A 226,730-nucleotide genomic window follows, 5' to 3' on the forward strand; every position below is an offset into this window, starting at 1 on the left:
CACGAAGTCGTACTCGAGCAGCTCCGTGACCGCCGCCAGGCGACGCGCCGCCTCCTTGCGCCCCAGCACGGCCTCGCCCAGCAGGTTGAGGTTGAGGCGCGAACCGTCGGCCCGCAGCTTCTTCACCGCCGGGCCGAGCTTCTTCGGCGTCGTGTCCAGCACAAGGTTACCCACCAGCATGCGGAACACGCGGAAAGCCGCTTCCGTGATGAACGTGGGGGAGGCCGGGGCCAGCACGCCACCCACCTTTGCGGGAAGTGACAGGTAGGCGGGCAGGAAGCTGGCCGGCTTCTTCGCCAGCTTGTTGAGGTTGGCTGCCCGGGTCTTCGGATCCTCGGGGCGGATCACGCCGTCGACGAATTGCACCGTGAAGTCGAGCCCGCCCTCACCCTTGAGGACCTGGGACAGCAACTTGCCCGCGCGATCCTCGGGGAAGGAGGCCGAACGCTTGGCCCAAGTCTTCGCCTGGTCAATAGCTGCGTGTGCCACCTGAGAAAAATCGACGTCATTCTTGACTGTTGCCACTGATTATCTCCATCTTTGCAGTCGTGGGGCCGACGAGGGCCAGGTGCCCTCATTGTAAATCGGCAACGGGATCCTAGCTACCGAAATAGTGGTCATTTTTCGGAATTCTCTTTACATCGAAATTTTTTCGGGTATTGTCACTTTCAATCGCCTGTGTTGCATGGCGCACATGCAACCGGCACACCTACCAGCACAAGGGAGAAATTGATGAGCGATACCGCATGGCAGATCCTCACGATGATCTTGTACTTCCTCCTCATGATCGGTATCGGACTGTGGGCCTACCGCAAGACCTCCGATGTCGACGACTACATGCTCGGCGGACGCCAGCTCAACCCAGCGGTTGCTGCCCTGTCCGCCGGCGCCTCCGACATGTCCGGCTGGCTCCTCATGGGCCTGCCCGGCGCGCTCTACCTGTCCGGAGTTTTCGAATTCTGGATCGCGATTGGCCTGACGGCCGGCGCCTGGCTGAACTGGAAGTTCGTGGCCCCGCGCCTGCGCTCCTACACCGAGGTATCGAACAACTCGATCACCGTCCCGTCCTTCCTTGACTCGCGCCTGCGCGATTCCACGCACAGCCTGCGCATCGTGTCGGGCTTCATCATCCTGTTCTACTTCACGTTCTACGTCTCCTCCGGCATGGTGGCCGGTGGCACTTTCTTCGAGGGCGCGTTCGGCGTGGACTACAAGCTGGGCATGGTTATCATCGCCGCCATCACGGTGTTCTACACGCTGGTGGGCGGCTTCCTAGCGGTGTCCTACACCGACGCCGTCCAGGGCACCATCATGCTCCTCGCCCTCGTGCTGGTCCCCGTGGCCGGCGTCATCTATGTGGGCGGCTTCGACATCGTCCTCGACACCACGCGCTCGATCGACCCGGAACTGCTCAACCCGCTGAAGAACGTGACCGCGATCGGCCTCATCTCGGCCGTCGCCTGGGGTTTGGGATATGTGGGTCAGCCCCACATCATCGTCCGCTTCATGGCGCTGCGTAGCCCGAAGGAGGCCCCCGCGGCCCGCCGCATCGGCATCGGCTGGATGTTGCTCGCCGTGTTCGGCGCGCTCTTCACGGCGCTCGTGGGCGTGGCCATCTTCAAGCACGACGAGTCGCTGCTCGCCAACCCTGAGCAGGTCTTCATCGTGCTCGGCCAGCTCCTCTTCCACCCGATGATCGCCGGCTTCATGCTCGCCGCCATCCTCGCGGCCATCATGTCCACGATCTCCTCCCAGCTGCTGGTCAGCTCCTCCGCCCTCATCGAGGACGTCTACATGACGTTCACCAACCACAAGCTTTCGGCCAAGAAGGGCGTCATGCTCTCCCGCATCGCGGTGGCCGGCATCGCGGTGCTCGCCAGCGGCCTCGCCCTCAACCCGAACGACACGATCCTCAAGCTTGTGGCCTTCGCCTGGGCCGGCTTCGGCGCCTCCTTCGGCCCCACCATCATCCTCAGCCTCTACTGGCGTAAACTCACCGGCTTCGGCGCGCTGGCCGGCATGATCATGGGCGCCGTAACTGTGGCGGTGTGGGGCAACCTCGACGGCGGCCTACTCGACCTGTACGAGATCGTGCCCGGCTTCATCGTCAACCTGGTTGTCACCTACGTCATGTCGTCGCTGACCTACCGTCCGAACACCATCATCGAGAAGGAATTCGACACGGCGGTCCAGCTGTCGAAGGACTGGTCGAACCACGAGGCGCTCGCGGCCGAGGTCCGCCAGACCGTGGCGAACAACCCCGACGGCTACAAGCCGCGCTCGGCCACCCTCGTGGCCGACGACGGCAGCGAGGTCGAACTGCCCAAGTAAGCGCACACGCGCGTTAGCTCAAGGGGTGTGGCCCCGGCGAAACCGCCAGGGCCACACCCCTTTGTCCAAAAGTTTTCAAAAGCGGCGGGGGCGCGCTCGCCCCGCGCCGATCAGTTGTCGTGAAGTGTGTTGAAGTTGAACGCCGAATCCTGGATGCCTTTGATGTCCACCACGAATACCAGGACATCATCACCTTTGATGCCGGCGCGCGCGTTGCCCTGCGGACCGTAGCCCTTGAACGGGGGCACGCAGATGAGCAGACGCGATCCGACCTGCTTGCCCACGATCGCCTCGTCCCAGCCCTCGATCACCATGCCCACGCCGATCGGGAAAACGGCCTCGCCCTCACGGTAATACGAGGAGTCAAAAATCGGGCCGTCCCAGATCTGGCCGTGGTAGTCGACCTCGATCTCGTCACCCGCATGCACGACGCGGCCGGTGCCCTCCTCCAAGACCTTGACGCGCAGGCCCTTCGGCGCCTGCGCGCCCTCGGGGAACGTGAGCTCGGGGATCTGGCCGAACGAGCCCGACACTTCAGGGTAGATGATGTCCATGACAGCCTTTCAACAGTAAACAGAGCCGAGCCCAGTCTACCGTGTCGGTGCCCCGGGCAAGGCCCACAGCCCCTCGTGCCCCGAGCCCCTAGAGCCCGGCCAGCGGCCCGGCGCCCGGCATCGGGCAGGCCATCCCCGTCTTGGCGTGGCAACGGTAGCCGTTCGGCACCTTGATGAGGTATTGCTGGTGGTCTTCCTCGGCGGAGAAGTAGCCCGTGGTATCCGCGGCGTCCACAATCTCCGTCACGATCGGGCTTTGGCCCGCATCACCCAGCACGCGGTCGTAAGCGGCACGCGAGTCGAGGGCGAGGCGCGACTGCTCGGGCGTCGTCGTGAAAATCGCCGAACGATACTGGGTGCCCACGTCGTTACCTTGGGCGTTGAGCGAGGTCGGGTCGTGGCACTCCCAGAACGTCTTGAGAATGAGCGGCAGCGCCTCCGCGCCAGAATAGACCACGCGGACGGTTTCGGTATGCCCGGTGAGCCCGGTGCAGACCTCACCGTACGTGGGGTTGGGCGTGAAGCCGCCCATGAAGCCCACCGATGTGGTGACCACGCCGGGCAGGTCCCACATGATCTCCTCCACGCCCCAGTAGCAGCCGGCGGCGAGGAAGATTTCGAACTGGCCGTGGGCCGCGGGCGCGAGGATATCCGTGCCTAGCTTCAGGTGCCGGGCGGGGTTGACCAGGATCGGCTCGGCCCGCCCGGGCAGCGCGGCCTCGGGCGACACCATCGTGGGGGTGGGGCGGCGAATGAACACTAGTTGGCCTCGATCGACAGGATATCGACAGTGAATTCCTTGCCGTTCGGTGCGATGTAGGAGGTGGAATCGCCCACCTTCAGGCCCATGATCGCCTCGCCCAGCGGCGCGGATTCGGGATAGACGTCCACGTCCACCCAGTCCTGCGCCTGGCGGGCACCGAGCAGGAAGCGCTTCTCCTTGCCGTTGACAGTGGCCGTGATGATGAGGCCCGGGGCGACCACGCCGGTATCCTTCGAGCCCTCGCCCACCTCAGCATGCTCGAGGAGGTAGGTCAGCTCCTGGATGCGGCCCTCCATTTTGGACTGCTCCTCGCGCGCGGCATGGTAGCCGCCGTTCTCGCGCAGGTCGCCCTCCGAGCGGGCCGCCTCGATGCGCTGGGCGATTTCGGCGCGGCCGGTGGTCTTCATTTCCTCCAGCTCAGCGGACAGGCGATCGAACGACTCCTTCGACAGCCACGTGGTCTCAGCCATGAGGTTCCTCCTTATAGTGCGAGCGCTCCTGCGCGCCCCACGGCAACAAAAACATGCCCGCCATTTCGGGCATGTATCTGGCGAGAATAACACCAAGAACGTGCCAGCTTCAAGGGGCCGCGGACGTGTTTCCTCAGGGCGGAGAACCCCGCGCGCGGGCGTGTGAGAAAGTGGTTTGCGCTCGGCCCTGCTCTTGACGTTGCTCTATACTCTGCCGTGGTAACTATTGACGAGGAGGAACTGTGGCAGAACGCAGACTGATGGCAGTCCACGCCCACCCGGACGACGAATCGTCCAAGGGGGCCGGCACGATGGCCAAGTACGCCAAGCATGGCAGGGTCCGCGTCGTCACGTGTACTGGCGGCGAGCGCGGCGACATCCTCAACCCGCGCCTTTTCAACGACGCCGACCTGGCGGCCAACCTCCCGGCCGCGCGTCGCGAGGAGATGGCCCGCGCTGCCGAGGCGCTCGGGATCGAGCACGTGTGGCTGGGCTTCATCGACTCCGGCCTGCCCGAAGGTGATCCGCTCCCGGCCTTGGACCCGGGGTGCTTTGCGATGGCGCCGCTCGACGTCGTCGTTGGCGCGCTCGTCCGGCAGATCCGCGAGTTCAAACCGCAGGTGCTGCTGACCTACAACGAGAACGGCGGCTACCCGCACCCGGACCATATCCGCACGCACGTCGCCTCGATCATGGCGGTTGCCGCCGCCCACGATCCCCAGGCCTACCCTGAGGCAGGCGAGCCGTGGCAGGTGTCGAAGGTGTATTACGACGTCATGTTTAACAGGCCGCGCATCGAGGCCTTCGATTCGGCCCTGCGCGCCGCGGGTCAGGACAGCCCGTTCGAGGGGTGGCTCGCGCGCGACACGGTGGCGATCCAGCCCTCCGCCCGCGTCGACGTGGCCGACTTCTTCCCCCAGCGCGACGCCGCCCTGCTGGCCCACGCCAGCCAGATCGACCCCGACGGCTTCTTCTTCGCGATGCCCCGCGAGCTGGAGGCCAAGATCTGGCCGTGGGAAGAGTACGTGCTGGCGCTCACGACGGTCGGGCACGCGGCCGGCGTCGAGACCGACCTGTTCGAGCGGGTGCCGGGCGTGGAGCTGGTCGAGTAACGGCCCGGCGGAATTTAAGAAAACTGGACGATTCTGGGGCGATCTTCGTATATGAGCGGATGACCCCAAAATCGTCCAGTTTGTTTCAATCGGCGCCCCTACACGAAGAGCGCCAGCCACACGGCCACCGAGTGGCACGTGTAGCCGATCACGGTGCCCGTGTGGAAGAACTCGTGGAAGCCGAACCACTTGGGCCACGGGTTCGGCCAGCGTAGCGCGTACATCACGGCGCCGATCGTGTAGGCCACGCCGCCGGCGATGAGGAGGACCACGATCGCCGCACCGCCCGTGCGCCAGAAGCTGGGCAGGAACCAGATCGCCACCCAGCCGAGGGCCACGTAGAGCGCCACAAGGAACCAGCGCGGAGCGTGCAACTTGAACACGTGGATGAGCGTGCCGACGATCGCTCCGCTCCACACGATCCCGAGCACGAGCGCGGCAGTCTTGGTGGGAAGCAGCACCACGGATAGCGGGGTGTAGGTGCCGGCGATGAGGAGGAAGATGTTGGCGTGATCGATGCGCCGCAGGATGGCGTGGACCTTCTCGCCCCAGTTTCCCAGGTGGTACAGGCCCGAATTGCCGAAGAGGAGGACGGCCGACAGGGCGAAGACCACGCACGCGAGGGTTGCGGCCGTGCCGGAGGCGAAGATGATGAGGAGGATGCCGTTGGCAAGAGCCAGGGGAGCGGTGATGGCGTGAATCCACCCGCGCACCTTCGGCTTGGGCAGGGCCGAATAGTAGGCCTTGCGCTCGGCGCGCGAGGAGGGCGCCTGTTCGACCGGGGGCACCGGAGTGGCGGGCCCGATGTCGCTGCCCGCGGGATTTGCTTGATCGATCATATCTTTACCCTAATCCTCGCACCGGGCGGAACAAAGGGTGAAGGGAATGCAGTGGCAGACCCTCGCGGCGGGAGTGCGGCTAAACTGGGAAATGTATACCGGTGGAAGGAAAGGTTGGCCCATGCGCGTCCCCGATTTTCTTTACTCGCTCTACGAGCGCCGCCTCGCGCGCGAAATCGACCCGGAGCGCCGGCCCTGCCACGTGGGCATCATCCTGGATGGCAACAGGCGCTGGGCCAAGCAGCTGGGCTCGTCGGCGTCGGCGGGGCACCGCAAGGGCGCCGACCACGTGAGCGAGGTGCTGGACTGGTGCGCGGAGGCCGGAATCCAGATCGTCACCCTGTGGATGCTGTCCACCGATAATCTCAAGCGCTCGCCCGACGAGCTCGCCCCGCTCATGGCGATCATCGCCGAGACCGTGGAAACCCTCGGCGGGCGCTGGAAGATCCGCATCATCGGCGACCTGAAGCTGGTGCCCGAGGAGTTTGCTGCCCGCCTGCGCGCCACCGAGGAACGCACCGCGGGCTCGTCGGGGATGACAGTCAACATCGCCGTCGGCTATGGCGGGCGTCACGAGATCACCGACGCCGTGCGCACCTACCTGCGTGAACGTGCCAAGGAAGGCGCCACGCTCGAGCAGGTGGCCGACGAGATCAACATCAGCACCATCACCGAGCACATGTACACCAAGGGCCAGCCAGACCCGGACCTCATTATTCGCACCTCCGGCGAACAGCGCATGAGTGGCTTCATGCTGTGGCAAACCGTCCACACCGAGCTCTACTTCTGCGAGGCCTACTGGCCCGAATTCCGCCGCACAGACCTCCTGCGCGCTCTGCGCGACTATGCCGCCCGCGAGCGGCGCATGGGCAAGTAGCTATAGGAGGTTTGCCACGACGTCGTTGAGCTCGGCCCGCGTAGGCGGGTTGGCCCCCGCACGCGACACCGTGATGCCGGCCGCGCGCGAGGCGTACTCGCCCACGGACTGCAGCATCTGGGAGGAGATCGAGGTCAGACGCGCACGGTCCTCGCCGAGTACGGAGATCCGGGCGAGGGAGTCGATGAGCGCGGCCATCATGGCATCCCCGGCGCCCACCGTGTCCACCACCTCTACCTGCGGGGCCGGGATGTGGACCGAGGTGGTGGGGGTGAAGAAGCGCGAGCCGTTCGGCCCGTCGGTGATCGCCACAAACTTCACCCCACGCTCGAACAGGTGGCTGACGAACGCCGCCGGGTCGACGTCGGGACCATAAAGCATCGCCAGGTCGTCGGTGGAGGCCTTGACGATGTCGATGTAGGGCAGCATCGCCTCCATGTCCGCCACGATCGACGCCGACGAGCCGAGGATCGACAGGCGCACGTTCGGGTCATAGGAGACGGTCGAATACGAGCTCAATAGCTCGATCCAGCGGCGCACCGTGTCCGAGCCCGGGCGCAGGTGGGCGCCGATCGAGCCGATGTGAACGTGGAGCGGCGGGTGAGCGAGCAAGGCGGCGCGCTTTTCGCCGGCCGCCGGCGGGTCCACGTACGCCGAGTGCACGTCAAAGCGGTAGGTGGCATGCCCGTGCTCGTCAAGGGACGCCATCGCGATCGACGTCGCGTCCGTGTCCACCGCCCCCGGCATGAGCGTGACGCCGGCGCTTTCCACGTAGTCGCGGATCGTATCGCCATCAAAATCATCACCAAAACGGGTGAGGAGCGTGACCCGGCGTCCCAGGCGCGCCAGGCCCACGGCCACGTTCATCGGGGAACCGCCCGGGTGGCGCGTGGTCTCAGTCGGGCCGCGCTTGACGACGTCGATGAGGGACTCACCGATCACAAGGCAGCTCATCACTCCTCCTCTTCCGGGACGGAGCTGGCAGGGGAAGAAGCGGCGGCGGTCTGGGCGGCGCGGAGGCGCTCGCGGGCGCCGTCGAGCCACGCCTCGCAACGCCGGGCCAGCGCCTCACCCAGCTCCCACATCGTGAGGGCCTCCTCGAGGGGGATGTTGCCCTGTTCGAGGCGCGTGACGATCTCGACCAGCCGCGAACGGGCATCTTCGTAACTGAGCTCGGCTACCTTCTCATCGAGCTCCTGCGGGCGCGGGGCCTTTGCCATGATCATCCCTTCGTGACGTGGTCGATCGTCATGTCGAGGGTGCCGTCATGGAGCGTTGCGCGAGCCGCGGCACCTACGGCGACGCCGGCCACGCTGCCCACGAGTCCATCCTCGGTTCTAATGACAGCGTAGCCCCTCTTCAGCGTCGACAGTGGGGACAAGGTCCGCAGTCTGCCGAGCTCGGCCTCGAGCGCGGTGACGTGAGAGTCGAGGATCCGGCGGATGTGGACGTGGGACCATTCGCGCAGGTTGGCAAGGTCTTCGGCACGGTTGTCCACCATCGCCTCGGGGTGGGTGAGGGAGGGGCGGGCGCGGAGCGTGGCCAGTTCGCTCAAGGCCAAGTCAAGCAGGTGGTCCACCGCGATCCGGCCCCGGCGGACGGTGGTCGTCAGCCCCTGGCGCTCCTCACCCACATCGGGCACGATATTCTTCGCCGCATCCGTGGGAGTGGAGGCGCGGAAGTCAGCCACGAAGTCGAGCACAGGAGAGTCCGGCTCATGCCCGATTGCGGAGACGATCGGAGTGGTGGCGGAGAAAGCTGCCCGGACCAGCCGCTCGTCGGAAAACGGGAACAGATCCTCCACGGAGCCGCCTCCGCGGGCGAGGACGATGACGTCGACGTCGTCGATCGCGTCCAACTCCTGGAGCGCGGGGATCATCGCATCGACGGCGCCCGCGCCCTGCACTTGCACCTCGCGGATCTCGAAGCGCGCCGCAGCCCAGCGGCGCTGGACGTTCTCGACGACGTCGTGCATCGCCTGCGTGTTACGCCCGCAGATGAGGCCAATCTTGCGCGGAAGGAAGGGCAGGGGCTTCTTCTTCGCCGGGTCGAATAGGCCTTCGGCCGCGAGCTTGACTTTAAGCTGCTCGATGCGGGCCAGGAGGTCGCCGACGCCGACCGTGCGGATCTCGTCCACCTGCAACGACAGGGAACCGTTGCCCGTCCAAAAGTCAGGCTTGGCGGCAATGATGACGCGCGAGCCCTCGCTGATCGTGGGCGGTAAATTGTGCGACCAGATCTTGCACGTGATCGTCATCTTCTCTTCGAGGTCGGCAAGCGTAAAGAACTGGACCCGGGCGTTCGCGCGGCGATTGAGCTGGATGACTTCACCCTCCACCCATAGACGCGACATCTTCGCCACGTACTCACCAATCTTCGCTGACAGCAGGCGCAACGGCCATGGGTGCTCGGGGCTGGTGAGATGGGCCAGCTGGGGCAGGTCGTCCGGGACTTTGATGCTCACGTGAACAGCCTACCGGTTGGGCGAGCGCGATTGCCGGGACTGGGCGCACGGTGAGGGGCGGCGGCCTGGCGGGGGCCGCGCGTCGTGGGGAAAGTGGGCGGCGTCGTCGTGCGCGCGGGCGGGCGGAACGGCGGCAATGCCGATAGGATTGCGGCGTGAATGAGATCAAGGAGCTTCCCGTCACCCTGGCCGGCGCGTCGGCCTTCCCGCAGGACATCCCGTCCGAGCCGAGCCCGGAGGGCAAGCGGATCCTGGTGGCGAGCCCGCGCGGCTATTGCGCCGGCGTGGATCGGGCGGTGGACGCGGTGGAGAAGGCGCTCGAGCTGTACGGGGCGCCGGTGTACGTGCGCAAGGAGATCGTGCACAACAAGTTCGTGGTGGAGACGCTCACGGCGCGCGGCGCGATCTTTGTGGATGAGACCGACGAGGTGCCAGAAGGCGCGCGCGTTGTCTTTTCTGCGCACGGCGTCTCGCCCGAGGTGCACAGGCAGGCCGAGAGCCGCCAGCTGCAGACCATCGACGCCACCTGCCCGCTCGTGACCAAAGTGCACAAGCAGGCTGTCCGTTTTGCCGACGACGACTACGACATCCTCCTCATCGGCCACACCGGGCATGAGGAAGTGGAGGGCACGTACGGCGAGGCGCCCTCCCACATCCAGATCGTCAACGGGATCGAAGACGTGGCGGGGGTGGAGGTGCGCGACCCGGACCGGGTGGCGTGGATCTCGCAGACCACGCTATCGGTGGACGAGACGATGGAGATCGTGCGCGCCCTGCGCGAGCGTTTCCCCAACCTCATCGACCCGCCGAGTGACAACATTTGCTACGCCACGCAGAACCGCCAGGTGGCGGTGAAGAAGATGGCGCCCGAATCTGACGTGGTCATCACCGTGGGCTCGGCGAACTCCTCGAACTCGGTGCGCCTCATGGAGGTGGCGCTCGAGGCCGGGGCCGGCGCTTCTTACCGGGTGGACAAGGCCGACGAGCTCCAGCCCGAGTGGTTCGAGGGCGCGATGACCGTGGGCGTCACCTCGGGTGCGTCCGTGCCGGAGATCCTGGTGCGCGACGTGGTCGAGGCGCTCAAGGCGCGCGGGTACACCGAGGTCATCCCCGTTACCACCGTGCAGGAGGACGTGCAGTTCTCCCTGCCGAAGAACCTGCGCGCCGACCTCAAGGCCGTGGGCGTGGAGCCCGACCGACCGCACCGGGCCCGCAGCGCCGGGGAACGCGGCCGCGTGTCGAACGCGCGGGGGACTGGCAACATCGCCGGCGCCTAGTTCATCTCACGCTCACTCTGGTATCACCCCTCCCTGTGCGACAGCTCGGGGGAGCGGAACTCCACCACCTGAGCGCTCGCATCTCGCACGGGCGGCGGCCCGTCCAGGGCGTGTGGCGCGCTCGGCTGGAGAGAGGACAGCGAGCGCGCCGAGACCAGAAGCCGCGATTCGATGGAACTCACGGCGGCGTTGTAGTGGTTGACCGACTGGCCAATGCTCTTGCCCAGCCGCTCAAGGTGGCTCACCACCACGGAGATACGTTCGACCAACGTGCGCCCGAGTTCCACGATGTCCCGCGCCTCGGCGGATGCCGCCGCCGACGTCCACACCGACGCCACCGTGCGCAGGATCGCCAGCAGTGAGGAGGGCGATGCGAGTACCACGCCCCTGCCCAGGGCGTACTCGAGCAGGGTGGGGTCGGCCTGAGTTGCCTCCGCGAGCAATGCCTCCGAGGGCAGGAACAAGATGGTGACCTGTGGGGACTCCGGGAAGTCACCCGGGTAGTTGCGCTTGATGAGCTCACCAACGTGGGCGCGCAGAGCTTTAGCGTGCTTCTGCAGCAACTCCGCCCGTTCCGGGGCGGCGGCCGGATCGTCGGCCGGGATCTCCATCGCGAGCAGGTAGGAATCCATGGGTGCCTTCGAATCGATGGCCAGGTGCCCATCGCCAGGCAGGTGGATGATCGCGTCCGGCCTGAGCGTGGAGTCCTTGCCCTTCCCGCCCGCGAAGCGCTTGGAGGCAACCTGGATGTCCACGTCCACGTGCTCGAGCATCCCGGCAGCCTCCACGATCCGCCGTAACTGGACCTCGCCCCACTGACCGCGGGCCGTGGTGGAGCGCAACGCCGCGTTGAGGGAGGCCGTGGCCGAGGACAGCTCGGCGCCGATCTGCGCCTCGCGGCGCATGTGCGTAACCATCTCCGAATGCTGGGTGGCCGCCGTCGTCTCCAAGCTACGTACGTGCGCACTCACCCTGTCGAGTTGCTGAGTGATGGGGGAGAGCGCTTGGAGGATATTGGCGTCGTCGCGTGAGCGCTGGATGAGGCCCTCATTCTCCTCCAGGAGCCGCTCTGCGCGGGCGTCGGCCTGCGCCACCCGCGCCCGCAACGCCGCCACTTCTTCGGCGCATTCCGCTGTGGCATTGCCCGCCCGCGCGGATGCCGCCAGCCACCCGAGCGCCGCGCCCAGCGCCGCGGCGAGTGCCACGAATACAACAAATAGAGGTGTCGAGATCATGCCTCCACACTATCGCCGCCCTCCGACAAGTTTTTCTGCCGGGCGTCGTCTTTCTGCCGGGCGTCGTCGCGACGGGAGCTCGTGCCGCGACCGGCCGCCCGTCGTCGTCGGAGAAAGCCTGCCACTTTGGGAAAGAAACGCGCGGCAACTAGACTGGGGCCGTGAGCTTAACAATTGGTATTGCTGGACTGCCCAACGTCGGTAAGTCGACCCTCTTTAACGCCCTGACGCGCGCCAACGTGCTGGCCGCGAACTACCCGTTCGCCACGATTGAGCCGAACGTGGGCGTGGTGCCGCTGCCGGACCCGCGCCTGGAGAAGCTGGCCGAGATCTTCGGCTCGCAGAAGGTCCTGCCGGCTACGGTGTCGTTTGTGGATATCGCGGGGATCGTGCGCGGTGCGTCCGAGGGGGAGGGCCTTGGCAACCAGTTCCTCGCCAACATCCGCGAGGCCGACGCGATCTGCCAGGTCACGCGCGCGTTCGCGGACCCGGACGTCACGCACGTGGACGGCAAGGTGGACCCGAAGTCCGATATCGACACGATCACCACCGAGCTCGTCCTCGCCGACATCCAGACCCTCGAAAAGCAACTCCCGCGCCTACAGAAGGAACTGACCAGCAAGAAAATCGGCCCCGAGCACGTGCAAACCGCCAAGGACGCGCTCGAGATCCTCTACGACGGCAAAACCCTGTCCTCCGCAGGCATCCACCTCGACCAGGACATCCTCAAGTCCTTCCAGCTCATGACCACCAAGCCCTTCATCTACGTCTTCAACACCGACGACGACGGGCTGGCCAACGCCGCTATGCAGGAAGAGCTACGTCAGCTGGTGGCGCCCGCCGAGGCGATCTTCCTCGACGCCAAGTTCGAAGCCGAGCTCATCGAGCTCGAACCGGACGAGGCCCGGGAGTTGCTCGAATCCACCGGCCAGGATGAGTCCGGCCTGGACAAGCTGGCCCGGGTCGGCTTCGACACCCTTGGCCTGCAAACCTACCTCACCGCCGGCCCGAAAGAAGCCCGTGCCTGGACCATCCACAAGGGCTGGACTGCACCGCAGGCCGCCGGCGTCATCCACACCGACTTCGAGCGCGGCTTCATCAAGGCGCAGGTGGTCTCCTACGACGAGCTGGTGGAGTTCGGCTCCATGGCCGAGGCCAGGGCGCATGGGCGCGTGCGCATGGAGGGCAAGGACTACGTGATGGCCGACGGCGACGTCGTGGAGTTTCGTTTCAATGTAACCTGAGGCGCGCTAGTGTTAGCGGCATGACAACACGTGCTGCTATTTACCTCCGTATCTCGCTCGATGCTGCCATGGACGGCCTCGCCATCGACCGGCAGCGCCAGGACTGCGAAGCCCTTGCCGAGCAACGCGGCTGGGACGTCGTGCATACCTACGTCGATCAGTCGATCTCCGCGTCGAAGAAGGACGTGGACCGCCCCGACTACGACGCGATGGTGGCGTCCTTTGAGCGCGGCGAGATCGACGCGATCATTTGCTGGGACCTCGACCGCCTCACACGGCAGCCCTGGCAGCTCGAAGAGTGGATCGACAGGGCAGAGGAGCAGGGGCTGAAACTCGTCACTGCGAACGGTGATGCTGACCTTGCCACCGACGGCGGCAGAATGTACGCGCGCATCAAAGCAGCCGTGGCACGCGGCGAGATCGAGCGAAAGAGCATGCGCCAGTCTCGTGCGCAACAGCAACGCGCCGAGCAGGGCCGCTGGTACTCCGGCGGTGTGCGCCCTATCGGCTACACCTCCACCGGCGAGATCATTCCATCCGAAGCCGCCGCCGTGCTCGGTATGTTCCGCGCTGTCGAGAGGGGCAACTCCATGCGCGACATTGCGCGCGCCTTATCTGGGGTCGATCAACCGGGCTTGCCGGATATCCCGACCACGCCGCGCCATATGTACACCGTGGTCACAGAGCGCAACGCTCGACGCCGCGCTGAAGGCCAGGAAGAAAAGCCGGTTCCCGACGCGCAGCCGTGGGCCTACACGTCGTTGCACTCGATCCTGCGCAACCCCGTGTATGCGGGTTACTCCACTTATAAGAAGGCCAAGCGCAAAGGCGTGAAGAACAAATACCGCCGTGTCACGCATATCGTCCGCGACCCCGATACCGGCGAGCCGGTGAAAGGGCAGTGGGAGCCGATCGTCACACCAGATCTGTGGTGGCGCGTGCAGAACGTGCTCGACGATCCCGACCGGCTGACCAACAAGGAGCGCCGGAACACTCGCCGCCATCTCGGCTCGGGTCTGTATGTCTGCGACGAGTGTGGCAACCCCGTGCGCACACATGCCGACCGCTACCGCTGCGCCGCCTGTGGATTAGTGCGCACACATAGCGTCGATGATTTTGTGCTCGCCGTGATCCGCGCCCGCCTTGGCCGTGACGACCTGGCGGACCTGCTGCCGACTGTGGACGACGACGAGGTCAACGCCATCGACGACGAACTCGCTGAGCTTCGCGCAAAGCTCGCCCGCGTCCAGGCTGACTACGATGAGGAGCTTATCGAGGCCCGTGACCTCAAGCGCGCGCGAAACCGTTATGAGCCGCAGATCGAGAAACTCGAAACGCGCCGTGCCCGTCTTGCTGGCGCATCGGCGCTGCTCGACACAACCGGCTACGCCTCGCCCGTGGATGCCTTCGACAACGCAGAGCTTGCCGTGCAGCGCCGAGTCATCAATACCCTGTGCCAGGTGCGCCTGCGCCGTGGCGTGCGCGGCACCAAGACCTTTAACCCTGAATCGGTGCAGATCGTGTGGAACTAGGTTGCAGTGTGTGACACGTCAACAATCGCGCGCATGCGCTGCGGCGCGCAAAGCTCTTACGAAGGAACGCCACGGGAGCCGGCAGTTCGGGGGAGATCTGCCTTCGTGTATCGGGGGCGACACTGCTCAACCGTGGCGTTCGCAGGAAGTATGACACGGCTCTTGTTACCCCAGAGGTCGTTGGTTCGAATCCAGCCCCCGCTACTAAGATAAGGCCCCTACCAGTGGAAACGCTGGTAGGGGCCTTCTTCATTTTGTGATCGGATCGCCATTTGGTGCACTAGCTGGTGCACTAGGGTCAAAATCCTGCACCAAACGGAACTGCGACGCTCCAACGACGCGGCGCAGGTTTTCGGTGCATTGCTTAGTGATTGCTAGGACGGCAGCAACGAAGGAACGCCACGGGAGTCGGCAGTTCGAGGAAAGCAACTGCGAACTGCTGTGCAAGTCTCACAACCGCGCCAAAGGTAACGCTTAACCAGCGGCGACGCGGGGATCTAACAATGCTGCGTCGCTAGCGCTCGCACCCAGCGAGCGAGCATCAGGCTGCGCTAGCGACGCCGAGCGCACAAAGGCACTGCACTGCGGGGATACGCCTGCGACCGGCAGAGCCGGACTGAATACGGGATTGACCACGTTCACCCCGTATTCGTGCAAAGGAGCACTGCCATGTCCACTCATTCCCACACGCTTGCATCTCACGGCGAGATCCTCGCGAACCTCCCCGGCATCCTCGGCTTCTACCCGAACAACTCGCTGATCCTCGCGTTCTTCGTCGACGACGAGGGCGTCGACACCGTCCGCCTCGGCCCGGTCGCGCGGTTCGATCTGGACGAGGCCGTGGAGAAGCTCACCGAGAGTCGCGAGCGGTTCGCAGCGTGGGTCCACCACCTCGAACTCGACGCTGTTATCGCGTACATGATCAGCGATGACATTGCGCAGCCGGTCTTTGACGAGACGGCCACGTATCTCACTAGTGGGGCAGTGCACCTACCGCCGCTGCTCGGGGTGGTGCAGGTGCCCGAGATCGTCACTGGGGCTGCTTGGTGGTCTGTGTACCAGCATCCGCTCATCGACGAGCCGCGCCACGGCGTTGTCGGCGAGGTCGCCGCATCGGCGGCGCTGCGGCAGATGCTAGAGCACACCGGCGAGCTGCCGGAGCCGAGCAAAGACGACATCGAGGCACGGTTGAACAGCACCGATCACGGCATCGACGCTGCCGAGCACGCCGACATCATCGAAGACGCGCTGGCGTATATCCCGCCCATGTTCTCCGACGTGCTGCAGCGTGAATACGAGCAGGCGGCGGCAGGGATCACCCAGCCGAGCGCTCGCGCTGTTCGGTCTGCGCTGAAATGCTTCACCACGCCGCGCTTGCGGGACACGCTGCTCGCGGCGCTGCTCGATGACCCGCAGGCGGGCCTTGCGTTCATAGAGAAGGTTATGCGCGCTGTCCCGACCAGCTGGCCAGGCATGCGCTCGCAGCTCACCGCCACTGTTGCCGTGCTCGCTCACGCCACAGGCCAGCCGGGGCTAGCTGGCGTGGCTGCGCAGCGAGCCACCGAGATCGGGCCAGACGAGAACTTCCCGTCGCTGGTGGCGAAGCTGACCGATATCGGCCAGGGCGAGCGGATGGTCGAGCTTGTCCGCGAGGGCGCTGAGAAGACCCGCACGATCTTGTTTGCCGAGTAGCACCACACACCCCGTTGTAGCAATGCAACGGGGTTTCTTTTTCTCGCGGGGCCTTGGCTTGCGACGACAGACACCGCAACGAGGCAGGGGAGTGACCTTTAGACAGCAGAGCTGTCTCCAACAGACGGATTGACCATCAATCCGAACAAGGAGGCACGTGATGCGCGACATCACCCACACCGACCTGGAACTGCTCTACCAGCTCGCCGACGGCATCGACGGCGAGGACGCCGATCCGGGTGCAGCACAAGAACTGCGCGACCTAGAGGCGGCAGGCACACCGCTGCCCTGGGCAGTGTTGTAACGACAGCGCAACCGCCCCGCAGCAGCAAAGCAGCTGCTTCAACACCCAAATTGCACGGCAATTCACACCCACTCACGTAAGGAGAACCATCATGTCCAACCCCTTCAACAACGGCACCATCGTCGGCAACGCAGCTCGCGCACCGAAGCTGTTCGAGCACGCAAACGGCGGTGCGACGGTGAAGCTCAGCGTCTATGCGCGCAACACCTTCAAGAACAAGGCCACCGGCAAGGTGGAAAGCGAGATCGTGGAGCTGACCGGCTACGTCCAGGACGCGAAGAACCCCGGCGTGTTCGGCTGCATCGGGTCCGGCGACCGTGTCGCAGTGAGCTACTCGCTGAAGACCGACGTCTACACCGACAAGGACGGTGTGAAGCACTACCCGCTGGTCGCCCGTATCGACACCGTGCAGCTGATCGACTCCAAGAAAGAGTCCGCTGCGCGCGCAGCCCGTCGCGGAGGCGAGGCGGCGAACGCCGCCCTGGCTGGCGCTGACGCCGACAACGACGAAGCACCGTTCTAACAACGACACCCCGCAGGGAAACCTGCGGGGTTATTTTTTTCAACTATTTCACGGTGTTGATCCAGCTCTTTCACGGCCTTACCCAACTGAACAAAACCCAACAGCCCTAGCATCAGCTTGGCGATCGGGGTGGAGTCTTTTGAGTAGGTCTGTCCCTCCTTGAGGAACTTCACCGACACTCCTTTGCTGACTAGCTCGTCAACAATGGCGTACAGATCCGTCAGTGAACGCGCGCACCGATCCATCGACGTGACGACAAGCTGATCTCCTGCACGGACATATCGCATTGCTTCATCAAGTCCAGGGCGCTCACGCGATCCACCACTGGCCTTATCCGTGTAATAGGTGAAGACCTTCTCTGCCTTGAGTTGTTCAATCTGACGATCAAGGTTCTGATCTTTCGAACTCACCCGGGCATAGCCCACCTTTTGTCCTGAGATCGCCCCCAACTGTTCAGTGATCTCCAGAGGCAGTGACGGTTCTGTTCCGTTAGTCTTGGAACTAACCCTAGCGAACAGGAAGTTTTTTCATTCACAAATTGTTCGCTTGGGGTGTACCCCAGGTGCCCCTACCAGCGCCCGCAGTTGAAGGCTTCACCTACCAAATGGTAAAGTTAGCTATATGCGAACCAGTCAGCGCTCCGAGATCCTGGAAGCTGCCCTCCGCGTCATGAACGCAGCGGAGGGTGGCGACATTACCCTTGACGCAGTGGCCCACGAGGCCGGGCTCACCAAACCGGGATTGCTATATCACTTCCGCAACCGCGACGTACTGCTCGCCGCGATCGTCGACCACGCTGCGGCCAACGTCGAGAACGACATGACTGCCACCCTTGGCAAGCCCCTCGAGAACGCCAACGCCACCGAGCGGCTCCTGAGCTACGTTCACGTCGCCGCCCACGGGGCCGCCAAGCGCGCCGAGTTCATCATCTGGGGCCAAGCGACGTACCGGCCCGAACTCACCGAACCGTGGACTACGCGGATGGGCCGCTGGCTCGAACTCCCGGACGATCTCGACGCCGCCACCCGAGCCAGGCTGACCACCGCCCGACTCGCCGCCGACGGACTCTGGGGCGCCCAGGCCACAGGTGTGTCCACCCTCCACGGCGCGGATCTCGAAGCCGTCGTCTCCAGCATTCGCTCCCTGATCGAAGGAACAACCCCATGAAGCAGTGGTTCCTGCTCGCTGGTGCCATCACTACCGAAGTGGCGGCGACGCTGTCTCTCAAGGCGGCGCTCAATCACCCATCCTGGTACATCGTGGTTGCTGCCGGATACATCGGCACTTTCGTCTTCCTCACCTTCTGCCTGCGCGAAGGAATGCAGATCGGCGTCGCCTATGGCATCTGGGGAGCCAGCGGGGTCGTGCTCGCCGCTGTGCTATCCGCCGCGATTTTCGGTGAACCTCTGACTGCTGTGATGGGTCTTGGAATGGTTCTGATCATCAGCGGTGTCCTCACCGTCGAACTCGGCTCCCAGAAAGCTCAGCAAACCGCAGCCCAGGAAGCAGGAGTCAACTCATGAGATGGATCTTCCTCGCAGGCGCCATCTTGTCCGAAGTCGTCGCGACCATGTCGCTACGAGCCTCCGACGGTGGCCGGGTGAAGAAATGGTTCATCGGCGTCATCGCGGGGTATCTCGTGGCGTTCGTCGCCTTAAGTCTCGCCTTGGCCGACGGCATGGCCCTTGGCGTCGCCTACGGCATCTGGGCAGCATCCGGCGTAGCTCTCACCGCGATCCTCGCCCGGGTCATCTTCCACGAACCCCTCACCCGAACCATGGCCCTCGGCATCCTCTTCATCGCCGTCGGAGTTCTCACCGTTGAAATCGGCGCCAACTTGGCGAACTGACGCATTTCCGCAGGTAAACCAGGCAGATTGGTGTGCCCCAGGTGCACCACGAGGCGCACAGACAAAGGCTCCCCAATGAGCGCCTGTGGGCCTAGCGTTGTGGATGTGATCACCTGTGTCGTCCACTACACCATCGACCCCGACCAGATCGCGGCCTTTGAACAGTTCGCCCGCGCTTGGATGCGGCATGTCGACGAACACGGCGGCACCCACCACGGGTACTACCTACCCGCGGAAGGTGTGAGCGACCGTGCGGAATCCCTGTTCAGCTTCCCCAGCCTGGCTGCCTACGAGCAGTACCGCACCTTGTTCGGCACCCACCCGGACTTCATCGCCGCTGACCGGATTCGAGACGAGTCCGGGTGCGTCCTGCGGTACGAGCGCACCTTCATGCGGCCGCTCCTACCCCAGGGACACTGAAAGGGACTCCGGCAGCACGCTCGGCACAACCCACAACGCCGCAGGTCAGCGCGTACAGATGGGTGTACCCCAAAAGCCTCATGTCTCGATTATGCCTCACAAACCCCTACCGAGCACCACCCTGCGACAACTTAGGGCGAGACGCTTTAGTGAGACGGGGAGGAGGCCAATTGCCCCATGAAACGGTCTCACATTCCAGTTCCTGCCGGGTGTCTCATAAAACTTTAGGTTTTCAGGACGCTCCGCGACCGCTAGTGGGCCATATAAGCGAGTCGGGTGTGGTCATCGACAGCGGCATGGACGTGGTCGAACCCGATCGGGTCTTCCGGTCGCGGATCGGTCGTGGACTCGCCAACCGCCGCTGTCGGGGATGCGGCTGAGTTTCTTCACATCGATATGGATGAGCTTGCCTGGCCACCAGCAACGCTCTCGCATGCGTGGTCAAGCGGGCGTTACCGTTGGGCATAGAGGCCTCCGGCAGTGAAGAACTAGACAGCTCCACTAAGCCAGGAGGCCTAACTATTTCACAAGACCGAAAGTGCCACCAACGTCACGGTCGAGTACAACTAGTGGGTGTCACTGTGGCTTTCCGAAGTCCACCACACTGACGTTCCCGTCATTGCGGGGGCGGTACAGAGGGCTCCTGACGGATTGCCCGAAGTCCTCTGCACGAATTGACTTCCGGCCTGATGCCGCTGTACCAACCTGTCCTGATAGGCGGGCGCCTCGTTTGCCAGAAGATGGGGCACGGTTCCCTCTCCCCCTTGCTTTTTGGGAGTCCTCGGCCAGCTACGGGATCGTGCCTGGCCGGTCCTCGGTCGAGTTGTTGTCCGGAGTTGGTGCGCAGCAGTCGGGTTCCCCGCTTTGCCCGGGGCCCTCGCCTGTGGGCGGCGTTCCCTGTCTGATGCGCAGTCTCCTGCGCCGGTTGAGGGCGGCCAATGCCGATGCGAGCACCACGGCTGCGGCGAGGGCTGCGATCAGGGTGCTGTTGTCGCTGATCCAGGCGCTGGCGGCGGCTGACCATACGGCGAGGCTGTTGGCCTGTGCGGTTCCGCCGGTGGCGGCGGGATACCAATACCAGCTGAGGTAGGCGCCGGTTATGGTGAGGATGAAGGCGGCGATGCGGTTGCTGTGCTTGGCCAGGCCGGTGATTCTTCGCCCGAGGGCGGCCCCGGCGATGGACGTGCCTGCCGAAACGAGCACCAGGACAGTGGCCGAGCCTGCGGCGTAGGCGGCGAAGACCGCGAGCAGCCCGGCGTAGCTGGCGACGGCCTGGGCTTGGGCGATCACGGCCAGGAGCACCCCGAGGGTGCAGCCGAGGGATGCTGCGGCGTATCCGACCCCGAAGGCCACCATGCGCCCGGTTTTGTGCCCTGCCCCTGCGGCTTCTTGTGTGCGGGGTTTCGTGGCCCAGGCCGGCAGACGGAGCCGTGGTGTGAGTCCGGTGAGCATGGCCAGGCCCAGCAGGAGAAGGATCACCCCGGTGGCCATTCCCAGCCAGGGCGCTGCGCTGATCAGGGTCCTGGCGCCCGCGCTGACGATCAGCCCGAAGGCTGCCAGGGTCCCGGCGAAGCCGAGGCTGAGCGCGAGCCCGGCCCGGAGCCCGTGGGCCAGACGCAGCGCGAGCGGGCGCGTCCGGGCGTCCCCGATGGTCTGGGCTATCCAGGCGGGCAGGAGGGCGAAACCGCAGGGATTGACCGGGGCAATCATTCCAGCGGCGAAGGCCAGGGCAAGCAGGGCTGTCATTGGGCACCGGCCTTGGTGAGTTCTTCTTGGATCTTTTCCGCAGACGGGTCGGTGGCCCGGAAGGTAACGTCACCCTTCGCGTCGACCACCACCAGGGTGCTCATGGAGGTGACCTTGTACCGGGTGGTCAGTGTGGCCCCGGTGTCGATGACGGCAGGGAGCTCAGGGGCCTTGATGTAATCGCGGAATCCGTTGATGGTCTCCTTCGGTTCTCGGGGGTCCACGTCCACCAGGAGGTAGTCGGCCGAGCTTCCCAGGGCCGTGGAGGCCTTGTTCAGGGAATCGGCCCCTTCCACACACTCACCGCATCCGACAGAGAAGAAGAACAGTGCTGCGGGCTTACCGTCCGGGATGGTCCGGGTAGTGCCGTCAATGTCGGAGACCGTAACAGCAACGGCACCGGCCGCGTCGGGCGACGAACCGCCTGGCGCGGCCGACGGGCCGCTCGGTGAGCTGGCGCAGGCGGTTGTCAGTGCCATGACCGCTGTCAGAAACAGGGCGGAGGCGAGGTGCCTGGGCCGGGGAACGGACAGAGAACGGCGGGATCTCGGGTATGTCATGGTGTCTGGTGGTTCCTTCCAGGAATGGGGATGGGGACTCAGGCGGTGCCGTGGTCGGTGCGGTGGTGCTCGGGGGATGCGGGAGGGCAGCAGTCGTCGGTCCTGTGGCGTTTTCGCTGCCTGGTGACGGCGATGATCCCGGCCAGGAGCACCGTGGCGGCCGCGAGTAACACGAGGGGATTTGAGAAGAATCCGGCGATCGCGCCGAGGGCTCCGGCGGCGATGAGGATGGGTCCTGCGCAGCACAGGATCATGGCCGCTGCTATGCCGATTCCTGCGGCCAGTGTGTGGTATCGCCCGGGGCGACCGGTCTGCCGGACGGGTTGATGGCCGGTGTCTGGCTGTTCTGGGTGCTGGGTCATGTCATGTCCTTTTAAAGCTCAGCAGCAGGAGTCCTGCGCCGCGGGGGCCCGCGTGGCGGCCGCGGCGAGGAGGGCGGCGGCCATGGCGGCACCGGCCCGGTGTGCCGCCTCGATGTCCAGGACTTCGCCGTCGGGATGGGAATCCAACCACGGCTGGGCGTCCTCGCGGGAGGCGAAGTAGTGGACCTGGTTGCAGAACGATGACCGCACCGGCCCCGTGCCCGGGTGGCTGATGATGGACACGACGGCGGTGGCCGGCTGCACGGAGGTCACCGTGCCGTCCGCGCCCGTCATCACCCGGATGAGGGTCCCGCTACCCGGGGAGGTCGACTCAATGGTTGCGGCCTTCCCGATCAGGGCCGGGAAGAAGAGGGTGTCCAGGGCGCACCAGGTGTAGAGCTGTTCCCCGGCCAGGGTGAAGCGATGCGGGGTGGGCCGCATCGTCAGGGCCAGGCCGATGATGCGGCCCTCGTCGTCGTACTCGGTGTCCGGGACGGCGGCCAGTCCCTGCCGGACCGTGTCTTCGCTCCGGCCACTGGCGGTGGCCAGTTCGGCGACCGTGACGGGCTCGCCCTCGGCCAGGAGCCGCAGCAGCGGCACGAACAAGTCCGGGTCTATTCCGGAGCGCGCGGGGGACAACAGATAGGTGAGGGCCTGGTCGGTGGCGGTCATGGCATTCCTTTGCTTCGGTAGTGGGGGCTGCAGCTCAGGCGCAGCAGGAGAGCTTGGAGACGTCGGTGGTGAAGGCCTTGGCGGCGATCCTGATGCCCTCGGCCATCGTCAGGTAGGGGCTCCAGGCGGCGGCGACCTGCGCGGTGGTCATGCCCGCTTCGAGGATGTAGACGCCGGCGGCGGCGATTTCCCCGGCGTCCTTGGCCACCGCGGAGAGGCCCAGGATCCGTCCGGTGTCGCGGTCCGCGACAACCTTGATGAAGCCGCGGGTGTCGCGGTTGACCACGGCTCGCGGCACGTACTCCAGGGGGAGGACCCCGCACTCGCAGCTGATCCCGGCGGCGACAGCTTCCTTTTCCGTCATCCCGACCGCCCCGATGGCGGGACTGGTGAAGGTGACCCGGGGCAGGTGCCGGTAGTCGACCTCGGCCAGGGCATCGGTGAACGCATTGTCCACGGCCAGGGCGCCGTGGGCCGCTGCGACGTAAACGAACTCCCGATGGCCGGTCGCGTCCCCGGCGGCCCAAACCCGCGGGTTGGACGTGGCCAGGCGGGAATCGACCACGATCTCGCCGGATGCGCCGGTCTTCACCCCGACGGCGTCAAGGTCCAGTCCCTCGGTCACTGGGCGGCGGCCCAGTGCCACGAGGATGTGGGAAGCGCGGAACACCTCCTCGTCCCCGGCCACGTTTGCCGTCACCGAGACCCCGTCCGGGCCGGAGGCCACGGAGTCGGCCATGGCCCGCCGGACCACCCGGATCCCCTCGTCGGCGAACACCCCCGCCAACGCCTTGGATGCCTCCGGTTCCTCCTGCGAGGCCAACCGGGAACGGACCAGCATGGTCACCCGGGAGCCCAGCCGGGAGAAAAGCTGTGCCATCTCCAGGGCAACATAGCCTCCGCCCAGGATCAGCATTGATTCGGGCACCTCGTCCAGTTCCATCGCCGTCGTCGAGGTCAGGTACCCGGCCTCGGCCAGTCCGGGAACGGGGGGCACGTAGGGTGCGGAGCCAGTGGCCACGAGGTAGTGCCCGGCCTCGATCGTTCTCACTGCACCATCCGGGGAGATCACCCGGAGCAGCGGTGCGTCCTGGGTTCCGGTGAACGACGCGTCCCCCGAGATCATCGTCCACCCGTAGTCCGCGGCCAGATCGACGTACTTCTCCGTGCGCATGCTTTCAACCAGCGCGGCCTTGCCCTGAATCAGGGCCGGCATGTCCACCGGGCCCGCCGAGGCCGCCACCCCAGGGAAGCGGGCCGAATCCAACGCCACGTGGCGGGCCTCCGCGGCAGCCAGGAGCGCCTTCGACGGGACGCAGCCCGTGTTCACGCATGTCCCGCCCACGGTGCCGCGCTCCACCATCACGACGCGCTTGCCCAGCCCGGTGGCCCGGATCGCGGCCGCAAACGCTCCGCCGCCGGAACCAATAATCGCCAGATCGAACTTTTCGTTTGTCATTCCAGATGTCTCTTCCCTGTGGTTCAAAAGTTCCTATGGAACCATTGTGAACCTTCCAGTACAATGGAAGGTCAAGTGTGGTGGCCATTGGAAGGGGAATCGGCGAACATGAGGATCGGACAGCTTGCGGAAGCAACCGGAACCACGACCAGGACCCTTCGGTTCTACGAGGAGTCGGGGCTGCTCCCTCCGGCCGAGCGATTGGCCTCCGGCTATCGGGACTACGCCCAGGATGCCGTGGGTCGGGTCGGGTTCATCCACCGGGGCCAGGCCGCCGGGCTGACCCTCGCCCAGATCCGCCAGATCCTCGACATCCGCGACGGCGGCCAGGCGCCCTGCGAGCACGTGCGCGACCTGCTTGACGTGCGCCTCGCTGAGATCGAGCAGCAGATCGCGCAGCTCTCCGTGCTGCGCGACACTATCGCGGACCTCAGACAGGACGCCGCACACCCGGACCCTGAAACGTGCAGCACCGATCAAGTGTGTAGGTACTTGTAATCCAATTGGGCACACCTCCTGGACCGCCAAAAGGCTCTCGCAAAAAGATACCGCCAGATCTACAAAATTGAGGAAGAGCTCATCAGCAAAATCGACAAATTGACTGACGTAGTAGTCATCCCTAGCGCGTAAGACCTGCACACTGCTTGTACAAATGATAGTTTCGTGATGACGCTGGGGTGGGTTCCTGCTCCGCAGGCGTCCGAAGGCCCTGGGTCGAGCAATCCCCCCCTGCTCCCCGGGGTCTTCCGCTATCTGAGAACCTTGCTTCACCCGGGTTCTCTCATTCTTCACTGCCCGGGGGCAGGGGAACCGTATATTGCTTACGGTGTGAGACCCCTACAGCTCGGGCCATTCACCCGCCCCTTTAAGGGCGGCGACGTGACGTGCGACCGTGGCCCGCGAGAACCCCGTTTCCGCTGGTGCTGTTGCAAAGTTCGGGCGATAGGAAGATCTGCGTGAAATAATCACAGCCATGGGCATCTTCTCCGGTCGTCATTTCCCCGTGAAATCATCCTGTGGGCGGTCCGGTGGTACTGCCGCTACGGGCTCAGCTACCGCGATCTGGAAGAAATGATGACCGAACGCGGCGTACCGGTCGATCAGAGCACCATCTACCGCTGGGTCCAGAAATATGCTCCTGAGCTGGACAAGCAGACCCGGTGGTACCGACAAGTCCCGGATTGGCAGGCCCGGTCCTGGCGGGTGGACGAGACCTATATCCGGGTCGGGGGAAAGTGGTGCTACCTCTATCGGGCCATCACCGCGGGTGGGCATACCCTGGATTTTTACCTGTCCCCAAAGCGTAATGTCGCCGCAGCGAAGCGTTTCCTGGCCAAGACCCTGAGGTCGAACACGATAACCGGGTTCCCGCGGGTCATCAACACCGACAAGGCACCAGCTCTGGCCAAGGCAATATCCGAGCTGAAGGCGGAGGGAATCTGCCCTCAGACGGTGGAGCACCGGCAGGTGAAATACCTGAACAACGTTATCGAGGGAGATCATGGCCGACTTAAAGGAATCCTGGGGCCGAAGGTAGCGTTCAAAAACCGGACCTCGGCGTACCGGACGTTGAAAGGGATGGAAGCGATGCACTCATTACGGAAAGGCCAGGGCGCGATGTTTGCCTACGAGCAACCGAACCCGGATGCGGTGATCGTCAGCCGGGTGTTCGAGGCTGCCTGAGAACGCCGACCCGCAGCGAGCATCAGAGGATGAAGACTGGGTCGTCACGGCTCTCCGCCTGAAGTTTGCAACAGCACCAAGGCGCCGTTCGGACGTCGTAGGGGAATAGCGGTGGTGCAGCTCTAGGTGCACTGACATTTCACGGTGCATTTCACACGCCGCTTTGTTGCACATCACCCGTGCTGTTTTACAGTGCAGTGCAGCGGTGCTTTTACTGGCGTTTCTGCTGCGCAATTCACTGCACTATGTAGTGGACGCGACATTTCATTAACACGTAGGTTGCACTGTGTATTGGGCACCCATTTCATCGACACGTTTACTGCGCAATCAAATGCCCTGTCACTTTAATGACATGTGAATCGGGCAATAAAGTGGCTCGCCATTCTATTGACACCTTTACTGCGCAACAGAATGACAACGACATTCTGCCGGCCCTTTTGCGGGCGTCTCTTCTGCGCAGCACATGCGCCGCCGTACACACCGACGTACTGCGCACTATCTCCGCCACTTAACAGGCCAATTCACTGCGCAACGTAGTGACACTGGCCCCGCCTAGCCGAGATTTCTTCGCTTTTCGCCGAATCTCAGCGGTTTGCCCGCCGCCGATGACCGACGGACGCCGACGGCACCCTATACGGCCCTCAGAAGGCCGTACAGGGCAGGGGAGAGCGCCCCTACAGCTCCATGCCGCCGTCGTGGTCACGCTGCTGCTGTTGCTGCTGGCGGCGCTTCTCAATGCGCTCACGTGCGCGCTGCTGCGCCCCGTCCTTCTTGCCTGAGGTCTGCGACTCCCTGAACAGCGTGTAACGCTCAAGCAGCTCCGGGCTACGATGCAGTTCTTGCACCAGGAACTTCTTATCCAAGTGCTCCAACTGCTGTCCTGACTTCACCGCTTCTTCGATGATGATGGCGGCTTCGTCTTCGGCATCCGCGTGCGCGTTGCGGCGGATCTGATCAGCCTCATCGTGAGCATCCTTGCGCGTTACTGCAGCGTCGCGTGTGGCCTCGTCGCGGACGCTCGTGGCTTCATCTCGTGCTTTGTTGCGGATCGTCTCGGCGTCGCGCTCAGCCTGCTTATGGGCCTCGTCGGCCTTGCGAGTTATCGACTCCGCTTCGTTGCGGGCCGTGGCTGTAATCGCGCTCGCCTTGGCCCGTGCAGTCTCTTCGGCTCGTTCGAGCAGCTCGTCTGCTTGCGCTTCGGCAAGGCCCATGGTCTGTTCGGCGTCCTGGTCGGCTTTCTCGCGTGATTCACGAAGTACGCGCTCAGCAACAGCGCGGGCCTGTTCTTCGGCGTGCTGCAGCACACTTTGCGCTTTCTCGTTGGCTTCTTGGGCCTGCTTGAGTTCTTTTGCTGCCTGCTCGCGATCACGCTCGATCGCGTCCATGTCGCGCTGCACGGATCGCTTCTTGACTTCCACATCATCCTCGCGCTTGGCGAGATCGCGCTCCCGGTCTTGTTGCTCGGTGTAGCGGTCGAGGTTGAGTGACTCGTCATGACGTTCGGAGACTTCTAGTTCCACCGGATAGCCGAGCGAGTGCATGTGTTCGCGCAGGCCCCGTTGCGCGTCGATGAACTTCTGGTTACCCGAGATCTGCTTGCCCTTCTTCGGGCCGGATGTGTACCGCACTGAGGTGTCAGTGTTGTACGCGATGCCGGGGCGGCAACGGAGCTTGTCGGGATCTTCGGGCTTCGGTGAGAACGTATCCGCCTGGAACTGGATGTGTGGCGTTGATTCGTCAAAGTTCATATCACCGCCAGCGACTGCGTCGATACCGCCGGGGATGAAGTTTTCTGCAAGCCAGCGCATTGACTCTTCGAGGTACTGCTTTGCTTCCTCGTAGTCGCGGGCGACATAGCGCGGACGTTTCACTTCGCGCCCGTCCACCTCACTGGTGTAGTAGTCGGGGATCTCCTTGCACATCGACTTCGGCAGATACACGACGAACAGCGACGTCTTGAAACTGTTCTTCTGCACGCGCACTCCGTCCATCCGAGGCGTCTACGGCCGCCACAGGGCCGTACAGCCGCTGCCACAAAGATGAACCAATCGAGTCGCGGCGCTACACATTTGCATCAACAGCTGCCGCTGGATCTGCTGCAGCGCGGGCGCTGCGAAACACACGTCGCTGGCGGTGTATCTCACATGCGCTGTCGCGCATATGTCCGCCGCGAGCGTGATACGTCTGCACCGATACTGTGCTTGTTGTACGGGCCGATATGGAGTGTGTTACTTCAGGCCCGTGTCTCAACCCCCGCAGCAGCATCAACACCGCCTTGCGGCGGATAGCTCGCTGCGGGATTTTCACCACCCTGCAATAACCGCCTAACGGCGGTGTCACGGTGCAGGGTGTGGCTGTGCGCACCACTTAGACGATGTCGGTCTTGCCGTTCGGTTAGACACCTTGCGCTCGCAAGCTCGCTGCAGGTGTCTCGATGACGCGGGAAGACGCCGCAAGCGGCGTTTCCACCCGTCATCGGCCCTTACTTTAAGACCGACATACAGTGGCTGACGCCACACGTGGTGCGCACAGCGTGGCGACCTGCAGGTTTTGCATAGGCACCATGTGCGCTTCGCGCATCAACGGGCCGTTTCGGGTAAGGGTCGAAGACCACGTAAAGACCCGAAACACGCAGGTCGCAGCCCCCTTCTGTGTCAAAACCCCTATATGTTTGTCGTTATAGGGGTAGAAGGGGGAAAAGGGCATAAGGGGGTGCGACGCCTCCGCTGCGCTCCGGCGCTCGGCATAGCCGAGGCACTGCACCGGGTATTACTGCTCGCTGGCGCTCGCATAACCCGGTGCCCGGCGCTGACGCGCCGCCCCCTACAGCCCCAGACTCAGACCTCGCTCGCTCGGTCTGGCTGGGTCTACCTTTCCCTCCGCTGCGCTCCGGTCAAGGTGCCCAATAGTGCAGCTGGCGCTGCACCTTGTGTGATGACCCATGCTCTGCATCACGACACTGCCGGCAATCCGATATATCCCGTTGATATACATTCGGATATGCCAGCATCGATGTGTCGTGTTTGGGTCATCACGAAACGCTCCATCACGGCAAGCCTGCCGAGATGGATATTGGCGTATCTCACGACGCGGCATTATGCGGCATGCGCCGCATACCATCTGCCGTCGCGGTTGCATCTTCAGCAGCACAGCTGCTGAAATCTGCTCTGTCCACGCTGCTGTCTTTGCTGCACCCACGGCCCCGTCTTCGGCATATTTCAAGTCCACACAAGACTATGCCGGCCAGAACCGCGCATAACAGCAGCGCGACATACCGCCAGCCATGTGGCGGATGATCCAGGCGACGGGGCAGACGTGTATATGCCCCGTCGCCGATACCGGCGCAAGCATCGTGACAGTGTCACGTGTAGCGGTGCCGCAGCCACCCGCACACACGCGAAAACCCCGCCCTTGCGAGCGGGGTGTGTGGCGACATCAAACGTGACGGCTGTACGTCGTCACGCCGCGTGGCCGTACACACATGAGGTGATTGCGTGTACGGCTAAAGGGTTAGTCGGGTACAACTTCTAGATGCCGCTTCGGCTTACTGCCCTCGGTGCTCTCAGGCGTGTCGCCGTCACCGTTCTCAGGTGTATCGCTGTCCCCTTCGGTGCTGGCGGACTTGTCACCGTCCCCTTCGGTGCTGGCGGACTTGTCACCGTCGAGATTCACCTCGAACTCTTCGGCATACTTGCGCAACTGCGCAAGGCGCTCCTTTGTCGCTTTGTGTGCACGGCGCGCCTCGTTCACGGTATCTTTTGCTTGCTGCTCATCGCGCAGCGCTGCTGCGTAATCGTCTCTGAAAGACATGGTTTGTTCTCCTTGGTTGAATGAACTGTTTATTTGGACTCGGGGCACGACGGTGGAGCGCGCGTGTGTAGTAGCACGGCCATCACCCATCAGCCCTCGCACTCAGTTCAAGACCCAGCCTGACTAGCTGAGCTAAGCGGCGGGATCTCGTCGTAGGCGGGTTTGTCCGCATTAGTGCTTCACACCGCCCAGCACCGTGACGAGCTGCTGGCGCTGCTCATCTGTCAGTTGGGGCGCTGCATTCACGACGGCATCGACGAAGCCGTCGAATAGCTGCGGGGCAGGGCGGCGTGCGGCCGCGAGGTAGGCGTCGAGATCGTCTTGGCGAATCCGATAGGCGGTGCCGAAACGGTGGAATGAAAGACGGCCCTCTTTAATAGCTTTTCGCAACGTGGACTCGGAGCCGACGCCGAGATCGGCGAGTTCCTGCAGCGTGTAAGAGCGTGGCGCGACGGCGGTAGTCGTGTCCTTTTCGGACATAGAAAAACGCTCCTGGGCAGATTGATCTGTCCCGGAGCGGGGTGCTTTACCGGCTTGCTATTCAGGCGGCTTGGAGTGCCGTGCTCAACTCGCTAGAACGGTGGTCTGCCGTCCCATCGCTTTACGGGAGCGCTTACTCCCTACCTGACCGCTTTTGTGGTTGGCAATGCCGTTGCCGACCGGTCTATCTCGTCGGAGGAACCGCGCCTATCACGGTCGAGAGGCTGTCTCTTTATGAATTATCCTCGGGGTTATCCCCCGTATGCGGCTGGCTAAACCAAAAACGAATTAAAACGCCACATACGGTCTGGGGGCCATCGTACGGAACTTATGCGTCGCGCACAATAGCCTGCGACCTAATCTTTACGAATCGAACCGAGCACGTTTCTACACGCCACGTGGCACGGCTGGGGTGTTGTGGTGGGGCAGCTGTTGTGTGGCGGCATGGTGACACGCAAGGGGCGCGCCTTTTTGTGACCTGTGACACGTCTATAGTGTGCTCGTTTCGTAGTTTTGACCTCGTTTCGTAATTTGCCGATCAAAATACGAAAAAATTACGAAACGCTCTACCTGCGGTTTCGTAGAACTACGAAAATCGGAAAACCAAATTACGAAACACGCGATAACGCTGTGACCTGCACAGACACGTCACATTTCGGGGATGTTTCGTAATTTTGCGGCATTTCGACCCAAACCTTTTAAGGGAGAGACACAGACACACATCACGGGCACATGTCTACGACATAGACCGTCCTCATTGAGGGCACGCTGCAGGGGTTGTAGCTATGTGACACGGCCGGGATGCTGCGTCACGGTGACACGCAAGGGGCGCGCCTTTTTATGACCTGTGACACGTCTGTAGCGCGCTCGTTTCGTAGTTTTGACCTCGTTTCGTAATTTGCCGATCAAAATACGAAAAAATTACGAAACGCTCTACCTGCGGTTTCGTGATTTCCGCAAACGAAAAGAACAAAACTACGAAACACGCGATAACGCTGTGACCTGCATAGACACGTCACATTTCGGGGATGTTTCGTAATTTTGCGGTATTTCGACCCAAACCTTTTAAGAGAGAGACACAGACACGCATTGCAGGCACATGTCTACGACACAGAGCGTCCTCGTTGAGGGCACGCTGCAGGGGTTGCAGCTATGTGACACGGCCGGGATACTGCCACGCTGCAACACGTCCGTGGCGCGCCGTTGTGTGACACGCAACACAGGTGTTGTGTGTTCGTTTCGTAGTTTTGACCTCGTTTCGTAATTTGCCGATCAAAATACGAAAAAATTACGAAACGCTCTACCTGCGGTTTCGTGATTTCCGCAAACGAAAAGAACAAAACTACGAAACACGCGATAACGCTGTGACCTGCATAGACACGTCACATTTCGGCGGTGTTTCGTAATTTTGCGGTATTTCGACCCAAACCTTTTAAGAGAGAGACACAGACACGCATTGCAGGCACATGTCTACGACACAGAGCGTCATCGTTGAGGGCACGCTGCAGGGGTTGCAGCTATGTGACACGGGACACAATCGCAATCAAGGTGTCTCTTCTTATTTAGATTTTCTTCAAAAAGTGGAAAAATTACGAAACGAAAACCATTTACGCTGCTCAACGTATGTTTTTGTGTTTCGTAGTTTTGTTCTTTTCGTTTACGAGATTACGAAATGACCCGCAAATACCTACCGTGACCTGCGGTGATGTGTTTCGTATTTTCTGCGTAATTTCACGTCGCCCGAAGCAGACACCCTGCCGTGTGCTTGCTGCAGGGCTGCGGCCGTCCCTCCATGTGGAGCGTCAGTGTCGATGCTGTAACTTAAACATACATACATTTGTGGCGCTCTCGTTACGTGTCTGTGCATTGCCGAGCTCTTTACTGTTGTGTGTGGGCGCGCAGCCGTAGTGTCCGTGCCACTCCGAGTAGGGCGCGTCGTACCCCAAACCCATGTTCAATTAAATTCCAATCCAGAGAGGTCTTGCACTGTTGCGGTGCGGTTGTCTTCTTTCTCACCGTATTGGACCCTGCGAAATTAATTGGATACGATAGGCCCATGTTGATTTCAGGTTCCGTTTTCATGCGGCCGCTCACCAGCCGCTAAGGCGGTTTTCTCCCTCCCGCAGGTTAGAAACCGCTCCGGTCCTTTAGCCGGGCGGCCATTTGCCATGCCCGGCTCCGTTTCAACTCCACGGAGCACACCTGATGTCTACATACGGATACGGCCGTCACGAACATGGCCAAAATTTTCTCACAGACCACAAGATCATCAACTCCATCGTCGATCTTGTAAAACAAACCTCCGGCCCCATCATTGAGATCGGGCCAGGAAGCGGTGCCCTCACTCACCCGATATCCCACTTGGGGAGGGCAATAACGGCAGTTGAGGTAGACGCAAAACTAGCTGCCAAACTCACAAAAAAGACCGCCTCGGCGTCGGTCGAAGTGGTCCATGATGATTTCCTCAACTTCCCGTTACCCGCCACTCCCTGCGTCATTGTGGGAAACATTCCCTTTCACCTCACCACTGCCATTCTTCGAAAGTTGTTGCATGCGCCGGCATGGACTGCCGCTGTACTCCTCATGCAGTGGGAAGTCGCTCGCCGCCGGGCCGGGGTAGGTGCAAGCACGATGATGACAGCTCAGTGGTCCCCATGGTTCACGTTTCACCTTGGTTCCCGAGTACCAAGGTCTGCTTTCCGGCCACAGCCAAACGTTGACGGGGGGATCTTAGTGATCCGCCGGGTGGGTGACCCGAAGATCCCGATAGAGCAACGCAAAGCCTTTCAGGCGATGGTGCACACCGTTTTCACCGCCCGGGGACGCGGGATAGGGGAAATTCTCCGAAGGGCAGGGTTGTTTTCATCACGTTCAGAGACACAATCATGGTTGCGCTCGCGAGGAATCGACCCCGCAACCCTACCTCCCAGATTGCACACCAGCGACTGGATCGATCTCTTCCAGGTGACTGGTTCCTCTTCACCGCGCCATCGGCCCATTTCACAATCGGGAAGTAGTCAACGCCCTCCTCAACGGAAAAATCGAGGCCGGCGGCGGTAATCCCCCCACCACCAAAACCGAAATCCACCAGTAGTAGTGAACGACCCATGTTCGTCTACCGTGAGCCGCGTTATGGCAGTGACGTGTTCTCGTCGGGCACAGTCATAGTTCCCGGCGTTGCCAGCGACAGGGTTCTACACCCAGCAGCGGGACCGATCAAAATCACCCGCACGGGGAACGACCCTGCTGGTGGTTTCGATTTTGATGAAAGCGAGGAGACATAGCCCCTCGCCAACTCCCCGTAGCTGGCGAACAGTAGCTCCTGGCGCTGGCGCTCGTTGGTGAGTTTGCGTGCCACATCGAAAGCCTTATCGACTTCCCGGTCCAAGTTGTTGTGGGCCTTGAGCAGAATTGGGTCCATCGATAACGGGTTGTAGTGCTCCGCGAGTGACCGCTGGGGGTGCCGCTCGCGTGCCCGCAGCACCAACTGTCCAGCGTCGATGATTCGCTGCTGCGCCTTCTCATCTAGTTCACACAGAGCTGGTCCGCAGTTGTAGCTCCCGATGTACTCCGAAAAACGGAAAAAATAAATAGTGGGGATACATCAACCTTCCACTTTCCATTCTTCCGGCTCAGAGTATTGAGGGGTCTGGGACCGGGTCCGTAAACCCTTTATGTTTTTCGCGCACAGCGGTTCTTAGCGACGCACCCTATAGGTTTTCCGCAGAACCTATATGTGTTTCTGTGCACCCCCATATGTTGTCTGTTTCTAGCGGTATTTCGTTGTACTTTGCGCATCGAATAGTTATTTATCGACGACACTCCGTGGAGTTCAAGTTCAACGTTTAGGACTCAATCCGGTTTTTCGCCTAGGGCGGCTTCGGGTTTCCGAGGCCGCCTTTTGCGTCCTGCGCTCGCTCAAGGTCTGCATCCGGAACGCGAAGACAGTATCGTTGTGAACCGTTAATAAACTCGTCGATCCCACATAATTACGGATCCAAGACGAGGCTAGCGATGAAATGCCGTTAAGGTGCTCTTTCTCCGGCACCGTGAGTAGGTGATTTTTTCCCCCCATACGTAGTCTGAGAGCCTTTTATTTTTTTGGTAGCTCTGAGCTCAACGGGCGCGGTCGAGGCCCAACGTATACACACGGTGCATCTAATAAGTATCCATTTGTTTGGGATACGTTTGTGCGAATATCCTCATGGAAATATATGGGCGCATTTGAGATGGGACGCAGGCTTACAACCACAACCGTGACGCCGGCGTTGAACTTGGCATTATTCCCCCATTTAAATGAGGTATAGGCGTACCCGATCTCTACGTCTTGTTCGTGAAGCAGGGGGGGACAGAAGACCGACGTGTTCGCCCTGGGTAATGGAGTTGGTAGAAACAAAGGCCAGCTCGGCACGGGTGCCGGAGATGTAGCGGCGCCCTTGATAAACCAGAGAGAAATGTAGTCGAGCTTCTTCGGGTACTTGGAGCTACCGAAAACCACCGGGTAATCCGCCTTCTGCTCTGTGGTCTGCATGCTCGATCCCACATATGGTGGGTTGCCGATCAGGTAGATCTCGTCTTCGCCGTTGTTCGGGCAGGCCTCGTCCCAGTCTAGGCGCGTGGCGTTACCAGCGTGGATCTAACCTGTTTCTTTCAAGGGGATGAGGGGGATGGAGATGCCGAACTGCTTCTTGAACTCGCGGTTCATTTGGAGTATCCCTTGAGAACTTGTTCTCAAAGATCCTATTTTCAACATGCCGGCCTTGCGCAATTAAAGTGGTAGCGCGTATGCTCATACTGGTTATTAGGTTAGGCTAACAAAAGCTGGAGGGCGAATGATGGCGTTTTCGCCTAGCAGTGCATCGGCCGCGCGAATATCGAAGATTTTAGCGATTTTCCTCTTTGTGGGAGTGTTCTTCGCTCTTTCTTCGTCTCTTACGGCGAATGCACAAGAAGAAGAGGATTGGCAGCCGGTAGTAACAAAAATGGAAGAGTACCTGGAGGGTATTCCTGCCGAGTATGCTTCGGGAGATTCTAAGGCAGTTCAACACTCCATCAGAAAAGCTTACTATGATATTTACCAGGTTTCCGGCCTTGAAGATCAAATTCGCCACAGGCTCGGGCGGGATAGGCAAGAAGACTTTGTTGCAGTTTTGCTAAACGTGCGCACGCTTTCCAATGAGGGGGCACCTCAAGACGAGGTCGAACAAGCGGTAAAAACTGCCATTGACCATCTAAATAAAGACGTTGCCGAACTTGCCACCACTAAGACTATTTCAGATCAGTGGACTAGGGTAGCCCAAGCAATCGTGGAAAATATTGACACCTCTGTTAAAGAGTACGGCGCGGGTGATGTGGATAAGGGCTACAAGCACGCTACCGCTGCCTACTTACAACACTATGAAGCCGAGGGGCTAGAGAAGGCAACAATCTCCTACATAGGGCAGGGGCGAGTTTCTGAAGTTGAAAACGGATTCCGAGATCTGCGTCAGGGAATTCGTGGCGGATTGGCACACGATGAAGTTGTCAAGATAGCTGAAAACTTAAAGTCAATGGTGAATGAGGACGCCACTGAGCTGGACAAGCTGGCTGGTTCCAATGAGGGACTTGGGTGGAAGGGATTCTTTGCCTCGTTCCTAATTCTGCTGCGTGAGGGTGCTGAAGCCCTCCTGGTTGTGGCTGCTGTTATTACCTATGCTATGAAGGCAAAGCGTAAGGATCAGGTAGCTGGAATCATAGTCGGCGTGGTCGCAGCCATCGTTTTGTCGGTAATGATCGCTATAGTGCTGGCTCGCCTCACATCAAACGTTTCAGGGTTGGCACAAGAGTTGATCGAGGGCTTTACCGGTATTGCTGCGGTGCTGATGCTCATATACGTTTCCAACTGGATCTTCTCCAAGTCTCATGGGGCCAAATGGAATGAGTACATGCAATCTGTTGCCGGATCTAAGACTCAGTCGGGTGGCGTATTCGGACTAGCCTTGGTTGCGTTCCTGGCGGTGTTGCGTGAGGGCGCGGAAACCATATTGTTCTTCTCTCCTATACTCACCGCGGCGCGTTCCGGTTCGGATTACGCATTCATTTGGCTTGGGGTGGGAGTTGCACTAGTCATTTTGATAATCCTATTCCTACTGGTGTGGGTATTTGGAGTTCGTCTACCAATCAGGAAGTTCTTCCGGTGGACTTCGGTTCTGTTGGGCATGTTGGCAGTTACCATTGCGGGTGGCGCTGCTAAAGAGTTCCAGGATGCAACTTGGCTGCATACAACTGATGTTCCGGGCGTACCGGAAATAGCTGTGCTTGGTCTTTACCCAACGGTTCAGACTTTGGTGGCACAGGCAATTGTGGTTGTAATTCTCATAATTTTGGCTGTTGTGCAATATCGCATCAGCAAAAACACAAAACGGGAGAGCTGTGCTAGCGCAGCAAATAACGAACAAAGATCGGTGAAAGATACAACTTCTGTTTAGTCAGTAACGTTACATCAGTTCTAACATCTCCAATTTTGGCCGGGAAATCCCGAAACACGAAAGGAAAAGTAAATGAAGATCAAGAAAGCAATGGTTGCTCTTGGAGCGGCATTCGCGCTTACCTTGAGTCTTGCTGGTTGCTCGAATGATTCTGGTGACAAGCCCAAGGATGAAAAGGGTACTTCTGTGCAGAATACCGCCGACGAAAAGACGAGCTCTGCTGAAAAAGGGCAGGCAGTAGGAATTAACGAAATTCCGGTTGGCGATTCAGGCCCGCAGACCAGTGGTCCGTTAACTGTTGATTTGGTTTACTTCCAGGCAATCGACATGGAGCAAGGCTCGGTGCTAGTACCGCCGGCTTCCGAATCTGACATGCACTTCGAAGTTGACGTTGCTACCAATGAGAAGGCTGCTGAAATCGGTTATGAAGCCGATCAGTTCATGCCTTACTTGGAGATAAACGTGAAAATTTATGATCAGGCCACGGGTGGCTTGGTCAAGGATTTAGGGACGATGATGCCCATGGTGGCTTCTGACGGCCCGCACTACGGAAATAACATCAAGCTGGAACCGGGCGAGTACCGTGTTGAAGTTGAGATTCCTTCACCTGCTGACAAGTTCATGCTGCACACTGGAAAAGATACCTCCGCTGTTGACGGGCGTTTCTGGACCGAGCCACTGAAGTTCACTTTCGAAAACTGGAAGTGGGACGGCCAGCTGCTTTAAGCTAACCGCGTGTGAGAGCTCGGGGCATTGCCGCCGAGCTCTCACACTTATGTACAGTTTCATGATCGGTTATTTGAACTAAATAATTCAGTAGCTATTTTTAACTTTTTGCAGGGATTTACATGTTGGAATTGTTCATTGTTTCAATTCAAACGGCGCTTCCTTTGTGTCTAGCGGTGAGTATTTTGGTAGCCAGCCGAGCTCATGCACCTATGGAGCGACAAACGGTTGCCAAACTAACTTTTGCTTCAACCGCTATTGGCCTTTTGGGCGCGGGTGTTTTCACATGGTTGCGGTTGAACACCCCGCACGTTGATATTCCTGTTTTTACCGCCTGGGCGGGAATCGCGCTGTTTATTACCATGTTCGCGTTTTTGGTAATGCTTTGGTTGTTTGGCGATAGGGATTTGCATGATATAAACCAGGGAATGCGCCACCGGGGGCTGACCATAACCGCGATATTGGCTATATGTACCTCTGCTCTTTACTATGCGGTTCCATATTTTTATTCCACCGATTCGATTGTGCACACGGGTGGATCAGTTTTTGAAACCGCCTCCCTTTTACGTTTGGCCGGGTTTTCTTTAGGAACAATTTTGGCGGTGGTTGCCTGTTGGGGATATGTCCAATGTGCGAAAAAAGTTCCTTGGTGGGTGCGCACCCTAGTCACTTCGGTAGTTTTCATGGCGATGATACTGCCCCGCATGATTTTGCTGTATCAACAGTTCGCTACGAGGCGGATAGTGCCGTCTTTCCCCGGCCTATTTGACATAGTTTTGTGGATTCAACGCAATGAGGCGATGACTCAGCTGATACTAGTGTTTCTAATTGCTTTCCCTGGTTTTATAGCGCTGTGGACGCAGGTTAAAAAACCTCCACATAATCCTGCAGAGCGCCGTTTACAAAAAGCAGACACCATAAGCCGCCGTCAATTTTTTGGTTTATCTTCGGTCCTTGCAATTGCGTTTGCCTGGTCGTTGACGGATGGAAAGAGACGCTCAGAGTATGTTCCTGAACTAACAGATTTGGAAGCCACGACCTTGGAAGGCGATTTTGTATACGTGGATCGTCTGCTGGTTTCTGATGGTCACCTACATCGTTTTGGGTACAAAACAGGAAACGGAGTGGAAGTTAGATTTTTGGTGGTGCGTAAAAATGAGGTCGCTTTTGGCGTAGGTTTAGATGCCTGTGAAATTTGTGGAGATTCGGGATATTACGAAGATAAGGGAAAAATAATTTGTTCTAAGTGTGACGTGATGATGAACGTGCAAACCATTGGATTCCCCGGCGGTTGCAACCCGATCCCAATCAAATATGAGGTGGAAGATACTCGCTTAAAGTTTTTCGCTGAAGAGTTAGAAAGCCACGAGAAGGTGTTTAGCTGATATGTTTTTCTGGATTATGATAGCCCGCGCATTGCGTAGGCAGGCAGTTAAACGCCTGATGATAGCTGTGACAGTAATGTTGGGTGCTTCCCTTACAACATCGATGCTGGCGGTGATGTTTGATGTTGGAGATAAAGTACAAGAAGAACTCAGCTCTTATGGTTCTAATTTGCAGGTTCTTCCCCAAGGTAGGGCAATGGCCGCGGATTTGTACAATATTGACTCTTCCGAGCAGGGTGGCGGCGCGTTGCGGGAAGATGAATTACCGAATATGAAAACCATATTTTGGACGTACAATATTGAAAACTTCACTCCCTATTTGGAAACAAAGCTTGAAGTAGACGGTAAAGAAGAGCAGGTGTGGGGTACCTGGTTTGATAAAGAACTCGCCATTCCAACCGGAGAAAAGGTTATGACGGGTATGGACGGCATGCGGGAATGGTGGAAATGGGAGGGAACTTGGGGAAAGACGCCTAAAGAGGTAATAGTGGGTTCCCGTATTGCTACAAAGAATGATTGGAAAGTTGACGATACTTTACAAATTCGTGATAAAAACGGTGATGTTGTCGATGTGGTTATTTCCGGAATTTTTACGGGCGGAGATGCAGAAGATTCGCAAATATATGCAGATCTTGATCTGGTTCAACAGCTTACCGGGCGGGATAATGAGGTTGATCGGGTAGAGGTACGCGCAATTACTACGCCGGATAATGATCTGTCTCGTAAAGCTGCTGAAGATCCTACATTGCTCACTTTGGACGAGTGGGAAACATGGTATTGCACGGCCTATGTTTCCTCTATTGCCTATCAGATAGAGGAAGTTATGACCAACGCAGTGGCTAAGCCCGTACGTCAAGTTGCAGATACTGAGGGGGAGATCCTTAATAAAACTGAGCTTATTATGGCTTTTGTTGCCCTATTTGCAGTGATTGGATCGTCTTTAGGGATTGCGAATTTGGTGTTCGCTTCGGTTATGGAGCGTTCACGTGAAATTGGTTTAATGAAGGCTATAGGTGCACGAAACCGAGAAATTATTCGACTCATGTTGGCAGAGGTTCTTATCGTTGGGTTGTTTGGCGGAGTTGTTGGATTTGCTTTAGGTTTCGGATTGGCTCAACTAATCGGACACATTGTTTTTGGATCCGCTATAGCTATGCGGCCAATTGTGGCCCCTCTAATGGCGTTAATTGTGTTTGTAACCGTACTTTTGGGATCTTTGCCTGCCATCCGTTCACTGGTACGTGTGCAGCCGGCCCAAGTGTTGCACGGGAGGTAACCGTGAAGAATAAGCATACTGCGATGTATTTGCGCATGATCTGGAAGGCGTTTTTAAATCGGATTACCCGTGTTTTCATTGCCTCCCTGTCAATAGCGGTGGGGGGTACAACTTTGGCCGCATTGGGTTTGGTGGCCTTCACTGTTCCGGCCCAAATGAGTAAGGAGTTGCGTGCGTTTGGTGCCAATATGGTTATATTGCCTGATTCTTCAGAAAACCTTACGGATGGCACATTGCAGGAAACTGATTCCATAGTTGGCAACAGCGTACTTAAACGCGCCGGATACCAGTATGGAAACCTACTATACAATCAGCAGCCATTGCAGGTAATGGCAACGGATTTGGACGCTGTGCAAGGTGTCCGCCCATATTGGAACTTAGATGGGAAAATGCCTGCTAATGATGATGAATTCTTGGTGGGCGCAGATGTGGCTACGCGTTATCGTTTCTCAATTGGGGATGAGGTTGGTCTGATGCAACCCACGTCTGAAAATGCGGTCTCTAAACAGATGAAGGTTTCTGGAATTATTCACACCGGAGGGCCGGAAGACGAGCAGATAGTAATGAGCACTAAAACACTAAGTGAATTTTTAGGAGATCGTGGTTATGACATCATCGAGTACTCAATAGATGCAGACTCTAAAGTAATTGCGCAATACGCCAAACAAATAAACACTAAAGTAAAAAATGCTGACGCTCAAGTAGTGCGCCGTATTTCAGAGGCGGAAACCGGAATCGCCACTACTTTGCGTACCTTAATTTGGATAGTTTCGGCAATAATATCGCTGCTCACCTTGATAGCGGTTTCCACAACTCTTAATTCGATAATTTCAGAACGCTCCAAGGAAATCGGATTGAAGAAGGCTCTTGGTGCACTGCCTGGTGATGTTATGCGCGAATTCGTAGGAGAATCGCTTATGCTGGGAGTATTCGGGGGGACGTTAGGTGCAGCTACAGGGGTGTGGATCGCAGCGGAAATATCACGCCGTGTGTTTGCCATAAACCTGAATATAAATTGGTGGGTCGTGCCAATAACACTCATATTTTCAATAGTCATAGCGATGCTGGGCTGTTTGATGCCAGCACGCAGAATCACCAAAATAGATCCTTCACAAGTTCTAGGGGGAGAATAATGCCCGCAGATTCTATATATTCAGTACGCTCGGCTAGTCGGCACTACGGCGATCTTGCGGCACTCGACAACGTGAGCTTGGAAATTCCGCGTGGTCAATGGCTTTCCATAGTGGGCCCATCTGGTTCGGGGAAATCGACCCTGATGAATATTTTGGGTTGTTTGGATTCACCCACTTCGGGTGAGGTTCTTTTAGAAGGCGACCGTCTAGATAAAATGGGCGAGGTGGAGCTGGCAGATGTACGCCGTCATAAAATCGGCCTAGTGTTCCAACAGTTCCATCTTGTTAAACACCTAACCGCTGTGGAAAACGTGATGTTGGCGCAGTACTATCATTCGGTTCCTGATGAGCAGGAAGCGCTTGAAGCACTGGAACAGGTGGGGATGAAAGACAGAGCTACGCATCTACCTCATGAACTTTCTGGAGGGGAGCAACAGCGTGTCTGTGTGGCCAGAGCTTTAATAAATCGTCCGGCCGTGATACTCGCTGATGAACCCACCGGAAATTTAGATGAGACTAATGAAAAAATAGTTATAGATTTCTTTCATCGCCTGCATGAAGAGGGAACAACTTTGGTAGTGGTAACGCATGATGCCGAAGTGGCTGCACAAGGGCAGCGGCAAATAATTTTAGAGCACGGGCGAATTGCCCAAGAGGTCACCGATCTGGCCGATTCTCCTATAAAAGAATTACGTTTCGGTGAAACTTATTAACAGGAGCCGAATAATCGCAAAATGCCAAATATTTAAAAGTTAGAAAACTTGGAGGGCCTTATGGGAAGTTCCCGATTGTTAGCTATAGCAGCGATTGTGGGAGTTGCAGTACTTGGCGGGTGCTCGGCCGATGTGCCGGCTGCAAACACTTTGCCAGATGGGGAATATGAAGGAGTTTCACAAAAAGAAGCTGATGGTTCTTACGGCACAGTGAATTTCACAATTAGTGGAGGAAAAGTCACTAAGGCAAACTTTTTAGTAAAGGATGCTGATGGTACGCCCCATGATGAAGATTATGGTTTGGGAACCGATGGCAAAGCACATGATCCGATTTTTTATCAAAGAGCGCAAGACGCGATAAAGCACGAAAAAAGCTATGTGCAAAAGTTCCAGGAGACGTCGGATCAAAATCAGGTTGAGCGCATCGCTGGTGGATCTCTTTCACACAGATTATTCATGCAGGCGGTTGAAGACGCCGTGCTTAACGCTGGCGCCGAAAAGTAAGACTCGGTAATCTGAGTGATCGGGCATGGTTCATATAGCTTTCCCGCTATGGGTACGCTGGTGTGCGCCACTTGGGAACCGGCGGGGAATGTTGAAGAAATTCAGCGTCTTATTCGTCAACGAGTTAGAGAACTAGAAAATAGGCTTAGCATATTTAAGCAAACTTCGCAGGTGGTCGCACTTAGCCGTATTTTAAATGCTGGTTCGGAAGATATTTTGAAAAAATTCAGAAGCTCCCTCTTGCATTCTTCCAACGTTTACAGCCTGGCAGGGAGCGCGGAAGTTGGTTTGGAAAATCATGATGCTGGAGCTGAATTACTTTTCCGATTGGAAGATATATTGCAGGCAAATCGGTTTTCTTCCGATCTGGCACGAGTCATGGAAGCATCCGTAAAATTCGCGAATTTGACTCAAGGCGCATTTTACCCGTTTTTGGGCCGTCAAATGCGTGATTGGAAAAAATTGGTGGCTGAAAGGGCGAATAGAGAATTTGAGCTTAGTGATTCCATAATTGATTTTGGAGGTATCGCCAAGGGGTATGCGGCAGATCAGGTGCGTGATTTGGTAGTTTCTAAGGGAGGGGAAAACGTGGTGGTGTCATTTGGTTCCTCCTCTATTTCGATTGCGGGTGACCCAGTATGCGTTGGCCTGCAAAGCCCTTGGGAGGGATTGGAAGAGTTTGGGCACTTGTTGCTTACTCATCCGGCGCTTTCTGTTAGTGCTGATACAGCTACACGAATAGGTTCGGGTAAGCGCGTTAGCCATGTTTTAGATCCAAGTACTGGAAAGCCGGCATTTACGGACCTTGTTGCCGTTTTAGTTTGTGCGGCTGATGGTATGGAGTGTGAGGCTTGGGCAACCGCTTTCTTAGTGTTGGGTTTGGAAAGAGCTATGGATTTGGATGCGACTCAACAGCACATAGACACGGTTTTTTTCACGGCAGATGGTCGGGTGTTAGCTAGTCCTAATTTGCAGATTACTGCTCATCCGGGAGTGCAGCAGTGGCTGGAAGCACAGCGAGTTAGGACTCAATAAAAAGCTTTTAGTTTCGGGTGTAATGCTGATTTAAAACACTGTTAAATACAGCGGTATTAGATAGGCTGGCATATTCCGAATTTGCACCGCACAAGAAGATTGAAGTCTGAGCTGTCGTCGATCCTGATTCCCTCAACTCCCGCGCTTTGTCGAGCTTGCGAACAATCTGTTCGGGCGCGTGTTTACTGAACTTTTTCACCATTGCTCCATTCTCCCCACCTAGTGGCGGGGCATCAATGGACCACACTCAAGTCACCTGGACCTAAAAACCTAGGACACTCCAGGGTGCGCCAGATTAAAAGCACCCGCAAGCCGATCGTGAAAACCCTTTTGCATAAACTTGGGGTTACCCTGTGTTTGTTGACACTTGAAGTGTCCCAGGTTTTGTTCCGTTTGAGTAGATGGGAAAATCTGGAATATGCCAAGAAAATTTGACCAGGATGCCAAGGACCGCGTGGTCCGTCTCGTGGAAGATCGCATCTTGGCGGAAAATATGTCGATGCAAGCCGCATGCCAGGCAGTAGCCCCAAAGCTGGGGGTTTCATGGCACACGGCTCGCCAATGGACCCAGCAGGCCCGCCGTGCGGGAAACATCCCAGAACCTGTGCCTGAAGACTTGGCCGCCGAAAACGCGAGGCTACGCCGTGAAAATCAAGAGCTACGCGACACTAATGAGCTGTTGAAGGCTGCCTCGGCTTTTTTCGCGTCGGAACTCGACCCGAAACGTCGGAAATGATCCGGTTCATCGATAAATACCGGAATCGTTTCTCTGTCGAGTTCATTTGTAAGACGTTGAAGAATAACCGGGCTGGTGGGTTTATCACCTCGCGTGGTTATCGCCAGTCCAAGGCCCGTGGATTAAGTGCTCGTCGCCTTCGCGATGCTGTGCTGATCGACCGAATTAGAACTGTTCATCGGGATAATTACGGCGTCTACGGCGTGCGGAAAATGTGGCATGCTCTCCGCCGCGACGGAATTGATATCGGGCGTGAACAAACCGCCCGGCTGATGCGCTTGGCCGGTGTTTCTGGCAAAGGCAAAGGCGGATCACCTATCACAACCCGAAAAGCTAACGTGCCTGATCTGCGCCCGGACTTAGTCGAGCGTGAATTCAAAGCTCAGGGCCCGAATAAACTGTGGGTGGCCGACATTACGTATGTGCGCACGAAGAAAGGCTTTGTGTACGCCGCGTTTGTCACCGACGTTTACTCTCGACGGATCGTTGGGTGGGCGTTATCAGATTCCATGCGCACCGAAGCACTGCCGTTGCAAGCTCTTAACCAGGCGATCGTGTGTGCTGAGGAAACAACAGGTCTCATTCACCATTCGGATCACGGATCGCAGTACGTCAGCGTGGTCTACAACGAGCGACTTACCCAACACGGCATTACAGCTTCCACCGGAACTGTCGGTGACTCCTACGACAATGCTCTTGCTGAAAACGTCAACGGATCCTACAAGAACGAGCTGATCCATACCCGCAGGTGGAATGACGTTGTCGAGGTAGAAATCGCGACGTTCGAGTGGGTGTCATGGTGGAACGAGACAAGGCTTCACCAAAGCTTGGGATACCGAACCCCGGTCGAGGTGGAAACCGAATTTTGGAAGCAGAACCCGCCCCAAGCAAAAATAGAAATCAAGGCAAATGCCTAGGAACAAAACCCAGGGCACTTCAACTTGATGAGGCTGGCTTGTCTGGCTGGGAAGGGTGTTGGAAGACTCGTGAGTGAGAAGAAGACGAGGAAGTCGTATACGCCGGAGTTTCGGCGGGATGCGGCCTCGATTGTGATTGATCAACAGACCTCGATTGCGAGCGTTGCTCGTGATCTTGGGGTGGGTGAAGCGTTGCTTGGCCGGTGGGTCAAGCATGAGCGGGAACGACGCCAAGCCGAAGCGGCTGGGGTTCCCACGACGGCTCAGTTACATGCAGAGATTGCCCGGTTGAGGGCTGATAATGCCCGGCTGGCGATGGAAAACGAGTTCCTGGAAAAAGCAAGCGCCTTCTTTGCCGCCAAGCAAGCCCCGCGCAGCGTTTTGAGCTGATGGATGCAAAGAAGGCGACCTATCCCATTGCTTTGATGGCACGCGTGTTAGGGGTGAGCCGTCAGGGCTATTACCAGTGGCGGGCCCGCAGTCAGGCGCGTCGCCAGCGGGTTCTTGCTCGGGCCGAGTTTGACCGTGTGGTGGCGTGCGTGTTTGATGATTATCAGCGCACTCACGGGGCTCCGCGGCTGGTGGCAGCCCTGGCTAAAGTAGGGGTCGTGGCCGATAAGAAAACCATTGCCGCATCGCTGAAAAGGCAGGGTTTGGAAGCGGTCTCGACCCGCTCGTTCTACCGTCCCACCACTACGGGCACGGATGGGTGTGACTATGAGGATCACTGTCAGCGCCAGTGGGATCAGGGCGCGATCGACCTGGTATGGATCACCGATTTCACGTATTTGCGTTGCGGGGAGGGCTGGGTCTACCTGGTAGCGGTACGCGACGCGCATTCTCGGCGGGTGTTGGGGTATGCGATGGGCCAGCAGCAGACCACTGGCCTGTTGATCGAAGCCTTGCAGATGGCGATCGAAACTCGGGGCGGGGCCATGCCCGGCCAGGTCGTATTACATGCTGACCGTGGCACCCAGTTCACCTCCAAGAGGTTGGCTCAACACGCTGACACGGCTGGAATCGTGATGTCGATGGGACGGACCGGAGTGTGTTGGGATAACGCGATGGCTGAATCATTTTGGGCGACGTTGAAAGTCGAGTACTACTACCGCCACACTTTTCGTATCCGTGAAGAGGTCTACGAAGGCGTTGCCACCTGGATCGAGGGATTCTATAACCACAAACGAATCCATTCAGCGATCGGCTACCAAAGCCCGGTCGAATACGAACTCCACGCCGGACTGGACCTCGCGGCGTGAACTACACAACGAAACCGTCAACAACAAGCGGGCAAGCCCAACTTGACGACCAGGCATCCCTAAAATCATCCTACAATACGAGCAGCGTTGGTGAGCAAAGCGCCAGGTAAGTAACCAGCATGGGATTTTAATCCTCAAATGGTTAAGTGGTCTTTACAGTATCGTTGAAGTGCCCTGGGTTTTGTTCCTAGGCATTTGCCTTGATTTCTATTTTTGCTTGGGGCGGGTTCTGCTTCCAAAATTCGGTTTCCACCTCGACCGGGGTTCGGTATCCCAAGCTTTGGTGAAGCCTTGTCTCGTTCCACCATGACACCCACTCGAACGTCGCGATTTCTACCTCGACAACGTCATTCCACCTGCGGGTATGGATCAGCTCGTTCTTGTAGGATCCGTTGACGTTTTCAGCAAGAGCATTGTCGTAGGAGTCACCGACAGTTCCGGTGGAAGCTGTAATGCCGTGTTGGGTAAGTCGCTCGTTGTAGACCACGCTGACGTACTGCGATCCGTGATCCGAATGGTGAATGAGACCTGTTGTTTCCTCAGCACACACGATCGCCTGGTTAAGAGCTTGCAACGGCAGTGCTTCGGTGCGCATGGAATCTGATAACGCCCACCCAACGATCCGTCGAGAGTAAACGTCGGTGACAAACGCGGCGTACACAAAGCCTTTCTTCGTGCGCACATACGTAATGTCGGCCACCCACAGTTTATTCGGGCCCTGAGCTTTGAATTCACGCTCGACTAAGTCCGGGCGCAGATCAGGCACGTTAGCTTTTCGGGTTGTGATAGGTGATCCGCCTTTGCCTTTGCCAGAAACACCGGCCAAGCGCATCAGCCGGGCGGTTTGTTCACGCCCGATATCAATTCCGTCGCGGCGGAGAGCATGCCACATTTTCCGCACGCCGTAGACGCCGTAATTATCCCGATGAACAGTTCTAATTCGGTCGATCAGCACAGCATCGCGAAGGCGACGAGCACTTAATCCACGGGCCTTGGACTGGCGATAACCACGCGAGGTGATAAACCCACCAGCCCGGTTATTCTTCAACGTCTTACAAATGAACTCGACAGAGAAACGATTCCGGTATTTATCGATGAACCGGATCATTTCCGACGTTTCGGGTCGAGTTCCGACGCGAAAAAAGCCGAGGCAGCCTTCAACAGCTCATTAGTGTCGCGTAGCTCTTGATTTTCACGGCGTAGCCTCGCGTTTTCGGCGGCCAAGTCTTCAGGCACAGGTTCTGGGATGTTTCCCGCACGGCGGGCCTGCTGGGTCCATTGGCGAGCCGTGTGCCATGAAACCCCCAGCTTTGGGGCTACTGCCTGGCATGCGGCTTGCATCGACATATTTTCCGCCAAGATGCGATCTTCCACGAGACGGACCACGCGGTCCTTGGCATCCTGGTCAAATTTTCTTGGCATATTCCAGATTTTCCCATCTACTCAAACGGAACAAAACCTGGGACACTTCACGTGTGTGAAGTGAAAAGCGTAGCTTGCTGGGGGCGAGCTGGTGTGTGATGTGTTTATTTGCAGGGGAAAGCTATTTTTATGATCATTTAGATTCGCACCAAACACCGTAAAGACATTGGTAAGGCTTACCTAATAGGTTATTATAGCCTTGGCTCGCGACGGGTGAAGCCTTAGACTCGCACAATGCGTTTCTAATCGACACTGAAGTAGAAGTAAGAGACACATGAAAAACAAATATATCGCTGGAATCCCAGCAGTTCTTTTTGGAACGATGATAGCGATAGCGCCTATGACAATCGCTCAGCCTTGTCCAATTCATGGTGACCATCCGATGATGGCTTGTCACTGGAGCGCTAAAGCCTCGCTCGGTATTGGCGCTATGATAGCCGTACTGGGTCTTATTAACTTCTTAGTAAAGGCTCCAACACGCATTGGCCTAAATATCTCAGTAGCAGCCACTGCGGTATTGGAAATATTAGTGGTTACGTTGCTCATAGGCGTATGTGATATGCCAACCATGCATTGCAGGCAGGTAATGTTGCCAACTCTCGTAATAGTGAGCGTTTTGGCGTTGCTGTGTGCGCTTGTGGCTATATGGTTTGACTGCCGTAGTGAAAAGATCGCGAAATAAAAGTGCGTAAACACTGTAAATAGGCACTCAAGAAGGGTTGTTCCATGGCAGGAAAAAGTTCGTCGGTAGGTGTCGGGCTACGAAAGCTTCCACAGGAAAATCTTAAATATTACTCGGGACGCACGTTAGGTCTTTCAATCACAGTAATTGTTTTAAGTGTTATTTTTTTCTCCGGTACCTTCATGTCATTAGCTCTTAGCCGAGGGTTTTCTGCTATGGAGGAACGCATGGGGGCTGATCTGATTGTGTTTCCAAACGAACACCAGCAGGCAGCCGAAAGCTTTCTACTTGGTAAATCCAAAGAAAAATTTTATTTTAACGATGACTCTATATTGGAAGAGGTACGTAAGGTAGAGGGAGTTAAAGCTGCAACCCCTGAAACCTACTTGACCTCACTTGATGCTGGCTGTTGCGCGGTGGATGTACAGATCATTGGATTCAACCCAAAAACCGACTTTGTAGTGCAACCGTGGATAGCTACTGAGTATGCTGGTGAGCTTAAAGATGACGAAGTTATAGTAGGCGCTGACGTGTTTGCTGACCCAAATGGGCAGGTGCGTCTTTTTAATGAGTTTTGGCATGTTGCTGCTAAGTTAGCGCGCACAGGAACTTCGTATGACACCGTTGTGTTCGTAAATCAAAACACAGTGGAGAAAATGTTTAAATATTCTTCGCAAGTGGAGTATATTCACAACCCTCCAAACGGTAGAGCAATTTCGTCTATCTTGGTAAAAGTTGATCCGAACTATCCGGCAGAAGCCGTAGGGGATGCTTTGGCCAATAAAATGCAACATGTGGGTGTAGTTTCCTCTGCGGGAATGGCATCGCAAGTAAAGGCTAATACAATAACTATAATCGGTTACATTTGGTTGATAGTTGCAATGTTTTGGTTGGTTGGCCTGATAGTTTTGGTAGCAGTTGTGGCCACATCCGTAGGTGAACGTAAAAAAGAATTGGCATCATTACGAATAATGGGAGCGACTCGTAAGAACCTCATGTTTATGCTAGGGAAAGAGTGCTTTTTCATCGGCTTGGGTGGTGGATTGATTGGTGGCGTATTAGGGGAGGTAATAATGTATCCCTTTGCCAATCTTATACGTGCCAAGTTGGAGCTTCCCTATGTTGATATAAGTTTTGCAACAGCGTCTGTAATAGTTGCTTGCTGTGTAATCGGAGCCCTGCTCATTTCTATACTCGCAGCGATAATAGCTGCTGGTAAAACCTTGAAAAATGAGACTTATTTGACTTTGCGTGCGGCGAGGTAAAGGGAGGGGACATGGCGAATTCTGTCGTTGTGCAAGCCAGTGGATTAACCCGCGAGTTTTACCGGCGTGGAAGCTATTTTAACGCTGTGGAAGAGGCAAATTTACAGGTTAGTAGCGGGCAGATGGTAATGATTCAGGGCAGATCCGGCAATGGGAAGAGCACCTTGCTTAATATGCTTGCTGGATTGCTGCAACCAACTAGAGGGCAGGTGCGCATATGCGGCCAGCTTTTAGGTGACTTGGATGATTCTGAGCTTTCGACTTTGCGTGGCAGCAGAATTGGATATGCTACGCAACAGGAAACTCTTATCGCTAGTCTTAACGTTCGTGAAAATATTTTGTTACCGGCGTTGATCGCTAAAGAACGGGGTATAGAAAAACCTTACGACGTCAATGCGCGGGCTGAATCACTAATGAAAGCTTTGCAGATTGAGGGCCTAAGCGAGGTTTACCCGAGGGAACTATCTGGGGGTGAGACGCGCCGTGTAATAATTGCGCGCACATTGATAAACATCCCTGAGGTGGTCTTAGCAGACGAGCCCACGGGAGATCTAGATGAGGAGTCTACCGGATTGGTAATGAATTTGTTGCGATCAGCTACTGATGACGGTGCCGCGGTGATAGTGGTTACACACGATTCGGACACATCTAGCTTTGCCGATCAGATATACACGATAACCAAAGGCGTGCTGAAATAGAATCCAAATCCGACGCGTCTAGTGTTCCCTGAATTGTACTGCACGTATCCGACACTTTCGATTGGAATAATTGCACCTTGCCTTCGGTGTCGGTGAATATAAGTGGAGTTTTGTTTTCGCATCCCTTGATAACTTGGCTTATTACGGCATTTTCATCAGCATCTATATCTAACGTTATTTCGCGTTGAATTTTATTTAGGGTGCTGGCTAGCGTTATAGGGTGCGGATTTCGATAACCTTATTCGCGTGAGTACTGAAGCGCAGGAATGGAATGCACGTTACGCCTCGGAAGGGCGCCTGTGGAGCGGTAAAGTCAACGCTCTCCTACGCAGAGAAATTGAAGACATGAAGCCAGGTACCGTCCTCGATGTTGGGGCGGGCGAGGGGGCAGACGCGATCTGGCTGGCCCAGCAAGGCTGGCAGGTGAGTGCCGTAGACATTTCACAGATTGCTATAGACCGAGCCGAGACTGCGGCTCACAAGGCCTCAGTGAAAGTGCAGTGGATTGTCGCTGACGCTCGCGAAGTTAGTGGGGAATATGACCTAGTGAGCGCATTCTACCCCGTGATTCAGAAGAATTCTGACCTCTTTAGACATCTTTGTTCGCTCGTTAAACCAGGCGGAACGCTCCTGTTCGTCCATCACATGCCTGACCCGGATAAGCCACGCGGACACGGCCCGGACTTTTCGAAGGTGATGAGTGCGCGTGAAGCCCTCGAAAATCTGTCGCCAAAGTGGACGATTGAGAAATATGAAGTCATTGAACGAGGCGCAAACTCAAAGCATCCCTATGACGAGCTGGTGCGTGCCCGAAAACTCGCGTAACCAAGAAAAGCGGCCAGTTGACGGCAGGCACCTGCAATGGTGCAGATCAAGGGGAATCTGGCGGGTTATTATTCGCATTTCGCCGAGCCCTAATCTTGTCCGCCTTCGCCAGAGTCCTATCCTCGCGGTGCGTGCGCAACCGTTCACCAGTCTTTTGTATCTGCTCCACACCTCTCTGGCGGCTTTGGTTGACTGCTTGTACAGAGTCGCCTACAAAACCCGATACAGACTCTTTCCACCCCCGTATTTGAAGTTCGCTTTTTTCTTCAAAGCTGAGATTAACGTGAAGGGCAAAACGCTGAATTGAGTTTTCTGCCCTGTTAGCTGCTTCGATTATCTTTCTAGCTCGTTGGTAATGCGTGGCCCAAACACTGTTCCCCAAGTTCGCAGTGGCACGAATAGAATCGTTCATTCTCAGTAACCGACAGGTTACAGATTCGATTCTTTCCTGACGTGTTCTTTGGATTGAAGCGTGGTAGCCGTCGAAGTGGTCGGGTTCGAATTCTTGTGCGTGTGCGATCTCCAAGACATAAAACCGGTCATGTAGCCAAATACTCCAGCCAAGATTACCGAGCCAGAATGAAAGGTTCTCATCTAGGCTCTGGAAGGATTTGGCTGTTTTCTTCGAGTCACCTTGGCTTGCCGCCAGTTGTTCCACCAAACTCGATATCTGCTCAAGCGCGGTCGTTTCCATGGTGTGGAGGGAGGCGCCTAGGTGACTGATCGTTAACCATTTGGTTGCTGAAACACTGTTATTTGTTCGGTAGTAATCTTCAACTTCTTTGAGAGCATTCGAGATGCCTTCGAGTTCTCCCAAAGATTCCACTTTGCTCTGTCGCAGAAGCGCGTCGAGCTTTGCGTCGATGGTCTCGAGATAATCTTTGATTTCAGCTATCGCTGCCTCGATAGCTGCTTGTGCGATTACGCTAGCTCCCGCAGTCGCGAATGCCGGGGCCAAGGTGCCAGTACTTCGTATCTCAATTTTTCGAAAAAACTGACCCGGGTTTCCGGCAAGATTGAAATCACCGCGCCGAAACGCTCCTCTCACGGGCCCTTTGGTGACGCGTTGCCTCATAAGCTTCGCCGACTCCGGGCTGAGTTTCACGTAGCGGCTTGAGCGCACTTGAAATTCGCTGAATGTGGAGAAAACATTCTGAGCGCGAAATAGGACTTGGGGAGAAACCTTTGAAACGGAAAACCCATCACAGTTATCGAACTCTTCTAAATCCTCATCCTGACTGAAGATAATGAGGCCTTCGCCATCAGAGAGGAATTCGATTTGTGATCCGGAACCCGTCATAGCCAAGACTCTACCGAAATGTGGTCCTTTTAAGAGAGATGTTTAGATCTAGAAATCTAGAACTTGCATTAATGAACACAACCTAGCCAAGGAACAGTAAATGAACATAGTTGTGTTTGGCATACTCCGTCAGCCGGGTTCGTGATGCCACTTCGAGCCAGTTGGTTTAAATTTGAACAGAACCGCATTCGTTTTGAGAGGAATAGGGTTATAGGACAAATTGTGTTGCTGGGGTTAGTGAAGCGTCCTGGGTTTAGTTCCGCTTCTTTTACGGCCCTGTGTTGATGGGCTGGGTGAGATAGTACTCGGTTTCTACTTCTTGTGGGGTGGCGTAGTCCAATGCTTCGTGAAGCCGCTTGGTGTTCCACCAATGCACCCACCGCAAGGTGGCCAGTTCGACTTCTCCGACCGATGTCCACGGGCCTTGGGCATGAATCAGTTCCGCCTTGTAGAGACCATTGACTGTTTCGGCTAGTGCATTGTCATAAGAATCGCCGACTGTTCCCACACTCGGGCGTATTCCTGATTCCGCTAGGGCGGTGGAATACTTCAGCGACACGTACTGGCTGCCCCGATCGCTGTGGTGAATCAGCTGGTTACCATGGATTCGTCCGGCAGTCGTTAATGCATGCTCCAAGGCCTCCATGGGCAGCGCATCGGTGCGCATCGTCGAGCGTGTAGCAACACCAACAATTTTTCGGCTGAAGACATCCACGACAAACGCGGTGTAGGCGAATCCTGACAGGGTACGAACGTATGTAATGTCGGCAACCCACAACCTGCCTGGCGCTTGTGCACGAAAGTTTCGCTGCACTAGGTCCGGGCGATGATCCGGTGTCTTCGGGCTAATCGTTGTCACGGGCGTTCGCCCACGTCTGCGGCCGGAAACACCTGCTAGCTTCATTAATCGGGCGGTCTTGTCGCGGCCGATATGAAAGCCTTCACGGTTCATCGCGTGCCACATTTTGCGGATGCCGTAGACCGAGAAATTCTGCGCATGCACACGCTGTATCTCTGGGATGAGAAGGCTATCGCTTAAGGCCCTTGCGCTGGGAACGCGTGTGGTGGCTTTGCGGTAGCCGCGTGAGGTGATGAATCCACGATCTGCTTGTTTGAGGACTCGGCAGATGGCCTCGACCCCAAACTGATCTTTGTACGCGTCGATGTAGGAGATCATTTGGTCGTGGGTCGGTCGAGTTCCGCTGCGAAAAAAGCCGAAGCAGTCTTAAGAATCCCGTTTGCTCGTTTCAGTTCGCGGTTTTCGCGGCGCAGACGCTTGAGCTCTTCTTCCATTGTTTCGCCACCTGAAGCGTCTGAGTCATCACGTACTGAAGCGCTGTCACGGTACCAAGCCCGCAACGTGTGGTGAGATACTCCAAGGAGCTCGCCGACCTCTGTGTAGGCGCATTGCAGTGAGCAGGACTCCAGGCGGACCATTTCGATGATCTGATGGACCGCCTTTTCCTTGAACTCGACGGAATACTTTCTAGGCATAGTTCAATCCTTCCTTAGCTGAGGTAGGAACTAAACCCAGGACGCTTCAAGATCCCCTCTCTATCAGGTAGAATCTGTTACCGCCTGGCAGATCGCTTCGCAGTGCAATAGCCTGAACAGCTGAAACTCTATCCGCGTGCCACGGTGATCGGACCGCTACTATGAGTGAAACCACCAGTATGAGCGAAAACAGTAAGCGCGAACTGCAAGCCGACTACCTGTTCATGGTGGGCACCCACCATATGTCTTTTGACCGTTTAATCCAGATGGCGGATCGTTTTGCTCGCGAAAATCCGGACGCTTCGGTTCTGGTGCAATATGGAACTTCTCGACCTCCGAAGGAAGCGACCGGGCGCGAGAATCTCAGCCACCAAGAAATGGCTGCCCTCGCCGGGAAACTTAAAGGTGTGGTTTTACCAGGCGGACCTTCCCTAATGATGGAATGGCTACGGCGCGGTTTCCAGCCGGTGATCGTTCCACGCGACCCAGAACTGGGCGAACACATCGACGTTCATCAAATCCGGTTCTCTAACTTCATGCACGATCGCTCCCTAATCGTCCTTGCCAACGATTATGAGCAGGTCAAAGCAGCTCTTACAGATCCTCAACTGGTATCTGCAGCCCAATTAGACAAGATTGACAGTGCCGGTGCAGTTAGAGCCTTCGCAAAACTGGCTTCGTCGCTGCTGGCAGATTAATTTATAGGGGTTAACACGGTGGAGTTCAAATTTAACGTGTAACGCGGAGCGTTAATGACGTTTCGCGTTATTGGGGGGTAGGTTGAAGAGCGCTGTCTCTATCTCCGGTTTTCGTTCGGCCTCGGTTCATTCCGCTACCTCGAGTGCAGAATCTGCAAGCGGTATCGGGCCGTTGAACTATTAGGTTCACCCACAGTTCCCGTGCCTGCACGCATCGAGAAAGACCAGGTGGTGAACTCGAATGACTCGCCTGGTCCAACGTGTGTGCGCTCGGCGCGTGGTTTAACTCTTATAAGACTTGCCGGTCACAGCCTCAGCGTTTCGCTCGTGCAGCCCGCAGGCCGTTCAAGATCACGATGACTTCGGCGACTTCGTGAACCAACACGACGGCGGCCAGGCCCAGCACACCGCTGATCGCCAGTGGCATCAACACGATAATGATAGCCAGAGACAGCACGATGTTTTGGTTGATGATCCTGCTGCCTCGGCGGGCGTGCTGCAGCGCCTGCGGGATCAGCCGGAGGTCGTGGCCAGTGAAGGCGACGTCAGCGGACTCGATCGCGGCGTCAGAGCCGGTTGCTCCCATCGCAATGCCCACCGTTGCGCCCGCCAGTGCCGGCGCGTCGTTGATGCCGTCGCCGATCATCGCCGTCGGCGTCTTGGAGGAGAGTTCGGCTACGATGCTTGCCTTGTCCTCCGGGCGCAGCTCGGCGCGCACGTCGTCGATTCCGGCGATTTCAGCCAGCGCCCGGGCGGTACGAGTGTTGTCGCCGGTGAGCATGCTCACTTCCACATCGTTGGCGCGCAGGGTCTGCACGGCTTCGGGCACCTCGGGCCGCAGCTCGTCGCGGACGCCGATCGCTCCGGCGAGGGTGTCATCGACGGTGACCAGGACGCAGGTCTGGCCTTCGGATTCCATGCGCTCAACGTCTCCCTTCAGTGGCCCGGCGTCGATCCACCGGGGGCTGCCGACCAGCAGGCGTCGGCCTTCGACGGTGCCGCCGATGCCATGTCCGGCTTCCTCGCTGATGTCCAGGGCGGCGGGTGCTTCGGGCTCCGCTGCCGCGATCGCCGCGGCGAGGGGGTGCGTCGATTGCTGCTCAACTGCCGCAGCGAAAGCAAGCACCTGAGCCCGATCGAATCCCTCTGCCGGGACCACTCCGTTAACCTCGGGCTGGTTGCGGGTAAGGGTTCCGGTCTTGTCCACCGCTAGGTGACGGATGCCGCCGAGTCGCTCGAACGCCGCGCCGGACTTGATGACCACGCCGAACTGGCTGGCCGCGCCGATCGCGGCCACGACCGTCAGCGGCACGGAGATTGCCAGCGCGCACGGCGACGCTGCGACCAGGACCACCAGCGCACGGGTGATCCAAGTCTCTGGGTCACCCAGCAGCGAGCCGATCACGCCGACCAGCACCGCCAGGATCATCACCCCGGGCACTAGGGGTTGGGCAATTCGGTCGGCGATCCGGGCGCGGTCACCCTTCTCCGCCTGCGCCTGCTCGACGAGGTCGACGAGTGTGGTCAGCGAGTTGTCCGTTCCAGCTGCGGTCGTCTCTACTTCCAGCACACCGGCGGAGTTGATCGCACCCGCGGGCACCTCGTCGCCGGGTGCAACCTCCTCCGGAATGGATTCTCCGGTGATCGCTGAGGTGTCAAGGCTGGAACGTCCAGACCGAATGATGCCGTCCGTGGCGATCCGCTCTCCGGGGCGCACGAGCATCAGTTCGCCAGCCACGAGGTCCTTCGCTGCGACCTTGACCGACGTGCCGTCGCGCAGCACCGTCGCGGTCTGAGGTACCAACTTCAACAGTGCCCGCAGTCCGCCCTGTGCCCGGTCCATTGCCTTGTCTTCCAGCGCCTCGGCGATCGAGTACAGGAACGCTAGCGCCGCGGCCTCTCCGACGTAACCGAGGATTACCGCGCCGACCGCGCTGATCGTCATCAGCAAACCAATGCCGAGCTTGCGCTTCGTGACAAGGTTTCGGATCGCGCCGGGCGCGAACGTATACGCCCCTAGCAGCAGGCCGACCCAGAACAGTACTGTCGCGGGTGTCTCTATCCCGGACCAGTCCAGCGCCAGGCCTATGCCGAGGGCTACGCCGGAGAAGATCGGCAGTAGCAACTCGGGGTCCTTCCACCATGGCCGATCGAGTTCTTCGATCTCTTTGGCGGGTTCGTGTGCGCATCCACACGCCGAGCTCATGCGTCCGCTCCCTTCTCGCCGCAGCCGGGCACCGAGCATTCAGGGTCGATGCACGGGGCGTTTTCGTCGACAGCCAACGTCGCGTTCACCAGCGCGTTGAGCGCTGCCGCGAGGTGCGGATCGGCGATTTCGTAGCGTGTCTTGCGGCCCTCCGGCTCGGCGACGACGATGCCGCAGTCGCGCAGGCAGGTCAGGTGGTTCGAGACGTTCGAGCGGGTCAGGTCCAGGTCGCGCGAAAGCACGGCCGGGTAGCTCGGGCCGTCGAGTAGTGTCATCAGGATTCTGGAGCGCGTCGGATCCGCCATGGCCCGGCCGAGCCGGTTCATGACGTCGAGGCGTGAAGCAATGGTCAGCATGTGCTTAACAATACATCGTGTGCTGAACTATTCAAAATGCGCTGAACTGACAGTTACGCGAAGGTCCTGCGACCTGCAAGAATTAGTCGATGGGATAGCAGATGACTGATCCTTTGTGGTTCGGCTGCCGCCCAACGCGGGAGCGACGTGGGCGGCGAGGTTCTCGAGAAAGTAACTTTGCAACTACATACCGTGGAGTTTATGTTCACCGTGTAGATCCGCCTGGGGCCGTAGCTCCTGCATATAACGACTGGCGTTATTAACGCGGAGCGTTATGCGCTTGGCTTGTGATCATTTCTTTCGCTGACCGGGATACCGAGGCGCTCTACCTGCGACAGCCGGTAAGGTGGCTCGATTTCCGGTTGAACCGGCAAGCGCTGCAAAAACTGCGCTTACTCGATTCGGTGGTGGATCTCAACGAATTGAAGATTCCGCCCGGAAATCGGCTCGAGGCCCTCAAGGGGGACCGGGCTGGCCAGTTCAGCATAAGAATCAACAATCAGTGGCAAATCTGCTTCGTTTGGACTTTCATGGGTCCGAGTGAACTGGCGATCGTCGATTATCACTAGGAGGGGTGAATGATGGGGAAGAAGATTTCGCCGATCTCGCCCGGTGAAGTCCTCTTGGAAGAGTTCATTGGGCCGATGGGGATCACACAGAACAAGCTAGCCGTGGAGATCGGGGTTCCTCCGCGCCGGATCAACGAGATTGTTCACGGCAAGCGGCGCATTACTGCCGATACGGCCTTGCGCCTGGGACGGTATTTCGGAATGAGTGCACAGTTCTGGATCAATCTGCAGTCGCATTACGATTTGGAGATCGAGATGGATGCGCTCGCGGACGAGTTGGATAAGATCACGCCCATCACCCGCGGGACATAGCGACCATGTCTGTATGGCTGCCGAGGGACTAACGGGAAAGAACTGGAAAGTACTGGAACAATTACTGCAACAAATGTTCCAGTTGGAGGAGTGCAAGCGCGGGGTGAGTCGCCGCCGTCGTCACGAGCTCCTCTAACGTGGTGTGTCAGCCTCGGTTTGGCGGACGGCTCAGGCTTTACTGCTCCTTTGGCATCCAGAAGCTCGTCACGTTTTTCTTCGTCTCAAGCTGGTACTCGATGAACATGCCGCGCAGCTCGTAGTCGAATGGTTCGGCCCAGGGTTGGCGGGCGAACATCTTGCCGAAGTCTATGGCGCGGGCTTTCACCTCGTCTTCGAAGTGGATCATGGTGTGGCGCTCCGGGGCCATGGCCATGTGCTTGGTGGGCGCGGGCAGGCTCGCAGCCCGTCAAACGTCAGGACTCTGAGCCCAAAAAGGGCCAAAATGCGAACGAAAAGCTACAGGGTCCTGATCTTTGTCGGCGCTTCCCGCGCTAGTTCGGGTCTGACGCCGCCAAACCGCCGCCCGTGGAGTGCCAGAAGAGTCGGTTCTAGCAGGGGCCCACCCATGGGGTGTTAACTGGTGACCATGAGTAGTGTTCCTTGGCTCGCCACGCGTGATCAGCCCCTTCCCGAAGACGTCGCCCGGATTCTCGCCACCGTCCCCGAATGGTTCGGGATCGAGGCGGCCAATGCCGAGTACATCGCGGCGGCTCGCTCGAAGGAGACTTGGTCCGTCCGCGACTTAGCGGGGCGGGTCGTGGGCATCACGCTCGTCGATCGTCATTTCCCCCATGTCGCGGAGATCCACCTCATGGTCGTCGATCGGGAGGTGCATGGTACCGGCGTTGGGACGGCGATGCTGGCGGCCATCGAGGCCGACGCGATTGGCTGTGGCGTCCGCCTCCTCGAGGTCAAAACGCTCGGTGCTTCCCACGCCGATGCCGGCTACGCCCGAACGCGCCACTTCTACGAGAAGTTCGGCTTCCTTGCGCTCGAGGAGACGGATCTGTGGGGCGAGGACTCGCCTTGTCTGATCATGGTCAAGCCGCTCTAGGCCACGCCGCGTGGCTTGTTCCGGGTCCCGACCGACAGAACTGGTGAATATACCGGCTACCGATTGCTATAGGTGCTAGGTCGTCTTCAGGTTCACGAGTTGTGACGGGCGTAGCCGGTACCGGGCAGAGATTTCGCCGGCGGCGCGAATTATCGGCGCCAGGCGCGGCGAGCCCTAACCGAACGCCCTTAACTGCGAAGAGCTGTATATGTGCAGATGAGGACCGATCCGACCCGCGACTCACGCCCGCGCGTCCGCGTCGCCGGTCCTGTCGCGACCCCGGCAAGGCGACAATGCCGCCGGCGATCAGCGGCAAGCGAAATCCGGGCGGATGCAACCGTGGGGGCGGGTGTGGTTGTATGAGACCACCCGCCGATGGAGGAAAGATGAAGAAGATTGCACTCGCATGCGCCCTGGTGCTCGGCCTGGCCGCGTGCGGAAACAGCGAGCCGGAGACCGTGGAGACCGAATCGGCGAGCCCGAAGGTGGAGCAGAGCACCGAGGCCACGTCGGAGCCGACCGAGGAGGAAACGGAGACCGAGGAGCCCACGGCGGTCGCCACCCCTGAGGTTGATTCGCAGGGCAATCCGAAGGCCTCGAAGGAGGAGTTCGAGCAGCTGCTGCTCGCGGGCGCGACCGCCGCGCTTGAGGAGCAGGGTGGCGCGGATGACCCCGAGGTGCAGGCGCAGATCGAGGAGTCGGTGCAGTGCGTGGCCGACTACGCGTATGACAAGCTGTCGGCCGATGCTCTCAACGCGATCATCAACGACCCGCAGGCAACCCCGGACGAAGCGGACCTCGAGATCTTGCTCGCAGGTGCGGCCAAGTGCCGGCCGGTCGGCTGAGTTTTCGCCGCCAGCTAATGCGCCTACTGGTACCCACCAGCCACTACGTAGACTCGCCAGACGTGTCTACCTTTGGAGTTCGCCATGAAGTTCCTCGATGATCCTGTCTTGGACGCGATCGCCCACCGCCGCTCTGTGTCGAAGGTTGGGCCGAACACGCCGTCGGACGAGGAGATCGCCACGTTGCTCGCGGCGGTCACGCACGTGGCCGACCACAAGGCGTTGCGCCCGTGGCGGCTCATCCTCCTGCGCGGGGAGGACCGACTGACGCTGGCCCGCGCGCTTGACGCGGCGCAGGGGATCGAGCGCGAGCCGGGCGAGGTCAACCCCAAGCCGTTCCGCGCCGAACTGCTCATCGCGCTGGTGGCCAGCCCGGTCGAGCATGAAAAGGTGCCCACCTGGGAGCAGCACGCCACGGCGGCCGGGGTCGGCCACCTGCTTGAGCTCGCACTGTGGCAGGCAGGCTGGGGTGTCATGTGGCGCACGGGCACGTTCGCGAACGCGCAACAGGTGCGCGAGGCGCACGGTCTGGCCGATAGCGAGCTGCTCATGGGCTGGCTGTACGTGGGCGACATCGATTCCGCGCACCGCCAGCGCCTCGGCGAATCCAACCGCCCGCCCCTCGACCCGATCCGGTTCATCGGGCGCATGCCCCGCGAGGGCCGGTTTACCTCATGATTGAATTCGACTCCGTCACCAAAACCTACGGCGATACCCGAGCGGTGAACGACGTCAGCTTCACCGTTCCCGCCCGCTCGACCACGGTGCTGGTCGGCTCCTCGGGATCGGGCAAGACCACGCTGTTGGGCATGGTCAACCGCATGATCGAGCCCACCGCCGGCCGCATCCTCATCGACGGCGAAGACGTGGCCGGCGTCAATCCCGTCAAGCTTCGCCGCTCGATTGGCTACGTCATGCAGTCCGGCGGCCTGCTCCCGCATCGCACGATCCTTGACAACATATGCGTAGTCCCGCTCTTGAACGGCACGACCAAGGCCGACGCGCGGCGTCGTGGGATGGAGCTCATGGAGATTATGGGCCTGGACGCGAGCCTGGCCCGGCGCTACCCGGCCCAGCTCTCGGGCGGGCAGCGCCAGCGCGTGGGCGTGGCCCGCGCCCTCGCTTCTGACCCGAGCGTCCTCCTCATGGACGAGCCCTTCAGCGCGGTCGACCCGATCGTGCGGCGCGAGCTGCAGGGGGAGGTGCGCCGGTTGCAGCGCGAGCTGGGCAAGACGATCCTGTTCGTCACGCACGATATCGACGAGGCGCTCGCGCTTGCCGACGACGTCGTCATCCTTCACGGCGGCTCCATCGCCCAGCGTGGGGCGCCCGCCGAGCTGCTCACTAACCCCGCATCCGACTTCGTGGCCTCCTTCATCGGCATCACCGACGGCTCGCGGCGGCTGTGTCTCGACGACGACGGGCGGCTGGTCCGCGACGGCACCGGGCGCCTGCTAGGGACCCTGGAATGAGCTGGATTTCGGCCAATCTTTCGTGGATCGGGCACCTGACGCTCGTCCACCTGTGGCTGGCGGTGGCCGCGCTCGCGCTCAGCCTGGTGATTTCGGTGCCGGTGGGCTGGGCGGCGAACCGGTGGCGCCTGGGCCGGGAGGCGATCGTCGCCCTCATCGGCATCCTGTATGCGATCCCGTCCCTGCCCATGTTCATCATCATCCCCGTCATCACGGGCGCGCCGATTCGCTCCTCGCTCACGGTGGTGATCGTGCTCAGCGTGTATGCGGTGGCATTGCTCGTGCGCACGGTGGCGGACGCCTTCGCCGCCGTCCCCGCTGACACGATGCGCGCCTGCACCGCGATGGGCTATTCGACCTGGCAGCGGTTCTGGGCGGTCGAGCTCCCGCTCGCCGGGCCGGTGATCGTGGCAGGGCTGCGCGTCGTTGTCGTGAACACGGTCAGCCTGGTGACGGTGGGCGCGGTGGTGGGCAGCCAGAGTCTGGGCACGCTCTTCACCGACGGTTTCCAGCGCGGGATCATCCCCGAGGTGTTGACGGGCCTGGTGCTGACCGTAGCACTGGCGCTCGCGCTCGACGCGGCGACCGTGCTCGGCGGGCGCGTGATCTTCCCGTGGACCAGGATTCGTGCGAAGGAGGTGGCGCGTGGATCTGCTATTTGATTCGCTGGCCTGGCTCGCTGACCCCGCCTCCTGGGCCGGGCCGTCCGGTATCCTGCACCGCCTCGGCCAGCATGTGGGCCTGGCGGCCGTCGTCGTGCTGATTGCAGCCGCGCTCGCCCTTCCCGCGGGCGTCGCCATTGGGCACACGCGTCGCGGGCAAAACGTCGTGGCCGCGATCGCCGGCTCCGCGCGCGCCATCCCCACCCTCGGCTTGCTCACGTTGCTCGGGCTCATGCTGGGCATCGGGCTGGCCGCGCCCACGATCGTGCTCGTGGTCCTCGCTATCCCGCCGTTGCTCGCTGGCGCGTATTCGGGGGTTGCGAACGTCGACCCGATGACAGTGCGGGCAGCTCACGCGCTCGGTATGTCGGGCTGGCAGGTGGTGCGCGACGTCGAACTTCCGCTCGCCGCACCGATCATCATGGGTGGTGTCCGCTCGGCGATCGTCCAGGTGGTCGCCACCGCCACGCTCGCCGCCTACGTCGCCGACGCCGGCCTCGGCCGCTTCATCTTCTCCGGGCTGGCCACCCGCCGCTACGAGGAGGTGCTGGGCGCCGCGATCGTAGTCATCGTGCTCGCGCTCATCCTCGACCTCGGGGTGGGATTCGCCGTCAAGCGCGCCGAGCGTAGGGTCGGGATCGCCTAGGACCAGGGAGGAATACTGATGTACCATCGCAAGGACGCCGGCCGCGCCGGGAAGGCAGGAAGCCGCGCGTGGGGACGGAGGGGCGCAGGCGTTGTCGCGCTAGCGCTCACCCTCGCCGGGTGTGGGGGAGCCGAGGCACTTGGGGGAGGAGACGGGCCGGGGGACGCGATCGTCATCGGGTCGGCCGACTATTATTCGAACGAGATCATCGCCGAGGTCTACGCCCAGGCGCTCGAAAATGCCGGTTTCACCGTGGCCCGCGAGTTCAAGATCGGGGCGCGGGAGGTGTACCTGGGCGAGGTCGAGAGCGGGAGCATTGACCTGTTCCCCGAGTACTCCGGCCCGTTGCTGCAGTACTGGAACCCCAACAACACGGTGACCGACGCCGAGGGGATCTACGCCGAGCTCACCGAGCGCGTGCCACATGGCCTGCAGATCCTGGACCAGGCTGGCGCCACCGACCAGGATTCCTACGTGGTTTCGCGCACATTTTCCGAGAAGACCGGCATCACCTCGCTCGCCGATCTTGCGAGCTACGATGGGCCGCTCACGGTCGGCTCCAACTCCGAGTTCGAGAACCGGCCCAACGGGCCGAAGGGGCTAAAGAAGCATTACGGGGTCGACGTCGGCTTCACCCCCATAGAAGACAAGGGCGGCCCGCTCACCGTCAAGGCCCTGCTCGACGGGCAGATCGAGCTCGCCAACGTCTTCTCCGCGAGCCCCGCGATCCAGATCAACGACCTCGTGGTACTGAGCGACCCGCAAGGCATGTTCCTCGCCTCGCACGTCGTGCCTCTCGCCTCCACCCGGCTCGACCCCGACGCCGCCCGCGTCATCAACGCCATCCAGGCCCGCCTCACGCCCGAGGCCCTCATCGACATGAATGTCCGCTCCGTGGAAGGCGAAGAGATGGCATCGGTCATCGCACGTGACTGGTTGTCTCAAAACGGTTGGGAATCCACAGATTGATTGCGTCCGATCCGCACCTGAGGTAGAAACGAGGCGCAGGTATCCACGCTAGAACCTGTGAATGGAGTTTGATATGACGCAACAAGACACAGCCTCGCTCGACACGAAGGGCCTCGGGATTGAGGTCGTCGGCATCGAAATTGTGAAGGAATCCGAGCGCACCGCCAAACCGCACAACCTCTTCATGCCGTGGTTCGCCTCCAACGTCTCCGTGTTTGGCATGTCATACGGCGCGTGGATCTTCGACTTCGGGATCTCCTTTTGGCAGGCCACCGCGATCACCACCATTGGAGTCATCCTCTCCTTCATCTTCTGCGGCATCATCGCCATCGGCGGCAAGCGAGGATCCGTGCCCACCATGGTCATGTCCCGCTCCGCCTTCGGGGTGAAGGGCGCGAAGGCCCCCGGCGTCGTGTCATGGCTGACCTCCATCGGCTGGGAGACCATGCTCGCGATCACCGCCGTGCTCGCCACCTCCACCATCTTCACCCGGCTCGGCTGGGCCGAAGAAGGTTCGGTGGGCGTGCGGGTGGGGGCGTCCGTCGTCGTCGCCGTCCTCATTGTGCTTGGCGCCGTGGCCGGATACCACATCATCATGAAGGTCCAGTCCGTGCTCACCTGGCTCACCGGGCTGACCACGATGGTCTACATTTTCCTCGTCATCCCGCACATCGACTTTGGCGCCGTCATGCAGATCCCCAGCGGCTCGCCGGCGCAAATGATCGGCGCGATGACCATGGTCATGACCGGCACCGGGCTGGGCTGGATCAACATTGCCGCTGACTGGTCGCGCTACCAGTCGCGCGACGCCAGCGGCGGCAAGATCATCTTCTGGAACACCTTCGGGGCCTCGCTCGGCCCAGTCGTGCTCATCACCTTCGGTCTGCTCTTCGCCGGGTCCAACCCCGAGGCTGCCGTCAACGTCAGCAACGACCCGATCGGCGCGCTCGCCAGCGTGTTGCCCACCTGGTTCCTCATCCCGTTCCTTATCACCGCGATCCTCACCCTGCTCTCCGGCGCGATCAACGGCATCTACTCCTCCGGCCTGACCCTGCTTACGCTCGGCATCCACATCCCCAGGCCGCTCGCCGCCCTCATCGACGGCGTCATCCTCACCCTCGGCACCGTGTTCGTGGTGTTCTTCTCACCCAACTTCATCGGGCCCTTCCAGTCCTTCCTCATTACCCTGGGCGTGCCGCTCGCCGCTTGGGCCGGCATCATGATGGCCGACATCATCCTGCGCAAGCGTGACTACGATGAAGCTGCCCTCTTCGACCCCGCCGGCCGTTACGGCGCCTACAACTGGGCCTCGCTCGGCCTCATGGTGGTGGCGTGCGTGATCGGCTGGGGGCTCGTGGTCAACGGGTTCGCCGAGGATGCAGCTTGGAACAACTGGCAGGGCTACCTGCTCGGCCTGGTCGGCGGCCGGGATTCGGTGTGGGCGTACGGCAACATCGGCGTGATCGCCTCCCTCCTGCTCGGGTTCTTCGGCTACCTCGGCCTTAGCCGGGGCAAGGTCCGCACCCAAGAGGGGTAAGGCCCGGTTCGGCACATGCGAAAGGGGGCGGCTGCCCGATCGGACAGCCGCCCCCTTGTGCCAGCCGGGATGAGTTCCGGCGTCGACGTCTTAGTTCTGGCGGGCGAGGAGATCGCGGATCTCTTCGAGAAGCACGGCCTCGTCGGTCTTGACCGGGGTCTCCTCGGCCGGTGCCTCGGGTGCCTTCAGCTTGTTGATCGGCACGATGACGAAGAAGTAGATCGCGGCGGCCACGATGAGGAAGTTCACCGTGGCGGTGATGAGGGTGCCGGGGAGGATGGTGGCACCGTTGATTTTGATGGTCCAGATGTGGTCAAAGTTCGGCTTGCCGAAGATCGCGGCGATGAGCGGCATGAGGATCTGCTCGTTGAGAGCGGTGACGATGGCGGAGAAAGCGCCAGCGATGATGACGCCGACTGCGAGGTCGAGCACGTTACCGCGCGAGATGAAATCCTTGAAGCCCTTAAGCATGATGTTCCTTCTAACGTGTGTGAGAAGGGGGCCAGCATATGCAAAGGGTGCACTGCAGGCACCCTTGCTGTCGTGACCATCGTAACTATAACCACCACGGCATTGGAATGTTTTACAGTTCTGTCAGTGAATTCACATGGGAATAATTCCAATAACTGTGGCGGGTCGGTCTGCCGGTGTTGCCGCCGATGCTACGGAGGTCACGCCGTTGCTTCGGGCGGTGAGGCTTCATCCCTCCGCCCCGGTGTTGCCGCCTCCGGATGCCCGGCTTTCGCGCCGGAGCCCGTGCGTTGGCGACGCTTCTGTGACATCGGCGACGGCAAGTTGCTCGGGCGTCTGTCAGAAAGGCGTCGCGGATGAGTGGGCGCCTGCGGGGATGGCGTAACCTAGTCCCATGATTCATCCCATTCACGTTTATGGTTCCCCCGTGCTCCACAAGGCCTCCGAACCGGTCACCGTGTTCGACGACGACCTCGCCCAGCTCGTGGAGGACATGTACGAAACCACCGTCAAGGCCCCGGGGGTGGGGCTCGCTGCCCCGCAGATCGGCCTGGACAAGGCGATGTTCGTGTGGGTCTACGACGAGCACGACGGCCCCGCTCGCGGCGTGGCCATCAATCCCACGCTGCTCATCGAGCCGATCGACACCGTCGAGCCCGACAAGTACGCCGACTCCGAAGGGTGCCTATCCTTCCCCGGCTACTCCTTCCCGATCCGGCGCTCGCCGTACGCGCTCCTTCGGGCGCAGAACGAGAAGGGGGAGTGGTACGAGCTCGAGGCGCGCGGCTGGTTCGCCCGCATCCTCCAGCACGAGTACGACCACCTGCAGGGCCGCATCTACGTAGACCGCCTCCAGGGTAAGCTCGCCAAACGCGTGCAGCAGGTGATGAAGGCGGAGAAGTGGAACGTGCCGGGCGTCGAGTGGATGCCGGGCCCGGGTTCACCCTACGAGCCCGAGGAGTAGTCCCGGACCCGGGCGTTCACGGGACGATTTCGGCCGCTTCTTCACATGTACGAAGATGCGGCCGAAATCGTCCCGCGTAGGGTCGCGGGTGGCGGGTGCCAAGGGCTACCGGCGACCGAAGCCAAGGTCATGTCCGGACCTACGGCCTCCGCCAGCGGCCTAGTTGAGAATCTTGATCTGGTACGGGTAGTGGTAGGACTGGTTGTTCGACGCCGCGATCGTGGCCCGGATGTGGTGCCACAGGGTGAGCAGGAAGCTGGCGATCACGAGGATGACGCCCACGGGCAGGAGCAGGAGCGTGATGATGAGGATCCAGCCGACGATCGACATCACCCACATGCCGAGGTTGAAGTTGAAGGACTGGGCGGCCGCGCGGCGCACGTACGGCCGGTCGCTCTTGAGGAACCAGATGACAATCGGGCCAATGAAGGAGACCCAACCGGCGGAGACCACCCACGCGATGATGGCCGACAGGTGGGCGATCATCGCCCAGGAGCGGTCGGTGGGATCGACCGGGGATTCGGAGTAGTCCGGGTTGGAGTACTGATAGGGCTCGTATTCTGTCATGCCTCCATTCTTCTACATGTGCGGCCGCGCGCATAGTGCCAGGGCCCGCAATATCGCCGCGGGCCAACTTCCCGGTCATGTGCGCGTCACCCTGGTTTAGGCTGGAACCGTGACTTTTTCGTACGATGAACGACGCCGACTCGCCGACCTCCTCATCAAGCAGGGCCCGAACGCCCCCACGCTGTGCGAGGGGTGGACCACCCGCGATTTGGCGGCTCACCTGTGGGTTCGTGAGAACCGCCCGGATGCGGCGGCAGGCATGTTCGTCTCGGCCGCGCAGGGCCACCTGGATGCGGTCACGGCCCAGGTGCTCGCCCGCCCGTATGAGGAGCTGGTGGAGGCGTGGGCGGAGAGCCCGGGCCGGTTCAGCCCTGTGCGTATCGTGGATCGGTGGATGAATCTGGCGGAGCATTTCGTGCATCACGAGGACGTGCGCCGCGGCCAGTGGATGGTGGACGGCACGCTGGTTCCCGCGCGGAAGATGAGTGAGCACGAGCAGGCGACGCTGACGAAGGCGGCGATGATTGCGGGGCGGATGATGCTCCGCGGCGCCTCTCGTCCGGTGCAGCTGCGGATCCCGGGCCGCCTCACGCTTGACGTCCACCCGAGGTCGGCCTCTGGCGGTGTGGTGACCGTGACGGGCGAACCCGGCGAGGTGCTGCTGTGGGTGTACGGGCGCGACGCCGCCCACGTCACCCTTTCCCCGGAGGGCGTGGAGCCGCGCGCGGCCGCGCTGTAGGGCGCACGATCCGGGAGGAGTAAGGGGGATGGCATGAAGAAGTTGATCGTGGCGCTGGTGATTTTCGTGCTCGCCGGCCTGGTCACGGTCGCGATCGGGCGCCACGGTGATTCTTCTCCGACGACGCCGACTGCCACCCCTCCAGCGCCCCAGCCGGTGGCGGTGGCCCAGCCGCTCGAGCGCGTGGTCTTGAATCCCGAGTCGCTGGCCGCGTCGATCGAGGCATCCCAGGCCGGGTTTGCCTCGGCACAGGTGGCGATCGTGACGGCGGAGGACTCATGGGCGGCCGCCTCCTATGCCGCGGCGCTCGGCGTCCCCGCCCTGACGCTTGGCGGCGGTGAGCCCACCGAGCCCGTGCTCGGCGAGCTCGACCGCCTGGGCGTCCAGGTGGTGCTCACGGACGGCGTCGTGGACAGCGCAACGTGGGGCGAGCGCACGCAACTGCCGCTTGGGCCCGGCGCGAAGGCGGCGGCGGACGCGCTCGGCATCCGGCTCACGTACGTGGGCGACCTCACGGGCGGCGAGAGCGTGGAGGAGGCACTCACCACCCTCGGCACCGTCATTTATGACGAGGATCCGGGAGCGGCGTCGGACCTGCCGCTCGACGTCGAGGCGGCCACCCGCGCCCCCGGCTCGGTGGTGCTGACCGACGGGGTGAACCTGGCGGCGGTCGGCACGTCGGTGGCGGCGGGAGGCAAGGCGCTCCTGTCGGAGGGCGACCCGCGCGGGACCGCCAAGACTGTCCAGGCGCTGGGCAAGGCCAAGGGCGTGGTGGCCAGCTTCGCCGCCGCAAACCCGGATCTGGACTGGCAGATCGCAGCCGCCTCGACCGGCACGCAGCTCCCCGGCGGCGGGCAGTTGATCTTCGGCGGCAAGCGCTACGTGGCACTCTACGGCTCCCCGCACACCACCACCCTGGGGGTGCTCGGCGAGCAGAGCGTGGAGGAGACGGTGGCCCGCGCGGAGGAAACCGCGGCACCCTACCGCGCCCTCACCGACGACCAGGTGATCGGCGCGCTCGAAGTCATCGTGACCGTGGCCTCGGACGGCCCGGGCGACGACGGCAACTACTCCAACGAATGGGACCCCGAGGGCTTCAAGCCGCTCATCGAGGCGGCGCAGGTCGCCGGCCAGTACGTGGTGCTCGACTTCCAGCCGGGCCGCGCCGACTTTCTCAGCCAGGTCCAGGCCTACGAGGAGTTACTGACCTACCCGAACGTGGGCGTGGCACTCGACCCGGAGTGGCGCCTTGCGCCCGACGAGCTGCCCCTCACTCGGATCGGGCACGTGGACATGGCCGAGGTCAACGCGGTGGCCACCTACCTGGCGGACTTCGTGCGCGAGAACGCCCTGCCGCAAAAGCTCCTGATCCTGCACCAGTTCCAGGTGCAGATGCTGCGCAATATCGACCAGCTCGACCAGTCCCGCGCCGAGCTGGCCTACCTCATCCACGTGGACGGGCAAGGCGCGCAGGAGGCCAAGGCCGCCACGTGGACAACCCTCCTCGACAACGCACCGAACGTCACCCACTGGGGCTGGAAGAACTTCTACGACGAGGACGCGCCCATGCTCACCCCCGAGCAGACCTACCAGGTCGAGCCGCGGCCAGACTTCGTTTCCTACCAATAACAGCGCGCCCCGTCACAACTCGTGAATGAGAGAGCTGCCAGGTCCCTATGGCAATCGGTAGCCGGTATTTTCACGACTTCTGTCGGGCTGGCGCCGGACAGGTAGCCACACCTGGGCATGCGGCGGGGTCCTACGCCTGCGTAGGGTATGGTGAAGCAGTTTGCCGAACGAAAGGTCACCATGTCCACGCTTTCCCGCACTGCCGACGAAACCGCCGCCTACCTGGCCGAGCAGATGTACCACAAGGCCACAGCCCCGGCGCGGAAGTCGTTCGCGCTCGCGGTCATGGCCGGCTTCCTCATCGGCCTCGGCTTCGTCTTCTACACGACCACCCAGATGGGTGCCGTCCATGCCGAGTGGTACGGGCTGACGAAGCTGGTGGGCGGGGTGTCGTTCTCGGTGGGCCTCATCCTGGTGATCCTCACGGGTGCGGACTTGTTCACCTCCACCACAATGACTCTCATCCCGCTCACCGAGCACCGGATCAGGGCGGGGCAGTGGGCTAAGCACTGGGGGATCGTGTACCTGGGCAACTTCACGGGCGCCCTGGTGCTGGCCGCCCTCATTGTGGCCTCGGGCACCTACATGCAGGGCGAGGGTGCGTGGGGCGCGGTGGCGATGAGTGCCGCAATGGGTAAGCTTTCCCACTCGTGGGGCCAGGCCTTCGTGCTCGGCATCCTGTGCAACATGCTCGTGTGCCTGGCGATCTGGGCCTCGTACACGGGCAAGACCACGGCTGACAAGATCCTGGCCGCCTTCGCTCCGATCACGCTGTTCGTGGCCACGGGTTTCGAGCACTCGGTGGCGAACATGTTCCTCATCCCGATGGCGATCGCCACCAGCCGCATGGTCGGCCCGGAGTTTTGGACGTCAGAAGGGCCGGTGGCGCTCGGCCTGGACCCGAGCGCCACCGGCACCCTCACCGTTCAGTCATTCCTCCTCGATAACCTCATCCCCGTCACGCTCGGTAACATCGTGGGCGGCGGGCTGATGATTGGAATGTTCTTCTGGTGGACGCACGCGAAGGCGGGGGCTACTTCCGCATCGCGTCGATGATGGCATTCAGCGTGGCCGAGGGCCGCATCGCGGCCTCAACCTGCGCCTTGTCCGGGTGGTAGTAGCCCTCGATCCCGGAGTGCTGACCCTGCGAGGCGAGCAGCTCGGCCTCGATTGTCTCCGCGTTTTCGGCCAGCTGGCGGGCGAAGGGCGCGAAGGTGGCGGCGACGTCGTCGTCGGCCTTGGCGAGCTCGTCAGCCCAGTAGATGGCGAGCCAGGCGTGCGAGGAGCGTGTGTCCGGCGTGCCGGTCTTGTACTGCGGCGAGCGGCCCTCATTGAGCAGGGTTTCGGTGGCGCGGTCGAGCGCGTCGGCGAGCACGGCGGCCCGCGGGTTGTTGGCGAAGCGGGAGAGCTGGCGTAGCGACTCGGCCAGGGCCAGGAACTCGCCGAGCGAATCCCAGCGCAGGTGCATCTCGTTGATGAGCTGCTCCACGTGCTTCGGCGCCGAACCGCCCGCGCCTGTCTCGAACAGGCCACCGCCGGCCATGAGCGGCACCACCGACAGCATCTTGGCCGACGTGCCAAGCTCCATGATGGGGAAGAGGTCGGTGAGGTAGTCGCGTAGCACGTTGCCGGTCACCGAAATCGTGTCCTCGCCCTTGCGGATGCGCTCGAGCGTGAAGCGCGTGGCCTCGATGGGCGACAGGACGCGGATGTCGAGCCCGGTGGTGTCCTCCTCGAGCAGGTAGGCATCCACCTTGGCGCGGATCGTGCGGTCGTGGGCGCGCTCCGGGTCGAGCCAGAACACGGCCGGCATCCCAGACAGGCGGGCACGACGCACGGCGAGCGAGACCCAGTCGCGGATCGGAGCGTCCTTCGTCTGGCACGAGCGGTAGATGTCGCCCGCGCCCACCTCAACGCGCAGGAGCACCTCACCATCCTTGCGCACCTCCACGTGGCCCGCCTCGGCGATCTCGAACGTCTTGTCGTGCGAGCCGTACTCCTCGGCCTTCTGCGCCATGAGGCCCACGTTTGGCACGGTGCCCATGGTGGCCGGGTCGAAAGCGCCGTTGGCCTTGCAGTCCTCGATCACAGCCTCGTAGACCCCGGCGTAGCTGGAGTCAGGGATGACGGCCAGGGTGTCGGCCGTGTTGCCATCCTTGTCCCACGCCTTGCCGCCGTTGCGGATCATGGCCGGCATCGAGGCGTCTACGATCACGTCGGAGGGGACGTGGAGGTTGGTAATGCCACGGTCGGAGTTAACCATGGACAGGCCCGGGCCCTCGGCCATCTCGCGTTCGAAGGAGGCGCGGATCTCGGAGCCGTTCTTCAGCGCGTCGAGCCCGGCAAGCACCGAACCGAGGCCGTCGTTCGGCGACAGGCCGGCGTCGGCAAGCGCCTTTCCGTAGGCGGCGAAGGTCTGGGGGAAGAAGGCGGCGACGGCGTGGCCGAAGATGATTGGGTCGGAGACCTTCATCATGGTGGCCTTCATGTGCAAGGAGTACAGCACGCCGGTGTCCTTCGCCTCGGCCACGGTCCCGGCCAAGAACTCCTGGAGCGCCGCGGCGTCCATCTTCGTGGCGTCAAAAACCTCGCCGTCCGTCACGGGCACCTCGCGCAGCACGCGCTCCCCGCCCGCGCCCACGAACACGATCTGCACGGCGCCGTCGCCGGAAATGACCGTGCTGACCTCGTTGGCGCGGAAGTCGCCGGCGTCCATCGTGGCCACCCGCGTGCGGGAGTCGGCTGACCATGGCTTCATCGAGTGCGGGTGGGCCTTGGCGAAGTTCTTCACGGCCTGGGGTGCGCGGCGGTCGGAGTTGCCCTCGCGCAACACGGGGTTGACGGCCGAGCCCTTGACGGCGTCGTAACGGGCGCGGATCTCGCGCTCCTCATCGGTGGCGGGGGGCTCGGGGTAGTCGGGCAGCGCGTAGCCCTCGGCCTGCAGCTCGGCGATCGCGGCCTTGAGCTGGGGGATCGAGGCGGAGATGTTGGGCAGTTTGATGATGTTGGCCTCGGGGGTCTTGGCCAGCTCACCGAGCTCGGCGAGCGCGTCGGACTGGCGCTGGCCCGCGGGCAGGAAGTCGGACAGGGCGGCGATGATGCGGCCGGCCAGGGAGATATCGCGCAGCTCGACGTCGATGCCGGCCTGCGCCGTGAAGCCTTCGATGATGGGCAGCAGGGAGGCGGTGGCGAGCATGGGAGCTTCGTCGGTGTGAGTGTAAATGATCCGTGCCATGAGGTCTCCTTTGCGGGCAAGAATTTCTCTCGATCTCAAGATTATCCGATTTTTGCGCTCCGTGTGAGGCACTACGCAATCTCGTGCCGTCCTCCTGCAACCGAGTGTGATCTTGGGCTAGATGTGCCCTTTTCGCGAGGAAAGCTTTTCGGAATCTACGCCTCGGTTGGTACGGTGAAATCATCAATCAACCGAGGGAGCACGATGATACAAGGGAGCGCAGTCAAGCACTGGGCGATGTCCCACGGCGTCGTGGAATTCCCGTCCGGACGCCGGGTTCGCGGCCGCTCGTGGCGCAAGGCCACCGAGGAGCCGGCTGACCTGTGCGTCATTCTCACCACCGGCGTCGGCTCGCGCTTCGGCCACCCCGGCGTGGTGACGTCGGCAACCGAAACCATTCTCATCGACTGGCCGGACCTCCGCCTGCCGCGCCGCCCCGCCCAGGCGCACGAGGTGCTGCGTGAGGCGTGGGAGCGCGCGGAAAACGAGAAGGTGGAGATCGTGTGCGCTGGAGGTGTGGGCCGCACGGGCACCGCGCTCGCCATCATGGGCGTGCTCGATGGCATGGACCCGCACGCCGCGATCGATTTCGTCAAGACTAACTACGATCCCCACGCGGTGGAGACGCCCGCCCAGCGCGCCTTCGTCAACGACATGGGTGCCGAAAGCAACTAGTCGATGGATGTTCAACCACCCGGGCTCTCCCTCGGGGAAGAGCGGGCCGTGCAATGGCTTCGAACCTTGCCGATCCGACCTGACCGTGTGGAGTCCTACGGGGAGGCGCCGAACCAGGTCATCGAGTGGTATGGCGATCCGGCAGGCCGGCCCGTCTGCCTCGTCCACGGCGCCCTGTTCCACCACGCCCTTGCCGCCACCCGCCCGGCCGCCCGCGCGCTCGCCCGCGCCGGCTACTGTGTGGGCCTGGTCGACTATCGCCGCGTGGACGCCCGCCCCGAACTCGCCGCGGCCGACTACACCACGCTCGGCATGCATCCGGTGCTCGGCCAGGCGATCTGGGTGGGTCACGACGTCGGTGGCACCTTTGCGATGAACGTGGCACTCGCGCCGGAAACGGCCGTGTGCTCCGCCGTCCTCCTCGCCCCGATCCTCGACCTGGCGCGCGATGTGCACGAAGCCGATGACGGCGGCACCACGGCTCGCTGGATCGGCGGACTGCCAGAGGAGGTCCCGGATCGCTACGCCGTCTACGACCCGCTCTTTACCTATTACCAGGTGGGCCCGGCGCGCTTCCGCGCCCGCGAACTCTCGGTGGACATCATTCACGGGGTCGACGACGCGCTGGTGCCGGTGGACCGCTCGCGCGAGTTGCGCGCCGAGCCATTCAACCTGGCCGTGGTGGAGGGAGCCGACCACCTGGACCTCATCCGCCCCGACCGCGACGCCTGGGTCTTCCTCCTCGGCGCGCTCGCCGCCCAGGAGCGCTAGGTAGCCCGCGTTCTTCATTCCGTGGCGGAAAAACTCGGGGCGGTGGCCTGCCACCACGTACAATGGCGGCATGTCTACGTTGATCCAGGATTATGCAGCTTTCATTAGTGCGTCCCCGAGCTCGTTCCACGCCGCGGCTGAGATCGCCCGGCGCCTGGGGGAGGCCGGGTATGCCCGCCAGGATGAACAGGCGGCGTGGGTGGGGGAGCGCAAGGGCTTCCTCGTGCGCGGCGGGGCCGTCATCGCGTGGTGCGTGGGAAAGGTCGGCCCGGATTCGGGCTTCCGGATCGTCGGTTCCCACACCGACTCCCCGAGTTTCAAGGTCAAGCCTGCCCCCTCCAGCCAGGCCCACGGGTTTGGGCAGGTCAACGTGGAGGTCTACGGCGGCGGGCTGCTCAACTCCTGGCTGAATCGGGACCTGGGCCTGGCCGGCGTTGTGACCGAACTGGACGGCACCGTGCACCTGGTGCGCACGCCCGCCATCATGACCATCCCGCAGCTGGCCCCGCACCTGGACCGCTCGGTCAACGATAACCTCAAGCTCTCCCGCCAGGTCGATTACAAGCCAATCTGGGCAATCGGGGAGGCGGAGCTGCTGCCCTACATCTGCGAGCTGGCCGGGGTGGACCCAGAGCGCGCCGCGGCCTTTGACCTCTTCGCCTACGACGTGCAGGAGCCCGCGGTCTACGGCGGGCCGAGCGGGGATGCCTTCTTCTCCGCTGGCCGCCAGGACAACCTTTCCTCGGTCTTCACCTCGCTCTCGGCCTTCCTCGATCCCGGCGTGCAGGCCGCGGTGGCGGAGGGCGAGGACATGGCGATCTTCGTGGCCTTCGACCACGAGGAGGTCGGCTCGTCCACCTACACCGGCGCGGCCGGGCCCTTCCTCGAAAATACGCTCCGCCGCATTGCCGCCAGCCTCGAGCTCGACGCCGTGGGGGACGAGCGTTTTGCCCGGATGATCGCCAACTCCACGTGCATCTCCGCCGACGCCGGCCACTCCATCAGCCCGAACAAGGCGGGCCTGCACGACCCGGACCACCACCCCGTGCTCGGGGGCGGCCCGCTGCTCAAGGTCAACGCCAACCAACGCTACGCAACCGAGGCCGAGGGCACCGCGCTGTGGCTACGCGCGGCCGCCGCCGAAGGGGTGGCCACCCAGCAGTTCGTCTCCAACAACGACGTGCCCTGCGGCTCCACGATCGGCCCGCTCACCGCCACCCGGTTGGGAGTGCTCACGGTGGACGTGGGCGTGCCGCTGCTGTCGATGCATTCGGCGCGCGAGATCTCCTCGCCGGCCGACATCGAGGCCATGACCGCGATTTTGCGAGGATACTTCGCCGGTGCTTAAGAAACCGAACTACAACGCCGCCCACGCCCTCGACCGCGCGGCCCGCGCCCACCCCCAGCGCACCTCCATCGTTTACGGGAGTGCGGAGATAACGGTGGTCGAGGCTGCCGTCCGCACCCGCCAGCTCGCGCAAATGCTCGCCGCCGCCGGTGTCTCCGAGGGTGACCGGGTCATGCTCATCTCCCGCAACTCGCCCTACCACCTGCTCCTGCATGTGGCGTGCGCGCGGCTGGGCGCCATCTTCGTGCCCGTCTCCGCGCGCCTCACCCGCGCCGACCACCAGGCAATCGTGGACTTTTGCGGCCCGCGTGTGGTGGTGCTCGAAGCGGCGCTCGCGGACCTGGGCATCTTCACGTCCACCGGCACGCTGCTCCACCTGGTGGTCGACGATGACGCCGCCTCCGTCTCCACCGCCATCTCCAACGGCTTCATCGGGATCGGCGCGGCGATGGAGGCCCAGAACGGCAAGTTCATCACCACTATCAAGGACGGCTCCACGGCGCTGAACTCCCGCCAGTACCCGGAGGGGCCGGCCGCGATGCTCTTTACCTCGGCCTCGGCGGGCATGCCCAAGGCGGTGGAACTCACCCATGAACAGCTGTGGTGGGCCAGTCGCAACTTCCGCGAGGGCTTCGAGTACTCCAACCTGGACTCGGTGCTGACTGTCGCGCCGATGACCCACATCGGCGGCTTCAATGGCACCACCCTCGATCTGTTCTCGCACGGCGGGAAGGTGGTGCTGGTGCGCGACTTCAACCCCGGCGTCGTGCTCGACCTGCTCGAAGAACACCAGGTGACGATGATGTTCGGCGTGCCGACCATCTACGCCGCCCTCCTCGACCACCCGAGCTTCCCCGTGCGCGACCTCAGCCACTGGCGCCTGCCACTCATCGGCGGGGGCATGGTGCCGCCGGCGTTACTGGCCCGCCTCATGGACGCCGGCCTCAAACCGCTTAACGTGTGGGGGATGACCGAGATGGGAGCGTCCGGCGCGTACCTGCCGGCCGAACACCTGGCCGAACGGCCCGGCTCTATCGGGCGGCCCTTCGCGCACGTGGAGGCCCGCATTGTCGACGCCGACGGCAACGACACGACCGAGGGCGAGCTGGTGGTCCGGGGCCCGAGCGTCGTGAACGGCTACTGGCACGACCCGCTTCAAACCGCGCAGTCCTTCCGGTCCGGCTGGCTCCACACCGGAGACCTGGTGCGCCTCGACGAGGACGGCTTCATGTCGGTGACCGGGCGCCTGCACAACGTCATCAACTCCGGCGGAGTCAACATTCAGGCCGAGGAGATCCAGGCGGTGCTGGCCCAGATGGAGGGCATCTCCGACTGTGCGGTCGTGGGCACGCCGGACGAGAAGTGGGGAGAGACGGTGTCGGCCGCGGTGGTCATGCAGGCCGGGCATGCGGCCCCCACCCTCGAGGACGTCCAGCGCCATGTGGGCTCGCGCCTGGCACGCTTCAAGGTGCCGCGCAAGCTCATCGTGGTGGACGCGCTACCGATCAACGGCAACGGCAAGGCCGACCGCAACGCCCTCGTGGCGATGTTCTGACCCGGCGGTTGCGCGGCCGCGCGGTCAGCCGTGGCGGGCGACGACGGCGGCCGCCTCCTGGCGGGCAAACAGCGGCTTGTCGTCCGCGCCGGCGATCGCGCGCAGGTTCTCGGGGATCTCCCAACCCTTGTGCTTCATCGCCCGCGACCACAACGAGCCCGAACGGTAAGAGGAGCGCACGAGCGGACCGGCCATGATCCCGGCAAAGCCCATCTCGTAGCCGATCTTCGACAGCTCCACGAACTCCGCGGGCTTAACCCAGCGGTCGATCGGGTGGTGCAACTTGGAGGGGCGCAGGTATTGGGTGATGGTGAGGATGTCGCAGCCGGCCTCGCGCAGGTCGGCCATGGTCGCCAGCACCTCGTCGTGGGTCTCGCCCATGCCGAGGATGAGGTTCGACTTCGTGATCAGCTCGTTCTCCGAGGCGAACGTGATCAGGTCGAGCGAGCGCTCGTAGTGGAAAGCCGGGCGGATCTTCTTAAAGATGCGCGGCACGGTCTCCAGGTTGTGGGCTAGCACCTCGGGGCGCGAATCGAAGACCCGCTGGAGGGCCGGGGCGCCGCCGCGCATGTCGTCGATCAGGAGCTCCACGCCCGTGTTCGGGCACAGCTCGTGGATCTTGCGGCACGTCTCCGCGTACAGCCAGGAGGCGCCGTCCTCCAGGTCATCGCGGGTGACGCCCGTGATCGTGGCGTAGTTGAGCTGCATCTCGCGCACGCTCTCCGCCACGCGGCGCGGCTCGTCGACGTCGTACTCGGTGGGCCTGCCCGTCTTAATAAAGCAGAAGTCGCAGCGGCGGGTGCAGATGTCACCGCCGATGAGGAAGGAGGCCTCGCGGTCCTCCCAACACTCGTAGATGTTGGGGCAGTTGGCCTCCTTGCACACCGTGTGTAGGCCGGCGCCGTCCACGCGGTTGCGCATGTCGGTGTATTCCTTGCCCACGGTGGCGGTGGTCTTGATCCACTCCGGTTTCGATTCGATCGGTGTCTCGGCGTTGCGCTCTTCGATGCGCAGCAACTTGCGCCCCTCGGGATTTCGCTGGTCGATGCTGAGGCTCACGTGTTCTCCTTTAAACGTACGTCGTCATTGTAAGCCGGGCCGCCTAGTGGCGGGGATGCCAGGCCGAGCCGGTATCCGCGTGCGGGGTGGGGTGGAAGTCGCCCATCTGGGTGATGATCGCCTCCGTGTCCGCGACCTCCAGCTCCTCCGACGGGCGCAGCGCAAACTGCTGGTAGGCCCGCGCGAGGTGAGGCAAGAGGGTGACTGCGGCGTCGTCGAGCGTGGTGGGATGTCCCAGCTCGGCAAGCGAGGTGACCCCGGCGTCGGCAAGGCCGCAGGGGATGACCCGCGTGAAGTCCTCCAGGTTGGTGGTGACGTTGAGGGCGAGGCCGTGCATCGTGGCGTCGTCAGCGAACTTGATGCCGATCGCGCACACCTTCCGATCGATCGCGCCGGGCGCGCAGATCCACACCCCGGACCGGCCCTCCACCTGGACCGAGTCGATGCCGTACTCGGCAAGCGCCCCCATGATCGCCCGCTCCGTGTTGCGCACGAACGCGACTACGTCCTTCGGCGGGCGGACCTTGACGATGGGGTAGACCACAAGCTGGCCCGGGCCGTGATAGGTGACCGATCCGCCCCGATCCATCCGGATCACCGGCACGGACGTGTCCGGGATGTCCTTGTCCTCCGTGCGCCGGCCGGCCGTGTAGGTGGGCTGGGCCTCCCACACAATAAAGGTATCCGGCATCCGCAAAGCCGCCACCTCGCCGTGAATATAGCGCTGGAGACGGTCAACGGTCATGTAATCGACTGGGCCGCGATGAAGTACGTTGACGATCTGCACGGATTCAGCCTAGTTTGGAAGTGGTCAGTTATCGACTCGAGGTCGGCTTTGCCACTCCGAGGGCATTCCCTAGCGTGATTTTGAACTGAATTTGAGGGGCGGGACACCTCTAAACGTGATTAGATCAATGCTTGGGTATAGACTCCCTGACCATAAGTGAAGAATTGACGCCCATCGTCCAAGCGAGGCGGAGGGCGTCACTTACGAGAAGGCCTCGCATGACTAAGTATCTGATCCGACGGTTGCTGAACTACGTAGTTCTACTGTTCGTAGCCGTCACTATCGCCTACTTCTTGGCGGGCACACAGTTGGATCCGCGCTCGATGCTCATCGAGAACGAACTGACCAAGATGGCCAACAGTTCGTACGCGGAGGTCGTGGCGGCAGTTGACACCCGCCTTAACGCGTGGAACATCAACCCGCTCGAGCCGATCTGGAGCCGCTACGTCGACTGGCTCGGAATGGTCTTCGGGCACTGGGACTGGGGCTTCTCCCCGCTGGGCGAATCGGTCAACGACCAGGTCGCCAACCGCATCCTGCTCTCCTTGCAACTGGTCTTCCTCGGCTTCTTCATTGGCATCGTCGGCGGCGTGGCGATCGGCGCATGGGCGGCCGTGCACCAGTACTCGGTGGGTGACCGCATCGTCACCATCATCGCCATGATCATCATCTCCACCCCCGCCATGGTTATCGCCATCGGCCTGCAGATGAGTGCCGTGTGGTTCAACAACACCTTCGATTCAACCTTCTTCCAATTCCTCGGGCCACAGTCAGCCGTGCCACCCGCGGAATTCTGGCCCAACCTGCAAGATCGCCTCACGCATCTGCTGCTGCCCACGATCGCGATCTCGCTGGGCGGCCTCGCCACTTATTCGCGCTACCAGCGCAACCTCATGCTTGACACCCTCGGTGCCGACTACGTGCGCACCGCCCGCGCCAAGGGCCTGCGCTTCGGCACCGCCGTGCGCCGCCACGCCCTGCGCACCTCCCTCATCCCGATTGCTACCTACTTCGCCTTTGGCATCACCGGCCTCGTGCTGGGCGCCGCCATCACCGAGCAGGTCTTCGGCTGGGAGGGCATGGGCATCTACGGTGTGAAGACCATCCAGGCGCAGGACATCAACGGAACCGCGGCCGTGGTCGCCTTCTCCGGTGTTGCCACACTCACCGGCGCTTTCCTGTCCGACGTCCTGATCGCAGCAGTCGATCCACGAGTGAGGGTGAACTAATGGAGCATCTCGATCACACCACTGAAGTAGTGTTGCCCGAACAGATTTCCCCGATGGCGGATGCCGCACAGCTCGGCGCCGTTCGCACCAAGCTCGCCCAGCAGAATGCCGAGCGCCTGGCTTCCACCAAGCGCTACTCGCGCCGGCAGATCGTCCTGCGCCGCTTCTGGCGTAACAAGACGGCCGTCGTCGGCATCATCGGCCTCGTCATCGTCTTGCTCGTGGCCATCATTGGCCCGCACCTGACGGAGTGGAGCTACCTCGAACGCGACCGCGGGCACTACCTCGAGGGCCCGAGCGCGGAGCACCTCTTCGGTACCGACCGCCGCGGGCGCGACATGTTCGCGATGACGCTCGAGGGCCTGCGCAAGTCGATCATCATCGGCTTCGCCGTGGCGCTCATCCAGACCGGATGGGCGGCCCTCTTCGGATCGGCCGCCGCTTACTTCGGCGGCTGGGTGGACAAGGCCGCCACCTGGTTCATTGACCTCATGCTGGTCATCCCGTCCTTCCTCATGATCGCCATCATCTCCAACCGCTTCGGCGCGGAGAACAAGGGCGTGTTCATCTTCATCCTGTTGCTGGCAGGATTCGGCTGGATGCTGACGGCGCGCGTGGTGCGGTCGCTGACGATGTCGGTGAAGAACCTTGACTACGTCCACGCCGCGAAGTTCATGTCCGTGCCCTCCGGCACGATCATCGTGCGCCACATCCTGCCTAACATCTCCTCGCTACTCATCATCGACTTCACGCTCGGCGTGGCCACCGCAGTGCTGTCCGAGACCTCCCTGTCCTACTTCGGCTTCGGCATCAAGGACCCGCAGGTCTCCCTCGGCTCGCTCATCGGCGCCGGCCAGGCGTCGGCGATCACACACCCGTGGCTGTTCCTGCCGCCGGCCGTGGCGCTCGTCGTGATGCTGGCATCGGTGAACTTCATCGGTGACGGTCTGCGCGACGCGCTCGACCCGTCGTCGAAGTCCGGGGGTGGTAAGGCGTGACATCTACGAAAGAGACCAACGTGAGTGAAACTACCGACGATCGTTCGTTGCCCACCCCCACGCCCGGCGTGCCGGTGGTGGAGGTGTCGGGCCTCAACGTCCGCTTCCCCTCCGAGGATGGCGTGGTGCACGCCGTGCGCGGAGTCAACCTCACCGTGAACTCGGGCGAGGTGCTCGGCATCGTGGGCGAATCTGGATCGGGTAAGTCCGTGACCTCCATGTCGATCATGGGTCTGCTCGATCCGGCGGCGGACGTGGAGGGATCGGTCAAGATCCACGGCACCGAGATCCTGGGCAAGTCCGATTCCTACCTGTCGAAGATCCGCGGCAAGAACATCGCCATGGTCTTCCAGGACCCGCTTTCGGCCCTGACCCCGGTCTACACGATCGGCGATCAGATCATCGAGGCACTCCAGTCGCATGACAAGAAGATCTCGGAGAAGGACGCCCAGGCCCGCGCGGTAGAGCTGCTGAGCATCGTGGGCATCCCGAACCCCGAGATCCGGGTCAAGTCCTTCCCGCATGAGTTCTCCGGCGGAATGCGCCAGCGTGCCATGATCGCCATGGCGATCGCCAACAAACCGGACCTCATCATCGCCGACGAACCGACCACGGCACTCGACGTGACCATCCAGGCCCAGATCCTCGACGTTCTGCGCCGCGCCCAGAAGGAGACGGGCGCCGCGGTCATCATGATCACCCACGACCTGGGCGTGGTAGCCGGCATCGCCGACAAGGTGGCGGTCATGTACGCCGGGCGCATCGTGGAGCGTGGCGCGGTGGACGAGATCTTCTACCACTCCGCCATGCCCTACACGATCGGCCTGCTCGGCTCCCTGCCGCGGCTCGATTCGAAGAAGGACAGCCAGCTCGCCGTCGTCGAAGGCAACCCGCCGTCGATGCTGTACGAACAGACCGGCTGCCCTTTTGCCGCCCGCTGCCCGGTGGCCGTGGAAGCCTGCCTGGACGGGGAACCCACGCTCGAGCCGGTCAAGTCTGACACCCCGGACATCCCGCACGACGTGGCCTGCATCCGCCGCGAGGAGATCCGCGACGAATCGAAGCGCTACTCGGATATTTACCCCAAGCCCGCCCCCGTCATTCCGCCGTTCGATGGAACGCCGCGCAACGAGCGCGAAGAGGTGCTGCGCCTGGAGGACATGAAGAAGCACTTCCCGCTCATGAAGGGCTCGGTGTTCCGCCGGCGCGTGGGCACGGTCCACGCGGTGGACGGCATTTCCCTCGACATCCGTGCGGGGGAGACCCTGGGCCTCGTGGGCGAGTCCGGCTCGGGTAAGACGACCACCCTCATGGAGGTCCTCAACCTGGTCAAGCCGATCGAGGGCAAGATCGTGGTGCTCGGGGAGAACACGGCGGACATGACGCGCGCGGACCGCAAGCGCGTGCGCAATGACCTCCAAGTGGTCTTCCAGGACCCGATGGCCTCCCTTGACCCGCGCATGCCGGTCTTCGACATCATTGCTGAACCGCTGAAGTATGCCGGCTGGAATAAGGCCGACATCGAGCCGCGGGTGAAGGAACTGATGGACATGGTGGGCCTCGAGCCCGCGCACGTCAACCGCTACCCGCGCAACTTCTCCGGCGGCCAGCGCCAGCGCATCGGCATCGCCCGCGCGCTTGCGGTCCAGCCCAAGCTGCTGGTGCTGGATGAGCCCGTCTCGGCACTCGACGTGTCGATCCAGGCCGGCGTCATCAACCTGCTGGACGAACTGCGCGCCAAGCTCAACCTGTCCTACCTGTTCGTGGCTCACGACCTGTCGGTCATCCGCCATATCGCCGACCGCGTGGCCGTCATGTACTTGGGCAAGCTCGTGGAGGTTGGCGATGTCGACGCCGTCTTCGAGGCGCCGCGTCATCCCTACACCCAGGCCCTGCTCTCCGCGATCCCGATTCCGGATCCGGCAAAGGAGCGCAGTCGCCACCGCATCCTGCTCAAGGGCGACCTGCCGTCGCCGGCGAACCCGCCCAAGGGGTGCCGCTTCGTCACCCGTTGTCCAGTCTTTGAGACGCTGATGGAGGGGGAGAAGCAGGTCTGCCAGGGGGCTCACCCCGAGTTCTCCACCATGGGTGCAGATCACGACGTGGCGTGCTACTACCCGCGCCAGCTCAATGTTTTCTAACCGTTCCAGGTAGGGGTGGGCCCGCGATCGTCGATCGCGGGCCCACCCTTTTGACCGGCGGTAATAGACATTTCTTGACCGAAAAGTAGATAACGCTTCGGTAACGGATGGGGAGAGGTTTTCACGATGTCGAGATTATAGACTAATCTGGCTCCATGAACTTTCGCACGTCCGGCGAAAGGCGAGTCCTGAAGGAGGACATTTTATGCGAATGAAGAAGGCAGGCATTGCACTGGTTGCCGCTGGCGCGCTCACGCTGAGCGCCTGCTCGTCTGGTGGTTCGAACGGCGGCTCGGGTGGCGACTCGGGCAAGGGTAGCGACGAGAAGGTGCTGCCGGCGTCGGACTACAACAAGGTTGATCCGGCCGAGCTCGCCGACGGCGGTACGCTCCGCCTCGCGATCTCTGACGCCTACCCGGAGCAGTTCAACCCAAGCCACGTTGACGGCAATACCGTTGACGTCTCCTCCACCATCTCCTCGTTCATCGCCCCGGTGAACTGGATTTTCGACGAGAACGGTGGCTTCGACGTCAACCCGGCCTACCTCGAGTCCTATGACGCGAACCTTAAGGGCGACGGCGAGAACGCCATGGTCATCACCCTGAACCTCAACCCGGATTCCAAGTGGAATGACGGCACGCCCATCACCGCCGCCGACTACGAGGCGCTGTGGAAGGCCTGCTCGGGCCAGGTCGAGGGCATCAGCTGCCCGTCCTCTGATGGCTGGACCCAGATCAAGTCGATCGAGGCTGGCGACTCCCCGCAGCAGGTCATCGCCAAGTACTCGGAGGAGTACCCGGACTGGTCGGCGAACTTCTCCACGGTTCAGCCCGCGGCTGGTATCTCCGATCCGGAGACCTTCAACACTGGCTGGGTTGACCCGGTCGAGGCGAACAAGTTCTTCGCCGGCCCGTTCCGCGTGGCGAACTCGAACGCCGCCCAGAAGGTCCTTACCCTTGAGCGCAACCCTGAGTGGTGGGGCTCGACTCCGAAGCTTGAGACTGTGACCTTCTCCTCGCTGAACCAGCAGGCCACGGCCTCCGGCTTCGCGAACGGTGAGATCGACGCGATCAACTTCATTGTTGACGCCGCCTCCTACGAGACGGCACAGAACCGCCCCGACGCTCAGATCACGATGTCGTCCTCGGTTCAGTGGCGTCACTTCACCTTCAACTCCCGCGCGGGTGCGCTCCAGGACAAGGCGGTTCGCCAGGCGATCCAGCTCGGCATTGACACCAAGGACATTGCCGCTTCCGACCTGTCTGGCCTGCCCTCGCAGGATTACGATCTGAACCTGGGCAACCACTTCTTCATGCCGAACCAGGCTGGCTACCAGGACAACTCGGTCGGCTTCGACCCGGAGGCGGCCACCGCCCTTCTCGAGGACGCCGGTTACACCATGAATGAAACCTCGGGCTACTACGAGAAGGACGGCCAGGAGCTTGGCTTCCGTTACCTGCGCATTCCGGGTAACGCCGCGAATGAGAACGAGGGCGCCATGCTCATGGAGATGATGAAGGACATCGGCATCAAGGTGACCTACCAGGATGTTGAGGGGCAGAACTTCTTCAAGCACGTCATTGGTGGCGAGTACGATGCGACCTCCTTCGCGTGGAACGGCACCCCGTACCCGATGGCGAACGTCGGCCAGATCTACGGCAACCCGTTCGATGATGAGGGCAACCTCGTGAACTCGAACTTCGCCGGCCTCAAGGTTGACAAGGTTGACGAGCTGATCCCGCAGATCGCTGCTGAGACCGACGTCGACAAGCGCCGCGAGCTCACCAACGAAGCCGATAAGGTGATCTGGGACGAAGTCATGGTTCTCCCGCTGTACTACCGCGCGAACATCACGGCAATCCCCTCGAACCTGGCGAACTACGGTTCGACCACGTTCGAGACCCTGCTGACCGAGAACATCGGCTACACCAAGTAATCTCTCGGCTATAGCACACGAACACGGAGGGCCGTCCCGGAAGGGGCGGCCCTCCCGCATATTGTCACGTGAGACTGCGTTTGACACTTGACCGATGACGGTGTGGAATTGCGAAAGCTATGGCAAAACACGTTTCTTCTCAGCGCGCCTCCCGCGCAATTAATCAGCGCCGGTTCGAGGTTGGGCCGCAGCCGAAGCGCTGGCCGGCCTCCTTCGAGATGTCCGCGGTTCCGGAGATGGACCCGGGCCGCCTGCTTCGTTCTACCCTTCGCGCGAACTGGCAGGTGTTGGCGCTTGCCACGCTCCTGTCGATGGCGGCGTACGGCGGCGGGGTGTTCATCTCCTGGGCGCTGGGGCGGGCGTTGGACTCCGGCATCGAGCGCGGCCTGACCACGTCCCTACTCCCAGGGGTCGCCCTCATTTTTGCCGCGATGGCGGTCCGGATGATCGGCGCGGCTGCCGAGCCCGTGCTCATGGTGACAGAGTTGCGCGCGCATGTGGGCTGGTCGTTGAAGATGGTGGAGCGGATCGCGGGCGTGCGCGGAGGAGGGCGCGCAGCGATCCCGTCGGGGGAGATGGTCACGGCCGTCACCACCGACGCCCAGAAGCTTGGCGCTTTTTCCTACATGGTTGCCGACGTGACGGCTGCAATCTTCTCCTTTGTGCTGACCGTCGCCCTCATGCTCCGCATTAGCGTGCCACTAGGGCTTGTGGTGGTGATCGGGGTGCCGGTGGCGATCGGGATCATGCTGGTGTTCATCAACCCGCTCCAGCGCCGCCTTGACGCCCAGCGCGAGGAGAGGGGCAAGCTCACCACCCTGGCCTCGGATGCCGTGGTCGGCCTGCGTGTGCTGCGCGGCGTGGGCGGGGAGGATATTTACATCGGGCGTTACACGCGCCAGTCGGAGAAGGTGCGCGAGACGGGGATTCGTGCCGCCGCCCTGCAGTCCTTCCTCAACGCGTTGTCGGCCGCAGTGCCGTACGGCTTCACCGTCCTCATCGTGGGCGGCGGCCTGTGGGAGGTCTATTCGGGCGCGATGACGCACGGCCAGCTCGTATCCTTCTACGGGTATTCGATGTTCATGGGCGCCCCGATCTGGATGGTGCTCGGCTTCCTGCAAACGTACACCGACGCCCGCGTCTGCGCCGGGCGGGTGGCGAAGGTGATGGCGATTGAGCCCCTCACGTCCGACGACGCCGCCCAGCCGGCCCGCGCCGGCGCAGACTGGTCGCGCGCCCACCTGCGGGACGAGGCGACGGGCGTGGAGATCAAGCCCGGCCTCAACACGGCGCTCGTGTGCTCCGCGCCCGAGGTCTCGGCCGAGCTCCTCGAGCGTCTGGCCCGCACCGACGACGCCGCCCCCGTCACCGCCCGCTGGGAGGGCGAGGATTCCATCCCGCTGACGGCCTTCCCGCTGGCCGAGGTCCGTAGCGCGATCGTGCTCTCGGACGCGATCGCCCAACTCTTTCAGGGCCGGCTGCGCTCGAACCTGGAGGCGAACAACGCTGCCTGGCCGCTCCCACGCGAGGTGGGCCGCCAGATGGCCGACACGGGCGACGGCTCGGGGGTTGCCCACCGCGACCACAAGGACAACCCGGTGGCGATCGGGGTGCGCGAGCTCATGCTCGCCATGATCACCGCCGACGCCGCCGACATCGTTGACAGCCTGGAGGAGGGGCTGGACGGCTACGTGGCCGAGCGCGGCCGCTCGCTCTCGGGAGGCCAACGCCAGCGCGTGGCACTGGCTCGGGCGGTGCTCACTGAGGCGCCCATCCTCCTGCTCGTGGAGCCGACTTCCGCTGTCGACTCCCACACCGAGTCCCGCATCGCCCAGCGCTTGCGCGCCGCGCGGGAGGGCCGCACCACCGCCGTCGTCACCACCTCGCCCATCGTGCTCGGTGAGGCGGACGAGGTCATCTTCCTTGGTGCCGACGGCGCCGAGCTCGCCCGCGGCACGCACGCCGAGCTGCTGGACGATCCGCGCTACTTCGACGTCGTGCACCGGGAGGCCCGATGAAACTACCCATTGCAACAAACCGGACGGTCGGGGCGAAGATGCTCGAACTCTTCGCCGCCTACAAGGACGAATTTCTGCTGGTCATCGCCACGCAGATCGTGGTGGCCGTGGCCGCCGTCATCACTCCATGGATCATCGGGCGCTCCTTCGACGCGCTCGCGGGCGGGGCACAGGCAGCGGTGATCCGCACGTATGTGGTAGCGATCGCGATCTCAATGCTGGCCAACGTGGTCGCCACATGGTTCGCCGACTTCCGTAGCCGCGTGCTGGGGCAGAAGGTGTTCCACGAGTTGCGCGTGCGGCTGGTGGAGGCCGTCATGCACTTGCCGCTGTCCACGGTCGAGGCGGCGGGCACGGGCGACCTGCTGGGGCGCACCACCTCCGACGTCAACCGGGTGGAGTTCATCATTCGCCAAGGGGTATCGCGCATCATGGTGCTGTCCTTCCAGGTGGTCGTCACGGTGGTGGCGGCGTTCCTGGTGGAGTGGCGGGTCGGCTTTGTGGTGCTCCTGAGTTTTGTTCCGATGTACTTCGTGGTACGCAAGTATTTGCGCCGTACGATCGCCGTGTACCTGGCGGCCTCCGCGCTCAACGCCGAGGTCTCGGGTGACATCACGGAAACCGTGGAGCAGTCCGCCACGGTCGATTCGCTGGCGATGAGTGAGGTGCGCATCCGCCGCACCTCCGTGCTCCTGCGCGAGTACTGGGACAACGAGCGCTACTCGGGGCTCATGCGCTCCTACTTGGTCATCTCCTTGCTTGCGGTGCTTTACGCCCCGATGGTCATCTCGATCCTGTGGGGGGCCTGGCTGGTGGGCCTGGGGTATGTGACGGTGGGTGCGGTCATCGCCGTCACACTGTATGCCCAGCAGCTGCGTGTGCCGCTGGATGAGCTCGCCTGGTGGTTCGACGAGCTACAGTTCGCCGCCGTCGCGCTCGCCCGTATCTTCGGCGTGGCCGAGGTTGAGGCGGACAGGGTTGCCGGCGACGCCGTCCCGGCCAGTTCCGCGGTCAGTGTGGAGGGCGTCTCGTTCAGCTATCGCGACGGCCGGCCCGTGTTGCGCGACGTCAGCCTCGAGGTTGCCCCGGGTGAACGGCTGGCGATCGTCGGCCCGTCGGGCGCGGGCAAGTCGACCCTCGGCCGCCTCATCGCCGCGGTCAACCCGCCGGGGTGTGGCTCGATCCGCGTGGGCGGGGTGGAGGTCACGGCGCTGCCCGAGGCGCTCTTGCATCAGACCATCGCGCTCGTCACCCAGGAAAATCACGTGTTCGTGGGTACGATCGCCGACAACCTGCGCTTTGCCAAGGAGGATGCCACCGACGCCGAGCTGCTCGCGGCGCTCGCCACCGTTGACGCCACGTGGGTGGAGCGCTTGGAGAAGGGCCTTCAGACCCGCGTGGGTTCGGGGGAGAAGGAGCTGGCGCCGTCGCAGGCCCAGCAGCTGGCCCTGGCGCGCATTGTGCTACTCGACCCTGACGTGCTCATCCTCGACGAGGCGACCTCGCTGCTCGACCCTACGGTGGCGCGCTCAGCCGAACAGTCGCTGCTGCGCCTGCTCGAGGGCCGCACGGTGATCTCGATCGCCCACCGCCTTTACACGGCCTACGACGCCGACCGCGTGGCTGTCATGATCGACGGCGAGGTAGCCGAGCTCGGCTCGCACGACGAGCTGGTGGCTAGGGGCGGGGAGTACGCCTCACTGTGGGAAGCCTGGCAGCAGGACTAGCGGGTGCCCGCGATTGCCAGACCCGCTCCGGCGAGCGCCACGCCGAGCACGATGACCGGCAGGGGCTGGAACTTCGTCACCGTCTGATCGGGCCAGTATTGCGCGGGCTTGAGGCTGGCGCGTAGCTGGGCGTTGCGGGTGATGTTGCCGTGGCGGACCATGATGAGGTCCGCGGCGAAGCCGGTGGAGACGGTGCGGGAGAGCGTGCCGGAGTCCTCCCACACAATGTCCGGATCCTCGTAGGCCTTCTTGCGGTCGCGCCAGGAGTTGTTGAACAGGCCCACGTTCGAGGGCACGCCCCACACGCTGATCTTGCGGTCAGCCCGGTTGTAGAGGTAGAGGCCCCAGCGGTTTTCGGCGAGCGCCAGGTCGGACCAGGGGATCAGGTGTTCGCGGATAATGTTGACCACGCGCAGGCCGCCGGGCCCCACCTCGAGGCGTGGGTTGTGGAAGACCACCCAGCCGAAGGCGGCGAGGACGGCGGCGATCGGCACGGCCCACAGCAGCTCGGCCACCCCGCCGTGGACCGCCGAGCCCACCAGGGAGATGGCGGCGAGGGCGTAGAGGAGGTAGGCGTAGGTGCGGGTTTTACCGCGCAGGATCACAGTCATGCCGGTATTCTCTCACGCTCCGCTGGGCGCTGCCGGGCGGGCCCGTGTACTTTCGCTCGCATTTGGCCGGCCGCTCTACGCCGGTGCGGCGGGCCGGGTTTAGGATGAGACGTTGGCTTTCTACCTGAAGGATTCCTATGACCCTCACCGTTCGCAACGATCTGCGCAACGTCGCGATCGTGGCCCATGTCGACCACGGCAAGACCACCCTGGTGGACGCCATGCTCTGGCAGGGTGGCGTCTTTGACCCGCATGCCACGGTGGAGTCCACCGGCGAACGCGTGATGGACTCGGGCGACATCGAGCGCGAGAAGGGCATCACGATCCTGGCTAAGAACACGGCCATCTCCTACGTGGGCCCGTCCGCGGCCGAGTTCGGCGCGCCCGAGGGGCTGACCATCAACGTCATCGACACCCCCGGGCACGCGGACTTCTCCGGCGAGGTCGAGCGCGGGCTGTCGATGGTGGACGGCGTGGTGCTCCTCGTCGATTCGTCCGAGGGCCCGCTGCCGCAGACCCGCTTCGTGCTGCGCAAGGCGCTCGAGGCCGGCCTGCCCGTCATCCCGGTCATCAACAAGGTCGACCGCCCCGACGCCCGCATATCCGAGGTGGTCCAGGAAACCCAGGAGCTGCTGCTCAACCTCGCCGCCGACGTCGAAAGTGAGGGCACTGCACTCGACCTCGAGGCGATCCTGGAGATCCCCGTGGTTTACGCCGCCGCGAAGGCCGGCCGCGCGTCGCTGACCCAGCCCGACGACGGCGCCCTGCCGGACTCGCCCAACCTCGAGCCGCTCTTCCGCGCCATTTTGCAGCACGTGCCCGCGCCCACGTATGACCCGGCGGCCCCGCTCGTTGCGCAGGTGACCAACCTGGACGCCTCGCCGTTCCTCGGCCGTTTGGCGCTCGTGCGCGTGTTTTCCGGCGAGCTGAAGAAGGGCGCCTGGGTGGGCTTGGCCGACGGCCCGGATTCGCCGATCGAGCGCGTCCACATCACTGAGCTCCTGCGTACGAAGGGCCTCGAGCGCCAGCCGGCCCCGAGCGCCGGCCCGGGTGACATCGTGGCCATCGCGGGGATTGCCAACATCACGATCGGTGAGACGCTGGTGGACATGGAGGACCCGCGCCCGCGCCCGCCGATCCACATTGATGATCCGGCGATTTCCATGACGATCGGCACGAACACCTCCCCGCTGGCCGGCCGCGTGGCTGGCCACAAGCTGACGGCCCGCCAGATCCGCGACCGGCTCACCCAGGAGCTCGTGGGCAACGTGTCGATCCGCGTGCTGCCCACCGACCGCCCTGACACGTGGGAGGTCCAGGACCGCGGCGAGCTGGCGTTGGCCGTGCTCGTGGAGACGATGCGCCGCGAGGGCTTCGAACTGACCGTGGGCAAGCCGCAGGTGGTGCGCAAGGTGATCGACGGCGTCGTGAACGAGCCGTGGGAGCGCGCGCAGGTGGACGTGCCCGAGGAGTACCTGGCGCGGTCACCCAGCTCATGGCGCTGCGCAAGGGCCACCTGGAGACGATGGCGAACCGCGGCTCGGGGTGGGTGCGCATGGAGTTCATCGTGCCGGCACGCGGGCTTATCGGCTTCCGCACGCAGTTTCTCACGCTCACGCGCGGCACGGGTATCTACACCTCGATCTCGGAGGGCTACAAGCCGTGGGCGGGGGAGATCGTCTCGCGCCAGACCGGCTCGCTCGTGTCGGACCGTCAGGGCCAGGTGACAGCGTTCTCCCTGCAGCGCCTCGAGGACCGCGGCACGTTCTTCGTGGACCCGGGCGACGAGGTCTACGAGGGCCAGGTAGTGGGCGAGAACCCGCGTAACGAGGACATGGATGTGAACGTGGTGCGCGCAAAGGAGATGACGAACATGCGCTCCTCCACCGCCGACGTCTTCGAAACGCTCCAGGCCCGGCGCTACCTCACGCTCGAGGAGGCGATCGAGTTCGCCGCCGACGACGAGTGCATCGAGGTCACGCCCGAGACGGCGCGCATCCGCAAGGTCGAGCTGTCCGCGACGCTGCGCGGGCGGGAGGCCGGGCGGAAGAAGGCTGCGGCGAAGGCGGGCAAGTGAAGAGCGTCGTCGGCGCGGTGGTCGGCTTCGTCACGGGGATGCTGACCGTGGTGGTGTCGGCCGGACCCTTGGATATGCCGTGGGTGGGCGTTGGGCTGGCCGCGGGGATCGTGGCCGCCGGCGCCTGGTTCATGTGGGAGTGGGGCTCGTTTGGGGCCTGGGTGGCCTACGTCACCGGCACATTCGCCGCGACGGGGTGGCTGGTCTACTTCCCGCCCGCCGACGACACGCTTGCCGTGGTTGGCGCCGGCGTTTCGTCCACCTGGGTCCTCGTCGCGGCCGTATCGGCGGTCTTCCCCGTGCCGCTCGTGATCCGTTACGGGGCGCGCCGTGGCCTGGGGGACGAGGGCGCCGACGACGTCGACGACGCCGAGGCGGGCCTGTAGCGGCCGCGCGGGTGACGTTGGCGGCCTTTTCAGCAACACCCGGAGGGGTCTTAGTAAGATCGGTGTGAACAAGGGAGAAAACGTGGCTGATAACCAGGACGACAACCTCGTCGACGCGTGGCGCAGGCGCCTCGGCGATGAGTCCACCGACGAGGCGAACGGCGCCGACTCGGCGGGCGAGCCGGCGGGCGCGACCGCGGCAGAGACCCCGGCCGGTGAGCCGGCGGGCGAGCAGGCGGGCGAGCAGGCGGGCGCCGAGCAGGAGACCCAGGCGATGGAGGCCGCGCAGCGGCCAACCGAGGCGATGGGCGCGGCAGATCCGGCCCAGACTCAGGCGATGGGCGCTACAGAGGCTGGGCAGTTTGCGGCCACTGAGCAGTTTGCGCAGACCGAGCACTTCGCCGGCCCCGCGGGCGCGGAAGAAACCGCTCGCTTTGACACCAACCCGGCTCCGGCCTTCGTGCCGGCGGGTGAACCGGCGAGCGTGCCTGCGGAAAGTGAGGGGGAGGCCGTGAAGAAGAAGCGGCGCAAGTGGCCCTGGGTGGCGGCGGCCGTGGTGTTGCTTGGTGGCGCCTATACGGGCGCGGCCTACGCCTATCAAGACAAGATCCCGTCCAACACGTCGATCTCGGGCGTGCAGGTGGGCGGCATGAATGAGGCCCAGGCACGCGAAACCCTCGCCTCCGGCCTCCAGGACGTTCTCGCCACGCCACGCCAGGTGGGCGTGGCGGGCGATGACAAGTCCGACGCGGTCAATCCCGGCAACATCGCCCTCGAGATCGACTACGACAAGACGTTCCATGGGCTCACCGGCTTCTCGCTCGACCCGCGCCGGCTCTGGGCTCACATCTCCGGCGCCGCGAACGTCGACGCCGTCCTCACGGCCGACCAGGCCTCCCTCGATTCCGAGGTGGCACGCCTGGGCGAGGTATTCAAGCAGGACCCGGCCAACGCCGAGCTGGCGATCGTGGACGCGGCCACCCAGGTGACCGACGCGAAGGAGGGCCGCTCGCTGGACACCAGCGCGGCGGGGGAGACGATCCTGGGCAACTGGCTGGCGGGTGACGCTCCGATCGAGCTGCCCACCACCACGGTGGACCCCGAGGTCTCCACGCAGGACATGCAGGACTTCGCCACCTCCTCGGTGGACCCGTTGCTGAGCGACAAGATTTCGATCACGGTCAAGGATTCGCTGGTCGAACTTCAGCCGGCCCAGACAGCCGACCTGATGAGTGTCACGACGGCGGAGGGTAAGGCGTCGCTCGTCGTCGATAAGGACAAGCTCAACGCCGTGATCCAAGAGGCCGTGGGCGACGTGCTCGGGACGCCGAAGGACGCCACGATCGCGATCATGGATGGCGCGCCGAAGATCACCCCGTCGGAGAGCGGGGAGTCGGTGGATGCGGAGCAGATCGCCACGGCGCTGCTCGCGCTGCCACAGGGAACGGACCGGACGGTCGTCGCCGAGGTCACGGTCCAGGAGCCGAAGTTCACCACCGAGGCGGCTGAGAAGATGGGGATCAAGGAAGTCGTCTCCGAAATCTCCACGCCGCTCACCAACGACTCGGTGCGCACCACCAACCTGGTGGTCGGCACGCGCATGGTCAACAACACGCTCGTCAAGCCCGGCGAGGAGTTCAATCTTGAGGAAGCGCTCGGCCCGATCGACGAGGCCCACGGCTTCGTCTCCTCCGGCGTGGTCTCCAACGGCTTTAACTCCACGGCGCTGGGCGGCGGCCTGTCCCAGCTGTCCACCAACACCTTCAACATCGGCTACCGGGCCGGCATGGTGGACGTGGCCCACAAGCCGCACTCGAAGTACTTCAGCCGCTACCCGATGGGCCTGGAGTCCACCCTGTGGAGCGGGCAGATCGAGATGATCTGGAAGAACAACACCCCCTACGGCGCACTGGTGGAGGCCTGGGTGGCGGACGGCCGGGTCTACACGCGCCTGTGGTCCACCCACTACTGGGACGTGGAGGTGTGGCAGGGCCAGCCGTACAACTACGTTCAGCCTGAGACGAAGACGAACCCGGCCAGGGACTGCGAGGCCTCGCCGGCGGGCGGTCCCGGATTTACGGTGACGGTGGGCCGCGTGGTCAAGCTCAACGGCGAGGTCCACGAGGATTCCCAGTACACGTGGACCTACCAGCCGGTACACGCAGTCAAGTGCGGGTGAGTCCGTCTTTCGTACTAGGATTGAGAGCAGTAAGAGGAAGAGAAAGAGGATAGCGTGACGTACATTATCGCTTTGCCCTGCGTGGACGTGAAGGATCGCGCCTGCGTCGACGAATGCCCTGTGGACTGCATCTACGAGGGCGAGCGCATGCTCTACATTCACCCTGACGAGTGCGTGGATTGTGGCGCCTGCGAGCCGGTGTGCCCGGTGGAGGCCATCTACTATGAGGACGACACCCCGGAGGAGTGGTCCGATTATTACAAGGCGAACGTCGAGTTCTTTGATGATCTCGGCTCGCCGGGCGGCGCCTCGAAGATGGGCCCGATCAAGAAGGACCACCCGCTGATCGCCAACCTGCCGCAGGGCATCAACGATTAGCTGTGGTTTTTTTCGCTGATAGCCTGCCCGATTTCCCGTGGGACACGCTTGTCCCCACGCGGAATCGGGCAGCGCAGTATCCGGGGCCGGTGTGTGACCTGACAATCGGCACCCCGGTGGATGACACGCCTGCGCTGGTACAGGCGGCGCTCGCTGAAGCGAGCAACGCCCACGGCTACCCCACGGTGCTCGGAACCGCCGAGCTGCGGGAGGCGATCGGGACGTGGATGGCCCGGCGTGGCATCACCTCCGACGTGGGGGTCCTGCCCACGATCGGCTCGAAGGAGATGGTGGGCCTGTTGCCCTCCCTCCTGGGCCTGGGGGCGGGCGCGCGCGTGGGCTTCCCGGACGTCGCTTACCCCACCTACGACGTCGGGGCGCGGCTTGCGGGGGCAGCCACCGTTCTCATTGACACCGATGCCGACCCGGCCACGTGGCCGGCCGTGGATCTGCTGTGGCTGAACTCGCCGGGAAATCCCAATGGGCACGTGCTCTCCCGGGAACAGTTGCGGGCGATCGTGGCCTGGGCGCGCGAGCGCGGCGCTATCGTGGCCAGTGACGAGTGCTACGCCGAGCTGTGCTGGGACGTGGCCGAGGCGCCCTCCATACTCGACGACTCCGTGTGCGGCGGCGACCCGCGCGGCCTTCTCATGGTTTACTCCCTGTCGAAGCAGTCGAACATGGCCGGCTACCGCGCCGCCTGGATGGCGGGAGATCCGGCCATCATCGCCCCGATCGTGGAGCTGCGTAAGCACCTGGGCTTCATGATGCCCGCCCCCGTCCAGCATGCGATGGCCGTGGCCCTCGGGGACGGCGAACACGTGAGTGCCCAGCGCGAGGTGTACGGGCGGCGTCGTGAAACGCTGCTCGCGGCGCTCGACGCGGCGGGCCTGGTCAACGACCCGGCGTCGGTGGCGGGACTGTACCTGTGGGCGCGAGCCGAGGGGGCGACGTCGTGGGACATCGTGGACGCCTGCGCCCAGCTGGGGATCGTGGTGGCGCCCGGAACGTTCTACGGCGAGGCCGGGGACGGGTGGGTGCGCATGTCGCTCACCGCCACCGATTTCGCAATTAACGAAGCCGCCAAGCGCTTGGAAAGGATTTCTGACCTGCTGAAACGGTCCTAGTGCATTTATCTTGACTTTAAGGGATCACTTTTTCTCCGCAATCGGGTAGTGTGATGAATGTTAACTGCCCGGCAACGTGGTCGGGAAGGATCGCGAAGGAGACTCGATGTCTAACAATGCGCAATTGACGATCGATGGAACGACTCTTGAACTCGAACGCGTCACCGCCACCGAAGGCAATGACGGCTTTAGGATCGGCCAGATGCTCAGCCAGAGCGGCACCACCACCCTCGACCCAGGATTCACCAACACCGCCTCGTGCGAATCGGAGATCACGTACATTGACGGCGGGCAGGGCATCCTGCGCTACCGCGGCTACCCCATCGAGCAGCTGGCCGAGCGTGCCTCCTTCCTCGAGACTGCCTACCTGCTCATCTATGGCGAGCTGCCGGACGCGGCGTCGCTGGCGGCCTTCACGCGCCGCATCAAGAAGCACACCCTCCTGCACGAGGACTTCCGTAGCTTCTTCACGGCGTTCCCGTCGTCAGGCCACCCGATGTCGATCCTGCAGGCCGGCATTGCGGGCCTGGGCACCTACTATGAGAACACGCTCGATCCGAACGACGCCGAACAGCGCGACCTGGCCTCCATCCTCCTGCTGGCGAAGGTGCCCACGATGATCGCGTTTATCTCCAAGCGTGCCACCGGCCTGCCGCTCATCTACCCGGACGCCTCGAAGTCCTACACGGAGGACTTCCTGCGCATGACCTTCGGGCTGCCCTACCAGACGCACGACGTGGATCCCACGATCGTCAACGCGCTGGACAAACTGTTTATCCTGCACGCGGACCACGAGCAGAACTGCTCGACGTCCACCGTGCGGCTGGTCGGCTCTTCGCGCGCCTCGATCTACGCCTCGGTGGCGGCGGGCGTGGGCGCCCTGTCCGGCCCGCTCCACGGCGGCGCGAACGAAGCGGTGCTGCGCATGCTGGACGACATCCGCGAGGCCGGTATCCCGATCAAGGAATTCGTGCAGCAGGTCAAGGACAAGACGAACGACGTCAAGCTCATGGGTTTTGGCCACCGCGTCTACAAGAGCTACGACCCGCGCGCCAAGATTGTCAAGGGCCTGGCCGACGACATCCTCGGCCGCCTCAAGGGCGACACGGAGCTGTTCGACATGGCGATGGAGCTCGAGCAGGCCGCGCTTGAGGACGACTACTTCGTGGAGCGCAACCTCTACCCGAACGTCGACTTCTACACGGGCCTGCTGTACAAGGCGATGGGCTTCCCCACGAAGATGTTTACCCCGCTGTTCGCCCTCGGCCGCCTGCCCGGCTGGATCGCGCAGTACCGCGAGCTCGTGCTCGACCCGGCCCAGAAGATCGGCCGCCCGCGCCAGGTGTACGTGGGTGAGGCCGAGCGGGATTGGGTGAAGATGTCCGATCGCACCAAGCAGGACCGGGCCTTCGACGAGAACCTGGACTACGTGGTCTAGCTTGCCGGCGGCCGGGCCAGGCCTCCTGCGGGCGGGGCACCGGCCAGCGGCGGTCGCGCCACCTGAGGCGTCCCTGCCGCCAGCCGGCCAGGCCGCCCGCGCAAATGCTGCACTAATCCGCAAGATGCTGCACTAAATAACCGTAAAGTAGTGCAGCATCTTGCGGTTTTGTATAGCACCTGTGGGCGGCGCGCGGGTGCCGGCGGCGGGCGACAGCGGCCGGCGGCTAGGCGGGGATGTGGGCCAGCAGCTCGGGCAGGGCGCGCCGGAAGGGCGGCAGGAGGTCTAGAGCCTCGAGTTCGCTCGCCTTCACCCAACGTAGGTCTGCGGATTCGGGGTTGATAACGACGTCCGCGCCCGGGTCTGCCATCTTGGCCACGAACGTGGTGTAGCTCCAGTCGGGGTGGGCCAGCACGTGGCTGCCGGTGGGCGGCTCGAGCTCGCCGATCCCGGTCTCCTCGAAGAACTCCCGTAGAGCGCCTTCCCATGGGCTTTCACCGACGTCGATCGCGCCGCCCGGTACGCCCCACGTGCCGCCGTGGTGTGACCAGCCCGCGCGCAGCTGCACGAGCACTTCCACCGCGCCGGCATGCTCGCTGGTTTCCGGGTGGGCGCGGGCATCGCGGCGTGGGTCGGGGCGGGCGGGGGTGTCAAGCCGGGCGTCGGCGTCGGGGCATGCCACGGCGTCGTCGGCAAAAACAGCACCGGCAGAAACGGCCCCGGCGGAACCGTTAGCGGAAGCAACGGCATTGGCACTGGGCGTGGGCCGCCACGCCAGGATCCCGGCGGCGCCGAGTAGCCCCCAGTGGCGCTGCCCGCAGCGGCACTCGATGAAGCCGTCCCCGCCGCGGGTCATGGCCAGAAGTCCGTGATCGCGTGCCCCAGCTCGGCGAGCAGTTCGCGCAGGAGCGGCAGGGAGATGCCGACCACCCCGTGGTGGTCGCCCTCGATGCGTTCGATGAAGGGGCCGCCGTAGCCGTCGATGGTGAAGGAACCGGCCACCACGAGCGGCTCGCCGGTGGCGACGTAGGCCTCGATCTCGGCGTCGGTGAGGTGGGCGATGTGGACGGTGGCGGTGGATGTCCCCACGGCTACGCGCCCGGTGGCCACGTCGATGACGCAGTGGCCGGTGTGGAGGTCGCCGGCGTTGCCCCGCATGGCGCGCAGTCGCTGGAGGGCCACCTCGGGCGTGTGCGGCTTGCCCACCACCTGCCCGCCCATCTCGAGCATCGAGTCGCAACCGACGATCACCGTGGGTGGCTCGCCGTCCAGGAAGTCCAGCTCGGCGGCGATCTTCTTCGCCTTGGCCTCGGCCAGCAGCTGGACCTGCTCGGCCGCGCTGATCGGCCCGCGGGCCTTCGCTGTGGTGAGCAGCCCGTCCTCGTCCACGTCCGCCACGGCGATGCGCGGCGGGATGTGGGCGGCGAGCAGTGTGGCCTTGCGGGCGGGGGAAGCGGAGGCGAGGAGGAGGGTCTTCATCATTCCGCCAGGCCGTCGCGCAGGATGTCCAGGCCCACTGAGCCCATGGAGAGCGCCCGCATGTGCCAGTCCTTGACCGAGAAAGCCTCGCCGCGGGCGGCGGCCCGGGCCTCGGCGTCGGCGCGCAGCTGCTTCCAGATGCGGTGGCCCACCTTGTACGACGGCGCCTGTCCGGCCCAGCCCAAGTAGCGGTCGAGCTCGAACGCGAGGAAGGCGCGGTCCATTGCCACGTTGTCCTGGAGGAACTGCCAGGCTACCTCGCGCGTCCAGACAGGCGAGATGTGCCCGTATCCCTTCGGGGAGGGCTTGCCCAGGTGGAAGCCGATGTCGAGCGCCACGCGGGTGGCACGCAGTCGCTCCGAATCGAGCACGCCCATGTAGTCGGCCGGGTCGTCATGGTAGCCGAGCTCCGCCATGAGGCCCTCGGCATACAGCGCCCAGCCCTCGCCGTGCCCGGAGTTCCAGCACAGGTGGCGGCGCCAGTCGTTGAGCGAGTCCTTGACGTAGGTGGCCATGCCAATCTGGAGATGGTGGCCCGGCACGCCCTCGTGGTAGACCGTGGTCTTCTCCTGCCACGTGTGGAACACCTCGGTGCCCGCCGGCACCGACCACCACATGCGCCCGCCGCGCGCGAAGTCGTCCGAGGGGCCGGTGTAGTAGATGGCGCCCGTGCCCGAGGGGGCGATCATGCATTCGAGCTTGCGCAGCGGGTCAGGGATGTCGAAGTGGGTGCCGTGCAGGTCGTCCAGCGCGCGGTCGGAGGTCTCCTGCATCCACGCCTTGAGCGCGGCGGTGCCGTGGACCTGGCGGGCCGGGTCGGCGTTCAGTCGCTCGAGTGCCTCGGGGATCGTGACGCCCTTGCCGTACAGGTCTGCCACGATCGCCTCCTGCTCGGCGACGATGCGGGCCAGCTCCTCAAGGCCCCACTCATAGGTCTCGTCCAGATCCAGGGTGGCGCCGGTCGAGCTGCGCAGGCGCGGGGCGTAGCGCTCGCGGCCGAAGGCCTCGCTGGCCGCTCCGTGGGGCAGGATCTCCTCGCGCAGGAAAGTGGCCAGTTCGCCATACGCGCGGCGCGCCGAGTCGGCGGCGTCTTTCACGACGCCGGCCAGGTCTGGGTGCGCCGCACCGCCGCGGGCCGCGAGCTCCGCCAGCGGGGAGGAAGCGCCGGCCTTGTGCTCTGCCTGGGAGATCGCCAGCTCGATCTGCTTGGCGGCAGTGGGCGGGCCGGACTGGGCGCGGCGCAGCAGGGTCTCCTGCCAGCCACGCAGGGCCGAGGAGGTGTTCGCCAGGCGCTGGGCGATCAGCTCCCAGTCCGCGGCGCTCGCCTGAGGCATGTTGTCGTAGATCTCCTGGACCGACTGCAAGGGGGAAGCGATCACGTTGATGTCGCCCACCTCCCCGCGCTCGAAGAAGTCGATCTCCTGCTCCAGCTCGGCGGTGAGGGCAGCCTTGGTGACGCGGTCGACGGAGCCGGCAGGCTCAAGCGCCGACAGCTGGCGGAGGGTGGCAACGTTGAGCTCGTTGAGGTCGGCCAGGCCCTCGGGGGAGTAGTCGGAAAAGGCGCCGTCGTCGTCGCGCCCAAGGCCGAGCGCGGTGACGAGCTCGGGGGTGCGGTCGAGGACCTCGGAGACGTAGCGGTTGCACAGGATGTCGATATCTGAGGTGGGTCGAGAAGTCATGCCTCTACAGTAGTCGGTTGACGTGAGACAGGGCACGTTAAAGAGGGTACGATTGTGCAGGTTGAGGAAGCTGCCAAAGTTGTTGGCAAAGGAGTCGAAGATTGCTAGGCTGGTTCGTGTGACCCATAACACAGAGTTTGCGGGGTCCTCTGACGAGCATTCAACCACAGTCGAGACGCACGTGCGTCGGCTCCTTGACGGGCCCGCAAAGTATCAGCTGCGCGAGGCGGCGGAATTGGCCAACATGGACACCGATTCTGCACGCCGCTTCTGGCGCGCCATGGGTTTCCCCTACATTCAAGACCCAGAATCGCGGCTGTTTACCGAGTACGACGTCGACGTCATGCGCGCCCACCAGGACATGGTGGACCTCGGCCGCACCGATGAGGACACGCAAAACTCCCTGGTCCGCGCCCAAAGCCACCTGGCCGACCGCCTGGTGCTGTGGCAGTATGAGGCGCTCGTGGAGGAGGCCGAGGCCCGCCACGGGCTCGACGAACTCTCGGCCCGCTACTGGGTGCTCGACCACATAGGCGACTACGAAGAATTCCTCATTTACCAAATGAAGTACGCCTGGCGGCGCCACCTGGCCTCCTTCCTGCGCCGCACCGAGGTGGAGCTGGAAAACTTGCGCGCCGGCAATGACGTGATCTTGCTGCCGCGCGCGCTCGGCTTCGTGGACCTCGTGGCCTTCACCGACCGCTCCGGCCAGCTCTCCCCGCACCAGCTGGTGGACTTCATCCAAACCTTCGAGTTCACCTGCCGCGACGTCATCTCCGGCCTCGGCGCCCGCGTAGTGAAGATGGTGGGAGACGCCGTCCTCTATATTGCGGACGACCTGGCCACCGGCGCCGAGGCGGTGGCCGGCATCCGCGAGGCGCTGCGTGCCACCCCATCGATGCCAGAGGTGCGGGCCTCGCTCGTGTGGGGCCGGGTGGTCTCGCGCTTCGGTGACGTGTTCGGGCCGAGCGTCAACCTCGCCTCGCGGCTGTGCGCGATCGCGCCGGAGGGGTCGATCGTCGTGGACCGGGACACGGCCGAGGCCCTGCGCGCCCTCGACGCCCACAAGTACGTGCTCGAGGAGAACATCGGATCGGAGCTGCGCGGGATCGGATACATCGAATCGGCGCGGCTCACTGTGATGCCTGATGAGGAGTAGAACTTGCATCGTTCCACTTTTGCCTTGGCGATTTCTTTACTAGGCTAAATCCCAACGGCGTTCCTTTCACGATTGGACGGAAAATTGACAAAGATTTTGCTAGTCGAAGATGACGCAGCGATTTCGGCGCCTCTGGTGCGTGCTTTTTCTCGCGAGGGATATGACATCGAGGCGGTAGAGACGGGGCGGGACGCCCTGGAGAAGATGGACGGCCACATTGACTTGGTGGTCCTCGATCTTGGTCTGCCGGACATGGACGGCCTCGATGTGGCGCGCACGGCGCGCGCTCGGTCCAAGACCTTCCCGATTCTTATCCTTACCGCCCGTTCTGAAGAGGTGGACATGGTGGTCGGCCTTGACGCGGGCGCGGACGATTACGTGACGAAGCCCTTCCGCCTGGCCGAACTGCTGGCGCGCGTGCGCGCCCTGCTGCGCCGCTCAGTCACAGGCGAGGAGGGCAGTGATCTGCTCAAGGCCCAGGACGTGTCGATGGACGTGGACGCCCACCGTGCCTACGTCGGCTCGCGCGAACTGCAGCTGACGGGCAAGGAGTTCGAGCTGCTGCGCGTGCTGTTGCGCGACGCGGGCAATGTGGTCGAACGCGACAAGCTCATGCTGGACGTGTGGGGATCGGAGCCGGATTCGTCCACGAAGAAGCTTGACATGCATATCTCGTGGCTGCGCCGCAAGCTGGGCGACGACGTGAACGACACGAAGTACATCAGCACCGTGCGCGGGATGGGTTTCCGTTTCGAGGTCTAGGCGATGCGGCGGCGCGCAATTGCGATGACGACGGCGGCCGTGGCGGTCGCCGTCCTCATCTTGGGCCTGCCGGGGATAATGTTCGCGGTCTCGCTCGTTTGGCAGCAGGTGCACACCGAGCTGTCCGACCGGGCCACTGCCGTGTCCACGGTGGTGGAGCGCGTGGCGGCGGATGACCTGTACATTTCGGAGTCGTTGCTGACCCGGCTCGCCACGAACGGCAACCCCGATAACGCCCACATCGTGGTGAACTACCCCGACGGCACGAGGGTGGAGTCCGATACGAAGGAGCCGCCGTACTCACTCGAGCAGTCGGTGGTCAACGCCGCCGGCGTGCTCGTGACCGTGGAGGTGCCGCGCGCGGACATCCTGCAAAAGATCGGGCTCATGGTGGCCGGCGCGGTCGGGCTCATTTTCGTGGCTTTTGTGGCCGGGGTGACGCTGGCGATGAAGCAGTCGCGCAAGATATCGGCGCCGCTCATCTACCTGGCGGCCGCCGCCGAGCAACTGGGCGCGGGGCGGGTACGCCCGCAGATCCGCCAGTCGGGGATCGAGGAGATCGACCTGATCAGCGACGAGATCGCCCGCAGCGCCGACCGCATGGCTGGCCGCCTCGCCAAGGAACGCCAGTTCGCCGCCGACGCCGCCCACCAGCTTCGCACCCCGCTCGCGGCCCTGTCGATGCGGATCGAGGAGATCGAATTCCTCACGGACGACGAGGAGATCATCGAAGAGGTCCACAAATCCCTCGAGCAGATCGACCGCCTCACCGGCGTGGTCAGCGAGCTCATGGCCACCTCCCAGTCCGAATCGGGCGGCACCACGGAGGCGATCGCGGTCTCGCGCGCGTTCAACCGGATCCGTGACGAGTGGACAAAGCCGTACCAGCGCGAGGGCCGCCAGCTTGTCTTGGACCAGGACTTCGACGGCGCCGTGCTCGCCACCCCCGGCTCGCTGTCCCAAATCCTTGCGACCCTCGTGGAGAACTCCCTCAAGTACGGCGCGGGCACGACGTCGGTCTCCGCGGCTTCTGCCGGAAAGTCGGTGATCTTCAAGGTGCGCGACGAGGGGCCGGGCGTGTCCGCCGAGGACGCCGAGGATGTCTTCGAGAAGGGCTATTCCACCGGCGGATCCACCGGCATCGGCCTGGCCGTGGCCAAAGAGCTCGCCGAGATCGACGGCGGCCGGCTCGAACTGACAAACAAGGCGCATGCCGAGTTCACCCTCACCCTGTCGGCCCTGCCCAAGTCGCTCGACCCGAACAAGGTGCTGCCCCACGGGGCGATTATGACCGTGGGCGCGCGCCGCGGCCGGCGTTAGGCCGCCAGTCGGCGTTAAGCCGGCGTTCGACGTCGTGAACCCGCGTCCCGAGCCCGGCTCGTGCCCGGGCCCGTACCCGAGCGGCCGTTTGCTTTCTCGGCACCAAAAGTGTTCTCGCGTCACTCAAATCCGCGATTTGAGTGTGCAGAAATAATTTTGCGTGACGAGAAACGGGTGGGGCCTGCGTCAGGCCGGCTCAGCGGGACTCGTCGGCCGCGGGGGCCTTGGTGAAGACGAGGTAGCGGTAGCACACGTAGCGGAAGGCCGTACCGAGCACCAGGCCTACCCCGTTGGCGGAGATGTTGTCGGCCAGCTGGGAGTCCAGGCCCAGGATGTAGCGCGAGAAGCCGAGGCACCCGAGCGCGATGAGCAGGCCGCCGATATTGATCGCGAGGAAGAGCACGAACTCCTGGCCCCGGCTCTTGTCGGACTTGTTGCGGAACGTCCACAACCTGTTGACCACCCAGGAGAAGATGATGGAGACGAAGACGGACAGGGTTTTGGCTACCATGGGCGCGTCGCCGGGCAGGTGGACTACGCCGGAGTAGGCCAGGAAGTTGAATAGGCCGACGTCCACGACATACGATCCCAAGCCCACCGTGCAGAACTGGATAAACTCTACCAACCACCGCTTGAACGATTGCCCGCGCAGCAACTTGGTGGCGAGGTCGTGCATTTAGAAGCTCGCGAACGAATCGGGGGTGAGGGCGCCGTCGCGCAGGTCGGCCCAGAATTGCTCGGCCTCGTCGGCCAGCAACACGGTGGAGGATCCGCCCGGGCCGGGGTAGTTGAGCGAGGCGATCGGCGGGGCGCCCCTGAGGCCGTCGGGGCCGATCGTGTCGCGCAAGGCCAGGCCGGCGTAGGCGACGTCCATGAGAGAGGAATCGTCGTTGACCGTGAGCGTCTCGGCGACGGAGCCAACCAGGTGCCGCTGGCTCAGCGGGTTGAACAGGGTGGCAGGCGAGGTGGCCTTGTCGATAATCTTGGCCACCACCTGGCGCTGACGTTCGGTGCGGCCGATGTCGCCCAGCGGGTCGGAGTAGCGCATGCGGGAGAAGGCAAGGGCGGTGGTGCCGTCGGTTTCGTGGCAGCCCGCAGTCCACTCGAGGCCGGAGAACTCGTCGGAGACGTCGTAGTCGAGGCAGAGTTCCACGCCGCCAACCGCGTCGGTCAGGTCCTTGACGCCGTCCATGCCGATCTGGATGTAGTGGTCGATCGTCAGGCCGGTCAGCTCCTCCACGGTCTGCACCAGGTATTCGGCCCCGCCGTAGGAGAAGGCGCCGTTGAGCTTGCCGTAGGCGTCGGAGTCAGGGAAGTGAATATAGGTGTCGCGCGGGATGGACACGAGCGCCGCCGGGCCCGATTCGGGCTTGTGCAGCAGCATGATCGTATCCGCGCGGTGGCCTTCCGTGGGGTCGTTGACCGCCTCGCCGCGCTCGTCGGAGCCGACGATGAGGTACGTGGTGCCCGGCGTGTCCGGCGCGCCGGAGAGCGCGGCCGTGTGGGCGAGCTTGTCGTTGCCATAGGAGTACAGGTAATAGACCCAGGCAAACACCGCGATGATGAGGATGAGCACGATCGCCAGGATGCGCTTGCCCCACGAACGCTCCTTGCGCGGACGGGCGGGCCGCTCGGCAGGACCGGCGGCGTCCGGGCGCGTGTCGGGTCGCCCGGCGCCCGGACGGGGGTCGACGACGCGCGAGCGCTCGGCCCGCGCTCGCTGCTGGCCCTGGGGCGGGAACGCCGGGGGTGGAGCCTGATCGGACGCCGAGTCGGACGCGCCGGAAACGGGCGCGAACGAGGCCGGGCGGGCGTCGTCGGCAAACGCGGAACGACGCACGGGCCGCCGGGGTGCACCCGCAGCGCGACTGGGGCTACTGGAGGGCCTGTCACCACGCGGCTGGCCCTGGCGCCCCCGGCTTTCGCGACCCTGGCCCTCGAGACCTTGGCCGACCGGGCGGGCACCCTCAACGGAGGGGCGCTGACGGCGATTGCGGGGTTCGAACGACGGTGGCTGGCTCATCAGTCCTCCAAGCGCAGGCCCCCGCCGATGGCCTGCTGGAACGCGTTGATCTCGTCCTCGGTGCCTTTGAGGATCGGGCTATCCGTGTTGGCGTCGTTGGTCACTTCGGGCAGCGGCTGGTCGTTGCGGAGGGCCTCCCACACGGCGGCGGCGGCGGCGGCCGGGCGCACGCGGTTGCCCTCCGGGTAGAACGGCATCGTCACGAAGTTGACGTTGTCGAGTGAGAGCCCGCGCAGGGAGTAGGCGAGCCCGCCCAGGTAGGTGATGGAACCGAGGCTGGGGGAGACGTCGATGTTTTCGGTGACGTCACTCAGCACACCGTAGAGCGTGGGCAGGTCGGAGACGATGTTGAGAGATAGGGCCTTGGAGATGATCGCCTCGACCATCTGCTGCTGGCGGCCGATGCGGCTGATGTCGGAGCCGTCGCCCAACGACTTACGGGCGCGGGCCAGGGCGAGCGCCTGCTCGCCGTCGAGCACCTGGCACCCGGCCTCGAGGTGCAGGCCCGCCGCCTGGTCCTCCGCGGGCTCGGACAAGCAGACGTTCACGCCGCCCAGAGTGTTGACGATGTCCTGGAAGGAAGCGAAGTCGATGACCACGAAGCCGTCGATGTATACGTCCGACATTTCCTCGAGCGTGCGGATCGTGCAGGCCGCGGCGCCTGCCACGTCGCCCGACTGCCCGCCGATCGAAAACGCCGAATTGAACATCGCATCGTACTGCTCGTAGCTGCGTGAGCCGTCCTTGAGGATGCAGGAGGGGATGGTGACCAGGGTGTCGCGCGGGATGGAGACCACGTCCACCCGCTGGCGGTCCGCCGAAATGTGCATGAGCATCGCCGTGTCCGAACGCATACCGGTGATGTAGCCGGCGGCGCCCGCCCCGTCCACGTCGCTAGCACCCTCGCGCACATCCGAACCCAGGATGAGAATGTTGAGCGGCCGGCCTGCCGATTCGTCCGCGGGCTCCTGGGGGGTGGGGCGCTCGTTCGGTTCGAAGTAGTGGCCGACCTCCTGGACCTTCAGGTTGCCCTGGAGGTTCTGGTAAAGAAAAGCGGCCGCCGAGCCCACGGTGAGCAGGAAGGCGAGGAGGACGACGAGCACCCAGCGGAGTACGGGGACATCGCTCCCGGCCAGGGAGCGATGTGACGGGCCGCGCTTAGCGGGTGCAGATATCATGTGTCGATCATAGCGGCCGGCGCGCGAGGTATTCATCAGCCCGGGGAATGTGCGTCGTGTTTAACGCCCGCGCGCGCGTTGGCTAAGGTGGGGGTATGGCAGGTAACGAGCACGATTCGGTCCTCATCCGCGTGGTGAGTGTGGCGTTCAACCCCGGCGATGAGCTGACCCAACTGCTCGACTCGCTCCCTGCCGCCGTGGGGGATACGGCCTTCGAGGCCGTCGTGGTGAATAACGGCTCGGCCACCCCCGCGCTCGACGCCGCCCGCTCGCGTGCCACCGTGATCGACGCGCCCGCAAACCTCGGCTATGGCAAGGCCAACAACCTGGGCGCTCGCGGGTTTACCGGGCCTTGGCTCCTTATCGTCAATCCTGACGTCCGGCTCGAGCCCGGGAGCGTTGCACGCATGATCGGCGCGGCGGCGAACTACCCGCGCGGCGGTGCGTTCGCTCCCAAGATCATGACGCCCGAGGGCGAGGTCTATCCCTCGGTGCGGCAGTTCCCCCGGCTGGTTGCCGGCACCGGGCATGCGCTCTTCGGGCGAGTGTGGCCGGGCAACCCGTGGACCGCGCGCTACCACGCGAACGGTGCCACCGGCTCCACTCACCCCGTGGACTGGCTCTCTGGCGCCTGTCTGCTCATCCGCCGCGAGGCCTTCGAGGATGTGGGCGGGTTCGACGTGGACTTCTTCATGTTTTTCGAGGACACGATGCTGGGGGAGGACCTTGCGCGCGCCGGCTGGCAGCGGGTTTTCGTTCACGACGCCATGGCCGTCCACGACCAGGGCAAATCCTGGCGGGAGCGGCCTGAACCCATGATGCGCGAACATCACCGGTCGGCCTACCGGTACCTGGCGAAGGTATACGACAGGCCGTGGCAGGCACCCCTGCGCGCCGCGATCAAGGCGGGGCTGAAGGTGCGGCTGGCGCGGGAGTTGCGGGCGCAGCGGCAGACCTCGGCGCATGTGTCACACTAATTACGTATGTGCAACGGCAAAAAGCGGTTTATTGGTGTTGCATATTGCGGATTAACGTTGCATCCGTGAGAGGCTGGCGGCTGGTTGCCACGGAGGTCCGGCAACGAGCCGGCTAGCGGGGGCCGCCCCGGCCAAGGAGCCCGTCGCGCAGGCCGGCGGCCAACTGGGTGATGCGTTCAGCCCGGCGGTCGGCGACTAGGGAGTGGAAGGCGGCGAACTTCGCCAGCCACACCACGTAGCCTGTCCGCCAGTGCCAGGGCAGGAGCCCTGAGCGCAGCAGGAAGATCGTGTTGCGAGCCAGGTAGTAGCAGCGGATGGGACCGTGGACGTGCACGGGCTGGGTGCGCCCGGGCAGCTGGACGGTTGCGTCCCCCAGCGAGTGTTCGAGCTTGGCGCCCGTGTCCACCACCATCCGGTAGCCGCGCTTGCGAGCGCGCAGGCACCACTCGAGGTCGACGTGGTCGATGAAGTAGGCCTCGTTCATCGGGCCCACCTCCTCCAGAACCCGCATGGGAATGAGGCACCCGGAGGCCAGGAGAAAGGCGGCCTCCACGGCGGGCTGGGCCAGCTCCTCGGCGCTCGCGCGCCGCGGCCCCCAGCGCCGGTCCACGTAGACCAGCTCGTCCCCTCCGGGCTTGTTCTCCGCGATGTATGGGCCCACCGCCCCGATCGGCGCGCCCGTGCCGCCCGTTGCCTCAGCCCCCGTCCCGCGCTCCAGGCGGTCGACGAGCGTGGCGACCATTCGTGCGTCGGGAAGGGAATCCTGGTCGGAGAGCAGCACGTAGTCGACGCCGAGCTTGCGGGCCCGCAGGATCCCGACGTTTTGGGCGTGGGCGATGCCGGTGTTGGTGCCCAGCTCGATGAGCTGCGCCCCCGCGCGTCGTACAGCGTCGGCGATCTCGGCGAGGGCCGCGGGCGCCGAGCCGTTGTCCACCACGACCACCGCGCACTGCCGCGCCAACGCCTCAATGAGGGCGGCAGTGCGCGCATCCGGGCCGTACGTGACGACGACGGCCGCGGCGGACCCCACTACTGGCCGGCCTTGCGGTACTTGGCTTCGACCTCGGCCTTCTGGTGGCGCCACCAGTCCTCGTGGTTCTTGTACCAGGAGATGGTGTCGCGCAGGCCGTCGCGGAAGTCGGTGAAGGTGGGCTGCCAGCCGAGCTCGGACACCAGCTGGGTGTTGTCGATGGCGTAGCGCTGGTCGTGGCCGGGGCGGTCGGCCACGTGGTCGAAGTCGTCTCGGTCGTAGCCGAACTCCTCGAGGATGAGCTGGGTGACCTCCAGGTTCGTCTTCTCCCCATTCGCGCCGATTAGGTACGTCTCCCCGATGCGGCCCTTGTTGATGATGTCCCACACGGCGGTGTTGTGGTCGTGGACGTGGATCCAGTCGCGGATCTGCTCGCCCGTGCCGTACACGCGGGGCTTGACCCCGTCGATCAGGTTGGTGATCGTGCGGGGGATGAACTTCTCGATGTGTTGGTAGGGCCCGTAGTTGTTCGAGCAGTTCGACAGGGTGGCCTCGATGCCGAAAGAGCGCACCCAGGCGCGCACCAGGTGGTCCGAGGATGCCTTGGAGGCGGAGTAGGGGGAGGAGGGCACGTACGGGTCGCCCGCCTTGAACTTGCGGTCCTCGCCGATCTCCAGGTCGCCGTAGACCTCGTCGGTGGAAATGTGGTGAAGGCGCCCACCGTGGCGGCGTAGCGCCTCGAGGATCTGGTAGGTGCCGATGATGTTGGACTGGATGAAGGGCCACGGGTCGCGTAGCGAGTTGTCGTTGTGTGATTCGGCGGCGAAGTGCACGACGACGTCGGCCTCGGCCACGAGCGGGTCGATGACGTCGGGGTCGGAGATGTCGCCCTTAACCAGCTTCACGCCTGCCCCGAGCATCTCAATTGAGTCCTTATTTCCCGCGTAGGTGAGCTTGTCGATGACCGTGACGTCGGCGTTGCGAAGCTCGGATGCGGTGTAGTTGACGAAGTTGGCGCCGATGAAGCCTGCGCCGCCGGTGACCAGTACCTTCATTTTTCTTCCTCCTCCTCGAGGGTTTCGCCGTGGAGGATGGCCTCCGCGGGATCGGTGGCGGGCGTGAATTCGCCAGCCCGGGTGATCGTTTCAGGGTGTGTGCGGGCCACCGCCAACTCGCGGGCCAGGTCTACCAGTCGGTTTTCCAGGATGACCATGCGCCGGTAGGAGACCACGGAGTAGGACAGGAAGGCGATGATCGTCAGGTACAGCAGCAGGTCCACCCCGCGCCCGACGCCCACGAAGTGCGCCACTTTCGTGGTGATCTGCGGGAAAACAATGGTGGCGACGGCGAGGGCGACGAAAACGAGCAGGAGCAGGCGGCGCAGTGCCACGTTCTTCGTGTCCTGCGTGCCGCGCACGAGGTACACGGCCGCCACGAGGACAACCGCGAGGAGGATGAGCTTGATCAGCATGTTTATCGGCTCTCTGTCGGTGCGAAGATCATGTCGGTCAGGATGTTGACGCCGTTGAGCAGGCTCTGACCCTTAGAACGAGAATAGTCGGTGTAGTCGATTGTCACGGGCTCTTCAGCCCACGGCAAGCCCATGGAGGCGAGCTGGTTGATGATCTGGGAGGCGTGGGCCATGCGGTGCATGGTGAGGTCGAGCCGGGTGGCGGCGTCGCGGCGCAGTACTCGTAGGCCGTTGTGGGAGTCAGTGAGGTTCATGCCGGTGCGCGCCCGCGTGACCTTCGCGGCGGTTGAAAGCACGGCCTTCTTCAGCCACCCGGCCTGGTGTTCGCCGGTCAAGAAGCGAGAGCCGAGCACGAAGGCAAGGTCCTCGCGTTCGGCGCGCTCGATCATGCGAGCGGCGTCGGACGTGCGGTGCTGCCCGTCGGCGTCGAAGGTGACGATGTATTTGGCGTCGGTGTAGGTGAGCACCCACGTGATCCCGGTTTGGAGGGCGGCGCCTTGCCCGAGGTTGATGGGGTGGTCGACGACGACCGCGCCCGCGGCGCGCGCCAGCCGTGCCGAGTCGTCTTTCGAACCGTCGTTGACGCAGACGATGTTGGAGAAGGTCTGGCGTGCTTGGCGAACGACGTCGTAGATGACGGTCGCCTCGTTATACAGGGGGACCACGAGCCAACTCACCCGTGCTAAGTCCCGAAAGCCGGCGTCTTGCATGGGATATATTATTGCATAAGGTTCTACGAACCGATTTTTGTGCCTGCCAATACAAGGAGAAATGGATGGCAAAAGCGCGGATCGTTGATTCGGCTGACGTGTCGGATGAGGCGAAGATTGGCGATGGATCCAGTGTCTGGCATCTTGCTCAGGTTCGTGAGCACGCTGTCATTGGCGAAAACTGTGTGATTGGCCGCGGGGCCTACATCGGCGAGGGCGTCGAGATGGGCAACAACTGCAAGGTGCAGAACTACGCGCTCGTCTACGAGCCGGCCAAGCTGGCCGACGGCGTGTTCATTGGCCCGGCCGTGGTGCTCACCAACGATCACTACCCGCGTGCGGTGAACCCCGATGGCTCGTTGAAGTCTGCCTCCGACTGGGAGCAGGTGGGTGTGACGTTGGAGACCGGCGCGTCGGTGGGCGCCCGGTCCGTGTGCGTGGCTCCCGTGACGATCGGGGCGTGGTCGCTGGTGGCGGCTGGCTCGGTGGTCACTCGCGATGTGCCCCCGCACGCCATCGTGGCGGGTGTGCCGGCCAAGCAGATCGGCTGGGTCGGGCATGCCGGCGTCAAGCTGGAGGATGACGGGAACGGGATGTGGACGTGCCCCGCCACCGGAGATACTTACCAAGAATGTGACAACACAATCCGAAAGGTTGCTAAGTAAAAATGGAACGACAGATGATCCCGGCCGCCAAGCCGATCGTGGGCGAAGAGGAGCGCGCCGCGGTTGATGCGGTTCTCGCGTCCGGCATGCTGGCACAGGGCGCGGAGGTTGCCTCCTTCGAGCAGGAGTTTTCCGAGCAGCTCACCCCGGGCGCTGAGGTTGTGGCGGTCAATTCCGGCACCTCGGCCCTTCACATTGGCCTGCTGGCCTCAGGCATCGGCGAGGGCGACGAGGTCATCGTCCCGTCCTTCACTTTCGCGGCAACCGGCAACTCGGTGGCGTTGACCGGCGCGAGCCCCGTGTTCGCCGACATCGAGCCGGACTACTTCTGCCTCGATCCCGATTCGATCCGCGCCTCCATCACCGAGCGCACCAAGGGCATCATGCCCGTCCACCTGTACGGCCACCCGGCGAACATGGTGGAGATCCGCAAGATTGCCGAGGAGTTTGGCCTGCAGATCTTCGAGGACGCCGCCCAGGCTCACGGCGCGTCGCTGAACGGGGAGATGGTGGGCACCTTCGGTTCCTTCGCCGGCTTCTCGCTCTACCCCACGAAGAACATGACCTCCGGTGAGGGTGGCATGATCTCCACCAAGGATCCACAGATCGCCCGCCGCGCTCGCCTGCTGCGCAACCAGGGCATGGAGGTGCAGTACCAGAACGAGCTGGTGGGCCTCAACAACCGCATGACGAACATTCACGCCGCCATTGGCCGCGTGCAGCTGCGCAAACTTGAGGGCTGGACGAAGATCCGCCAGGAGAACGCCGCGTTCCTGAACGCTAACCTGGAGGGCGTCGTCGTGCCGCCGGTGGCCGAGGGGGCCGTGCACGTCTACCACCAGTACACCATTCGCGTGGCAGACGATCGCGATGGCTTCGCGAACGCCCTGCGCGAGGAGTACAAGGTGGGCTGCGGCGTGTACTACCCGATTCCGAACCACCGCCTGCCTTCGCTGGCGCACTTCGCACCGGGCCTGGAGCTGCCGAACACGGAGGCGGCCGCCAAGGAGGTCATCTCCCTGCCGGTGCACCCGTCGCTCAGCCAGGAGGACCTTGACCGGATCGTCGAGGCCGTCAACGCCGTGGCGAAGGCTGGTGCCTAATGACTTTGCGTTACGGACTGATCGGCCTGGGCTCGATGGGTCGCCACCACGCGCGCAACATTCGCGCGCTGGAGGGCGCCGAGCTGGTGGCCGTTGCTGACCCGTATGGGGACAAGTTTGGCGTGGCGGGGGACCTGGAGGTCCTTCCCGACGTCGACGCGCTGATTGACGCCGGCATCGACGCCGCCATGGTGGCCGTGCCCACCGGGCAGCACGCCGAGGTGGCCCTCAAGCTGGCGGAGGCCGGCGTTCACACGATGGTGGAAAAGCCGCTGGGCTCCACGATCGAGGAGGGCAAGGCGATGGTGCAGGCCTTTGAGTCCAAGGGGCTCGTGGGCGCGGTGGGCTACGTGGAACGCTGCAACCCGGCGCTGCTCGAGATGCGCCGCCGGATCGCCGAGGGCCAGCTGGGCAAGGTCTACCAGATCACCACCCGCCGCCAGTCGCCGTTCCCGGCGCGCATCGCGGACGTGGGCGTGGTCAAGGACCTGGCTACCCACGACGTCGACCTCACGGCGTGGGTTGCCGGCTCAAAGTACGCTTCCATCTCGGCTCAGACGGCGCACCGCGCCGAGCGCGAGTACGAGGATCTGGTGACGGCGTCCGGCAAGCTGGAGAACGGCGTGCTGGTTAACCACCTGGTCAACTGGCTCACCCCGTACAAGGAGCGCCAGACCGTGGTGCTGGGCGAGCACGGCGCGCTCGTGGCCGATACCACGATGGGCGACCTGACGTTCTACGAGAACGGCTCGCTGCCGCTCGGCTGGGATCAGATCTCCGCCTTCCGCGGCGTTTCCGAGGGCCAGGTGATCCGCTACGCGTTCGAAAAGCGCGAACCGCTGGCAGTGGAGCACGAGCATTTCCGGGACGCGATTCTGGGCAAGGGGTCGGAGCACGTGACGATGAAGGAGGCGCTGACCACCATGGAAGTGGTGCAGGCGATCCTGGATTCGGCCGCGGCGGACGGGGAGGTCCGGAACTTCTAGGCCACGAAGCAGATAGCTAGGAAGCAAAGGTGGGCGGGAGCTGGAGCTCCCGCCCACGCGTGTTTGCGGCCTCCCCGGGCGCTTTGCGGCTACGGCTCGAGGAGGCGGGCGAGGGTCGCGGCGAAGTGGCTGTAGTTCTCGTCGGCGCGAGCCATGGACTCCCATGTGGCTCGCGCGCCGGAGCTCAGCCTGTCGTATTCTGCGGGTTCCATGTCGATCAGCGAGGACAGGGCGTCGGCCAGGTCGCCGACCGCGGCGTCGCCGGGGATGAGGCGGCCGTTGTTGGCGTGGCGCACGAGCTCGCCGGTTCCTCCCACGTTCGTGGCAATGGCCGGGATGGCGAAGGAGAAGGCCTCCATGATCGAGACGGGCACGCCCTCGGTGGTGGAGTAGTTGACGAAGAAGTCCACGGGCTGGGTGGCGTAGTGCTCGAACAGGTCTGGGTTCGAGATCTGCCCGATGAGGGTGGTGATGTCCGCGATGCCGAGTTCGTTCACGAGCGCGGCGAGTTCGCGGGCGGACGCCTCGCCGGAATCGCCGATGTGGGTCCATCGGAACTCCCCTGGCCGCCTGCGGTGAAGCTCGGCCATGGCGCGCGCGATATCGGGCACGCGCTTGAGCGACGCCAGCGAGGAGCAGGAGAGGAAGCGGACGGGGGCGCCCTTCGCCCGTGTGACCTCGGCGCCCGGTGCGCGGGTCCCGAGGCGCTCGATGGAGAGCTTGTCCGCGGCGAAGGGGGTGTTCGCAAGGATCGAATCGTAGGCGGAGCGCGAGATGGGGTAGACGGCGTCGACGTGCGTGGACAGGTACGGGCGGGCGGGCAGATATCCGAGGATCCCGCGGGAGGGGTAGGCGTCGTAGCTGTGTGCGCGGGAGACGGCGCGGATCTGCCCGGTGAAGTAGTGCTCCTTGAGCAGGCTCGCCACGGCCGCCTGCTTGAAGAGCCAGTAGCCGTAGGTGACCGTGGGGGCCGCAGGGTCGACGCCGGCGTCGTGCAACGCCGCGGCCGTGCGCTCGTAGAAGCCGAGCGCGGTGACGGCGAAGCGGAGGTCGAGCGCCAGGTGCTGCGGCAGGCCGAACCGCGCGATCCTCTCGGTCAAGGAGCGGATCGCGCGCCGGGCGGCGCCCGACACGCGGGGGTCGCCCGGGCGTGCCATGTCGACCAGCGTGGCGTTGGCGGGCAGGGCGCGGGTGGTGCCGTCGCTGTGGCTGAGGTCGATCGGCACCACGTAGATCCTGTCGAACGATCGGGCGAGGTGCTCGATCTCGGATTCGAGGAACTGCTCGCCCGGGTTGTACGGAAAGTGGCTGGTGATCAGTACGAGCTGGCTCATGACCTGTCCTCGATTGCGGCGTCGTAGGCGTGGCGGAGGGTGCGCACAAAGGCGTCCATCGATACGCGCGATCGGGCGATTTCCCGGATGTGCGCGCGGTCGTAGCGGGAGGTGGAGTGGACCATGTCGGCCATCGCGGCGACAAGCGCCGGCTCGTCGTCGATGGGGATCACGACGCCGGTGCCCGGCACTGTCTGGAACAATCCGCCAGGTGTTGCCGAGGCGATCGACGGTAAGCCGGTGGCCTGTGCCTCGGAAAACACGGTCCCCCCACTTTCCGTGGCAGATACCAGCACATGGCAGTCGGAGGCGGCCATGAGCGCGGGGACGTCGGCGCGCGCGACTGGCCCGAGGAGGTCCACGCGATCGGAAACGCGCAGGCTCGCGGCGAGGTTCGCGTGTGCCGCGATGAGGTCTGGGCTTCCGCCCGCGATGCGGAGGCGGACGTGCGGCTCCTGCCCGCAGACTTTGGCGAAGGCCCGGATCGTCAGGGCCGTGCGCTTGTTGTCGTCAAGGGACGAAACGTGGACAAAGGTGAACTCGCCGCGCGGTGATTGCGGGATGGCGATGTCAAAGAAAGCCTGATGTGCCGGCGGCGCAACAGAGCTGAATGGCGCGCCGTAAAAGGCGGTGAACTCCTGCGCCATCCCGTTCGACACCGTCCAGCGTGAATGCGCGCGCTGAACGGCGGCGTCGATCGCGCGAAAACGGGCCGTTCCCTTCCGGCGCGTCAGGGAGGAGGGGCGGTGCTCGGTGAGCACGTAGGGGACGTCCCAGATCTTTGCGAGCTCGCGGGCGAGGAGCGCGCCCGGGAAGACCGAGTGGGCGTGGAGAACCTGGGGCTTGCCCCACGTCTGCTCGTACGCCGCGGCGAGGCGCCGCGCGAGAAGGGAGAGCCGTAGCGGCTCCCCGGGGAGGCGCTCGTGGATATTCGTGGGCCAGGCGGTGGCCACGATCCCGGATTGATCGATCGTCAGCGGCGAGGACCGAAGCGCCTTCCAGCTTCGTGGCTCGGCCACGATCACGCCGACTCTGAGGCCGGACGAGCGCAGGCCCGCAACCTGCTCGGCGAAGAAGCTGCCGGTGTGGGGGGACTCGGGCGTCGGATACCATGACGGCACCCAGAGGGCGTGGGACAGGGTCATGGCTCAACACTATCGCGAGTGGCGAGTTTGACATAGCGGGAGGCGGCCAAGGGCAGAGCCACTCGATAGGATAACGCTTATGTGCGCGCATGTTGAGATAGCTGACCCCGGCCAATGGGAGACCGTCGAGGCCGGCAACGGTACGCTACTGTGGCGGACGGCGGTCGGCGGTCAGCGCCCGCAGGGCCTCCCGGCACCGGACCGGATCCTCGACTGGATCCGCGCGCAGCGCGGGAACTGGGCGGCCATCTATATGACGGACGATGCCGCCTACCTCATGACCGATCAGGCGCGCTCGTTCCCGATCCATGTGGCCATGGGCTCGCCGTCCGTGGTGTCGTCCTCCATCGAAGCCCTGCGCGCCCGCGTTTCCTTCGTGCGCAACGACGACGCCGCGCGGGAGTTCCTCCACAGCGGTTACGTGCTCGGCGCCGACACGCTGATCGAGGGCGTCACGTCGCTACCCACGAGCACCGTGGCCGTGTTGCGCGGCTCTTCCATGACCCAGCATCAATACGTCAACTTTTACAGTGAGCATTCGACCGATTCGACCTCCTTCTGGGCGGCCGTGAAGGACGAGCTCCGCGCGGCCTACGCCGATCTGATCGAGCGCGCGGGCGGGCGCCAGCTCCTCATCCCGCTCTCGGGAGGGATCGATTCACGCCTCCAGCTCGCGGTGCTGCGGGAGCTGAAGGCCCCCAACGTTCTGACCTTCACCTACGGCCGGAAAGGGTCAGCCGAGGCGGGCATCTCGCAGCGCTCGGCCGACGTGGCGGGTTTTCCGTGGGTCTTCATCGAGCAGGACGGCCCGCGGGTCAAGCAGGCGTGGAACGACGGCGCCAACGTCGCCTTCCTCCGCGCCGCGTGGGAAGGCAACGCCCTCCCGCACATCCAGGACTGGTACGCGCTCGGCAGGCTGAAGGAACACCCGGACGTGGAGGGCGGAGCCATCGTGCTGCCGGGCCACACCGTGGTCGGAAACCAGCATCACGCCCACCTGCTCGATCCCAACTCCGAGGCGACGAAGGCCGATGTCGCGCGGGCCCTGGCCGAGAACCACCTGGCGTTGCAACGCCGTCCCGGCAGCGCTCTCTCCACCCCCTACACCAGGACCAAGGTGAAGGCCTTCCTCGACCAGTGGTGGGGTGGCGGCGACCCGCAGCGGCGCGCGGACATCATGCACCACTTCAATGTGGACAATCGCCAGGCCAAGTACATCTCCAACTCGGTGCGCGCCTACGAATACTTCGGGTTCGACTGGGCGTTGCCGATGTACGAGCGGACCTTCCACGAGCTGTGGCTGAGCGGGCCGTCGTCGATTTACCATCCGGATCGGGCGGAGTACCGGACGTTCACGGATCGGTGGTTTGCGGACGTGACGGGCGAGACCTTCGGCTATTTCCGCATGGCTCCGGCGCCGCGCATTTCGCGGGGCAGGCAGCAGTTGCTGGCGATCGCGAAGGCGATGCGGGTGGTCGACACGGTCAACTTCCTCAACTCGGTCAAGACTCAGCTCCATCATCCGATGGGCTTCGAGGGCTTCGCGTATGGCCTGTCCGAGCGGGCGCTCGCCGTCAGGCTCCTGCGCGGCCAGACCCTCTTTGGCCTATTCGCCGAACTCTTCCTCGCGAACGCGTGGGTGCCCGGCCAGGATGTCGTCCCGCCGGCGCAGGGGGCCAAGTAGCATGTCGCGTGCGTGGGCATGGGCGTCGAGCGAGCTGTCGCGCCGTCCCGTCATGAAGAACATCCTGGTTCTCCTCACGGGATCGACCCTCGCCCAGATCGTCGCGATGGTCATCTCGATCTTCACCGCGCGCATCTTCACCCCGGAGGACTTCGGGGCGTTCGGCATCTACGGCTCGATCACGGGCGTGCTGGTGACGGTCGCGTCGTTGCGCTACGACATGACGATCGTGTTGCCGGATTCCGACGACGAGGCGCGGGTGATCGGCAAGCTCGCCACCCGGATCAACCTGGCGATATCCATATCCGCGGCGGTTCTCGCCTTCCTCCTGCGCGACGTCGTCTACGACGTGTGGGGAAACGAGATCGTGGCCACCTGGTTGCCCCTTGGCGGCCTCACCGTTTTCCTCCTGGCCCAGGTCAACATCCTGTCCTACTGGCACAACCGCAAGCGCAACTACAACGTCATCTCCATGAACAGGGTGGAACAGACCATCGGCTCGGCCGGCGGCCAGCTCGCCTTTGGCCTGGGCGGCATGGCGTCGATGGCGGGTCTGCTTCTGGGCACCCTCCTTGGCCAGGTCTGGGCCTTCTTCCGGCTCGGCATCAGCGCCCGCGACTTCCGATCCCCGGTGGGCCCGGACGCGCCGTCGATGCGCGCGGTCGCGACGACGTACAAGAAGATGCCACTGCTAAACCTTCCGAACGCACTCATCGATTCGGTGAGGGTCAATGGCATCCAGATGCTGGTCGGCCTGGTCGCGGTGGGCAGCCTCGGCCAGCTGAACCTGGCGTGGCGGACCTTGCAGGTGCCGATCTCGTTGATCAACGGCGCCGTGTCGCAGGTCTTTTACCGGGAGCTTGCGGAGGTCAAGCCCGGAAACATGGTGAGGCTGGTCCGCAAGACTGCCGTGAGGTCGTTCCTCTTCGGCATGCCCCCGTTCATCCTCCTCTACCTCATCTCTCCGTGGCTGTTTACGTTCGTCTTCGGCGCCCAGTGGGACCAGGCGGGCGACTTCGCGCGGGCGCTGACCCCGTGGCTGGCGATGCAGCTCATCACCTCGCCGATCTCCACCGTCTTCGTGGTCACGTCCAAGCAGCACTGGATGCTCATCTTCTCGATAGTATTTTGCGTAGCGCCGCTCACCGTGCTCGCGCTCAATCCTTTCGGCCTGATTGGAACGATCACCGCGATGAGTTGGATCATGGCCGTGCTCTTGGCCTTCATGATCCTCATGGCTGTGTGGGCCTCCCGCGCCTATGACCGCACTGTCATCGAACACGAAGGAGACGAGTGATGAAAGAACTCATCGTGTACCACGCCCCCTACCCGATGGACTGGAACGCGACCACGGCCTCGCGTATCCGGCCCGCACGCATGCTGGAGGCGTTCCGCGAGCGCTACGAGGTCCACGAGATCATCGGCTACCCGGCGGATCGTCGTCGTGCCTTCGCGGAGCTGAAGAAGCGGGTCAAGGCGGGGGACAAGGTAGCCTTCGCCTACTCCGAATCGTCCACGCAGCCCAATCTCCTGGCGACCTCGGTCAAGAAGGGCGTGGACCCGCTCCTTGAGCAACGAATCTTTACCTACCTCAAACGCCACGGCATCCCGCTGGGCCAGTTCTACCGCGACGTGTATTGGATGTTCCCCGACCAGCTCACCACCGTGCCGCCGATCCGCAAGGCGATCATGCGCTGGCTGTACAGGTATGACCTGCGCGTTCTCGACCGAGCCGGGGCTCACCTCTTCGTGCCGAGCGACAAGATGGGCGAGATGCTTCCGGCCTTCGCGGGCCGTTTCAGCGCCCTGCCGTCCGCCACGACCCCGGTGGATTCCTCCTACCCCGCGAACCTGTCGCTGTTCTACGTGGGCGGCATCGGCCCGCACTACCAGATGCATGAGCTGTTCAAGGCGGTCGCGTGCGTGCCGGAGGTGCGCCTGACGGCGTGCTTCCCGGTGGCCGGGTGGGACTCGGTCAAGGACGACTACGAGCAGTACATGGGCGGCAACATCCGGGTAATTCACGCGAGCAACAAGGAACTGCCCCCGTACTACGCCGATTCCTCCGCCGCGCTCCTCTTCGTTCAGCCGAGCGAGTACCGCGATTTCGCGGCTCCGATGAAGTTCTATGAGGCCCTTTCGTTCGGCAAGCCGATCATCACCACCCGCGGCACGCACGCGGGGCGGGAGAGCGAGCGCCTGGGCGTGGGCGTGGCGATCGACTACGACGCCGACGCGCTGACGGCGCTCCTGCACTCCTGGCTCGACAACCCCCAGCTGCTTGAAGACCTGCAGGCTCGCGCCCGCGAGGTGCGCCTAAGCGAACGGTGGTCCGACCGCGTCTCGCAGGTCGCGGCGCAACTGCGCAGGGCGTAGGGGGCTCAGCGACCTACTTCGCCGAGCTCAGTACCTCGACCACACGGTCGGCCGCGTGCCCGTCGCCGTACGGCGTGGCATCCGTGTCGGCAGGCCGAGGGCGTGAGGCCGCCTCAATGAGCGCGTCGCCCGGCTCTACCAGAGTGTTCCAGCCGAGCTGAACCGTCTCCACCCATTCGGTCTCGGTACGAACCGTGGTGCAGGGGGTGCGCAGGAGGAAGGCTTCCTTCTGGAGACCGCCCGAATCGGTGATGACGCCGCGGGCGTGGCGCACCGTGGCGAGCAGCTGGCTGTAAGGCACCGGCGGGTGGGTGACCAGATTGCCCCCGCCCAGGGTGAGGCCGTGCTCCGCGCACTTGGCCACCAGGCGCGGGTGAGCCAGGATCACCACGGTGTGGTCAACCTGTTCGAGCGAGGACAGGACGGCGGCGAGGCGCTCGCGGTCGTCCGTGTTTTCCGCGCGGTGGATGGTGGCGATGGAGAACGTTCCGTTCTCCAGACCTAACTCGGCGGCGATCGGCGAGTAGTCCTCATCGAGCTGGGCCACCTCGGTGAGGAGGACGTCGGTCATGACGTCGCCCACCACCACGGTGCGCTCGGCGAGCCCCTCGTGTGCCAGGTGCTCGGCGGCCACCTGGGTGGGAGCAAGCAGGATGTCAGCGGCGTGGTCGGTGAGCACACGGTTATGTTCCTCGGGCATGAGCCTGTTAAAGGAGCGCAGGCCGGCCTCGAGGTGGGCGATGGGGAAGTGGAGCTTGACGGCGGAGACGGCGGCGGCGAGCGTGGAATTCGTATCCCCGTAGACGAGCACCCAGTCGGGCTTATACTCCATGAGCACGCCGTCAAGCTTTTCTAGCATCCTGCCGGTCTGCTGGCCATGGGTGCCCGAGCCGACGCCGAGGTGGACTTCGGGGGCCGGGATGCCGAGCTCCTCGAAGAACACGTCCGAGAGCATCGGGTCGTAGTGTTGGCCGGTGTGGACGATGATGTGCTCGACTCCAGCGCGCTCACAGGCATGGGCGATGGGGGCAAGCTTCACGAATTGGGGTCGTGCGCCTACGACGCTTAAGATCTTCATGTTCACATGATAGGCCATCGGCAGGAGGTACGTTGTTTCTAAGTGCGTGGGTGCACGCCATTCCAGCGTTTAGCCTCCTATTGTTGGTCCTGGTCATCCCGGGATTTGTCAACCTCCTCTTCCTTCGGATATCCCCGCGATGGTCGCTTCTGCTCAGCCCCGCCTGGTCGCTGGCCATCTATGGCGTGAGCGGCGTGATCTTCGGCGCGCTCGAGCTGCCGTGGAACCTATGGAGCGTCATCGCCTTCACGGTGGGCACCTGGGTCTTCTCCGCCCTCCTGGGCGCCGTCGTCGTCGGCAAGGGTACGACAGATCCTCGACACCCGGATCCGTGGTCGCGATCGTCCTACCTGCTGCTCGCCACCGGTGCGCTCATCGCGTTCCTCGCGCTCGTGCTCCCCGTGCTGGCGCAGGTCGCACCGGACACGCTCAACCCAAACTCGGACCCCATGTACCACTACAACGGTGCTCGCGCGGTCGAGATGAACGAGAACGCCTCGATGCTCGGCGGGATGGCGGGTCTGTACGGGATCCTGGTCAAGTCGATCACCTACCCGCCGGCATGGGCCGCTGTGGTCGCCCTCGCCTCAACGGGCTCCGGGGTGGTGGTGGCGAGCCACACGTTGGCCTACGTACTCGTTCCCCTGCTGTGGGTGATCGGCCTTGCCGCACTGGGCCGCGTGCTGTTCGAGCGTCGCCCCGCCGTTGCCGCACTGGTGGCACCCGCGTCTCTCCTCTTCCCCGTCTTTCCAGGCTATCTGACGATCTCCACCGGCTTTTGGCCGAACTCCCTCGCCCTGTCGATCCTCCCGACAGTCATGGCTTTCGGTGTCGTCGCCATGAGAAAGGTGAGGCTCAGTGATCACAGGAGCCGCGTGGGCCTGAGGCTCGCCCTCATCCTGCTCACCGCTATCGCAGGTGCCTCGTTTGCGCACCCCAGTGTCCTGTTCACCCTGCTGTGGATCGGGGTCCCGTCCGCCTTCGTGTGGGTGGTGGGCGTGCTGGTCCGCAGAATCCGCCACAACGCGGACCACAAGGTCACGGCCCTCATTTCCGCGGGCCTCATCCTTTCCGCTCTGGTCGCCCTCCTCTTCTTCCTGCATCCGCGCGTGCAGCAGTACATGTCGCGCCCGTTCACTCGCGAGTTCACCGACGTCCCGCGCCGCCTCATCACATCGATCATCCTCAGTTCTTCGGGCACAAACCTGGTGCTTAACCTCGGACTCGCCGCGCTCATCTTGATTGCACTCGCGTGGGGCGCCTCACGAGCCGTACGCGCCGGCCAGGGGTGGATACTGGCCGCGTGGGTGGCACAGTGGCTGGCCATCCTCGGGGCGCTGCTCCCGATCGGCTTCTTCACCCGGGTTGCGGGGATCTGGTACCACGACACGTACCGGCTCCTTGCGGTCCAGACCATCTTCGCCTCGCTCCTCATCGCGCTGGCGATGCACCACCTCTTCGAGCTGCTCGGCAACCGCTTCGCGCCGCTCCGGAAGCCGTGCGCGTGGGGCGCCTACATCGGGGGAGCCGCCGTGGTGATCTTCGCCGGATCGTTGGTCTTGCGCGTGCCCTCGATCTACAGCGAACTCAAGGCGCCCGTCGGCGAGGATCGCCTGATTCAGAGCCAGGAGGAGCTCGACTTCATCGAGTCCCTGGACGATTACGTGCCCGAGGGCGCGGTGATTGTGGGCGACCCGACCACGGGACTCGTCTACGCGCCTGCCTTCGGCGACGTCGCCTCCGTCTGGAGCCAGATTAACATTCGAGACCTTGACATCGACGGCAACTACCTCGCCCGTTCCTTTAACCAGATACACACCTCGAAGCGCGTGTGCGAGGTCTTGAATTACTACGGCATCCGCTATTTCTACGAGGACGCACCGATCACCTTCAAGGGCGTGGACCGCAGGGAGGTCATGCCCGGGTTCTACGACGTCGACACGAGCGGCTTCACGCTTCTCGCCCAGGCTGGCGATGCCAAGCTGTGGGAAATTGACGCGTGCCAGTACGAGGTTCCCTCCCTCCAGCGCTGGAACCTCGTTACCCGAACCCGGTCGTATCTGGAGACTCTCACGGGTAATATCCCAGATAATCTCCCGCTTCAGTTGCGCAATGGTATCCACTTTGTGGGGCCGGACATCTACTAGGAATGGAGGCACGAATGAAGTGCGTCATCGTTTCCCGTATCTACGTGCCCGAGCCGGCCGCTGCGAGCTTCCGCCTGCGCGCCCTCGCCCGGGCGATAGCCGAGGACGGCGGTAAGACGCTGGTTATCACCAGCGACATCCCCAACGCTCTGACCGAGACGGGCAACGAGCCGGGGATCCGGGTCAGCCGGCGCCGCGTGCTCCGTGACTCGGAGGGGTATGTGCGCGGCTACCTGCCCTACATGAGCTTTGACCTGCCGGCCTTCGTGCGCCTGCTCGCCGTGCCGCGCCCCGACGTCGTGATCTGCGAGCCGCCGCCCACCACCGGTTTCTTCACGCGGATCGCCTGCACGATCCGTCGCATCCCCTATGTCTACTACGTGCCGGACATCTGGGCGGACGCGGCACAGACCTCCGCGCCCGCGCCGGTGGTCAAGGTGTTGCGCTGGGTGGAGAACTGGGCTATCGGGGGAGCGGCGCATGTCGTCACCGTCTCCGACGCGGTGGCCGCCCGCCTCGGCGAGCTCGGCCACACGCACGTGACTGTGGCCACCAACGGGATTGACACCGACGTGTTCACGATGGAAGGCCCCACGCCTGCCGACGCCGAGGGGCCGTACTTCGTGTACGCGGGGACGGCCTCTGAGTGGCAGGGGGCGGAAATCTTCGCCCAGGCCATGCGCAAGGTTCACGCCCAGCGCCCGGATGCGAAGCTCGTGTACCTCGGCCAAGGCAGTTCGGCCGAGGCGATCGACGCGATCGCGCGCGAGCTACCCACGGGTGTCATCACCCAGCTGGGCCGGGTGGATGCGCAGGAGGCGGCCGCCTGGCAGCGCGGTGCGGTCAGCGCGCTGGTGTCGATCAAGCCGGGACTCGGCTACGACTTCGCAATGCCGACCAAGGTCTACTCGGCCCTGGCGGTGGGCACCCCCGTTGTCTACTGTGGCCCTGGCCCGTTGCGCGAGCCGATCGTCAGCGAGCGCCTGGGGGCGGTGGTTGCCTACGACGTCGATGAGGTCGCCTCGGCCATGCTGGCCGCGCTTGAGAAGCCTCGGGGCGATGAGGATCGCCGGCGCCGAAGGGCGTGGGTGGTCGAGTCCCACTCGCTGCGGCAGACGGGCCGCACGGCCCTGGAGGGCGTCAAGCGGGCTCTGAGCCCCCGAGCAACTCGCCAATAATCGAGTCGATCGTACGCGACTCGTTCTCGAAGGAGAGCTCGCGCGCGCAGGCTGTCGAGGCCCGCTTCCACTGCTCCACCTGCTCTCGCGTCAGGCTCTGGATGGCATTCACGATCGTGTCGTGCTCGAAGTCCTCGGTCACCAGGCCGAGCCCGTAGCGCTTCACGAGCCGCGCCATCTCCACGGTGGGTCCGACGGCCACGGCGAGCCGAGCCTGGATGAAGTCGAAGATCTTGTTGGGCAACGTCAGGCGGGCGTTTGTGTTGAACGGTGGGATCCAGAAGATGCCCACGTCGTAGGCGTTGAGCGTGGCGGGCAGCTCGTCCGGCTTGACCGGGCCGTGGAAGGTGATGCGCGGGTTATCGCCGGCGATCTCCTTAAGCTTGCGCAGGTAGGCGCCGCCGTCGTTCGCCGGGATGAGGTAGAGATCAAGCGTGACCTTATCGCCCGCGTCCACGGCCCCGGCGATCATCGCCTCGATGTTGCGCCCGAACACGGCGCCGCCGGAGTGGACCAGCCGGATGACCCCGTCCTCGCGCATGGGGCTGGGCTCGAGGTCAGCGAACGGTGCCATGTTGCGCACGAGCCTGGGAGTAACCCCGTAGCGCTCGCGGTAGAGCGAGGCGATCTCCTCACCCACCGTGGACTGGGCGGCGGTCTGCGGAAGATATGTCTTGCAAGCGTAGTCCATGAACGGCGCCACGAGCAGGCGCCAGGAGGTGACGTGCGTACGCTCCTCGGGCGCCCACTCGTGCAGGTCGGCCCATACGGGTGCCTGCCCGCGCACGGCGAACGCGAGCGGCAGGGCCCGGGCGTCGTTGGCGATCACCAGGTCAAAGGTGCGATCCCCGATGAGCGCGAGGGCCGCACGGGTGCCGGGTGCATCCAACTCCACGGACTTGTGCATGCGCAGTGCGAGCTTGAGCACGCCGAGCGGGGTCTGCGGCAGAGAGACGGCCTTGTCCGGCAGCTGAAGATGCTCATCCGAACCCGCGGGCTTGGGGCCGTAACCCACAGTGGTCACGTGGCCGTGCTTAGCCACCACAGAAATTTCCCGGAGCACGCGTGCGTCCGAGGCGATCTTGGAAAAAGAGATGACGAGGATCCGTGGAGTCATGGGTTAAGCATAGCGCGGGGCTCCGCTAGTCTTGACCCGAAGGAGGAACCGCGTGGGCATGATCATCGACTATCTGGGCCTGATGGCGTACGCCGCCGGCATCGCCGCCGCCTGCTATCTTCCCGGCTTCGTTACCGCACGCGCCGGGGGCGCCTCGCGCGCCGTCGCGCTCGTCCTTGCCCCCGCGCTCAGCTTCGCTGCCGTGGGGCTCGGAGGAATCGCGGCGCATGCTGCCGGCATCCGCTGGGGGTGGCCCGTCTTCCTGGGCGCCGCCGCGTTCCTCGCCGGTGTCTGCGCGCTCGGCCGGCGCGGCATGGCGCCCGTCAACGCCGCGTGGGAGTCCCTGAGGGACCGGGCCGTGGATCGCCCGCGCCGCCTGGCCCTCGTCCTCGCTGCCCTTTTCCTCATCGCCCCCATCCTGGCGCTCATCGACCCGAACGTCCCCAGCTCACAGGCCGACCCCATGTTCCACTACAACGGGGTGAACGCGATCGTCCACACGGGCGACGCCTCCGCCCTGTCCGCGATGGGCTGGAACTACGGCGTGAGTGCCGCGCCCGCCACCTACCCCGTGGTCTGGCACGCGCTCCTCGCCCTCTTCGGCAACTCCCACATCCTGCTTGCCTCGCATGCCTTCGCCTACGTCGTGATTCCGATCGTCTGGCTTGTGGGCATGGATGCCTTCGTGCGCGCCGCACTCCCCGGCCGCCCGCGCGCTGGGGTGGCCGCACCGATCGTCGGGGCGATCCTGCCCTACTTCCCGAACTTCATGACAGTCGCGCGCGGCTTTTGGCCCAACGCCATCGCCGTGGCCGTCATCCCCGCCATCTACGCCGTGGGGATCCTTGCCGTGCGTTCCCTGCCGATGCGGGCCCGCGACGCCGTTGCCCCGGTCACGCTGATTGTCGTTGCCGGCGTCGGGATGGGGCTCGCCCACCCGGGCGCCGTGTTCGCCGCCCTGTGGCCGCTCGTCCCCATCGCGGGCGCGCTCATCGTGGTGGGTACAGTACGCGGGATGCGGGAGCGCTCGCGGATCTGGGCGGTGCTCGCGGTGCTCAGCGCCGCCGTTCTCCTGGTGGGCGGACTGCTCAGCCTCCACCCGCGCGTGCAACTCTTCCTCGCCCGCCCGCACCCGCGCTCCTGGAACACAGCCGAACGCCTTAATACCTTGCGTGAGCAGCTCGCGGACGTGCCCGTGGCGCTGGTCGTGGCCGGCGTGATCGGCGTCGTTATTGCGGTAGCGGCCGTGGTGTTCGTGGCGCGATCGGCGTGGCGGGTGAGCGAGGGGCGCTGGCTCTTGGTGGCGTGGCTGGCGCAGTGGCTCATCGTGTTCGGCGCCTACGTGGACGGTAATGTGTTCTCGGACATCGCCGGCATCTGGTACCACGACCCGAAGCGGGCCATGGCCATCCAGACGATCTTCACGGCCCCGCTCATTGCCCTCGCACTCGAGCAGTGGGTGCGAGGCTGGAGGTTTGGCGTCGTCGTGCTCGCCTCCTTCCTGATTGGTGGCGGTCTGAGGGCTAGCCTCTATGCCGATGCCCGTCCGCCGATCGGTCACGATAAGATCATCGACTCGCGCGCCGAGATCGAGCTACTGTCCTCGCTCGACAAGCTCGTGCCCCCGGACTCGGTCATCCTGGGCGACCCAACTACCGGCATCGGTTACGGACCGGCGTACTCGCGGATCGGCGTCGTCTTCCCGCAGGTCAACTACCGCGCGAAAGATCCCGACGCCGACTACCTGCGCCAGAACTTTGCCAGCCTCGACCCGAAGGTGTGCGAGATCCTGCACACCTACGGAATCGGGTACTACTACTCCGATGCCCCGCTCCTCTTCCAGAAGAAGGACCGGGCGCAGACCTGGCCAGGACTCTACGGCGCCACAAACGGACTGGAAGAAATCGCCAGCACAGGCGGGGGAACCCTGTGGAAGATTACCGGGTGTGGACCGATCCAGCCCACGAACTGGTGGGCGAATCCTCATCGCCTGGCGGCTGCGCATCCGGCGACCACCGATTAGCGCCGAATCCCCCGGAAGGCGACGGCTTTAATGCTAGTGTTGATCGGGCAATGTGGCGGCACATGCCCGCGGAAATGACGTGAGGAATCGTGTGATGAAAGAACTGATGGTCTACCACGCTCCCTACCCGATGGACTGGAACGCCTCAAGCGCTTCGCGCGTCCGGCCCGCCCGCATGCTTCAGGCGTTCCGCGAGAACTACGACGTCCATGAGATTGTCGGCAACCCCAACGAGCGCCGGCGCGCTTTTTCCGAGCTGAAGAAACGGGTGAGGGCGGGCCAGAAGGTGGCCTTCGCATACTCCGAGTCCTCCACGTCCCCCAACTGCCTGGCCACGTCGGTCAAGAAGGGAGTCGATCCCCTGATCGAGCCGCGCATCTTCGCCTACTTCAAGCGCCACGGTATCCCCTTCGGCCAGTTCTACCGTGACGTGTACTGGATGTTCCCCGACCAGCTCACCACGGTGGCGCCGCTACGAAAGTTCATCATGCGGATCCTGTACCGTTTCGACCTGGCGCTCATGGACAAGACGGGCGCCCACCTGTTTGTCCCGACCGCGAAGATGGGGACGCTGTTGCCTGCGTTTTCCGGGCGGTGTACGCCGCTTCCCCCCGGGACGACGCCGGTCGACTCCGCCTATCCCGACCAGCTGTCTCTGTTCTACGTGGGGGGAATCGGCCCGCATTACCGGATGGAGGAGCTGTTCAAGGCGGTCAAACGGGTGCCCGAGGTGCGGCTGACGGCGTGCTTCCCGAAGGCCGGATGGGACTCGGTCAAGGCAGACTACTGGCAATACATGGGCGACAACATCCGGATCGTTCATGCCTCCAACAAAGAGATGCCAGCCTTCTACGATGAGACCTCGGCGGCGCTACTGTTCGTTGAGCCGAGCGAATACCGGGAGTTCGCTGCGCCGATGAAGTTCTATGAGGCGCTGTCCTTCGGCAAGCCCGTTATCACCACGAAGCACACGCACGCGGGCCGCGAGTGCGAACGTCTGGGTGTGGGCGTGGCTCTTGACTACGACGCCGATGCGCTAGAGGCGCTGCTACGCTCCTGGCTCGCCCACCCCGACCAGCTTGCCGCTCTGCAGGCCCGCGCCCGCGAGGTGCGCAATACCGAGCGGTGGCTGGATCGCACGTCCGAGGTCGCCAGGGTCCTGCGCTGAGCGCCGGCGTTCGCGCTGGCCAATTAGCGCATCTCACTTGCCAGCGATGCGCAGATAGCGGCGCCACCTGGCCAGGTGCAGTAGTCTTATATCAGCCAAATAAGGAGTGAATTATGCGTATTGCTGTTATCGCGATGGGCAAGATCGGCCTGCCGCTCGCCGTCCAGTTCGCCGACATGGGCCACGAGGTCATTGGTGTGGACGTGAACGAGGAGACCGTGCGCCTCATCAACGAGGCCACCGAGCCGTTCCCGGGCGAGGCCCACCTGCAGGAGAAGCTCTCCGAGCTGGTTCCGGCCGGCAAGCTCCGCGCAACCACCAACTACGCCGAGGCGATCCCGGATGCTGAGGCAATCGTGCTTGTGGTGCCACTCTTCGTCAACGATGCCACGTGGGAGCCGGACTTCGGCTGGATGGACGCGGCCACGAAGTCCCTGGCTGAGCACCTCACCCCGAACACCCTTATTTCGTACGAGACCACCCTGCCGGTCGGTACCACGCGTGGCCGCTGGAAGCCCATGATCGAAGAGATCTCGGGCCTGACCGAGGGCAAGGATTTCCACCTCGTCTTCTCCCCGGAGCGCGTGCTCACCGGCCGCGTGTTCGAAGACCTGCGCCGCTACCCGAAGCTGGTGGGTGGCCTGAGCGAGGCCGGCACCAAGGCGGCGATCGAGTTCTACGAGTCCGTGCTCACCTTCGACGACCGCCCGGACCTGCCGCGCGAGAACGGCGTGTGGGACATGGGCTCGGCCGAGGCCGCCGAGATGGCCAAGCTGGCCGAGACCACCTACCGCGACGTCAACATCGGCCTGGCTAACCAGTTCGCCGTCTACGCCGACTCGGTGGGCATCGACGTCCAGCGGGTGATCGACGCCTGTAACTCCCAGCCCTACTCTCACATCCACCGCCCGGGCATCGCGGTGGGCGGGCACTGCATCCCGGTCTACCCGCGCCTGTACCTGTCCACGGACCCGGACGCGTCGATCGTGCGCACGGCTCGCCAGTACAACGCTGGCATGCCCGAATACGTGGTGGGCCGAGTCGAGTCCCTGCTCGGCGACCTCAAGGGCCAGAAGGTGGCCGTACTCGGCGCCTCCTACCGAGGTGGCGTGAAGGAGACGGCGTTCTCCGGCATCTTCGCCACCGTCGACGCGCTGCGCGAGCGCGGCGCCGAGGTCACGGTCCACGACCCGATGTTCACCGACGAGGAGCTTGCCACGTTCGGCTGGGACGCCTACCACCTGGGCGAGGAGGTGGCCGCCGTCGTCGTGCAGGCCGACCACGCCCAGTACAAGAGCGTGACTCCTGCCGACTTCCCGGGCATCAAGGTGCTCTTCGATGGCCGCCGCGTGACCGACCCGGCCCTGTGGGTGGGAACCCCGCGCCTGGTGATCGGCGACGCGAACTAGACCGCATAAGCCCGAGGGGCGCCACGCGCGCCCCTCGGGCTTCCCTAAAGAGATCCAAGGAACATAACCACGTGACGATTCTTGAGGAAGTGCGAAGCTCAAAGGAGCTGCTTCGCAATCTCACGCTGCGCGAGATCAAGGGCAAGTACAAGCGCACGGCCCTGGGGCAACTGTGGTCGCTCGCCAACCCGATCGCCCTGATGATCGTCTACAGCTTCGTCTTCGCAATCGTCATCCGAGTCAACGTGCCGCCAGGGTCGCCCTCGGGGCTGGACCTGTTCGTCATCTGGCTCCTGTGCGGGCTGCTTCCCTGGACGTTCTTCTCCAACGTGGTTAACGGCGCGATGGACGCCGTGACGGGGAACGAAAACCTCATCAAGAAGGTCTACTTCCCCCGCTGGGTGCTGGTGGTGTCCAACACCTCCGCGGCCCTCTACCAGCATGCCCTCGAGCTGGCGATCCTGGCGATCGCGATCCTCATCCTCGGCTCGAACATCCTCATCTACATCCCGATCGTGGCAGTGACCACGCTCATGTTGGCTTTCTTCGCCACCGGCCTTGGCTTCTTCGCGGCGATAGCGAACGTGTACTTCCGCGACGTGCAACACTTCATGGGGATCCTCTTCCAGCTCGGCTTCTACGCCAGCCCGATCGTCTACCCGGTCACGTACGTGCGCGACGTTTCGGATTCGGTGGGCCCGATCATCGGCCCGATCTCGATCATCGATATCTACAACCTTAACCCGTTCGTGCACTTCGCTGCGATCTTCCGCAACCTGCTCTACGACGGGCGCTGGCCCGACTGGCCGGTGTTCGGCATCATGGCGCTGGCCAGCGCGGTGGTGTTCGTCTGGGGTTGGCACGCGTTTACCAAGCGCCAGGATTACCTTGCGGAGGTGCTGTGAACGCTGTCGAGGTCCGGGACGTCACGAAGTCCTTCAAGATTTACTCCGAGCGCAACAACACGCTCAAGTCCGCCATCATGCGCGGGCGTCGCTCCGTCCACCAGGACTTCCAGGCACTCAAGGGTGTCTCGCTTGACGTGCCGCAGGGTTCCACGTTCGCGCTGGTGGGCGACAACGGTTCGGGCAAGTCCACCTTGCTCAAGTGCATCGCGAAGATCCTCGTGCCCAACTCGGGCACCATCACCCGCAACGGCAAGATCGCGGCCATGCTCGAGGTCGGTTCCGGCTTCCACCCCGAGCTGTCGGGCCGCGACAACATCTACCTCAACGGCTCTATCCTGGGCATGTCCCGCGCCGACATCGACGCCCGCCTGGATGAGATCATCGCCTTCTCCGGCGTGGAGGCCTTCATTGACCAGCCGGTCAAAAACTACTCCTCTGGTATGTACGTGCGCCTGGGCTTCTCCGTGGCAATCCACACCGAGCCGGACATCCTGCTAGTGGACGAGATCCTCGCCGTCGGGGATGCGGCCTTCCAGGAGAAGTGCACCAAGAAGTTCGTGGACTTGAAGAATGAGGGCCGCACGGTCGTCGTCGTCTCCCACTCCGTTCCGCAGCTGAAGCAAATGGCGGATCACGCCGCGTGGCTCAAGGAGGGCGTGCTGCAAAAGGTGGGCCCGGCCGAGGACGTGCTGGACGACTACGCCGACTCCACCCGCTTCTTCACCGGCATTGACGATGCGGGGCGCGTGCGCTGGGGAAGCGGCGAGGCGCGCGTGGACCAGGTGGAGGTGCTGCGCGGGGACGGCAGCCCGGTGATGGGTTCGGTGCGCACGGGCGAAGAGCTCATCTTCCGCCTGCACTACACCGCCCACGAGCGCATCGAGCGGCCCGTCTTCGGCTTTTCCCTGTCCTCCAACGACGGCACCTACCTGTGGGGCAACAACACCCGCGACCAGCACTTTGACATCGACTTCATCGAGGGTCCGGGCACGATCGACCTGCGAGTGCCGAACCTGGTGCTCCAGCCGGGCCTGTACACGATCGACGGTTCGGTGGTGAACACGACTACCGAGCATGTCTACGACTACGTACGCGAGGCGAACGGGATCGCGGTGCGCAACGGCGTGCCCTTCGAGTCGGGTGGGTATGTGATTTTGGATGGGCGCTGGTCGATGCCCGGCCGCGACGAGCAGGACCACTGGGGACGCCCCGGCAAGCCACACTTGGAGGCATGATGCGGATCGCGATCGTCACCCTTGACACCTTCGGCCAGAAGATGGCCGGCCCCGCCATCCGCGTGTGGGAAATGGCGGGTTTGCTGAGCTCCGAGCATGAGGTGGAGGTCTTCACCTTCGGTGCGGTCGAGCGCGAGGGGGAGGGCTTTCGGCTGCGCCGCACGCGCGTGGAGGACTTCCGCGGTGAGCTTGGGCAACCGGACGTGGTCATCATCCAGGGATACCTGGTGCGCACCTTCCCGTGGCTGGCTACCTCCGCCTTCAAGCTGGTGGTGGACCTGTACGATCCGTTCCACATCGAGTCCCTTCAGGTGGAGCGCTTCCACCCGATGGATGAGCGCCAGCGCGCCATCGACCACGCGCTCGGCGAGCTGAACGCACAGGTGCGCGGCGGGGACTTCTTCCTGTGCGCCTCGAACAAGCAACGCGACTTGTGGCTGGGCCACCTCGCCGCGCTGGGCCGCATCAACCCCCTTACCTACGATGATGATCCGCAGCTGCGCCACCTCATCGACGTCGTTTCCTTCGGAATCTCCTCCACACCGCCGGTGCGGACACGGGCGGCGGTACGCGGGGTGATCGACGGGATCGGCGCGGATGACCGGGTGATCGTGTGGGGCGGCGGGGTCTACAACTGGTTCGACCCGCTAACCGTGATCCGCGCGGTGGACGCCGTGCGCGCCGACGTGCCGAACGTCCGCCTGTTGTTCATGGGCGCCAAGCATCCCAACCCCGATGTGCCCGAGATGCAAATGCTGCGCAACGCCCGCGAGCTCGCCGACCGGTTGGGCCTGACCGACACTCACGTCTTCTTCAACGAGGAGTGGGTGGAGTACGCCGACCGGCACAACTACCTTCTCGACGCCGACCTGGCCGTCTCCGCCCACCTTCCGGGCCTGGAAACCGACTTCTCCTTCCGCACTCGCATGCTCGACTACCTGTGGGCCGGGCTGCCGATCGTGACCAGCGAGGGCGACTTCTTCGCCGAGCTCGTGGCCGAGCGCGGGCTCGGGCGCGCGGTGCCCACGCAGGACGCGGACGCGATGGCCCGGGCCTTCCGGGAGTTCCTCACCGACGACGCCGAACGCGCGGCCTGCGCCCGAAACGTCGCGGAGGTGGCGGCGGACTTCACATGGGAGAGGACCCTGGCGGCACTCGCGGCCTACTGCCGCGACCCGTGGGAGGCTGCCGACCGGCCGCTCGGCCGGCGCGGGCAGGGGGAGCAGGGCCCGGGCCCTGGGCGCGGGTACCGGGTGTTGGCGCGCAAGGCGGTGCGCTCGGTGCGCGAGCGCGGCCTGCGTGCCACGGCCGCGCAGGTGCGGCGATACCTCACGCGCAACTAAGTATGCGGTCCAGCGCGGTTAGCCCCAGACGTTGACGTAGGGGTCCTGCCCGATCCACGGCTCCCACTGGGCCATCCAGCCAGCCTCCTTGTCTGTCAGCACGTGCGTGCGCGTGGTGGATTCGCGGTGGATGAGCGAGACCGCGTTGTCCTGGAGGTTGGTCAGGCCGCAGGCGTGGAGCTTGAGGCAGAAGTCGACGTCGTTGTAGTTGAGCGGCAGCTCCTCGGTAAGCCCTCCCACGGCGTGAAAATTCTCCCGCGAGACGAGCAGGCAGGCGCCCGTGACGGCGAGGAAGTGGGCGAGGCCGCTGGCCACGGGGTCGGCGATGTCTTCCGGGCGCAGGCCCATATAGAGGTGGTTGGGCTCGAGGTTGCGCGGGCTGACCACGATCCCGGCGTGCTGGATTGTACCGCCCGGGAACATGAGGCGGGCGCCCACGGCCCCCACATCGCCAAGGGTGGCCAGGCCGAGCAGGGAGTCGAGCCAGCCGGGGGAGGTCGCCTCCACGTCGTCGTTGAGGAGCAGGAGGTGGGTGCCGCTCGCAGCGGCGGCGCCGGCGTTGATGGAAGCGGAGAAGTTGAACTGGCCCGCCACGCGTACCACCTGCACACCGAAGTCGGCGGCCTGATCGAGCACCGTCTCGGGCATGCGCGGGCCGGCCACCACGATGATCTCTTTGACCTCAGTTGTCTCGCTTAGCGAACGCAGGCAGCGCAGGAGCGCGGGCTCGATTCCCTCGGGCGTGGTGATCGGGGTGCCGATCGAGGGGATGATGACCGAGACGGAAGCCTGGTCGGTGGGCCCACCCAGGGCGAGGCGGGCGCCGGCGGGGGTGGCACGCTCGGAGGCGCGCACGTAGGCCAGGGCCTCGAGCACGGCGGCGCGGGCGGCCCAGCTGAAAGGCGCGGGCCCCACGCCGGGAGCAAAGACGGCGTCGGTGGCGCTGGTGGCGGGGGCGTCCCAGGAGTCGAGGAAGACGGGGATGTGCTCCAGACCGTCGTCGATGGCGGCGAGTCGCAGCTGGTACCACCACTCGGCGGGATCCACCAGGGCGGCGAGCGTGGCGCGAAGGAGGCCGGCGCGGACCACGATCGAGTCGCCAGCGGAGGCCGCCGCCCACAGCGCGTACCTCTCGGCGCGCGGGCGGGTGAGCGGGTGACCGGCGGCTAGAGTGTCGCCGTAGAACGCGCTCGCCGGGCGCCCGGGCGAGCGAGCCAGCCACACGCTGAGCGCCTCGATGGCGCCCGTTGCGGGGGAGACGCCGGCGGGCAGGAGCCAGACCAGCTCATCCTCGGGGAAGGTCACGTCCTTGGGGCGCGGGGCGCCGTGCTCGCCCGCCTCCGCGCGCACCAGCTCCCACCCGGCCGGCAGCGAGGCAGCCCAGGCGGGGATATCGGTGCTGGCTGGCCCGGCGTGGAGCGCGAGCACCTTCATCGGCGCGCCAGCTTCTTCAGGCCGTGGTAGGCGGCGTAGGGTACTTTCGCCATCGGCTCGGGTAGCTTATCCACGATCGGCTTGACCACCTCGACCGCGGACTTCGGGATGTGCAGCTTCTTCATCTCCAGCTCGGCCACGCGCTGCGTGAGGGCCGCGATCGTGGCGTCGCGCTCGCGGATGTCGGCGTAGGCGCGGGCGAGCTTGGCCTCAAGCTCGGCGTCGATGAGCGCGGAGCTGGCCGCGCGCACCTCGTCTGCCTCCTCGGCCAGGGCCTGGCGCAGCAGGGAATCGTTGTCATCACTCATGGGCACCATCCTACGGTCCGCGCGGGCTGTTAGCATCGGAGCATGAAGATCCTACAGGTCACCGCCCACTACCCGCCCGACTTCGTCTCGGGCGGCGCTCTTGTCCCGCATCGCTTCGCCACTGAGCTGACGAGGCGCGGGCATGAGCTGAGCGTCTTCGCTGGGCGCCTGGGAGCCGAGCCAGGCGAGGTGATCGACGAACGGCAGGGCGAGGTGGCCGTGCGGTGGGTGGGTAACTCCAACGCGCTGGCCTGGTTCGACGCGAAGAACGTGGACAACCGGGCGATGTACGCTCCCTTCGAGGAGTTCCTCGAGCGCCAGCGCCCGGACGTGGTCCACTTCCACTCGATCCAAACGATCGGTGCGGGCGCGCTGAAGATCGCCCACGATCACGGGTGCGCCGTGGTGGTGACCATGCACGATTTTTGGTGGACGTGCGCGCGGCAGTTCCTCGTGGACCGTTCGGGGGAGCCGTGTATCCCGGTGGTGTCGGCGGGGGATTGCCAGTGCGCGGCTGGCCGCACGCACCTAGAGGAGCGTAACGCCTGGCTCGCCCAGCAGCTACGCTTCGCCGACCTCGTCCTCTTCCCCTCGCGCTCGGCGCGCGACCTCATGATAGCCAACGGAGTGCCGATCGAACGTACGGGCGTCAACGAGAACGGGGTGGAAGCCGTCGCGGGAGAGGCCCGGGAGCCGTTCGCGCGGCCCGTGCGGTTCATGTACACCGGCGGGGACGCCGCCATGAAGGGGTACGAGGTGTTGAGGGAGGCCTGCGCGGGGGCCCGCGTGCCGGAGGGCACCGTGCTCGACCTCTACAACACGCCCGCCGACGGCTTCCCTGAGTGGGCGACCAGCCGGCCCGCCTACGGGCGCGAGGACCTGCCGCGTGTCTTCGCCGAACACGACGTGCTCATCCTGCCCTCGGTCATGCGCGAGTCGCACTCGATCGTCACGCGCGAGGCGCTGAAGGCCGGCATGGCCGTGATCGCCACCGACTCCTTCGGCCCCGAGGAGGCGATCGCGGACGAGGAGAACGGCCGCCTGGTCGCCTCCGGATCGGCTGCCGACCTGCGCGCCGCGCTCGAGGAGCTGGCCGACCCGGCTGTGGCCAGCGCGCTCGCGGGCCGCGGTTCGGCATCCCCGATCCGCACGGTTGACGAGCAGATCGACGAGGTGGAGGGCTACTACGCCCGCCTCCTCGCCCGCCCCACGCCCGATCTCCTGGCCGAGCCGGACGATGCCATCCTGCGCGCCGGCGTGGCGGCCGCAATCCGTGACGTGGTATTCGTGATCGGTATCCAGGGCGCGATGGCCCGCTACCGGGCCCACCTACCCGCCGAGGCCCTCGCCCTACGTGGCATCCGCGCCCGGGTGATGCACTACCGCGACCCGGCGCTCGAAGCGGGCGCGCTTGCCGCCGACGCGGTGGTCCTCTACCGGGTGCCCGCCACCTCGCAGATCCTCGAGCTGATCGAGCACATTCGAGCCGCAGAGCGGCCGATCCCCATCCTGGGAGATGTGGACGACCTCATCTTCGATCCCGGCATCGTGGCCGGCCTCGACAACCTTGCCAGCCTGGATGACGCGGAGCGCGAACTGTGGATCCGCGGCATCCACCGTTACCGCACCACGCTCGACCACTGCGACTACTTCGTCGGCTCCACCCACACCGTCTCGGCCGAGGGGGAGCGCCTGCTCAGCGTGCCCGCCCATCGATTCTCCAACGGCATCGGCCACCTGCTCGGCGTCGTCTCGGAAGAAGCATGCCGTCGCGAGCGCACCCCCGGCCGCCTGCGCATCGGCTTCTTCTCCGGCACGAAGACTCACGACGCCGACTGGGCCTCCGTCGAGGGGGCCGTGGCGCGCGTGCTGGGCGCGCATGATGTGGAGCTGTGGCTCGGCGGGCTGGTCGAGCCAAGCGCGGCGCTCGAGCCGTACGCGGACCGGATCGTGCGTCTGCCGTTCGTTCCCTGGTACGAGCTGCCGGGCTACCTGCGCGACGTCGACATCAACCTCGCCCCGCTCACCGCCGGCTCGATCTTCAACGAGGCCAAGTCCGCCATCAAGTGGCTGGAGGCCGCGCTCGTAGAGACCCCTACGGTCGCCTCGCCCTCCCAGCCCTTCCGGGAGGCGATCGACGACGGCGCCACCGGGCTCCTCGCGTCTGGCGAGGACGAGTGGGTTGCCGCGATCGAGGCCCTACTGGACGAGACCGCGCGGCGGCGGATGGGTCGCAAGGCCAAGCGGGCGGCGTTGCTCAGCCTCTCGCCGGACCTGCAGGGCCGAGCCTACGAGGCGATCCTCGTTGACGCCTGGCGCCACGTGGTCCGCCGCGGCCACAAGGCCGCCTTCCTCTTCCCGCCCGTCTACGACGACGAGCCGCCCGCGGCCGCCGCGGCCGTACTCGAGCGCTACGAGCTTCCAAAAGTCCGTCACCAGCTCATCGACACCGTGCGGATGACCGGGCTCAAGACCGTCCACTCCCTGCGGGTGAACGGGGTGGTCGGCACGGCGGCGAAGGCTGCGAACGTGATGCGGGGGCGACGATGATTGACCACCTGATGGGAGCGGGAATCTTCGCCCTCTTCGTCTTTCTCTTTTATGGCTTCGGCTCTGCCTTGCGTAAGGACGCCTCGACCTTCGCCGAAAACCTTGTGGTCGGATACATCGCGCACAGCTTCCTCATCGCGTTCGCGGTGATCCCCATCCAGATCCTCGAGCTGTCCTTCACCCCGGCGCTCGTGGCGGTGTCGGCGGTAGGTGTGGCGACGGCGTCGTACACGGCGGTGGCGTGGGTGCGCCACGGGCTGGTGGCCACGGCGCTGCCGCTAAGGCGGTGGCTGGCCGAGAACTACTTCCTGTTCGTGCTGGCGGCGGCGCTGTTCGCGATCTACCTGCTGCAGACCGACCTCATCCTCAATAACAACAACACCGACGACGGTTACTACCTGCTTAAAGTTGCGGGGATCGCGCAGGCCGAGGACCCGTTCAACATGATCTACGGGACGGGCTTCGTCAACCTCGCCCCGGGATTCAACCCCTACCACCTGTCCTCGGTGCAGACCGAGATGGGCGTGTACGCCTACCTCACCGGCATCGACCCGGTGGTTTTCATGCGCGCCACGCTCAATACGTTCCACTACCTGTTGGCCGCGGCCTCGATCGCGTGGTTCGCCCGTGAGCTCGGCCGCTCGCTCGGAAAGCCGCCGCGCGAGGGCCTCTACCAGTACGCCGCCTCGATCCTTCTCCTCTTTGCCTTTGAATACCGCACGATCGAGGACTGGCACATCCTCGCCGCTCAGGACCTGTGGCAGTTCAACTCGGCCATGTGGTTCGGCGGGTCGATCGTGCGGGTGATGGGCATCCTGTGGATCATCACGCCGTTCCTATCCGCGCGCCGGATCGGCTGGAGGCAGATCGCACAGGTGGCGGTCATTTGCGTGGCGCTCGTCAGTAAGGCGGCCGCTGCACTGCCCGTCATCCTCGTGGCGGGCGTGGGATACCTCGTGGCATACGCCTTCACTAGCACCCGCCGTGCGGCCTTCGGCGGGGTGGTGCTCATCGGCTTTTTCGCGGGCGCGGGCGTGACCCTGGCCGGGGCGCCTGCGACCAACGGCTACGTCAGTGAGGTTTTCATCGCGAACCTCACGAATCCGCTCGTGTGGCTGGCCGCGGCGGCGGTGATCGCCGGCGTAGTGCTTTTCCGTACCCGGGAGTGGTTGCGCGTCGGGATCGTTCTGGTCGTCGTGTTCGTGATGATGGCGGTGCCCGAGGTCAACGACGTGTTCGAGGTCGTGGCGATGAGCGACTTCGTGGCGCTGCGCGCCCAGACCACGGCCTACTACACGCTCCTTATCGCCGGCTTTGTGGCTCTCGTTTTGGCGCTCGCGCGCGTGCGTCGGCAGGCCGTCCTTCAACTGGGGGTCGCAGCGGTGCTCGGGCTTGGTGCCGTGGCCTCCACTGTTCCCGTGTATGGCAATCCGATCGGGACCTACCGCTTTATGGCCGCCAACCCGCACCTCATCCCCAAAGAGACGGCCCAGCTTTCCGAGCGCCTAGAGGACATGGCGGCCGGTGAGCCGCTCGACGTCCTTGCGCCCGAATGGGTGGAGCTCAAGCATCGGCGCCACTATGTGGCCTCGATCCTTCGCGTCTACGCCCCGCATGTCCACTCGCTCTCGGTACTCACCCGCTTCGGTACCACGTGGCACTCGGACTACTACCACTGGGACCTTGTTGATCAAAGCGCCTATGACTACTTCATCAGCTCTCCGGGCGACGAGGCCTACGCCAACCTCCAAGCCGTGCTCGACACCTACCCGGTGCAGGTGATCGTCATCCCGGGCGACTCGTTCGAACCCTATGCCGAAAACGCCGGCTTCGAGCTTGTGGACCAGGTGGGGGAGTACCTCATCTACCGACGCTAGCGGGGATTACTCTCGTAGCCGTAGGTGTAGAGCAACCCACCCTTCGTGATCGCGTAGAAGCGGTGCAGGTTGCCTTCGGAGTAGCCGAGCTCGAGCTGGGCCATCGCGTTCCACCGGCTACCTATGCGGGCGCGCTTGCCGTAGCCGCCCTCGGTGATGTCAGCGTAGTAGTAGAGGTTGTTGTCCGCGCCGATGGCGATCGCGTCCGAGTAGCCCGAGCCGCTCCAGTCGCCCACGAACGTGGCGCCCTTGAGGTGAGCGTAGTTGCCCGCCGGGTGGGAGGTCTTGGTGAACGAGCCCGCGCCGTTTGTGGCGTAAATGTAAAGGTCGCCACCCACCTTAAGCCCCACCAGCGCCGGCTTGCCACCCGGGCCCTGCGCGACCCCGAACACGTGGGTGAAGGCCCAGCCGTGGCCGATCTGGCGGCCGGGGTTGACGCCGCCCGTGCCGTTGCCGGGGTAGAAGTACAGCCTCTTGTCGGCGTGGATGCCGAGGATGTCGTTGATCCCATCCCCGTCGAAGTCGATGCCGGTCACCAGGCTCGCCATGTTCTGCCAGCCGTGCCCAATCTGGTGGCCGGGCATGAACTGGTCCTCGCCGCGCCCGGCGTAGAAAAGGAGCCGACCGTCGGCCGTGCGCAAGAGGAGATCGGCCAGAGCGTCGTCGTTGGCGTCTCCCAGCCCCCACACGTCAGTGGCGGGCCAGCCGTGCCCAGACTGGGCAGAGTAGCTGTATGCCGCCGTCGCCGGCACGTCCACGTAGCTCGGAGTATTCGGAGTGCCTGGGGCGGCCTGCTTGTCGGAGATGAGCTTGGCAACCGCGGCGCGGATCTGGCCGAGCTTGGGATAAATGCGGGCTGGGCAGGCGGTGGCAGCGACATCAAGGTGACCGCTGATCGCGTTGATGGAGCGCTTGACGCCCGAGTGGTCGGTGTAGATGAAGGTGCCGAACGGGTCTAAACCGGCGCGGCCGAACTGCCAGGCGAGCACGGTGGCCACCGAATCGAGGGAGACCTGCGTGGGGTCAATCGAGGTGTAGTTGCCCATGACCGAGATGCCCACCGAGCCTGTGTTGGCGGGCGCGGCATGGGCGCCGATCACCATCTGGCCCGCGGCCGAGGCGAGCGAGCCCGTGCGGCCCTCGTAAATGTTGCCGTACTTGTCAATGAGGAAGTTGTAGCCGATGTCGCCCCACTCGCGGCCGAATGCGTGGTAGTTCCAAATCGCCTTGACGATCGCGGGCCCCTGGGCCTCGGTGTACACGTTATTTCCGGCCGTGTGGTGGATGATCGCGCCGCTCAGCTTAACCGTCTCCGGCGGCCACGACGTCTTCTTCGCACCCCACTCCTCACGCGATATCACCTTCGGCGCGGCGATGTCCACCTTCTGCGGCGCCCGCGCCGGGTTGCCGAACGCGGTGGCGGCGGCATTGGTGAACGTGGAGTCCGTGCGCAGGAGCGCCGGCATGAACGCGGCCCCGGTATGGGAGTCGACGTTCGTGGCCGGCTCGAGGTCCGTCTCGGGCTCGGGGGTGACCTCCGGCTCGCTGACGTCGGCCGGCTCCTCCGTGCCGCCCGTGCCCTCGCCGGTATTGAGCGAAAGGCTGAGCGACGTGGTCCGGTTCGCCCCCGCCACACGCACCTGGATACCGCTCGAGCCGGCCGCCATGTAAGGTTCGGTGCTCGGCGTTCCCTCGCCCTCATCCTCGATGTCGAGCGCGTACCACTCGCCCCACTCGCCGTTGGTCAGGGTCCGGATCTCCACCGCCTCGGGTGACGCGCCCTCCCACGTCACACCGGCCACGAGGAAGTCGTTCGTCTCCATCGGCTCCGTCACCAGGTCAAATTCGAGCTCGCCGGGGGCCAGGGCAGCTGGCGCCGCCGTCGCGTCGTCCTGCTCGGGCGCGTCGAGCTCGGGTGCGTCCGTCTTCGGGGCCTCGGCCGGCTTCCCGACGGCGTCCTCGCCCGCCCCGTCATCAGGCGCGGCCTCCTCGCTGGTCGCGGGAGCCGTGGTCTCATCCGTAAGGTCCGGGGCCGAGTCCGGCTCCGGCGTCGTGGGCTCCTCGAGCGCCGGGGCGGCAAGGAGGTCGACGACGTAGGCGGACGGCTCCCCATCCGCGGGGGCCGCGGGAAGCGTGGCCGCGAGAGGGGCAACGAGGAGAGCGCTGAGGGCGAGCGAGAGCGTGGTTTTCATGAGAATCCTTCTGTGCTTGAAAGTCACACGAGTCACAATCTAAACAATATTCACACCCGTCGCAAGGATAAGACGCCCGCGTCACAGGCCGCGATAGACTGGGTGAAAAACCAAGGAGAACTATGCACTGGACAGTCATTGGCGCCGCCGGCATGCTCGGCACCGACCTCACCGAAATCCTCCGCGATCGCGGCTACGAGGTCACAGCCCTCGACCAGCCACAGATCGACATCACCGACCCGGCCTCGGTGGCCGAACTCGGCGCCACCGACGTGATCGTCAACTGCGCCGCCTTCACCGCCGTGGACCCGGCCGAAGAGCACGAGGCCCAGGCCTTCGCCGTCAACGCGGTCGGCCCCCAGCTGCTCGCCCGGCGCGCTCGTGAACTCGGCGCCCGCATCATCCAGATCTCCACCGACTACGTCTTTGCCGGCGACGCCGAGGCCCCCTACGGCGAGTACGCCCCGATCGCACCCAAGTCCGCCTACGGGCGCACCAAGGCCGCCGGCGAATGGGCCGTCCGCGCCGAAACCGGCGACTACCTCCTCGTCCGCACCGCCTGGCTCTACGGTGCCCACGGCGCCTGCTTCCCCAAGACCATGGCGCGCCTGTCCGACACCCACCCGCAGCTGTCCGTGGTCACCGATGAGATCGGCCAACCCACCTGGACCCGCGATCTCGCCGACCTCCTCGTCCGCCTCGTCCAAGCCGGCGCGCCCTCCGGCATCTACCACGGCACCTCCTCTGGCCAGACCAACTGGCACGGCTTCACCAAGGAAATCGTGGCCGCCTACGGCAAGGACCCGGCGATCGTGGGGGAAACCACCGCCGCGGCCTTCAACCGGCCCGCGCCTCGGCCGTCGTATTCCGTACTCGCCCACGACTCACTCGGCGCCATCGGCGTGGCCCCCATCGGGGATTGGAAGGAGCGCTGGGCGCTCGCGGCGCCGGCCGTGCTCGCCGACATCGACTAAGCCCGACGCCGCCCGGCCCCTCCCGGTGCTCCTCGGGGTCCTGGCCCAGTACGTCATCATGCCGCTCATCGCGCTCGCGCTCGTCAAGATCCTCAACCTGCCCGAGGCGGTGGCCGTGGGCATCATCCTCGTGGGCTCGGCGCCGGGTGGCACGTCGTCGAACGTCATCTCCTACCTGGCCAAGGCCGACGTCGCCCTGTCCGTCACCATGACGGCCGTCTCCACGCTACTGGCCCCCATCATGACCCCGTTGCTCGTGCAGTGGATGGCAGGCACGATCATGGACATCGACGGCGGGGCGATGGCGATCTCCATCGTCAAGACCGTGGTGGTTCCCGTGCTCGGCGGCCTGCTCCTGCGCCTCATCCTCCCGCGCGTGATCGACAAGATCCTGCCCGTGCTGCCCTGGGTCTCCACCTTCGGCATCTGCGCCGTGGTGATCGGCGTGGTGCCCGGCTCGTCGCAGGCCTTCGCCACGGCAGGAGCGGTCATCTTCGCCGCCGTCATCTTCTCGGTGTGGCACAACCTCTCCGGCGCGTTCCTGTCCATGTTCTACCGCCGCACGGCAGAGCACACGGCTACCGAACCGGCGGGCGAGCCTGCAGGTGCCTAGCCCGCCCACAGTGGCTTAGCCCGCCCCCCAAATGCTGCACTACTTCGCAAGATGCGGCACAAAATAACGGTAATTTAGTGCCGCATCTTGCCGGTTAGTGTCGCGTTTGCCAGGCGCGACCTCACGAGGCTCCTAGCGCTGCTCGATGAGGTCCAGCAGGTATTGCCCGTAGCCCGACTTCACGAGGGGCTCGGCGCGGCGGCGCAGACCGTCGTCGTCGATGAAACCCATCCGCCAGGCGACCTCCTCCGGTGAACCCACCTTGAGCCCCTGGCGGGCCTCGACGGTGCGGACGTAGGCGGTGGCGTCGGCGAGCGAGTCGAACGTGCCGGTGTCCAGCCAGGCCGTGCCGCGCGGCAACACCTCCACCGAGAGCTTGCCTGCCTCGAGGTAGACCTTGTTGATGTCCGTGATCTCGTACTCCCCGCGTGCTGAGGGCTGCAGGTTTTTGGCGATCTCCACCACGTCATTGTCGTAGAAGTACAGGCCCGGCACGGCGTAGTTTGACTTCGGCTTGGCCGGCTTCTCCTCAATCGACAGGGCTCGGAAGTCCTCATCGAACTCGACCACGCCGTAGCGCTCCGGATCCGTCACGTGATAGGCGAACACGGCCCCGCCGTCGGGATCCACATTGCGGCGCAGGCGCGTGCCCATGCCCGGGCCGTAGAAAATGTTGTCGCCGAGGATGAGGCTGGCCGCCTCGTTCCCGATGAAGTCCGCGCCCAGCACGAACGCCTGGGCCAGCCCGTTGGGCACCTCCTGCACGGTGAAGGACAGGTTGACGCCGAACTGCGATCCGTCCCCGAGCAGGCGATGGAATTGGGAGGCGTCCTCGGGGGTGGTGATGATGAGGATGTCCGAAATGCCGGCCAACATGAGGGTGCTCATGGGATAGTAGATCATCGGCTTGTCGTACACGGGCACGAGCTGCTTGGACGTGCCCAGGGTGATCGGATGAAGACGAGTGCCGGATCCGCCGGCCAAGATGATTCCACGCATGGGTCTATTGTGGCCTACATTGGATGTCTAATGGGTGATAATTGCCGGTAAATGGAAAGAGAACACATGTCGAAGCGCTCTGAGGATCGTTCCGCACTCATCGCGGTCAGCGTTTTCCCGGCCATCATCGTGGCGGGGGCAGTGTGGGCCTACCTTTTCCCGGCCACCGCCTCCCACCTCACGCCCTACATCTCGCCCGGTCTGGGCTTCATCATGTTCACCATGGGCCTCACCCTCACGCTCGCCGACTTCAAGCGCGTGGCCGAGCGCCCCCTTGCCGTGCTCATCGGGGTGGCGGCCCAGTACGTCATCATGCCGCTCGTGGCGATCGCGTTGGTGAAAATCCTCGGCCTGCCGCAGGGCCTGGCGATCGGTTTCATCCTGCTCGGATGTGCGCCGGGCGGCACGGCGTCGAACGTGGTGGCCTACCTGGCCAAGGCCGATGTGGCGCTGTCGGTCACGCTCACCACCGTCTCCACGCTGCTCGCCCCAATCTTTACCCCGCTGCTCGTGCAGTGGCTGGCGGGCACGTTCACTGACATCGACGGCGGTGCCATGGCGCTCTCCATCCTCAAGACCGTGGTGATCCCGGTGGTGGGCGGCGTGGTACTACGCCTGCTTATCCCGAAGGCCGTGGACCGCGTGCTGCCCGTGCTGCCGTGGATCTCCACGCTCGGCATCTCGGCCGTGGTCGCCGCTCTCATCCCCGGCTCTGCCGACGCCATCGCGAGCGCCGCGGGCGTGGTGCTCGTGGCCGTCATCTTGCACAACCTGGCCGGCCTGCTCATAGGCTACTGGGCCGCTCGCGCCACCGGGTGCAGCCCTCGCGTGGCACGCACGGTCTGCATCGAGGTGGGGATGCAAAACTCCGGCCTCGCCGCCACCCTGGGTAAGACCCATTTCGCCGCCACCCCCGAATCCGCCCTGCCCGGCGTCATCTTCTCCGTGTGGCACAACGTTTCTGGTTCGCTGCTCTCGCTCTATTTCCGCCGCCGCGCCCAGTCCGGGGCCGTAGCTAAGTAACGGGTTAGGGAAGGATCTGCGCGCGCTCTGCCGCCACGATCCTTGCGGGGTCGCCTTCGCCAACGACGACGATCGCCGCACCTCCCGCACTCGCCGCCAGGAGCGCCCGGGTCGCCTCGGCGACGGTGGGCTTCACGAGCACGCTGGCGCGCTCGATCACCTTGCCCCCGCGCGCCCGCTCGGCGTTGTCGGTTTCTTCGGCGAGCACGAGGGCATCGGGTTGGCCCATGACGTCGGCCAAACCGTCCGCCACACCGGCGGGCAGATCGCCATTCCAGGCGAAGGCGAAGGAGTCGAGGTTGAGGGCCACCACTTCGGCGGCGCTCTCTGCCCAGCGCTCGGGGTGGTTCGTTACCACCAGGTCGCTGGCCAGGTCGCTAGCCGGACCTGCCGGGCCGGCCTCTCCAGCCGCGCCGGCATGATTGCCAGTCGCGCCTGCGGCCGGAACCTGCGCCACGGCGTCGTGAACCTCCAACCCGGCCACGAGCGCGCCGAGTGCCCAGGCGAGGGTCTTCCAGTGCAGGGGCAGGTCAAGGGCTACGTGCTCGCCGGGTTCGAGGCCGAACTCGTCGCGCAGGTAGTTGGCGATTTTGGCCACGTGGTTGGCGAGCACCTTGCCGGAGAGTTCGAGGCGGCCGTCGGAGTCGTACCAGGTCAGCGCGGGGGAGGTGCCGCGGGTGGCGAGGGAGGCGTACAGGCTCACGCGTCACCTCCGAAGTAGTGGGTTTGCAGGTCTTGGGGCGCCACGCAGCCGATGGCGTCGAGGCAGAGCTGGAGGGAGTCAGGGTGGCCGGCCGCGGCGTAGGTGGGGCTGTCGTAGACGGAGGTGTTCGTGGAGCGGTCGTCACGCACGCCGAGGATCTGCCCGCCGGCGGCCTTGACCAGGGCGATGCCCGCGCCGATGTCCCACGGCTGGGTGCCCATTCCCAGACACGCCCCGAGCGTGCCCTCGGCTACGCCGGCCAGGTGCAGGGCGGTCGAACCCAGGCGCCGCATCGACTTCGACCCCTCGAGCAGGAGCCGGTAGCCACGCGCCGCGCTGTCCTGATCCTCGATGCGCTCGGAGGGGAAATCCGCGGCGAACAGGCTGCGGTGCGGGGGCTGGTCGCTCACGCGCATCGGCTCGCCGTTGCGGTAGGCGCCCGTGTCGTCGGCCAGGTAGAGCACGTCGAGGCTGGGCTGGTAGATGACGCCCGCCACCACCTCCCCGCCCACCACGGCCGCGATCGAGACGCACCAAAACAGCAGGCCAGAGGTGAAGTTCGACGTGCCGTCGATGGGGTCGACCAGCCACACGACGTCGTTCGGCCCAGGAACCGTGCGCGAGCCGGAGGAGTCGATGACGTGGCCCTCCTCCTCGCCAAGCAGCAGCGAGGACGGCAGGGCCTCGAAGAGGATCGCGCGGATGGCGGCCTCGGCACGGCGGTCGTGAACCGTGACGGGGTCGTGGAAATTGCGCTTGTACTCGACTGGGCCGGGGTTCTTGAAGGCCTCGAGGAGGTCCGGTGCCACGGCGCGTGCGGAGCGTTCGGCAAGCAGGGCAAGCTCAGAAGGGCGAGGTGTCATGCCACCATCGTCGCACGAAAGTGGGGGCGCGTGCTCGCCCGCTCGCACAGGAAAACCGCAATATCTCACACTAAGGGGCCCAAAACGCGGACAACACGCCGATGGGCGTCTCGAAGTGTGTAAAGCGTCTTGACTTTAGGTGGTTACACCGATGTAATTTAACCACAGAGATTTTGAACGGAGGACCACATGAGGCAGTCGAAAGCGACGCCGCTCCACACCGCCCATGTCGCGGAGGATCCTCAACTGGCTCAACGGCTGATGCAGGGAATTTTTGACCTCGGCTACGGCTTTGCCCAGGACGCGGACCTGTCATGGATGGAAGAGGCGCTGTGTGCGCAGACCGATCCTGACATTTTTTACCCCGAAAAGGGCGGATCTACCGCGCCGGCCACGTCCATTTGCAAGAACTGCTCCGTGCGGGCCGAGTGCCTCGAATACGCCGTGACGAACGACATCCGCCACGGCATCTGGGGCGGCACTTCGGACAATGACCGCAAGCGTATGGCTCGCGAGCGTAAGGCAGCGCGCGGAGCTCGCTAGTGGAGAGCGTTACTCGTGAGAAAGTCACGGCGATCGTGGTGTGCCACCGCCGTGACCTTTCTTTTTTGGCCGACACGCTGGCAGGGCTGAGGGAGCAGATCCACGGCCCTGACCACATCGTGGTGGCCGTGCCCAGCCTCGATTCCCCGTTCGTCCAGCCGGTTCACGCCCAGCTCGATCCCGACGGCGAGCACATCCAGCTCGTCCACGGCGCCGGCAAGAACCTCGGCCAGGTGATCGCGGGCCTCGAGCTTCCCGAGTCGGACTGGCTGTGGATCCTACACGCCGACTCCCGCCCCGAACCAGCGGCCCTCGACACCCTGTTGCGTACCGGCGAGGGATCGAACCGCATCGGTGTGGTCGGCCCCAAGCAGATCGCGTGGGAGGATGCGGACTCACCGGTGCTGCTGGAGGTGGGCATCCGCGCCACCCGCAGCGCGCGGCGCGTGCCCGAGGTAGAGGCGGGGGAGCGCGACCAGGGTCAGTACGATTCGCGCATCGATGTGCTCGCGGTGGGGACGGCCGGGGCTTTAGTGCGTCGCTCCATGTGGGACGAGCTCGGCGGGCTTGACCCGTTCCTTGGGCCCTTTGGCGAGGGGCTCGAATTCTCCCGCCGCGCCCGCCGTGCCGGCTACCGCGTGGTGGTCGACCCGGCCGCCGTGGTCCGCCACGCCCGCGCCGGCCTGGGCGAGAACCCCGACCGTAGCTACGCCCAGCGCCGCTCGGCCCAGATCTACAACTCGTTACTCGCCGCGCCCGGCGCCCTCGTGCCGCTCTACGTGCTCGGCTATCTGCTGCTCGCACTGCCGCGATCCCTGGCCCGGCTCGTCACGAAGGACACGGCCCTTGCCTGGGCCGAGCTGGGAGCCGGGGCGCGCGTGCTGACCATGCTCGACGACGTCGTGCGCGGGCGCCGCCGGATCGCAAAGGTCGCGTCCGTGGGGGCCGACGCCCTGACCGCGCTCGAGGCCCGGCCGGCCGACATCCGATCGGCGCGCCGCGAATCGAAGAGGTCGGCCAAGGAGGCCAAGATCCTGGCCGAGCAGCCCGACCCGCTCACCATCAAGGCCCGCGCAGACCTCGCCCGCCACTCCCGCAGGGGTGGGCTCGTGTCGGTGGCGATCGCCGCGCTGGTCGCGGTCGTGTTCTTCCTGCCCGTGTTCTCCGCGGGCGTGCTTTCGGGCGGCGGGCTCGCGGCCGACACCACGGGCGCGCCGGACCTGGCCCGCCTCATTTGGTCAGGTTGGCTCGACTCGGGATCCGGCCACGCCTATGCGGTGGATCCCCTGTGGGTGGCGATGTTGCCCTTCCTTGTCCTTGGTCACCCGTTCGGGCTGACACTCGGCGCGCTCGCCACCGGCATGCTGTACCTGGCGATCCCGGCCGCCGCGTTCTTCGCTTACCTTGCTGCCGGGCGGATGTCCGCCTCCTGGGTGGTGCGGACCGTCGCAGCGCTTGCCTGGGTGGTGGCGCCCCCGTTCATGGCGGCGCTGGCCGATGGGCAGATCGGGGCCGTCGTCGTGCACGTGACCCTGCCCGTGGCACTGTTCGCGATCGCCGGGGCCTGGCGTGGCTCGGCGCGTAGCCTGGGGTTACTTGCGCTGGCGTTCGGCGTGCTGGCGGCGGCCACGCCCCTGTTTGCTGCCGTAGCGATCGTGGTCGCTGTGATCGGCGTGGCGGGCAGGCCCGGGCAGCGCAAGCGCTGGCTGTGGGTGCCCGTGCCGGCCCTGCTCCTGCTTGCGCCCTCGCTCGGCGCGTTTTCCCCCGGCTTGCTGTTTGCCCAGCCGGGCGTACCGACGGGCGCCACCCCGGCCCTCGTCATGGTGGACCAGGTGCGCACCGACCCCGTCCTCCTCGTGGCGGTCGCGTCCGTGTTCGGCGCCGCCGCGCTCGCGTTGTTGCGCCTGCACCGGCGTTGGTGGATCCGCCTCGGCTGGCTGATTCTCGCCGCCGGCCTCGGTGTCGCCGCGCTCGCCCCCACGTTCACGGTGGGATACCGGCTGGTGACCGGCGGGTATGAGTCCGTGGAGGGCTCGCCGATAGTGGGCTATTCGTTGGCGTGGTTGGGCGCGTGGATCGCGATCATCTGTGGTTCGCACGGGCTTCGCACCGCCATGCGCCGCCGCAGTTTTGGGGCCACCCAGATCGTGGGCGGGCTCGTCATGCTCGCCCTGCCGCTCGCCGTTGTGGCCGCGGGTGGGCGCGGCCTGCAGACCGTGTGGGAAGAGGAGCCCGTGCTCGGCGCGAACGCTCCTGCCCTCCCCGCGCTCGGCGTGGAGGCCGAGGCCCGCCACGAGCGCGTCCTCGCCCTTACCCCCACCTCCGAGGGCGTCAGCGCCGAACTCTGGCGCGGCCAGGGCATCGAGCTCCACGAATACACCATGGCGCGCGGGCAGGCGATGGATCCCGACTCCGCCGACTCCGCCCTCGCCGACGCCGTGGCCGGGCTCACCCGCGGCTCCGGGGACGGCGCCGAGCTGGCCGACCACGCCATCGCGATCGTGCTCGTCCCACCGGCGGGGGAGGGCGAATCGCCGGAGTTCCGCAGCCAGCTAGTCGGCCGCCTCCACACCATCCCCGGCCTCCAGTACGTCACCACGGGCGAGGCCGGGACCTTCTGGCGCGTCACCGAGCCGGCAGACCGCGCGCGGGCGGACGCTGGCCTCGCCTCGGGCGTCGTGAACGCGGAAGGGGAAGTAACGGGACCCGGCACGCTCTCGCTTGCCGAGCGGGCCGACGCGCGGTGGGTGGCCACGCTCGACGGCCAGAGGCTCGAGACGATCGAGGACAGCTGGGCGCAGGCCTGGCAGCTGCCGGACGCCGGGGACGTGCATATCGACTACGTAGACCGGGTGCACCGTGTCACAGTTGTGGCGCAGTTCGTGGCGCTCCTGGCCAGCCTGGTCACCGCGCTGCCGCTGCGCCGGCGGGTGGGAGGCATCGAATGAAGAAAGAACTTGCGGCGCTCGTGAGCGGGGTGGGCGTGTTGGCGCTCGCCGCCGGCGCGGGCCTGGCCACCGCGATGCCGGCCGCGCAGCCCGCCGCGCCCACCACCGTGGCCGCGCCGCAGGGCCAGGCCGGACCAAGCCAGGCCAGCCTCGTATGCTACGCCCACGCCCAAGACGCCAACACCGGCGGCATCAACGTGTCCGAAGTCGTCGAGGGCAAGAGCTCTTGGGCCGGCGTCTTCTCCGACGGGGCCGCCACCTTCGACAGCACGCCCTTCACCGGCGTTCTCACACAGATCGCGGGCGGGCAGGCCGTGGGGGTGGTACGCGGCAAGGGCGTGATGGCCGGCGCCTCCATCCAGACCGCCCAAGCCGGCGACTCACGCGGTCTCATCGCCGCCCCGTGCGAGTGGCCGGCGAACACCGTGTGGCTGGTCGGCGGGTCGAGCGAGGTGGGCACGTGGTTGTCGCTCATGGTCCGCAACGCCTCGGCCACCGCCACCACGATCGACATCGCGGTCTACTCCTCGGCCGGCCAGCTCGACATCCAGGGCCTGTCCACCCTGTCGCTCGAGGCCGGCGGCGAAGCCACGCGCGACCTCACCGGCCTCATCCCGCCCGACTCCCGCATCGCCATCCGGCTCTCCTCCGACACGGGCGCCTTCGTGGCCGCCATGCAGGTCCTCCAGCTCGACGGCGTCACCCCCGCCGGCATCGACATGCTCACCGATTCCGCCGCGGGCACGGACGTGGTCATCCCGGGCGTCGTCGTCGACGCCGACACCACCGCCGCCCTGCGCATCGTCAACCCCCACGACGAGCCGACCACCGTCAACGTTGCCACGCTCGGGGAGGAGGAGCGCCCGCTCGACGGCGCGCAGGGCGTGGAGGTGGCGCCCCAGTCCGTGCTCGACCTCTCCCTCGCCGGCCTCGCACCCGGCTCCTACGGTGTGCGGGTCAGCGCCAGGACCGACGTCGCGGTGGGGGTTTCGCTTACTCGTTCCGGCGACGACGGCGTGGACGTCGCCTGGCTCGCCGGCCGCGAACCCGTGACAGCCGGGGGCATCGCCGCCGGCCCCCACGCGGGCACGCTAGTGCTGAACGGCAGCGGGCAGGCACGCTGGACGAGTTATGACGTCGACGGCGCGCAACTCGATAGCCAAGTGCTGAACGTTGACGAGATCGCGAGCGTGGAGATTCCGGCCGAGGCCCACTACGTCACGCTCGAGGCCGACCAGCCAATGTACGGCGCCGCGCTCCTACACACGGACACGGGGATCGCCTGGCTGGCACTCACCCAGGACTCCACCACCAGCCAGGCCGTGCGGCTCACCATCGCCAACTAGGCGCGGCCGGCGCTAGCGGGCGTCGTCGCTGGGGCGGTCGGCGTCGGTGGCGCGGTCGTCGTTATCCCCGCCGTCGATCAGCGTGAGGCGCGGGCGCGGGTGGGGCCGAGTGGAGACGTCGGCGGCGGGCCGGCGGATCTCACGCTGGGCCGGCTTGGGCGGCGGCACGTCGCGGCGAGAGGCCTCGCGGATGGCGTCAGCGAGGGCGAGCAGGTCGTCAGTGGAGGGCGGCGCCTCCTCAAACTCCGTCTGGAGGCGAACCATCTGCCAGCCCACTGGCGCGGTCACGTGATTGGCATGATCCTTGCACAGGTCAAAAGCGCCCTGCAACGGCACCGGCGACAGCGGGCCGATCACGGCCGTGGCCTCGCGATAGCCGTACGTCATGGTGGCAACTGCCGGCTGCTGGCAACCAACGCGGGAACACTTTCGAAGACTCACGGCTCCTACCTTAGTCGCATCCCCGTGCCCCGCGGCAGAGGCGTTAGGGTAGGTTCATGGTCTTCCCCGCATCCGCCCGACGCCGCGACCGCCACGGCCGCGGCCCCCGCTGCCCCATCCTTCCCGCCTCCATCCCCGCCTGGCGTACCCGCGCCGACGAATTCGACGATCTCCTCGCCTGGGAACTCGGCTCCTACCGCCGCACACTCGGGGCTAAAATGGACCGCTTCGACTTCGCGGTCATGGACGTGCCCGGCCAGGACCCGGCTCCCTGGGAAGACGGCGTGCCGCTCGCACGCTTCCTGCCCTTCGAGCGGCCCGCGAAGATCCACGGGCGCCTCATCTTCTATCGGATGCCGATCCTCGAGCAAATGCGCCGCGAGCCCGATCCGCGGCTCTTCATCCACGACGTTGTCACCAGCCAGCTCGCCAGCGCCCTCGACTGCTACCCGGAGGACATCGACTACTACTACGGCTAGGCTGATTCGCCCAGGCCGTAAGGGATTTCCGCCACGCGGGTGCCCAACCGTTGGCGGCGCTCGGTGACCTCGGTGTAGCGGCGGCGTTCAACGTCATAACGGATGACAGTGACGGCCTCAATGAAGGCCTCGGCCGGCGTGCCCCACGGGGGCGGGGGAGAGACGTACTTCTCGCACGCGGCCGCCAGCGCACGCGCCTGGGCTTGGCGGGCCTGCGGGGTGAGGCGCTCGCGGCCCTTGAGGAAATCGGCGATATTGAGGGACAGGCCCGTGGGCAGCGCGCGCGTTTGGGCGACCCCGGCCCAGGCGGCCAGGCCCTGCGGCATGGAGACCTTCGGCTCCCAGTCGCTGCGCGACGGCCAGCGCACCACGTACGTGCCTGCCAGCATGTCGCCCAGCCGTTGGCTGTTCTTCGTGATAAAACTGGTGATCGTGGCGATCGCGCCGAACGCGACGAACACTTCGAGGATCCCGGCCGTGGCCCGAATGAAGGCCTGGTTGGCGGTGATCGTGCCACCGTCGAGCCGTACCACGCGCGTGCGGGTGACGAGCTTGCCGAGCGAGCGCCCGTTGGAGGTAGTCGTGACAAGCGCGGGCAGAAGCCAGAACAAGACGGCGGTCACGGACACCACGATCGTGGCCACCTGCGCCCCGTTGAAAGTGGGGAATGTGTTGGCCAGGCTGAAGATGAGGACGACGTAGGCGATGACAATGAGGCCGTAGTCGATGAGCCCGCTGACGATGCGCGAAAGCACGGTCGCGGCGGGGAGCTCGAGCTCGACTCCCTCGCCCGTGATGATGCTGTGTTCTGCCACGCCTCCAAGCCTACCTGCAACCCGCGCCCCATTTGTGGCACCCTTGGAGTGTGGAGAGTCTAGCTTTTGCCAAAGCGCACCAGGCCCAGTGGGAGCGCCTCGACGAACTGACGGCCCGGCCGCGTCTGACCGGCCCGGAAGCCGACGAGTTCGTGCGCCTCTACCAGGCCTCCGCCGCCCACCTGGCCACCATCCGCACGCAGGCCCCCGACGCCGACCTCATTCTCACGCTCTCTGCCACCGTTGGCGCCGCCCGGGCCCGCCTGACCGAGATCCGGGGCGCAAACCTGCGCTCGCTCGGTCACGCCCTGACCTCCACCCTCCCGCACGCCTTCTACCGGATCCGCTGGTGGGCACACGCCGTGACGATCGCGGCAGTGGCGATCGCCGCGATCGTCATCGTCTATTTCCGTATGTACCCCAACGAGATCTTCCAGCTCGGACCCTACGAGCTGTTGCGCTCGTACGCTGACGAGTCCTTCGCCGCCTACTACCGCGAGTATTCCGGCACTCAGTTCGGGGCGATGGTGTGGACTAACAATGCGTGGATTGCGCTGCAGGCCGTGGGCGGGGGCATCACGGGCGTTTTCCCTGTTTACGTGCTCGCCACCAACGCCGTGTCAGTGGGGCAGGCGGGCGCGATCCTCGACTACTTCGGGCTCCTGCCGATCTTCTTCCAGCTCATCTTGCCCCACGGTCTGCTCGAGCTGACTGCGATCTTCGTGGCCGGTGGCGCCGGGCTCAAGCTCTTCTGGACGATGCTGGTGCCAGGCGGCCGGCCCCGCTTGCAGGCGCTTGCCGTCGAGGGTAAACAGGCCATGTTCGTCGGCTTCGGGCTGGTGGGCGTGCTCTTCATCTCGGCCCTGCTAGAAGGCTTCGTGACCCCGTCCTACCTGCATTGGGGTGTGAAGGTCGCGATCGGCGCGGGCGTGCTCGCGGCCTTCTGGATCTGGGTCTACGTCTTCGGTCGCGGCGAACCTAAGGAGAAGGACCTGGTCCGCTACGCTGCCTAGCCGAGGGTGGCCTGAGGCCCGGCCGGTGGTGAGAAGAAGTTGTCGACTGGAACAGACCGGACTAGAGCAGACCCCGGGCCTTGAGGCTCATGTAGGTATCCACCACCGCCACGGGCAGGCCCTCCGCGTCCGAGCGCACCACCTTCGCACCCGCGCGCTCGAGGGACCGGGCCAGGTTGTTCTCCTCGATCTGGGAGCGCTCGTGAGCCGCGAGCTCGTAGATGGCACCCACCTCCTCTTCCCGCTCCGGATCGCCCGTGTGAACCGAGGCGACGAGCACGGTGTGGGTGCGCTTGAGGGTGGGCAGGACGTCGACCAGCCCGGAGGAGAGCGTGCCACCGCCGATCGTGGTGGCGATGACCACGAACGCGGGCCGCTTCGAGATCTGCGAAATGTAGGCCGGCAGCGAGGCCCAGTCGGTGGCGTGCAAGCTCGGCTCGATGTCGGCCAGGGTCTGGGCCACCTTGTGCGTGATCGTCTTCGTGTGCTCTAAGGCCAGCCGCGCCCTCAGCTGATCGTCCATGGCGATGACCGACACACGGTCGCCCGCTCGCTGCGCGATCGCCGACTGCAAGAGCGCCGCCTCGATGAACGTGTCGAAGGCAGGACCTTCCGCCACGCGCAGGGCGCCGCCACGGCCGGCGTCGAGAACAATGACCACGTGCCTGTCACGTTCGGGGCGCCATGTGCGCACCACGGTCTCACCGAGGCGGGCCGTGGAGCGCCAGTCGATGGCTCGGACGTCGTCGCCGGCCACGTATTCGCGCAGGGAGTCAAACTCGGTGCCCTCGCCGCGAGTGAGGAGGAGGGAGCGCCCATCGAGTTCGCGCAACTGCCGCACCCGCGAGGGGATGTTGCGCCGCGAGACGAACGGCGGTAGCACGTGGATTTGCCAGGACGTGGGGGCGGACTTCTGCCGACCGGCCAGGCCCAGCGGGCCGAACGTGCGCACCGTGACCGTGGAGGAGTGGATCGTGCCGCGCCGTTCGGGGCGCAGCGAGGAATCGAAGATAGCCTCGCTGCGCGGCCTCAGACGGAAACCGTGGCGCGAGGGGGAAACGTTCGCCGACGGCGGCCACGCATCCCGGAACATGCCCGAGATCTTGCGCCCGGACGGGTTCGTGAGGGTGAGCGTGGCGGCCGCCTCGTCGCCCACACGCACCGAATCATCCCCGTTCCGGTCGGCCACGAGGACCGACGGGTTGGGCGCGAGCGCGGCGTCGAGCAACACGAGGAACACCAACACGATGGTGATCAGCACCGCGATGCCGGCGTCGCGGGTCGCCACCCCGAACACGATGCCGAGCACGGAGCAGACCACGGCGGGAAGGCGAATGAACATCAGCGCGGCACCGGCACCGAAGCGAGGATCGACTCAATAACCGAGCGCGGGCTGACCCCGTCAAGCTCGGCCTCAGCGTGAAGCTGGATGCGATGGGTGAGGGCGGGAACGGCGAGGGCCTTGACGTCGTCGGGTGTCACGTAGCTCCGCCCGGATAGCCACGCCCACGCGCGCGAGCCATGCAGGAGCGCGGTGGCGCCACGTGGGGAGACACCAAGCGAGACCGCCGGCGACACGCGGGTAGCCCGCACCAGGTCCACGATGTAATCCAGCACCCGGGTGCCGACCTCCACGCTTGCCACTTCCTCGCGCGCCCGGCGCACGTCGTCAGCGCCGGCCACCGCCTCAATCTTGGCGGTGCTGAGGTCCGTGGGATCGAAGTCGCCCGCGTGGCGGCGCAGAATCTCCACTTCCACCTCGCGCGGGGGCAACGGCAGGATGGTTTTGAGCATGAAGCGGTCCAGCTGGGCCTCCGGCAGCGGGTACGTGCCCTCGTACTCCACCGGGTTCTGGGTGGCGACCACCATGAACGGATCGTCGAGCTCGCGCGGCTGGCCGTCCACCGACACCTGGTGCTCAGCCATCGCCTCGAGCAGGGCCGCCTGGGTCTTGGGCGGGGTGCGGTTGATCTCGTCCGCAATGAGTAGGTTGGTGAAAACCGGTCCGGGGCGGAACGAGAATTCGCCTGTGGATGCGCTGTAAATGAGCGAGCCCGTGAGATCACCCGGCATCAGGTCCGGGGTGAACTGCACGCGCTTCGCGTCCAGTTCGAGTGCCGCGGCCAGCGAGCGGACCAGCAGGGTCTTCGCGGTGCCCGGCACACCCTCAAGGAGGACGTGCCCGTCGCACAACAAGCCGATGAGCACCGAAGTGACGGCGTGATCCTGGCCCACGATCGCCTTGGCGATCTCGGCGCGGATGCGGCGGAACTTCTCCGCCGTGGCCGACTGGGCCGGCTCCTCCTGCGCCGGCTGAGTCACCTCCGGACGGAAGCCCTGCGCGCGCGGCGCTCCCTGGGGCGCCCCCTGCGGGGTGGACTGAGAGACAGCCGGAGACTGCGGCTGGTAGCCGCCTGGCTGTGGGTCGCCTTGCGCGTGCGCAGTGACCGGGGGCTGGTAGATGCCCTGGGCCGGATCTTGGCCCTGGCGCCCGGATGGCTGGTTGGAATCAGCGGTCATTGATTTCCCTTTCGAATTCATCGAGCTGGTCAGCCAGCCTCGACAGGTCGGTGTCGGACGTGATGGGGAGAGAGTAGAACAGGGCGTCAATCGCGGACGGATCGCGTCCGCTGACCCGGGCGAGCACGTCCACGACCACCTCGCGCGGCGAGGTCGGACTCAGGCGCCCGCGCGCCACGCGCGAGATCGTTCCGGCGCGCAGGGCACGGGCTGCGTGCTCGGTGGCCCGCCCGCGGTGGTAGAGCTGGCCGCGGCCGGCGTCGGCCTCGGAGGCAGGCACGACGACGGGCATGGGCTCAGCTACGAGCTTTCCGAAGCGGCGCCCGCGGTAGAAGGCCCACCACAGGGCCGTGAGTACCAGGCCAACGAGGAGGGGGTAGAACCAGGTGGGCAGGCCCGCCCACTGCGGCGTGGTCCGCATCTCGGATTCCCAGTAATCGCCACTCACCCACAAGACCTTCGGCTGGGTGCCGAGCTTGCGCATGGCGAAGGCGGCGTTGCCGTGGTCGGCCAGGTATTCGTTCGTGAGGAAGGTCGGATCGAGAATTAGGGAGATCTTCGGGTTGGAGGTGAGCTGCACCCAGCCGTAACCGCCGAGCTGGGGGAAGCAACCCGTCACGTCCCTCTCCCGGTCTGGTCTGAAAGCGAGGGAGAGGGGGCTGATCCCGCGCGCCTCCTGCGCATCCGGGTCTTGACACTTCGCGGCCACCGGGATCGGCGGGAAACTCTCCGTGTAACCCTCGAAGCCGAAATCGTACATGCTGGAGGAGTCCCCGAGGACCACGATGGTGGCCCGGGAATTCACCAGGTCCTCGGTCACCTCGGTGGGGGCGTAGAAACTGGGGTCGATCACCAGCGTGGTGTCGGTGTCCGCTGAGTCCATCGCCTCTAGCGGGCTCACCTCGGACACGTCCACCCCATGATTCTTGAGGATCTGGGCCAGGGCGCGCGTGCCCGTGGAGGCAGTGGACGTGGGGGAGTAGGGCTCGCCCTGCTGCGGGATGTCGACCAAGGCTATGACCGCGAGCGCGAGCACCGCGATGAGCGACAGAAGGATACCCGTGCGAGATCGCTTTGGTGCCGACACGCTCATACGACCACCTCGCGCGCGGCTACGCGGTGCAGGCGGTGGACCGACTCCACGTCCGCCGCCGTAGCCTGGTGGTGCCAGTAGTAGACGTCATTGAAAAGCTGGGCGCCCGCCGAGAACTCATCGATGTGCCCGAGCTTGCGTGAGCCGGCCTCAGCCGCCTCCTGGGCAGTCATTCCCGGCACCACGTGGATGAGCTCGCGCTCGTCAAGCAGACGCATGATTGCGCGGAAACGTTCGACGACGGCGAGGTTGAGATCCCCCGCCTGCTCGGCCCGGTCGGCCGCCTTGAACAATTCGGCAGACGTGCGGTCATCATCAAAGAGCTGCTCGCGCTCGCGAGAAGCCGGTGCGCTACTGGCCCGCGAGCGGCGGTAAGCAAAGACGATGACAGCCACCACGAACAGGGCCAGTCCGATGATGACCACGAGGTTCCCCGCCCCGCCCTCACCCGGGTTGAGCTCGTTCACCACGATGTTGAGCCGCTCAAACAACCATTGCAAGAAGCGCGAGAGGAGGCTGGGCGAGTGGTCATACATCGCCTTCGACAGCTCGGCCTCCGCTAGCTGCTGAGCGGTGTCCGCATCCGGGGTGAAGGGAACGAAGGTCACTTCTCAAAATCTCCATACCAGCTCGGGCGCTCGCCGGGGGTGTCCTTGCCGGACTCGGTATCCTGTCCCTGCTGACCGTACTGGCTCTGCTGACCGTATTGACCCGGCTGGCCGTACTGACCCGCCTGGCCATAGCCGTAAGTCTGGCCATTGTAGCCGTAAGACTGGCCGTACTGCGTGCCGTCACCCTGACCGTAGCTCTGGCCGTTGTGGCCGTAAGACTGGCCGTAACCCTGGCCACTCTGGCCGTCACCGGCCTGACCGGAGTCGTTACCGTACACGGGCGGGGTGTATCCAGCCTGAGGCCCGTACTGGTCGTATCGGTTGTGCTGGCTGTACTGGTTCGGCTGGCTGAAGGCGCCGGGGCCGGCTGCCTGACCGGCGCCGTACAAGAACTCCTGATGGAAGTTCTCCCGCTTCATCCGCATGTTGACGTAAATGAGGTTGATCAGTGCCATGGAGATCGGCACCAGCAGGGCTGAGATGAGGAGCGTGAAGAGGATGCTCACCGCGCTGCCGGCCGTGGCGGCCACGATATCTCCGGAGTTGCTGAAAACACCGCCGACGACCAGGCCGAAAACGATGCCGAGCACCCCGGAAAGGACCGACATAATGATGCTGAGGGTGATGTACAGGCCAGCGAAGTAGCCAAGCGAGCCCTGGGTGAGACGCCAGGAGCGCCCGATTGCCTCGGCCGGCCCGATGTCCTCAGCAACCAAGGCGGGAACCGCCACCGAGAAGCGGTAGACCAGCAGGAAGACCGCGACGACGTAGACGAGGAATGACAGGATCATGAACGTGATCGTTGTGCCCGACGAGTCCGCGAAGCTGAACGCGCTGAGGGCGAGCGCGCTGATGGCCGCGGCAAAGATGAGGACTACCACGACGCCGGCCGCGATGGCGAAAAGCGCCAGGACGATCATGCGCAGAGCGATCTTGCCCAGGCCGGCTCGTGCGAGGGCCAAGGTTTCGGACAGCGACAGTTTTTGGCCGCGCACCGACGCCAAGGTGACCCGCGTGCCCGCGACCAGCACGAGCATGTTGGCGAAGAAGTAGATGATTGCGACGGTCAGGGCATAGAGCGTCAGGTTGGTGGCCCCCACCACCTCACGTGAGACCAACTGACCGAAGGCCAGCGAGAGCAGCACCTCGAGCGCGGCGACCACGAGGTTGACCACGATCGGGAATACGATGAAGGGCACGGGGTTGAAGCGCAGGAGGCGCATGGTGGCATCGAGCGTTTCGCCCACTCCCAGCGGGTGCATCGGGATGACCGTGCGCCACGGTTCGACGCGCTGGTGGATCTGCGGCTGGTCAGCGCCGTACTGCCCGTACCGGGGACCCTGGGAATCGAATGCGGACATCGGATAACCTTTCGTGTCGATACGTGAACCAATTTACCCGATCCCTCCGACAGTTTTTAAGGGGCCCACAATACCGGGAGTTGTCGGAGGCAACTGATATCATGTCGTCAAAAGCGCCAACAGAGGGTAGAGGCTATGGCAACGCGCATTCTAGTGGTTGATGACGATCCCGCGATCTCGGAGATGGTGGCAATTCTGCTGGAAACCGAGGGCTATGTCGTCTCCGCGTGCGCCCACGGCGATTCGGTCCTGCCCCTTTTCCGCGCGGAGCATCCGGACCTCATTCTTCTGGACGTCATGTTGCCGGGAATGGATGGCGTGTCGGTGGCCCGCGCGCTGCGTGATGAGTCGGACGTGCCGATCATCATGATGAGCGCGAAGACGGACTCGGTGGACGTCATCGCGGGCCTGGAGGCCGGCGCGGATGACTATGTGACCAAGCCCTTCGAAAACTCCGTGCTGCTTGCCCGCGTCAAGGCCTGCCTGCGCCGCCAGGAGCCCGAAACCGAGACCCTGAAGATCGCCGATCTGGCAATTGACCTCAAGGCTCACGAGGTCCGCCGCGACGGCAAGCCGCTCCACCTCACGCCCCTGGAGTTCGACCTGCTGTCGGTGCTGGCCCGCAAGCCATTCCAGGTCTTCACCCGCGAAGAGCTGCTTGAACAGGTGTGGGGCTACCGCCATCCCTCCGATACGCGCCTGGTCAACGTCCATATCCAGCGCCTGCGCTCGAAGGTCGAAAAGGACCCGGAAAACCCTGAGGTTGTGCTCACCGTTCGTGGCGTGGGCTACCGCGCCGGGAACGCGAGCCGGTGAGCGCGCTAGCTCGCGAGCGCATTTCCGCCACCGTTCGGCGCCTCGATTCCATCCGCGAGCGCTGGTATTCCTCGCTCAGTTTGCGTGTGGTGGCGCTCATCGTGCTGGCCGGAATCGCCGGCATCGTCATCATGGGCCTGGCGATTTCCAGCCAGGTGCGCTCCTCTGTTTTTGATAATGCGGTCACGACGAACGTGGAGCAGTTTTCCACCGACGTGCAGTTGGCCCAGGATCGCTTTACGGCGTCGGCACCGACTGCGGGCCGTTCGCAGGAGGTGGCGAACCAGCTGGTGTCGTCGATGTATGACCCGTCCCGGGGCCTGCTGGGGGCGGTGCTCATCCGCACGCCGGATCAGGAGCCGTTACCCACTCAGATTTTTGAGCCGGCCACGGCCTCGGCCACGCAGGTGCGCTCGCTCGTGTCGGCGGACCTGCGCCAGCTCGTCACGGAGGGCGGACAGATCGGCTGGCAGTCGGTGAGCCTGCAGTCGGATGGTGAGACGATCCCGGGCATCGTGGTGGGGACGACGCTCGACATCCGCGGCTCGGGTAGCTACGAACTGTATGCCGCCTATTCGCTGGGCAACCAGCAGTCGTTGATTAGCACCACGATCCGGGTGATGTGGCTGTCGATCGCGATCCTGCTCGCGATCCTCGGCGTGGTGAGCTGGGCGGTGACGCGCTGGGTGCTGACCCCGGTGCGGGCGGCGTCGCGCGGGGCACAGCTGTTGGCCGACGGCGAGTTCGACACGCGGATGGAGGTGCGCGGCTCGGACGAGATCGCGCAGCTGGCCGAGTCCTTTAACCAGATGGCTGAGTCGCTCGAGACCCAGTTCACCCAGATGGAGCGCATCTCCAAGGTGCAAACGGAGTTCGTCTCGGCTGTCTCCCACGAACTGCGATCACCGGTGACTACCGTGCGCATGGCGGGCCAGCTCATCTACGACCACCGCGAGGACCTGCCGGCCGGCCTCAAGCGCGCGGCCGAGCTGCAGTACAACCAGCTACTCAACCTCGACGCCACGCTCGCCGACCTTCTGGAGATCTCCCGGTACGACGCCGGCGGCATGACCCTCGCCACCGAGCCGGCCGACGTCGGCTCCCTCGTGGCCGACGAGATTGAGGCGGCCGACCCGCTCGCCGTATCGAACGGGGTCACGGTCACGTACGAGGCCATGGGCGACACGATAGCCGAGATCGAACCCAGGCGCGTGCGGCGTGTGGCCCGCAACCTGTTGGTCAACGCGCTCGAGCATGCGGAGGGCAACCCTGTCGACGTCGTCGTCGCAGCGAACGACACGGCGGTGGCGGTGCGCGTGCAGGACCACGGGGTGGGGGTGTCGCCGGAGCAGATCAGCCACGTCTTTGACCGGTTTTGGCGGGCGGATTCCTCGCGCGTGCGCAAGTCGGGTGGCACGGGCCTGGGGCTGACAATCGCGCGCGAGGACGCGCAGATCCACGGCGGTACGATCGAGGTGGCCGGCGAATTGGGCGTGGGCTCCACCTTCCTCTTTACTTTGCCCAAGGTACCCCACCAGGACTTCGTGCCGCCGCTCCCGCTCGAGGTGCCTGAGCCCCTGCCCGCCGAAGCCCCGGAGGTAGCCGAGCCGACGGCGAGTGGCCCGTTCAACGTCGTCGTCGAAGAGGACCCGGACGCGGCGGTCGAACTGCGCCTGGATGTGAAGAGTCAGGAGGAATCGTGAAGAAGCTGCTCATTCTCCTCGTGACCCTCGTCCTCGCCGGATGTGCCAGCCTGCCCACCTCGGGCGCCCCGCAGGAGGTGGAGCGTCCGGCGAACACCGGTGGCGGCGTGGTCCTCGATCCGCAGGGCCCCACCCCGGGTTCCACACCGGAGGCCCTGGTGACGGACTTCCTTCGCGCGTCGGCGGCGGGACTGTCCGGCGATTTCACGGTGGCCCGCCAGTTCCTCACGCCCGAGGCCTCCGCCCGCTGGGACCCGACTACCGAAGTGCGGGTCTACCAAGACGCCCAGAACCCCTCGATTTCCTCCACCCGTACGGGCGCGATCCGGGTGAGTGCGGCGGCGTCGGCAACCCTGGACGAGGCCGGGCGCTACACCGTGGCCACGCCGGACGCGATCCTCAATTCCGAGTTTTCCCTCACCCGGGATGCGAACGGCGAGTGGCGCATAGCCGTGCTCGACCAGGGCATGGTGGTGCCCAGCTCGATTTTCACCTCGCTCTACAGCGAGACCACCATTTACTTCCTCAACTCCGACCGCAGCTCGCTCGTGCCGGAGGTGCGCTGGTATTTGACGACGTCGCAGGCCACGAGCGCGGTCCAGGCGGTGTTGGCCGGGCCGTCGTCGTGGCTGTCGCCCGCCGCGCACTCGGCCATCCCGTCCGAGGCACGCCTGACGCAAAGGGGCGTGCGCGTGACCGACGGCGTGGCGCAGGTGGACCTCAGCTCCGAGGTGGCCTCGATGACGGCGTCTGACATGATGGCGATGGAAGCCCAAATCTCCAAGACGTTGCTCAACCTGCCTGGCATCCAGGAGGTCAAGCTCAGTTCCGAGGGTGCCGAACTCGAGTTCCCCTCGAAGATCGACCTCAGCGCCTATCAGTACGCGAGCTACACGCTCGCCGCCCTCGCGGATGGGGCGCCGGCCACCATCAGCGGTGGTGAGGTCAGCGTGCTTGGCGACGGCGGGGGACTGGGCCTGACCCACCTCGCCACGTCCTACACCGAACCTGTCAGCAGGGGAGCCGCCCTCGGCAACGACGGCACGGGTCTATACGAAGTCCGCTTCGACGGCAGTGCGCCCACCCTGCTTGCGCGCGGCACGAAGCTGGTGGCCCCCTCGATCGATGCGCGCGGCTGGGTGTGGTCGGCCGAGGCGGCCTCGAACGGGGAGCTGATCGCGGTCAACCTCGCCTCGGGCGAGACGAAGCGGCTCCCGCTTCCCTACCTGCAGGGGTTGAACGTGCGTAGCCTCGCGGTTTCGCGCGAAGGATCGCGGATGGCGATCGTCACCGACCAAAAGGGCGAGGTCCAGATGAACGCCGTGTCGATCCTGCGTGATTCGGGTGGTGCGCCCACGGAGATCGGCGCGCCGCTGCGCTTCGGGCAGTCGCTCGCGGACGTCACAGACGTGGCCTGGGTGAGTGACGTGCGGCTCGCGGTGGTGGGCCGGCAGTCGACGTCGTCCACCAGCTCGATCCATGTGGTTGGCATCGGCACGCCGACGACGTCGCTTGCGGCGGTCGACGGGGTTGTGGACCTTACAGCCGGGCGCGGCCTCGACACGATCATTATCCAGGACAATTCCAACCGGCTTTTCTCCTACGACGGTGCGGGCTGGCGCCTCATCGCCGACGGCGTGACCGCGCCGGCGTTGCCGGGCTGACGCGCGAGGCTTTCCACAGGTAGGTTCGCGGGGCGGCTGTCCACATTTGCTCGTTATCGGCCTTTGCGGGCGGGGGCGCTGAGACACCATGAGGGCATGTGGATGAACGACCAATGGAACGCCCTCCTCGACCTGCTCTACCCGCGCTGGTGCGCCGGGTGCGGGGCATGGGACGAAGACCTGTGCGCGAGCTGCCGTGTGGAGTTTTCCGGGTGGGAGGACGTGAGCGAGCACCTGCCCTACGTCGGCGTGGCGGGCGAGGAGCGCGCCGAGTTTCCGGTGTTCGCGCTCGCGAGCTACACGGGCCCGGCGGCAAGCGCCGTGGTGGCCTGGAAGAACATGGCTGACCGCCGGATGGACCGCGCCTTCGCCGAGGTCATCGGCGCCCACCCGCCTCCCGAGCTCGCGGCCACGCTCGTGGTGCCCGCGCCCTCCGCGCCGAAGCGCGCCCGGCAGGGCCGGTTCGTGGCCGGTGTGATCGCGCAGGCGGTGGCTGAGATGTACGGTGCCGAGGTGGGCATCGTGCTGCGGCGCCAGCGGGCGGGAGGGCTTCCCGGTGGGCTGGGCCGGGCCGGCAGCCGGCTGGAGCGGCTCGGCGGTACGGTGGCGGACGCCGTCGGGCGAATGGGCAGGCAACGCGCCAACCTGCAGGCACGCGGAAAGAAGGCCCGGGGAATCACGGCCCTGCCGGTGGGCCTGGAGGGCGCGGACGTGATCGTGGTGGACGACGTCGTGACAACCGGGGCGACCCTGGCGGGGGCTTCGCGCGCGGTGAAATCGCGCGGAGGCACGGTACGTGGCGCTTTCGTGCTCGCGGCGGCGAAAGATCCCCGGGAGTTTCGTGTAAGAGGTCACACTGAGCCCTTCCGGGCCGTATAATAACAACATCCAAAATCTTTACGTGAACAGGCGAAATACCACGGAAGGAGGCGAGGCAGTCGCTTGCAGAGGCAGGCATAGTTTTTGGGTCATTCCCACTTTCGAAAACGGCCAAGGAGGTCATCATGGAAATCGTCGTCACCGGTAGGAACACCGAGGTTCAGGGTAGGTTCCGGTCGCACGTGGAGGACAAGCTCGCCAAGATCGAGCAGTACGCTCCGTATGCGCAGCGCGTTGAAGTGGAAGTCACGCACGAATCGAATCCGTCCCAGGTGGAGACATCCGAGCGGATTGAAATCACCGTTCGGGATAAGGGACCGGTGGTCCGCGCGGAAGCCTCAGCATCCGACCGTTTCGGAGCACTTGACTTGGCCGCGCAGAAGCTCTTCGAGCGCCTGCGCCGCCGCCACGAAAAGAAGAAGAACCGCCGCAAGGGCGAGCGTCGGGACGAAGTGGTCCAGGATCTGCCGGTCGATGAGCTACTGGCCAAGCCCGCGCCGGATGAGGCGGCAGAGCCCACGCTCCCCAGCTCGGTGGGCGAAGCGGTGGAGAGCCAGCTTGGCGATTCGCCGGCGATCGTGCGCCAGAAGCTGTACGAGGCCAAGCCGATGTCGGTGGAGCAGGCCATCGATGAGATGGAGCTGGTGGGCCACCCCTTCTACCTCTTCATTGACGAAGAGACGAAGCAGCCCTGCGCGGCCTACCGCCGCCGCGGGTGGACGTACGGCGTGATCAGGCTGAACGCCACCACGGGCGAGTACGGCCCGGCAGCCGACGAGTAAGGCGGGCCTGGCGCCCAGGAAACCCGGGGCGGGTGACGATTACGTCACCCGCCCCTTTCTTAATCTAGGAAGTTGCGCGGGCGAACAATTAGGATGGAGGGCGTTTAGGCCGGGATGCCCGGCGCCAGAGTCGATAAAGGGGAAAGTGTGGCCGATCGTCCACTTCACGTAGCAGTCATTGGGGCCGGCCCGGCCGGAATTTACGCCTCGGACATCCTGTCCAAGTCTGGCGTGGAGGTCAAGATCGACCTGTATGAGAAGCTCCCGGCGCCGTACGGGCTGGTGCGCTACGGAGTGGCCCCCGATCACCCGCGCATCAAGGCGATCATCAACGCCCTGTACAACGTGCTCCAGCGTGGCGACATTCGCCTGGTGGGCAACGTAGAGATCGGCCGGGATATCACGTTCCACGAGCTGCACGAGCACTATGACGCGGTCATCATCGCCACGGGTGCTGACCAGGATCGCCCGTTCAACATCCCCGGCTCGAACCTGCCGGAGGTCTACGGCGCGGCGAACTTCGTCTACTGGTACGACGGTCACCCAGACTACCCGCGCACGTGGCCGCTCGAGGCCAAGGAGATCGCCGTGCTGGGCGTAGGTAACGTGGCGCTCGACGTGGCCCGCATCCTCGCCAAGCACCCCGACGACCTCATGGTCACTGAAATCCCCGGCAACGTGGAAGAAGGCCTGCGCCGCTCGCCCGTCACGGACGTCCACATCTTCGGCCGCCGCGGCCCCGCCCAGGTGAAGTTTACCCCGATGGAGCTGCGCGAGCTGGGCCAGGTTCCCGACGTCGACATCATCGTCTACCCTGAGGACTTCGACTACGACGCCGGCTCGGAGAAGGCGATGGAAGAGTCGAAGATGACCCGCCAGGTGGTCGAGCAGCTCACCGAGTGGGTCTTCCAGGAGCCGGAGGACCTGACGGCGTCGCGTCGCATCCACATTCATATGCTCCAGCAGCCGGCCGAGATCCTTGGCGACGAGCACGTGGAGGGCATCCGCATGGAGCGCACCGCCCTCCAGGGCGACGGCTCGGTTAAGGGTACCGGCGAATTCATCGACTACCCCGTCCAGGCCGTCTACCGCGCGGTGGGTTACTTCTCTTCCGAGATCCCGGGGGCGCCCTACGACGCCGGCCGGGGGATTGTCCCCAACGTCCAGGGCCGCGTCATCACTACCGACGGCGAGGTAGTCCCCGGCATGTACGCCACCGGCTGGATCAAGCGCGGGCCCGTCGGCCTCATCGGCTCCACCAAGTCGGACGCCCAGGAGACCATCGGGCACCTCGTGGAGGACTACGAGGCCGGCAAGCTTCACGCCACCACCGATGCGCTCGGCTGGGAGGAAACCAGCAAGGTGCTCGACGAGCGGGGCGTTCGCTACACCACGTGGCGCGGCTGGGAGCTGCTCAACGAGTACGAGATGGCGCTCGGCGCGGAGCGGGGGCGTGCGCGGCTGAAGGTGGTCGAGCGCGAGACCATGACCGCCGTCTCCCGCGGCGAGGAGCACGACGGCAAGCTGTACTAGCCCTGTTAGACGACCCTGAGCCGCTGCCCGCGCCTAGCGGAAGTTGACGAACTGGAGGGCGACGTCGAACGAGGCTCCCTTGAGCAGAGCGATCGTGGCCTGCAGGTCGTCGCGCGACTTGGAGGTGCAGCGCACCTCGTCACCCTGAATCTGGGCCTTGACGGACTTGGGGCCCTCGTCGCGGATCAGCTTCGTGATCTTCTTCGCGTTCTCCTGGCTGATGCCCTCCTTGAGCGAGCCCGACAGGTGGAAGAGCTTGCCGGAAAGCCGGGGCTCGCCGTCGCCGAAGTCCACTTGCTTGAGCGACAGTCCGCGGCGGATGAGCTTGGTCTGGAGCACGTCGAGGATGGCGAGTACGCGCTCGGCGGTGTTGGCGGTCAGGGTAATGGTCTCGCCCTTGAGCGTGATGTCGGCGTCGACGTTGCGAAAATCGTAACGCTGGCTGATCTCCTTGGCGGTCTGGTTGACGGCGTTGTCGACCTCCTGGGTGTCGTAGCGGCTGACGACGTCGAACGAAGAGTTGGCCACGGTTCCTCCTGAACTTGAACGGTGTGAACTACCCACTCACTCTAGCTTAGGCAAGTGTGACCATGACGGCAGTCCGCGCGGGGGTTCTGGTTTGACAGTACGCGGGGGAGAACTGCTAATGTCTTTGCCGTGCACTTCTTCGGGAGTACGCGACGGCGGGTTGACCGAGCGGCCAATGGTATCTGACTGTAAATCAGACGCGAAAGCTACGGGGGTTCGAATCCCTCACCCGCCACAGTTCGAAAGAACAGCGGTTATGGCAAGCGCCACGTCCGCGAAGTTGGAATGCATTCCATTCGATTGGTAGGCTTTCCAAGGTTGCCCCGATAGCTCAGTCGGCAGAGCGTCTCCATGGTAAGGAGAAGGTCAAGGGTTCGATTCCCTTTCGGGGCTCCATTCATTCCCGTTCGCGGGGATGGACGAGGCGAGGTAGCTCAGTTGGTCAGAGCGCACGACTCATAATCGTGAGGTCGCGGGTTCAAACCCCGCCCTCGCTACGACCGGTATGGCGACCGCCGTATCGTAGAACGACGAAGCACCCGCTTCACAAGCCGAACGTGAGGAAAAATAGTGGCTAGTAAGTCTGCAGACGTTCGCCCCAAGATCACCCTCGCATGCGAGGTTTGCAAGGAGCGTAACTACATTACGAAGAAGAACCGTCGTAACACGCCGGATCGCCTGGAGATGAAGAAGTACTGCCCCAGGTGCAATGCGTCGACCACACACCGCGAAACCCGCTAGGGTAGTCATCTTCTACGGCCTCCGCCTCAAGCGGGGGTCTTTTTTTGCCCGTCCGGCCGGTGATCGCCGCGATGGTTAAAGAGAACTGGACGATTTCGCGGCGATCTTCTTATATGAGGAGATCGGCCCAGAAACGTCCAAGTTATTTCAATCCGGGCGTAACGTGGACCGTATTGGGCGGAGCGCACCGAGAGCCCGGGGTAGGATGGAAGCTGAACGAGGAGGACACGTGCAATTCATCGAGGTTCCGCGCGAGGAATACGACGCCTTTGTGGCGAGCCACCCGCTGTGTAACGTGCTGCAGTCCTCGGCATGGGCTGAGGTGAAGGGCTGGGGCCATTCGCTGACGGGCTTGCGCGACGATACGGGTACCCTGGTTGCGGCGGGCCTGGTACTCAAGCGCCACCTTCCGTTGGGGATGAGCTTTTGGTACATGCCGCACGGCCCGATCCTCGACTTCGAGGGCCCCTACCTGGAGGTCTACCTGCGCGAGCTGCGCGCGTTCGCGAAGAAGAACCGGGCGGTGGCCGTGCGGATCGACCCGTTCGTGCCCGTCCGCAAGGCCCCGCTGGCCGAGCTACCCGAGCACTACGACCCGCGCGCCCGCCACATCGGCCGCCGCATCGAGTCCGCCGGCTTCAAGCATCTCGGCTTTGTCATGAGCCTGCACGAGTCGCTGCAGCCGCGCTTTATGCCGGTCACGTTCCGCCCGGCTGAGCTCGCCGACGCCGTCCCCGCGCCTGCAGGCGCCGCTCCTGCCGCCCAGCCCGGCATTCCCGCCGACGCCGTCGCCGCCTACCAGGCCACCTTGCCGAAGAAGTCGCGCACGCTGGCCAACAACGCGCGTAACCGATTCGTGGAGGTCACCTCGGGCGGGGCCGACGTGCTGAATGAGTTCCTCTCCGTCATTGAGCAGACCGAGGAGGAGAAGGGGATCCGCCTGCGCTCGCGGGAGTATTACGAGAAGATCCTTGCCGCCTACGGGGATGATGCCAAGATTTATCTGGCCACCCTCGACGTCGACTCCGCGATCGCCACCTACACCGCTCGCCGCGACGCCGATTCCGCCGAGCTTGCCGCTACCCCGGCCAGCGCGAAGAAGAAGCGCAACCGCCTGCAGGATTCGATCGCCTCGGCTGCCAAGAACATCGCGGAGCTCGAGGAGTCGGGCCAGCGCGGCCGCGTGACCCTGGCCGGCGTTCTCATGGTCCGCTTCGGCACTTCGGCGGAGATGCTGTACGCGGGAACGAACCGCCACTTCGGTAATATCCCGGCCCAGCACCTCATGTGGGTGGTGGCGCTCGGCGAGGGCTTCGCCTCTGGGCTGGAGTCCGTCTCGCTCGGCGGCGTGGACGGCTCGCTTACCGATTCCCTCATGCAATTCAAGTCCCGTTTCAACCCCGAAATCGTGGAGAAGATCGGGGAGTTCCAGGCGAACATCAGCCCGCTTGGCCGCCTGGTCAGCTACTACCTTTCGCGCCGATAGGAGATCCCATGTCGTGCCAGATCCCAGAACCGTCTGAGCCCACCACCACGATCCCGCCGGTGGCCACCACCCGCTATCGCGGCAACACGCTGGCGGAGATGACCACGATCGGCGTGGGTGGGCGGGTCGCGGAGGTCGTCAACGCGCACGCGGAGGCCGAGATCGTCGACGCCGTCTCCACGGCCGACGCCGAGGGCCGGCCTGTGCTTGTGGTCGGCGGGGGATCGAACATCCTCGCGTCCGATCAGCCGTTTGACGGCGTGGTCGTCCACGACACCCGCTCCCAGATTGAGACCCTCATGGAGGACGGTTGCGGGGGTGCGGAGATGCGCGTCACCGCGGGCACGCCGTGGGACGAGGCCGTGGTCTACGCGATCGAGCACGGCTGGATGGGCCTCGAGGCGCTGTCGGGCATCCCGGGTTCGGTGGGCGCCGCGCCCGTGCAGAACATCGGCGCCTACGGCCAGGAGGTGGCCGAAACCCTTGCCCAGGTGCGCACGTGGGACCGCCAGACTGGCGAGTTCAAGACCCTGTTCCTCTCAGACATGAAGTTCGGCTACCGCGATTCGATCCTCAAGCGCTCGATTTGCGGTGGCAGCCCGCGCTGGGTGGTGCTGTCGGTGACGTTCCACATGCGCCGCGCCACGCTGTCCCGCCCGGTCGGTTACGGCCAGCTCGCGCGCACGCTCGGGGTGGAGATCGGGGAGCGGGCGCCGTCGTCGGACGTGCGGGCCGCCGTGCTCGAGCTGCGCGCCTCAAAGGGTATGGTCCTCGACGACGCCGACCGCGACACGTACTCCCTCGGCTCCTTCTTCACCAACCCGGTCCTCAGTGAGGAGCAGTCCGCCCTGCTGCCGCCCGAGGCGCCGCGCTTTGGGGTGGCGCGTCACGACGCCGTCAACCAGATTGGCGCCGCCGCTCCGGTAATCGAGGGGCAGGTCAAGACGTCGGCCGCGTGGCTTATCGACCACGCGGGCTTTACGCCTGGCTATGGCATGCCCGGGCCGGCGGCCCTGTCCACCAAGCACTGCCTGGCGCTCAGCAACCGTGGCGGGGCGAGCGGGGAGGACATCGCGGCGCTGGCGTGCGAAATCCGTGACGGGGTTGCCGAGAAGTTCGGCGTCACCCTCGTGCCCGAACCGGTGCTGGTTGGCCTGGAAATCTAGCCGGTCAGGAGATCTAGTCGGCGGGGCCGAGACGGCCCGGCCTAACCAGCCGGGTCAGGATCGGGCGCGGTCAGCCACTCCTCGACTTCGGCCAGCCACTTTTGCTTGGAGTCGATGCGGGCCATGGAGGCGGTGATGGAGTCGCGGGCGAAGCGGGCGAGGTCGGCGTCGGAAAAGCCCTGGTCGCGGGCGATCTGGTACTGGTCGGTCAGGCGGGAGAGGAAGAGTAGCGGGTCGTCGGCGGAGAGGGCGATCTGCGCGCCGGAGTTGTACAGCACGCGCAGGGGCACGTTTTCGGGGTCGGAGTACACGCCGAGCGAGATGTTGGACGCCGGGCAGACCTCGAGCGCGATGCCGGCCCCCACGATCCGGGCTAGCAGGTCGGTGTCTTCGGCCGTGCGCACGCCGTGCCCGAGGCGGGTGGGGCGCAGGTAGTCGAGCACCTGGCGGATGTGGTCCGGGCCGAGTAGCTCGCCGGCGTGCGGCACGCTGGCCAGCCCCGCGTTGCGGGCGATGTTGAAGGCCGTGGCCCACTGGGAGGTGTCCCCGCGCCGCTCGTCGTTGGATAGGCCGAAGCCGATCACCTGGCCCGGCCCGTCGCCGGCGTGCTTGGCGGCCAGGCGCGCGAGCGTGCGGGCGTCGAGCGGGTGCTTGATTCGCGAAGCAGCCACGATGATCGCCACCTCCACGCCCGTCTCGCGCGAGACCACCTGCGCCTCGTCGAGCACGATCTCCAGCGCGGGCGTGATGCCCCCAACGAAGGGCGCATACGAGGTGGGGTCGATCTGAAGTTCCAGGCGGCGCGATCCCTCGGCGGCGTCGTCGGCGGCGGCCTCCCGCACGATCCGGCGCATCGCGCCCTCCGAGCGCACGACCTTGCGAGCGGCGTCGTAGGCACGCTGGAAACGGAACCAGCCGCGCTCGTTCGCGGGCACCTGCATGGCCTGGGTGTCGGTGAGGTTGGCGGGCAGGCGCACGCCCTGCTCACGGGCGAGATCGATCAGCGTGGAGACCCTCATGGAGCCGGTGAAATGCAGATGAAGGTGTGCTTTGGGCAAAGTCTTCAGATCTCGCATGCGCCCATCCTAGTCGGTGCGGCATCCCAATACACGCCGCGCATTTGAGACCTTCCCCAATCACTCCTATAAATGAACCATGACCACCCACACCGAGCGCCGCGCTGTCGCGCTCCTCACCGGCCCGTCCGCGGGGGAGATGCTCTCCCTGGCGCTCGGCGAAGGGATCCTGCGCTCGTGGCGGCTGCGCGCGGTCAACCACAGGCCAGGCGCCGGGATCTCGGTGGGCTACTCGGTCACATGGGACGAGGTGCGCCACAAGTCGAGCGCGCGAGAGGTGCGCGAACGCCAGGACGGCTACGTCGTCGCCTCCACCGCCCGCATCCCCCAAAGTAGGCTCGACGCCGCCGGCGCCGTCACGCTCTACGCCGGCGACCTCCCCGTCCACCTGTGGGAGTTCCCCGGCGACCCGGAACTGCCCGCGCTCGCGGACGCCTGCAACCCGGAGGCCATGGCCGGCCTGGTGGGAGAGTGCGATGTCGAACTGCTCGGCTACCGGCCCACTCGCCGGGCCGTGCTACGCGTGCAGACGCACGCCGGCCTCAGCTACGCGAAGGTGGTGCGCCCCGACGCGCTCGACGCACTCATCGCCCGCCACCGCGTCGTCGCCGACGCCGAGCTGCCCACTCCGCGCGTCGTGGTCTGCCGGCCCGACGGGCTGGTGGTGACCTCGGCGGTGGAGGGCGAGTCGCTCGCGCTCAGCTTCCAAAGCGGGCGCGACCTGCCCTCGATCTTTCGGTCGCTCACGCGCACGCTCAACGCCCTGCCTGCCTCCGCGCTCGACCTGAAATACCGGCCGGCGTGGGCCGAGAGGTGCGAGCACTACGCGCGGGCCGCCGGCGCCGCGAGCCCCGAGCTCACCGGCCGGGTCTTAGACCTTGCGGCGGGGATCATGGCCGTGCGGCGCAGCGCGGACTACGGGCCGCTCGTGCCCACCCACGGCGATTTCTACGAGACCAACCTGCTGGTCAGCGGCGGGCGGCTCAGCGGCCTGCTCGACCTCGACTCCCTCGGCCCCGGCTACCGCGCCGACGACTGGGGCTGCCTGCTCGGCCACCTCTCCGTGCTCCCCGGGTTGAGCGACAAGTACGCCGGCGCGCGCCAGATCCAGGAGGACTGGTATAGGCGCGCTTCCCACGACGCCGACCCCGCGGCCATCGCCGCCTCCGCCGCTGGCGTGGTGCTCTCGCTCGTGGCCTCGGCTCGCCAGCGCGGGCGCGCCGACTGGAAGGACCAGGCCCACTCTCGTCTTGTGGTGGCAGAAGAATGGCTCGCCCGGGCAAACCGCCCGGGCGAGCCAGCCAGATAGGGGCTTATGCGAACAGGCGCTGAATGCGCTCCACACCCTCCACCAGGTCCTCATCGCCCAGCGCGTAGCCGAGGCGGATGTAGCCCGGCGCGCCGAAGGCCTCGCCCGGCACGACAGCCACCTGGGCCTCCTCGAGAATGATCTCGGCCAGCTCGGAGGTGGTGGTGGCCACCCGGCCGTTGATCTCCTTGCCGAGCACGGCCTGGACGTTGGGGAACACATAGAAGGCGCCGGTGGGCTCCGGTACCTCAAAGCCCTCGATCTCCCGCAGCATCGTCACGAGGGTCTTCCGGCGGCGGTCGAAGGCCTCCTTCATCTCCTCCACCACGCCCTGGTCGCCAGTGAGGGCCGCGATCGCGGCGCGCTGGGCCACGTTGTTGACGTTGGAGGTGATGTGGGACTGGAAGTTCGCCACCTTCTTCATCACGTCAGCCGGGCCGTGCATCCAGCCCACGCGCCAGCCCGTCATCGCGTACGTCTTGGCCACGCCGTTGACGATGATCGTTTGGTTCTGCAGCTGCGGCACCTCGCGCAGGATGTAGGCCATCTCGCCCGCGTAGATGAGGTGCTCGTAGATCTCATCTGAGATCACCCAGATGCCGTTGTCCAGCGCCCACTCGCCGATCGCGCGTAGCTCATCGGGGGTGTAGACCGAGCCGGTGGGGTTGGACGGGGAGCACAGCAGGAGTACCTTGGTGCGGTCCGTGCGCGCGGCCTCCAGCTGATCCACCGTCACCTTGTAGTCCTGGTCCGAGCCGGCGAAGACCTCCACGGGCACGCCGCCACACAGGGTGATCGCCTCGGGGTAGGTGGTCCAGTACGGGGCGGGAAGGATGACCTCGTCGCCGTCGTCGAGCAGCGAGACGAACGCCTGGAAGACGGCCTGTTTGCCGCCGTTGGTCACGATGATGTTGTCCGGATCGACGACGACGCCCGAGTCGGCCTTCGTCTTCTCCGCAATCGCCGCGCGTAGCTCGGGCAGACCCTTGGCGATCGTGTACTTGTGGTTCTTCGGATCGGAGGCTGCATCAATCGCGGCGGCGACGATGTGGGCCGGGGTGGGGAAGTTCGGTTCGCCGGCGCCGAAGCCGATGACAGGCTGGCCGGCGGCCTTGAGGGCCTTAGCCTTCGCGTCAACGGCCAGGGTGGCCGAGGGCTGGAGCGCCGCGAGGCGCTGGGAGACTCTATTGCGTGGTTCTGTTGCCATGGTCACTATGGTCGCACGAAGTGCGCCGATCAGGAAGAATCATTCCGAAAAGCGGGCCAAGTGGTCCAAATTACAGCAGGGTAACCCCCAGCCGCCTAGACCTGCGGCGCGTTTGTCACTAGACTGTTGCGAGTTGCTCATTGGCAACACCACAGCGACATCAGGCATAATAGTTCTGACGTCTTTAGGGTAGTGGCGCAATTGGTAGCGCACCGGTCTCCAAAACCGGCGGTTGTGGGTTCGAGTCCCTCCTGCCCTGCAATGAAGGCGGCCCTAGATTAGGGTCGTTTTCCACATTACCGAGAGGACACCCTAGTGAGCCAAGCAGCATCTCGACGCGAGTCCGAGTCCAAGGGCCTGTGGCAGCGCATTATTACCTTCTTCAAGGAGGTTGTCGCCGAGCTCAAGAAGGTCCAGCGCCCCACCCGCAAGGAGCTGTGGCAGCTCTTCCTCACAGTCGTGTTCTTCGTGGCCGTGGTCATGGTGTTCGTGGGCGTGATTGACGTGGTCTTCAACCAGGCCATGTTCTGGATCTTTGGCTAGGAATAGGGAATCAATGTCTCAATCGAACGACGATATTTTCTCCGACAAGCCCGAGCAGGCACTGCCGGTCGACGCCGAAGCTACGGCTGGCGTCGAGGATCTCGAGGAGCTTTCCGTGGACGACGCCGCGGCGCCGGTTGCCGCCGTGTCGGAGGTGGAAGCTGAGCTGGACGCTCCCGAGTCCGAGGCCGCGCCTGAGGACGACGGCGTCGTGACGGAGGAGACCGTGCGGGCGCGCCTGCGCGGGCTGCCGGGCGAATGGTACGTGCTACACACGTACGCCGGCTATGAAAAGCGCGTCAAGCAGGACATCGAATCGCGTGCTCACACCATGAACATGGAAGATTACATCTTCGAAGTTCAGGTGCCGATGGAAGAGGTGTTCGAGGTCAAGAAGGGCCAGCGTAAGCTGGTGACGCGCGTGCGCATGCCAGGATATGCCCTCATCCGGATGGAGATGACGGACGATTCGTGGCGGACCGTTCAGGACACGAACGGTGTGACCGGCTTCGTGGGCAACGGCCGTGATCCGGTGGCGCTCACGCAATCCGAGGTCGTGCAAATGCTCACCCCCGTGGTCGAGCAGGAGGCCGCCGAGGCGGCCAAGGCCGCTGGAAAGCCCGTTACCTCGGGCGCCCCGGCCATCGTTGCCGACTACGAGGTTGGCGAGACCGTGACACTTACCACGGAGCCGTGGGTCGGAATGCCCGCTACAATTTCTCAGGTTGACGCGGCGAACCAGAGGCTCACCGTGCTCATGACTCTTGTCGGCCAGGAAACCCCGGTCGACCTGTCCTTCGGCCAAGTGGAGAAGATGGACTAACCCGGTTTCTCCGAACCGGGCGTGGAAACACACCGCTTCTTTGCCGCCGTTGGGCGCCCGCCATCGTTGCCATGATGGCGGTTTGTAGATAAACAAGAAGGATCAAATATGCCACCCAAGAAGAAGGTTGCAGGTCTGATTAAGCTCCAGATCGAAGCTGGAGCCGCTACCCCTGCACCGCCGATTGGCCCCGCGCTGGGTCAGCATGGCGTGAACATCATGGACTTCGTCAAGGCCTACAACGCCGCGACCGAGTCCCAGCGTGGAAACGTCATCCCGGTCGAGATCACCGTCTACGAAGATCGCTCGTTCGACTTCGTGACCAAGACCCCGCCGGCTGCTGAGCTCATTAAGAAGGCAGCGGGAATCGCGAAGGGTTCCGGTGTCCCGCACACCAACAAGGTCGGCCACCTCACCGCAGATCAGCTGCGCGAGATCGCCAAGACCAAGGAGCCGGACCTGAACGCTAACGACATCGACAACGCCGCTCGCATCATCGCTGGCACCGCGCGTTCGATGGGCGTCACCACCGACGAGATTTAATTAGCGATCATCGATCGCCGTGGTAGAGCCCGGAGCGGGTTCGTTTCCCACGACTGCCAACTAGGAGAAATGCAGACATGGCAAAGCGCTCTAAGAATTACCGCAAGGCCGCTGAACTGATTCAGCCGGGTGAGCTTTACACCCCGCTGGAGGCGATGGACCTTGCCAAGAAGACCTCCGTGACCAAGTTCGACTCCACTGTCGAAGTGATGTTCCGCCTGGGCGTTGATCCGCGCAAGGCTGACCAGCTGGTTCGCGGAACGGCTATCCTTCCGCACGGCACGGGCAAGACTGCCCGCGTCATCGTCTTCGCCCAGGGCCCGAACGCCCAGGCCGCGATCGACGCCGGTGCGGACGAGGTCGGCGACGACGAGCTGATCGAGAAGGTCGCCGGCGGCTGGACCGACTTCGACGCCGCCGTGGCCACCCCGGACATGATGGGCAAGGTCGGCCGCCTGGGCCGCGTGCTCGGCCCCCGCGGCCTCATGCCGAACCCCAAGACCGGCACCGTGACCATGGACGTGGCCAAGGCTGTCTCGGACATCAAGGGCGGCCGCATCGAGTTCCGCGTGGACAAGCACGGCAACCTCGCCTTCATCGTGGGCAACACCTCGTTCACCACCGAGCAGCTCTACCAGAACTACGTGGCTGTTCGCGAAGAGGTCCTGCGCCTCAAGCCGTCCTCGGCTAAGGGCCGCTACGTGAAGAAGGCAACCGTGTCGACCACGATGGGCCCGGGCATCCGCCTGGACGTGTCGAAGCTGGCCGACAACGACGCCTAAGTGTTATCGGCAAAGGCCCGCACCGACGTGCGGGCCTTTGCCCTATATTCACCACGTCAGACTTGAGTGGGAGCGGGAAGAGGAGCGCGTATGGCTAAGCCGATGGTGATCGGGATCGCGGGCGGTACCGGTAGTGGGAAGACCACCTTGACCCGGGCGATCGAGGCGAAGTTCGCTCCGCGCACCGCGGTCGTTTTCCACGACAACTACTACCGCCCTCACGACGACCTGCGGCTCGAGGAACGCGCCAAGCTCAACTACGATCACCCGGACGCCTTCGACAACGACCTGATGATCGACCAGCTCCACCAACTCATCGGCGGCCAGGCGATCGACTGCCCCACGTACGACTACGCCCAGCACACGCGGGCGAAGGAGACGATCCGGATCGAGCCGGCGCCCGTCATCCTCGTGGAGGGGATCGTGATCTTCGTCGAGGAGCGCCTGTGCGACATGTTCGACGTCAAGCTGTTCGTGGAGACCGACGCCGACGTGCGGATCCTGCGCCGCGTCAAGCGCGACGTGATCGAGCGCGGGCGTACGATCGAATCGGTGGAGCAGCAATATCTGACCACCGTCAAGCCGATGCACGAACTGTACGTGGCGCCCTCCAAGCGCCGGGCCGACATCATTATTCCCGAGGGCGGGCGCAACCTCGTGGCCCTCGACATGCTCGTCCATCGCATCTCCCACGAGCTACGCGAACACGGGCAGTGAGGGTGCGAGGCGAGCAACGGCGTCGTGAAGTGACGCACGTTCGCCCGCGCGGCCTTGCCCGGCTGGGGCGAAGGCGTTAGTCTGATTCATGCCCAAGACCGCAGGTCTCTTCGGAGTTAATTTCATTCAATGAAAACCCGCGTAGGTATGACAAGAGAATTATTCTTCGTGAATCTCCTCGTGCCTGCGTGCGCGAGGTTTTTTATTGCGTGAAAACTGTGGCAAACCATCGGAAGGAGGTCCCATGAAGCGGACCGAAAAGTCTGCAGAGATCGCGCAGCTGACGGAAGAATTCCGTAACTCTGACGCCGTTCTTCTGACGGAGTACCGCGGACTGACCGTGGAGCAGATGAAGACTCTGCGCCGCGCGCTCGGCTCTGATGTGCGTTACCACGTCGCTAAGAACACGCTCGTGCGCATCGCTGCGAAGGACGCTGGTGTTGAGGGTCTGGATGCAGACCTGACCGGCCCCACCGCCCTCGCTTTCGTCACCGGTGACATCGCTTCCGCAGCCAAGGCACTGAAGAACTTCGCGAAGGACAACGACAAGCTCGTGCTCAAGTCCGGCGTGATGGAAGGCCAGATCCTCGACGTCGACGGCGTCAAGGCCCTTGCTGATCTTGAGTCGCGTGAGGTTCTCCTCGCGAAGGCCGCCGGAGCCCTCAAGGCTTCGATGGTCAAGGCTGCATTCGTCTTCAAGGCATCCGCCACGAAGACGGTCCGTACCGTTGACGCCCTGCGTGCGAAGCAGGAAGCCGCTGCCTAGCAGCACCCACCAATTGTTAAATCCTCACCTGAGGGAACTGCCTCGCAAGTAGGCAAAGGAAGGAAGGTCTACCATGGCCAAGCTCACTGTTGACGAGCTCATCGATGCTTTCAAGGAGCTCACCCTGATCGAGCTCTCCGACTTCGTGAAGAAGTTCGAGGAGGAGTTCGACGTCGAGGCCGCCGCTCCGGTCGCCGTCGCCGCTGCTGCCGCCCCGGCTGCTGGCGAAGCCGCCGCTGCTGAGGAGGAGAAGTCGGAGTTCGACGTCATCCTCGCTGATGCCGGCGCCACCAAGATCGCGGTCATCAAGGAGGTCCGCGCTCTGACCTCGCTCGGCCTGAAGGAGGCCAAGGACCTCGTTGACGGCGCTCCGAAGCCCGTCCTCGAGGGCGTTGCCAAGGAGGCCGCTGAGGAGGCCAAGGCTAAGCTCGAGGCCGCCGGCGCCAAGGTGGAGCTCAAGTAATTTTTGCGGCCTAGCCGCATGGGCCCCCGCGCTTGATCCTTCCGGATCAGCGCGGGGGCTTTTCCACACGCCGGGCCGGTACTTGCATTGGCGGGCGTGGCGTGCGATAGTCTTGGGAGCCGGCATTGCCGGAATCACATGGCCCTGTGCATCGAGGAACCCTCTTCTGCAGCGACCGCAGCGAGGTGATTCGAGGATCGCGGGTGCTACATAGGTGTCGTGACCCCTTCCACAGGGCGGGGGATAGACTTCCCTACGCCAAAGCGGTAAATTTGAAACTTGCGCGGACTTTCATTTGCCATGCCCAGGTTAGCTAGGAGCTCTCGCAAGGATGCATCCCTAGCTCGAGGTTTGTGCTGGTGACGGCCTCGCGCACGGCCTAACCGACATAGAGGGAAGGATCACCCTTTGGCTGCTTCGCGCACCTTTAATACCACCTTTGTTGACGGCAAGCTCGCCTCGGATCGCGTGTCTTTCGCTAAGCTCCACGAGCCGCTGCCGGTCCCGGACCTTCTCGGACTTCAGACCTCCTCCTACGGGTGGCTGATCGGCTCGGAGGAGTGGCGCAAGAACGCTGCCCCGGATGAGAAGTCTGGTCTTGAGGAGATCTTTGATGAGGTCTCCCCGATCCAGAACACCGCTGAGACCATGGGTCTGGTGCTGTCCAACCCGCACCTCGAAGGCGAGAAGGCGTCGATCGCCGAGTGCAAGGAGAAGGACCTGACCTACTCCGCCGCGCTCTACGTGACGGCCGAGTTCCAGAACTATGAGACGGGCGAGATCAAGTCTCAGACCACCTTCATTGGTGACTTCCCGCTCATGACCCCGCAGGGTACGTTCATCATCAACGGCACCGAGCGCGTGGTCGTGTCCCAGATGGTGCGTTCCCCGGGCGTGTACTTCGAGCGCAGCGCGGACAAAACCTCGGACAAGCTGATCTACAACACGAAGATCATCCCCTCGCGCGGTGCGTGGCTGGAGTTCGAGATCGACAAGCGCGATTCTGTGGGCGTTCGCGTGGACCGCAAGCGTAAGCAGTCGGTGACCGTGTTCCTCAAGGCTCTTGGCATGACCGAGGCGGAGATCCGCGAGGAGTTCGCGCAGTACCCGATCCTTATTGACACCCTGGAGAAGGACACGGTTCACACCCAGGAGGAGGCCCTCCAGGATCTGTACCGTAAGCTTCGCCCGGGCGAGCCGCCCACGGCCGAGGCCGGCCGCACGCTGCTCAACAACTTCTATCTCAACCCCAAGCGCTATGACCTGGCGAACGTGGGCCGCTACAAGCTCAACAAGAAGCTGGGCCTTGACCCGGAGGGCAAGGACCGTCAGCTCCAGTTGTCGGACATCACCGCCACCCTGCGCTACCTCCTCGCGCTGCACGCGGGGGAGAAGACCACCGTGACCGTCGACGCCGGCCGTGAGGTCGTGGTGGAGGACGACGACATCGACCACTTTGGCAACCGCCGCATCCGCGCCGTTGGTGAACTGATCCAAAACCAGGTGCGCACCGGTCTGGCCCGCCTCGACCGCATGGTCCGCGAGCGTATGACCACCCAGGATGCTGAGGCGATCACGCCGTCGTCGCTCATTAACATCCGTCCGATCGTTGCCGCGATTAAGGAGTTCTTCGGAACCTCCCAGCTGTCGCAGTTCATGGACCAGAACAACCCGCTGGCGGGCCTGACCCACAAGCGCCGCCTGTCGGCTCTCGGCCCGGGCGGCCTGTCGCGTGACCGCGCGTCGATGGAAGTGCGAGACGTCCACCCGTCCCACTACGGGCGCATGTGTCCGATTGAGACCCCGGAAGGTCCGAACATTGGCCTGATCGGCTCGCTGGCCACCTACGGCCGTGTCAACGCGTTCGGCTTCATTGAGACCCCGTATCGCAAGGTCGAAAACGGGGTTGTCACCAACCAGATCGACTACCTCGATGCTGCGGATGAGGACCGCTACACTGTCGCTCAGGCCGCCGCGCCGATGGATGAGAACGGGAAGTTCCTCGAGGCGGAAGTCCTCGTTCGCCTCCCCGGCGGTGAGCCGGCGCTGATCCCAGCCGACGAGGTCGACTACATGGACGTCTCGGCGCGTCAGATGGTGTCGGTGGGTACCGCCGCCATCCCGTTCCTCGAGCACGACGACGCGAATCGAGCCCTCATGGGTGCGAACATGCAGCGTCAGGCCGTGCCGCTCATCAAGCCGGTCGCCCCGCTCGTGGGCACGGGCATTGAGATGCGCGCAGCGGTCGATGCGGGAGATGTTCTCGTGGCCCGCGCGGGCGGCGTCGTGACCGAGGTCTCGGCCGACCACGTGACCGTGGAAGAGGACGAGGGCACGTATTTCACGTACCGACTGACGAAGTTCGAGCGCTCCAACCCGGGCAACTGCACCAACATGAAGGTCGTGGTGAGCGAGGGCGATCGCCTGGAGAAGGGCTCGCTCATCGCGGACGGCCCGGCCACCGAGGGCGGCGAGCTCGCGCTCGGCCAGAACCTGCTCGTGGCCTTCATGGCGTGGAACGGTTACAACTACGAGGACGCGATCATCGTCTCTCAGCGTTGCCAGTCAGAGGACCTTCTGACCTCAATCCACATCGAGGAGCACGAGGTCGACGCGCGTGACACGAAGCTGGGCCCGGAGGAGATCACCCGGGACATCCCGAACGTGTCGGAGGAGATGCTCTCCCACCTCGACGAGCGCGGTATCATCCGCGTGGGCGCCGAGGTCGTGGCCGGCGACATCCTGGTTGGCAAGATCACCCCGAAGGGCGAGACCGAGCTGACGTCGGAGGAGCGCCTGCTGCGCGCGATCTTCGGCGAGAAGGCGAAGGAAGTGCGCGACACCTCGCTGCGCGTCCCGCACGGCCAGTCCGGTATCGTCATCGGCGTCAAGGAGTTCTCAGCCGAGAACCACGACGAGCTGCCCTCGGACATCCGTCAGTCAGTCCGCGTGCACATCGCTCAGCGCCGCAAGATCTCGATTGGCGACAAGATGGCCGGCCGCCACGGTAACAAGGGCGTCATCTCGCGAATCCTGCCGGTGGAGGACATGCCGTTCATGGAGGACGGCACCCCGGTCGACATCGTGCTCAACCCGCTGGGCGTGCCCTCGCGTATGAACCTGGGCCAGGTCTTCGAGCTCCACCTCGGGTGGGTGGCGAAGCAGGGCTGGGACGCCACCGCGGCGCGCGAAGCCGGCGAAGAGTGGGCCGTGCGTCTGCCCGAGCGGGCCGTCAAGGCCGGCCCGGATCGTACCGTGGCCACCCCGGTGTTCGACGGCGTCCTGTCCGACGAGCTCAACGGCCTGCTCGCGAACACGAACCCGAACCGAGACGGCGATCGTATGGTTGACGCCGCGGGCAAGGCTCGCTTGTTCGACGGCCGCACCGGCGAGCCGTTCCCGGATCCGGTGTCGGTGGGCTACATGTACATGCTCAAGCTTCACCACCTGGTGGACGACAAGATCCACGCCCGTTCCACGGGCCCGTACTCGATGGTCACCCAGCAGCCGCTGGGCGGTAAGGCCCAGTTCGGCGGCCAGCGCTTCGGTGAGATGGAGGTGTGGGCGCTGGAGGCTTACGGCGCCGCGCACACCCTGCAGGAGATGCTGACCATCAAGTCGGACGACACGGTTGGCCGTGTGAAGGTCTACGAGGCGATCGTGAAGGGCGACAACGTCCCCGAGCCGGGCCTGCCCGAATCGTTCAAGGTCCTCGTTCAGGAAATGCGTTCGCTGTGCCTGAACGTGGAGGCCCTCGACGCGGGCGGAAACGCGATCTCGCTGCAGGATGCGGACGAGGACGCCTTCCGTTCGCCGCAGTCAGCAGGTATCACCACCGGCCTCGAGGGGCTCGAGTCCGGCTCTGACTTCTGACTCTTGTGGGTGGGGCGGCGAACGCCCGCCGCTCCACCTGCCAATGGCCACAATTGAGGCGTGAAGAACTGAGGATGTAGGAATCTTGCTCGACGTCAATCTTTTCGATCAACTCTCGATCTCCCTTGCCACGTCGGAGGATGTGCGCAAGTGGTCGCACGGCACCGTCACTAAGCCGGAAACCATTAACTACCGTACGCTCAAGCCGGAAAAGGACGGTCTTTTCGGCGAGCAGATCTTCGGCCCCACCCGCGACTGGGAGTGCGCGTGCGGCAAGTACAAGCGCCCCCGGTACAAGGGGATCGTGTGCGAGCGCTGTGGCGTTGAGGTCACGCGTTCGAAGGTGCGCCGTGAGCGCATGGGCCACATTGAGCTGGCCGCGCCGGTCACCCACATTTGGTACTTCAAGGGCGTGCCCTCGCGCCTGGGCTACCTGCTGGACATCGCGCCGAAGGACCTGGAGAAGGTCATCTACTTCGCGGCCTACATGGTCACCGATGTGGACGAGCAGCGCCGTCACGATGACATGCCCTCGCTCACGGCCGAGTACGAGCTCGAGCGGGAGAACCTGCTCAAGGAGCGCGACGCCGCCGTCGAGCAGGCGCTGAAGGCCGAGGAGCAGACCCTGGCCGAGGCGGAGGCTGCCGGTGAGGACGCCGCGTCGCGCGGCAAGATCAAGCGCTCCACGCAGGCCGACACGCGCCGCGTGCGTGCCCGCTACGAGGCCGAGATCGCCAACCTCGAGGAAATTTGGGACAAGTTCACCAAGCTCAAGGTGGGCGACCTGGAGGGCGACGAGGTCGCCTACCGCGAGATGGAGACCCGCTGGGGCGACTACTTCCAGGCTTCGCGCGGCGCGGAGGCCATTCAGCGTCGCCTCAAGAGCTTCGACCTGGAGGCCGAGCACGAGTTGCTCGTGGACCAAATCGAGAACGGCACCGCCCAGCGCAAGACCCGCGCGCTCAAGCGCATCAAGGTGGTCAACGCCTTCCTGCACTCGAACACCCCGCCGGAGGCGATGGTGCTCGACGCGATCCCGGTGATCCCGCCGGATCTTCGCCCGATGGTGCAGCTCGACGGCGGCCGCTTCGCCACGTCCGACCTCAACGATCTCTACCGCCGCGTCATCAACCGCAACAACCGCCTGCAGCGCATGCTGGAGCTGAAGGCACCGGAGATCATGGTCAACAATGAGAAGCGCATGCTTCAGGAGGCCGTGGACGCCCTGTTCGACAACGGCCGCCGTGGCCGCCCGGTCCAGGGCGCGGGCAACCGTCCGCTCAAGTCGATCTCCGACATGCTCAAGGGCAAGCAGGGCCGCTTCCGTCAGAACCTGCTGGGTAAGCGCGTGGACTACTCGGGCCGTTCGGTTATCGTGGTTGGCCCCACCCTCAAGCTTCACCAGTGTGGTCTGCCGAAGACCATGGCGCTCGAGCTGTTCAAGCCGTTCGTGCAGAAGCGCCTGGTGGACCTGGAGCTGGCCAAGAACATCAAGGCCGCCAAGCGACTCATCGAGCGTCAGCGTGACGAGGTCTTCGACGTGCTCGAAGAGGTTATCCAGGAGCACCCGGTGTTGCTCAACCGCGCACCTACCCTCCACCGCCTGGGTATCCAGGCCTTCGAGCCGCAGCTGATCGAGGGTAAGGCGATCCGCCTGCACCCGCTCGTGTGTTCCGCCTTCAACGCGGACTTCGACGGCGACCAGATGGCTGTTCACCTTCCGCTGTCGGTGGAGGCGCAGGCCGAGGCCCGCGTACTCATGCTGTCGGCCAACAATATCCTCAAGCCGTCCGACGGGCGCCCGGTCACCGTGCCGGCGCAGGACATGATTATCGGCCTGTACCACCTCACCACCGTGCGTGAGAACGAGGTGGGCGCCGGGCGCTACTTCACGTCTGTTGCGGAGGCGGAGATGGCCCACGACCTGGGCGAGCTCCACCTTAACGCCCCGGTTCACATCCGCTGGAAGGCTGACGAGATCATCCCGCCGCGCGATTGGGCTGCGCCCGAGGGGTACGAGGAGGGCGACGACGTCATCCTCACCACCACGCTCGGCACCGCCCTGTTCAACGACGCCCTTCCCACCACGTTCCCGTTCGTCAACGAGCCCGTGGGCAAGAAGGTGCTGGGCGGCATCGTCAACGAGCTTGCCGAGCGTTACCCGAAGGTCGACGCGGCGGCGTCGTTGGACGCGCTGAAGGAGACGGGCTTCTACTGGGGTGGCCGCTCCGGCGTGACCATCGCGGTGTCTGACGTGATCGCGCCTGCGAACAAGACGAAGATCCTGGAGGAGGCCGAGGAGCGCGCTGCGAAGATCGAGCAGGACTTCCAGGAAGGCAACATCCGCGACGAGGACCGCCGCCGTGACCTGGTGGCCCTGTGGACTGAGGTGACCGACATGGTTGCCGACGAGATGCGCAAGAACTTCGACGACCTGAACAACATCAACCAGATGGTTCAGTCCGGGGCGCGAGGCAACTGGATGCAGATTCGTCAGGTTGCCGGTATGCGTGGCCTCGTGGCCGACCCGAAGGGCGAGATCATTCCGCGTCCGATCAAGTCGAACTACCGCGAGGGCCTGTCGGCGCTCGAGTACTTCACCGCAACGCACGGTGCGCGTAAGGGTCTGGCCGATACCGCTCTGCGTACGGCTGACTCGGGCTACCTGACCCGTCGTCTGGTGGACGTGGCGCAGGACGTCATCGTTCGCGAGGCCGACTGCGGCACCAGCCGCGGCCTGCCCAAGCCGATCGTGGCACTCGATTCCGACGGCAACGAGCTGCGCCTGGCCACGGTGGACGGCGTTCCGACCGAGGTCACCGAGAAGGAGGTCTCGGCCGCCGAGTGGGCATCCGCCGAGCTCATCCGTTCCGAAGACATCGACACGTCGGTCTACGCACGCACGCTCGCCAAGGATGCGCTGGACGCCGACGGGAATGTCGTCGTCGCGGCCGGCACCGACATCGGCGACGTCGCACTCGAGAACCTGCTCGCCGCGGGGATCAAGCAGATCCACGTGCGCTCGGTCCTCACCTGTGACTCGCGCGTGGGCACGTGCACCAAGTGCTACGGCCGATCGCTCGCCACCGGCAAGCTGGTGGACATCGGCGAGGCCGTGGGCATCGTGGCCGCCCAGTCGATTGGCGAGCCCGGCACCCAGCTGACGATGCGTACCTTCCACACGGGTGGTGCGGCGTCGGCCGAGGACATCACCCAGGGTCTGCCGCGTGTCCAGGAGCTCTTCGAGGCGCGCACCCCGAAGGGTGAGGCCCCGATCGCTGAGGCCGCCGGCCGCCTTGAGATCGAGGACCTTGAGCGTTCCCGCCGCCTCATCATCAAGCGCGACGACGGCGACGAGGACCTCACCTACCTGGTGGCCAAGCGCGCCAAGCTCCTCGTGCCCGAGGGCGCTCACGTGCCGGTGGGCCAGCAGCTGGTTGAGGGTTCGGTTGACCCGAAGAAGGTGCTGCGTATCTCCGGCCGCCGCGTGGCCCAGCTCCACCTCGTGTCCGAGGTGCAGAACGTGTACCGCTCGCAGGGCGTGGAGATCCACGACAAGCACATCGAGGTCATCGTGCGCCAGATGTTGCGCCGCGTCACCGTTCTCGAGGCCGGCACCACCACGTTGCTCCCGGGTGAGCTGGTGGACGTGGCCCAGTTCGAGCAGGCCAACCGCGCCGCGATGGCGGAAGGCGGGAAGCCGGCGTCGGGCCGTCCGGAGCTGATGGGTATCACGAAGGCGTCGCTGGCCACCGACTCGTGGCTGTCCGCGGCGTCCTTCCAGGAGACCACGAAGGTGTTGACGGAGGCGGCGCTCAACGCGAAGTCCGATCCGCTTGATGGTCTGAAGGAGAACGTCATCCTCGGTAAGCTCATCCCGGCCGGTACCGGCCTGGAGCAGCTGCGCCACGTCAAGGTGGAGCCGACGTCGGAGGCTCGTTCGGAGTACGAGCAGCTCAACACGTTCGGCGGCCTGGATTCGTTCGACGACATCTACGGTTACAGCTCGCTTGACGACTACGACACGTCGATGGGCTACGGATACGGTCTGAACTTCTAGGGCTGCGAAGAATGTGAGGCTGGGCCGGATTCTTTCCGGCCCAGCCTCGTTTTGTGCGGACCTGCGCTGGCGCGGGGCGTGACGTGCGCGACTTGGTGCTTTCACGGCGGCGCTTTCCATCCGCCTTGCCTTTCCCGTTGCTCTCGCCTATGGGGAGACCACTCATTTAACGACCGTTTCTACTGCGGCTGTCGATACCCAGCCCGGACCGAGCCTCGCCTTGGCCGAGGGTAACCCGGCGGAGGAGATCGCGCAGGTCCAGCAGTCCTCCCAGCTGTCGCACTTCCCGTGGGAGCGTCATCTTCACGGTGGTCGCCGTCGTGGCCGTGTACCTGTGGCGTAGCGGCTACGCCCGACACAAGTCGTGAATCTGGGGCCAACCAGGCTCCTATAGGATTCGGCAGCCGACATATTCACGAGCTTTGCGCACCACGCGCTGAACTGGGAAGAGCCGCTAATCCAGGTCGACGAGGTTGACACCGGGGAAGATGACGTGTTCTGCCTGCGGGTAGAGCTTGCCACCGCATTCGAATCCATCTGGGATCTCATGCGTGACGCTGGTCTCGAAAGACTCGCCGACCTTGATGGTGACGTCTCCGACCGTGATCGACTTGGCGTCGCTCGCAGATACCGGCTCGGAAAAGACGATGAGCGTATCGTCCCCGACAATGGGGCAGGCGTACCCCTCCGCAACGTCGATGCGGGTGAGAGTGTTCAGTTTAGCGGCTAGGGGGCCTTCCGTCTCGCGCGGGAGGGTGGGCACAGTAAGCGCCTCGGAATTCGTGCATGCGGCGAGGGCTGCCAGATACAGCGCCGCGGTTATCAAAACCTTGTGCTTCATCATGGTCCTTCCTTACTAGAGCATCAGCCGCGCGGCATATGTGGCGGCGATCTTGCGCCAATCCACTACGTATGTAGTCGACTTTCCGATGAGCGGGTTCTTGATTCCAGAGACGATTCCGGTGACCTTCACGCTGGATCCGAAGTCTGCATATGCCATTCCGCCGGAATCCCGCGTTGCGAGTGACATCGAGGTCTCGATGAACACTTGAACCCTGGGTGATTCGGGCGCGCGGCTTGCCGTTGTCGAGGAATCGAGCAGGTAGTCCGCGGGAAGAGCCAGGACTTGCTGGTCTCTTTAGGGCTATAGAAGTAGTAGCGGCTCAAATACGGATCTATGTCCGTGATGCTATCGAACGTGGTCAATGGCGTGAGGGCTCAGGAAGCCCGCAGGGGCGCGCAGTTAGTCGGCGTCCGAACGCCGGGTCAGATCCGCCTCCAGCGGCTTGACCGCCGGCGCGCGCGTGATGAGCTTGTGCCCAGCCCACAGCGCCAGGAACAGCGGCAGGCCGATGTAGCTGGACAGTAGCGACATGAACTCCGTGTCGCCCAGGAGTGCCTCGGTGTTCTGGCCGACGATCACCACCAGCGTCATCGCGAGCGCCAGGAGCGGTCCGAGGGGGAAGAACGACGCGCGGAAAGGCAGCTCGGCGGGGTCGTGGCCCTGAGCCACGTACGCCTTGCGGAACTTGTAGTGGCTCCACGCGATGCCCACCCAGGTGATGAACCCGGCCAGCCCGGAGGCGTTGACGAGCCAGGTGTAGGCTTCGCCGTCGCCGATGAGGGAGGTGAGGAAGGAGGCCGCGCCCACCGCCGTGGTGGCGAGCAGGGCGGCCATGGGGATGCCGCGCCGGGTCGTCGTCGCGAAAATCGCGGGAGCCTGGCCGGACTTGGCAAGGCCGTAAAGCATGCGGGTGGAGGCGTACAGCCCCGAGGTGCCGGCCGACAGCACCGAGGTGAGGATGACTGCGTTCATGATCGCGGCCGCCGCGGCGATGCCGGCACGCTCGAAGACGAGGGTGAAGGGGGACAGAGCGATGTCGCCGCCAGGGTTGAGGAGCGCGGGGTCGGTGTAGGGCAGGAGGAAGCCGATGACGGCGATGGCGCCGATGTAGAAGATGAGGATGCGCCAGAAGACGGCATGGATGGCGCGGGGGATGGTGCGGTCGGGGTCCTGGGCCTCGCCGGCCGCGATGCCGACCATCTCGGTGCCCTGGAAGGAGAAGCCGGCGATCATGAACACGGACAGGATGCCGAGCCCGCCGCCCACGAACGGGGCGTCGCCCGTGGTCCAGTTCGCTGTGCCGGGGGAGGTGCCGCCCATGATGCCCGCGATCATGAGCACGCCGAGGCCGAGGAAGACGAGGACCGTGACCACCTTGATTGCGGCGAACCAGAATTCGCCCTCGCCAAACGTGCGCGCGGAGATCGCATTAATAAGGAAAAGGATGACGAGGAAGAGTGCCGACCACACGATCGACGGCGTATCCGGGAACCAGTAGGCCATGACGAGCGCGGCGGCCACGAGCTCGGCGGCCACGGTGATCGCCCAGTTGAACCAGTAATTCCACCCCATCGCGAACCCGAACGATGGGCTGACGTAGCGCGTGCCGTACTCGCCGAAGGAACCGGCAACGGGGGAGTAGGTGGCCATCTCACCCAGCGACTGCATGAGGAAGAAGACCATGATGCCGATCAGCGCGTAGGCGAGCAGGGCGCCGCCGGGGCCGGCCTGGGAGATTGTGGCGCCGGAAGCGACGAACAGCCCCGTGCCGATCGCGCCGCCGATGGCGATCATGTTGAGGTGGCGGGCGCGAAGGCCGCGGTGAAGGCGGCCGGCGGAGGCGGGCGCGCTATGTTGGGTGGGGTCGGTGGTCATGGCAGGCTCCATCATGGGCGAACGTCAATCGTTGTGCATCCTACACCCGGCCGCAGGCAGACCTTCGGAGGCGTCTACGACTCGGGCGTGCCGGCGTGGTGAGTTCCCTCATGTTCGCCCCTGCCGGACGGCCCTGGGAACGACGCCGTGTGGGTAGCGCCACGCACGCGTTTCGGTCACAATCTTTGACCGGATTGGCGCGCTAACGCTATTCTGGAACGCGGTGCCCGTCCCACGGGGTGGCGTTGCGGCGCCGGATTGGTGATAGTTGCTCATGCCGCCGGCGATAAAGACAGCCCGTGGGCGCGTGGAAGGTACGGTGTCCTTTCACCCGCACGTTCGACCGAGCAGGCGGGCAGTTCGACGATCTGAACTCATATACAGGAGAAGTAGTGCCTACTATTCAGCAGCTGGTCCGCAAGGGCCGCTCCAGCAAGGCGTCCAGCTCCGCGACCCCGGGCCTGAAGAGGAGCCCGCAGCGTCGCGGCGTTTGCACGCGTGTGTACACCACCACCCCGAAGAAGCCGAACTCGGCTCTTCGTAAGGTTGCTCGTGTTCGCCTTTCCTCCGGCGTTGAGGTCACGGCTTACATCCCCGGCGAGGGTCACAACCTCCAGGAGCACTCGATCGTGCTCGTCCGCGGTGGCCGTGTGAAGGACCTCCCCGGCGTTCGCTACCACATCGTCCGTGGCGCGCTTGACACGCAGGGCGTGAAGAGCCGCGGCCAGGGCCGCTCCAAGTACGGTGCGAAGAAGGAGAAGAAGTAATGCCTCGTAAGGGTCCCATCCGCAAGCGCCCGCTCGTTAACGATCCGGTCCACGGCTCGCCCGTGGTCACCCAGGTGATCAACCGCGTGCTTCGTGACGGCAAGAAGTCCACCGCCGAGCGCATTGTTTACGGCGCGCTGGCCGGCGTCGCCGAGAAGACCGGCCAGGAGCCGCTTGAGGTGCTCAAGCGCGCCCTGGACAACATCCGCCCGCAGCTCGAGGTCCGCTCCCGCCGCGTCGGCGGTGCCACCTACCAGGTGCCCACCGAGGTCAAGCCGAACCGCGCGAACGCCCTCGCGATCCGCTGGCTTGTGGACTACTCGCGCGACCGCCGCGAGAACACGATGCTCGAGCGCCTCCAGAACGAGATCATGGACGCCTCCAACGGCCTCGGTGCCGCCGTCAAGCGCCGCGAGGATGTCCACCGTATGGCTGAGGCCAACCGCGCCTTCGCTCACTACCGCTGGTAAAAACGGCCGCCCGGCCTGAATTTTAGGAGAGCCAAAACGTGGCACATACACCACAGAAGGATCTGAACAAGGTCCGCAACATCGGCATTATGGCGCACATCGACGCTGGTAAGACCACCACGACCGAGCGCATTCTGTTCTACACCGGCCTGAACTACAAGATGGGCGAGACGCACGACGGTGCGTCCACCACCGACTGGATGGAGCAGGAGAAGGAGCGCGGCATCACGATTACGTCGGCTGCCGTCACCACCTTCTGGCACAACAACCAGATCAACATCATCGACACCCCCGGCCACGTGGACTTCACGGTTGAGGTGGAGCGCTCGCTGCGCGTCCTCGACGGCGCCGTTGCGGTGTTCGACGGCAAGGAAGGCGTGGAGCCGCAGTCTGAGACCGTGTGGCGTCAGGCTGACAAGTACAACGTCCCGCGCATCTGCTTCATCAACAAGATGGACAAGATGGGCGCCGACTTCGATCACGCCGTGCAGACCATCCGCGATCGCCTCAAGGCGACCCCGCTGGTCATGGCCTTCCCGATCGGTGCTGAGTCAGACCTGTCCGGTGTCGTTGACGTCCTGAACAAGAAGGCGCTGCGCTTCCCGGCCAAGGACGACAAGGGCAACGACACGATGGGCTCCATCGTTGTCGAAGAGGAAATCCCAGCCGAGCTCGCGGACAAGGCGGAGGAACTCTACAACGAGCTGGTTGAGACCGTGGCCGAGACCGACGAGGCCCTTCTGGAGAAGTACCTCGGCGGCGAGGAGATCACGGTTGACGAGCTCAAGGCCGGCATCCGTAAGCTCACGATCGCTGGCGAGCTCTACCCGATCTTCGCCGGTTCGGCCTACAAGAACATTGGCGTGCAGCCGGTGCTCGACGCCGTCGTTGACTTCCTGCCCTCGCCGCTCGACATCGGCCTCATCAAGGGCATGGATGTCAAGGACGAGGAGGTTGTGATCGAGCGCAAGCCCGCGACGTCCGAGCCGTTCGCGGCTCTGGCGTTCAAGATCGCCGCGCACCCGTTCTTCGGCCGTCTGACCTACGTCCGCGTCTACGCGGGCAAGATCGAGCCGGGCGACCAGATCCTCAACGCCTCCAAGGGCAAGAAGGAGCGCGTGTCGAAGATCTTCCAGATGCACTCCAACAAGGAGCAGCCGGTGGATTCGGCGTCGGCAGGTAACATCTACGCCGTCATCGGCCTGAAGGACACGACGACGGGCGACTCCCTTTCCGCGATCGACGCCCCGATGCTGCTCGAGTCGATGACCTTCCCGGACCCGGTGATCCACGTGGCCGTTGAGCCCAAGTCGAAGGCCGACCAGGAGAAGCTCGGCATCGCTATCCAGAAGCTCGCCGAAGAAGATCCGACCTTCACCGTCCGCCTGGACGAGGAGTCCGGCCAGACCGTCATCGGCGGCATGGGCGAGCTCCACCTTGACGTGCTCGTGGACCGCATGAAGCGCGAATTCAAGGTCGAGGCGAACGTCGGTGCGCCGATGGTTGCTTACCGCGAGACCATTCGCGGCAAGGCCGAGCACATCGAGTACACCCACAAGAAGCAGACGGGTGGTTCCGGCCAGTTCGCGAAGGTCATCGTCACCTTCGAGCCGCTGGAGGAGAACGAAGAGGGCGTCACCTACGAGTTCGTGGACGAGGTCACGGGTGGCCGCGTCCCGCGCGAGTACATCCCGTCGGTCGACCAGGGTATCCAGGCGGCCATGGAGAACGGTGTGCTTGCCGGCTTCCCGATGGTGAACGTGAAGGCCACGCTTGAGGACGGCGCCTACCACGACGTCGACTCCTCGGAGATGGCGTTCAAGATCGCCGGCCAGATGGTGTTCCGCGAGGGCATCAAGCGAGCCAAGCCGATCATTCTCGAGCCGATCATGGATGTCGAAGTCCGTACCCCGGAGGAGTACATGGGTGACGTCATCGGTGATCTCAACTCCCGTCGTGGCCAGATCGCCTCGATGGAGGATGCCACTGGCGTCAAGATCGTCCGCGCCCTGGTTCCGCTTTCCGAAATGTTCGGTTACGTCGGCGACCTGCGTTCCAAGACGCAGGGCCGCGCCGTGTACACCATGCAGTTCGCGAAGTATCAGGAAGTTCCGAAGAACGTTTCGGACGAGATCATCCAGAAGGCTCACGGCGAGTAAGCCGCTGGAATTTACAAGTAAGTAGCAGAAAAGTAAGATTCATTTAGCGGTGCGCGCCCAGGCGTGCGATCAAGCTAAAGAGTCAATCTAGTCCCAGGAGGGCGCAAGTGGCCAAGGCCAAGTACGACAAGTCCAAGCCGCACATGAACGTCGGCACCATCGGTCACGTCGATCACGGTAAGACGACGACGACCGCCGCTATCACCAAGGTGCTGGCGGACAAGTACCCGGAACTGAACGAGTTCACCCCGTTCGACAAGGTCGACAACGCTCCGGAAGAGCGTCAGCGTGGTATTACCATCAACGTCTCCCACGTTGAGTACCAGACGCCGAAGCGTCACTACGCGCACGTTGACGCCCCGGGCCACGCCGACTACATCAAGAACATGATTACCGGTGCTGCTCAGATGGACGGCGCCATCCTCGTTGTGGCCGCAACCGACGGCCCGATGGCGCAGACCCGCGAGCACGTCCTGCTCGCCCGCCAGGTTGGCGTGCCGGACATCATCGTTGCGCTGAACAAGTGCGACATGGTTGACGATCCGGAGCTCATCGAGCTCGTCGAGATGGAGGTCCGTGACCTCCTGTCCTCGCAGGATTACGACGGCGACAACGCCCCCGTGGTCCAGATCTCCTCTCTGAAGGCTCTTGAGGGCGAGGAGAAGTGGGTTAACTCTGTCCTCGAGCTCATGGACGCCGTGGATTCCTACTTCCCGGATCCGGTCCGCGACCTCGACAAGCCGTTCCTCATGCCGATTGAGGACGTCTTCACCATCACCGGCCGTGGCACCGTGGTGACCGGCCGTGTCGAGCGTGGTCTGCTCAACATCAACGAGGAAGTCGAGATCCTCGGCATCCGCGCCCCGCAGAAGACCACCGTCACCGGTATCGAGATGTTCCACAAGCAGATGGATCACGCCGACGCCGGCGAGAACTGTGGTCTGCTCCTGCGCGGCACCCGCCGTGAGGACGTGGAGCGTGGCCAGGTTGTTGCCAAGCCGGGTACCATTACCCCGCACACCAATTTCGAGGCTCAGGTCTACATCCTGAAGAAGGAGGAGGGCGGCCGTCACAACCCGTTCTTCACCAACTACCGTCCGCAGTTCTACTTCCGTACCACGGACGTCACCGGCGTCATCACGCTGCCCGAGGGCACCGAGATGGTCATGCCTGGCGACAACACCGAGATGACGGTCGAACTCATCCAGCCGATCGCCATGGAGGAGGGCCTCGGCTTCGCTATCCGTGAGGGTGGCCGCACCGTTGGCTCAGGTCGAGTCACCAAGATCATCAAGTAATCTTCTGATTGCTTGAGTGGGCCCCAGCTTCGGCTGGGGCCCACTGCTATTCCCGCGGGTGTCGGCCGGGATGTTGGCCCGGCGTGTTGGCCCGGTGTATTCCACGCGGGGGCCAGCACGTTGCCGGCCCGTGTGCGGCCGACCCGCACATGAGCGGTCCGCACGTGAGTGGCTGCCGGGCCCGGATCGCTCCTGTCGGCGGGCCACGATAGGATGGCGGCATGAATCTGGACTTCCTTGGAAAGCTGCCCGCCGCCGTCTTGTGGGACATGGACGGCACGATTGTTGACACGGAGTGGGCGTGGGGTGAGCTGTCCGAGGACGTGGTGAAGGCAGCCGGCGGGGTGTGGGGGAGTGAGGACACCGAGTTCATCCTCGGCGCCTCCACCTTGGATCACGCGAACCGGCTTGCCGACGCCGTCGAGCGTGGCGGTAAGCCGCGGCCAGAGCCGATGGAGATTTTCGGCGAGCTCACTGAGCTTATGGCCGAGCGGGCCTACCCGTTCGTGGAGTTGTTGCCGGGAGTGCGTGAGCTGCTCGTTGCCTTCCGCGAGGCGGGGATTGCCCAAGCGCTAGTGACGGCCACGCCGAAGGATCTGGTGGACATCGCACTTGAGAGCTTGGGGGAGACGTACTTCAATACCGTCGTGACGGGTAGTGACGACGTGCCCGGCAAACCCGATCCGGGGCCCTACCTCCTGGGAGCCAGGAGACTCGGGGTCGAGGCGGCCGACTGCCTTGTCTTCGAAGACTCCCGGGCGGGCCTGGCGGCGGCGCGGGCGAGCGGGGCCGACGTTGTCGATGTCAATGACACCCCACCGGCAGAGTTCGCGCGGCGGGCCGGGCTGCTTTAGGGTCGGGCAACTCTAGAGCCAGGCAGTTCTAGCCCCGACCCTGTCAGCCGCTTCACAGGGGGCTACCCTAGTCGGGGTCGGCGTGCGGTGTTAAGATAGATCCCCGGACAGAACTCCACACCGCGCCCCGCGCGTGTGATTGGCCACCATCGCCGGCTGAAGTTGGCGAAGGCCGGGGAAGATACGTCATACTAGTAAAGTTGCTCGGGACGACCGGGCGAGTGAACTTGGCCGAAGGCAGAAAGCATTCGGTACATAAAATGGGTTCGCAAAACCACATAGGGCTTCGTTTGTTACCTCCATCAGGTGCGACACGCCCGACTGCGGGGGACGTGAACACCGAAGGTAGAGAGAGGGAGACGACGCCATGGCGGGACAGAAGATCCGCATCCGTCTGAAGTCATATGACCACGAGGTCATCGACAACGCAGCGAAAAAGCTCGTCGACGAAGTTACCCGTACTGGAGCGTCGGTTGTGGGACCGGTGCCGCTGCCCACGAAGCGCAGCGTTTTTACCGTGATTCGTTCGCCCCACAAGTACAAGGACAGTCGCGAACAGTTCGAAATGCGTACGCATAAGCGACTGATCGATATTGTCGATCCGACCCTGAAGACAATTGACACCCTGCGTCGCCTGGATCTCCCGGCAGATGTCAGCGTCGAGATCAAGCTCTGAGGTAACGCATCATGACAAAGAACAAGACCGCCGCAGCGCCCGTGAAGGCGCTCCTCGGCGTTAAGCTAGGAATGACCCAGGTGTGGGACGAGAACGCTAATCTCGTTCCGGTTACCGTGGTCAAGGTTGGCAAGAACGTTGTCACCCAGATTCGCACCATGGACACCGACGGCTACGAGGCCCTGCAGATCGCCTCGGGCGAGCTGAAGAACAAGAACGTCACCAAGCCGCTCGCGGGCCACTTCGAGAAGGCCGGCGTCGAGCCTCGCCGTTTCGTTGCTGAGATCCGCACCTCCGACGCCGGCGAGTACACGCTCGGCCAGGAGCTCGGCGTGGAGCTGTTCGAGGCCGGCCAGAGCGTCGACGTCGTCGGCAAGTCGAAGGGCAAGGGATTCGCTGGCACGATGAAGCGTCACGGCTTCGCCGGCGTCTCCGCCTCGCACGGTGCGCACCGCAACCACCGCAAGCCCGGTTCGATCGGCGCTTCGGCAACCCCCGGTCGCGTCTTCCGCGGCCAGAAGATGTCTGGACGCATGGGCAACGCCCGCGTCACCGTCCAGAACCTGACCATTCACGCCGTTGACACCGAGAACGATCTTCTCCTTGTCTCGGGCGCTATCCCCGGCAACAAGGGTGGCGTCGTCGTGATCCGTACTGCCGCGAAGGGAGCCTAACGATGGCGGACCTCAAGGTTGACGTTATTGATCTGACCGGCAAGAAGGCCGGCAACGTGGAACTCGACTCGGCCGTCTTCGGTCTCGAGCCGAACATTCCGCTGCTTCACCAGGTGGTTAACGCCCAGCTCGCCGCTCGTCGCGCGGGTACCGCGAAGACCAAGACCCGCGGTGAGGTTTCCGGCGGCGGCATCAAGCCGTGGCGCCAGAAGGGCACCGGCCGCGCCCGCCAGGGCTCGATCCGTGCGCCGCACTGGACCGGCGGCGGCGTCGTTCACGGCCCTGTCCCGCGCGACTACTCGCAGCGCACCCCCAAGAAGATGATCGCTGCCGCTCTGCGTCAGTCGCTCTCGGATCGTGCCAAGCATGACCGCGTGCACATCGTCAAGGGCTTCGTGGAGGGCGACAAGCCGTCCACCAAGGTCGCACTCAAGTTCCTGCTCGAGGTGACCGAGGGTCGCAAGGCGCTGGTCGTCGTCGATCGCACGGACGAGCTGACGATCCTGTCGCTGCGTAACGCCCAGGAAGCACACTTGCTCTACTTTGACCAGCTCAACGCGTACGACGTCCTCGTCGCCGACGACGTCGTGTTCACCGAAGCTGCTTACGAGGCATGGACGAACAAGGAGGAGACGAAGTGACTCACGCTGCGTTCCAGAACAAGGATCCTCGCGACGTCATCATCGAGCCGGTAGCCTCCGAAAAGGCCGCCCGCCTCGAGGACGAGGGCAAGTACACGTTCATCGTTGACCCGCGCGCCAACAAGACCGAGATCAAGATCGCGATCGAGAAGATCTTCGGTGTCAAGGTTGCTTCGGTTAACACCCAGAACCGTCAGGGCAAGGCCCGCCGCACTCGCGATGGCATTGGCCGCCGCAAGGCCACCAAGCGCGCCATCGTCACCCTGCGCGAGGGCACCATCGACATCTACGGCGATATCGTCGGCTAAGCCGACGGGAAGTATTGAGGAACACTCATGGGAATTCGCAAGTACAAGCCGACGACCCCGGGTCGTCGCGGTTCGAGCGTTGCCGACTTCGTCGAGATCACCCGATCTACGCCGGAGAAGTCGCTGCTGCGCCCGCTGCCGAAGACCGGTGGTCGTAACAACCACGGTCGTATCACCACGCGTCACATCGGTGGTGGCCACAAGCGCCAGTACCGCGTGATCGATTTCCGTCGTCACGACAAGGACGGCGTGCCCGCCAAGGTCGCTCACATCGAGTACGATCCGAACCGCACCGCGCGCATCGCGCTGCTGCACTACGTCGACGGCGAGAAGCGCTACATCCTCGCCCCCGAAGGCGTCAAGCAGGGCACGATGGTGGAGAACGGTCCGAACGCGGACATCAAGCCCGGCAACAACCTCCCGATCCGTAACATCCCGATCGGTACGATTATCCACGCCGTGGAGCTCCGCCCGGGTGGCGGCGCCAAGATCGCCCGCTCGGCCGGCTCGTCCGTCCAGCTGGTCGCGAAGGAAGGTAAGTACGCCCACCTGCGCCTGCCGTCGGGCGAAATCCGCCTGGTCGACACCCGCTGCCGCGCCACCGTTGGTGAGGTCGGCAACGCCGAGCAGTCGAACATCAACTGGGGCAAGGCTGGCCGCATGCGCTGGAAGGGCGTCCGCCCGACCGTCCGCGGTGTCGTCATGAACCCGTTCGACCACCCGCACGGTGGTGGCGAGGGCAAGACGTCCGGTGGACGTCACCCGGTCTCCCCGTGGGGCCAGAAGGAATCTCGCACCCGTCATCCGAACAAGCCCAGCGACAAGCTCATCGTGCGCCGTCGCAAGACCGGCAAGAAGTCTCGATAGGAGTAGTCAGCTATGCCGCGTAGTTTGAAGAAGGGCCCCTTCGTCGACGATCACCTTCAGAAGAAGGTTGATGAGCAGAACGAGAAGGGCACCCACAACGTCATCAAGACCTGGTCGCGCCGTTCGGTCATCACCCCGGACTTCCTTGGTCACACGTTCGCAGTCCACGACGGCCGCAAGCATGTGCCGGTGTTCATCACCGAGTCCATGGTCGGCCACAAGCTCGGCGAATTCGCTCCGACTCGCACCTTCAAGGGTCACGAGAAGGACGATCGCAAGGGCCGTCGCCGATAAGGCAGGAGAGGCAGAATAATGGAAGCAAAGGCACAGGCGCGCTACGTCCGCGTCACGCCGCAGAAGGCTCGCCGAGTGATCAACGAGATCCGCGGTTTGAATGCAACCAACGCCTTGGACGTGCTCGAGTTTGCACCCCAGGCTGTTGCCCGCGACGTTCGCAAGATCGTCCAGTCGGCAATCGCCAACGCCCGTTACGCAGCCGGCCAGGCCGGCGAGCGCTTCGATGAGTCCGCTCTCGAGATCCTCGAGACCTACGTGGATGAGGGCCCGACCATGAAGCGCATCCAGCCGCGCGCCCAGGGGCGTGCGAATCGGATCATGAAGCGTACGAGTCACATCACCGTCATCGTCGGAACCAAGGAGGCCTAAGAATGGGACAGAAAGTTAATCCGGTAGGTTTCCGTCTTGGTATCACCACGGACCACCGCTCGAAGTGGTTCACGGACTCCAACGAGGCCGGCAAGACCTACGCCGACTTCCTCGGTGAGGACATCAAGATCCGCAAGATGATCGAGAAGAACCTCGAGCGCGCGGGCGTGTCCCGCGTCAACATCGAGCGTCGCAACGAGCGCGTGGTCATCGACATCCACACCGCTCGCCCCGGCATCGTCATCGGCCGCCGTGGCGCCGAGGCTGACCGCCTCCGCCAGGACCTGGAGAAGCTGACCGGCAAGTCCGTCCAGCTCAATATCCTCGAGGTTAAGAACCCGGAAGCCGACGCCCAGCTCGTGGCTCAGGGCATCGCCGAGCAGCTCGCATCCCGCGTCTCCTTCCGGCGCGCCATGCGCAAGGGCATCCAGTCCGCGCAGCGCGCCGGTGCCAAGGGCATCCGCGTGCAGTGCTCCGGCCGTCTCGGCGGCGCCGAGATGTCCCGCTCGGAGTTCTACCGTGAGGGCCGTGTGCCGCTGCACACCCTGCGCGCCAACATCGACTACGGCTTCTACGAGGCCCGCACCACCTTCGGCCGCATCGGCGTGAAGGTGTGGATCTACCGCGGTGACGTCACCGACGTCGAGTACTACCGCTCCCTGACCGAGGCCCCGCGTGGTCGCGGCGGCCGTGGCCGTGGCGAGCGCCGTGGTGAGCGTCGTGGCGGTAACCGTGGTCGTCAGAACCAGGCCGAGCAGGCCACCACCGAGGCGCCCGCCGCTCCGGCAGCTGAGGCGCCCGCTACCCAGGAAACGGAGGCCTGAGTTACATGCTCATTCCCCGCCGAACCAAGCATCGCAAGCAGCACCGCCCGAACCGTCATGGCATGGCCAAGGGTGGCACCACCCTGGCTTTCGGTGAGTACGGCATCCAGGCTCTCGAGCCGGCCTACGTGACCAACCGCCAGATCGAGGCTGCCCGTATCGCGATGACCCGTCACGTCAAGCGAGGCGGCAAGGTCTGGATCAACATCTTCCCGGATCGCCCGCTTACGAAGAAGCCGGCCGAAACCCGTATGGGTTCTGGTAAGGGCTCAGTCGAATGGTGGGTTGCCAACGTCAAGCCCGGCCGCGTTCTGTTCGAGCTGGCCGGTGTTGACGAGCAGCTGGCTCGTGAGGCCATGTCCCGCGCCCAGCACAAGCTCCCCATGAAGACTCGTTTTATTACCCGTGAGGATGGTGAATAATGGCTAAGGGCATTACCACTGAAGAGCTCGATCAGCTCACCGATGTTGAGCTCGCCGAGCGCCTCCAGGAGGCGAAGGCTGAACTGTTCAACCTTCGTTTCTCGGCCGTGACCCATCGCCTGGAAGACTCCGGCCGTCTGAAGGAGGTGCGTCGCTCCATTGCGCGCATCTACACGGTCGCCCGCGAGCGCGAGCTCGGAATCCGCACCGCCCCGACGGCTAAGAAGAAGTAGAGGAAGCGCGATGAGCGAGCAGGAAAAGAACGTACAGACGCAGCGCAACTACCGCAAGGTTCGTACCGGCTACGTCGTGTCCGACAAGATGGACAAGACCGTCGTGGTCGAGGTCGAAGATCGCCGCAAGCACGCGCTTTACGGCAAGGTTATGACCCGGTCCAAGCGCATTAAGGCTCATGATGAGACGAACGAGGTTCGCGAGGGCGATCTCGTGCGCATCATGGAGACCCGACCGCTGTCCGCGACCAAGCACTTCCGTGTGGTCGAGGTCATCGAGAAGGCCAAGTAATCTCAGGTATCTTTACCTGAGAAAACATCCGTTCGGCAAGGCTCAATATTGAGAACCGGCACGACGACAGGAGATAAGTAAATGATCCAGCAGGAGACGCGACTGAAGATCGCTGATAACACGGGTGCGAAGGAAATTCTTTGCATGCGTGTGCTCGGCGGTTCTGGTCGGCGCTACGCCGGAATTGGCGACGTGATCGTCGCCGCTGTCAAGGATGCAATCCCTGGCGGCAATGTCAAGAAGGGCGACGTGGTCAAGGCCGTCGTCGTCCGCACGAAGAAGCACACGCGCCGTGCAGACGGCTCGTACATTAAGTTCGATGAGAACGCTGCTGTCATTTTGAAGAATGACACCGAGCCGCGCGGCACCCGTATCTTCGGCCCCGTCGCACGCGAGCTTCGCGACAAGCAGTTCATGCGCATCGTTTCGCTCGCGCCGGAGGTGATCTAACATGGCGAAGATCAAGAAGGGTGACCTCGTCCAGGTCATCGCAGGCCGTGACAAGGGCATGCAGGGCCGAGTCCTGCAGGTCCGTGACGATCGCGTCGTGGTTGAGGGCGTCCAGCGCGTCAAGAAGCACACCCGGGTTGGCCGTACCGACCGTGGTGGCACGACCGGTGGCATTGAGACCGTCGAGGCGCCGATTCACATCTCGAACGTGATGCTTGTTGGCCCGGACAAGAAGCCTATCCGCGTGGGATTCCGCGAGGTTGAGGTGGAGCGTAACGGCCGCAAGAAGATCATGCGCGAGCGCATCGGCCGCCGTGGCGGAGAGGAGATCGAGCTGTGACCCCTCGTCTGAAGACCAAGTACCGCGAGGAGATCCTCCCGGCGCTGCAGAAGGAGTTCAACCACACCAACGTGAACAACGTGGGTGGTCTGGACAAGATCGTCGTCAACATGGGCGTGGGCGAAGCCGCTCGCGATTCCAAGATCCTCGACGGCGCGATTGCGGACATCACCGCGATCACCGGCCAGAAGCCCCAGGTGACGAAGGCCCGCAAGTCCATCGCGCAGTTCAAGCTGCGTGAGGGTCAGGCCATCGGTTGCCACGTCACCCTCCGCGGTGACCGCATGTGGGAGTTCCTGGACCGTCTTCTGTCCACCGCGCTGCCGCGCATCCGCGACTTCCGCGGCCTGTCGCCCAAGCAGTTCGACGGCAACGGGAACTACACGTTCGGCCTGACCGAGCAGACCGTGTTCCACGAGATCGACATGGACAAGATTGATCGCGTCCGCGGCATGGATATCACCTTTGTCACCACCGCGACGACCGACGACGAGGGCCGCGCGCTCCTGCGCCACCTCGGCTTCCCGTTCAAGGAGGACTAATGGCAAAGACTGCTCTCAAGCAAAAGGCGGCCCGGAAGCCGAAGTACGCTGTTCGCGCCTACACGCGCTGTCAGCGTTGCGGTCGTCCGCACTCCGTCTACCGTAAGTTCGGCCTGTGCCGAGTCTGTGTTCGTGAGATGGCCCTCGCGGGCGAGCTCCCGGGCGTAAAGAAGGCAAGCTGGTAAGAAACTACGTCGCAGGTCCGGTAAGGAAACCACGACGAGGAAGGGCTGTGGCCCGATGTCTATGACAGACCCCATTGCAGATATGCTCACGCGTCTGCGCAACGCCAACTCGGCGTTCCACGAGTCGGTTGAAATGCCGTACTCGAAGATGAAGGCGTCGATCGCCGACATCCTCAAGCGTGAGGGTTACATTGACGGTTTCACCGTCGAAGACGCCAAGGTGGGCAAGACGCTCACCCTGACCCTGAAGTACGGCCCGAACCGCGAGCGCTCGCTCGCCGGCCTGCGCCGCATTTCGAAGCCGGGACTTCGCGTGTACGCCAAGTCGACCAATCTCCCTCAGGTCCTGGGCGGCCTGGGCGTGGCAATCTTGTCCACGTCCTCCGGCCTCCTCACCGACCGCGAGGCCAAGGACAAGGGCGTAGGTGGGGAAGTCCTCGCCTACATCTGGTAGAAGGAAGGGCTGCAATGTCACGTATTGGTAAGCTCCCAATTTCTATCCCGTCCGGCGTCGACGTCGCCATTGATGGCAACAACGTCAAGGTCAAGGGACCGAAGGGCGAGCTTGAGCTCACCGTCGCGTCCCCGATCGAGGTCAAGGTGGAGGACGGCCAGATCGTCGTCACCCGTCCGAATGACGAGCGCGAGTCGCGTTCGCTTCACGGCCTGACCCGTACCCTCGTGGCTAATAACATCATTGGCGTGACCGAGGGTTACAAGAAGGACCTTGAGATTCACGGTACCGGTTACCGCGTGCTGGCTAAGGGCTCGGACCTCGAGTTCTCCCTCGGCTACTCGCACACGATCCTGGTCAAGGCCACCGAGGGCATCTCCTTCGTGGTTGAAGGGCCGACCAAGTTCTCGGTCGTCGGTATCGACAAGCAGAAGGTTGGCGAGATGGCCGCCTCTATTCGCAAGCTGCGCAAGCCCGAACCATACAAGGGCAAGGGTATTCGTTACGCTGGCGAGCAGGTGCGTCGCAAGGCTGGAAAGGCTGGTAAGTAATGTCTAGTCACAAGTTTGCTGCGCGTAAGCGCCGCCACCAGCGCCTTCGCAAGCGCGTCGTTGGAACCGCTGAGCGTCCCCGTCTGGCCGTCTCCCGTTCGAACCGTCACATGATCGCCCAGGTCATCGACGATTCGGAGGGCAAGACCCTGGCCTACGCCTCCACGCTCGAGGCCGACTTCCCGTCGGACACCGAGGGCAAGGTGGGCGCCGCCCGCATCGTGGGTGAGCGCATTGGTAAGCGCGCGATCGAGGCCGGCGTTTCCGCCGTCGTTCTCGACCGCGGTGGAAACAAGTATCACGGTCGCGTGGCCGCGGTTGCCGATGGCGCCCGCGAAGCCGGCCTGAACCTGTGATCTGAAACGAGAGGATATAGACATGGCTGCAGAGCAGCGTGGACGCCGCTCCGAGGGTGACCGCGAGGAGCGCGGCAACCGCGAGCGTCGCAACGAGCGTCGTACCGATCGTCGCGCAGATGACAGGAATGCCTACATCGAGCGCGTCGTGACCATTAACCGTGTTGCCAAGACCGTCAAGGGCGGCCGTCGCATGGCCTTCACCGCGCTCGTCGTGGTGGGCGATGGCAACGGCACCGTTGGCGTCGGCTACGGCAAGGCCAAGGAAGTGCCGGCCGCTATTGCGAAGGGCACCGAGAAGGCGAAGAAGAACTTCTTCAAGGTTCCGCGCATCGGCACCACCATCCCGCACCTGGTGCAGGGCGAGGACGCCGCCGGCGTCGTCCTCCTGCGTCCGGCGTCCGCCGGTACCGGCGTTATCGCGGGTGGCCCGGTTCGCGCCGTCATGGAGGCCGCTGGCATCCATGACATCCTGTCGAAGTCGCTTGGCTCGTCCAACGCGATCAACATCGTGCACGCCACCGTCGCGGCGCTCAAGCAGCTTGAGCAGCCCGAGGCGGTTGCGGCTCGCCGTGGCCTGCCTGTTGACCAGGTTGCCCCGGCTGCGATGCTCCGGGTCCGTGCCGAGCACGAGGCCAAGGAGCGCGAGGACGCCGAGCTCGAAGCTAAGCGCGAAGAGAACGAGGCTGCCGCCGCGGGAGTTGGTGCATGATGCTGAAGATTACGCAGAAGAAGGGCCTCGTTGGGGCCACGCAGTCCCAGAAGGCGACCATCGCCTCCCTTGGCCTGCACAAGATTCACCAGAGCGTGACCCACCAGGACAACGCCGCGATCCGCGGCCAGATCCGTAAGGTGACACACCTGGTCGATGTGGAGGAGGTCGAGTAATGACTGATTCGACGACCAAGTCGGAGCCGCTGAAGATTCACGACCTGCGTCCGGCCCCGGGCTCGAACAAAGCCAAGATCCGCGCTGGTCGCGGTGAGGGCGGCAAGCGCGGTAAGACCGCGGGCCGTGGCACCAAGGGTACGCACGCCCGCAACACGGTTCGTCCGGGCTTTGAGGGTGGCCAGATGCCGCTCCACATGCGTTTGCCGAAGCTGCGCGGCTTCAAGAACCCGGCCAAGGTCTACTACCAGGTTGTCAACCTTGACGCCCTGAACGAGTTGTTCCCCGAGGGTGGCGACGTCACCGTCGAGCAGCTCGTGGCCAAGGGCGCGGTTCGCAAGAACCGCCCGGTCAAGATTCTTGGCACCGGTGAGATCACGGTCAAGATCAACGCCGTGGTCGACGCCTGGTCGGCGTCGGCCCAGGCCAAGATCGAGGCCGCTGGCGGAACGCTGGCGAAGCGAGATGCCTAACACTTAGTCAATTGGCCCCCACAACCTGTGGGGGCCAATTGCGTTTCACCGCGATTTGTCGCACATCCGCCCATTTTGGTTATTTGTATCAGGGTGGGAGTAGGTATAGTGAAACGGTGTCTGCCTAGACACCGGCAAGATCTGCATGCGCAGATCTCACGAGCTCGATTGATCGGGCACCACGCGACGGCCCACGGGCTGGCATTTGGAGGATTGTTTTGTTCAAAGCACTGGTATCGGCATTCCGTACACCGGATCTGAGGCGCAAGCTTCTTTTTACGATGTTTATCATGGCGATCTATCGCCTCGGTACCTACATGCCTGCACCGTTTGTGTCGTACGCCAACGTCAAGCAGTGTCTGGACGAGCAGGGTAGCGCTGATCTGTTGACGATGTTGAATATGTTCTCGGGCGGTGGCTTCCTGCAGCTGTCGATCTTCGCCCTGGGCATCATGCCCTACATTACGGCGTCGATTATCGTCCAGCTCATGCGAGTGGTCATCCCGCGCTTCGAGGAGCTACACAAGGAAGGGCAGACCGGTCAGGCGAAGCTGACCGAGTACACCCGTTACCTCACGATCTTTTTGGCTGTCCTCCAGGCCTCGGTGATCGTGTCGGTGGCTAATTCTTCGATCTTCCAGCTGTGCACGGTTGACCCGATCCCGAACGCGAACCCGGGCAAATACCTGCTGACCATCCTCGCGGTGACCGCCGGTACGGGCCTCATCATGTGGCTGGGCGAGCTGATCACCGAGCGCGGAGTTGGCAACGGCATGTCGCTGCTCATCTTCACGGGTATCGCGGCGTCGTTCCCCACGATGCTCACGAACGTCTACCGTTCCGACGGCGGCGTCTCCCGCCTCCTCATCGTGCTCGCGATGTTCCTGGCGATCACGCTCGTGGTCGTGTTCGTGGAGCAGTCCCAGCGTCGCATCCCGGTCCAGTACGCCAAGCGCGTGGTCGGTCGTCGTACTTACGGCGGCACCTCCACCTACATTCCGCTGAAGATCAACATGGCGAACGTGATCCCCGTTATCTTCGCGTCCTCCATCCTTGGCCTGCCGCAAATGATCGCCCAGTTCGGTGATCAGAACTCCGGCTGGACACGCTGGGTGGCGGAGAACTTCTCGCACGGCTCGGGCTGGTACCTGGTCATGTATGCGCTCCTCATCATCTTCTTCGCGTTCTTCTACACCTCCATCACGTTTAACCCGGAGGAGATCGCGGACAACATGAAGCGTTACGGCGGCTTCGTGCCGGGCATACGCGCCGGGCAGCCGACCGCCGACTACCTGCGCTACGTCATTAACCGCATCAACTGGGTGGGTGCGATGTACCTCGCGATTATCGCGCTCATTCCGCAGATCGTCTTCAACTCCATGGGTATTAATTCCCTATCCTTCGGTGGAACGTCGATTATTATTCTCGTGGGCGTCGGCCTCCAGACCGTGAAGGACATCGACGCTCAGCTCCAACAGCGTCACTATGAAGGATTCCTCCGATGAATTACCGTCTCGTCATTGTTGGCCCTCCCGGGGCTGGCAAGGGCACGCAGGCAGCCGGCGTCTCTGAACGCCTGGGCATTCCGTGGCTTTCTACCGGCCAGGCGTTTCGCGACGTCATTACGTCCGGTTCCGAGCTCGGCGATCTGATCGCCTCCTACATCAATGAGGGCAACCTCGTGCCTGACGAGCTGACGGATCGCCTTGTGGCCTCTCGCCTGGATGAAACGGGCGCGGAGAATGGCTTCCTCCTTGATGGGTATCCGCGAACGCTCGCGCAGGTCGAGGCGTTGGACAAGATGCTCGAGGAGCGGGATGCTCCGCTCGACGCCGTGATTGAGCTCGACTTCCCGGAGGAGGCGATCGTGGATCGTCTTCTCAAGCGAGCCGAGGTTGAGGGGCGCGAGGATGACACGGAAGAGGTCATCCGCCACCGTATTGAGGTCTACCACGAGAAGACCCAGCCGCTTTTGGACGTCTACCGCAAGCGCGGGATCCTCGTGCCGATCGACGGCCGCGGCACGATCGAAGAAGTGCGCGACCGCCTGATTGCCGGCTGCCGGGCTTTCCTGGGCTCAAAGTGATCGAGTACAAGTCTGACGCCCAGATCGTCGCCATGCGCAAGGCTGGCCTTGTGGTGGCGGCGATTCACACGGCGTTGCGCGATCAGATTCGTGCGGGCATGACCACGGCGGACCTCGACGCGATTGCCCTCGACGTCCTGCAAGCCCACGGCGCGGTCTCCAATTTTTACGGGTACTACGACTACCCGGGCCAGATTTGCACGTCGGTCAACGACGTCGTCGTCCACGGTATCCCCGGCCCGCTCGAGTTGCAGCCGGGGGACCTGGTGTCGATGGACTGCGGCGCCGTCGTCGATGGGTGGCACGGGGATGCCGCGATTTCGGTGGTCCTGCCCGGGGGAGACCCGCAGGTGCGGGAGGCGCGCGAGCGGCTGAATGACATCACACGTGAATCGATGTGGGTAGGGATTGCGGCGATGGCCACCGGGAAGCGTGTGGCGGACATCGGCAACGCGATCGACGACTACGTCACCGGCCTCGACGACGCCGACCAGCCCGACATCCTGCTCGACTACGTCGGCCACGGGATTGGCACGTCGATGCATCAGGACCCGGAGGTCCTCAATTATCGCACGTCGGGGCGTAGCCCGAAGCTCAAGCGCGGAATGGTGCTGTGCATCGAGCCGATGCTGGCGGCGGGCAACCAGGCCACGAGCGTCGACGACGACGAGTGGACGGTGCGCACGAAGGACGGCTCGGACGCCTGCCACTGGGAGCACATGGTGGCCAAGCACAAGGGTGGCATCTGGGTGCTGACCGCGCCGGACGGGGGAGTCGAAGGGCTCGCGCCGTACGGCATTGTTCCCGTCCCGCTCGAGGCGTGACGAGATACACCGCGAACGCCCTTTCGAACGGTTGGGCCGATCCCGTAGTATTGAACGTTGGTGCCACGTCGGTACCCGTCGGATCCGTCCGGCGATAGCAATTTCAGTTAAGCGGGGAACATGGCGAAAAAAGAAGGCGTCATCGAGGTAGAGGGCACGGTCACTGAGGCCTTGCCTAACGCGATGTTTCGTGTCGAGTTGGAAAACGGGCATATGGTGCTCGCACACATCTCTGGCAAGATGCGTCAGCACTACATCAGGATCCTTCCGGAAGACCGGGTGGTTGTAGAGCTCACGCCCTACGATCTCAGCCGCGGCCGGATCGTTTATCGCTACAAGTAAACCGCACTCTACCGCCACTTTGGCAACAGGAAGCACCCGAATGAAGGTCAAGCCTAGTGTTAAGAAGATCTGCGACAACTGCAAGGTGATTCGTCGCCACGGTCGCGTCATGGTTATCTGCGATAACCCGCGCCACAAGCAGCGCCAAGGCTAAGTCACAGATCGCGGGGTAACCCGCAGCAATTGCATTACTAGTGCGAAAGCACAACCCTCAGTCCGAAGGCTGAGGCCCGATCAGGGACAGTAATGCTCCACACCTTCGGAAGAAGACAATAGGGAGCCACAACATGGCACGTCTTTCCGGCGTTGATCTCCCGCGCGAAAAGCGCGTCGAGATTGCGCTTACGTACATTTTCGGCATCGGCCGGACCCGTTCTCAGGAGACCCTCGCGGCCACCGGTGTGAATCCGGACATCCGCGTGAAGGATCTGACCGAGGAGGATCTGGTTAAACTCAAGAACCACATCGACGAGCACTACAAGGTCGAGGGCGATCTTCGCCGCGAGATCCAGGCCGACATTCGCCGCAAGGTCGAGATTGGTTGCTACCAGGGTATCCGCCACCGTCGTGGCCTGCCCGTGCACGGTCAGCGTACGAAGACGAACGCGCGTACCCGCAAGGGTCCGAAGCGGACTGTCGCAGGCAAGAAGAAGTAGGGTAGAGGAGTTTAAACATGCCACCTAAGACTCAGCGCCGCCCGCGTAAGGCTGCGCGTAAGAACGTCCTCAACGGACAGGCGCACATCAAGTCCACCTTCAATAACACGATCGTCTCGATCACCGATGCCAAAGGCGAGGTCCTCGCTACGGCGTCGGCGGGCATGGTCGGCTTCAAGGGTTCGCGTAAGTCCACGCCGTACGCCGCTCAGCTCGCCGCTGAGAATGCCGCGCGTCGTGCGATGGACATGGGCCTGAAGAAGGTCGACGTCTTCGTCAAGGGCCCGGGCTCCGGCCGCGAGACCGCGATTCGTTCGCTGACCGCGTCCGGCCTGGAGGTCACCTCGATTTCCGACGTGACCCCGCAGGCGCATAACGGCTGTCGCCCGCCCAAGCGCCGTCGTGTGTGATCGCAGGCCCTTTGGGGCCTCAAGCCGCAGGGCCACGCCCTGCAGGGGATGAACCCACATCAGAGAATCAGGGTGTCATATAGCGGGCACCCGTTGAAAGGACATCACCAGTGATCATTGAACAGCGACCCACGCTGATGGAAGAGAAGCTTTCCGATACACGTTCGCGTTTCACGCTCGACCCGCTCGAGCCCGGCTTCGGCTACACGCTGGGTAACTCCCTGCGTCGTACGCTGCTGTCCTCGATCCCCGGCGCAGCCATCACCTCGGTTCACATCGACGGCGTCCTGCACGAGTTCTCGACTGTTCCCGGCTGCAAGGAAGATGTCGCCGAGATCATCTTGAACCTCAAGGAGCTCGTTGTGACCTCCGAGCACGATGAGCCGGTTCTCATGTACCTGCGCAAGCAGGGCCCGGGTCAGGTCCTGGCTTCGGACATCACGCCCCCGTCGGGCGTGGAGATCCACAACCCGGACCTCGTGATCGCCACCCTCAATGAGAAGGGCAAGATCGAGGTTGACCTGACTGTCGAGCGCGGCCGCGGTTACGTGTCCGCTGCGCAGAACAACTCGCCGGATTACGAGATCGGTCGTATTCCGATCGATTCGATCTACTCGCCGGTGGTGAAGGTTTCCTACAAGGTCGAGGCCACGCGTGTGGGCCAGCGTACCGACTTCGACAAGCTCATTGTCGACGTGGAGACCAAGCCGTCCACCCAGCCGCGTGACGCGTTCGCGTCCGCCGGCAAGACCCTCGTCGAGCTCTTTACGCTGTGTACGGAGCTCAATGAAGAGGTGGAGGGCCTGGAGCTCAAGGAAGCCCCTGTTGTCGAGCAGCAGTCCTCGGATCTGCAGCGCCCGATCACGATCCTGAACCTGCCCGCCCGCTCGCAGAATTGCCTGCAGCGCGAGGGCATACACACGATCGGTGAGCTCGTCATGCGCTCGGAGGCTGACCTCCTCGATATCCGTAACTTCGGCGCCAAGTCGATTGAGGATGTCAAGGATGAGCTGGCCAAGCTCGATCTTCGTCTGAAGGATTCGCCCACGGGCTTCATGTCCGGTTTCGGTGACGACTACGGCATGCAGTTCAGCGACGACGCGTAATTTAGGAATTACCTTCGCCTGGGACTAGGACGCCGCAGGCGAAGGCGCGGAAGAGCTCGCAGAGCTTGCCCGCACAGTTATTGAGGAGTAAATATGCCCAAGCCCGCAAAGGGTCCGCGCCTCGGGGGCAGCCCGTCCCACGAGCGCAAGATTATTGCCAACCTGTGCAAGTCGCTCATCATGAATGAGCAGGTTGTGACCACGGAGGCCCGTGCCAAGCGCGTGCGTCCGCACATCGAGAAGCTCATCACGAAGGCGAAGAAGGGCGACACCTACAACCGTCGCCTCGCCCTCAAGGTCCTCGGCGACCGCGAGGTTGCCTACGTCCTGTTCGAGGAGCTCGCCCCGAAGTTCGCCGAGCGCAACGGTGGCTACACCCGTACCACCAAGCTGCCGAACCGCAAGGGTGACAACGCTCCGATGGCCCTGATCGAGCTCGTTCTCGAGCCGGTCTCGCCCAAGCAGGCCGTTGTCAAGGAGGCCGAGAAGGCTGCCCAGAAGGCCGCTGAGGCTGAGGAGGCCGAGGTTGAGGAGGCCGCAGTCGAGGCCGAGGAGGCCCCGGCTGAGGCTGAGGACGCTCCGGCGGAGGACACCGAGTAAGAAGCTCGCATGAACGATGCCCGGCATAAGCCGGGCATCGTTGTATCACGGGTGCGGTTCGGACCGATTTAAATGTACTGGACGATTCCGGGGTGATCTCCTCATATACGAAGATCTCCTCGGAATCGTCCAAAAGTTTTTAGTGGGTCGAGCCTGACGTCGCTTGAATTCAGACCCACTCGACCCGCTCGAGGTCGACACCGTGGGCTGCCGCGTTGGCGTCGATCACCTGGTGGAGCCAGTGGGTGAGCCCGGGGGCGACGTCGTCGTAGTGGGCGCGGAAGCGCCGGTCAGCGACATAGCCACGCCCAAGGATGACGTGTTTGGCGTGTGTGACGGGGAAGAAGCCCTCGGATAGAAGTGCCCGATGCTCCTCGGCAAGGGCGTTTGCCTCCTCAGAGCCGGGGACGACGCCGGCCTGCATGGCCTGGGCGAGCCGGGTTTCGACGTCGTGCTGGCACCTGGCCACCCTCTCCCAGTCGGCCTTGGTCATGCGGGCTTGGCGCTTGGCTGAGATCTCCCAGTCAGATGTTTCGCCGTAGGCCTCCTCGGCTTCGGCCTGGTAGGCGGGGAAGTTGGCCTCGCCCAGGATTGCGGCGACCTCGTCGACGCTAAGTTCGTGATTGTTCATGGCATCCTCCAGAAGGTAGTCGAGGGCGTCGATCATGCGTGTCAGTTCGCCCTGTTTTTCCATGAGAAGCTGGCGCTGGCGGCGTAGGTGGTCGACGCCGGTACCCGGCCCGGCGAGCAGATCTCGGATCGCGTCAAGGCTCATGCCAGTGGTTCGGTAGGCCATGACCTGCTGGAGACGGGCGATGTCGGTGTCGGAGTAGAGGCGGTAGTCGGACCAGGTGCGCTCGGGAACCACGAGCCCGCGCTCCTCCCAATAGTGGAGCGTTCGTACCGAGATTCCCAGGAGCTGGGCTACGTCACCAACTGTTCTCATATCTCGATCATGGTTCCTGACGCGGCGTGAGGGTCAAGGGAGACTTAGAGTGTGATGAACAGGAACAGTCCGAATGCGCCGGTCATCCCGATGAGTACCCACTTGAACTTGACCAGGATCGCCACGTACTCGCGTAGGAAGGCGGGGCGGCACAGTGCGCGCTAGAGCACCTTCGCCAGGAATTCCTTGGTGCGAGGGTGGGAGGGGTGGTCGAAGACGTCGGCGGGGGTGCCGGATTCGACGATCTGGCCCTCGTCCATAAGGATCACCTGGTCGGAGACTTCGCGGGCGAAGCCGATCTCGTGGGTGACCACCACCATGGTCATGCCCTGGGCGGCGAGGTTTTTCATGACGGCGAGCACCTCGCCCACAAGCTCGGGGTCGAGCGCGGAGGTGGGCTCGTCGAAGAGCATGAGCTCCGGTTGCATGGCGAGCGCCCGGGCGATGGCGACGCGCTGCTGCTGGCCGCCGGAGAGCTCGGCGGGGTAGTGGCTGGCGCGGTCGGCGAGCCCGACCTGGGCGAGCAGCTCCTCGGCGCGCTTCTTCGCGGCCGCTTTCTCCACGCCTTTGACCTGGATCGGGGCCTCCATGACGTTCTCGAGCGCGGTCATGTGCGGGAAGAGGTTGAAGCGCTGGAAGACCATCCCAATTTGCGTGCGCTGGACGGCCACCTGCTTTTCGGTGAGCTCGTGGAGTTTGCCGTCCACCTTCCGGTAGCCCATGAGCTGCCCGTCGACGATGATCGACCCGGCCTGAATCGTCTCCAGTACGTTGATGCACCGCAAGATGGTGGACTTGCCGGAGCCGGAGGGGCCGAGGATGGTGGTGACCGACCCACGCGGCACGTCGAAGCTGACCCCGCGCAGGACGTGGAGGTTGTCGAAGAACTTGTGGACGTCGTGGACCTCAACCATGTTCATAGCGTTCTCTTTTCCCAAAGTCTCAGTTAGCAGGGCGGCGCGCCTTAGGGTGTGTATTCGATCATCGGGTTGTCAACCGTGGTGCCGGCGGCGTTGATCGCGGCCTGGCGCGAGCGGCGTTGCTTGGCCTTTGCGCGCCGGGAGAGCCGGTCGACGTCGCCGTCCTTGACCCCGCGCCCGTAGTAGGCCTCGATGTAGTGCTGGCCGACCATGAGGATAGAGGTGATGGCGAGATACCAGATGACGGCGATGAGCAGCCACGGGATTTGGCGCAGGGAGGCGAAGCCGAGGGCGTTGGTGACGTAGGTAAGGTCGAGGGTGAAGGGGACGGCGGAGACGAGCGAGGTGGTCTTGAGCATGGAGATCGTCTCGTTGCCGGTGGGCGGGATGATGACGCGCATGGCCTGCGGGAACACGATCCGGCGCAGCACCTGGCCGCGCGACATGCCGAGCGCTTTGGCGGCCTCCTCCTGGCCGGCGTCGACAGAGTTGAGGCCGGAGCGGACGATCTCGGACAGGTAGGCGCCCTCGTTGAGGCCGAGCCCGAGCACGGCGTAAATGAACATCGTGCGCTGGAGGTCGCCGGGGACTAGCCGGTTGGGGTTGAGGGTGAAGAAGTTGATGTCCGTCCATGGGATGCCCACGGTAATCGTGGTGAACAGGGTGCCGATGAGACCCCAGAAGATGAGCTGGGTGTAGATCGGGGTGCCGCGGAAGAACCAGATGTAGGCCATCGCCACCCAGCGCAGCACGGGGTTTTGGGAGCGGCGCATGACGGCCATGGTGACGGCAAGGATGATGCCAAGCACCATGGCCCCCACGGTGAGTGCGAGGGTCCAGCCCACCGCCCTGATGACTTCGGGGCGGAAGAGGTTGGCCCACACCACGTCCCAGTGCCAGTTGGGGTTGGTGATGAGCACGTTGATGATCATGAGGGCGAAGATGCCCACGACGACGGCGGAGACGATGCGCCCCCAGTGCCGGACGGGGACGGCGTCGATGATTTCGATGTTGTCGTGCATGGTGTGCTTTCTGAGGACCACGGGAGGGGTGGCAAAGGCCCCGGACGGCAACCAAGCCGCCGACCCGGGGTTGCGCGATTAGGAGGCGGGGTTGAGCACGGCCTGGTCGGCTACGCCCTCGGAGATGCCCCAGGTGTCGAAGATGGCCTTGAGCTGGCCGTCGTCCATGAGCTTTTGGAGTGCGGCCTGGATGGCGGCGGTGAGCTCGGCGCTGTCCTTGGGGGTGACGATGCCGTACGAGGCGGAGTCCTCGACCTCGCCGATGCGCTCGATCTTGCCCTCGTTGAGGGAAATGGCGTAGTCGGCCACGGGGGAGTCGGTGTACATGGCGTCCACCTGGCCCGAGGCCACGCGCAGGGTGACGGCGGACTGTTCGGACAAGGACTGGATCTGGATCGGGTCGTCCTTGCACTGGCCCTCGTTCATGTCGGCGAGGACTTCTTCCTGGTAGGTGCCGGTCTGGACGCCCACCACTTTGCCGCACGGCTGGGTCTGGTCAAAGCCGTTGGGGTTGCCGGCGGGCACGGCCCAGGACGAGCCGGCCTGGAGGTATTTGATCATGTCGACCACGTCTTGGCGGTCGGCGTTGATGGTGAAGTTCGCGATGCCGATCTCGTAGCGGGTGCCGATGCCGGGGATGATCGCGGCGAATTCGGCTTGCTGGAATTCGACGTCGAGTCCAAAGACCTTGCCGATCGCGTTGCCCATGTCGATGTCGTAGCCGAGCGGGGTGACGCCGTCGGGGGCGTAGAACTCGGCGGGGGCAAAGAAGATGTTGGTGCCGACCACCAGCTTGCCGTCGGCGGCGATCGCCTCGGGGACCATGGCGGCGATCTTGTCGTCCTTGGTGATGCCGGACAGGTCGGCGGCGAGCATACCCTCGCTCGTGGCGTCGCTTGCGTTGACGTCGTCGTTGGAGCAGGCCGCGAGCGTGAGTGCAAGGGTGGCGGCTGCGATGGCCGAGATCGTGCGCTTCATGATTCCTCCGTAGAACGTGGGTGCGCCTGCGTGGCGCACTCACAAGTATATGCGTTGGAGCGAATAAGTATGCAACTGTTCCATGGTGTGGTCGCCCACAGTACTTGCGCTTCGGAGGGTTCACGACGCCGTCGCGCGGCTTTCGCGGGTACGCGGTCTCGCGATGGCGCCTGGCTACCTGCCGACCATCGACCAGGCGCGCACGCCCCCGGCCATCCCGGCCATGTTGGGCACCCAGTTCGCCTGCGGCATGCGGGCGCGCACGGAGTCGGTCACGCGCGCGGCGTTGCCCCCGCCGATATACAACGAGTCCCAGCGGAAGACGGGCCACAGGGTCTCCACGGCCTTGGCCACGCGGCGCGACCAGGCCGAATCGCCGAGGCGGACGCGCTCGTGTTCGCCGAGGATGTCGTCGAAGGTGAGTCCCCAGCGCACGGTGGCGTGTGAGATTTCGAGATGGGGTGCGAGGCGGCCGTTGTCGAGGAAGGCCGAGCCGAGACCGGTGCCGAGGGTCAGCACGAGTTCGAGCCCCTTGCCGGACACGATCCCCGCGGCGGCAACCTCGGCGTCATTGAGTACGAGCGCGGGCACGCCGAAGCGCGCCTCGAGCGCGGTTTGCATGTCCTGCCCGTTCCAGGCGTGCTCGAGGTTGGGCAGGATGCGCGTGTGGGGGCCGGCGCGGCGGATGTAGTGCGGGGTGTAGGCCACCACGCCGTGGCGGATCATGCCGGGCATGCCAAGCGTCATGCGGTCGATGTGCGGCGCGCCGAGCTCGGAAAGCTGGGCCTCGATGACCTGAAGCAGGTCCTCGGGGGAGAAGGGGTAGGGGACCGGGGTGCGCACCACGTCGCTGCGCTGGAACCCGCCCGCGTCCAGGACGCAGGACTTGATGCCGCCACCGCCGCAGTCGACGGCGAGCGTGTAAATCTGGGATGCGTCCATGCTTAGACGGTAGCGCAAAAGTCTAGACATTCGATAGTTTCTACAGGCCCGCCCGGCCCCGTAGTCTGGGGGCATGAGGATTCGCATCGATCTGTCCTACGACGGCACCGGCTTCCACGGCTGGGCCGCCCAGCCCGGCCTGCGCACGGTCCAGGGCGAACTCGAGTCGGCGCTCGCGATGATCCTGCGCCAGGATGTGGCGCTCACGGTGGCGGGCCGCACCGACGCCGGGGTCCACGCCGCCGGACAATGCGCGCACCTCGACGTCGCCCCCGCGGCCTGGGAGGCACTGCCCGGGCGCTCCAGTCGCACCCCGGGCGAGGCGCTGGTGGCGAAGGTCAACGCGATCACGGCGCGCGGGGCGGGCGGGGCGCCGGGCTACACGGATGTCATCGTGGGCGACGCCCGGGCGGTCCCGCAGGACTTCGACGCTCGTTTTTCCGCGCTGTGGCGGCGATACTCCTACCGGATCGCCGACGGGGTGGGCGCCTGGGATCCGCGCCGGCGCGACGTGCTCTGGCTCGACTATCCGCTCGACGTCGACGCGATGAACCGGGCGGCGCAGGGCCTGCTCGGTGAGCACGACTTCCTGTCCTTCTGCAAGCCGCGCGAGGGGGCGTCGACCGTGCGCACGCTGCTCGAGCTCGGCTTCGAGCGCACGGGCGGGATGGTCGTGGGGTATGCCAAGGCTGACGCGTTTTGCCACTCGCAGGTGCGCACGCTCATGGGAACCCTCATCGAGGTCGGCCGTGGGGCCCGCGACGAGGGCTGGCCGGCCGCGCGCCTGAAGGAGGCGGTGCGTAACGGGGAGGTGGTAGTCGCCGCTCCTCATCCCCTCACGCTCGAGGAAATCGGCTACCCCGCACCCGAGCTCTACGGGCAGCAGGCCACCCTCACGCGGCGCTACCGAGGATAGCGCCCCGCGCGAGGGAGGGGCGGTAGTGGGTGGCTAGTCCTGCCGGCCGGCGGCTATGGGTGTGCGACGCGCTGGCGGTGATGATGATCGTGGCGGGCAACCGGTTGCCCGACCACTCGATGAAGTTGAGGAAGCGGTCGATCGGGCCCGTCTTGGGTGTGGGTGGAGGTTAGCTTCACAGTTTTCCAGCTTCACCTAGGCTGGTGGTCCTGCTAGCGTGGAAGGTGCAAGGAAGCCCCTTGGTCGAATGGCCAAGGGGCTTTGTCCTGCCCGGGGTATCCCTGGTGGGAAAGCGCGGCAACGTGCCGCATGAGTGGCATCCTAGGAGGTGTCAGATGAGAATTGCACTGGTCGCACATGACCGCAAGAAGCAGGAGCTCCTCGAGTGGGCTCAGTACAACTTCCCCGTGCTGAAGGAGCACATCCTGTGTGGTACGGGAACCACCGCGACTCTGATTCGCAACGAAACCGGCCTCGACGTCGAAATCCTCAAGTCGGGCCCCAAGGGTGGCGACGCCCAGATCGGCGCCCGCATTGTCGAAGATCGTCTGGACGCGATGTTCTTCTTCTGGGACCCGGAGGCTGCCCAGCCTCACGATCCGGACGTCAAGGCGCTCCTGCGCCTGGCCACCCAGTACAACATCCCGGTGGCGATGAACCGCGCGACTGCGGACATCATCATCGGCAGCCCCCTGTTCTACAACGAGGGCTACGAGCGCGCCATGTACGATCCGGCGCTGCGTGATCCCTACGAGGTGCTCGATATCGTCGAGGCCTAAGGGAAAGCGAACAAACAAAAGCGGCGAGTGTTCCTCGCCGCTTTTTCGTTGCGATCGTCCGTATCGCACACTTGATCCCTATTTGCCCAGGGCGTGGGCGGTCACCACCTCGTCAATGTAGGAGAAGGTGATGTGGGCGTCGTCGGAGGGCAGCTCGTAGAGGGGCTCGCGGCGCGGGCGGCGGGCCTTGGTGGCGATGAGCTGGCGCAGGTAGGCGCGCTTGACGGTGAGCACCACGTAAAAGCCGATGAGAACGAACATGGCGTTGGAAAACACCGAGGGCCAGGCGCCGGTGGCGGAGGCGAGGATGACCATGAATAGCCCCGAGCTGATGCACATGAGCTGGTAGCGCAGTGAATCGGCCGCGAGCTTGCCGGTGGAGACGAGGTAGTACCCGCCGAGGTAGAGCGCGGCGCCGATCCATCCAAGACACTGTGCGATGGTCTGCATTGTTTCGTTCACAGCTCTATAGTGACGGCCCAGAAGGTTAATGACAATTGAAATTAGCTGGAGTTGGGGTTAAGTTTTACTTCATGGCTATTTCGGTGCAACGTCTTGACGTTCTCTTGGCCGTCTCGAGGGAAGGTGGCATCCAAGCGGCGGCCGACGCCCTGCGTGTCTCGCCCTCGGCGGTAAGCCAGCAAATCCGCAAGCTGGAGCGGGAATGCGGGGTCGAGCTGCTCGTGCGCACGCACTCCGGCGCGGTGCTGACGGAGGCGGGCAAGATCGTCGTCGCGGGTGCCGAACGCATCGAAAGTGAACTCGATCGCACTGTGCGCGAGCTGCTCGAAGCCGAGGGGGTGCCCACCGGAATCGTCCGCCTCGCCTCCTTCCAGACCGTCATCCGTGGTCTCGTCCTGCCCAACCTGGACCTCTTCGCCGAGATGGCCCCCGGCATCGACCTCCATCTGCGCGAATCCACCACCGACGCCGCGCTGGCCGCCGTGCGTCGTGGGCGGGCCGACATCGCCGTGCTCGAATATGACTCGGAGATCCCGCGTGGCCCCCGTGGGGTCAACGTGCTACCGCTCCTGCAAGAGCCGTGGTACATGGTCTACCCCTCCTCCTATGCTGAGCCGGCTGATCCGCGCGAGTTCGCCAGCGAGACTTGGCTCGGAGTCGACCCGGACACAGCCGCCGGGATCGCCACCACGCGCCTGGCCCACCAGTGGGGGTTCACGCCGTCGGGGAAGTATGTGTATGAGGACTACGACGTCGCCCTCCACATGGTCGCCGCGGGCCTCGGCATCGCCGTGCTCCCCAAACTCGGGCTGGGGGTGCTCCCGGGTGGGGTCCAGGTGCGGATGCTCACTGGGCTCGGCACCCGCCGGCTCGTCTTGTGTGTGTCCGCAGCCCTGTCACGCCAATCCGATACCATTGACCACACGTGCAAGGTCCTGCGGCAGATCGCACTCACGGCCTCCGAGCAGGGCAACATGCACACCCCGCCGGCGGGCGGTGCGTAGGTGGTGGAACTGGCCACACCGCCCGCGGCACCTTTGACGCCGCTAAGCCGCGCTGATTAAAATAAAAAACCGTTGTGCCCTGATGCTTTTCCCACTCGTCTTGGCACGGCGGCGAATCCGACCATTTGGCACATAGCGGCAAAGCCATCCGCTAGCCAAACATGAATAGAAAAGGCTACGCAAGTGCGCACTTTTACACCGAAGCCCGGTGACATCGAGAAGAAGTGGTACGTCATTGACGCCACCGATGTTGTCCTTGGCCGACTGGCAGCCCAGGTTGCCCCCCTGCTCCGTGGGAAGCATAAGCCGACCTTTGCTCCGCACGTTGACACGGGTGACTTCGTCATTGTTATCAATGCTGACAAGGTCGCTCTGACCGGTATGAAGCATACGCAGAAGATGGCCTACCGCCACTCCGGTTTCCCGGGCGGGCTGAAGGCTACCTCGTACGCAGAGCTTCTAGAGGAGAATCCCGAGCGCGCCGTCTACAAGGCTGTCGCCGGCATGCTCCCCAAGGGCACCCTCGGACGTCAGCAGCTGAGCAAGCTCAAGATCTACCGTGGCGCTGAGCACCCGCATTCCGCTCAGAAGCCCGAGGTCTACGAGCTCAAGGCTGCCAAGTAACCACTTTACTTAAGGAGAACCGTGGCACAGACCACCGAAACTGAAGAGCTCGAGGAGCTGAGCTCGTACACTACCGAGACCGCCGAGGAGCAGACCGGCCAGGGTACCTCCCTGACCGCCCCGGGCGCTGGTCTCGGCCGCCGCAAGGAAGCAGTTGCTCGCGTCCGCCTCGTTCCTGGCACCGGCCAGTGGACCATCAACGGTCGCTCGCTGGAGGACTACTTCCCGAACAAGCTGCACCAGCAGCTCGTCAATGATCCGTTCACCCTGCTTGACCTCAAGGGTCGCTTCGACGTGGTCGCCCGCATCCGTGGCGGCGGCACGTCCGGCCAGGCTGGCGCGCTCCGCCTTGGCATCTCGCGCGCGCTGAACGAGATCGACCGTGAGGCGAACCGCCCGGCCCTGAAGAAGGCTGGCTTCCTCACCCGCGACGCCCGCGCTGTCGAGCGCAAGAAGGCCGGCCTCAAGAAGGCGCGCAAGGCCTCGCAGTTCTCGAAGCGTTAATCGCACCTTTTTCATTGGCCCCGCCCATGCCGCATGCCGGCCCGGGCGGGGCCTTTGCATTCGTCGGACAAGAAGGCTATCTCACGAAAGTGGGCCGCCGGGTTCTCCGGCCCGGGCGGGCCGCGTGCGATAATTGGTGGGACATACGTGTTTGGTAAAGGAGTAAACGTGGCTCGTTTGTTTGGTACCGACGGTGTGCGTGGCCTCGCGAATCGCGAAATCACGCCCGAATTTGCGCTCCAGCTTGGGCAGGCCGCCGCGCGCGTGCTGGCCGAGGAAGCCGAGGGCCGCCCCAAGGCGATCGTCGGGCGCGACACGCGCCAGTCCTCCGCGATGCTCTCGCATGCGGTGGGCGCGGGCCTGGCGTCGGCGGGCGTGGACGTGGAGCACGTGCGTGAGATCCCCACCCCGGGCATCGCCTACCTCACGTCGGCGCGCGGCTACGACCTGGGCGTCATGATTTCCGCCTCGCACAACGCGATGCCGGACAACGGGATAAAGTTCATCAACGCGAACGGCTTTAAGCTGGACGACGCGATCGAGGACCGCATTGAGGCCACCATGTCCTCCGACTGGGAGCGCCCGGTGGGCGCCGACGTGGGCATGATCGACGAGTCCGCCGCCGTCTCCGACCGGGTCTACATGGACCACCTCGTGTCCGTGGGCGCGGACCTCACGGGCCTGTCCATCGTGCTCGATTGCGCGAACGGTGCGGCCTCCCGCGTGGCGCCGAAGGTGTTCCAGGAGCTGGGCGCGGACGTCGTCGTCATCAACGCCAGCCCCGACGGGCGTAACATCAACCGTAATGCCGGCTCGACCCACCCCTACCGTCTCCAGCAGATGGTCAAGGCCGCCGACGCCGACATGGGATTCGCGTTCGACGGCGACGCCGACCGTTGCATGGCCGTGGACACGAACGGCAAGCTGGTCAACGGGGATGAGATCATGGGCCTGCTGGCGCAGTCGATGAAGGATAAGGGCGAGCTGGCGGGCAACACGCTGGTCATCACGGTCATGTCGAACCTGGGCCTGCGCCTGGCGCTCGATGAGAAGGGGATCGACTACGCGATCACGGGCGTGGGCGACCGCTACGTGCTGGAGAACATGCTGGCCAACGGCTACGTGCTGGGCGGCGAGCAGTCCGGGCACGTCATCAACCTCAACCATGCCACCACGGGCGATGGCACGCTGACTGCGATCCTCGTGGCCTCGGAGGTGGCCCGCTGCAAGGAGGCGCTACACCGCGCCGTGGAGTGGGTGCACGAGCTGCCCCAGCGCCTCATCAACGTGCCGAACGTGGACAAGAACCGCACCGACGAAATCGCTGCCGAGGTGGCGGCCGCGGAGGCCGAGCTGGGCGAGACCGGCCGTGTGCTGCTGCGTGCGTCGGGCACGGAGCCGCTGGTGCGCGTCATGGTCGAGGCCCAGACCCAGGAGCAGACTGACCGGGTGGCCGAGAATCTCGCGGCCGTCGTCGCTGAGCGTCTCGCACTCTAAAGCGCGAGTATTGACACGGGCGCCCCGGAGGGATCCGGGGCGCTGTCGTATGCTTGCCGCCGCCCGGCGTCGCTAGATCTTGCGCAGCTGGATCTGCTCGATGCGGTGGTCGGGGCCCTTGGTGAGGGTCACCGTGGCGCGCGAGCGCGTGGGGGCGATGTTCTCGCGCAGGTTGGGCAGGTTGATTGAGGCCCAGATCTGGCGAGCCGTGGCGGTGGCCTCCTCGTCGGTGAGGTTGGCGTACGAGCGGAAGTAGGAGTCCTTGTGAGAGAACGCTGTGGTGCGCAGGGAGCGGAAGCGGGAGATGTACCACTCTTCGAGGTCAGCTTCGGCGGCGTCGATGTAGATGGAGAAGTCGAAGTAGTCGGAGACGGCGAGCTGCTGGGCCGCGTCGGTACGCGCGGGCTGGAGGACGTTGAGGCCTTCGACGATGAGGATGTCGGGTCTGCTGACTACGATCGTTTCGCCGGGGACGATGTCGTAGGTGATGTGATCGTAGACCGGCACCTCGATGTGGGGCTCGCCGGATTTGACCTGCTGGAGGAAGTCGAGGAGTGCCCGGCGGTCGTAGGATTCGGGGAAACCCTTGCGGCCCATGATCCCGCGCTCGGTGAGCACCGCGTTGGGGTAGAGGAAGCCGTCGGTGGGCACGAGCTCGACGTTGGGCGTGTAGGGCCAGCGCGAGAGCAGTTCGCGCAGGAGACGCGCGGCGGTGGATTTTCCGACAGCGACCGAGCCGGCGATCCCCACGATCCAGGGCGTTCGTTCGGTTTTGCGCTCGAAGAAGGCGCTGGTGTCTTTGCGCAGGTTGGAGGTGCACGTGGCGTAGGTCTGCATGAGGGCGGATAGTGGCCGGTAGATCGCGTCGGCCTCGGTGAGGTCGATGGGGTCGCCGAGGGAGGAGATGCGGTCGAGGTCGTGCTGGGTGAGGGGCAGTGGCGCCTTGTCCGCGAGCTCCGCCCACTCGTCGTGGGTGAAGGAGACGTATGGGGAGTGCAGATCGGTCATTCCTTAAGTGTGCCAAGGTGTGCTGGTTTTCGCACGCCGCGGGGCTGGAGTGGACGCGCAGGCGTAGAGTAGGGGAGACAAGGGGGAATGATGGACCAAGCGTTTGCCGCGGATGTGGTGCGGCGTGCCGAGGAGCCGCTGCTTGCCTCGGGCGTGCCCCTCATGGATCGCGCCTCCTACGCGCTGGCCACAAAGGTGGCTACGTTGCGGCTGCCCGGTGAGCGGGCGCTGGCGCTCGTGGGCCGGGGCAACAACGGCGGGGACGCGCTCTTTGCTGCCGCCTACCTCACCCGGCGCGGGGTGTCGGTGAGCGCCGCTATTGCGGGTGACGTCCACGCGGAGGGCCTAGCTGCCGCCAGGCGTGCCGGGGTGCAGATCTGTGAGATCGATGGCGTGGCGGCCCTGCGCGAGATCGCGCGCGGTGCGGGCATCTGGATCGACGGCCTGCTCGGGATCGGCGCCTGCGGTCCTATCCGCGAGCCGTATGCCTCCTGGATTCGGGTGCTGAACGAGGAGCGGGCCGGGCGAATCGTCGTTGCGGTGGACGTGCCCTCCGGCGTTGCCGCTGACGACGCCGATCTACACGGTCCCGTCCTTTGCGCCGACCTCACGCTGGCCATGGGATGCCTCAAGCCCGCCCACCTCCTGCCGCCCGCGCGGTATGCGTGCGGGGCCGTGGAGGTAGTGGAGCTCGGGCTCGGGCCGCACCTGGGCGAGCCGGCGGCGCGGCAGCTGACGGACGCGGACGTGGCCGGCTTGTGGCGCGTGCCGGGGCGGGAGGATCACAAGTACACGCGCGGCGTGGTCGGGCTGCTCACCGGCTCGCGCGACTACCCGGGAGCCGGCGTGCTGAGCGCGGCCGGGGCGCTAGGCGGCGGGCCCGGCATGGTGCGCTACCTCGGGAGCAGTCCGGACGTCATGGCAGCCCACCCGGAGGTGGTGCCCGGCGAGGGCCGCGTGCAGGCGTGGGTGATCGGGTCGGGGCTGACCGACCTCGAGGGCGCCGGCGAGGTTTTCGAGCAGGCGCTGGCCGAGGGCCTGCCCGTGGTGCTGGACGCCGGGGCGATCGCCCTGGCCTACGATCGGGAGCTTCCCACCCGCGTGGTGCTCACCCCGCACGCCGGCGAGCTGGCCGAGCTCATGTCCGCAATCTCCGGCGAGGAGTGGGATCGCACGCGCGTGGAGTCCGCCCCGGTGCGGGCGGCGCGTGAGGCCGCCGCCCGCACCAGGGCCACGGTAGTTGCCAAATTCGCCACCACGATCATCGCCGGCCCCGGTGCGCTCTATGCGCAGAGCGGCGCGCCGGGTTGGGCCGGCACGGCGGGCTCGGGCGACGTGCTCGCCGGGCTCACCGGCACCATCCTCGCCGCTCACGCCGATGCCCTCGCCCGCGACCCCGGCCTGACGACGCTGTATGCGGCCGCCGCCGTCCACGTCCACGCCCGAGCAGCCGCACGCGCCGCGGGCACGACGGGCGGCCAGGTTGGCCACCCCATCACCGCCACGGACATTGCCCGCAAGCTCGCCTCCACGATCGGATCGATGAATGACTAGCTTCCCTTCTCGCGCCCTCATCTCCCGCAGCGCCTTCGCCCACAACGTCGCACGCGTGCGGGCCGCAACTGACGCCGAAGTCATGGCGATCGTCAAGGCCAACGCCTACGGCCACGGCCTGGAGCGCGTGGCGCGTTGGGCCTGGGAGGAGGGCGTGCGCTGGTTCGGCGTAGCACAGCTCGCCGAGGCCCTCGAGCTGCGCGGCTACCTCCCGGACGCCCGAATCCTCACGTGGATCTACAGCCCGTCTGACGATCTGGCCGAGGCGCTCGCGGCCGGACTCGACCTCTCGGTCGGGTCGCAGTGGGCACTAGAGAAGCTAGCGGGGGCCGATCGAGCCCGCGTCCACATCAAAGTCGACACCGGCATGGCCCGCGGCGGGCTCACCATGGCGGAACTCGAAAGTTGCGCCGAGCGCATTGCGAGCCTCGAGCGCGAAGGCCGGATCGACGTCGTCGGGCTGTGGTCGCACCTGGCGCGCGCCGACGAACCGGACAGCGAGGAGACCGCCCGGCAGATCGAGCGCTTCGAGCGGGCCCGGCAGGTGCTCGCCGACGCCGGCGTGGTCCCGCAGCGCCTGCACCTGGCGGCTTCCGCCGGCACGCTGTGGCACCCTGCCGCGCACTACGACATGGTCCGCCCCGGCATCGCGCTCTACGGGCTCAGCCCCAACCCGGAGGTCGCCACCGCTGCCGAACTCGGGCTGCGGGCCGTCATGCAGCTTGAGGCCGACGTCATGACCGTGCGCGACGTGCCGGCCGGCACCGGCGTGTCCTATGGTCACACGTACGTCACGGGCGGGGACGCTCACCTCGGCGTCGTGCCCCTCGGGTATGCGGACGGAATCCCGCGGATGGCCTCCAACACGGCCGCCGTCACCGTGGCCGGCCAAACCTGTCCGATCCGCGGCAAGGTGTGCATGGACCAGTTCGTCGTGGAGGGGGAGCTGGCCCCGGGCGACGTGGCCGTCCTGTTCGGCGACGCCGCCACCGCCGCCACCGCCGACGACTGGGCGGAGGCGACCTCCACCATCGGCTATGAGATCGTCACCCGTATCGGATCCCACGTTCCCCGCGTGGACGCCCCCTAGGAGGGGCCGCGTAGAATGTGGGGAGGAAAGGATGGCTGATGAAGCTTCTCGTACCCACTGTTGATGACATCCACCGCGTAGGGCGCGCCCTC

Annotated in this window: 222 protein-coding genes, 4 tRNA genes and 3 pseudogenes (2 of these 229 running past the window's edge); 157 read left to right on the forward strand and 72 right to left on the reverse strand. The window is 64.1% G+C overall.

Translation table 11 applies throughout. The annotated features are described in order from the left end of the window. A protein-coding gene (locus QPC17_RS01040; protein ID WP_285347376.1) for a proline dehydrogenase family protein crosses the window boundary here: on the reverse strand, nt 1-525 show its start. 2,952 nt of this gene lie to the left of the window's left edge; the window shows 525 of its 3,477 coding nt (coding positions 1-525); it begins with the start codon at nt 523-525; the stop codon falls past the left edge of the window. A gap of 207 nt (nt 526-732) precedes the next feature. Between QPC17_RS01040 and putP the strand changes: the two genes are divergently transcribed. Then, nucleotides 733-2,331: a sodium/proline symporter PutP gene (gene putP, locus QPC17_RS01045; protein WP_285347377.1), complete on the forward strand. Its 1,599-nt coding sequence runs from the start codon at nt 733-735 to the stop codon at nt 2,329-2,331. A gap of 110 nt (nt 2,332-2,441) precedes the next feature. On the opposite strand, the gene QPC17_RS01050 is transcribed toward putP, so the two are convergent. The 3 genes from QPC17_RS01050 to greA form a co-directional block, all read right to left on the reverse strand. After that, complete coding sequence (locus QPC17_RS01050; protein ID WP_068538766.1) at nt 2,442-2,885, reverse strand: FKBP-type peptidyl-prolyl cis-trans isomerase; 444 nt, start codon at nt 2,883-2,885, stop codon at nt 2,442-2,444. An 88-nt stretch (nt 2,886-2,973) separates the two neighbouring features. Next, the gene (msrA, locus tag QPC17_RS01055) at nt 2,974-3,618 is read right to left on the reverse strand and encodes a peptide-methionine (S)-S-oxide reductase MsrA (protein WP_068538848.1); all 645 of its coding nucleotides are present in this window, start codon (nt 3,616-3,618) and stop codon (nt 2,974-2,976) included. 26 nt (nt 3,619-3,644) lie between these two features. Next, on the reverse strand, nt 3,645-4,118 hold the full coding sequence (gene greA, locus QPC17_RS01060; RefSeq protein WP_062614016.1) for a transcription elongation factor GreA: 474 nt from the start codon (nt 4,116-4,118) through the stop codon (nt 3,645-3,647). 242 nt (nt 4,119-4,360) lie between these two features. On the opposite strand from greA, the gene mca reads away from it, so the two are divergent. Next, nucleotides 4,361-5,230 carry a mycothiol conjugate amidase Mca gene (gene mca / locus QPC17_RS01065; RefSeq protein ID WP_068538767.1) on the forward strand — a complete coding sequence of 290 codons (870 nt, stop codon included), beginning with the start codon at nt 4,361-4,363 and terminating at the stop codon, nt 5,228-5,230. 98 nt (nt 5,231-5,328) lie between these two features. Here the strand turns inward: mca and trhA are convergent, their stop codons facing one another. Beyond that, nucleotides 5,329-6,069 carry a PAQR family membrane homeostasis protein TrhA gene (gene trhA, locus QPC17_RS01070; protein WP_082661219.1) on the reverse strand — a complete coding sequence of 247 codons (741 nt, stop codon included), beginning with the start codon at nt 6,067-6,069 and terminating at the stop codon, nt 5,329-5,331. A 121-nt stretch (nt 6,070-6,190) separates the two neighbouring features. On the opposite strand from trhA, the gene QPC17_RS01075 reads away from it, so the two are divergent. Then, nucleotides 6,191-6,946 (forward strand): isoprenyl transferase, encoded by a 756-nt coding sequence (locus tag QPC17_RS01075; protein ID WP_070445664.1) that lies wholly within the window; start codon nt 6,191-6,193, stop codon nt 6,944-6,946. On the opposite strand, the gene QPC17_RS01080 is transcribed toward QPC17_RS01075, so the two are convergent. The 3 genes from QPC17_RS01080 to xseA are packed head-to-tail and all read right to left on the reverse strand — an operon-like array spanning nt 6,947 to nt 9,410. Further along, on the reverse strand, nt 6,947-7,900 hold the full coding sequence (locus QPC17_RS01080) for a carbohydrate kinase family protein (RefSeq protein ID WP_068538768.1): 954 nt from the start codon (nt 7,898-7,900) through the stop codon (nt 6,947-6,949). Continuing rightward, nucleotides 7,900-8,166 carry an exodeoxyribonuclease VII small subunit gene (locus tag QPC17_RS01085; RefSeq protein ID WP_062614034.1) on the reverse strand — a complete coding sequence of 89 codons (267 nt, stop codon included), beginning with the start codon at nt 8,164-8,166 and terminating at the stop codon, nt 7,900-7,902. The genes QPC17_RS01080 and QPC17_RS01085 overlap by 1 nt, the downstream gene beginning before the upstream one ends. 2 nt (nt 8,167-8,168) lie before the next feature. After that, complete coding sequence (gene xseA, locus QPC17_RS01090; protein ID WP_062614020.1) at nt 8,169-9,410, reverse strand: exodeoxyribonuclease VII large subunit; 1,242 nt, start codon at nt 9,408-9,410, stop codon at nt 8,169-8,171. 215 nt (nt 9,411-9,625) lie between these two features. Here xseA and QPC17_RS01095 point away from each other — a divergent pair, with 215 nt between their 5' ends. After that, a complete protein-coding gene (locus tag QPC17_RS01095; protein ID WP_236698692.1) occupies nt 9,626-10,687 on the forward strand; it encodes a 4-hydroxy-3-methylbut-2-enyl diphosphate reductase in 1,062 nt (353 codons plus the stop codon). 23 nt (nt 10,688-10,710) lie between these two features. Here QPC17_RS01095 and QPC17_RS01100 read toward each other — a convergent pair whose 3' ends face one another. After that, the gene (locus QPC17_RS01100; protein ID WP_070808061.1) at nt 10,711-11,922 is read right to left on the reverse strand and encodes a DNA recombination protein RmuC; all 1,212 of its coding nucleotides are present in this window, start codon (nt 11,920-11,922) and stop codon (nt 10,711-10,713) included. Nucleotides 11,923-12,083: 161 nt separating this feature from the next. Here QPC17_RS01100 and ychF point away from each other — a divergent pair, with 161 nt between their 5' ends. The 5 genes from ychF to QPC17_RS01125 all read left to right on the forward strand — a co-directional run bounded on the left by ychF (nt 12,084) and on the right by QPC17_RS01125 (nt 17,217). Next, nucleotides 12,084-13,166 carry a redox-regulated ATPase YchF gene (gene ychF / locus QPC17_RS01105; protein WP_285347378.1) on the forward strand — a complete coding sequence of 361 codons (1,083 nt, stop codon included), beginning with the start codon at nt 12,084-12,086 and terminating at the stop codon, nt 13,164-13,166. Between the two features lie 20 nt (nt 13,167-13,186). Then, nucleotides 13,187-14,698, forward strand: coding sequence for a recombinase family protein (locus QPC17_RS01110; protein ID WP_070421670.1), 1,512 nt, complete (start codon nt 13,187-13,189; stop codon nt 14,696-14,698). Nucleotides 14,699-15,367: 669 nt separating this feature from the next. Next, a complete protein-coding gene (locus QPC17_RS01115; protein ID WP_285347379.1) occupies nt 15,368-16,390 on the forward strand; it encodes a DUF4192 domain-containing protein in 1,023 nt (340 codons plus the stop codon). Between the two features lie 157 nt (nt 16,391-16,547). Beyond that, complete coding sequence (locus tag QPC17_RS01120; protein WP_158293362.1) at nt 16,548-16,694, forward strand: hypothetical protein; 147 nt, start codon at nt 16,548-16,550, stop codon at nt 16,692-16,694. A 91-nt stretch (nt 16,695-16,785) separates the two neighbouring features. Next, complete coding sequence (locus QPC17_RS01125) at nt 16,786-17,217, forward strand: single-stranded DNA-binding protein (protein WP_034997554.1); 432 nt, start codon at nt 16,786-16,788, stop codon at nt 17,215-17,217. On the opposite strand, the gene QPC17_RS01130 is transcribed toward QPC17_RS01125, so the two are convergent. Then, nucleotides 17,214-17,627, reverse strand: a complete 414-nt coding sequence (locus tag QPC17_RS01130) for a recombinase family protein (RefSeq protein ID WP_239218485.1) — start codon at nt 17,625-17,627, stop codon at nt 17,214-17,216. The genes QPC17_RS01125 and QPC17_RS01130 overlap by 4 nt on opposite strands. A 211-nt stretch (nt 17,628-17,838) precedes the next feature. Here QPC17_RS01130 and QPC17_RS01135 point away from each other — a divergent pair, with 211 nt between their 5' ends. The 4 genes from QPC17_RS01135 (at nt 17,839) to QPC17_RS01150 (ending at nt 19,486) form a co-directional block, all read left to right on the forward strand. Further along, entirely contained in the window at nt 17,839-18,384 is a 546-nt protein-coding gene (locus tag QPC17_RS01135) for a TetR/AcrR family transcriptional regulator (protein ID WP_034666346.1), read from the forward strand. After that, on the forward strand, nt 18,381-18,740 hold the full coding sequence (locus tag QPC17_RS01140) for a DMT family transporter (protein ID WP_034666344.1): 360 nt from the start codon (nt 18,381-18,383) through the stop codon (nt 18,738-18,740). Before QPC17_RS01135 ends, QPC17_RS01140 begins: the two co-directional genes overlap by 4 nt. After that, a complete protein-coding gene (locus QPC17_RS01145; protein ID WP_034666342.1) occupies nt 18,737-19,066 on the forward strand; it encodes a DMT family transporter in 330 nt (109 codons plus the stop codon). The genes QPC17_RS01140 and QPC17_RS01145 overlap by 4 nt, the downstream gene beginning before the upstream one ends. A 105-nt stretch (nt 19,067-19,171) precedes the next feature. Beyond that, nucleotides 19,172-19,486 (forward strand): NIPSNAP family protein, encoded by a 315-nt coding sequence (locus QPC17_RS01150; protein ID WP_230208643.1) that lies wholly within the window; start codon nt 19,172-19,174, stop codon nt 19,484-19,486. 263 nt (nt 19,487-19,749) lie between these two features. On the opposite strand, the pseudogene QPC17_RS01155 reads toward QPC17_RS01150, so the two are convergent. The 6 genes and pseudogenes from QPC17_RS01155 to merA all read right to left on the reverse strand — a co-directional run. Further along, a pseudogene (locus tag QPC17_RS01155) lies at nt 19,750-19,900 on the reverse strand (IS481 family transposase); the annotation flags it as partial. A 375-nt stretch (nt 19,901-20,275) separates the two neighbouring features. Beyond that, nucleotides 20,276-21,232 (reverse strand): cytochrome c biogenesis CcdA family protein, encoded by a 957-nt coding sequence (locus QPC17_RS01160; RefSeq protein WP_034666335.1) that lies wholly within the window; start codon nt 21,230-21,232, stop codon nt 20,276-20,278. Next, nucleotides 21,229-21,711, reverse strand: coding sequence for a TlpA family protein disulfide reductase (locus tag QPC17_RS01165; RefSeq protein WP_141745922.1), 483 nt, complete (start codon nt 21,709-21,711; stop codon nt 21,229-21,231). Before QPC17_RS01165 ends, QPC17_RS01160 begins: the two co-directional genes overlap by 4 nt. Nucleotides 21,712-21,830: 119 nt before the next feature. Then, nucleotides 21,831-22,046 (reverse strand): hypothetical protein, encoded by a 216-nt coding sequence (locus QPC17_RS01170; RefSeq protein ID WP_038613943.1) that lies wholly within the window; start codon nt 22,044-22,046, stop codon nt 21,831-21,833. Nucleotides 22,047-22,172: 126 nt separating this feature from the next. Then, complete coding sequence (gene merB, locus QPC17_RS01175) at nt 22,173-22,826, reverse strand: organomercurial lyase MerB (RefSeq protein WP_101733959.1); 654 nt, start codon at nt 22,824-22,826, stop codon at nt 22,173-22,175. Nucleotides 22,827-22,860: 34 nt separating this feature from the next. Continuing rightward, a complete protein-coding gene (merA, locus tag QPC17_RS01180; protein WP_284806782.1) occupies nt 22,861-24,285 on the reverse strand; it encodes a mercury(II) reductase in 1,425 nt (474 codons plus the stop codon). Between the two features lie 108 nt (nt 24,286-24,393). Here merA and QPC17_RS01185 point away from each other — a divergent pair, with 108 nt between their 5' ends. Both QPC17_RS01185 and QPC17_RS01190 read left to right on the forward strand, forming a co-directional pair. Continuing rightward, complete coding sequence (locus QPC17_RS01185) at nt 24,394-24,783, forward strand: heavy metal-responsive transcriptional regulator (protein WP_284793671.1); 390 nt, start codon at nt 24,394-24,396, stop codon at nt 24,781-24,783. Between the two features lie 475 nt (nt 24,784-25,258). Beyond that, nucleotides 25,259-25,968, forward strand: a pseudogene (locus tag QPC17_RS01190) (IS6 family transposase). A gap of 674 nt (nt 25,969-26,642) precedes the next feature. Here the strand turns inward: QPC17_RS01190 and QPC17_RS01195 are convergent. The 3 genes from QPC17_RS01195 to QPC17_RS01205 all read right to left on the reverse strand — a co-directional run bounded on the left by QPC17_RS01195 (nt 26,643) and on the right by QPC17_RS01205 (nt 30,258). Beyond that, nucleotides 26,643-27,959, reverse strand: a complete 1,317-nt coding sequence (locus tag QPC17_RS01195) for a hypothetical protein (RefSeq protein WP_285347380.1) — start codon at nt 27,957-27,959, stop codon at nt 26,643-26,645. 1,519 nt (nt 27,960-29,478) lie between these two features. Next, nucleotides 29,479-29,778 (reverse strand): hypothetical protein, encoded by a 300-nt coding sequence (locus tag QPC17_RS01200; RefSeq protein ID WP_024058949.1) that lies wholly within the window; start codon nt 29,776-29,778, stop codon nt 29,479-29,481. A gap of 171 nt (nt 29,779-29,949) precedes the next feature. Further along, on the reverse strand, nt 29,950-30,258 hold the full coding sequence (locus QPC17_RS01205; protein WP_285347381.1) for a helix-turn-helix domain-containing protein: 309 nt from the start codon (nt 30,256-30,258) through the stop codon (nt 29,950-29,952). Nucleotides 30,259-32,463: 2,205 nt separating this feature from the next. On the opposite strand from QPC17_RS01205, the gene erm reads away from it, so the two are divergent. Beyond that, entirely contained in the window at nt 32,464-33,318 is an 855-nt protein-coding gene (erm, locus tag QPC17_RS01210; RefSeq protein WP_016456425.1) for a 23S ribosomal RNA methyltransferase Erm, read from the forward strand. Nucleotides 33,319-33,388: 70 nt separating this feature from the next. On the opposite strand, the gene QPC17_RS01215 is transcribed toward erm, so the two are convergent. Both QPC17_RS01215 and QPC17_RS09595 read right to left on the reverse strand, forming a co-directional pair. Next, complete coding sequence (locus QPC17_RS01215) at nt 33,389-33,742, reverse strand: type IIL restriction-modification enzyme MmeI (protein ID WP_016423158.1); 354 nt, start codon at nt 33,740-33,742, stop codon at nt 33,389-33,391. A gap of 609 nt (nt 33,743-34,351) precedes the next feature. Beyond that, a complete protein-coding gene (locus tag QPC17_RS09595; protein ID WP_425319275.1) occupies nt 34,352-34,894 on the reverse strand; it encodes a DNA methyltransferase in 543 nt (180 codons plus the stop codon). Between the two features lie 196 nt (nt 34,895-35,090). Between QPC17_RS09595 and QPC17_RS01220 the strand changes: the two genes are divergently transcribed. The 11 genes from QPC17_RS01220 to QPC17_RS01270 all read left to right on the forward strand — a co-directional run bounded on the left by QPC17_RS01220 (nt 35,091) and on the right by QPC17_RS01270 (nt 46,409). Then, nucleotides 35,091-36,725: an FTR1 family iron permease gene (locus QPC17_RS01220; RefSeq protein WP_285347382.1), complete on the forward strand. Its 1,635-nt coding sequence runs from the start codon at nt 35,091-35,093 to the stop codon at nt 36,723-36,725. 72 nt (nt 36,726-36,797) lie between these two features. Then, nucleotides 36,798-37,451 (forward strand): iron transporter, encoded by a 654-nt coding sequence (locus QPC17_RS01225; RefSeq protein WP_180947739.1) that lies wholly within the window; start codon nt 36,798-36,800, stop codon nt 37,449-37,451. Between the two features lie 122 nt (nt 37,452-37,573). Beyond that, nucleotides 37,574-38,836, forward strand: coding sequence for a DUF2318 domain-containing protein (locus QPC17_RS01230; RefSeq protein WP_062614284.1), 1,263 nt, complete (start codon nt 37,574-37,576; stop codon nt 38,834-38,836). 1 nt (nt 38,837) lies between these two features. Continuing rightward, nucleotides 38,838-40,112: an ABC transporter permease gene (locus QPC17_RS01235; RefSeq protein WP_285347383.1), complete on the forward strand. Its 1,275-nt coding sequence runs from the start codon at nt 38,838-38,840 to the stop codon at nt 40,110-40,112. Between the two features lie 2 nt (nt 40,113-40,114). Further along, nucleotides 40,115-41,245 carry an ABC transporter permease gene (locus QPC17_RS01240; protein ID WP_016444851.1) on the forward strand — a complete coding sequence of 377 codons (1,131 nt, stop codon included), beginning with the start codon at nt 40,115-40,117 and terminating at the stop codon, nt 41,243-41,245. After that, the gene (locus QPC17_RS01245; RefSeq protein ID WP_016444852.1) at nt 41,245-41,958 is read left to right on the forward strand and encodes an ABC transporter ATP-binding protein; all 714 of its coding nucleotides are present in this window, start codon (nt 41,245-41,247) and stop codon (nt 41,956-41,958) included. Before QPC17_RS01240 ends, QPC17_RS01245 begins: the two co-directional genes overlap by 1 nt. A gap of 60 nt (nt 41,959-42,018) precedes the next feature. After that, on the forward strand, nt 42,019-42,462 hold the full coding sequence (locus tag QPC17_RS01250; protein WP_062614285.1) for an FMN-binding protein: 444 nt from the start codon (nt 42,019-42,021) through the stop codon (nt 42,460-42,462). A 48-nt stretch (nt 42,463-42,510) separates the two neighbouring features. Then, the gene (locus QPC17_RS01255) at nt 42,511-43,497 is read left to right on the forward strand and encodes an FAD:protein FMN transferase (RefSeq protein ID WP_083297722.1); all 987 of its coding nucleotides are present in this window, start codon (nt 42,511-42,513) and stop codon (nt 43,495-43,497) included. A gap of 418 nt (nt 43,498-43,915) precedes the next feature. Next, nucleotides 43,916-45,150 (forward strand): IS3 family transposase gene (locus tag QPC17_RS01260; protein WP_210382983.1). Its coding sequence is split into 2 segments (ribosomal slippage): nt 43,916-44,204 and nt 44,204-45,150, totalling 1,236 coding nucleotides; the frame shifts between segments, so codons are not numbered across the junction. A gap of 69 nt (nt 45,151-45,219) precedes the next feature. Continuing rightward, the gene (locus QPC17_RS01265) at nt 45,220-45,540 is read left to right on the forward strand and encodes a transposase (protein ID WP_070448185.1); all 321 of its coding nucleotides are present in this window, start codon (nt 45,220-45,222) and stop codon (nt 45,538-45,540) included. After that, a complete protein-coding gene (locus tag QPC17_RS01270) occupies nt 45,540-46,409 on the forward strand; it encodes an IS3 family transposase (RefSeq protein WP_101923945.1) in 870 nt (289 codons plus the stop codon). The genes QPC17_RS01265 and QPC17_RS01270 overlap by 1 nt, the downstream gene beginning before the upstream one ends. Before the next feature lie 187 nt (nt 46,410-46,596). On the opposite strand, the gene QPC17_RS01275 is transcribed toward QPC17_RS01270, so the two are convergent. Further along, nucleotides 46,597-47,831, reverse strand: a protein-coding gene (locus QPC17_RS01275; RefSeq protein ID WP_210382983.1) for an IS3 family transposase whose coding sequence is annotated in 2 segments (ribosomal slippage) — nt 46,597-47,543 and nt 47,543-47,831 — 1,236 coding nt in all. Because the reading frame shifts where the segments join, the coding sequence is not laid out codon by codon here. Nucleotides 47,832-48,105: 274 nt separating this feature from the next. Between QPC17_RS01275 and QPC17_RS01280 the strand changes: the two genes are divergently transcribed. From QPC17_RS01280 to QPC17_RS01295, 4 genes are all read left to right on the forward strand, one after another. Next, entirely contained in the window at nt 48,106-48,513 is a 408-nt protein-coding gene (locus QPC17_RS01280) for a DUF4418 family protein (protein WP_034509278.1), read from the forward strand. A gap of 44 nt (nt 48,514-48,557) precedes the next feature. Then, a complete protein-coding gene (locus QPC17_RS01285) occupies nt 48,558-49,778 on the forward strand; it encodes an ABC transporter permease (RefSeq protein ID WP_082661185.1) in 1,221 nt (406 codons plus the stop codon). Nucleotides 49,779-49,789: 11 nt separating this feature from the next. Then, nucleotides 49,790-50,476 carry an ABC transporter ATP-binding protein gene (locus QPC17_RS01290; RefSeq protein WP_062613696.1) on the forward strand — a complete coding sequence of 229 codons (687 nt, stop codon included), beginning with the start codon at nt 49,790-49,792 and terminating at the stop codon, nt 50,474-50,476. Between the two features lie 246 nt (nt 50,477-50,722). Further along, entirely contained in the window at nt 50,723-51,301 is a 579-nt protein-coding gene (locus QPC17_RS01295; RefSeq protein ID WP_160326874.1) for a class I SAM-dependent methyltransferase, read from the forward strand. A gap of 46 nt (nt 51,302-51,347) precedes the next feature. Here the strand turns inward: QPC17_RS01295 and QPC17_RS01300 are convergent, their stop codons facing one another. Then, nucleotides 51,348-52,601, reverse strand: coding sequence for a hypothetical protein (locus QPC17_RS01300; protein ID WP_148132164.1), 1,254 nt, complete (start codon nt 52,599-52,601; stop codon nt 51,348-51,350). 268 nt (nt 52,602-52,869) lie between these two features. Further along, nucleotides 52,870-54,095, reverse strand: a protein-coding gene (locus QPC17_RS01305) for an IS3 family transposase (protein ID WP_101923944.1) whose coding sequence is annotated in 2 segments (ribosomal slippage) — nt 52,870-53,816 and nt 53,816-54,095 — 1,227 coding nt in all. Because the reading frame shifts where the segments join, the coding sequence is not laid out codon by codon here. Between the two features lie 161 nt (nt 54,096-54,256). On the opposite strand from QPC17_RS01305, the gene QPC17_RS01310 reads away from it, so the two are divergent. Next, nucleotides 54,257-54,793: a hypothetical protein gene (locus QPC17_RS01310; protein ID WP_148132171.1), complete on the forward strand. Its 537-nt coding sequence runs from the start codon at nt 54,257-54,259 to the stop codon at nt 54,791-54,793. 313 nt (nt 54,794-55,106) lie between these two features. Here QPC17_RS01310 and QPC17_RS01315 read toward each other — a convergent pair whose 3' ends face one another. Together QPC17_RS01315 and cmtR are read right to left on the reverse strand one after the other, a co-directional pair. Next, nucleotides 55,107-56,999, reverse strand: a complete 1,893-nt coding sequence (locus tag QPC17_RS01315; RefSeq protein ID WP_285347384.1) for a heavy metal translocating P-type ATPase — start codon at nt 56,997-56,999, stop codon at nt 55,107-55,109. Then, nucleotides 56,996-57,355: a Cd(II)/Pb(II)-sensing metalloregulatory transcriptional regulator CmtR gene (gene cmtR / locus QPC17_RS01320; protein WP_034662574.1), complete on the reverse strand. Its 360-nt coding sequence runs from the start codon at nt 57,353-57,355 to the stop codon at nt 56,996-56,998. Before cmtR ends, QPC17_RS01315 begins: the two co-directional genes overlap by 4 nt. Before the next feature lie 287 nt (nt 57,356-57,642). Here cmtR and QPC17_RS01325 point away from each other — a divergent pair, with 287 nt between their 5' ends. Next, nucleotides 57,643-57,924: a type II toxin-antitoxin system RelE/ParE family toxin gene (locus QPC17_RS01325; RefSeq protein ID WP_285347385.1), complete on the forward strand. Its 282-nt coding sequence runs from the start codon at nt 57,643-57,645 to the stop codon at nt 57,922-57,924. A 12-nt stretch (nt 57,925-57,936) separates the two neighbouring features. Further along, a complete protein-coding gene (locus tag QPC17_RS01330; RefSeq protein WP_101923791.1) occupies nt 57,937-58,236 on the forward strand; it encodes a HigA family addiction module antitoxin in 300 nt (99 codons plus the stop codon). A 175-nt stretch (nt 58,237-58,411) separates the two neighbouring features. Here the strand turns inward: QPC17_RS01330 and QPC17_RS01335 are convergent, their stop codons facing one another. Then, nucleotides 58,412-58,609 (reverse strand): hypothetical protein, encoded by a 198-nt coding sequence (locus QPC17_RS01335; protein ID WP_285347386.1) that lies wholly within the window; start codon nt 58,607-58,609, stop codon nt 58,412-58,414. Nucleotides 58,610-58,822: 213 nt separating this feature from the next. Between QPC17_RS01335 and QPC17_RS01340 the strand changes: the two genes are divergently transcribed. From QPC17_RS01340 to QPC17_RS01375, 8 genes are all read left to right on the forward strand, one after another. Beyond that, on the forward strand, nt 58,823-59,290 hold the full coding sequence (locus QPC17_RS01340; protein ID WP_062613708.1) for a GNAT family N-acetyltransferase: 468 nt from the start codon (nt 58,823-58,825) through the stop codon (nt 59,288-59,290). A 386-nt stretch (nt 59,291-59,676) separates the two neighbouring features. Further along, nucleotides 59,677-60,135, forward strand: coding sequence for a putative periplasmic lipoprotein (locus QPC17_RS01345; RefSeq protein WP_285347387.1), 459 nt, complete (start codon nt 59,677-59,679; stop codon nt 60,133-60,135). 84 nt (nt 60,136-60,219) lie between these two features. Beyond that, nucleotides 60,220-60,813, forward strand: coding sequence for a nitroreductase family protein (locus tag QPC17_RS01350; protein WP_070445877.1), 594 nt, complete (start codon nt 60,220-60,222; stop codon nt 60,811-60,813). Further along, nucleotides 60,810-61,607: an ABC transporter ATP-binding protein gene (locus QPC17_RS01355; protein ID WP_062613686.1), complete on the forward strand. Its 798-nt coding sequence runs from the start codon at nt 60,810-60,812 to the stop codon at nt 61,605-61,607. Before QPC17_RS01350 ends, QPC17_RS01355 begins: the two co-directional genes overlap by 4 nt. Further along, the gene (locus tag QPC17_RS01360) at nt 61,604-62,269 is read left to right on the forward strand and encodes an ABC transporter permease (protein ID WP_062613685.1); all 666 of its coding nucleotides are present in this window, start codon (nt 61,604-61,606) and stop codon (nt 62,267-62,269) included. Before QPC17_RS01355 ends, QPC17_RS01360 begins: the two co-directional genes overlap by 4 nt. Next, nucleotides 62,253-62,915: an ABC transporter permease gene (locus tag QPC17_RS01365; RefSeq protein WP_068538785.1), complete on the forward strand. Its 663-nt coding sequence runs from the start codon at nt 62,253-62,255 to the stop codon at nt 62,913-62,915. The genes QPC17_RS01360 and QPC17_RS01365 overlap by 17 nt, the downstream gene beginning before the upstream one ends. Before the next feature lie 18 nt (nt 62,916-62,933). Further along, on the forward strand, nt 62,934-63,884 hold the full coding sequence (locus QPC17_RS01370; RefSeq protein ID WP_062613683.1) for an ABC transporter substrate-binding protein: 951 nt from the start codon (nt 62,934-62,936) through the stop codon (nt 63,882-63,884). Nucleotides 63,885-63,957: 73 nt separating this feature from the next. Beyond that, entirely contained in the window at nt 63,958-65,421 is a 1,464-nt protein-coding gene (locus tag QPC17_RS01375) for a purine-cytosine permease family protein (protein WP_062613707.1), read from the forward strand. A 90-nt stretch (nt 65,422-65,511) separates the two neighbouring features. On the opposite strand, the gene mscL is transcribed toward QPC17_RS01375, so the two are convergent. Next, a complete protein-coding gene (mscL, locus tag QPC17_RS01380; protein ID WP_062613682.1) occupies nt 65,512-65,892 on the reverse strand; it encodes a large conductance mechanosensitive channel protein MscL in 381 nt (126 codons plus the stop codon). A 394-nt stretch (nt 65,893-66,286) separates the two neighbouring features. On the opposite strand from mscL, the gene def reads away from it, so the two are divergent. Further along, the gene (gene def, locus QPC17_RS01385) at nt 66,287-66,856 is read left to right on the forward strand and encodes a peptide deformylase (protein ID WP_068538787.1); all 570 of its coding nucleotides are present in this window, start codon (nt 66,287-66,289) and stop codon (nt 66,854-66,856) included. A 159-nt stretch (nt 66,857-67,015) separates the two neighbouring features. Here the strand turns inward: def and QPC17_RS01390 are convergent, their stop codons facing one another. After that, nucleotides 67,016-67,423 carry a DUF4870 domain-containing protein gene (locus tag QPC17_RS01390; RefSeq protein ID WP_062613680.1) on the reverse strand — a complete coding sequence of 136 codons (408 nt, stop codon included), beginning with the start codon at nt 67,421-67,423 and terminating at the stop codon, nt 67,016-67,018. Between the two features lie 109 nt (nt 67,424-67,532). Between QPC17_RS01390 and QPC17_RS01395 the strand changes: the two genes are divergently transcribed. From QPC17_RS01395 to focA, 3 genes are all read left to right on the forward strand, one after another. Further along, on the forward strand, nt 67,533-68,162 hold the full coding sequence (locus tag QPC17_RS01395; RefSeq protein ID WP_062613679.1) for a TIGR03085 family metal-binding protein: 630 nt from the start codon (nt 67,533-67,535) through the stop codon (nt 68,160-68,162). 33 nt (nt 68,163-68,195) lie between these two features. Then, nucleotides 68,196-69,791, forward strand: coding sequence for a hypothetical protein (locus QPC17_RS01400; RefSeq protein WP_285347388.1), 1,596 nt, complete (start codon nt 68,196-68,198; stop codon nt 69,789-69,791). Between the two features lie 147 nt (nt 69,792-69,938). Continuing rightward, on the forward strand, nt 69,939-70,847 hold the full coding sequence (gene focA / locus QPC17_RS01405; RefSeq protein ID WP_210382968.1) for a formate transporter FocA: 909 nt from the start codon (nt 69,939-69,941) through the stop codon (nt 70,845-70,847). Here focA and QPC17_RS01410 read toward each other — a convergent pair. Next, complete coding sequence (locus QPC17_RS01410) at nt 70,825-73,026, reverse strand: NADP-dependent isocitrate dehydrogenase (RefSeq protein ID WP_068538789.1); 2,202 nt, start codon at nt 73,024-73,026, stop codon at nt 70,825-70,827. The genes focA and QPC17_RS01410 overlap by 23 nt on opposite strands. Before the next feature lie 204 nt (nt 73,027-73,230). Between QPC17_RS01410 and QPC17_RS01415 the strand changes: the two genes are divergently transcribed. From QPC17_RS01415 to QPC17_RS01430, 4 genes are all read left to right on the forward strand, one after another. Continuing rightward, complete coding sequence (locus tag QPC17_RS01415; protein WP_210382925.1) at nt 73,231-73,701, forward strand: protein-tyrosine phosphatase family protein; 471 nt, start codon at nt 73,231-73,233, stop codon at nt 73,699-73,701. A 3-nt stretch (nt 73,702-73,704) separates the two neighbouring features. Continuing rightward, on the forward strand, nt 73,705-74,472 hold the full coding sequence (locus tag QPC17_RS01420; RefSeq protein WP_285347389.1) for an alpha/beta hydrolase family protein: 768 nt from the start codon (nt 73,705-73,707) through the stop codon (nt 74,470-74,472). A gap of 70 nt (nt 74,473-74,542) precedes the next feature. Further along, entirely contained in the window at nt 74,543-75,820 is a 1,278-nt protein-coding gene (locus QPC17_RS01425; protein ID WP_285347390.1) for a M18 family aminopeptidase, read from the forward strand. Beyond that, on the forward strand, nt 75,813-77,375 hold the full coding sequence (locus QPC17_RS01430; RefSeq protein ID WP_062613673.1) for a class I adenylate-forming enzyme family protein: 1,563 nt from the start codon (nt 75,813-75,815) through the stop codon (nt 77,373-77,375). The genes QPC17_RS01425 and QPC17_RS01430 overlap by 8 nt, the downstream gene beginning before the upstream one ends. Nucleotides 77,376-77,399: 24 nt before the next feature. Here the strand turns inward: QPC17_RS01430 and lipA are convergent, their stop codons facing one another. Together lipA and lipB are read right to left on the reverse strand one after the other, a co-directional pair. Further along, nucleotides 77,400-78,434 carry a lipoyl synthase gene (gene lipA, locus QPC17_RS01435; RefSeq protein ID WP_068538793.1) on the reverse strand — a complete coding sequence of 345 codons (1,035 nt, stop codon included), beginning with the start codon at nt 78,432-78,434 and terminating at the stop codon, nt 77,400-77,402. Nucleotides 78,435-78,477: 43 nt separating this feature from the next. After that, the gene (gene lipB / locus QPC17_RS01440; protein ID WP_062613671.1) at nt 78,478-79,221 is read right to left on the reverse strand and encodes a lipoyl(octanoyl) transferase LipB; all 744 of its coding nucleotides are present in this window, start codon (nt 79,219-79,221) and stop codon (nt 78,478-78,480) included. 218 nt (nt 79,222-79,439) lie between these two features. Here lipB and QPC17_RS01445 point away from each other — a divergent pair, with 218 nt between their 5' ends. The 6 genes from QPC17_RS01445 (at nt 79,440) to QPC17_RS01470 (ending at nt 89,270) form a co-directional block, all read left to right on the forward strand. Continuing rightward, nucleotides 79,440-80,450, forward strand: a complete 1,011-nt coding sequence (locus tag QPC17_RS01445; RefSeq protein ID WP_062613670.1) for an ABC transporter permease — start codon at nt 79,440-79,442, stop codon at nt 80,448-80,450. Continuing rightward, nucleotides 80,450-81,448, forward strand: a complete 999-nt coding sequence (locus QPC17_RS01450) for an ABC transporter permease (protein ID WP_082661181.1) — start codon at nt 80,450-80,452, stop codon at nt 81,446-81,448. Before QPC17_RS01445 ends, QPC17_RS01450 begins: the two co-directional genes overlap by 1 nt. Before the next feature lie 20 nt (nt 81,449-81,468). After that, complete coding sequence (locus QPC17_RS01455) at nt 81,469-83,589, forward strand: dipeptide ABC transporter ATP-binding protein (protein WP_101923747.1); 2,121 nt, start codon at nt 81,469-81,471, stop codon at nt 83,587-83,589. Between the two features lie 205 nt (nt 83,590-83,794). Next, nucleotides 83,795-85,525, forward strand: a complete 1,731-nt coding sequence (locus QPC17_RS01460; protein WP_285347391.1) for an ABC transporter family substrate-binding protein — start codon at nt 83,795-83,797, stop codon at nt 85,523-85,525. Nucleotides 85,526-85,644: 119 nt separating this feature from the next. Next, nucleotides 85,645-87,543, forward strand: coding sequence for an ABC transporter transmembrane domain-containing protein (locus QPC17_RS01465; RefSeq protein ID WP_285347392.1), 1,899 nt, complete (start codon nt 85,645-85,647; stop codon nt 87,541-87,543). After that, entirely contained in the window at nt 87,540-89,270 is a 1,731-nt protein-coding gene (locus QPC17_RS01470) for an ABC transporter ATP-binding protein (protein WP_285347393.1), read from the forward strand. The genes QPC17_RS01465 and QPC17_RS01470 overlap by 4 nt, the downstream gene beginning before the upstream one ends. On the opposite strand, the gene QPC17_RS01475 is transcribed toward QPC17_RS01470, so the two are convergent. Next, nucleotides 89,267-89,881: a PH domain-containing protein gene (locus QPC17_RS01475; RefSeq protein WP_062613665.1), complete on the reverse strand. Its 615-nt coding sequence runs from the start codon at nt 89,879-89,881 to the stop codon at nt 89,267-89,269. The genes QPC17_RS01470 and QPC17_RS01475 overlap by 4 nt on opposite strands. 137 nt (nt 89,882-90,018) lie before the next feature. Between QPC17_RS01475 and typA the strand changes: the two are divergent. From typA to QPC17_RS01505, 6 genes and pseudogenes are all read left to right on the forward strand, one after another. Further along, nucleotides 90,019-91,958 (forward strand): annotated as a pseudogene (typA, locus tag QPC17_RS01480) (translational GTPase TypA). Then, nucleotides 91,955-92,344 carry a hypothetical protein gene (locus tag QPC17_RS01485; RefSeq protein ID WP_285347394.1) on the forward strand — a complete coding sequence of 130 codons (390 nt, stop codon included), beginning with the start codon at nt 91,955-91,957 and terminating at the stop codon, nt 92,342-92,344. The pseudogene typA and the gene QPC17_RS01485 overlap by 4 nt, the downstream one beginning before the upstream one ends. An 82-nt stretch (nt 92,345-92,426) precedes the next feature. Beyond that, nucleotides 92,427-94,523 (forward strand): VanW family protein, encoded by a 2,097-nt coding sequence (locus QPC17_RS01490; protein ID WP_285347395.1) that lies wholly within the window; start codon nt 92,427-92,429, stop codon nt 94,521-94,523. A 54-nt stretch (nt 94,524-94,577) separates the two neighbouring features. Continuing rightward, the gene (gene fdxA, locus QPC17_RS01495) at nt 94,578-94,901 is read left to right on the forward strand and encodes a ferredoxin (protein ID WP_062613661.1); all 324 of its coding nucleotides are present in this window, start codon (nt 94,578-94,580) and stop codon (nt 94,899-94,901) included. A 2-nt stretch (nt 94,902-94,903) separates the two neighbouring features. Next, nucleotides 94,904-96,028 (forward strand): succinyldiaminopimelate transaminase, encoded by a 1,125-nt coding sequence (gene dapC, locus QPC17_RS01500; RefSeq protein ID WP_070448106.1) that lies wholly within the window; start codon nt 94,904-94,906, stop codon nt 96,026-96,028. 106 nt (nt 96,029-96,134) lie between these two features. Beyond that, nucleotides 96,135-97,466, forward strand: a complete 1,332-nt coding sequence (locus QPC17_RS01505; RefSeq protein ID WP_062613659.1) for a citrate synthase — start codon at nt 96,135-96,137, stop codon at nt 97,464-97,466. Between the two features lie 226 nt (nt 97,467-97,692). Here the strand turns inward: QPC17_RS01505 and QPC17_RS01510 are convergent, their stop codons facing one another. Genes QPC17_RS01510 through QPC17_RS01520 form a run of 3 tightly spaced genes read right to left on the reverse strand, consistent with a single transcriptional unit; the run spans nt 97,693 to nt 100,624 of the window. Next, a complete protein-coding gene (locus QPC17_RS01510) occupies nt 97,693-98,322 on the reverse strand; it encodes an NUDIX domain-containing protein (RefSeq protein WP_062613658.1) in 630 nt (209 codons plus the stop codon). After that, complete coding sequence (locus QPC17_RS01515) at nt 98,319-98,948, reverse strand: Maf family protein (RefSeq protein ID WP_201783157.1); 630 nt, start codon at nt 98,946-98,948, stop codon at nt 98,319-98,321. The genes QPC17_RS01510 and QPC17_RS01515 overlap by 4 nt, the downstream gene beginning before the upstream one ends. Then, nucleotides 98,945-100,624, reverse strand: coding sequence for a DUF885 domain-containing protein (locus QPC17_RS01520; RefSeq protein ID WP_285347396.1), 1,680 nt, complete (start codon nt 100,622-100,624; stop codon nt 98,945-98,947). Before QPC17_RS01520 ends, QPC17_RS01515 begins: the two co-directional genes overlap by 4 nt. A gap of 118 nt (nt 100,625-100,742) precedes the next feature. Between QPC17_RS01520 and QPC17_RS01525 the strand changes: the two genes are divergently transcribed. The 3 genes from QPC17_RS01525 (at nt 100,743) to QPC17_RS01535 (ending at nt 103,865) form a co-directional block, all read left to right on the forward strand. Further along, entirely contained in the window at nt 100,743-101,783 is a 1,041-nt protein-coding gene (locus tag QPC17_RS01525) for an adenylate/guanylate cyclase domain-containing protein (RefSeq protein ID WP_285347397.1), read from the forward strand. An 84-nt stretch (nt 101,784-101,867) separates the two neighbouring features. Continuing rightward, the gene (locus QPC17_RS01530; RefSeq protein ID WP_062613654.1) at nt 101,868-102,545 is read left to right on the forward strand and encodes a response regulator transcription factor; all 678 of its coding nucleotides are present in this window, start codon (nt 101,868-101,870) and stop codon (nt 102,543-102,545) included. A gap of 3 nt (nt 102,546-102,548) precedes the next feature. Beyond that, complete coding sequence (locus tag QPC17_RS01535; protein WP_068538799.1) at nt 102,549-103,865, forward strand: sensor histidine kinase; 1,317 nt, start codon at nt 102,549-102,551, stop codon at nt 103,863-103,865. A 196-nt stretch (nt 103,866-104,061) separates the two neighbouring features. Here QPC17_RS01535 and QPC17_RS01540 read toward each other — a convergent pair whose 3' ends face one another. The 3 genes from QPC17_RS01540 to QPC17_RS01550 all read right to left on the reverse strand — a co-directional run bounded on the left by QPC17_RS01540 (nt 104,062) and on the right by QPC17_RS01550 (nt 107,066). Beyond that, nucleotides 104,062-104,541: a GtrA family protein gene (locus QPC17_RS01540; RefSeq protein WP_062613652.1), complete on the reverse strand. Its 480-nt coding sequence runs from the start codon at nt 104,539-104,541 to the stop codon at nt 104,062-104,064. Next, nucleotides 104,542-105,705: an LCP family protein gene (locus tag QPC17_RS01545; RefSeq protein ID WP_246783063.1), complete on the reverse strand. Its 1,164-nt coding sequence runs from the start codon at nt 105,703-105,705 to the stop codon at nt 104,542-104,544. Nucleotides 105,706-105,887: 182 nt separating this feature from the next. Continuing rightward, a complete protein-coding gene (locus tag QPC17_RS01550; RefSeq protein ID WP_068538801.1) occupies nt 105,888-107,066 on the reverse strand; it encodes an LCP family protein in 1,179 nt (392 codons plus the stop codon). A 95-nt stretch (nt 107,067-107,161) separates the two neighbouring features. Between QPC17_RS01550 and QPC17_RS01555 the strand changes: the two genes are divergently transcribed. Beyond that, nucleotides 107,162-108,043 (forward strand): glycosyltransferase family 2 protein, encoded by an 882-nt coding sequence (locus tag QPC17_RS01555; RefSeq protein ID WP_070446321.1) that lies wholly within the window; start codon nt 107,162-107,164, stop codon nt 108,041-108,043. A 112-nt stretch (nt 108,044-108,155) separates the two neighbouring features. On the opposite strand, the gene QPC17_RS01560 is transcribed toward QPC17_RS01555, so the two are convergent. From QPC17_RS01560 to QPC17_RS01575, 4 genes are read right to left on the reverse strand one after another with little or no spacing between them, the layout of a single operon-like run. Next, on the reverse strand, nt 108,156-109,073 hold the full coding sequence (locus QPC17_RS01560) for a glycosyltransferase family 2 protein (RefSeq protein WP_062613649.1): 918 nt from the start codon (nt 109,071-109,073) through the stop codon (nt 108,156-108,158). Beyond that, a complete protein-coding gene (gene rfbB, locus QPC17_RS01565) occupies nt 109,073-110,068 on the reverse strand; it encodes a dTDP-glucose 4,6-dehydratase (protein ID WP_062613648.1) in 996 nt (331 codons plus the stop codon). The genes QPC17_RS01560 and rfbB overlap by 1 nt, the downstream gene beginning before the upstream one ends. After that, a complete protein-coding gene (locus tag QPC17_RS01570; RefSeq protein ID WP_062613647.1) occupies nt 110,065-110,484 on the reverse strand; it encodes a DUF2304 domain-containing protein in 420 nt (139 codons plus the stop codon). Before QPC17_RS01570 ends, rfbB begins: the two co-directional genes overlap by 4 nt. Nucleotides 110,485-110,486: 2 nt before the next feature. Next, nucleotides 110,487-111,194 carry a glycosyltransferase family 2 protein gene (locus tag QPC17_RS01575; protein WP_276786847.1) on the reverse strand — a complete coding sequence of 236 codons (708 nt, stop codon included), beginning with the start codon at nt 111,192-111,194 and terminating at the stop codon, nt 110,487-110,489. Between the two features lie 65 nt (nt 111,195-111,259). On the opposite strand from QPC17_RS01575, the gene QPC17_RS01580 reads away from it, so the two are divergent. From QPC17_RS01580 to QPC17_RS01590, 3 genes are read left to right on the forward strand one after another with little or no spacing between them, the layout of a single operon-like run. Further along, nucleotides 111,260-111,859: an acyltransferase gene (locus QPC17_RS01580; RefSeq protein WP_062613645.1), complete on the forward strand. Its 600-nt coding sequence runs from the start codon at nt 111,260-111,262 to the stop codon at nt 111,857-111,859. 2 nt (nt 111,860-111,861) lie between these two features. Beyond that, nucleotides 111,862-112,962, forward strand: coding sequence for a DegT/DnrJ/EryC1/StrS family aminotransferase (locus QPC17_RS01585; RefSeq protein WP_062613644.1), 1,101 nt, complete (start codon nt 111,862-111,864; stop codon nt 112,960-112,962). Further along, a complete protein-coding gene (locus tag QPC17_RS01590; RefSeq protein ID WP_285347398.1) occupies nt 112,962-113,948 on the forward strand; it encodes a Gfo/Idh/MocA family protein in 987 nt (328 codons plus the stop codon). The genes QPC17_RS01585 and QPC17_RS01590 overlap by 1 nt, the downstream gene beginning before the upstream one ends. Nucleotides 113,949-114,037: 89 nt before the next feature. Here QPC17_RS01590 and QPC17_RS01595 read toward each other — a convergent pair whose 3' ends face one another. Further along, nucleotides 114,038-115,282, reverse strand: a complete 1,245-nt coding sequence (locus tag QPC17_RS01595) for a glycosyltransferase (protein WP_070448098.1) — start codon at nt 115,280-115,282, stop codon at nt 114,038-114,040. Next, the gene (locus tag QPC17_RS01600) at nt 115,279-116,427 is read right to left on the reverse strand and encodes a glycosyltransferase (RefSeq protein WP_070448096.1); all 1,149 of its coding nucleotides are present in this window, start codon (nt 116,425-116,427) and stop codon (nt 115,279-115,281) included. Before QPC17_RS01600 ends, QPC17_RS01595 begins: the two co-directional genes overlap by 4 nt. 79 nt (nt 116,428-116,506) lie before the next feature. Between QPC17_RS01600 and QPC17_RS01605 the strand changes: the two genes are divergently transcribed. Genes QPC17_RS01605 through QPC17_RS01615 form a run of 3 tightly spaced genes read left to right on the forward strand, consistent with a single transcriptional unit; the run spans nt 116,507 to nt 120,487 of the window. Further along, nucleotides 116,507-118,111, forward strand: coding sequence for an asparagine synthetase B family protein (locus QPC17_RS01605; RefSeq protein ID WP_070448095.1), 1,605 nt, complete (start codon nt 116,507-116,509; stop codon nt 118,109-118,111). 1 nt (nt 118,112) lies between these two features. Continuing rightward, entirely contained in the window at nt 118,113-119,408 is a 1,296-nt protein-coding gene (locus QPC17_RS01610; RefSeq protein ID WP_285321292.1) for a lipopolysaccharide biosynthesis protein, read from the forward strand. Then, nucleotides 119,408-120,487 (forward strand): glycosyltransferase, encoded by a 1,080-nt coding sequence (locus tag QPC17_RS01615; protein WP_285347399.1) that lies wholly within the window; start codon nt 119,408-119,410, stop codon nt 120,485-120,487. Before QPC17_RS01610 ends, QPC17_RS01615 begins: the two co-directional genes overlap by 1 nt. A gap of 13 nt (nt 120,488-120,500) precedes the next feature. Here the strand turns inward: QPC17_RS01615 and wecB are convergent, their stop codons facing one another. Next, entirely contained in the window at nt 120,501-121,565 is a 1,065-nt protein-coding gene (gene wecB / locus QPC17_RS01620) for a non-hydrolyzing UDP-N-acetylglucosamine 2-epimerase (RefSeq protein WP_070448129.1), read from the reverse strand. An 83-nt stretch (nt 121,566-121,648) separates the two neighbouring features. On the opposite strand from wecB, the gene QPC17_RS01625 reads away from it, so the two are divergent. Both QPC17_RS01625 and QPC17_RS01630 read left to right on the forward strand, forming a co-directional pair. Beyond that, nucleotides 121,649-123,712 (forward strand): DUF6541 family protein, encoded by a 2,064-nt coding sequence (locus QPC17_RS01625; protein ID WP_285347400.1) that lies wholly within the window; start codon nt 121,649-121,651, stop codon nt 123,710-123,712. Nucleotides 123,713-123,726: 14 nt separating this feature from the next. Then, nucleotides 123,727-124,890 (forward strand): glycosyltransferase family 4 protein, encoded by a 1,164-nt coding sequence (locus QPC17_RS01630; RefSeq protein WP_285347401.1) that lies wholly within the window; start codon nt 123,727-123,729, stop codon nt 124,888-124,890. Here QPC17_RS01630 and QPC17_RS01635 read toward each other — a convergent pair. Continuing rightward, entirely contained in the window at nt 124,853-126,007 is a 1,155-nt protein-coding gene (locus QPC17_RS01635) for a glycosyltransferase (RefSeq protein ID WP_285347402.1), read from the reverse strand. The two genes, QPC17_RS01630 and QPC17_RS01635, sit on opposite strands and share 38 nt — an antisense overlap. Before the next feature lie 58 nt (nt 126,008-126,065). Here QPC17_RS01635 and QPC17_RS01640 point away from each other — a divergent pair, with 58 nt between their 5' ends. The 6 genes from QPC17_RS01640 (at nt 126,066) to QPC17_RS01665 (ending at nt 134,093) form a co-directional block, all read left to right on the forward strand. Beyond that, nucleotides 126,066-128,030, forward strand: a complete 1,965-nt coding sequence (locus QPC17_RS01640) for a DUF6541 family protein (RefSeq protein ID WP_148132427.1) — start codon at nt 126,066-126,068, stop codon at nt 128,028-128,030. Between the two features lie 94 nt (nt 128,031-128,124). Further along, entirely contained in the window at nt 128,125-129,198 is a 1,074-nt protein-coding gene (locus QPC17_RS01645; RefSeq protein ID WP_082661177.1) for a glycosyltransferase, read from the forward strand. 113 nt (nt 129,199-129,311) lie between these two features. Beyond that, nucleotides 129,312-130,607 (forward strand): nucleotide sugar dehydrogenase, encoded by a 1,296-nt coding sequence (locus QPC17_RS01650; RefSeq protein ID WP_062613634.1) that lies wholly within the window; start codon nt 129,312-129,314, stop codon nt 130,605-130,607. Between the two features lie 71 nt (nt 130,608-130,678). After that, entirely contained in the window at nt 130,679-131,512 is an 834-nt protein-coding gene (locus QPC17_RS01655) for an ABC transporter permease (protein ID WP_068538812.1), read from the forward strand. After that, complete coding sequence (locus tag QPC17_RS01660) at nt 131,509-132,750, forward strand: ABC transporter ATP-binding protein (protein ID WP_244899246.1); 1,242 nt, start codon at nt 131,509-131,511, stop codon at nt 132,748-132,750. The genes QPC17_RS01655 and QPC17_RS01660 overlap by 4 nt, the downstream gene beginning before the upstream one ends. Next, entirely contained in the window at nt 132,747-134,093 is a 1,347-nt protein-coding gene (locus QPC17_RS01665) for a glycosyltransferase family 4 protein (RefSeq protein ID WP_062613632.1), read from the forward strand. The genes QPC17_RS01660 and QPC17_RS01665 overlap by 4 nt, the downstream gene beginning before the upstream one ends. Nucleotides 134,094-134,111: 18 nt before the next feature. Here QPC17_RS01665 and QPC17_RS01670 read toward each other — a convergent pair whose 3' ends face one another. Further along, complete coding sequence (locus QPC17_RS01670) at nt 134,112-135,527, reverse strand: glycosyltransferase family 2 protein (protein ID WP_068538814.1); 1,416 nt, start codon at nt 135,525-135,527, stop codon at nt 134,112-134,114. Continuing rightward, nucleotides 135,524-135,835: a hypothetical protein gene (locus tag QPC17_RS01675; RefSeq protein ID WP_062613630.1), complete on the reverse strand. Its 312-nt coding sequence runs from the start codon at nt 135,833-135,835 to the stop codon at nt 135,524-135,526. The genes QPC17_RS01670 and QPC17_RS01675 overlap by 4 nt, the downstream gene beginning before the upstream one ends. 42 nt (nt 135,836-135,877) lie before the next feature. Here QPC17_RS01675 and QPC17_RS01680 point away from each other — a divergent pair, with 42 nt between their 5' ends. Then, entirely contained in the window at nt 135,878-138,385 is a 2,508-nt protein-coding gene (locus QPC17_RS01680; RefSeq protein ID WP_276787152.1) for a glycosyltransferase, read from the forward strand. Next, nucleotides 138,382-140,262 carry a hypothetical protein gene (locus tag QPC17_RS01685; protein WP_070446335.1) on the forward strand — a complete coding sequence of 627 codons (1,881 nt, stop codon included), beginning with the start codon at nt 138,382-138,384 and terminating at the stop codon, nt 140,260-140,262. Before QPC17_RS01680 ends, QPC17_RS01685 begins: the two co-directional genes overlap by 4 nt. Here the strand turns inward: QPC17_RS01685 and QPC17_RS01690 are convergent. After that, nucleotides 140,259-142,454: an N-acetylmuramoyl-L-alanine amidase gene (locus tag QPC17_RS01690; protein WP_070448075.1), complete on the reverse strand. Its 2,196-nt coding sequence runs from the start codon at nt 142,452-142,454 to the stop codon at nt 140,259-140,261. The two genes, QPC17_RS01685 and QPC17_RS01690, sit on opposite strands and share 4 nt — an antisense overlap. Before the next feature lie 122 nt (nt 142,455-142,576). On the opposite strand from QPC17_RS01690, the gene rfbD reads away from it, so the two are divergent. After that, the gene (gene rfbD / locus QPC17_RS01695) at nt 142,577-143,428 is read left to right on the forward strand and encodes a dTDP-4-dehydrorhamnose reductase (protein WP_062613626.1); all 852 of its coding nucleotides are present in this window, start codon (nt 142,577-142,579) and stop codon (nt 143,426-143,428) included. Between the two features lie 25 nt (nt 143,429-143,453). Beyond that, nucleotides 143,454-144,041, forward strand: coding sequence for a bile acid:sodium symporter family protein (locus QPC17_RS01700; protein ID WP_062613625.1), 588 nt, complete (start codon nt 143,454-143,456; stop codon nt 144,039-144,041). Between the two features lie 132 nt (nt 144,042-144,173). Here QPC17_RS01700 and rfbA read toward each other — a convergent pair whose 3' ends face one another. Further along, nucleotides 144,174-145,040: a glucose-1-phosphate thymidylyltransferase RfbA gene (gene rfbA / locus QPC17_RS01705; RefSeq protein WP_285347403.1), complete on the reverse strand. Its 867-nt coding sequence runs from the start codon at nt 145,038-145,040 to the stop codon at nt 144,174-144,176. A gap of 66 nt (nt 145,041-145,106) precedes the next feature. Between rfbA and QPC17_RS01710 the strand changes: the two genes are divergently transcribed. Beyond that, the gene (locus QPC17_RS01710; RefSeq protein WP_285347404.1) at nt 145,107-146,063 is read left to right on the forward strand and encodes a bile acid:sodium symporter family protein; all 957 of its coding nucleotides are present in this window, start codon (nt 145,107-145,109) and stop codon (nt 146,061-146,063) included. 4 nt (nt 146,064-146,067) lie between these two features. Here QPC17_RS01710 and QPC17_RS01715 read toward each other — a convergent pair whose 3' ends face one another. Both QPC17_RS01715 and QPC17_RS01720 read right to left on the reverse strand, forming a co-directional pair. Beyond that, nucleotides 146,068-146,766, reverse strand: coding sequence for a TIGR03089 family protein (locus tag QPC17_RS01715; RefSeq protein ID WP_062613622.1), 699 nt, complete (start codon nt 146,764-146,766; stop codon nt 146,068-146,070). Continuing rightward, nucleotides 146,763-147,629, reverse strand: coding sequence for an inositol monophosphatase family protein (locus tag QPC17_RS01720; RefSeq protein ID WP_062613621.1), 867 nt, complete (start codon nt 147,627-147,629; stop codon nt 146,763-146,765). Before QPC17_RS01720 ends, QPC17_RS01715 begins: the two co-directional genes overlap by 4 nt. A 261-nt stretch (nt 147,630-147,890) precedes the next feature. On the opposite strand from QPC17_RS01720, the gene QPC17_RS01725 reads away from it, so the two are divergent. The 3 genes from QPC17_RS01725 to QPC17_RS01735 are packed head-to-tail and all read left to right on the forward strand — an operon-like array spanning nt 147,891 to nt 152,466. Continuing rightward, the gene (locus QPC17_RS01725; protein ID WP_062613620.1) at nt 147,891-148,172 is read left to right on the forward strand and encodes a WhiB family transcriptional regulator; all 282 of its coding nucleotides are present in this window, start codon (nt 147,891-147,893) and stop codon (nt 148,170-148,172) included. Further along, entirely contained in the window at nt 148,172-151,120 is a 2,949-nt protein-coding gene (locus tag QPC17_RS01730) for a glycosyltransferase family 2 protein (RefSeq protein WP_062613619.1), read from the forward strand. The genes QPC17_RS01725 and QPC17_RS01730 overlap by 1 nt, the downstream gene beginning before the upstream one ends. Beyond that, nucleotides 151,117-152,466 (forward strand): DUF5719 family protein, encoded by a 1,350-nt coding sequence (locus tag QPC17_RS01735; RefSeq protein WP_276787173.1) that lies wholly within the window; start codon nt 151,117-151,119, stop codon nt 152,464-152,466. Before QPC17_RS01730 ends, QPC17_RS01735 begins: the two co-directional genes overlap by 4 nt. A gap of 12 nt (nt 152,467-152,478) precedes the next feature. Here QPC17_RS01735 and QPC17_RS01740 read toward each other — a convergent pair whose 3' ends face one another. Further along, the gene (locus QPC17_RS01740; protein WP_236698673.1) at nt 152,479-152,907 is read right to left on the reverse strand and encodes a DUF3499 domain-containing protein; all 429 of its coding nucleotides are present in this window, start codon (nt 152,905-152,907) and stop codon (nt 152,479-152,481) included. 56 nt (nt 152,908-152,963) lie between these two features. Between QPC17_RS01740 and QPC17_RS01745 the strand changes: the two genes are divergently transcribed. Beyond that, on the forward strand, nt 152,964-153,386 hold the full coding sequence (locus QPC17_RS01745) for a metallopeptidase family protein (protein WP_062613616.1): 423 nt from the start codon (nt 152,964-152,966) through the stop codon (nt 153,384-153,386). Here the strand turns inward: QPC17_RS01745 and QPC17_RS01750 are convergent. After that, entirely contained in the window at nt 153,383-154,201 is an 819-nt protein-coding gene (locus QPC17_RS01750; RefSeq protein ID WP_062613615.1) for an RDD family protein, read from the reverse strand. The genes QPC17_RS01745 and QPC17_RS01750 overlap by 4 nt on opposite strands. A 50-nt stretch (nt 154,202-154,251) precedes the next feature. Between QPC17_RS01750 and QPC17_RS01755 the strand changes: the two genes are divergently transcribed. Further along, nucleotides 154,252-155,214, forward strand: coding sequence for a stage II sporulation protein M (locus QPC17_RS01755; RefSeq protein WP_068538821.1), 963 nt, complete (start codon nt 154,252-154,254; stop codon nt 155,212-155,214). A gap of 61 nt (nt 155,215-155,275) precedes the next feature. Here QPC17_RS01755 and QPC17_RS01760 read toward each other — a convergent pair whose 3' ends face one another. The 5 genes from QPC17_RS01760 to QPC17_RS01780 are packed head-to-tail and all read right to left on the reverse strand — an operon-like array spanning nt 155,276 to nt 160,799. Next, the gene (locus QPC17_RS01760; RefSeq protein ID WP_068538822.1) at nt 155,276-156,556 is read right to left on the reverse strand and encodes a DUF58 domain-containing protein; all 1,281 of its coding nucleotides are present in this window, start codon (nt 156,554-156,556) and stop codon (nt 155,276-155,278) included. Further along, the gene (locus tag QPC17_RS01765) at nt 156,556-157,734 is read right to left on the reverse strand and encodes an AAA family ATPase (protein ID WP_083200575.1); all 1,179 of its coding nucleotides are present in this window, start codon (nt 157,732-157,734) and stop codon (nt 156,556-156,558) included. Before QPC17_RS01765 ends, QPC17_RS01760 begins: the two co-directional genes overlap by 1 nt. Then, the gene (locus QPC17_RS01770; protein WP_083281131.1) at nt 157,724-158,827 is read right to left on the reverse strand and encodes a DUF4350 domain-containing protein; all 1,104 of its coding nucleotides are present in this window, start codon (nt 158,825-158,827) and stop codon (nt 157,724-157,726) included. The genes QPC17_RS01765 and QPC17_RS01770 overlap by 11 nt, the downstream gene beginning before the upstream one ends. Then, entirely contained in the window at nt 158,824-159,435 is a 612-nt protein-coding gene (locus tag QPC17_RS01775) for a DUF4129 domain-containing protein (protein ID WP_062613611.1), read from the reverse strand. The genes QPC17_RS01770 and QPC17_RS01775 overlap by 4 nt, the downstream gene beginning before the upstream one ends. Further along, entirely contained in the window at nt 159,432-160,799 is a 1,368-nt protein-coding gene (locus tag QPC17_RS01780; RefSeq protein ID WP_285347405.1) for a hypothetical protein, read from the reverse strand. Before QPC17_RS01780 ends, QPC17_RS01775 begins: the two co-directional genes overlap by 4 nt. 135 nt (nt 160,800-160,934) lie before the next feature. Here QPC17_RS01780 and mtrA point away from each other — a divergent pair, with 135 nt between their 5' ends. The 6 genes from mtrA (at nt 160,935) to QPC17_RS01810 (ending at nt 168,176) form a co-directional block, all read left to right on the forward strand. Further along, a complete protein-coding gene (mtrA, locus tag QPC17_RS01785) occupies nt 160,935-161,615 on the forward strand; it encodes an MtrAB system response regulator MtrA (RefSeq protein ID WP_062613609.1) in 681 nt (226 codons plus the stop codon). After that, entirely contained in the window at nt 161,612-163,318 is a 1,707-nt protein-coding gene (gene mtrB, locus QPC17_RS01790) for an MtrAB system histidine kinase MtrB (protein WP_285347406.1), read from the forward strand. The genes mtrA and mtrB overlap by 4 nt, the downstream gene beginning before the upstream one ends. Then, the gene (locus QPC17_RS01795; RefSeq protein ID WP_062613608.1) at nt 163,315-164,982 is read left to right on the forward strand and encodes an LpqB family beta-propeller domain-containing protein; all 1,668 of its coding nucleotides are present in this window, start codon (nt 163,315-163,317) and stop codon (nt 164,980-164,982) included. The genes mtrB and QPC17_RS01795 overlap by 4 nt, the downstream gene beginning before the upstream one ends. Nucleotides 164,983-165,078: 96 nt before the next feature. After that, a complete protein-coding gene (locus QPC17_RS01800; protein ID WP_070446351.1) occupies nt 165,079-165,861 on the forward strand; it encodes a ComF family protein in 783 nt (260 codons plus the stop codon). Between the two features lie 125 nt (nt 165,862-165,986). After that, nucleotides 165,987-166,643 carry a ribosome hibernation-promoting factor, HPF/YfiA family gene (hpf, locus tag QPC17_RS01805; RefSeq protein ID WP_062613606.1) on the forward strand — a complete coding sequence of 219 codons (657 nt, stop codon included), beginning with the start codon at nt 165,987-165,989 and terminating at the stop codon, nt 166,641-166,643. A gap of 114 nt (nt 166,644-166,757) precedes the next feature. Further along, nucleotides 166,758-168,176 (forward strand): FAD-dependent oxidoreductase, encoded by a 1,419-nt coding sequence (locus QPC17_RS01810; RefSeq protein WP_068538827.1) that lies wholly within the window; start codon nt 166,758-166,760, stop codon nt 168,174-168,176. A gap of 33 nt (nt 168,177-168,209) precedes the next feature. Here the strand turns inward: QPC17_RS01810 and QPC17_RS01815 are convergent, their stop codons facing one another. Next, complete coding sequence (locus tag QPC17_RS01815) at nt 168,210-168,704, reverse strand: YajQ family cyclic di-GMP-binding protein (RefSeq protein WP_068538828.1); 495 nt, start codon at nt 168,702-168,704, stop codon at nt 168,210-168,212. 154 nt (nt 168,705-168,858) lie between these two features. Between QPC17_RS01815 and QPC17_RS01820 the strand changes: the two genes are divergently transcribed. The 6 genes from QPC17_RS01820 to QPC17_RS01845 all read left to right on the forward strand — a co-directional run bounded on the left by QPC17_RS01820 (nt 168,859) and on the right by QPC17_RS01845 (nt 172,097). Continuing rightward, a tRNA-Tyr gene (locus tag QPC17_RS01820) sits at nt 168,859-168,939 on the forward strand. An 85-nt stretch (nt 168,940-169,024) separates the two neighbouring features. Beyond that, nucleotides 169,025-169,100: transfer RNA gene (locus QPC17_RS01825), tRNA-Thr, on the forward strand. 27 nt (nt 169,101-169,127) lie between these two features. Continuing rightward, nucleotides 169,128-169,201 (forward strand) — tRNA-Met (locus tag QPC17_RS01830). A 73-nt stretch (nt 169,202-169,274) separates the two neighbouring features. Beyond that, nucleotides 169,275-169,445: a 50S ribosomal protein L33 gene (gene rpmG / locus QPC17_RS01835; protein ID WP_082661174.1), complete on the forward strand. Its 171-nt coding sequence runs from the start codon at nt 169,275-169,277 to the stop codon at nt 169,443-169,445. A gap of 229 nt (nt 169,446-169,674) precedes the next feature. Continuing rightward, the gene (locus tag QPC17_RS01840; RefSeq protein WP_070446353.1) at nt 169,675-170,931 is read left to right on the forward strand and encodes a peptidoglycan bridge formation glycyltransferase FemA/FemB family protein; all 1,257 of its coding nucleotides are present in this window, start codon (nt 169,675-169,677) and stop codon (nt 170,929-170,931) included. An 8-nt stretch (nt 170,932-170,939) separates the two neighbouring features. Next, the gene (locus QPC17_RS01845) at nt 170,940-172,097 is read left to right on the forward strand and encodes a UDP-N-acetylmuramate dehydrogenase (protein WP_101923776.1); all 1,158 of its coding nucleotides are present in this window, start codon (nt 170,940-170,942) and stop codon (nt 172,095-172,097) included. 41 nt (nt 172,098-172,138) lie between these two features. Here QPC17_RS01845 and QPC17_RS01850 read toward each other — a convergent pair whose 3' ends face one another. Continuing rightward, entirely contained in the window at nt 172,139-173,173 is a 1,035-nt protein-coding gene (locus QPC17_RS01850; RefSeq protein ID WP_285347407.1) for an adenosine deaminase, read from the reverse strand. Nucleotides 173,174-173,252: 79 nt separating this feature from the next. Between QPC17_RS01850 and QPC17_RS01855 the strand changes: the two genes are divergently transcribed. Then, entirely contained in the window at nt 173,253-174,482 is a 1,230-nt protein-coding gene (locus tag QPC17_RS01855; protein ID WP_285347408.1) for a phosphotransferase, read from the forward strand. Between the two features lie 4 nt (nt 174,483-174,486). Here QPC17_RS01855 and QPC17_RS01860 read toward each other — a convergent pair whose 3' ends face one another. Then, nucleotides 174,487-175,689: a pyridoxal phosphate-dependent aminotransferase gene (locus QPC17_RS01860; protein WP_062613699.1), complete on the reverse strand. Its 1,203-nt coding sequence runs from the start codon at nt 175,687-175,689 to the stop codon at nt 174,487-174,489. Between the two features lie 186 nt (nt 175,690-175,875). On the opposite strand from QPC17_RS01860, the gene QPC17_RS01865 reads away from it, so the two are divergent. The 10 genes from QPC17_RS01865 to rpoC all read left to right on the forward strand — a co-directional run bounded on the left by QPC17_RS01865 (nt 175,876) and on the right by rpoC (nt 188,259). Continuing rightward, nucleotides 175,876-175,948, forward strand: a tRNA-Trp gene (locus QPC17_RS01865). Between the two features lie 56 nt (nt 175,949-176,004). Continuing rightward, a complete protein-coding gene (gene secE / locus QPC17_RS01870; RefSeq protein ID WP_062613599.1) occupies nt 176,005-176,232 on the forward strand; it encodes a preprotein translocase subunit SecE in 228 nt (75 codons plus the stop codon). A 13-nt stretch (nt 176,233-176,245) separates the two neighbouring features. Beyond that, complete coding sequence (gene nusG / locus QPC17_RS01875) at nt 176,246-177,055, forward strand: transcription termination/antitermination protein NusG (protein WP_068538831.1); 810 nt, start codon at nt 176,246-176,248, stop codon at nt 177,053-177,055. Nucleotides 177,056-177,163: 108 nt separating this feature from the next. Beyond that, entirely contained in the window at nt 177,164-177,598 is a 435-nt protein-coding gene (gene rplK / locus QPC17_RS01880; protein ID WP_062613597.1) for a 50S ribosomal protein L11, read from the forward strand. Between the two features lie 77 nt (nt 177,599-177,675). Continuing rightward, nucleotides 177,676-178,380 (forward strand): 50S ribosomal protein L1, encoded by a 705-nt coding sequence (gene rplA / locus QPC17_RS01885; RefSeq protein WP_062613596.1) that lies wholly within the window; start codon nt 177,676-177,678, stop codon nt 178,378-178,380. A gap of 90 nt (nt 178,381-178,470) precedes the next feature. After that, a complete protein-coding gene (udk, locus tag QPC17_RS01890; RefSeq protein ID WP_285347409.1) occupies nt 178,471-179,097 on the forward strand; it encodes a uridine kinase in 627 nt (208 codons plus the stop codon). Nucleotides 179,098-179,341: 244 nt separating this feature from the next. Next, entirely contained in the window at nt 179,342-179,863 is a 522-nt protein-coding gene (rplJ, locus tag QPC17_RS01895; RefSeq protein WP_068538832.1) for a 50S ribosomal protein L10, read from the forward strand. Between the two features lie 73 nt (nt 179,864-179,936). Next, a complete protein-coding gene (gene rplL, locus QPC17_RS01900; protein WP_062613593.1) occupies nt 179,937-180,326 on the forward strand; it encodes a 50S ribosomal protein L7/L12 in 390 nt (129 codons plus the stop codon). Between the two features lie 408 nt (nt 180,327-180,734). Beyond that, nucleotides 180,735-184,199: a DNA-directed RNA polymerase subunit beta gene (gene rpoB, locus QPC17_RS01905; protein WP_062613592.1), complete on the forward strand. Its 3,465-nt coding sequence runs from the start codon at nt 180,735-180,737 to the stop codon at nt 184,197-184,199. Nucleotides 184,200-184,284: 85 nt separating this feature from the next. Further along, entirely contained in the window at nt 184,285-188,259 is a 3,975-nt protein-coding gene (gene rpoC, locus QPC17_RS01910) for a DNA-directed RNA polymerase subunit beta' (protein WP_285347410.1), read from the forward strand. Between the two features lie 454 nt (nt 188,260-188,713). Here the strand turns inward: rpoC and QPC17_RS01915 are convergent, their stop codons facing one another. Continuing rightward, on the reverse strand, nt 188,714-189,103 hold the full coding sequence (locus QPC17_RS01915; protein ID WP_068538834.1) for a hypothetical protein: 390 nt from the start codon (nt 189,101-189,103) through the stop codon (nt 188,714-188,716). A 399-nt stretch (nt 189,104-189,502) separates the two neighbouring features. Continuing rightward, nucleotides 189,503-190,978, reverse strand: coding sequence for an amino acid permease (locus QPC17_RS01920; protein ID WP_101923780.1), 1,476 nt, complete (start codon nt 190,976-190,978; stop codon nt 189,503-189,505). 392 nt (nt 190,979-191,370) lie between these two features. Here QPC17_RS01920 and rpsL point away from each other — a divergent pair, with 392 nt between their 5' ends. The 35 genes from rpsL (at nt 191,371) to rplQ (ending at nt 212,392) form a co-directional block, all read left to right on the forward strand. After that, nucleotides 191,371-191,745, forward strand: coding sequence for a 30S ribosomal protein S12 (rpsL, locus tag QPC17_RS01925; protein ID WP_062613587.1), 375 nt, complete (start codon nt 191,371-191,373; stop codon nt 191,743-191,745). Further along, complete coding sequence (gene rpsG, locus QPC17_RS01930; RefSeq protein WP_062613586.1) at nt 191,745-192,215, forward strand: 30S ribosomal protein S7; 471 nt, start codon at nt 191,745-191,747, stop codon at nt 192,213-192,215. Before rpsL ends, rpsG begins: the two co-directional genes overlap by 1 nt. A gap of 89 nt (nt 192,216-192,304) precedes the next feature. After that, a complete protein-coding gene (fusA, locus tag QPC17_RS01935) occupies nt 192,305-194,374 on the forward strand; it encodes an elongation factor G (protein ID WP_062613585.1) in 2,070 nt (689 codons plus the stop codon). Nucleotides 194,375-194,481: 107 nt separating this feature from the next. Next, a complete protein-coding gene (tuf, locus tag QPC17_RS01940; protein WP_068538836.1) occupies nt 194,482-195,672 on the forward strand; it encodes an elongation factor Tu in 1,191 nt (396 codons plus the stop codon). Between the two features lie 221 nt (nt 195,673-195,893). Beyond that, nucleotides 195,894-196,526, forward strand: coding sequence for an HAD family hydrolase (locus QPC17_RS01945; RefSeq protein WP_062613583.1), 633 nt, complete (start codon nt 195,894-195,896; stop codon nt 196,524-196,526). A 367-nt stretch (nt 196,527-196,893) separates the two neighbouring features. Next, nucleotides 196,894-197,202 carry a 30S ribosomal protein S10 gene (gene rpsJ / locus QPC17_RS01950; protein WP_024963332.1) on the forward strand — a complete coding sequence of 103 codons (309 nt, stop codon included), beginning with the start codon at nt 196,894-196,896 and terminating at the stop codon, nt 197,200-197,202. Between the two features lie 11 nt (nt 197,203-197,213). Beyond that, entirely contained in the window at nt 197,214-197,876 is a 663-nt protein-coding gene (gene rplC, locus QPC17_RS01955; protein ID WP_062613582.1) for a 50S ribosomal protein L3, read from the forward strand. Nucleotides 197,877-197,878: 2 nt separating this feature from the next. Further along, nucleotides 197,879-198,517: a 50S ribosomal protein L4 gene (gene rplD, locus QPC17_RS01960; protein WP_062613581.1), complete on the forward strand. Its 639-nt coding sequence runs from the start codon at nt 197,879-197,881 to the stop codon at nt 198,515-198,517. Further along, entirely contained in the window at nt 198,490-198,825 is a 336-nt protein-coding gene (rplW, locus tag QPC17_RS01965; protein WP_062613580.1) for a 50S ribosomal protein L23, read from the forward strand. Before rplD ends, rplW begins: the two co-directional genes overlap by 28 nt. Nucleotides 198,826-198,852: 27 nt before the next feature. Next, nucleotides 198,853-199,692 carry a 50S ribosomal protein L2 gene (rplB, locus tag QPC17_RS01970; protein ID WP_062613579.1) on the forward strand — a complete coding sequence of 280 codons (840 nt, stop codon included), beginning with the start codon at nt 198,853-198,855 and terminating at the stop codon, nt 199,690-199,692. 12 nt (nt 199,693-199,704) lie between these two features. Further along, on the forward strand, nt 199,705-199,986 hold the full coding sequence (gene rpsS / locus QPC17_RS01975; RefSeq protein ID WP_024963327.1) for a 30S ribosomal protein S19: 282 nt from the start codon (nt 199,705-199,707) through the stop codon (nt 199,984-199,986). A gap of 18 nt (nt 199,987-200,004) precedes the next feature. Next, nucleotides 200,005-200,358: a 50S ribosomal protein L22 gene (gene rplV / locus QPC17_RS01980; protein WP_062613578.1), complete on the forward strand. Its 354-nt coding sequence runs from the start codon at nt 200,005-200,007 to the stop codon at nt 200,356-200,358. 2 nt (nt 200,359-200,360) lie between these two features. Next, a complete protein-coding gene (gene rpsC, locus QPC17_RS01985; RefSeq protein WP_062613577.1) occupies nt 200,361-201,182 on the forward strand; it encodes a 30S ribosomal protein S3 in 822 nt (273 codons plus the stop codon). A gap of 5 nt (nt 201,183-201,187) precedes the next feature. After that, nucleotides 201,188-201,604, forward strand: a complete 417-nt coding sequence (gene rplP / locus QPC17_RS01990) for a 50S ribosomal protein L16 (RefSeq protein ID WP_062613576.1) — start codon at nt 201,188-201,190, stop codon at nt 201,602-201,604. After that, nucleotides 201,604-201,837, forward strand: a complete 234-nt coding sequence (gene rpmC, locus QPC17_RS01995) for a 50S ribosomal protein L29 (RefSeq protein ID WP_062613575.1) — start codon at nt 201,604-201,606, stop codon at nt 201,835-201,837. The genes rplP and rpmC overlap by 1 nt, the downstream gene beginning before the upstream one ends. Before the next feature lie 10 nt (nt 201,838-201,847). Continuing rightward, a complete protein-coding gene (gene rpsQ / locus QPC17_RS02000; RefSeq protein ID WP_062613574.1) occupies nt 201,848-202,129 on the forward strand; it encodes a 30S ribosomal protein S17 in 282 nt (93 codons plus the stop codon). A gap of 81 nt (nt 202,130-202,210) precedes the next feature. Then, on the forward strand, nt 202,211-202,579 hold the full coding sequence (rplN, locus tag QPC17_RS02005) for a 50S ribosomal protein L14 (RefSeq protein WP_062613573.1): 369 nt from the start codon (nt 202,211-202,213) through the stop codon (nt 202,577-202,579). Nucleotide 202,580: 1 nt separating this feature from the next. After that, nucleotides 202,581-202,919: a 50S ribosomal protein L24 gene (gene rplX / locus QPC17_RS02010; protein WP_062613572.1), complete on the forward strand. Its 339-nt coding sequence runs from the start codon at nt 202,581-202,583 to the stop codon at nt 202,917-202,919. Further along, nucleotides 202,916-203,461 (forward strand): 50S ribosomal protein L5, encoded by a 546-nt coding sequence (rplE, locus tag QPC17_RS02015; RefSeq protein WP_062613571.1) that lies wholly within the window; start codon nt 202,916-202,918, stop codon nt 203,459-203,461. Before rplX ends, rplE begins: the two co-directional genes overlap by 4 nt. Next, nucleotides 203,461-203,646, forward strand: coding sequence for a type Z 30S ribosomal protein S14 (locus tag QPC17_RS02020; protein WP_024963318.1), 186 nt, complete (start codon nt 203,461-203,463; stop codon nt 203,644-203,646). The genes rplE and QPC17_RS02020 overlap by 1 nt, the downstream gene beginning before the upstream one ends. A gap of 55 nt (nt 203,647-203,701) precedes the next feature. Beyond that, nucleotides 203,702-204,100 (forward strand): 30S ribosomal protein S8, encoded by a 399-nt coding sequence (rpsH, locus tag QPC17_RS02025; RefSeq protein ID WP_062613570.1) that lies wholly within the window; start codon nt 203,702-203,704, stop codon nt 204,098-204,100. A 14-nt stretch (nt 204,101-204,114) separates the two neighbouring features. Then, nucleotides 204,115-204,651, forward strand: a complete 537-nt coding sequence (gene rplF / locus QPC17_RS02030; protein ID WP_062613569.1) for a 50S ribosomal protein L6 — start codon at nt 204,115-204,117, stop codon at nt 204,649-204,651. After that, complete coding sequence (gene rplR / locus QPC17_RS02035; protein WP_062613568.1) at nt 204,651-205,007, forward strand: 50S ribosomal protein L18; 357 nt, start codon at nt 204,651-204,653, stop codon at nt 205,005-205,007. The genes rplF and rplR overlap by 1 nt, the downstream gene beginning before the upstream one ends. Before the next feature lie 22 nt (nt 205,008-205,029). Continuing rightward, on the forward strand, nt 205,030-205,719 hold the full coding sequence (gene rpsE, locus QPC17_RS02040) for a 30S ribosomal protein S5 (protein WP_062613567.1): 690 nt from the start codon (nt 205,030-205,032) through the stop codon (nt 205,717-205,719). Then, a complete protein-coding gene (gene rpmD / locus QPC17_RS02045; protein WP_068538838.1) occupies nt 205,716-205,895 on the forward strand; it encodes a 50S ribosomal protein L30 in 180 nt (59 codons plus the stop codon). The genes rpsE and rpmD overlap by 4 nt, the downstream gene beginning before the upstream one ends. After that, on the forward strand, nt 205,895-206,368 hold the full coding sequence (gene rplO / locus QPC17_RS02050; RefSeq protein WP_062613565.1) for a 50S ribosomal protein L15: 474 nt from the start codon (nt 205,895-205,897) through the stop codon (nt 206,366-206,368). The genes rpmD and rplO overlap by 1 nt, the downstream gene beginning before the upstream one ends. 218 nt (nt 206,369-206,586) lie before the next feature. After that, entirely contained in the window at nt 206,587-207,873 is a 1,287-nt protein-coding gene (gene secY / locus QPC17_RS02055) for a preprotein translocase subunit SecY (protein ID WP_062613564.1), read from the forward strand. Beyond that, on the forward strand, nt 207,870-208,454 hold the full coding sequence (locus QPC17_RS02060) for an adenylate kinase (RefSeq protein WP_062613563.1): 585 nt from the start codon (nt 207,870-207,872) through the stop codon (nt 208,452-208,454). The genes secY and QPC17_RS02060 overlap by 4 nt, the downstream gene beginning before the upstream one ends. Beyond that, entirely contained in the window at nt 208,451-209,278 is an 828-nt protein-coding gene (map, locus tag QPC17_RS02065) for a type I methionyl aminopeptidase (RefSeq protein ID WP_432049309.1), read from the forward strand. The genes QPC17_RS02060 and map overlap by 4 nt, the downstream gene beginning before the upstream one ends. A gap of 120 nt (nt 209,279-209,398) precedes the next feature. Continuing rightward, nucleotides 209,399-209,620, forward strand: a complete 222-nt coding sequence (gene infA / locus QPC17_RS02070; RefSeq protein WP_062613562.1) for a translation initiation factor IF-1 — start codon at nt 209,399-209,401, stop codon at nt 209,618-209,620. 40 nt (nt 209,621-209,660) lie between these two features. Beyond that, the gene (gene rpmJ, locus QPC17_RS02075; RefSeq protein WP_009748913.1) at nt 209,661-209,774 is read left to right on the forward strand and encodes a 50S ribosomal protein L36; all 114 of its coding nucleotides are present in this window, start codon (nt 209,661-209,663) and stop codon (nt 209,772-209,774) included. Between the two features lie 133 nt (nt 209,775-209,907). After that, complete coding sequence (gene rpsM, locus QPC17_RS02080; RefSeq protein WP_062613561.1) at nt 209,908-210,276, forward strand: 30S ribosomal protein S13; 369 nt, start codon at nt 209,908-209,910, stop codon at nt 210,274-210,276. 17 nt (nt 210,277-210,293) lie between these two features. Next, a complete protein-coding gene (gene rpsK / locus QPC17_RS02085) occupies nt 210,294-210,686 on the forward strand; it encodes a 30S ribosomal protein S11 (RefSeq protein WP_062613560.1) in 393 nt (130 codons plus the stop codon). Between the two features lie 110 nt (nt 210,687-210,796). After that, nucleotides 210,797-211,792 (forward strand): DNA-directed RNA polymerase subunit alpha, encoded by a 996-nt coding sequence (locus QPC17_RS02090; protein WP_285347411.1) that lies wholly within the window; start codon nt 210,797-210,799, stop codon nt 211,790-211,792. 93 nt (nt 211,793-211,885) lie between these two features. Next, the gene (gene rplQ / locus QPC17_RS02095; RefSeq protein WP_062613558.1) at nt 211,886-212,392 is read left to right on the forward strand and encodes a 50S ribosomal protein L17; all 507 of its coding nucleotides are present in this window, start codon (nt 211,886-211,888) and stop codon (nt 212,390-212,392) included. Between the two features lie 169 nt (nt 212,393-212,561). On the opposite strand, the gene QPC17_RS02100 is transcribed toward rplQ, so the two are convergent. The 5 genes from QPC17_RS02100 to QPC17_RS02120 all read right to left on the reverse strand — a co-directional run bounded on the left by QPC17_RS02100 (nt 212,562) and on the right by QPC17_RS02120 (nt 217,200). Then, nucleotides 212,562-213,338 carry a MerR family transcriptional regulator gene (locus QPC17_RS02100; protein ID WP_285347412.1) on the reverse strand — a complete coding sequence of 259 codons (777 nt, stop codon included), beginning with the start codon at nt 213,336-213,338 and terminating at the stop codon, nt 212,562-212,564. Between the two features lie 161 nt (nt 213,339-213,499). Further along, entirely contained in the window at nt 213,500-214,258 is a 759-nt protein-coding gene (locus QPC17_RS02105) for an amino acid ABC transporter ATP-binding protein (RefSeq protein WP_062613556.1), read from the reverse strand. A 44-nt stretch (nt 214,259-214,302) separates the two neighbouring features. After that, on the reverse strand, nt 214,303-215,280 hold the full coding sequence (locus QPC17_RS02110) for an amino acid ABC transporter permease (protein ID WP_062613555.1): 978 nt from the start codon (nt 215,278-215,280) through the stop codon (nt 214,303-214,305). A gap of 78 nt (nt 215,281-215,358) precedes the next feature. Beyond that, the gene (locus QPC17_RS02115) at nt 215,359-216,258 is read right to left on the reverse strand and encodes an ABC transporter substrate-binding protein (RefSeq protein ID WP_062613554.1); all 900 of its coding nucleotides are present in this window, start codon (nt 216,256-216,258) and stop codon (nt 215,359-215,361) included. 174 nt (nt 216,259-216,432) lie between these two features. Continuing rightward, the gene (locus QPC17_RS02120) at nt 216,433-217,200 is read right to left on the reverse strand and encodes an ROK family protein (protein ID WP_062613553.1); all 768 of its coding nucleotides are present in this window, start codon (nt 217,198-217,200) and stop codon (nt 216,433-216,435) included. A gap of 73 nt (nt 217,201-217,273) precedes the next feature. Between QPC17_RS02120 and truA the strand changes: the two genes are divergently transcribed. Both truA and QPC17_RS02130 read left to right on the forward strand, forming a co-directional pair. After that, nucleotides 217,274-218,116 carry a tRNA pseudouridine(38-40) synthase TruA gene (gene truA, locus QPC17_RS02125; protein ID WP_062613552.1) on the forward strand — a complete coding sequence of 281 codons (843 nt, stop codon included), beginning with the start codon at nt 217,274-217,276 and terminating at the stop codon, nt 218,114-218,116. Between the two features lie 335 nt (nt 218,117-218,451). Next, complete coding sequence (locus QPC17_RS02130) at nt 218,452-218,895, forward strand: methylglyoxal synthase (RefSeq protein ID WP_062613551.1); 444 nt, start codon at nt 218,452-218,454, stop codon at nt 218,893-218,895. A gap of 78 nt (nt 218,896-218,973) precedes the next feature. Here the strand turns inward: QPC17_RS02130 and QPC17_RS02135 are convergent, their stop codons facing one another. Next, nucleotides 218,974-219,357, reverse strand: a complete 384-nt coding sequence (locus QPC17_RS02135) for a CBU_0592 family membrane protein (RefSeq protein WP_143602044.1) — start codon at nt 219,355-219,357, stop codon at nt 218,974-218,976. 71 nt (nt 219,358-219,428) lie between these two features. Here QPC17_RS02135 and QPC17_RS02140 point away from each other — a divergent pair, with 71 nt between their 5' ends. The 4 genes from QPC17_RS02140 (at nt 219,429) to glmM (ending at nt 222,986) form a co-directional block, all read left to right on the forward strand. Beyond that, nucleotides 219,429-220,361, forward strand: coding sequence for a LysR family transcriptional regulator (locus QPC17_RS02140; RefSeq protein WP_062613549.1), 933 nt, complete (start codon nt 219,429-219,431; stop codon nt 220,359-220,361). Between the two features lie 183 nt (nt 220,362-220,544). Then, on the forward strand, nt 220,545-220,985 hold the full coding sequence (gene rplM, locus QPC17_RS02145) for a 50S ribosomal protein L13 (protein ID WP_062613548.1): 441 nt from the start codon (nt 220,545-220,547) through the stop codon (nt 220,983-220,985). Nucleotides 220,986-221,006: 21 nt separating this feature from the next. Next, nucleotides 221,007-221,489, forward strand: coding sequence for a 30S ribosomal protein S9 (gene rpsI / locus QPC17_RS02150; RefSeq protein ID WP_062613547.1), 483 nt, complete (start codon nt 221,007-221,009; stop codon nt 221,487-221,489). 168 nt (nt 221,490-221,657) lie between these two features. After that, complete coding sequence (glmM, locus tag QPC17_RS02155) at nt 221,658-222,986, forward strand: phosphoglucosamine mutase (protein WP_285347413.1); 1,329 nt, start codon at nt 221,658-221,660, stop codon at nt 222,984-222,986. A 72-nt stretch (nt 222,987-223,058) separates the two neighbouring features. Here glmM and coaA read toward each other — a convergent pair whose 3' ends face one another. Then, nucleotides 223,059-223,994 (reverse strand): type I pantothenate kinase, encoded by a 936-nt coding sequence (gene coaA, locus QPC17_RS02160; protein ID WP_062613545.1) that lies wholly within the window; start codon nt 223,992-223,994, stop codon nt 223,059-223,061. Between the two features lie 87 nt (nt 223,995-224,081). Between coaA and QPC17_RS02165 the strand changes: the two genes are divergently transcribed. The 3 genes in view from QPC17_RS02165 to tsaE are tightly spaced (at most 38 nt apart) and all read left to right on the forward strand, a layout consistent with a single transcriptional unit that may run on beyond the window. Beyond that, entirely contained in the window at nt 224,082-225,548 is a 1,467-nt protein-coding gene (locus tag QPC17_RS02165; protein WP_285347414.1) for an NAD(P)H-hydrate epimerase, read from the forward strand. Then, entirely contained in the window at nt 225,541-226,638 is a 1,098-nt protein-coding gene (gene alr / locus QPC17_RS02170; RefSeq protein WP_068538844.1) for an alanine racemase, read from the forward strand. The genes QPC17_RS02165 and alr overlap by 8 nt, the downstream gene beginning before the upstream one ends. Nucleotides 226,639-226,676: 38 nt before the next feature. Beyond that, a protein-coding gene (gene tsaE, locus QPC17_RS02175) for a tRNA (adenosine(37)-N6)-threonylcarbamoyltransferase complex ATPase subunit type 1 TsaE (protein WP_062613542.1) crosses the window boundary here: on the forward strand, nt 226,677-226,730 show its start. The gene runs 453 nt beyond the window's last position; 54 of the gene's 507 nt are visible here — the first part of the coding sequence; its start codon is at nt 226,677-226,679; its stop codon lies beyond the right edge, outside the window.

The organism is Trueperella bernardiae (genome assembly GCF_030246965.1).
GTDB lineage: Bacteria > Actinomycetota > Actinomycetes > Actinomycetales > Actinomycetaceae > Trueperella > Trueperella bernardiae.

Coding starts and splice junctions, on each gene's coding strand:
- QPC17_RS01230 (WP_062614284.1), top strand. CDS start 37,574: ATGTTGGAATTGTTCATTGTTTCAATTCAAACGGCGCTTCCTTTGTGT.
- rplK (WP_062613597.1), top strand. CDS start 177,164: ATGCCACCCAAGAAGAAGGTTGCAGGTCTGATTAAGCTCCAGATCGAA.
- QPC17_RS01640 (WP_148132427.1), top strand. CDS start 126,066: ATGATCATCGACTATCTGGGCCTGATGGCGTACGCCGCCGGCATCGCC.
- QPC17_RS01140 (WP_034666344.1), top strand. CDS start 18,381: ATGAAGCAGTGGTTCCTGCTCGCTGGTGCCATCACTACCGAAGTGGCG.
- QPC17_RS01555 (WP_070446321.1), top strand. CDS start 107,162: ATGGCAGGTAACGAGCACGATTCGGTCCTCATCCGCGTGGTGAGTGTG.
- rplJ (WP_068538832.1), top strand. CDS start 179,342: ATGAAGCGGACCGAAAAGTCTGCAGAGATCGCGCAGCTGACGGAAGAA.
- QPC17_RS01370 (WP_062613683.1), top strand. CDS start 62,934: ATGTACCATCGCAAGGACGCCGGCCGCGCCGGGAAGGCAGGAAGCCGC.
- greA (WP_062614016.1), bottom strand. CDS start 4,118: ATGGCTGAGACCACGTGGCTGTCGAAGGAGTCGTTCGATCGCCTGTCC.
- rplC (WP_062613582.1), top strand. CDS start 197,214: ATGACAAAGAACAAGACCGCCGCAGCGCCCGTGAAGGCGCTCCTCGGC.
- nusG (WP_068538831.1), top strand. CDS start 176,246: ATGTCTCAATCGAACGACGATATTTTCTCCGACAAGCCCGAGCAGGCA.
- merB (WP_101733959.1), bottom strand. CDS start 22,826: ATGACCGCCACCGACCAGGCCCTCACCTATCTGTTGTCCCCCGCGCGC.
- QPC17_RS01345 (WP_285347387.1), top strand. CDS start 59,677: ATGAAGAAGATTGCACTCGCATGCGCCCTGGTGCTCGGCCTGGCCGCG.
- QPC17_RS01675 (WP_062613630.1), bottom strand. CDS start 135,835: ATGAGTGATGACAACGATTCCCTGCTGCGCCAGGCCCTGGCCGAGGAG.
- QPC17_RS01470 (WP_285347393.1), top strand. CDS start 87,540: ATGAAACTACCCATTGCAACAAACCGGACGGTCGGGGCGAAGATGCTC.
- QPC17_RS01160 (WP_034666335.1), bottom strand. CDS start 21,232: ATGACAGCCCTGCTTGCCCTGGCCTTCGCCGCTGGAATGATTGCCCCG.
- QPC17_RS01400 (WP_285347388.1), top strand. CDS start 68,196: ATGAAGAAGTTGATCGTGGCGCTGGTGATTTTCGTGCTCGCCGGCCTG.
- QPC17_RS01235 (WP_285347383.1), top strand. CDS start 38,838: ATGTTTTTCTGGATTATGATAGCCCGCGCATTGCGTAGGCAGGCAGTT.
- rfbD (WP_062613626.1), top strand. CDS start 142,577: ATGCACTGGACAGTCATTGGCGCCGCCGGCATGCTCGGCACCGACCTC.
- QPC17_RS01765 (WP_083200575.1), bottom strand. CDS start 157,734: ATGACCGCTGATTCCAACCAGCCATCCGGGCGCCAGGGCCAAGATCCG.
- QPC17_RS01630 (WP_285347401.1), top strand. CDS start 123,727: ATGAAGTGCGTCATCGTTTCCCGTATCTACGTGCCCGAGCCGGCCGCT.
- QPC17_RS01505 (WP_062613659.1), top strand. CDS start 96,135: ATGTCTAACAATGCGCAATTGACGATCGATGGAACGACTCTTGAACTC.
- QPC17_RS01050 (WP_068538766.1), bottom strand. CDS start 2,885: ATGGACATCATCTACCCTGAAGTGTCGGGCTCGTTCGGCCAGATCCCC.
- truA (WP_062613552.1), top strand. CDS start 217,274: ATGAGGATTCGCATCGATCTGTCCTACGACGGCACCGGCTTCCACGGC.
- rpmD (WP_068538838.1), top strand. CDS start 205,716: ATGATGCTGAAGATTACGCAGAAGAAGGGCCTCGTTGGGGCCACGCAG.
- mscL (WP_062613682.1), bottom strand. CDS start 65,892: ATGCTTAAGGGCTTCAAGGATTTCATCTCGCGCGGTAACGTGCTCGAC.
- QPC17_RS01845 (WP_101923776.1), top strand. CDS start 170,940: ATGTCGTGCCAGATCCCAGAACCGTCTGAGCCCACCACCACGATCCCG.
- QPC17_RS01735 (WP_276787173.1), top strand. CDS start 151,117: ATGAAGAAAGAACTTGCGGCGCTCGTGAGCGGGGTGGGCGTGTTGGCG.
- rplV (WP_062613578.1), top strand. CDS start 200,005: ATGGAAGCAAAGGCACAGGCGCGCTACGTCCGCGTCACGCCGCAGAAG.
- QPC17_RS01075 (WP_070445664.1), top strand. CDS start 6,191: ATGCGCGTCCCCGATTTTCTTTACTCGCTCTACGAGCGCCGCCTCGCG.
- rplD (WP_062613581.1), top strand. CDS start 197,879: ATGGCGGACCTCAAGGTTGACGTTATTGATCTGACCGGCAAGAAGGCC.
- QPC17_RS01245 (WP_016444852.1), top strand. CDS start 41,245: ATGCCCGCAGATTCTATATATTCAGTACGCTCGGCTAGTCGGCACTAC.
- QPC17_RS01760 (WP_068538822.1), bottom strand. CDS start 156,556: ATGTTCATTCGCCTTCCCGCCGTGGTCTGCTCCGTGCTCGGCATCGTG.
- QPC17_RS01585 (WP_062613644.1), top strand. CDS start 111,862: ATGGAACGACAGATGATCCCGGCCGCCAAGCCGATCGTGGGCGAAGAG.
- QPC17_RS01115 (WP_285347379.1), top strand. CDS start 15,368: ATGTCCACTCATTCCCACACGCTTGCATCTCACGGCGAGATCCTCGCG.
- QPC17_RS01615 (WP_285347399.1), top strand. CDS start 119,408: ATGAAAGAACTCATCGTGTACCACGCCCCCTACCCGATGGACTGGAAC.
- QPC17_RS01945 (WP_062613583.1), top strand. CDS start 195,894: ATGAATCTGGACTTCCTTGGAAAGCTGCCCGCCGCCGTCTTGTGGGAC.
- QPC17_RS01680 (WP_276787152.1), top strand. CDS start 135,878: ATGAAGATCCTACAGGTCACCGCCCACTACCCGCCCGACTTCGTCTCG.
- rplO (WP_062613565.1), top strand. CDS start 205,895: ATGACTGATTCGACGACCAAGTCGGAGCCGCTGAAGATTCACGACCTG.
- QPC17_RS01170 (WP_038613943.1), bottom strand. CDS start 22,046: ATGATCCTGTGCTGCGCAGGACCCATCCTCATCGCCGCCGGAGCCCTC.
- QPC17_RS01420 (WP_285347389.1), top strand. CDS start 73,705: ATGGATGTTCAACCACCCGGGCTCTCCCTCGGGGAAGAGCGGGCCGTG.
- rplR (WP_062613568.1), top strand. CDS start 204,651: ATGTCTAGTCACAAGTTTGCTGCGCGTAAGCGCCGCCACCAGCGCCTT.
- QPC17_RS01610 (WP_285321292.1), top strand. CDS start 118,113: ATGTCGCGTGCGTGGGCATGGGCGTCGAGCGAGCTGTCGCGCCGTCCC.
- focA (WP_210382968.1), top strand. CDS start 69,939: ATGGTGAAGCAGTTTGCCGAACGAAAGGTCACCATGTCCACGCTTTCC.
- QPC17_RS01725 (WP_062613620.1), top strand. CDS start 147,891: ATGCAGGGAATTTTTGACCTCGGCTACGGCTTTGCCCAGGACGCGGAC.
- QPC17_RS01580 (WP_062613645.1), top strand. CDS start 111,260: ATGGCAAAAGCGCGGATCGTTGATTCGGCTGACGTGTCGGATGAGGCG.
- cmtR (WP_034662574.1), bottom strand. CDS start 57,355: ATGCTGACCATTGCTTCACGCCTCGACGTCATGAACCGGCTCGGCCGG.
- QPC17_RS02020 (WP_024963318.1), top strand. CDS start 203,461: ATGGCAAAGACTGCTCTCAAGCAAAAGGCGGCCCGGAAGCCGAAGTAC.
- QPC17_RS02120 (WP_062613553.1), bottom strand. CDS start 217,200: ATGGACGCATCCCAGATTTACACGCTCGCCGTCGACTGCGGCGGTGGC.
- QPC17_RS01710 (WP_285347404.1), top strand. CDS start 145,107: ATGTCGAAGCGCTCTGAGGATCGTTCCGCACTCATCGCGGTCAGCGTT.
- QPC17_RS01515 (WP_201783157.1), bottom strand. CDS start 98,948: ATGATGAAGACCCTCCTCCTCGCCTCCGCTTCCCCCGCCCGCAAGGCC.
- QPC17_RS01255 (WP_083297722.1), top strand. CDS start 42,511: ATGGGTACGCTGGTGTGCGCCACTTGGGAACCGGCGGGGAATGTTGAA.
- trhA (WP_082661219.1), bottom strand. CDS start 6,069: ATGATCGATCAAGCAAATCCCGCGGGCAGCGACATCGGGCCCGCCACT.
- QPC17_RS01590 (WP_285347398.1), top strand. CDS start 112,962: ATGACTTTGCGTTACGGACTGATCGGCCTGGGCTCGATGGGTCGCCAC.
- QPC17_RS01410 (WP_068538789.1), bottom strand. CDS start 73,026: ATGGCACGGATCATTTACACTCACACCGACGAAGCTCCCATGCTCGCC.
- QPC17_RS01335 (WP_285347386.1), bottom strand. CDS start 58,609: ATGGCCATGGCCCCGGAGCGCCACACCATGATCCACTTCGAAGACGAG.
- QPC17_RS01855 (WP_285347408.1), top strand. CDS start 173,253: ATGACCACCCACACCGAGCGCCGCGCTGTCGCGCTCCTCACCGGCCCG.
- QPC17_RS01135 (WP_034666346.1), top strand. CDS start 17,839: ATGCGAACCAGTCAGCGCTCCGAGATCCTGGAAGCTGCCCTCCGCGTC.
- QPC17_RS01475 (WP_062613665.1), bottom strand. CDS start 89,881: ATGACTGTGATCCTGCGCGGTAAAACCCGCACCTACGCCTACCTCCTC.
- rplA (WP_062613596.1), top strand. CDS start 177,676: ATGGCAAAGCGCTCTAAGAATTACCGCAAGGCCGCTGAACTGATTCAG.
- QPC17_RS01270 (WP_101923945.1), top strand. CDS start 45,540: ATGGATGCAAAGAAGGCGACCTATCCCATTGCTTTGATGGCACGCGTG.
- QPC17_RS01285 (WP_082661185.1), top strand. CDS start 48,558: ATGGCAGGAAAAAGTTCGTCGGTAGGTGTCGGGCTACGAAAGCTTCCA.
- merA (WP_284806782.1), bottom strand. CDS start 24,285: ATGACAAACGAAAAGTTCGATCTGGCGATTATTGGTTCCGGCGGCGGA.
- QPC17_RS01310 (WP_148132171.1), top strand. CDS start 54,257: ATGAGTGAAACCACCAGTATGAGCGAAAACAGTAAGCGCGAACTGCAA.
- QPC17_RS01415 (WP_210382925.1), top strand. CDS start 73,231: ATGATACAAGGGAGCGCAGTCAAGCACTGGGCGATGTCCCACGGCGTC.
- rfbB (WP_062613648.1), bottom strand. CDS start 110,068: ATGAAGGTACTGGTCACCGGCGGCGCAGGCTTCATCGGCGCCAACTTC.
- alr (WP_068538844.1), top strand. CDS start 225,541: ATGACTAGCTTCCCTTCTCGCGCCCTCATCTCCCGCAGCGCCTTCGCC.
- QPC17_RS01460 (WP_285347391.1), top strand. CDS start 83,795: ATGCGAATGAAGAAGGCAGGCATTGCACTGGTTGCCGCTGGCGCGCTC.
- udk (WP_285347409.1), top strand. CDS start 178,471: ATGGCTAAGCCGATGGTGATCGGGATCGCGGGCGGTACCGGTAGTGGG.
- QPC17_RS01860 (WP_062613699.1), bottom strand. CDS start 175,689: ATGGCAACAGAACCACGCAATAGAGTCTCCCAGCGCCTCGCGGCGCTC.
- infA (WP_062613562.1), top strand. CDS start 209,399: ATGGCGAAAAAAGAAGGCGTCATCGAGGTAGAGGGCACGGTCACTGAG.
- QPC17_RS01315 (WP_285347384.1), bottom strand. CDS start 56,999: ATGAGCTCGGCGTGTGGATGCGCACACGAACCCGCCAAAGAGATCGAA.
- rpsM (WP_062613561.1), top strand. CDS start 209,908: ATGGCACGTCTTTCCGGCGTTGATCTCCCGCGCGAAAAGCGCGTCGAG.
- QPC17_RS01850 (WP_285347407.1), bottom strand. CDS start 173,173: ATGCGAGATCTGAAGACTTTGCCCAAAGCACACCTTCATCTGCATTTC.
- QPC17_RS02140 (WP_062613549.1), top strand. CDS start 219,429: ATGGCTATTTCGGTGCAACGTCTTGACGTTCTCTTGGCCGTCTCGAGG.
- QPC17_RS01800 (WP_070446351.1), top strand. CDS start 165,079: ATGTGGATGAACGACCAATGGAACGCCCTCCTCGACCTGCTCTACCCG.
- rpsG (WP_062613586.1), top strand. CDS start 191,745: ATGCCTCGTAAGGGTCCCATCCGCAAGCGCCCGCTCGTTAACGATCCG.
- QPC17_RS02165 (WP_285347414.1), top strand. CDS start 224,082: ATGATGGACCAAGCGTTTGCCGCGGATGTGGTGCGGCGTGCCGAGGAG.
- QPC17_RS01745 (WP_062613616.1), top strand. CDS start 152,964: ATGGTCTTCCCCGCATCCGCCCGACGCCGCGACCGCCACGGCCGCGGC.
- QPC17_RS02060 (WP_062613563.1), top strand. CDS start 207,870: ATGAATTACCGTCTCGTCATTGTTGGCCCTCCCGGGGCTGGCAAGGGC.
- rpmJ (WP_009748913.1), top strand. CDS start 209,661: ATGAAGGTCAAGCCTAGTGTTAAGAAGATCTGCGACAACTGCAAGGTG.
- QPC17_RS01100 (WP_070808061.1), bottom strand. CDS start 11,922: ATGATCTCGACACCTCTATTTGTTGTATTCGTGGCACTCGCCGCGGCG.
- QPC17_RS01110 (WP_070421670.1), top strand. CDS start 13,187: ATGACAACACGTGCTGCTATTTACCTCCGTATCTCGCTCGATGCTGCC.
- QPC17_RS02110 (WP_062613555.1), bottom strand. CDS start 215,280: ATGCACGACAACATCGAAATCATCGACGCCGTCCCCGTCCGGCACTGG.
- QPC17_RS01550 (WP_068538801.1), bottom strand. CDS start 107,066: ATGATATCTGCACCCGCTAAGCGCGGCCCGTCACATCGCTCCCTGGCC.
- QPC17_RS02115 (WP_062613554.1), bottom strand. CDS start 216,258: ATGAAGCGCACGATCTCGGCCATCGCAGCCGCCACCCTTGCACTCACG.
- QPC17_RS01920 (WP_101923780.1), bottom strand. CDS start 190,978: ATGACCACCGACCCCACCCAACATAGCGCGCCCGCCTCCGCCGGCCGC.
- rplL (WP_062613593.1), top strand. CDS start 179,937: ATGGCCAAGCTCACTGTTGACGAGCTCATCGATGCTTTCAAGGAGCTC.
- rplW (WP_062613580.1), top strand. CDS start 198,490: ATGGACGAACAAGGAGGAGACGAAGTGACTCACGCTGCGTTCCAGAAC.
- rplP (WP_062613576.1), top strand. CDS start 201,188: ATGCTCATTCCCCGCCGAACCAAGCATCGCAAGCAGCACCGCCCGAAC.
- rpsS (WP_024963327.1), top strand. CDS start 199,705: ATGCCGCGTAGTTTGAAGAAGGGCCCCTTCGTCGACGATCACCTTCAG.
- QPC17_RS01535 (WP_068538799.1), top strand. CDS start 102,549: ATGCGGCGGCGCGCAATTGCGATGACGACGGCGGCCGTGGCGGTCGCC.
- rpsK (WP_062613560.1), top strand. CDS start 210,294: ATGCCACCTAAGACTCAGCGCCGCCCGCGTAAGGCTGCGCGTAAGAAC.
- QPC17_RS01200 (WP_024058949.1), bottom strand. CDS start 29,778: ATGTCTTTCAGAGACGATTACGCAGCAGCGCTGCGCGATGAGCAGCAA.
- rplB (WP_062613579.1), top strand. CDS start 198,853: ATGGGAATTCGCAAGTACAAGCCGACGACCCCGGGTCGTCGCGGTTCG.
- fusA (WP_062613585.1), top strand. CDS start 192,305: ATGGCGCACATCGACGCTGGTAAGACCACCACGACCGAGCGCATTCTG.
- rpsQ (WP_062613574.1), top strand. CDS start 201,848: ATGAGCGAGCAGGAAAAGAACGTACAGACGCAGCGCAACTACCGCAAG.
- QPC17_RS01670 (WP_068538814.1), bottom strand. CDS start 135,527: ATGAAGGTGCTCGCGCTCCACGCCGGGCCAGCCAGCACCGATATCCCC.
- QPC17_RS01220 (WP_285347382.1), top strand. CDS start 35,091: ATGATGGCGTTTTCGCCTAGCAGTGCATCGGCCGCGCGAATATCGAAG.
- QPC17_RS01195 (WP_285347380.1), bottom strand. CDS start 27,959: ATGGACGGAGTGCGCGTGCAGAAGAACAGTTTCAAGACGTCGCTGTTC.
- coaA (WP_062613545.1), bottom strand. CDS start 223,994: ATGACCGATCTGCACTCCCCATACGTCTCCTTCACCCACGACGAGTGG.
- rplF (WP_062613569.1), top strand. CDS start 204,115: ATGTCACGTATTGGTAAGCTCCCAATTTCTATCCCGTCCGGCGTCGAC.
- QPC17_RS01390 (WP_062613680.1), bottom strand. CDS start 67,423: ATGACAGAATACGAGCCCTATCAGTACTCCAACCCGGACTACTCCGAA.
- QPC17_RS01425 (WP_285347390.1), top strand. CDS start 74,543: ATGTCTACGTTGATCCAGGATTATGCAGCTTTCATTAGTGCGTCCCCG.
- QPC17_RS01600 (WP_070448096.1), bottom strand. CDS start 116,427: ATGACCCTGTCCCACGCCCTCTGGGTGCCGTCATGGTATCCGACGCCC.
- QPC17_RS01375 (WP_062613707.1), top strand. CDS start 63,958: ATGACGCAACAAGACACAGCCTCGCTCGACACGAAGGGCCTCGGGATT.
- QPC17_RS01635 (WP_285347402.1), bottom strand. CDS start 126,007: ATGACTCCACGGATCCTCGTCATCTCTTTTTCCAAGATCGCCTCGGAC.
- QPC17_RS01085 (WP_062614034.1), bottom strand. CDS start 8,166: ATGGCAAAGGCCCCGCGCCCGCAGGAGCTCGATGAGAAGGTAGCCGAG.
- QPC17_RS01810 (WP_068538827.1), top strand. CDS start 166,758: ATGCCCGGCGCCAGAGTCGATAAAGGGGAAAGTGTGGCCGATCGTCCA.
- rfbA (WP_285347403.1), bottom strand. CDS start 145,040: ATGCGTGGAATCATCTTGGCCGGCGGATCCGGCACTCGTCTTCATCCG.
- QPC17_RS01165 (WP_141745922.1), bottom strand. CDS start 21,711: ATGGCACTGACAACCGCCTGCGCCAGCTCACCGAGCGGCCCGTCGGCC.
- putP (WP_285347377.1), top strand. CDS start 733: ATGAGCGATACCGCATGGCAGATCCTCACGATGATCTTGTACTTCCTC.
- QPC17_RS01780 (WP_285347405.1), bottom strand. CDS start 160,799: ATGTCCGCATTCGATTCCCAGGGTCCCCGGTACGGGCAGTACGGCGCT.
- rpsE (WP_062613567.1), top strand. CDS start 205,030: ATGGCTGCAGAGCAGCGTGGACGCCGCTCCGAGGGTGACCGCGAGGAG.
- QPC17_RS01540 (WP_062613652.1), bottom strand. CDS start 104,541: ATGCACGACCTCGCCACCAAGTTGCTGCGCGGGCAATCGTTCAAGCGG.
- rpmC (WP_062613575.1), top strand. CDS start 201,604: ATGGCTAAGGGCATTACCACTGAAGAGCTCGATCAGCTCACCGATGTT.
- rplQ (WP_062613558.1), top strand. CDS start 211,886: ATGCCCAAGCCCGCAAAGGGTCCGCGCCTCGGGGGCAGCCCGTCCCAC.
- QPC17_RS01350 (WP_070445877.1), top strand. CDS start 60,220: ATGAAGTTCCTCGATGATCCTGTCTTGGACGCGATCGCCCACCGCCGC.
- QPC17_RS01595 (WP_070448098.1), bottom strand. CDS start 115,282: ATGAGCCAGCTCGTACTGATCACCAGCCACTTTCCGTACAACCCGGGC.
- rpsH (WP_062613570.1), top strand. CDS start 203,702: ATGTCTATGACAGACCCCATTGCAGATATGCTCACGCGTCTGCGCAAC.
- QPC17_RS01690 (WP_070448075.1), bottom strand. CDS start 142,454: ATGAAAACCACGCTCTCGCTCGCCCTCAGCGCTCTCCTCGTTGCCCCT.
- QPC17_RS01355 (WP_062613686.1), top strand. CDS start 60,810: ATGATTGAATTCGACTCCGTCACCAAAACCTACGGCGATACCCGAGCG.
- QPC17_RS01510 (WP_062613658.1), bottom strand. CDS start 98,322: ATGACCCGCGGCGGGGACGGCTTCATCGAGTGCCGCTGCGGGCAGCGC.
- QPC17_RS01360 (WP_062613685.1), top strand. CDS start 61,604: ATGAGCTGGATTTCGGCCAATCTTTCGTGGATCGGGCACCTGACGCTC.
- QPC17_RS01570 (WP_062613647.1), bottom strand. CDS start 110,484: ATGCTGATCAAGCTCATCCTCCTCGCGGTTGTCCTCGTGGCGGCCGTG.
- hpf (WP_062613606.1), top strand. CDS start 165,987: ATGGAAATCGTCGTCACCGGTAGGAACACCGAGGTTCAGGGTAGGTTC.
- QPC17_RS01280 (WP_034509278.1), top strand. CDS start 48,106: ATGAAAAACAAATATATCGCTGGAATCCCAGCAGTTCTTTTTGGAACG.
- QPC17_RS01300 (WP_148132164.1), bottom strand. CDS start 52,601: ATGACGGGTTCCGGATCACAAATCGAATTCCTCTCTGATGGCGAAGGC.
- QPC17_RS01330 (WP_101923791.1), top strand. CDS start 57,937: ATGGGGAAGAAGATTTCGCCGATCTCGCCCGGTGAAGTCCTCTTGGAA.
- QPC17_RS01915 (WP_068538834.1), bottom strand. CDS start 189,103: ATGATGAAGCACAAGGTTTTGATAACCGCGGCGCTGTATCTGGCAGCC.
- QPC17_RS01225 (WP_180947739.1), top strand. CDS start 36,798: ATGAAGATCAAGAAAGCAATGGTTGCTCTTGGAGCGGCATTCGCGCTT.
- QPC17_RS01645 (WP_082661177.1), top strand. CDS start 128,125: ATGAAAGAACTGATGGTCTACCACGCTCCCTACCCGATGGACTGGAAC.
- rpsJ (WP_024963332.1), top strand. CDS start 196,894: ATGGCGGGACAGAAGATCCGCATCCGTCTGAAGTCATATGACCACGAG.
- rplX (WP_062613572.1), top strand. CDS start 202,581: ATGGCGAAGATCAAGAAGGGTGACCTCGTCCAGGTCATCGCAGGCCGT.
- QPC17_RS01250 (WP_062614285.1), top strand. CDS start 42,019: ATGGGAAGTTCCCGATTGTTAGCTATAGCAGCGATTGTGGGAGTTGCA.
- QPC17_RS01465 (WP_285347392.1), top strand. CDS start 85,645: ATGGCAAAACACGTTTCTTCTCAGCGCGCCTCCCGCGCAATTAATCAG.
- mtrA (WP_062613609.1), top strand. CDS start 160,935: ATGGCAACGCGCATTCTAGTGGTTGATGACGATCCCGCGATCTCGGAG.
- QPC17_RS02100 (WP_285347412.1), bottom strand. CDS start 213,338: ATGAGAACAGTTGGTGACGTAGCCCAGCTCCTGGGAATCTCGGTACGA.
- QPC17_RS01720 (WP_062613621.1), bottom strand. CDS start 147,629: ATGACACCTCGCCCTTCTGAGCTTGCCCTGCTTGCCGAACGCTCCGCA.
- QPC17_RS01185 (WP_284793671.1), top strand. CDS start 24,394: ATGAGGATCGGACAGCTTGCGGAAGCAACCGGAACCACGACCAGGACC.
- QPC17_RS02105 (WP_062613556.1), bottom strand. CDS start 214,258: ATGAACATGGTTGAGGTCCACGACGTCCACAAGTTCTTCGACAACCTC.
- QPC17_RS01520 (WP_285347396.1), bottom strand. CDS start 100,624: ATGACTTCTCGACCCACCTCAGATATCGACATCCTGTGCAACCGCTAC.
- QPC17_RS01205 (WP_285347381.1), bottom strand. CDS start 30,258: ATGTCCGAAAAGGACACGACTACCGCCGTCGCGCCACGCTCTTACACG.
- wecB (WP_070448129.1), bottom strand. CDS start 121,565: ATGAAGATCTTAAGCGTCGTAGGCGCACGACCCCAATTCGTGAAGCTT.
- msrA (WP_068538848.1), bottom strand. CDS start 3,618: ATGGTGTCGCCCGAGGCCGCGCTGCCCGGGCGGGCCGAGCCGATCCTG.
- QPC17_RS01605 (WP_070448095.1), top strand. CDS start 116,507: ATGTGCGCGCATGTTGAGATAGCTGACCCCGGCCAATGGGAGACCGTC.
- QPC17_RS01145 (WP_034666342.1), top strand. CDS start 18,737: ATGAGATGGATCTTCCTCGCAGGCGCCATCTTGTCCGAAGTCGTCGCG.
- QPC17_RS02130 (WP_062613551.1), top strand. CDS start 218,452: ATGAGAATTGCACTGGTCGCACATGACCGCAAGAAGCAGGAGCTCCTC.
- QPC17_RS01650 (WP_062613634.1), top strand. CDS start 129,312: ATGCGTATTGCTGTTATCGCGATGGGCAAGATCGGCCTGCCGCTCGCC.
- QPC17_RS01340 (WP_062613708.1), top strand. CDS start 58,823: ATGAGTAGTGTTCCTTGGCTCGCCACGCGTGATCAGCCCCTTCCCGAA.
- def (WP_068538787.1), top strand. CDS start 66,287: ATGATTCATCCCATTCACGTTTATGGTTCCCCCGTGCTCCACAAGGCC.
- QPC17_RS01575 (WP_276786847.1), bottom strand. CDS start 111,194: ATGCAAGACGCCGGCTTTCGGGACTTAGCACGGGTGAGTTGGCTCGTG.
- QPC17_RS01770 (WP_083281131.1), bottom strand. CDS start 158,827: ATGAGCGTGTCGGCACCAAAGCGATCTCGCACGGGTATCCTTCTGTCG.
- QPC17_RS01445 (WP_062613670.1), top strand. CDS start 79,440: ATGACTAAGTATCTGATCCGACGGTTGCTGAACTACGTAGTTCTACTG.
- QPC17_RS01080 (WP_068538768.1), bottom strand. CDS start 7,900: ATGAGCTGCCTTGTGATCGGTGAGTCCCTCATCGACGTCGTCAAGCGC.
- QPC17_RS01685 (WP_070446335.1), top strand. CDS start 138,382: ATGATTGACCACCTGATGGGAGCGGGAATCTTCGCCCTCTTCGTCTTT.
- QPC17_RS01290 (WP_062613696.1), top strand. CDS start 49,790: ATGGCGAATTCTGTCGTTGTGCAAGCCAGTGGATTAACCCGCGAGTTT.
- erm (WP_016456425.1), top strand. CDS start 32,464: ATGTCTACATACGGATACGGCCGTCACGAACATGGCCAAAATTTTCTC.
- QPC17_RS01125 (WP_034997554.1), top strand. CDS start 16,786: ATGTCCAACCCCTTCAACAACGGCACCATCGTCGGCAACGCAGCTCGC.
- QPC17_RS01450 (WP_082661181.1), top strand. CDS start 80,450: ATGGAGCATCTCGATCACACCACTGAAGTAGTGTTGCCCGAACAGATT.
- rplN (WP_062613573.1), top strand. CDS start 202,211: ATGATCCAGCAGGAGACGCGACTGAAGATCGCTGATAACACGGGTGCG.
- QPC17_RS01665 (WP_062613632.1), top strand. CDS start 132,747: ATGATGCGGATCGCGATCGTCACCCTTGACACCTTCGGCCAGAAGATG.
- rpsC (WP_062613577.1), top strand. CDS start 200,361: ATGGGACAGAAAGTTAATCCGGTAGGTTTCCGTCTTGGTATCACCACG.